Raw genomic sequence first — 230,686 nt, 5'->3', positions numbered from 1 at the left:
TTGCGGCAGCAACTCCGGGCCGCGGGAATCGTGTTCGACGTTGAGGGGCCGTCCAAGAATAGCTTCCAACTCTGTCACAAGACGTTGGATATCGGGACGATTCACCACGGAAGACTCGGAGGATATGCGGGGGGAAGAAGGGTCGGCTTGCTTCTGAGCTTCAACATCGCCCGATTTCGAGACGGTACTGCACCCGTGATCGATTGAATCGTTCGCCCTCCGAGGCCTCCTGTCCTCCGCGGTGAATTCCTTTGAAACAACAGTTGGACGTTGTTCGTGGACGACCCCAAAGTCACGGAAAGTGCAGCTTCCAAACCAATAGCAGCGAAGCTCCGGATCATCCTGCCATTTTCCTTCAAAGGCGAGCGTTTCGCGGTACTCGACCGCCTCGGACGCGTTCGTCCATCGGACTTCGTGCTCCAACACCCTCCACCCCCTGGGTGTCTTGGAGAATCGCCGCGGGGTTTCTTCGATCGAAGGTCGCATATCGTAAATTCAAGGTAGGCCCTGCGCGGTCGACGGGTCTTTGACATTGCGGTTGCAGGCGCGCGGTTCATGGAAACCATGAAAACGGCGATGAACGAACCCAAACCGGGCGGTCCGGCGAGACGAGTCCGATCCGCCATGAACGATCGCAAAAAGCGCGCGAACGGACCCAATTCACCCGGCTGGACCGGTCGAGAATCAGGACGCTCCAGCTCGGAAACCTCGTGTTTCGGAGCGAACGAAGCCAAACCACAGAGTCCGCCCAAAGCCTTACTCTAAAAGGCTTTCGGAATCACAGATCGGACAAACACCGGCGGCGAACGAAGCCAATCGCGGCAGCTTGCACCGAACCGATCACCCGACCGGCCCTGACGGGCTCGGACCGGAGAGTGGGCGGAATCGGGACGTCGCGTTTTTGAGCGATCGAAGCCAATCGCGGCCGGCGCGGCGGTGCAGGAGCGTAGGCCGATAAAGGGCGAGAACGTGGGGCATCGGCGCGATCGAAGCCAATCCAGATCGAACACCCAAAGTCTTTACAGAATAAAGTTTGCGTCACACATAGGGCCATATTCGCCCGACCGATCGAAGCCAATCCGGCGAGGAGTCCAACCCGAGCGGAAGGAGAGGGAAGTCGGATCAGGAGGCGGCGTCCGGAGGCGCGGTCGACTCGTCGGTCCGGCTCTCGATGTACTCGCGAAGGTATTGCAGGAACGTGGGGAGGCCGGCGGCTTCCCAGGCTTGTTCGATGACTTCCTTGAGGTGCTGGTTCTCGGATTGAAGCTGCTTGAACGCCGGGCCGTCGGAAGCGAGCAGGTCCATGCCCGCGACCTGGTCGTGGGTGTTGACCGACAGCATCAGGCCGGAGGCGTTGGGCCAGGGCTGGATCTGGAGCTTCATGTGGGGGTATCGGGCGTTACCCAGCCGGAGCGCGTAGATCGGGGTCTGGGTCCCCGGCACCCGGCCCGCCCGCTCGAAGGGGGGTTTGGAAAGCAGCTCGGCCGGCGAGGCGTCGGACGACCAGGTCATTCGCCGATCCACCGCTTCGGGAACCTGGCCCGAGGGGTAGGCGAACTTGACGTAGATTTCGGCCGCCTGGCGGACCACGGCGAGTCGCAGGGTGCTCAGGTCGATGGGATTCGAGCCGAGAGAAGCCTCCATGAAAAATCCTTTATCTGCCGTGCTTGCCGGAGGTCCGTCTCGATCCCCGGTCTCAACGATGAGATCAGGCCACGATCAGCGAACTCCTCGAGACGGCGAGCCCAGGCCGTCGACTCGTCCAGCTCCTAGTGATATAAGGATACCCACGCCTCATGTCGGAATCCAAGTCGTTCCGTTCCAGGAAGCCGCCGCGAGGCGCGGCGACGGGACCTCATCCCTTGGTTTGCATCGTCAGCGTGAGGACGTCGCTCTGGCCGTGGCCCAAGACGCGAAGTCCGGCGCTCACGCCTCGGGCCTGGAGGTTGATCGCGTCGGTCGTCTGGGTGTAAGGCTCGATCGAGATCACATCGGGCTTGCCGGGCGGCGTGTAGACCACCAGCTCGCGGAACGAGCGATCGAAGCCGAGCTGGAACTCCCCCCCCTTGTCCAGGTCGACGAGCCGGCAGACTCCTTCGGCCCCGTCGTACGCGAGGTCGGTCAGAACGTCGTCGAGCTTCAGCCCCTGGATCGGCTTCCCCTCCCGAAAATCGAGGCGCGGATCGACCGGCAAGACCTCGCCATTCGGAAGGAAGTCCTTGAGAGTCCAGGACTTCGACGCGGGAATGACGATCTTCGTCCGACCCAGGTCGCCCCCCGGCGCGAACGGCAGCCGGAAGTAGGGATGAATTCCAAAACCGTAGGGGAGATCGACGGCCGTCGGGTTGGAGATGGTCGTGGTCATTGTCACACGGCGGCCGGACAGGCCGTACCGAACCTGGAGCACGGCGTCGGCGGGCCAGTGGTCGCAGACCTCGGGTGCGTGCTTCGAGAGCTGGAACCGACCGACCAGGAACGCCTCGTCGGCCGTCGCCCGGTGCTCGACCACCTCCCAGGCTCGGTCGTAGACGAACCCGTGAATCGCGTTGGGACCGTTGTTCTTGGCCAGGTCGAACGTCCGACCCTGAAACCCGAAAGCCCCGTCCCGGATGCGGTTCGGAAACGGGAAGAGGATCGGCACGCCGTTGCCCCCGGGACCGCTCGGTGCCTCGGCGAACGTGTCGGCCGAGACGATCACCGGCCGCACCTCACCCGCGACGGGAAGCCGGAGGTCGAACAGGTTGAACCCGTACGACGGCAAAATCGACGCAGAAGACCCTACACCATCATCATACAAGGAATAAACCGGCCGATCCCCTCGTCGCTCAACGCTGATGCGAAAACTCATCGTGCGCGCTCCCTTTTTGCTTCCGGCCATTCCACTGATCCTGATCCCGCGGAATCTGTCGGGCCTTTGCCTGCTTGTACCGTATCCAGGTTCCAAGAAGTACCAGGAAATGGAAAAAAACCGCCCCCGGCACGTCAACGTGCGCCATACTGTCGAAACGACAAAAGAAAGAATCTTCAAAAGATTAAAAAAGCATAATAACCGTGCCCCCCACAGGCCGTCGCCGTGCCAGGACGCCGATCGAGTGCGGTTCAATAAAGCCGAACTTGAGACGGAGCTGCCGTCGAAACGGGTCCCAAAAGTGAGTTTCCGGCAGGAAAATCGCCGGCGGCCAATGATACGCCAGAAAAAGACTTGCAGTTCTCAGCCATCCTTGGTACAGGTAATAAGTGCATGATCGGGCGCTCTCAGTTCGAGTCGTCATAGGCCTTTCCTTGGCTTGATCCCCGTATTCCGCTGACTCGTTTTTTCACGATTTTTCCAAGAATTCTTCCGGAATTCTCACGCAATCACCTCGATGGCATCGTGATTGCTACAAGGCTTGACCGATCCCTTAGCTCGGCGACGTGGATAAGAGGTGCTTCAACGCGACACATCCATCATACGTTCCTGAGTTTCACCAAATTCATCCGCGGAGACGCGAGCGAGCGGCTCGCGAACCTTTCGGAATCGTCCGACGGTCGAAGCGGCGGGAACCGCGATTATGTCGAATTCATGTTGACGAACGACAGGCGGCTGCTATGATGGATGTGTTCAACCATAGTGAAGGCGATTTCGATCGCATCGATTTGGGCGCCTCTGAGCGAGCGGTTTTAGACGCCCGAGGTTCTATCGAGGAGGAACCGAGGATGGAATCTGATCTGGTAGTCAATGGTGCGATCGTGGATTCCTGGATTGAATCGTCCCGGGAAATCGACGACTCCCCCCGTCTCGTTCTTCAGGTCGCGCCCAAGGGACGCCCTCGCGATCTGATTTTCGTCGAAGCCGAGGCCTCGCTGATCCCCGACAAAGGATGGTTCGAGGATCTCAGCGAAAACACGTGTCACGGCAGCCCGGTGCTGGCGATCGGTCGACGGATGCTCAACGGCTTCGTCACAGCGACCCGCCTGCAACTGGTTCGTTGACGACGGTCCCCGGATCAAGCCGGGCGACGAGTCCTTGATTCCGCTCGCCCTCATGGGCTGCACGCTCTCTTCCTCGTCATCCGAACCTCGCCTGGGCGGTCCTTACTCTCTCAAACACGAGCCCACGGAATTCTCAAGGCCGCGACGGCGGTTCTGCCGCCTGCCGCGAGCCCTTCCGTTCCGCTACACTGGACTTGAGTTGAGAAATCGCCGCCCCGAGCGAATCCGCCGGCGCGGCGCCCACGAGACATCGACGCCGAAACGGGTGGGGAACGAGCGATGCAAGCGGAGAGCACGCCGGGCGGAACGCCCCAGCGAGGACGCCCGACGGACACGCGACGTTGCAGCGGCATCCGGGCGATCGCAGCGATTCTAGCGATTCTGCCGCCGCTTGCCGGAGCGACGGCCCAGGAGTCGCCCGCGAAAAAGGCGGGCTCGTCCCAGCTCCCGGACCGCGTTCAGGCGGTGCTCGAAACGGCGAGCTTCGCCAAGGGCCACTGGGGCCTGCTGGTGGTCGATCGGAAGACCGGCGAGACGGTCTACGAGCGGAACGCCGATCAGTTCTTCGCCCCCGCCTCGGTCACCAAGCTGTTCAGCACGGCCGCCGCCCTGGTCGAGCTTGGCGCCGACCATCGGTTTCAGACGCCCGTGGTCCGCCGGGGCGAGGTCGACGCTCAGGGATCGCTTCACGGCGACCTGATCCTGATCGCGCAAGGAGACCTGGCGATGGGCGGCCGGACGGGCCCCGACGGCCGGCTCCTGTTCAAGGACGTGGACCACACGTACTCGGGCGGCGCCTGGACCAGCGAGCTGGTGGCGACCGACCCCCTGGCCGGGATGGAGCACCTGGCGCGCGAGGTCCAGGCTGCGGGGATCAAGCGGATCACCGGCGAGGTGATCGTCGACGACCGCCTCTTCGACCGCGCCCCATCCTCGGGCAGCGGTCCGGAACGGGTCAGTCCGATCGTGGTCAACGACAACCTCGTCGACGTCGTGATCCAGGCCGGCAAGGCCCCCGGCGAGCCGGCGACGGTCTCGTTCTCGCCGCTCACCCAGTACGTGAGCATGGACGCGCAGGTCGAGACGATCGCGGCCGACGGCGAGGTCGACGTCAAGGTCGAGGAGGCGGGATCGCGTCGGTTCACGGTCCGGGGCCGGGTTCCGGCGGGCCGCGCGGCGATCGTGGCCACTTGCGAGGTCGACGACCCCGCCTCGTTCGCCCGGACCCTGCTGATCGAGGCCCTGCGCCGCCACGGCGTTCGGATCGACGCGTCACCGCTGGCCCAGAATTCGGGGGCGAGCCTTCCCGCCGCATCGACTTTGAAGGCCCTGCCCAAGGTGGCCGAGTACACGTCGCCTCCGTTCCGCGAGTTCCTCCGGGTGATCCTCAAAGTGAGCCACAACCTGCACGCGAGCACCTTGCCGATGCTGCTGGCCGCCCGCAAGGGGGAGCGCTCGCTCAAGGCGGGCCTGAAGCGCGAGGGCGAGCTGCTCAAGGGCCTGGGCGTCGATCCCAAGGCGATCTCGTTCGGCGGCGGCGCGGGAGGTACGCAGTCCGACATGGTCACGCCCCGAGCGGCCGTGACGCTCCTCCGCGCGATGGCCGCCCGCCCCGACTTCAACGCCTACGACGCCGCCCTGCCCGTCCTCGGCCGCGACGGGACGCTCGCCAAGGCGGTCGCCGACGACAGCCCGGCCCGGGGCCACGCGCACGCCAAAACCGGAACCTTCTATGTGAACAACGACCTCGACGGCACCACCCTGATGACCAGCAAGGCCCTCGCCGGCTACCTGGAAACCGCGACCGGCCGCCAGCTCGCGTTCGCCTTCTTCATCAACAACGTGCCGCTCGACGTCCCTAAGCCCAAACGGCCGGTCTCGACCGCCACCGGCGAGGCCGGCAAGCTCCTCGGCAAGCTCTGCGAGGTCTTCTACGCCGACTCCGAAGCGCCCGCCCCGGCCCCTGCCGCCGAAGCTGCGGCCGGCGGCAAGTAAGCCCCGCGCGTGCGTGACGGCTCGAAAGAATCCGGCTCGATCGGGTGCCATCATCATGCCGTCACGTCGATACCTGTCCTGGCTGTCTCCGACCCGCATCACGCTCGGAATCCTCGGCTTGGGGTATCTGGCCATCCTGTCGCTGTCGTTGGCCGACCGTTGGAAACAAACCGGCTACGTCCCTGCCGACCTCGTCTGGACGGCGGACGAGGTACAGAAGGCGGAGGCGGCTAAACTGGCGGCCGCCGATTCGTTCCATCGCCTGTCGAAGGCCAAAGAACGGGTTCAAGCCGAGCTGAATGCGATTCAGGCTTTGACGCCCCGAAAAGAGCCCGAACCGGGGTCGCCCGAAGCGTTCCACTCCGTCACTGAGGGACTTCTTCGCAAGGCCCAGTCCGCGGGTAACGAATCCGGCAACCTCGCCCGAAGGGTGAGGTCCTTTCTCATAAACGAACGAGAATCGTATAACTCGATTTATGAGCGAATCGTGGCCCTGTTTGACAGCCGCCCTGAACAGGGTGAGGACGCCGAGAAGTCCCTCAAGCACGCCCACGACGAATCGCTCGAAGCCTTGCCGACTCTCATGAAGGAGGCGTGGCCCAACCTGCCCCCGAAGGAGCAGGCGGAACGCTTGAGGATCGCCGCGCTCATCCTGGACGGGGAGTATCAAGACCGCCTTCGAGACTACTACCTTGCGGAGGCGCACGTCGCATCCGACAAGCAGCTCAAAGCCATCAACGCGAAGTACCTTGGACAGGAATCCCCCGAGAAACCGCAGTAGAGCCGCCGGTTGGCTTGCGACGAGATCCGGTGGATGCCGACAGCCTCCCGAGACCTGGGCGAACTGCCCCTTCGAAGCGGCTGCGACGTTTGCTGGTCGGCTATTTTTTTGTGAGGAACGGCATGCTCGACGACGAACCTTGTCATCCGGCCTCCGCCAACCCCTTGCGTCGCCGCTACACGCTGAAGGATATACTCCTGCACGTCGCCCTCGTGGGCCTGCTTCTCGGGGGCTGCGTGGCGTGGTCGCGATCGAGCGACTATCGCGCGAGGGCCCGGCTCCACGCCCTGAAAGAAGAGACAGCGGCCGAGGAGGCGCTGGCCTCCCGCCACCTCGCGGCACAGGCCTCGTCCGAAGACGAAGCGCTGAAGAAGAAGATCGAGGAAGTATTCGCGAGGGTCGAACCCCACACTGCGGAGCTGCGATCCAAAGACTCGCACAGCCTATCCCAAGCCTACCAAGGCCTGTTCAAAATGGATCGGGAGCTGTCGCTGACGATGCTCGATGCCCCCCCTGGACAAGACGTCGCGGACCCGGGAGGACCTGGACGAGGCGATCCGCTGGAGGGACGATTGGGAGCGGCTCTCGGCCCATCATGCCGCGATGAAGCGTAAATATCAGCGAGCCGCGATCTTTCCCTGGATGTCGGTCGATCCCGACCCGCCCAAGCCACGGATCGGCGACGACTAGTTCTGGGAGACTCTGCGGTCGGCGACGACCGGGGCGTCGACGACGTGCGGCGGGGGCGACCCGTCGGCGCCGGGGTCGACCCGGCCGCCGACCATCTGCGCCCACCGGGGGACGTCGAGGATGCGGGTCAGCTCGTCGGGGATGCCGGCCAGGGTGATCTCGCGGATCGGGCTGGAGATCACGATGCCGGCCTGGGCGAACCGCTCCTGGATCGCCTTGCTGATCCGGTGCTTCGTCCCCCCCACCAGGCCGGGGTCGGCGACGAACGCGTAGAGGCCGAACTTCAGGCCCATCTCGCCGATCTCCTCCAGCAAGGCCGAGGACGCGGGCTTGGACAGGACGTCGAAATCGCTCTGCGCGATCGTCAGCAGCAGCTTGACCACCTGGTCGACGTTCGAGTCGTGCGCCACGCTCAGCTTGATCGACACGCGCATGATCTTGTCTTTATGCGTCCAGTTGACGAGCTTGCCGGTGATGAACTCGCGGTTCGGGACGATCATGCACTGGTTGTCGCCGTTGATGATCATGGTGGCTCGGATGTTGATCCGATCGACTTTTCCGGTGGTTTCGCCGACGGTGACGATATCGCCGATCCGGATCGGCCGCTCCAAAAGCAGGATGATGCCGCAGACGAAGTTGGAGACGATCTCCTGCAAGCCGAATCCCAAGCCGACGCCGAGCGCGGCGAGGATCACGCCGATCTGGGCGAGGCCCAGGTGGACCGATTCGAGCGCGACGATCACCGCCACCCCGAGCGCGACGTAGCGGCAGAGGGTCACGACGGCGAACCGGATGCCCGGGTCGTCAGGCATCTTGCGGAACAGGGTGAAGGAGAACAGAGTGGTCATGTACCGCCAGAGCGCGGCACCGGCCAGGATGGCCGTCATCCCCTTGACGACGTCGCCCAGGACCACGGGCATGCGCTCGGGTGAGCCGTCCGACACGGTCCAGAGCTGCCTTTCGGAGAGGATTTTCAAGAGCGTCGGATCGATCCCCCAGATCCAGCCGAGCGTCGCCAGGCCGATCGCGAGGATCGTGAACGTCGAGAGCCGGGCCAGGCGGACAGCCCATTCCCCCTCGTCGGCGACCACGTCGACGGTGCCGGCGCGCGGAGCCGTCGCGCCGGAGGCGCCCCGTTGTTGGCGGTTCGAGAGCAACGACGCGGCGCCCGTCCACGACCAGATGCGGTACGTGAGCAGGCCCGAGCGGGCCCGCCAGGCGATCACCCGGCCGATCACACGGTGCACGCCCCAGGCGATCATGAAGACGACCAGACTCTCCACCCCGCCGAGGGTCAGCCGACGGGCGGCGAAGGTGTAACCGTTGTAGTCGAAGAGGATGATGATCGCGACGTAGGCGATGATCAGCCGGTTGATCGTCCGGGCCCGTCGGCAGAACCACGTCGCCCACGCGGAATCGACCGCGCCGAGCGGCGACCTCGTGATCGAGATCACCGGCGAAGCAGGATGCGCGGCTTTCACGTCGGCCGAGGCGGGCGGTTCGGTCGGTACGTCCGGGTTGATCCAGAGCATCAGCGCCGAGGACGGCCGGAGGTGGTAGATCATCGACGCCAGCACGAGAATCTCGAAGCCGAGGATCAAGAACCGGGCGAGCGCCGGCGCGGTCAGCGCGCGACCGTCGTGCGAGATCTCGCCGTGGAGGAACAGGTAGGCGGGCACGAGCATGGCCATCGCGGCGAGCGTCAAGACCCGGCCCGCGCCTCGGAACTGGCGCGACGCCGAAGGGGGCATCTCCAGGTAGCGCTCGGCCCACCCCTCGGGCTTGAAGAACCAGGTCAACACGCCGCGCGCCAACAGGCCCAGAGCCAGCGCGTTGAGAATCGTCGCAGCCAAGACGCCCGTGCTCCTCGGCCACGGCCCCAGGCTGGCGGCCAGGGCCAGCACGGCGAGATAGCTCGGCCAGATCGACGCCCAGACCAATCCCAACAAGAGCGATCTCAGTGCTCGCTTCACGGCTCACGTCCTCGCGGTAGGTTCAAGGTCTCGACGTCGACGGTCTTCGGCTCGGCCCCGGTCTCGGCTCAGCTCTGTTGGACCACCGGATTCATGTCCACTTTGACGGTGCTTCGGGCCGAATCGCCGTGCAGCCGCGCGGGCGGCAGCGCATGCAGGAGACGCTGCTTCAAGACGCCTCGCAGACGAAAGATCCCCAGCGGGAGCACCAGCGCGAGCAGGCCCGCGGCCAGAAACTCGGGAGTGAGCCGCCGCCACGATTTCGGCGTCGTCGTCTCCTTGGCCAGTCCGAACGACACCTTGGCCAGCCTCTGAAGCTCGCCCGCGCCGCGGCCGATCGTGGCCAGGTTGATGGGGTCCTGGTCGCGAATCCAGAACAGGTGGGTGCGGATGAAGGTGTATTCCTCGTCGAGGAGGTCGAGCCGGCGGTTGATCTGGTCGAGCGTCTCGGAAACGCCGCCGTACAGGTCGCGCAGCGCGTCGCGACGCCGCTCCAACAGCGCCCGATGCTTGACCTCCAGCTTCGCGACTTCCGCCTCGGCCTTGGCGTGCCGCGCCGGCGGCAGCGCGTCGAGGAGGTTCTCACGCTCAACCTGGTCGAGCAGCGAGTCTTCGATCAGCTCCAATTCGGCGCTGGTCAACGCGTTCGCGTAGTCGCGCACCAGCCTCTCGACGGCGGCCAGCTCATTGCGGCGGAGCTTCTCGCGTTCGGGGCCGATTCTCCGGTAGTCGGTGTTGAGCAGGATCAGGTCGGAGGGGCTGAAGCTGCCGTCGTCGAGCAGCGCCTTGATCTTCGCCAGGCTGATCCCCGCCCGCACCGCCAGGGTGCGCTGGCTTTCGAGCGATGGAGTGGAGCCCGCGGTCGCGAGCTGCTCGAACTTGACCGCGGAGGCTTCGAGTTCCAGCAGCTCGGCGTTGCGGCCGGCGAGGTAGCGATTGAGAGGATCTACGGTCCGCTCGGCCTTTTGCTGCTCGGCGCCGGCCTCGCGCGTCAGCTTGGCCTCGTCGGCCTCGGCGAGCTGGCGGTAACGCTCCTGCATCTTCTCCAGCAGGATGCGACCGAGCCTGACGTGCTCGACCCAGCACTTGCGGTCTGCCACGGCGACCTCGGCGGACTTGTTCGCCCGCGTGATCTTCAGCTCGATCGCCTGCGACCGCAGGGTCTCGACCGTCGACTCGATCCGGAAGTTGATCGCCTTCTCATCGGCGATCTTGCGGTCGGCGGCCGTCTTGGCGGTGGGCGCGGCCGCTGGCGCGTCTCCCCGCGCCTTGAGAGCCGCCAGCCGCTGAGCGATCTTGTCCCGCTCGGCGCGCAGGGCGGTCAGCGGCCCCTTGACTTCCTTCAGTGGGTCGGAGGGGGTGCTTTCGAGCTTGTCCTGAAGCTCCTTGACTTCTTTCTTCCGCTCCTCGATCGCCTCTTTCATCTGATCTTTGATCTGCTTGCGGGCCGTCTCCTCGATCTCGTCTTTCTGCGTGAACACCTCGGGGAGCAGTTCCTGAAGCGGCTGGGCCGCCTGGGCCTTGGCCCGCGTCAGCTCCTCGTTCGCCTTGGCGAGTTTGCGGTCGGGGTCGGCTTCGGGATTGGTCAGGTCTTTCAACTCCTTGACGACCTTGTCGTAGTCGTCGAACCGCTTCTGACGCTCCTGGAGCACGTCTTGCATCGCCTTGGCGGCCTGCTTGGCCGCGGGATCGACAGGGCGCTTCGGGTCGACGCCGTCGGCCGCGTCGGCGGGGGCCGCCAAAGCCTTGAGCCGCTCGGCGAGGTCGGTCTTCAACGCCACCGCCTCATCGGGCTGGACGAGTCCCGGGCCTTCAAGCTTGGGAGCGGGGGAGGCAGGAGCGGGGGAAGCAGGAGCCGCGCCGGAAGCGGCTGCGGCAGCGGGAGCAGCCGGGACGGTGGTGGCGGCGGCGGCAGCCGGGACGGCGGCGGGCGTGGGAGCGACGACGGGAGCTGGCGCGGAGGCCGGGGCCGTCGCGGGCGGCGGCGGGGTGGGCTGGGATCGTTCGCCGCTCTTGGCCTTCGGTTCGTCGCCGTGAGCGGGCGGCTTCCGGGCCGCGGCCGCGCGGCGCTGGACCTGGACCGGGTGGTCGTCCGGCAGACGGGGGAGTTCGCCCTCCTGGGAGCGCGCTCCGCCGGTGAGGCCCAGAAACAGCGCGAACGCCGCCGCCGCGATCAGGCGACGCGGGCCGGACGGAGGCGACGAGGCGAGACCGGCGCGGGGGGCGAGTCGAGGGCAAGGACGGTCCTGTCCAGATCGCGGCATCGCACGGGTTCCTTCCCGAACAAAGAAGCACGAGTTGGCGCATCGAAGTTCCGGTTTCGAGCGGGCGTAGGGTACTCGGAGGAGGGGCGACGGGCAAGGTGAAATCAACGGCGGTCGGTGCGCGGACCGGTCGAAAACCGCGCTAAACCGTTGTTCCAGCTTGACCTCGATGGCGAGGGCTTTATCATTGGGACGAACCGGCGCGACGCTCGATCAGCCGCGCAGACCGGCGGCTTTTTTGGAGGCGTCGTTTCGCCGACGCATCCCCCGAATTCGTTGCATGATCCTGCCCCGCAGGTAGTTCGCGTCGTTCCAGAAACCCTTCCTGGGGCGACGGTCAGACGTTCGATCGGGTTTGCTCTGGCAGGAATCCGCCGTCATGGCGGAAAAATCCGTCGAGCCCGCGTAGAATACCGAAGTGATCGAGCGACGGGTCGCTCGGCTCGGCCTGGTGGATCGCTACATTGATGATGACGGCTGTCCCCCGAATCGCCCTGGCAACCCCCGCGACCGGGCCGGAGCCCTCGACGGCCGGCCTGGCCGTGCTCGCCGGCCTGACGGCGCGGCGGTGGCGGATTCAGCACTTCCGCTCCCGAGCCTGCCCGACGACGACCGAAGTGGTGGCCGACGCGACCGGACTGCCGGAACGGCACCTCGACACGTGGCTGATGCCGCCGAACGTGTGCCGTTCGCTGTTCGTCGCCGGCGCCCGCGCGGCCAGCCTCGGATTGGTCGAGGGGACGCTCGACGCGTCCCTGGTTCCGTCGTTGTGCGGCGGCGATCTCCGCGGCCTGACCCGGATTCTCGACCTGCCGATCGTCTCGGTGCTCTCGCTCGTCGGTGCCGACCCCGGCGCGTGCCATCTTCCTCGCATCCCGGAAGGGACCGAGGCGGTGATCCTCGACGGCCTGTCCTCCGACGACCAGATCGAGCGGTACCGCCGCCTGATCCGGCTGACCTGCGGCCTGCCGGTCGTGGGGGCCGTCGACCTCTTGCCGGGGGCTCGATCGGCCGTGGAAGCCGCCGCGCGGGGCGAAACCCGCCTCGCCGAAGACGTGATCGACGCCCTGGGGTCGAGCTTCCTCCGCCACGCCGACCTGAAAGCCTTCGCCGCCCTGGCGACCAGCCGGGTCGACCTGAATCGTCCCCAACAACCGGGCGGCTGCGGCCGCGAGGCCGGTCCGCCGGGCTTCCGCGTGGCCTACGCCCACGACGACGCCTTCGGCTGCTATTTCCCCGACACCCTCGAAGCGCTCGAATCGCTCGGGGCCGAGCTGGTCGAGTTCTCGCCGATGCGCGACGGCGCCCTGCCCGACGGCGTCGACCTGGTCATGATCGGCTGCGGCTTCCCGGACCTGCACGCCATGGAGCTGGCGGCCAACTTCAGCATGATCGCGGCGCTCCGCCAGCACGTCTGCCGCGGCCAGCGGATCTACACCGAAGGGGGAGGCACGGCCTACCTGGGCCGGTCGATGATCATCGACGGTCAGACCGTTCCAGGAGCGGGAATCCTTCCCTTCGACGCCGAGCTGGTCGCCAATCCCACGGCCCCCACTCCGGTCGTGCGGACCCTGCTGCGCGACTGCTGGATCGGGCCGCGCGGCGCGCAGGTTCGCGGTTACAAGAGCGGCCGATGGAACTTGCGGCCGAGCGTCCAGCCGTTCGAGTGTCCGTCGTGTTTCGGCTCGCTGTCGCGCGACGACGATCTGTACTTCCGTCACCACGCGGTCGGCAGCCTGATCCACCTGCACCTGGGCGCGCTGCCCGAGGTCGTCGCGGCGTTCGCGGGGCCGCACCGCCCCTCGCTGAAACGGCCCTCGACGGTCGGCCTGTCTCAGGATCAGGAAGTCGGCGACGAGGACGACCAGGATTAGTCAGCGCGAGCCGTCGGACTCGAGCCCGGCTTCCAATGCGCGGATGTTGTCGCTGAGCGCCTGGCTGTGGGGTTGAAGCTTCAGCGAGCGGCGGAGCGTCTTGAGGGCCTCGCGCGGCTGTTCGAGCTGAAGCTGGCACTGCGCAAGGCCGCCCAGTGCCCCGATGTGGTAGGGATTGACGGCCAGGACGCGCTGGCAATCCTCGGCGCTCTCGGCGTAGCGGCCGAGCTTGAAGTAGGCGATGGCCCGCTGGTTATAGGCTTCGGCGAGCCGGGGGGCGCGGGCGATCAGCTTGGAGGCCAGGTCGATCGCCTCATCGGATCGACCGGTCGCGGCCAGCAGACGGACTTCTTCAAGCGTCTGGTTGTTCTCGGGGCTGTCGGCCCGGAACCAGATGACCCAGAGGGCGCGTTCGGCCATCGTGCGGACCACCGAATCGTCGTCGCGCATGGCCCGGCCGAGGGTGGAGTTGCAGCCGTCGAATGTGCCCATGACGCCCAGCGCGAGCACGGCTCCGCGACGGGCGTTGGCGTGGGGCGACGACGCCAGCACCCGGCAGAGCGTCTCCTCGGTGTAGCGGGCCAGGACGCGCTCGCGAAACTCTCCGAGGTCGCGGTCGCGGAGGAACGTCTCGTAGTAATCGATCAGCAATGAACCCGTGTGTGGCTCCAACATGCCCGCGGCTCCCACCGATTGACGCGACGAATCGTCCAAGGCCGCGCCGCCGCCTGGATCGAAGACGAGGAGCGGCGGCGACGCGCCGGTGACCGCTCCCGAGAGAATCAGGACCAAGGAACCGAAGATCGGAGTTCGCCGGCCCCGACGACAGGGCGTCCCGACGCTGGCGTCGGCCATGTCTCGACTCCTGCTCAATGCGGCGTTTCCAAAACTCAACGCATCCGGCGATTCGGCCGCCGTTTCCCGTTGGTGCCGATGCGCCGTTGAATCGTCAGGGGTTGGAATTCGTTCAGGCGTGTCGCGTGAACGGCCGAGGCCGTTCTGATCAGGCTTCAATCCGGCGTGCCAGGCCCTCCGCGAGGGGAGCCGGGCGACAAGGGCAGGCGTGAACTCAACCGCAAAGTCTACCACCGCCCGCCGGCCGCGTCCAAGAAAAACATAACCCGTTTCGCGGTCGGTTTTCAACGGGTGCGAGGCGGCCGCGCCGTCATCCTTCGAGAGCCACGACCGAGCTGATCGGTATATGCACCAGGCTGCCGCCTTGGCTCCTGGTCTCGTCGCTCGGATCAATCGTCAGACCGCACTGGAAGTCGAGGTCGACCAACCGGCCGGCGAGGGTCTGGAGCGGGGTTGTGACCCGGACCCGCCGGCCCAGGTGTTCGCTCAGGCCGCGCCAGGCGGCGTTCAGGCTCGACGGACCGTCGCGGACGCCCTCGTCGTACCAGCGGTCGAGCCGGCGGATCAGGTCGCGGACCAGCTCCGAGCGATCGAACGAGCCGCCGCCGCTCAAGATCCGCAGCGACGTGGCCTTGCCGCGCAGCTCGGGGGCGAGGTCGTCGACGCCGAGGTTGACGTTCAGGCCGACGCCGACGACGACCGCGGTCTCGGGCTCGGACGCGGACGCGGGGGAGTCGTCGCGGGGACGGATCACGCGCTCGACGAGAATGCCGGCGACCTTGCGGCCGTCGACGCGGACGTCGTTGGGCCACTTGATCCGCGCGTCGCATCCGGTCCATTCGGCGACAAGCCCGGCGGTCGCCACCGCGCCCAGCGCGGTCAGCCAGGCGGTGCCGCCGGCCGATTCGCGGCCGATTGGCGACAGCTCGGAGGGAGGGAACAGCAAGACCGACATCAGGATGCACGACCGCGGCGGCGCGCTCCAGCTCCGTCCGCGCTGGCCGCGACCGGTGGTCTGTTCTTCCGCCAGAATGACGAGGCCGTCGTTGGCCGCCGCGCCGGCGCCACGAGCCGCGGCGTCGCTGGTGCTGCCCAGCCGGTTCCAGACGGCGATCCGGCGGCCGATCCGCCTCGTGCCCAGCTCGTGCTCGATCTGGTCGGGGCAGAGCCGGGGCGAAGGCCCGCGATAGGCCGCGCCCAGGTACGGATGCCGCTCGATCCGGAAGCCGAACGCCTCGAGCGCGTCGAGGTCGGCGGCGAGCCGCTCGCGATCATTGGATTCGGCGAGATCGGCCGTCGCGACGAAGCCCGAGACACTCCGCAGCCGGTCGAGCAGCGGGATGTTGAGGATCGCGGGCGCGGATTCGTGGGAATGCGCGTTCATGTCGCGGGGTCGATATCCAGCGCGACGTCGAGCGCGACGGCTGAATGGGTCAGGGCGCCGACGCTGATCCGATCGATGCCCGTGCGCGCCAGCGCGGCGATCGTCGCCAGGGTCACGCCGCCCGACGCTTCCAGCTCGACGCCCGGGGCCGACTGATCGCGGCGGCGGACCGCTTCCCGCAGCGCGTCAGGCCCGAGGTTGTCGACGAGCACAATATCGGGCCGGCAGCGCAACGCAACGTCGAGCTGATCGAGCGTGTCGACCTCGACCTCGACGACCGTGCCCGGCGGCGAGCCGGCGCGGGCGTCGGCGATCGCCTTCGCAATCGGGTCGGCGACTCCGTCGGCCTGCAACCAGCCCAGGTGGTTGTCCTTGATGAGCACGGCGTCGTAAAGCCCGATCCGGTGGTTGCGGCCGCCGCCGCAGCGGACCGCGTACTTCTCGAGCGCCCGCCAGCCGGGGGTCGTCTTCCTCGTGTCGAAGACGCCGGCGGCGGTCCCCTCCACCTCGGCGACGAACCGAGCCGTCAGCGAGGCCACGCCGCAGAGCCGTTGCAGGAAGTTGAGGGCCGTGCGTTCAAGCACCAGGATCGACCGAAACGAGCCGGAAAGCTCGCCCAGGACTTCGCCGGCCTCGACGCGGTCGCCGTCGACGCGCCGTGGGCGCCAGCCTTCCCCCAGCTCGAAGTGGTCGATGAGCAGGCCGACAACGGGCAAGCCGGCGACCACCCCCGGCGCGCGGGCGATCAGCCGGGCCGAGCCCCGGGCGCGGGGGGGGATGACCGTGGTGGTGGTGATGTCGCCCGCGTCGTTCAAGTCCTCCGCGAGCGCCAACCCGATCAGCGTCTCGGCGTTCCTCCGTTCGGGATCGCCGAACGGGCGTCGTGTCTCGGTCATCGCGGTTCGCGTCCTTCCCGCCGGCGCACGGCGTCTAGTTTTCCGTGGAAGCGCCGCCTTTTTGCAGCATCATCGGCTTGTCGGGAGGAAGGACCTTCATCCGCGGAGGGCCCGCCGTCTCGCTCGACTCCAGGATCGGAATCTCGATCTCGACCCGTTCCGGAATCTTGCTTCCCTTGAGAATCCCGGCGGCGACGTTGACGGCTCGGCGGAGCAGCCTGTCGACGCCGAAGACGCCGAGCGCCGCGTATTCGCCCATCATGACCTGGCTGCGAGCGGACTCGTTGGAGGAATAGCCGGCGATGACGAACCGATGGTCCGTCTTCAGGACGCCGGTCGCATCGTCGGCGGCCAGCATTCCGCCGGCGTCGACGGCGAAGACCAGCGTCGTTTCGGGGTGGGCCTTGAGGTACTCGACCAGCTTCGTCTCGCCGTCCTTGATCGTCTTGGCGAACGGCAGCTCCTCGATCTTCTTGACCCCGGCCGCCTTGAGGGCGTCGCGAAGCGCATTGACGCGGTCCTGGAAGAGGGCGTCGACGGTGGGGTCGACGAGGATCACGGCCCCGGCGTCGGTCGCGATCTTACCATTCTTGGCGGCTCGCATCGCGTCGGCGACGAGGGCCGCGGCCGACGGCTTGAGTTCTTCGTGCGCGACCAAGATCATCGGCGGCCCGACGGCGGACGCCGATTCGGATGCCGGCGCCTGCGAAACGGTCAGCCGACGGCCGATGGTCACGACCGCGACGCCGGCCTTCTGGGCTTCGGCGGCGGCGGCGATCAGTGTCGCGTCGGGTGCGTTCGGGACTTCGATCACAATGACCGGCGGCTTGCGGGTGATCGCCTTGCGGACGAGTTCGGCCTGTTCCGAAGCGGGCGCCCCTTCCGGCGGGGCCGTCACCTGGACCCTGGTCGTGTCCATGCCCGCCTGAAGCTTCGCGGAGGTTCTGAGCGTCTCGACGTCCGACTCGATCCGAGGCGTGAGGACCACCTCGATGACCTTGGCCGACGACGAGGTCGCGGAGATCCCGGTCGATGTTCGGGGCGTCGCCGCCTTCTTCGTCAGCTCGGGAGGGCGCGGCGGATTGAACGTGAACGTATCGCAGCCCGCCGCGAGAAGACTCATCGCCAGGATCAGCAGCCGGCCCTGAAGCCGGGATGCGCCTCGCTCGGCGCGCGGCCGATGATGGGGATCACTCTGATCGAAGCTGGGGCAGGTCATGGATTCCTCCGACGAGAAGCCGAACGAACGATCGATGGAGAATAAGAGCGTGGCGCTTGACTCTTACGTTGTAGAGGCCAAGGTCAACGCCGCTAGTTTACTCGAAATCGACGCAGGGGCGACACGATCGCGGGCGCGAATCGGCGAACGGTTCGAGAACGGCGTCAGCCGCGCTTCTTGCCGGCCCGGGCCTTCGCTTTGGCCTTCGCCTTAGCGCTCTGGCCCTGGGGGCTGGGCGCCGGCCGCGCCGAGCCGCCCCCCTGGGCGGCGCGAAGCTGCTGGATCTTGTCGCGGAGCGCGGCGGCGCGTTCGAATTCGAGTTTCTCGGCGGCATCGAGCATCTCGCCTTCGAGGGCGTCCAGGTACTCTTCGGTCGCGTCGGTCGCCTCGTCGCGGCCCACGGCCTCGCGGGCGACGGTGCGCGCCTGGATCTCTTCCTCGATCCCGCGACGGATCGCCTTGACCACCGACTCGGGGGTGATCCCGTGCTCGGCGTTGTACGCCGTCTGGAGCACGCGGCGGCGCTCGGTCTCGTCCATCGCCCGCTGCATCGAGTTGGTGATCCTGTCGGCGTAGAGGACGACCTCGGCGTTGACGTGCCGGGCCGACCGGCCGATGGTCTGGATCAGCGAGGTCTCGCTGCGTAGGAAGCCCTCCTTGTCGGCGTCGAGGATGCAGACCATCGAGACTTCGGGAAGGTCGAGCCCCTCGCGCAGCAGGTTGACCCCCACCAGGACGTCGAACGCCCCTTCACGAAGCTCGCGGAGGATCGTCATCCGCTCGATCGCGTCGAGCTCGGAGTGCAGCCACTTGCAACGCAGCCCCTGCTCCTTGAGGTAACGCGTAAGGTCTTCGGCCAGCCGCTTGGTCAGCGTGGTGACGAGCACGCGTTCCCCCTTCGCGGCCCGCTTCTTGGCCTCTTCCAGCAAGGCCGGGACCTGGCCCCGGGCGGGCTCGACCCGAACGACAGGATCGATCAGGCCGGTGGGACGGATGACCTGCTCGACGACCTCGCCGCCGGACATCGTCACCTCGTAGTCGCCGGGCGTGGCCGAGACGAACAGTCGACGCGCCGGCTTACTCTCCCACTCGTCGATCCGCAACGGGCGGTTGTCCAGCGCGCTGGGGAGGCGGAAGCCGTGCTCGACCAGGGTGAGCTTGCGGCTGTGGTCGCCGGCGAACATGCCGCGAATCTGCGGCAGCGAGACGTGCGACTCGTCGAGGATCAGCAAGCTGTCGGGCGGGAAGAAGTCGAGCAGCGTGTTGGGCGTCTCGCCGGCCTTGCGTCCCGAGAGGTGCCGTGAGTAGTTCTCGATCCCCGAGCAATAGCCGACTTCCAGGAGCATCTCCATGTCGTACCGGGTCCGGGCCGCCAGCCGCTGGGCCTCAAGCAGCTTGCCCTGCTCCTTGAGGGTTTGCAGCCGTTCTTCCAGCTCGTTGCCGATCGCCGCGACGGCCCCCTGAATCCGCTCTTCGGGGAGCACGAAGTGCTTGGCAGGGTACACGTAGAGGTCTTGATGGGTTTCGAGCACCGAGCCGGTCAGACCGTCGATCGTCGCCAGCCGCTCGACCTCGTCGCCGAACAGCTCGATCCGGAAGCCGAATTCCTCGTACGCCGGCCAGAGCTCGATCACGTCGCCCCGGACGCGGAACTTGCCGCGCTCGAACGAGACGTCGTTGCGGTCGTACTGGATGTCGACGAACTTCAGCAGCAATTCATCGCGGTCCACGAGGTCGCCGACCTTCAGACGGACCATCATCTTGCGATAGTCGTCGGGCGAGCCCAAGCCGTAGATGCACGACACGCTGGCGACGACGATCACGTCTTGCCGACTCACCAGGGCGCTCGTCGAGGCGAGCCGAAGCCGCTCGATCTCCTCGTTAATCGACGCGTCCTTCTCGATGTAGATGTCGCGCTGAGGGATGTAGGCTTCAGGCTGGTAGTAGTCGTAATAGCTGACGAAGTAGCGGACCGCGTTGTGCGGGAAGAACTCCTTGAACTCCGCGTAGAGCTGCGCGGCCAGCGTCTTGTTGTGCGACATCACCAGGGCGGGCTTGCCGTACTGGGCGATGACGTTGGCCATCGTGAACGTCTTGCCCGAGCCCGTGACGCCCATCAGCGTCTGGCTGGCGCGCCCGTCGGCCAACCCCTTGACCAGCTCGTCGATCGCCTGGGGCTGATCGCCGGCCGGCTGGTAAGGGCTGACAAGCTGATATTCGCTCATCGTATTCTGGTCTCGTCTCGCCTGGTAACCCGTCGTGAAGGTGACTTCGAAGTATAACCACGCCGTCGAGAATTTTCCCCCCGACGCAGCCTCGTAACTCCGACGCCGATCGTCGCTCCGAGTACAAGCCCGAAGCGCCAGCGAGTGCATGGTACCTGAACGGCCGACCGGAGATGCACTCGCTGGCGCTTCGGGCTTGTACTCGGACCCGGCCCACCGCGATCCCCATTTTCATGAGGCCGGGTGTCCCCACGGCGTCAGGATGGTTTGTACCGGCATCGCTTAATCGACCCGCGCCCCCCTGCGGGCGACGCGCGAGGCGACCGGCTCTTGAGGCGGCTCGATTCGCAGATGAGGCGCCAGCCGGGCGACGGTCGCCGGCCCGATCCCCCGGGTCCGCCGGTCCAGGTCGTCGAGCGAGACGAACGGGCTTTCTCGGCGGGCCTCGACGATCTGCGCCGCCAGCTTCGGTCCGATTCCGGGAAGCGCCGAGAACACCTCGACCGGTGCCGAGTTGAGGTCGATGACCAGCTCGGGAGCGAGGTGGACCGCACCTTCGGACTCCGAGCGCGCGCCTCGGCCGACGGCCAGCATCGTCAGCCCGGACAGCAGCGTCGCGAAGGCCAGAAGCCTGCGGACGTCGATCGTCCAGGGCCACGCATCGCCCGGCGCGGGCCGCCGCGGCTTCGACCGACTCGACATCCGTTCCGAAACGTCTTGCATCGCGACCACTTACGCCTGAGGCCCCGGGTCAACATCGCTCCCTCCGACGATACGAGACCACCACGTCCGATGGCAAGCCCCGCCCCGCTCGCGTGCGAGAGGTATACAATGAAAAGAGGAAGCGAAGACCGGGAGACGGATTCGAAGGAGGATTCGTTGATGACGACGGCGTCCCGAAGCATCGCGAGCCTGCAACCGGAATCGGCGGGCTCGCGGCAGGCCGACCCCGAACGGCTCGAACGGCGGGCGCGGGAGATCGGTCGCGAGCTGTTCGCGCGAGTCGGCCGCGCCTCGCGACCGTGGCGGCGCGGGTGGTGGGAAGACCGGTTCATGAACTGGATGCTCGACGACCCCCAGGTGCGGGCGCAGTTGTTCCGGTTCATCGACGTCCTGCCGGCGCTCCGCACGCCCGATTCGGTGGGTCGACACCTGACCGAGTACCTCGATGAAGCCGACGGCCGCGTCCCCTGGCTGTTACAAACCGCCGTCGACCTCGCGCCGCCGGGCACCGAGCGCGAAGTCTTGCTGGCGCGGGCCGCGCGGGGGGCGGCCGAGGTCATGGCGCGCAAATTCATCGCCGGCTCGACGCCCGACGAGGCGTTCCAGACGGTCCTGAAGCTGCGAAAGCGGCGGCTGGCGTTCACGGCCGACCTGTTGGGCGAAGCCGTCATCAGCGAGGCCGAGGCCGACGTCTACCAGCAGACCTGCCTCGACCTGATCCGCGGCCTCGCCGGCCCGCTGGCCGCCGTGCCCGAAGATCCGCTGATCGACCGCGACCACGACGGCCCGATCCCGCGCGTCAACCTGTCGCTCAAGCTGTCGAGCTTGACCACGTATTTCGACCCGATCCACACCGAGCAGACCATCGAACGCGTCGCCGCGCGCCTCCGTCCGATCCTCCAGACGGCCCGCGACCACGGCGCGTACGTCCACGTCGATATGGAGCAGTACGCCTTCCGGGCGCTCAGCTACGACCTGTTTCGCCGGGTGCTCGCCGAGCCCGCGTTTCGCGACTGGTCCGACGTCGGGATCGTCGTCCAGGCCTACCAGCCCGAGGCCGAAACCGAGCTGCGCGGCCTGCGCGAATGGGTCGAGCACCGAGGCGCGCCGATCACGATCCGGCTCGTCAAGGGAGCGTACTGGGACTATGAAGTCCTCACCGCTCGGCGGCTCGGCTGGCCCGAGCCCGTCTACCTCAACAAGTGGCAGAGCGACGCGAACTTCGAGCGCTGCACGAACTACCTGATGGAGCACCGGGCCGAGCTTCGGCCCGCGATCGCCAGCCACAACCTGCGGAGCCTCGCCCATGCGATCGCCGCCGCCGAGGCGTTCGGCGTTCCGCACGACGGCTACGAGCTGCAAACGCTCTACGGCATGGGCGACGCGATCCAGGACGCGCTCGTCGCGCGCGGGGCCCGCGTCCGGGTTTACACCCCCTACGGCGCGATGCTGCCGGGGATGGCGTACCTGGTGCGCCGGCTGCTCGAAAACACTTCGAACGAATCGTTTCTCAAGGCCAGCGGCTCGTCGAGCGTCCCCATCGACGACCTCCTTCGCAACCCCGAGGAGACCGGCGCCATGCTGTTGCGTTCCCGAAAACCTCGCCCCCAGGCGCCCGCGCCGGCCGCTGCCCTCGACGCCCTGCCGCCGTTCCGCAACCAGCCTACCGCCGACTTCGCCCGGGCCGAGAACCGCGAGGCGATGGCCGAGGCGCTTCGCAAGGTCGACCGCGAGCTGGGCAAGTCCTATCCGCTGCTCATCAACGGCGAGGCCGTCGAGACGCCCGGCCGGGTGATCGAATCGCTCGATCCCAGCCGGACCTCGCGGATCGTGGGACGGACGGCGTCGGCCGGCGCCGAACACGCCGAGGCCGCCGTGGCGTCGGCCCTGGCCGCATCGGCCGACTGGGCGGGCAAGCCGGCCGCCGAGCGCGCCGGGGTGATCGTCCGCGCCGCGGCGATCCTCCGCGAGCGACGGTTCGAGCTGGCGGCCTGGGAGGTTTACGAGTGCGGCAAGCCGTGGCGCGAGGCCGTCGGCGACGTCGCCGAGGCGATCGACTTCTGCGAGTTCTACGCCCGCGAGATGATCCGCCTGGCCGAGCCGCGTCGCCGCGACGTACCCGGCGAGACCAACGCCTGCGAGCACATCGCGCGCGGCGTGGCGGTGGTGATTCCCCCCTGGAACTTCCCGCTGGCGATCCCCTGCGGCATGACCGTCGCCCCGCTGGTCGCGGGGAACACGGTGATCCTCAAGCCGGCCGAGCAGTCGTCGGTGATCGCCTGGAAACTCGTCGAGATCCTCCGCGAAGCGGGCGTCCCCGACGGCGTGCTCCATTATCTCCCCGGCAGAGGCGAGGAGGTCGGCCAGGCGCTGGTGCATCACCGCGACGTCGATTTGATCTCGTTCACCGGCTCGCGCGACGTCGGCCTGCTGATCAACCGCCAGGCGGCCGAGACCCCGGCTGGGCAGTCGCACGTCAAGCGAGTGATCGCCGAGATGGGGGGCAAAAACGCGATCCTCGTCGACGAGGACGCCGACCTCGACGAGGCGGTCGTCGGCGTGATCGAGAGCGCCTTCGGCTACGCCGGCCAGAAGTGCTCGGCCTGCTCGCGGGTGATCGTGCTGGAGGGGATCTACGACGCCTTCCTCGCCCGGCTGGTCGAGGCCGGCAAGGCCGTCGTCGTCGGCACGGCGGCCGAGCCCGAGACGTTCGTCGGCCCGGTGATCGACGCCGACGCCCGCAAACGCATCCTCGAATATCGCCGGCTCGCCGCCGCCGAGGGCCGCGTGGCGCTCGATTCCGACGTCTCCGAACTGGTCGATCGCGGCTGGTTCGTCGGCCCGATGATCGTCGCCGACGTCCGGCCCGACTCCCGCATCGCCCAGGAAGAAATCTTCGGCCCGCTGCTCGCCGTCATCAAGGCGAAAGATCTAACGGAGGCCCTGGCGATCGCCAACGGCGCTCCGTACGCCCTGACCGGCGGCGTTTACTCGCGGAGCCCGGTGAGCATCGACCGCGTCCGCCGCGACTTCCGGGTCGGCAACCTGTATATCAATCGGACGATCACCGGGGCGCTCGTCGACCGTCAGCCGTTCGGCGGCTTCAAGCTCTCGGGCATGGGATCGAAGGCCGGCGGCTCCGAGTACCTGCTCGAATTCCTCCTGACCCGCTGCGTCACCGAGAACACCATGCGCCGGGGCTTTGCCCCCGACGAAGACCTCGCCACGGCCGCCGAGGGGGGCTGACTGGTCCGCCTTACGACGATGGGACGAATCACTACGGAGGACGCGGAGAACCTGGAGGGAAAACAACTCAATTGACCATGCGGGTGAGGCCGTCTCGCAGCCGAACGACGTTGAAGTTGAGAAGCAAGCCAACCCTCAGCCCGCTCAGCCTCAGGTACGAGAGAAGTTGAGCCTTGTGAATCGGCGTAATCTCGCTCACCGCCTTGATTTCAACAATGAGCACACCGGCAACCATCATGTCGATCCGATATCCGGCATCGATTCGGACGGCTTCATAGACCAGCGGCAGCGCGACCTGCGTCTCGACGTTCAAACCCCGTGTCCACAGTTCGTAAGCGATGCACGCTTCATAACAGGCTCGGACAAAACCCCAGGGAGACACCTCGGAAACCCAGGGGTTTGCGGTGGTCGCCTCAGTGCTTGGATTTGGTTTTGTTCGAGCCCCTTGCTACGCACCACAGACAGCCCGCGGTCCAAAGCGCCGAGAACCTCGGGGCGGCACCGGTTCTTCCGACCGATCGGTGCCGCCCGACGCCGATGGCCGTTTGCAATGAGGAAGTCGATGTCATCTACAAAGCTAAGGTTGCTCTGTATCGACTAATCATCGACTTTGACCTCTTTGACCTCGAGCTTAGAGGCTATCCCGTAATTCTAGAAGATCGTAAACTCTTGTCCTCCCAGGAGGTTCGCAGGATTCATCGCCGCAGGAGCACCGTTCGATGCGTAAGCCCTACCCGTCCGACCTGACCGACGAACAGTGGGCGATCGTCGAGCCCTTGATCCCCATTCCCCAGGTCGGACGGCCCCGGACCAACGACATGCGGGAGGTGCTCAATGCCATCCTCTACCTCAACCGCTCGGGGTGCCAGTGGGATATGCTGCCGCACGACCTGCCGGCCAAGAGCACCGTCTACAACCACTTCGCCCAGTGGCGGGACGACGGCACATGGCAACTCATCCTGGACGCCCTGCGCCGCCAGGTCCGCACGACGGCCGGGCGGGAGCCGTCCCCAAGCGCCGGGAGCATCGACAGCCAGACGGTCAAGGGGACCGAGACAGGGGGCGAACGGGGCTACGACGGCGGCAAGAAGCTGACCGGCGTGAAACGACATATCATCGTGGATACGCTGGGGTTGCTGCTGGTCGTGGCGGTCTCGGCGGCGTCCGCCGACGACGGGACGCACGCCCCCCAGGTGCTGGGGCGGCTGACGGCCGAGCATCGAAGCCGGTTGGCGTTGGTCTGGGGCGACGGCAAGTATCGCAACCACCACCTCGACGGATGGCTGGCGGAGGCCTCGGCCGGGTACAGGATCGAGGTCGTGGAGCGGCCGCCGGGAAGCCAAGGGTTTGTGAAGCTGCCGAGGCGCTGGGTGGTGGAGCGGACGTTCGCCTGGCTGGGGCGGCATCGGCGACACAGTCGGAATTACGAGCACCACGCCGAGAGCAGCGAGTCGATGATCCGCATCAGCTCTATTCATCGCATGCTCAAGTTCTTGAAGCCCGATCGCTCAAGGCCGGCGATCCCGTTCAAGTACCATAAAAACCAGGACATCATTACGGGATAGCCTCTTAGAGCAACGGATCACGCAGCGTTCTCCCCACCTGTCGAACTCCATTTCGAAGATCAGCTTGCCGGGCTTCGACGTCTCAGTCCGGCTATATCGCAGGAAATGGAGGCTATCGAAAGTGAGCGCCGCGAAGATTTCCCTGACCTCGTCGAAGTTGACGATCCCACCGAGCCTCACCCACGAGTGGGGATTCCCAGCCATGTCCAGGAATGAAAGATTCAGCTCTCTTCGAGGGCCGAACCTGACCTCGTCGATAGTCGTTCCATAGAAGTCGAGCCGGAGGTCAGGCAGGTCCATTCGCCTCTCCAGTAAACCACCGCGTGGACGTTCACACTCTGGCGTTTGCGTAATAAAAGTAAATCGGGCAATCGCCGGAGGGGACTTAGCTCGACTTGTGCAGTCTTGGGCTAGATATTGACTATTCGGCATTTCTTGATTCCTTAAGCCATTGCGTGCAAACGAGTCATGGATTTAGTGCCTTCTTGACCAATTACCCCGTAAGTCATTTCTGTGGCTACACTTAGGAAAAACTGCAAAAGTCGAGCTTAGAGGCTCGGACAAAACCCCGTGCAACGGGCACTTCCCCTGAGTTTCCAGAGATTTTGTCCGAGTCTCTCAGCACTTTCCAGTAGGCCTGGTCCCAATACGGAGTGGACCTTCATCGCCGCATTGATTATTGCTCCGCATAATCTCTTCATGAAGCATCCTCTATCCCTCCCATCGTCCCCTCCGCGTCCCCCGAGACCTCCGTGGTGAGCTTCTTCGAATATCACATGCTGCTGGATCTGGGCCAGATCACGATTCGGGGTTGGATGTTGTTCGTGGGCAGCCCTTAACCCGCGCGGCGACGACGGTCGGAAGGGGCCGAGCGGACGGCGATCGGGTCGGCGAAGCTCGCTCGAAGCGGGGCCTCGACGGCCTCGTAGTCGGCGAACCGCATCCGCACGCCCTCGTGGCGGGTGTTCGCGCCGAAGACGATCTCGAACTGGTCGGCGAGGCCGGCGTCGAGGACCGTGGCGATTCCGTACAGCCGTCCGAACGGCGGGATCGCCCCCGGCTCGCAGTTCGGGAAGAACCGCGTGACTTCCTCGGCGGTCGCCAGCCGGACCGCGCCCGGTTCTTGCCGCAACGCGGCGGCCAGGCGGTTCATGTCGATCCGCGAGGTGGCGGGCAGGACGGTCAGCACGTAGTCGCCGCCGGCCTTGACCAGCACCGTCTTGGCCACGGCCCGACCCGGCACGTGCAGGCTCCTCGCCAGCTTCGCCGCCGAGGAGGCGGGGGGATGCAGCAGGGTCTTGAACCAAACGCGATGACTGCGCAGATAGTCCACGAGATACATCGGTGTCGCCTCCAGAGGATGAATCGCCACTGGAAATATAGACGCTGCAAGACCCCCGAGGACCAAAACGTAAGGTTTCCGAGATCGCCGCAATCGCTATAACCCGCAAACTCTCAGTCCAAGCGTCCGGACCCCTTGCGCGGGGCCTCGGCGGTGTGCCGGGGAATCATCGCGGCGAATATTCCGAACCTCTTCGCCTGGAATTCGTCTTGGGTATGGAGGGGTGACTCTCTATCATGGAAGGCAGATGGACTCGTGGCGGGCGCGATGATCGCCGGGGCGCTCGGGAGAGGCTTCTAGCCTGTTGCCTGTTCTGAAGGTCGTGCCTCGGAGGAAAGTCCGGACTCCAAAGGGTGCGGTGGTGGGTAACGCCCACCGTTCGGGGCGTTTACGTCCCGGATAGGGAAAGTGCCACAGAAAGTAAACCGCCTCGACGACGGTGCGGAGCGGCTTGTCCGTTCCGTTTCGGAGCCGAGGTAAGGGTGAAACGGTGAGGTAAGAGCTCACCAGCAGGCCGGGTGACCGGTCTGGCTCGGCAAACCCCACCGGGAGCAAGACCAAATAGGGGAGCAGCGGGGATTGCAGCGCGGAACCAGGAAATCGGGCGACCGGTTTCTCAGCCGCTCTCAACGCCCCGCACGGATCGGCCCGGTCCGTTATCGACTCCCGGGTAGGTCGCTTGAGGCGTCGGGAGACCGGCGTCCCAGAGAAATGATCATCCGAGACCGGATGAAACGGTTCGCCGTCTCAACCGTTCTTGACAGAATCCGGCTTACGCAGCCCGCCACGAATCCTCTGTTCCATGCTGATTCACTTCATCGGGGACGCCCCGCCGGGCGTTCCCCTTGGGTCAAAGACAAACCGTCATGACGCCGTGGAGACACCCGGCCTCATGAAAATGGACTCGCGGTCGGCCGGGTCCGAGTACAAGCCCGAAGCGCCAGCGAGTGCATGGACCCGAACGGCCGACCGGAAATGCACTCGCTGGCGCTTCGGGCTTGTACTCGGGCATGCGCTGGTTCGTCCCAAGGCTATTTTCAGAGCAGAGCAAAGCAGAGCAGAACGCAAACGAGGGGCTTGCGCCCCCCGTTTTTTGCATCTCGTTGTTCGACGCCCCGCCCCGATCAGAATGCGCTGCCGGCGAGGATGCGGATGTTCGCGTAGGGGCTGAACTCGGCCGTCCGGATGATTCCCTTGACGTCGAGCGATTGTTCCTTGAACTCGTGGAACGGGATCTCGTCGACGTCGATGTCGCCGAGGATCTTCATGATCTCGTGGTAGAGCCTCGGACTGTGCTCCTTGATCTCGGCGGGGACGGCGATCGCCTCGATGACGAGTTCTTCGGCGACGGCGCGCACGACGTCCAGGAGCCGGGGGATGCCGGGGGTCAGGGTCAGGTCGATGACGTGGCCGTCACTCGGCAGCGGGTACGCGGCGTCGACGATCAGCAGCTCGTCGGTGTGCCCCAGTTCGGCCAGCAGCGAGCAAATCGCCGGATTGAGAATACCGCCCTTTTTCATGGCGCGCCCCTTTCGCAAGTCGGGTCCGATCAGGTCATTCTGTTGCGGAGACGAAGCCGGTGGCCGGTTCCCGAAAAGGATCGACGCGCCCGGCCTGGCGTGCCGTCGGCACAACCGTCCGAAAAGGAGGGGTTTCAGCGCCCTCGACTCCCTAAGTATAACGGTTGAAGAAGGTGGGCTCCACCCGAAGAGGCGCATCGCCGGGGCGCCGACAGCCGGGCCGAACCTTAAATAAGCTTCCCTGGACGACGAGACGAACCGCGATGCGAACGAACTCGGCGGCCGACGGTCGATCCCTGCCAACCCTGGCCCTTGGCGTCTTCTGCGCGCTGGCGGCGGCCTCGTGCGACGGCCGTCAGACGGCCTCGGAGACCGCGGTCGTCGGCGCCAAGGCGCCCGACCCTCCCCTCGATCCCAACATCGTCCGATCGGGCGCGGCCGTCCAGGACCTCGACGACCCCCGGCTGGCGTATCTCCGCGAGGCCTCGATCCGGTGGCGGCGGTTCCAAGGGCCCGAGCGGATGGTCGTCGACCAGGTCTGCCTCGTCCCCGACGTCCCGACTTTCCTCGCGACCGTCGCCGGCTGGGACGAGCGGCACTTCTTTCCGATCCTGATCGACGACCCCCAGTGGACGCTGCCGTTCCTCCGGGCGTTCCGGCCCGCCCGAATCGTCCGCTGCCAGCCGACGTCGCCGACCGCGAACCGATCGCCGGGCAACGCCGCTTACGACCGCTGGCAAGACGCCCTGACAGCCGTCAGTCGAGGGTGGGTGCACGAAGCCCCGGGGGACGCCAAGCTTCCACCCGCCGGCGCCTTCCCGAGGCAGGCCGGGCTGACTCCCCCGGGGGCCGTTTTGAGCCATCCCGAGAGCCCCATGCTGGCCGCCGCCGTGGCCCTGGCCGCGGGCCGATTTCAGCCGCTCCTGCGCGTCGAGCCGATGACCGTCGAGGGGGGGCTGCGAAACGCCCAGAACGGCCCCAAGACCCTTGGCTTCACCGACGCGCCCACCGAAGACCAGGCGGTCGAGTTCGCGCGCAAAGTCCAGTCGCGAATCGTCCCCCTGGCGGCCTCCCACGAACGGCTCGGCGACGACCTCGATTTCCTCACCCTGGCCGGAGACTGGCCGTACCGCTACCGGGTCGACTCCGGGCCGGACTCCGTACGCGGCGAGCGCGCCGTCGACGACCTGATCGGCCGCGTGCTGGCTCCCGGCCCCTACGATTCGGACAAGGCGCTGCTGCGGTGGGCCTACACCGGCCGAATCCTGGGCGATCCACCGGCCAGCGTCTACCGCGCGATGTGCTCCCTGTTCTTACAGCCGGAAACCGCCCTCTTCTGGGACACCTACGGCGGCGGTCGCCCCTGGGAGGAGTACGAGATGACCTCCGCCGCGACGACCTTCGGCGTGATCCGACCCGAACGCGGCGCGGTCGTCGCGCGATCCGGCGACGGCTCCGACCTGGCGAGCTGGCATCACGTCTTTCAGCCGGTCGACCGCTTCGGCCTGCTCATGATCAATTCGTCCGGCGAGCCAAAACGGTTCGCGATCCGCCGAGGCCCAGGCCGACCGTCCGACGTCCCGTTCGGCGGGCCGGCGGTCGTGTCGATGATCCACAGCTTCTCGGCGGCCCTTCCCGACGACCCCTCGACGATCGCCGGCCGATTCCTCGACCACGGAGCCTATATCTACTTCGGCTCGATGTACGAGCCCTACTTGCCGGCGTTCCGGACCCCTCGCCTGCTCGCGCAGTTGATCGTGGCCCAGGTTCCGCTGGGCGCGGCGCTTCGGGAAGGGCCGTACGAACGGTTCGGCCTCCCCTGGCGGCTCGTCTACCTGGGCGATCCGCTGTTCCGCGTCCATCCCTCGCCGTCGCTGTACAGGCCGGTGCGGATGAGCCCCGAACACTGGAGCGAAATCGGCGCCGGCCAGTCGGCCCCGCCGGTCGCGATCATCGGGCGGGAGGAAGACCGCGAAGACCGCCCCGCGACTGACGCGGGCCCGGCGGAAACGCTCGACTGGTGCCTCGACGCCGCCCTGCTCTCCTTTCGCGGCCCGTCGCACGACGAGTCCCCGACCGCCTCGCCGCCGAGCTTTGCGCCGGCCGTCGTCGACCTCCGGGAATTCCTCGTCGCGATCGATCGCGACCGCCTCGATCCGGGCCGACGGTCGATCCTCGACGAGCTGATGATCGACCAGTCGACGACCGCCGGCGCGTCGTGGCCGCTGCTCCAGTGGCTGCTCCGGATCGCCCCCCAGGACCGCTCGTCGCGCGTCTGGCGCGCCATCGAGACGACGGTCATGAACCGGTTCGCCGACTTCACCCGGGTCGACGACTTCGCCAACGCCCTCGACTTCTGGACCGACCAGATCCTCCGGCCCTGGCCGCCGGGCTCGGAATTCCCTTCCCATTTCACGGAGCGATTCGGAGCGGTCGCCGATCCCCCGCGCCGGCTGGAACCCTACCGGCGTCGCCTCGCCGACGCCCTGAGCCGGCTGACGGCCCGCGATCCGTCATCCGCACAAATATCCTTGCTGGCCGCCGAACTGAAGCGCGTCGAGGAGGCTTCGAAACGATAGGGTATACTTGCGCCGGCGGATTGTTTGCGGAACGGAAACAGCCGCCGTTGTGTGACTTCCAATGGCCATGCCACTCCGGAGGCGCATGCGGCGACCTCGCATGTGCGGAACCGTGTTTCGACGCCACGTCCATTTGGGTATCGCCTGCACATGCTTCGTCGTGTCAAGCCTTGCCGGCTCAGCCAGCCAGGCTCAGAGCGTCTTGCCGACGAAGGCCACGCCGCAGACCGTCTTTGGCGCCCCTCAGTCGCCACGCGTTCTTTATCAGGGGAGCCCCTTCACCCCCCGGCCGATCGCCCCTCCCACGCCTCTCCTTCAACGACCGATCGTGAGTACGCCTCAAGCCTCTGCTCAGGGATCGTCAAACCCCTGCGCCTGTTATTTTCCCCAGGGATATTGCCCGTTCCCGTACGGCAATTGCTCGCTTCCCCAGGGAAATTGCGTCGCCCCCGCGCCCCAGTATTACGGCCCGGCGCCGTCGGGACAGTGGTTCGGCGCGTCTCCCCAGGGCTATTAGCGCGGTTTTCCCCTGAATGGCTCATGGCGCTCGCCGCCCGATATCAAACCAAGCCGCATCCGCTCTGACGTCGCGTTCGCCGGGGAGCCGCCATGTCTCAGCCAGCCGTGTTGGAACTCGATGAATTCCTCAGCCCGATCTCGCCGGACGATCCCGTCGGCGATTACCTGCGCTGGGAAGACGCTTACGCGGAGCTTGAAGAATCGCGGCGGGCGGACGAGGACGCTGGGGAGGTCGACGTCTGGAAGCGGCAGCGAAAGACCGCGGACTGGAACGCGATCCTTAAGCTTGGAACCGAGCTGCTCCGCGAGAAGACCAAGGACCTTCAAATCGCCGCCTGGGTGGCCGAGGCGCTGGCTCACCAGCATGGGCTCGTCGGGATTCGAGACGGGCTCAAGTTGGTGGGGGCGCTTCAGGAGGCTTTCTGGGAGGAAATCCATCCCGCCCGCGGCGACCTCGAATTTCGCGAGGGAGTCTACGATTTCCTCGACCACGAGCGACTGATTCCGCTGCTGGTGAAAAACGCGCCCGTCACGTACATCCCGGGCTCGCCGGAGCTCAGCTACTCCTGCCTGAAGTACGAAGAGTCGCGGAAAGCGGACAACCTTTCCAAACGCATGTCCAGTGACGAGGACCAGCAGGCCATCCACCTTGAAGGCCGGCTCCGAGGAGAGAAGTTCGACGAGGCGTTCCGGGCGACCGACCGTCCGTTCTACGTCGACCTCTTCGCGCTGATCGAGGAATGCCTGGCCGTCGTCGATCAAATCAACGCAGTCATCAAAGCGCGATGGCCGGCGAAACAGCAGGCGCCTCAACTCAATCGGATCTTTATCGCGCTCACCGAGGTGAAGAAGCTCGTCGGCCAACTGCTGGCGAAAAAGCCGGCCGCGGAGCCGCCGCCCCCCCGCCCACGGAGACCGATGACGGGTGGGGCGATTCGGAAACCTCCGAAGAACACGAGGTCGAGGCGTCCGACGAGTCCCAGGCCGACTGGAGTTCGGAGCCCGCCGAAACGTCGGCGCCCGCGCCTCGAAAGCCGGCTCGACGACGTCCAGCGGGGGGAGAGCTCGACTCCGTAGACGACGCGCGCGAGCAGATCGCCGATGCCGCCCATTTCCTCCGGCAAGCTGACATCGCCGATCCCACGTCATACCTCGTCCTCAGGGCGCTCGCGATGGGGGGTGCCTTCGCGAACGCCGGCGAGATCGATTCCTCGCAACTCACGCCCCCCTCGAGCGAGGTCCGCGAGAAGCTCGTCCAGGCCGCCCGGGCCGATGACGAGGATCACTGGGCGTCATGCCTCGATGAAGCCGAGCGCGCGATGGGCCGGGCCGAGGGGCGCGGATGGCTCGACCTCCATTGGTACGCCTGCAACGCGCTCACCGCCCTCGGATACGACAACCCCGCGCGAGCCTGCAAGGCGCTCCTAAAGGCCTTTCTTCAAGCGTATCCCGCGTGGCCCGACGCGGAATTGAGAGACGGAACTCCGACCGCCTCGGGCGGCACCCGCGCCTGGCTGCAAGCGGAGGATCTCCTCGACAAACCTGAGAAGACTTCCGCCGTCGGGCTCGCCAGGCTTCAGGAATCCTCCGCACCGGCTCCAGTCCCCGCCGGCGACGCGATCGGGCAGGCGTCCGCCGTCCCGGCCCACCGCGATCCTTGGGACGAGGCCCAGGCGCTTCTTCACGCCGGCAACCTCTCGGAGGCGCTCTCGATCATGGCCAAGGCCGCGCGCCAGGCAGGGAGCGGTCGGGAGCGGTTCATCCGCGCGCTGCAACAAGCCGAACTCTGCATCGCGCTGAATCGCAGTGCGCTGGCGCTTCCCATCCTTGAGGGCCTCGCCCAGCGCGTCGATGAGCTTCATCTGGATCAATGGGAAGACACTCCCCTCTGCGCTCGCGTTTTCTCGAACCTCTATCAATGCTTGCGCGGCCGCGATGACACGCGTGCAAGCGTGATTTACGACCGGCTCTGCCAACTCGACATCGGCCTTGCGCTCCAGATGGAAGGAAATTAATTTTCCCCGCCCAGGCGGCATAAAGCGAAAATTCGGATAAAGCGCAAAAAATCGAAGAACCTGCGAATCCCGCCCAACCGATAACACGGACATCAAAGAATCAAGTAGCTTGACGGCCTCAAGGAATTTCGCGGGATGCGGGATTCCTTTGCCGGAGGCATCGAGGCTTCAAGCTACGGTTCCGCATGAGTGACGAGATCGGGGCAACCCGCTCGCCCGAGCGTGTCGGCGCCCTCGTGGTGAATAACCGTAAGCATGGACGCGATGGAAGGAGCCGGTCAATCATGACTCCCAAGGCAGTAATGATCTGCTTATTCGCGGGGCTGCTCACAGGATGCTCGAGCGTCGCCGTGATCAAAAATCCCTCCGTTTCCGACACCGGTATTCGATACTGGCGGCCGAAGCCTTACCTGTTGGTGACGCCGGCCGATGCGACCGGTCGCATGGTCAAACTCAAGCTGGAATATCTCCCGGACTACTCCGAAGAGTATTCGATCCATCCTCAGGGTAAGAAGCCGCCCCAGGTTCAGCTCAAGGACGGCTGGAACCTGGTCGCGGTCGGCGGCCCCGCTCCGCCGCCGGAGAAGCCCGAGGAAGCGGCGCCGCCCCCGCCGCCGCCCGCCGGCGATCCGATGAAGCTGCCCGAATACGTCGTCGCCGCGACCAATATCCCGATCGGTTACTACGAGTCGGTCTTCGACAGCACGGGGACCAAGAAGTATCTCAAGGGCTGGCGCTACGTCGGCATGACGCCCATGGGCGGCGGCAACCCGATCGGCATGGATCCGAAGGGCCTCCCCAACGGCGGTCTGCCTCCAGGCTGTCCCCCGCCGACGCCGGGTTCCTCGATCTCCGGCCCGCTCTATGGAATGGTCTTCTTCAACGGTGTGATGTCCTTCCGCCAGCTCGACGAGATCGCCAACAACATGACGTGCCCGCAGTACGTCAAGCTGACCCCGGACGCACCGGTCGCCGCCACGTCCACTGGAGCGGAGACCACGACGGAACGCTCGACCAACCAGGGAACCGAGACTCAGCGAGAAGGTGCCGAGGCCAAGCCTGAAAAGCCCTCGACCTCTCCGCCCGCGACTCCGTCGGTCACCATTCCTCCGGGCGCGGCCTGGAACAGCGTTCCGACTCCCCCCGTCGCCCGGAACGACGATAAGCTCATCCAGGCGTCGGCCGTCGCCGCCCCCGTCAAAATCAAGATCCCGCCTCCTCGGATCTTTGCGACCCCCGGCGGCGCTCACTAGACGTCAGCTCGCGCCGAATCGAGACTTCGCGGCGTCCCGGAATCCGATCCGGGACGCCGTTTTCGTTTTCCGACGCGGTAGATCGAGATCAGCTTCGAGCGTGTGAAGAGGTGCGACGCCGCCGCCGTTCCTCCACATCGTAATTCGCGTGATCGGGCCGCGTATTCTGTTGGCGGCCGTCGAGTTTTCGATTGAGGTGATGATCGAATAGCCAGTATCGTAGCGATAGCCCCGCGCGATCGCGCGACGGGCCGGCCCTATCGAATTCCAGAAGAGTCTCGCCATCATGTCGACCGCAGCCTCGCTCCCGGTTCGGATCACGAAGCCGCGGCTTTCGCTTCTGATTCTGGAAAGCGCCCTCACGGCGGTCGCCGTCGTTCTCCTGGCGTGGCTGTTGTTCTGGTTCATCCGGCAGCGATCGAGAGAATTGCGCATCGAGGCGTTGTACGTCGCCCCGGCGCTCTCGACCGGAACAGACGCTCCCTTTCAGGCGGCCGACGTCCGGTCCCTCCGCGGCGTCGGACCGACCGACGACGTGGCGGCCGTCGGCCCCGACGGACTCACCGACGCGGTCAAGAACATCGTCTCCCGATCAGACGCCGCCGTGGTCGTCTACGTCTCCGCCCCGGTGATCGGCAACGGTCCTGACGCCATGATCGGCTCGGCCTCCATCCGATCCCTGATCGACATGGTCGTCAAAGACGCCCGGCGCGACGTCGTGCTGGCCCTCGACCTGGCGCAAGTCGACAGCGATCGCGACCTCGGCGTCTATGGAAACTGTCCCTACGAGGGGCTCGCCGAGATGGTATCGGGGCTGACGGCGGGCGACCGCTGCGTCTACATCCTGACCTCGAGCGCCCCGGCTCAGAAGAGTTGGGGGGCCGACGGCCTGGGCCGGTCGACGTTCGCCCATTACCTGCGCGAAGGACTCAGCGGCAAGGCCCAAGGCTGGGACGCGCCAGAGACTTATGGACAGGTGTCGGCCGAGGGGCTCCACCGTTACGTCCACCGCCACGTCTCGCACTGGGCCAAGGACCATCGCAACGCGGTCCAGACGCCCATGCTCGTGAGAATCGGCGGCGGCTCTCGAAAAATCACCCTCCCTTACCGCAAAGACCTTGGCGAGCAGCCTCCACGGCACGACGAAGCCGCGCTCGCCGCGAAGCCGGCCGCAGCCTCGGCATCCGCGCCCGAACCGACCGAAAACCCCGCGACGGCGAAGAAGGACGCCTCGGCCGCCGAGAAGAACGCCCCCACGGCCGAGCCGACCAAAGTGGAGCCGTCCGCGCCCCGCGATCGAGTCTTCGCGGACTTGATCAAGGAATGGAAGCAGCACGACGACCTGCGCAAGCAAAGACCCTATCACGAGCTTCCCGAGACCTGGCGGTCGTACCAGGCCGGCCTCTTGCGCGCCGAACGGTGGTTGCGGGCCTCCTGGCGCAACCCCGAATCAATCGATTCCGTTCAGAAGGCGCTCGAAGACGTTGGACGTCGGCGCGGCGAGCTGCAAGATCGACTCAAGACGATCCTGGATTCGGACGCCGCGTTCCCCTTGCGGCCGGCGCGAGGCGTGGAGGCGGGAAAACGGGCGATCACCGATTCCCTGATCTACCTGACCGGGGCCGGACCGGAAGAAGACGACCTCTACGCGGCCCCCCCCTTGGCGAAAGAGGCGCCCGACGCGCCGAAAGCGGCGAAGCCCAAGCCGATCGATCCCCCGAAAGCGCTGGCCGACGCCCTGTTCGGCGGCTTTCCGGAGCCGTACCTCGAACTCCAGTTGCCCGCATGGGCATTGCGGTTCAGCCAGGAATTCGCCGCGCCCGACCACTTCAAGGACGACCGGCGGGGCTCGATTCTCCGCCGGCTGGTCCAGGTCCGCGCCCGCGCCGAGGACGCTCTCGCGCTCGATCGCCGGGGCCTCGATTGGATCCGACCGATCTTGTCCCTGAGCGACGATCAGCGGCGAGCCGCGCAAGACCAGCTTTTCGCCCCCGATTTGACGACCGAAGACGTCGCGCGGCAACTCAACAGCGACATCGCCCGGTTCGATAGAAACTACGCCTCGGCCCTCGAAGTCGTCCAGGTTTACCAAGACGCCCGTAAGACCTGGGAGCGGGCCGCCGCCGAGCTTCCCGAACTCGCGGAATGGGCCGTCCGCGCCGGCCAGGGAGCCCCGACCGTCCAATCGCTGCCCACAAACCCGCTGCCCTCGGCCGTCGAGCGAGGGCTGAGCGCCGCGGCTGCTCTGGTCGATATTCTTGATCGAAGCCCGCCTCCGGAGAAAGGCGCGAGCTTTCTCGAACTGATTCAGAAGCCGGCGAGCGACCTCCAGGCCGCGACCCGAAACGCCCAGGTCGCCATCGACGAACTCGAGAAACAGCTTTTCAACACCTTGCGAACCGACGGGCCGCGTGAGTGGATCGCGCTCGACGCGGCGCTCCGGACTCCGCTCGTTCCCGTGGAGAACCGTCGGCGGTTGCTCGATACGATCCTCAACATGGGGGAACGGCTGGAACTCAAGGCTGACGCGAGCACGATCGACGCCGCCGAGAACACGCCCGACCCCGGTTTCTGGAGCCGCGCGATGGGCTTGGCCGGGCTGGACCGGGACCTGCGTCGGATCGGTCGCGCCGATCACCCCGAGACGGAAGACTCGGCCCGGTTCCTCAAAGACGCGTGGTCGATCGTCCAGACTGCGCCCGCCGCCCTCGACACGGTCGCCCGAGCGACGCCTTTGCTCAAGCAGTATGAGGCTGCGGCGATGAAAGAGCGCGTCCAGAACAGCGGCGCGAGGGGGGAACGCCATCGAGAGAACGACCGGAAGCCGGAAGACGTGGGGCTCAGTCTCCGCCTCGACGACCGGGCGGTCCGGCTCCTCTGCGATGGTGCGATCCGACGTGAAGATTTACCGGCCGACGCCGTCTCACAGAACTGGGAGGCGTTCGCGAAATACGACACGCTCTTGTTCCACATCGAACGGCTCCGGCAAGACTACGCCCCAACCACCGCCAGTCTCCGGAGACTCGTCGAAGAACTCGCCAGGCCGCTCGGGATCGCGGAGAATCGCGACCGTCCGCGAGTCAGCCCGACGTTGCGGATCGTCACGACGCCCCCCGCAAGCTCGTCGCTCAAGATCGGCGAGGACGGCAAGGCCGCACTGTCGATCAGCGTCGGGCCGCCCGAGGACGGCGTCGTTCGGTCGGAGCCGCTTCCACGAGGCAAGGCGTTTCTCGGCGTCGCCGCGCCGCCGCCAGGCCTGCGGATCAGCAGCGTGGATTCCGCTTCGAATTCTCCTCCGGGCAGATTGGAAGAGGTCGGCCCCTCGGCTCAAGAAGGGCGTCCAGTGAAGTTCACCGTCAGTCAGGTGGATCTCAAGAGCAACGAGACCCCGTTCAAGGCCCTGGCGAAAATCTTCTTCCGGGGACGCGTGGACGAAGGGGGCGCAGCCGTCGTCGACGTCATTCCCAAGGCGTTTCCGAACCTGGTTCTCGTCGATATCGCGCAAGATCCCCAGGATCTGGAAACCCGGTTCGGCAAGGGGGCGGCGGAGCGGATCGAGGATCAGTTCAAGCGGCATCCCCGCGAAGGCTACATGCACGAAGGGAAGCACGCCGCGTACATCTTGACCCTCAAGAACGTCACGTTTCAGAAACTCACCGTCGCCTATAAACGGACGCTCAGCGACCCCGGCAACACGGCGCAGCCGATCCCGATCGACGAGGCGGAGAAACAGCTCACGATCGCTCCCGGAGAGAGCGTCTCGATCTCAGGCAAGGTGACGTCCCTTGAGGCGCCGAAAGGCCAGGTCCGCGACTTGAAGGTGTCCCTGAGCGTCAAGGAGAGCAAGGAAGCCGTCCCGGAGTTCGTCGTCAGGTTCCGCCAGATCGACCATACAAGCTACATGGTTTTCGAGACGTTCATCCGCCCCGACGACTTCGAGAACGTCCGCCAGCAGTGCTACGTGGTGCGGTTCACGCGACGCGCGGACGACCCGGTCAGAGAGCCCATCAAGGGGGGCGAACTCAGTTGCACGATCGAGGGCGTGACCGGCCGAGGCCTGAGCGCCGAGGCCGAGATCTTGCCCGGCGAGTCGATCAAAACCACGCGCCCCGCCGTCTCGGGAAAGAATCAGTTCACCTGGACCGGCAGGGTTGAAAACGAGGTGCTGCCGCCGCGGCAAGCGCCCTGAATCATCAAGAAACGGGTATCATTGCGATCAGATCAACGAGCACGGGGGGTCTCCTGGCGCCGAGAAACGCCGAGGTCTTCGCGAGGGGGCGAACCATGGAACGCGGGCGGCCGAACAACGAGAGCGAAGACAACAAGACGGTGCCGATTTTCGCGTCCTCCGAGTCTCCGTCCTCCTCGCCCGGCGCCGAGGTTCGACCGTCGAACTCGACCCAGGTTCAGTCTCCCGTTCCCGAGCGGACGAGCGAGGCGGCGCACCGCGCCGATTTCCCCAGCGCCGTCGAGCCGGGCGCGATCCTGCTCGGCAAGTACCGGGTGATCCAGAAGATCGGCGAAGGGGGAATGGGAAGCGTCTGGCTGGTTCAGCACCTGGGGCTGGACGAGCACCGGGCGCTCAAGGTCATCAGCGAGGGCATCGCCGGCGACTCCCACGTCCGCGCCCGGTTCGACCAGGAGGCCAGGATTCTGGCCAAGCTCAAGCACGCCAACGCCGTCACCGTGCACGACACGGGGATCGTCGGCGACTCGGCTTACATCGAGATGGAGTACATCGACGGGGTCAGCCTTCGCCGGCATCTCAAGCGCGGGCAGCCGAGCAACCCGTCGTTCATCCTCTGGCTTATGCGAGGGATCTGCGACGTCCTCGGCGCCGCTCATAATCGTGGGATCGTCCATCGCGATCTGAAGCCCGAAAACATCATGGTCGTGGCCGACCCGGAGACCGGACGCCAGACGGTGAAGGTGCTCGATTTCGGAATCGCCAAGATCATTCACAACGTCGGCGACGCGTCTTCATCGACCATGCACACCGTGGGAGTTCTGGGCACGCCGGCGTACTCGAGCCCCGAGCAGAACGGGGTTGAAATGGACGCCTCGAGCCGCTCGCCCGTCGATCACCGCAGCGACATCTACTCGCTGGGCGTCATGCTCTACGAGTTGCTGACCGGCGAGCTTCCGTTCAAGGGCGACTGGACCCAATTGCTCTATCAGCACGCGCGCGCCGTGCCGAAACCGCCCAGCCTGGTCGCCCCCCAGGCCCAGATTCCGCCGGCGGTCGAAAACCTGGTGCTCCGTTGCCTTGAGAAGACGCCCGACCAGCGGCCCGGGTCCGCGGCCGAGCTTTACAACGCGCTCCGCGCGGCCTACGGCGACGTCGCCGGCGAGGATCTCGATGCGACGACCTCGGGGCCTCAATCGAGAAAATCGGCGCTGCCGCTCCTGACGCCTCATCCGAATGCGACCCTCCAGCCGACCTTGCCCGACGTCGGCCGCCGCGCGCGGCCGACGCGCCGGGTCGTGATCCCGCTGGCCCTCGCGGCCATCGGCCTGCCGGCCGCATTGCTGATCTGGCTCAACGGGGTGAAGGTGACGGTCTCGCCTCCTCCCCCCCTCCCTCCCGCTCCCCCCCCGGTCGCCGGCGTTTCGCCGGAAGTCGTCGAGTATCTCGCGCAGCATTACGGCCGCAGGGTCTATAAGCCCGATCCAGGGGCCGGGACGGTCGAGATCGAGGAGATGCGCTGGCCTGCTTCGATCGTTCGCGAGGACGACGAGCATCGGAAATTACGACTGCACGACCGCATCTACCTACCGGAAGGTTCGGAACCCGAGACTTCGGAAGACACCAAAGGGGCACTGCGCTTGCCCCGGCTCGTGGTCGACAAGATCCTGAGGAAGCCCGTCCGGTTTCGGCTGATCGAGGGAGGAACCTTTGAGATGGGCGACGACAGCCCGGAACTCAAGGGAGGGGCCGAGAGTCCCAGCCACAAAGTCAGCCTGTATACGTACTACATTCAGGAAAAGGAAACGACGATCGGAGAGATCGACGACTATATCGCCAGTTCCGGACGATCGCCCAAGAGCCCCGAATTCGTCGATTATCTCCAGGCGAAAAGCGATCTCGGGATTCCGGTCGAGGAGAACCTCGGCGACTACCCCGCGGTCTCGCTGTCTCGAAAATTCTGCGAGTCCTACGCCCACGACCTGGGCGGCGAGCTTCCCACCGAGGCGCAATGGGAGTTCGCGGCGCGTTCCCGAGGCGCTCGCAAGCGCTTCGTCTGGGAAGGGGATGAGATTCATCAAGAAGACGCCAATATCCTGAGCACCGAGGCTCGCACCATCAAAACGCGTCCCGTCGGACGCTACCTGAAAGACCAGACGATGCAGGGGGTCTACGACCTCGCCGGCAACGCCCGCGAATGGTGCCGCGACGTCTGGAAGCACTACATCAACAAGGGTCTCGTCCCAGATCCCGTGGCGACGAGCGCGGACACAGACCCGGACTACGTAATCCGGGGAGGATCTTACGAAACCTCCACCGAAATGGCGCGTACGACCTACCGTTCCAGTACGCCGGACTTCGAATACAAAGCCAAGAACAACGACGCCTTTCCCGACGTGGGTTTTCGGCTGGTGCTGGAAGTCGTGATCGCCGACCTGAAACCCGTCCCAAGTCCGGAGCCGCCCACGAAGAAAGGTCCGGTCAAATGAGCGCGACGCGGCGGACGATGCCTTTTCGAGCTGGTCGGACGTGGCTACTGGGATTGTTCGTCGCCCTCGCCGTCGCTCGGTCGGCCCCGGGGCAGCCCCCCGCGCCGCCGGAGCCCGCCAAGCCCCAGGTCTGGGCGATGCTGGCGGGCGTCGAGCGGTACGAGGATTCGCAGGCGTTTCCTCGCTGTCGAGGGGCCGCGCGCGACGCGGCGAATCTGGCCCACTGGCTGATCGACGCCGCGGGATGGCCGGCGGACCACGTCTTGCTCTTGAGCGATCGCGACCTCGCGACGCTCGGGTTCGACAACCCCGCGAGCCAGCCCGAGTATCGCCCCGCGACGAAGGCCAACCTCGACTGGGGGGCTCGGACCTGGCTGCCGAGCAAGGCCCGGCCGGGGGATACGCTGGTCCTCTTCTTCGCCGGCCAGGCCGTCGGCCTGCTCCCCAATCCGAATCAGCGGCCGGGGGCTCCCGATCGCGACTACCTGATCCCGATGGACGCACGCGGCACGGACGTCGACGCGACGGGCTGGATGCCGGGCCGGGCGATCGAGGACGTCGCGGCCCGGGGCGATTACACGATCGTCTGCCTGCTCGACGCCTCGCCCGCGGGACGGGTTCAATCTCCTCGCGTGCTGGGCTCCCCCGCGCAGTTCGCGCCTGGCGAGCGGATGCTCCGGGGCGTCGTCCGGTGGCCAGGGGTGACGGCGTGGCTGGCCGCGAGCGACAAGCCCTCGGGTCAGTCGGCCGAGGAAGGATCGGGATTGTTGACCCAGTCCTTGCTCGCGTCTCTCGGCACGCGACGTAAACCGAGCAACCTGCTGGAGTGCCTCGACCGCCTCCGACGCGAGCCCTCGCTGGCGTCGCAGCGCTTCCGGACCTCGGGCGGATTCCGCCCCGACCTCAGCCTCTGGCCCGCCGACGCGCGGCCCCCGCGGCCCAAGGCGGAGCCGCTCCTGCAACGAGGGCACGCCGACCGGGTCACCGCGGTCTCGTTCGCCGCCGACGGCGGCCGATTGTACTCCGCCAGCCAGGACTCGACCGTCCGGATCTGGAACGCCCAGGACGCGAGCCTGCTGAGCGTGATGCTGGCGACGATGAACGGCGTCTGGAGCCTGGCCCAGAGCGCGGACGGCCGGCTGCTGGCCGCCGGAGGAGGCAAGGGCGAAGTCTACATCTACGACCTGACTCGCGAGATCGCCAGAACGTTCAACGACGGCCATCGGCACCGAGGCCCCGTCGAAGAGGTCGCGTTCCTCCCCGAGAAGCCTACCGAACCGCCCGCCGACGCCCAAGCCGCCGGGCCGACGCCCCGTCACGTCGTCACGCTCGACAATCAAGGCCGGTGTCTCGTCTGGGACGCCACAAGGCAGCAAATCCAGTATCTGACCATGCCCGCCGAGAGCAAGGCGCGGTTGCTGGCCGTCGCCAAGCGGGCGGGCCCGGTCGCGTTTTGCCTCGTCACGCCCGTGGGCAAGGGGGCGGAAGTCGTGTTGGCGTTCGACGCGCTGGGCAAGAGCGTCGCCTCGCTGCCCGCGACGCCAAACCGCATCACGGCGCTGGCGCTCGCCGACGACGGCGGCCGCGTCCACGTCGGCCGTGAAGACGGCGTGGTGACCGAGTTCGAGTTGCCAGGTGGGGCGAAGCGAGCGGAATGGAAGCTCAACGCCACGGTCACGCTGATCAAGGAGGCTCCCTTGTGGTTGGTCGCGGCGACGGACCGGACGCTGCAGGTCCTGCCGCGTGGCGAACAGGCCGGTCGAACCTCGAAAGAGGTGACGATGGACGGCAAGATCGCCCAGGTCGCCCTCTCGGCCGACGGACGTCTGGTTGCGGCCTGCGACGCGTTTCGCGGAGAACTCCGGGTCTGGGAATTGTCCGACGACGGAACCGCGGCGACGCCCATCGAGATCGAGCGGAAAGACCGCGGCGCGGCTCTCTCGCTTTGCTTCTCTCCAGGGGGCGAAACCCTCGCGGCCGGCGACGGCGACGGCGGAATCCGGTTCTGGGAGATCCCCGCCGGCAGGGCCAGGCCGGGGATCGCCGCCAGCCGGGGACGGGTGCGGCATATCGCCGTCGCCCCGGATGAGAAAGCCTTGCTGCAAATCAATGACGACGGCCTGGCGCTGGTGTGGGAGTTCGGCGAGGGCCGGGGCGCCCGCCGCGTCCCCGGATCGAGCGGTTTTCGGCCGGCGGGCGACTTCCTGCCCGACGGCGACTTAGCGCTCATCGACTACGACGGCAACGTCGTCGTCCACGAACGGGCGACGCTCGCCCGCCGGCCCATCGTCTTCGAGCGTCCGCTCGCCGAGAACGGCAAGACGGCCTCGAGTTGGGGATTTCACAGTCTGGCCGTCGGGGCCGGCGGACGGATCGCCGCGGGGAGTCGGGATGGCCCGCTCGCCTGCGTTTGGAAGAGCGCCGACGGCCGGCTCGCGTGCAAGCCCGTTCGCGGCCACGGCGACGCGATCAACACGGTCGGCCTCTCGCACGACGGAACCTCGCTCTTGACCGGCGGCGACGACGGCCTGGTGAAGGTCTGGAGTCTCGCGACCGCCGAGCCGACGCTGGAGCGCGTGCTCAACGCCGAGGGCGTCGCGGCGCCCTCTCCGGTGACCGCGGCGGCCTTCTCTCCTCGCGAAAGGGGCCTGATCGCGATCGGCCGGAAGGACGGCAGGCTCAGCCTCTTGCAGCCCGGCGACGCGAAACCGATCAATGTGAGCACGGGCCTCCAGGGCATGGTCCGCACGGTCGCCTTCTCCGCCGACGGCCGTCTCGTCGCGGCCGCCGGCGACAACCGACAGATCACCCTTTTTGAAGCAAACCGCCCCGGTCTGCCGATCCTCCTCAACACGCGGCCCAGCCACTTCGAGATGATCAACACCCTGGTGTTCTGGCCCCAGGGGAAGCTCCTCGCGAGCGCCAGCGACGATACGACGGTTCGCCTCTGGAGGCTCGCCGACCGTGCGCTGATCGGCACGTTGGCGGCGTCGAAAGACGGCCTCGACTGGGTCGTCTTCACCCCCGCCGGCTTGTTCGACGCGTCGCCCGAGGGCGAACGTCGGGTGACCTGGCGACTCGACAAGGGGGCCGCCGACCAGGGCGACGAAGTCGTCGCGCGCCTTGATCAGCTCCGACGGCAGCGGCACGTCTTCGACCTCGCCGACAGCTTGAGCCAGGCCAAGGACGTCCTTTCGTCGGCCGAGATCCCCGCCGGCAAGCCCCCCCGCATCGAGCTCGAGCCGGTCGCCGCGATCAGCCCCAAGCAACGTCGGGTCGACCTGGCGATCCGGCTCAGCGATCCAGCCGTCACTGACCTGCGGCTCTACCACAACGGCGTCGCCGTCGCGGGCGATCTGAAACCCGAGGACGGAACGATCCGGGCGACCGTGACCCTGGTCGGCGGCGGCAACCAGATTTACGCCCTCGCCGGCAAGCCGGGGAGCATCGACGCTCGATCGAACCAGCTCGACCTCACGTACAACGGCCAGACGATCGGCAAGACCCACGTCCTGGCGCTCGGGGTGAGCCGCTACAGCTCGCAGGCGCTCCGCTACGCCGACAGCGACGCTCAGGCGATCGCCGACGCCCTCAAACCCGCCGATCCGATCGTCCTGCTCAACGAGGACGTATCGGCGGAATCCGTGAACAAAGCCTTCGAGCAACTGCGGAGAGAGGTTCGGGAGCGGCCGGAAGACAAGGTCGTCGTCTTTCTCGCGGGGCATACCGACGTACGCCAGGGATATTTCTGCCTCCTGCTGCCCACGGCCGAGATGCCCGCGGGAGGGCCCGAGATCGTGGCGCTGCGTGGCGTTGAGAACAATGCGGCCCCCCCGGCGCAACCACCCAAACGCCCGCCGACCCAGGACAAGACCCTCCTACCCTATGCGCTGATTCACCGCAACCTGTCGTTCGTCGATGCGCTTCAGCGACTCGTGATCGTGGACGCCTGCCAGGCCGAGGCGATCTTCGACGACCCGATCGTCCGCATGAAGCAAAGGCGCTCGGTGCGAATCCTGGCTGATGAGGACGCCTACCAGGCCCGGACGTCGTACATCATGGCCGCGAGGCGCGGCGAGCGCGCCGGCGAGGCCGAACGGCTCAAGCACGGCCTGCTGACCTACGCCTTGCTGCGCGGCATCGGACAGGCCGGAATGGGGCCGTCTCCCGACCTGCCGTTGTTCCAGCAGTACCCGAGCGCGGACATGAACCGCGACGGCTGGGTCGAGACCGGGGAATTGCGGCAGTACGCCGACATCACGGTGCCCCGGCTCGCTCAGACGTTCCCGGAACTCGTCCTCAGAGGCGCGCGGGGAGACGCGTCCAACAACCCCAGGGCCGCCGTCGCGCAGGAGTCGGAGCAAACCTCATCATTCTTGCTGATGGAAACGCCCGATTCCGCCAAGACGACCCAACACTGACGACAGCAAACGCAACACATGACAACTTCTTGGACTCACAGCCAATTCGGATGTCTCTGATTTTCAGATAGTTCGAACGGGGTCGAGCGTCAGCCAGTCGGTCAGCGACACAATGCCGGCCCCCGGTAAGCCTTATACGATGGAGGACGGCGGATGGCGACAGGCGAGGCGCACCACGGCCATCATAAGATCAAGCTCGTGATCTTCCCTGGCGAGAGGAAGAACGGAGTGGGGACGACTGTGGGCCACATCTACGTGATTGGCGGCAAGGGCGAGTCGTACGACATGGCGGGTGGTCCGCCTCCTGGCAAGGGCTCCACTGGGCCAGGAGGTCACTCCGCGGGCGTGACCCCGGCTGGCCAATACGTCCTCGGACGCCAGGAGCACCACACCACCCAAAACTGGCCGATGTCCGTGATCCCCTGGGGAGCGACGCTGCGCGAGCACGGCGGCGAGATCCAATACCAGATTGGCGGCCACTGGCTCGATGCCACCGGGACGCACGGAAAGGTGACTCAAGCCGCGGTGCTGTGGGTGAAGCGTTCGGGCGCGCAATTGCCATTCGCCCAGATCGTCAAGGAGGTCCGAGCGTTGCCGCAGTTCCGCCTACCGGGAGGGTCGCTCAAATCAAGCTGGGATTTGAATGACTTTGGCAAGTGGTCGTGGAATCTCTTGAAAAACGGCGGCCGGTCTGCTTATTACATCCACACCACTCCGGACGATGAGAGCGCGACCGCCACTCACAAAACCTTCCTCCTCAGCCAGTCGCACGGCTGCATCCACATCCGGCCATCCGACCGCGACGATATGGCGAGCAAGGGCTACCTCAAGGCGGGCGTGGAAGTCCAGGTCAAGCCCTACGGGATCAAAGGCCCGCCTTGATAGAGCGAAAGCGGCGAGTCCGGATGTCGACGAGTTCTAACGCCCGAGCCACCCGACGCGGTGGCACGGCTTATTTCTTGACCAGATTTTCGACCGGCGCAGCCTGGGGGTCGAAGATACGGATCTTGTTCCAGCCGGAGAGGGTTTCCGGCGGATAGAAGCCCGCGAACTGGCGTCGAGACGTCAGCTCGGAGACTCGTCGCAAGACCGATTGCTGAAAGTCGTAGAGCGTCGTCGCCCCTTTCGGGCCGGTCGAGGCGGCGGCTCCACCGGTGACGCTCAGCGACTCAAGCACCGCCTGCGCGAAGGCCCCAAGCTCGTCGAGCCTCTCGCTCGGGTCCTGCTTCGAGGCTGTCAGCACCAGGACGCCCCGGTTGCCGGAGAGGTCTCGAATCCATTCCTGGATCGTGCTTCGCCCCGCGCTCGGAATCGCGCTGTGGATGCCGTCGACGAGGAGCATCACGAGACAGCCGCTATTCGTCAGTTCTTCAAGACGCTCGGAAATCGCCGCGCCCGCGACGGCGTTCTCGGCCTTGCTCTTGAGCGTCGAATCCACCGAAAGAACGACCGCCCCGGCGGAATCGGGCTTGAGGACGTGCGACTCCAGGATGATGAATACCGTGTCGCCGGCTTTCAGCTTGTTCGATCTCACGTCCTCGGCGAGTTCGTCGAAGACGCCGAGAATCCGATTCGCGTCCGCTTCCGCGTCGGAGATGACCTTGAGGTCGATTTGATCCTCGGCGAAATGGAGCCGATCGTCGGGTCGTTCGAAGAATTTCGCCAGCTTCTCGGCGTCGCGCTGGGCGTTCCGGATGTCAGGGACGACCCGTTCCTGGAACTTCTCGATTCCGAACGAGCGGATCACCATTCGAGGCCGGACCGGGACCACGGGCGGGCGAATCCGGCTGGCGTCGAGCCGCACCTCAAGCTTCTCGATCGCGGTGACGCCCAGATCGTCGGTCGCTTCGATCGTGACGATGTTCCTGTCGGGTCGAAGCCGGATCTGTTCGGTCGCTCGAGCGACCGGCGCCGTCGGATCGATAGCATGGGCGGGGTAGCGGATCGTGTCGCTGTGAACGACCAGGGAACGGACCCGACGTTGCGGCGAGGCTTCCGCCTCGATCCGCAGATTCAGCTCGGGCTGAGTCGCCACGATCTCAACCCCCGGCGCGATCGGCCGGGGCTCGACCACGCGAATGGCCGGCGGCTTCTGGACCACTGGCGTCCCCTTCGCCAGCGCCAGGGCCGCGACGGCGTCGCCGGTCTTGAGCACGGCGTCAATGACATCCGGCCTGCGGAGCTGTTTCTCATACCGCGACATCGGAAAGAACTCGGACGACAGTGACAGCCAGCGGTTCGGATCGCGCGTATCAAGGTGGTTGAGATGCCACCCCAGCAGCCGGCGATCGCCCGCGATGGAGGTCTCGTAATAGCCTTCGGGCATCCAGACGACCCACTCGCGGTCGCCGCCGGGGAACAGGCTCAACGAGGGAACGTCGGAGCGCGAGGTCGCCATCGGGATCGCGGTCCCGACGCCCTGGCGATGGACCTGAAACGACGTCTGATCGGCCAGCGAAGGGGCGATCGAAGCCAGCTCCGCGTCCAGTCGCTCGATCGCCAGGGGCTCGCGGCGCGAGGTCTGCGTGATCCGCTCGATGCGGTCTTCGACCTTCAATCCCATCCGCTCGGCGAAGCTGCGCGAGAGGACTTTCTGAACCACGCCCCCCGACCCTGGGATGTCGGGTGCGATCGAGGCGCCGAGTGCGGGCCGGGCGTCGCAGCCGGCAAGGCTCCAGAGCGAGAGGGTCATGTCGGCCGAGCTGGTGATCAGCCAACGGCCGTCGGCCGACGGCGCCATGCCCTGCACCGCGCCGCTGTGACCGAGCAGGAAGCGCGTCCTGACGCCGTCCGGCAAGCTGTAGATCAGCACGCCGCCTTCCTCGCAGCCGATCGCGACGCACAGCTTGGGGTGGCCGGCCTGGGCGTTGGCCGGGATGAACGTGAAGCTGGACCAGCGACCGTCGAGCGGACTCAATTGCAACGGGATCTCGGCCCCTTGCGCCGGCTCGAGGGCGATCCGGTCGAAGGCCCTCGGCGTGAATTTCCACCCGGGCGTGGATCGCACCGCCCTGCTGAGCGCGTCGCCCGGCGCAACCGGGACGAACCGCCGCTCCGCCAGATCGAACCCTTCCCAGGCGATCGCCTCCGGACCGACGGTCCGCGATCGTGAGAAAGCCACCGTCGGCTTGGCGTCGACGAAGGCCGCCTCCCAGAGAACCGTGCCTGGGCCATTCGCAGGCGGAGCTTGATCGTCCGCCCGTCCTTGTACGTCGAGGAGGGCGATCTGCTGCGCTTCGCCTCCAGCCACCGCCAGGGATCGTCCGTCCGGAGAGAAAACGAGAGCTTTGACGAACCCGCTCATCGTGCGGACCGCGCCGACGATTCGACCCTCAGGCATGCTGCGCACGGCCACGTCGCATTCCTTGCGCGGGTAGTCCTGGCTCGTGGCGCGGTACTTCAAAACGCTCGACGCGAGCGATTGCCCGTCAGGGCTGATCGCCAGCGACTCGACGGCCCTGCGCTCTCCCGCGGACTCGGGATTGAGAAGCTGGCCGTTGCGGAGATCCGCGCCGTCGTACCGCTCGATCTTGCCGTTCTCTCGTCCAACGACGACGTATCGACCGTCGCGGGTGGCGGCGAGGGCGCTGACGACGACTCCCTTGCCCTCGTCGGCCGCCAGGTCGTGCTCGGGGCAAGGAACCCAGGTCGTGAGCCGTTGCGTTCTCCAGTCCCAGAGCCGTATCGAGCCGTCCTTCGCCCCCCCGCCACTGACGATCCGAGCGTCGTCGAGAAACGACAAAGCCGAGACCTCGCCGGTATGACCTTGCAAGACCGCAACGGTCTTGGGTGTCGCGTCCAGCAGGTCCCATACGCGGATCGTCTTGTCTTCGCTGCAAGAGGCCAGATAGCGACCGTCGGGCGAGAAGGCCAAACCGAAGACCGCGCCGGCGTGCCCTCGACGCTCCAAGACCGGTCTTTCCAGACGGTCCGGAGAGAGTTCGAATTGCAGGTCGCCCGCCCCTTGGTCCGTTCGCCCCGGAAGCCGATAGATCAAGATCCCGCCGCGAGATCCGATCGCCCCGATCCCCGCCACGGCCAGCATTCTCTGGCCCTGCGCGTCGGCGGTGGGCGACAAGGCCAAGGCGTGCACCCGTCCGCCGCGGCGCCGGATCGGGGGCCGGATGGAACGATCGAGGCGTAACCCTCGGCCGTTGACCTCCCAGACGTGGACGGCCTTGTCGCGACCGCCGGAGACCAGATACTTGCCGTCGTTGCTGAAGACCATGGCCTGAACCAGGTCCGTATGTCCCTGCGCATTCAAAACCAGGGTCGGACTCAAAAAGTCCGGCGGGACGCCTTGTGCGAAGCACGGCGTTTCCCCGGCCAAACACCCCCACGCGGCCATGATCGCCCAGATCCCCAGAGTCTTGCCGAACATGGCGATGAGGGTCGGTTGGGGACCACGATCGTTCACGATCCTCCGACCGAACCCGGACGAATCGAGGCCTCCAGGAGACTCGAGTCGCCAGCATGCCAGAGTCCGGGGATGAGGAATGCGCGTCATCGGAGTCTCTCTCCCGAACAGCCCGCCCGTGATGGGCGAACGAACAAATTCGAACGTCGGTTCCGCGAATAAGCCTAGCTTTCGCCCACCAAAAGAAACGAACGTCCCGTTGATCTGTGTCGATTCTCAATCCCAATTCTCATTGTAGATCCGGTCGGCAGGATTCGGGTGAATCGTTTTTCAGCGATTTCCCGGGATTTCGACTCAAGGCTCTAAGCGAATATCTAGACTTGGTTTACGCGAACTCCGCCGAGTCCTGCTTCGACACGTGAGTCTGTGCGTAGCGATGTCGAGGCGACGGTTCAAGCCGCGAGTCGAACTTTCTCTCGAATATCGACGAAAATCGAGCAACCGGACTTACCCGAACTGTCGATACAGACAGCAAATCCCCCGCAATCGTCCGATCGCCTCATCGCGAGGGTCGCAGGGCGGAATGAATAGCACGCCTCGCGACGATCCCAGGTCGTTGGATGAGTTCCGTTATGGTCGTTCGCCGCTCCCGCGACTTTGTCATGCTGACGGACAAAGCCAGGAGGGGGACCGATCCGAGGCGAGGACGAACGGCGCGAGTTTCGGTCAATAAGGAGAGTGATCCGATGAAGCGATCGTACCAGCCTTGGCTGGCTGCCGGGATGGTCCTGACGTCGTTGACCGGGACTCAGTTCGCCTATGGTCAGGCCAGTGAACAAAGTAATGTTCAACCCGTCTTCCCCGCGCCCCAGGCGAGCGGACGAACGCTCGGAAAGCCATTAGCCGCTTATCCCACAGGCGCGACCGCCTTCCCGCGAGGCCATCAGTCTCCCGCGAGCATGGCGCGGGTTGCTTCGCCCCAAAGCGGATATACGACGCCGTACGGTCAGATTGCCAACCAGACGCCGACCGGCCAGGCCGGACCCTTCGGGACGATCTCGAACGTCCCCTTCGTCGCCCCCGGCACGATGAGTATCGAAGGATTGGAAGGTGCCGGCGCCGGCGCCCCCGGAATGGGTGCGGCGGCGAACGCTTATCCAGGAGCGGGTGCGGCGGGGAGCGCTTACCCAGGAGCGGAGGCAGGGGTAGGAACGGGACCCGAAGGCTTTGCGCCGGCTGGGGCCGCCGCGACGACGGCCGGAGCCCAGGCATTCGAATCGGCGCTCGCCGGGTTGTCTGGGCCTGGCGGGGCCGGCACGGCGGAATCGAACTTTCCGCCGAACATGATCGGCGACCTGAGCCCTGTCGGCCTTCGGCCCCTCCAGACGGTAGGCCCGCCGGGCGTGCCGACCGTCGGGCCTCCACCGGTCCCCGGAGTCCGCTCGTCCTCGTTGTTCTATCCGAGCGTCCGGACCGTCAAGATGTCCGAAAATATGTCGCCAAGGCCCCAGGACCGAATCTTCTACGACTTCAACTACTACAACAACGTCAACGCGGCCAGCAATGTCTACAACCGCTCGCCGATCAAGAACATGGAAGCCTATCGGCACATGTTCGGTTTTGAGAAGACCTTCGACGAAGGCCGCGGCTCCTTCGGCATGCGGCTGCCGATCGACACCCTGACTGCGGACGGCACCGCGCGCGGCGTCCAAACTCCCACCACCACGGCGACCGGAAATCTGAGCTTGTTCGCGAAGTACATCCTCAAACAGAACACCAAGACCGGCAGCCTGGTCAGCGTCGGCCTCGCCGTCACGCCGCCGACGGCCCCTGGACGATTCGCCGGCGCCCCTTACGTTTTCGGGATCAACAACACCTCGTTCCAGCCCTTCCTCGGGTACATCTTCAACTTCGGCGACTTCTACATCCAGGGCTTCAGCGCCTTCGACTTCACGTCGAGCGCGCGCGACGTGACGCTCATGTTCAACGACGTCGGCATCGGCTATTACGCCTATCGGGCGAACGATCCCAATTCCTTCTTGACCGCGATCGTGCCGACGTTTGAAGCCCACGTCAACTCTCCGTTCACCCACCGCGACTGGAAGAACCGGTACGACGTCGTGGGCTCGGCGGACGTCGTCAACCTGACCTACGGGTTGAACTTCCAGCTCCAACGAACGGCCATTTTCAGCACGGCCTTGGTGACGCCGGTCACCGGCCCCAGGCCCTTCGACGCCGAACTCGCCGTCTTCCTCAACATCTTCTACGGGCGCAGCCGGTCCGGGCGGATTCCGATCCAGCCGCCGCCGAGCCTCTGAGCCGCGGATTCGAGAAACCCGCCTCTTAACCGGGCGAACCTCGAAACGGCTGAAAAAGCCGAGACGGGGGACCAGCATGGGCGGTCCCCCGTCTCGGTTTCGAATCGTGGTTTCAGAGACGATTCCAGGGTGAACTACTTCGACGTCGAGGCGTTGGGCGCGACCCTCCGAGCCTTCGATCCCGGCTCGATCAGTTGCGGCACCCGAGGAAGTCGCGAGGTTGTAAGCCCAGTAGTCGAAAGGGCCTTGGCCTGGAGCTGGCTCGTCGGTTTGGCGTTCGTTCGCGAGGCCACGGTTCTCGGATGGAGGGCGACGGGCGCGCGCCTCGGCCGCCCTGATCCTGCCGCGCCGGTGGTAGTGGTGGCTCCGGTGACGCTGTTGGGGCCGGCGATCAGGATCGATTGGGGCTGCTGACTCGGCGGTGTGTTCTGGTTGAAGCCGGTCACGTAGTCGCCGATGGGGATCGGCGTCCCCGTGAAGGTGTTGGCGTTGGCGGCCGGCGACTCGATCACCGGGTTCCCGGCCGGCGCGTCGTACCGGAACACGCCGTAGATGCCGTTGAGGGAGAGGTCGTTGGCCTGGACGACGTTGTTGGTCGGCAGTGCGTAGAGGGTCTTCGCGTTGTCTCGTCGGGAGATGTAGACCCCGGTCTGGATGTTGCCGGAGATCCGGTTTCCCCTCCCGGGGAGCCCGACGGCGTTGTCCGACGCCCCGATGATCACCACGCCGTGCTGCTGGAAGCCGTAATTGACCTGAATCCCATCGGGCAAGGTGATGACCGGGTGATTCGCCAGGGAATCGATCTGCCGAGTCCCGTTGAACACGGCGAAAGCGACCTGATCATTGATGTCGACGCCGATGTGATTTCCCGTGAGCACCGTCCCCAGGCCCGCGGCCGTCCCCTGCGCGCCGCTGGAGGCGAGCTGAGTGGCCCCGCCGAAGATCTCGACCCCGGCGAGGCCGTTGGCCGAGATCAAGTTCTTGTCGATCACATTATTCGCCGACGCCGTGATGAAAACGCCGAACTCGAAGTTCGGGTTGGCCTTCGTCCCGGTGCGATCCGTCCCGATCCGGTTGCCCTGGATCCAGTTGGTGCTCGTCTTCACGTTGCTGCCGCTCTGGTTGGCGATGTTGATCCCGATGCCATTGCCCGAGATCACGTTGCCATTTCCCCCGATCACGTTGCCTGACTCGCTCGCCCCGACGGTGTTTTGGGTCCCTTGCAGGATCAGGACACCGCTCGCTTGCGTCGGATTCCGCGGGGGGGCGGGCAACGCCGGGTCGGGGAGTCCGGGCCGGCCGTCGCCCGTCACGTCGGTGCCGATGTAATTGTTGTAAATCTGATTCCCCGTGGCGAGCTGGCCCGTGATCTCGATTCCGGCGAGGCTGTTGCCCGAAATTAAGTTGGCCACGCTCGGGAGCGAGGGATTCACGGTGGGCGAGGCGATGTAACCGCCGACGACCGTGCCCACGCTGTTGTTGAGGAGCACGCCGATCGAATTGAAACCAACCTGTCCCTTGGCGTCGAGGCCGATCATATTGCCTTGGATGACGTTGCCGGCCGCCGTGGGCGAGATGATCTCGACGCCGATATATGTTGTTTCAGAAGTGGGGGAGGTGTTCTGGTCGTTGGGATTCGCACTGCTCTGGGTGATGATGTTCCCCGAGCCGGGCGTCGAGCCCCCGACCATGTTGTAGCTGGCATTGGCGTTTATCACGACGCCGATCGGGTTAAACAGCCCCCACCCTTGTTGATTGGAATTGTAGGCGGTGCCGTCCTTGCTCACGCCGATGAAGTTGCCCAGTATCGTGTTCCCGCCCGCCGTGCCGGTCAACTCGACGCCCGCCTCGCGATTGCCCGAGATGACGTTGCTCGGGGTTCGCGGGGCGGTCGTGGAGACGAACGAGCCTTGGCCGGCGTTCCCGATGAAGTTCCCTGTCGCATTGTTGAGGAGCACGCCGAAGTGGCCGTTTCCGAGCGGGGCGAAGCCGCTGGAGTCCGTGCCGATGAGGTTGCCGTCAATGCGATTCTGACTGGCCGTCAGATTCGTTTGTTGATCGATCGTCACCCCGTTGTTGAGGTTGCCGGAGATCACGTTCCGGTTCCCGCCGACCCCGCCGCCGATCGTGTTGTTCGAGCCGTTGATGATGTGGACGCCGTCGCCTTGGTTGCCGAGGGCGCGTGCTCCGGACCAATCGGCCCCGATGGAGTTGCCGCCGACGAAGTTGGAGTCCGCCTTGGCACCCGTTCCCGGGCTGAAGATCTGCACGCCGTCCAAGGCGTTGCCGGAGATGAAGTTGTTTACCACGCCGTTGTAGCTTGAACCAAAAATCAACACGCCGCTAGCGTTGTTCGGGATCGCTTTGGCTCCCATCGCGTCGAGCCCGATCAGGTTTCCCGCGACCACACTGCCCGCGCCCGACTGGGTAGTGCTGCTGACCATGACCCCGGACTGTTGATTGCCCGAGATGATGTTGCCGTAACCGACTAAATTGTAGCCCGCATTGTCGAGGATGACGCCGTTGCCGCCGTTGGCGACGGCCGTGGAACCCGTCGAGTCGACGCCGATGAAATTGTTCGCGACGAGATTGTCGTGGGACGCTCCCCCGAAGATTCTCACTCCTTGGGCTTTGTTGCCGGAGATTACATTGCCTTGCGACCTCTGCAAGCCGCCGATCGTGTTACTCGGAGCGTTCAACAGGAACACGCCGTCCGAGCTGTTGCCCAGCTTGGCCTTCGCGGTTGTGGCGAACGAGTCGGCGCCTATCACGTTGCCTTGAATTGTATTATTCACCGTCAGGCCCGGATAATCCGGGTTCCCAGCGATCAAAACCCCGTAGAGTTGATTGCCGGAGATCTGGTTGCCGAGCCCCTGCCCTGGGGCGGCGGTGGACCAACCGATGACGTTATTGCTGGAAAGACTGACAATAATCCCTGAATTGTTATTAGGAACGGCCGTGGCCCCATCAGCGCCGACGCCGATTTTGTTGCCCGTCACGATGTTTCCATGATAGCCGCCGTCGTTCTTGCTGATGACGATCCCACTGGCTTGATTCCCGGAAATCACATTCGATTCGCCGGACGTCGCGCCGCCGATCGTCACGAGCCCGGAGCCGTTGACGAACACACCATTTGCAGAATTGCCGAGAACATTGGGATCGAGGCTGCCGATCGTGTTGCCGACCAATCGGATTCCGGTGGTGGAATCCGCGATCGTGACCCCATTGGCCCGGTTCTGAGAGATCGTGTTGCCGCGAATCGTCACGTTTTGCATCTTGTCAAGAAAAACACCGTCCGAGCCGTTGCCGTTGGCGAGTGTTTGATCGAATTCGTTCGAGCCGATGCGATTGCCATCGATCGTGACGTTGGCGGGGCTCAGCGAGTCGACTGTCGCGGCGTGAACGCCCGCCGCGCGATTGCCCGCGATGAGGTTCCCTCGAATCAGCGTGTTGCCCGGCGTGAAGAGGAAAATGCCGTCCGAGAGGTTTCCAAGTGAAACGCCCGCCACCGTCGATCCGGGCGTCCCGGCCGCGTCCGTGCCGATCTTGTTGCCCGAGATCACGTTGCCATTGACGAGGTAGCCGCTAATGGAGAATTTCGGATCGAGAGGATCGACGCCTGTAAGGCCGTTGACCGTCTGGCCGACGATTTCAACCCCCCGGCCCAGGTTTCCGGAGATCACGTTCGGACCGCCGACCTGCTGGCCATTCCCGTCCGTCCACGAGCCCACGCAGACGCCGACGACGTCGCTGATCCGAATTCCGTCCAAAATATTGCCCAGGGGCAAGCTCTTTTGAGGCTGCGACTTGCTCTTGGCGGTCGAATTCGCGCCAGCGGCGTCGAGTCCCAGGATGTTGCTGACGATGCTGGCAAAGAGATGCCGGAAATCCTGGCCGGGGATGATCTTGCCTTGGTCATCCGTCTTAGGAATACCTTGTTGAGCCGTAATCCCACTGAGCCCGTTTCCGGATATGACGTTGCCCGCGACATAGACCCCAGGCGTCGTCGGCGCGGCAGCCGACGTGTCCAGCTTGGTTGAGGACTCTTCGAGCAAGACGCCGCTCAAACCGTTGCCATAGGTGCGATCATTGTCGTCGTAAACAGTCGTTCCCGTGCTGTCGGTGCCGATGAAATTGTCGAAGATCCAAGCGATCGTGGAATCGCCAGTCATGTCGCCGACGACGTGAACACCGTTCTGGATGTTCCTGGCGATCTGGTTCCCCTGGACGAGGTTGGGAAGCGTCGCCGCTGTACTAATTTCGATCTTCGGGCTGCTGAGGTGCGTCGCCGCCTCCCCGATTTCGACTCCATTCGTGCCGTTTCCGACGATCGTGTTGGCGACGCCCGTCGCGAGCGCCCCGTCGACCATCGGGCCGCCGACGACATTGCCGGCGCCTCCCGTGATGGCGACGCCGATCTGCATGTTCCCCGAGAAGTTCACCCCTCCAATCCGGCCGGCGCCGATGAGGTTGCCCGCGACGAGGTTGTCGTTTGCATTGACGATCCAGACTCCATTCGTCACGTTCGACGAGATGACGTTGCGCGCCGTCTCGTCGTGGGATCCAGGGGCCCACAGGGGGCTCGGACCGATGATGTTGTGATCCGAGGCGGATACATAAACGCCCGTCTTCAAATTCCCGAGCGCAGCGCCCTTCGCGTTCGTTCCGATGAAATTGCCTTGAACCAGGTTCCAGGCGCCTCCGGCGAGATAGACGCCGTAGTTCTTGTTGAAGCCGATCGTGTTGGCGCCGAAGTTGGCGCTCCCGTCCACGCGGCCGCCGATCAGATTCGCGTACCCGCCTTCGACGTCGACTCCGTTCGCGTTGCCCAGGGGGTTGAAATCACGATCCGTGCCGAGGTAATTCCCCTGGACGAGATTTTGCAACGACTCACCGCTGATGAGAACGCCGCCGCCCTTGTTATTACCGATGACGTTGGCGTGCGGATCGTCGCCGCGACCCACGAAATTGGTTGAGGCGTCGGCGATCCACACTCCGACGCCGTTGGCCGGTAGGAACTTCGTGGGGTTGAAGGGATTCACGCCGATGGAGTTGCCGAGGATCGAGTTGCTCTTCGAGCCGGCTCCATCGACCTTGATTCCCGCGCCGCTGTTGAAGCCGATGACGTTGGCCTGGTTGATGCCCAGGTTCGTCCCCCCTGGTACGAACGCCACACCGCCCACGGTGTTGTTCGGCGACCCGTCGATAAGAACGCCGATGCCGTTCGCAAGATTGGCTTCGCCGTCGGTCCCGATGAAGTTGCCGGCCACAATGTTGAACTGGGTGGTTTCGCCCTTGATCTGCACGCCGTACTCGTCGTTGCCGCCGATGTAGTTGGCGGCCGCGGAGGGAATTCCAGCGATGCTCACAAAGCCGGGCAGGCCGACGTTGATGTTGGTCGATCCCCCCTCGATAAGCACGCCGATGCTTTGTTTCCGCGCGGGCTCCTCTGGTTGTTGCTTGGGTTTCGACCTTTGGGCGTCGAGCCCGATGTAGTTGTCGACGACCCAGGCGTTCTGGACGTTGTTGAAATCAAGAGCCGCGGTTTTGAAGCCGTAAAACGACAGGCCCCGGACGGTGACGCCTTGGGCGAAGCCCTTGGCGTCGGCGACGAAACTGGCGTTGAGGAACTCGAGCCCGAACTCCGCCGTGTTCTGGCCGTCAATTTGAATCACCGGCGTGCCTGCGTTTGGAGTCTGGGTCAAGCCGTCGACGACGATCCCACTCATGCTATTGGCGGCGTTCCCTTGCACGATGATCGTGGAGTTCAGTTTGATCGTCCATGTCGTCGCCGTCCCGGCGTCAGCGTCCGCCTGGGGGATTGCGAAATCGATCTGCTTGCCGTCCTGGGACGCTTGCGTGAGCGCGAACCGAAGCGAGCCGAGGATGGGATCATCCCCAGCGTTGTAATCCTGAGTATTGGTGACCGTGTAGAGGCTCACCGCCCGGACGCTGTTGGAGAAGGCGGACGTGTCGTACTCGGTGGGCGTGCCCGCCGACTGCGACGTGACGGTCGCCGTCACACCATAAATCTGCAAATTGAACGCGGTCAGAACATTCCGGATCTGAGGGGTGATAGCGATGATCTCGCTGAAGCCTTGCTGGTTCGTGCCGAGATCGAAGGTCCCCAGGTAGATGGCGGCCGGGGAGTAGATCAAAGACTTGTCTGCGGTCTGAAGCTGGGCGAAGATTTCGACGTGGTAAGGGCCGCCCTGCGGCAGATCGCCGTTCTGCGTGAAGGTCCCAGTAACGGTGATCAACGTTGGGTTCAGGGCGTCCGGCGCGAAGAAGGCGGACTCCAGCACGACCGAGTTCTGATTCCGGTTCGCTCCGTTGGTGAGGAGGATGTTCTGGAGGTTCTGAGTGACGAGGTTTTGTTGGAGTCGATTCCCAACCGCCGTTGAGCCGCTGATCTGAATCGCGGCGATCGAGCTGGATTGGATGATGTTCGCGACGCCGGTGGTTCCTCCGACCTGGTTGTTGGAACCCAGAATCAGGATGCCGACGGCGTTGCTGAATGCGGGCTGGCCCGACGTTGTCTGGGGCGCCGTACCGATATAATTGTTGACGAGCGTGTTCGAGGCACCGTCGAGTTCGATCCCTGTGCCATTGGAATCGATCTTGTTCTCCTGCTCGGGGGCCGAGCCGCCGATGGCGTTAGAACTGGAGAGAACGAGGATTCCGGTGCTCTTGAAATTTCGAATCGTCAACCCCTGGATCGTACTCCCGTCGGAGTTCGAGCCGAGCACAATCCCGTTGAGCGCCGTGTTGCCGCCGTCAATGACGAGCCCCAGCGCCGTGAAGGAGGGGGCGATCTTCACGGCATGGGCGAGCGTCGGCAGCGGGTTCTGGGAGACGTCGATCACCTGGCCAGGGTTGGCGGGAAGATTGAAGACGATTTCGATCGGGGGCCCGCCCAAACCCGCCACCAGATTGACGTTCGTGAGCGCCTGGAACAGCGAGCCCGGACCGCTTGATTGGGTGTTGCTCACCGTGTACAAGTCGGCGATCGTCGCGAGGTTCGAAAATACGGACGTCCCGTTCGCCGGCGTGCCCGTCGACGTCGCCAAGATCTGATCGCCGTTGGCCAGGCCGGCGTTGATCGCCAGGGTCTCGACTCCGCCGTTGGTCTGTGTCGTGGTTGCCTTGGAGGCCACGAAGACACGGTCTCCAGTCGTCTTGTCCAACTGATACAGTTCGAGGGTGAGCGGGGTGTTCGCCGGAACGTTGCTTCGATACTGGATGGTCACCTGCCCGCCCTTCACCGCCGCCGTGATGAGCGTCGGGGCCGGCTGGCCGTTGTTCGCCCCGGGAAGCAGGGTGATGTCGCTTGAGAAGACGGGGGTGGCCGGACCGTTGGTTCCGAGATAAAGGTTCTGACTGACGACGTTTCCCGTCCCCGAGAGGATGTTGACGCCGGCGGTGGTGTTGAAGCCGATGCTGTTGGCGGCTCCGTTCGCCGCGCCGCCGATCGTGTTTCCGCTCGAGTTGACGATCAACACGCCGAAGCCGTTGCCGGGATTTCCGGAAGTTCCATCGCCGCCGATGCGGTTGCCTTCGACCACGTTGGCCGTCGCCGAGGCGCCTTGGATCTGGATTCCGGCGGTCGTGTTGAAGCTGATCGTGTTGGCCGCGGCGGCCGTCAAGCCGCCGATGATGTTCGACGAGCCGCCATCGATCAGGATGCCGATCGCGTTGAGGGCGCCCGACGTCCCCAGGACGTCGCCGACGATCGTGTTATTCCCCGAGTAGACGTGAACGCCCGCTCCGGCGAAATTTTGAATCGTCAGGCCTCGGATCGTGCTGCCGCCCGACCCGGCGCCAAGGATGAACCCGTCGACGGCCTGTGCGATTCCGGCGATCGTGATGCCTGGGGCGTTGGTCGAGTTGATGTCGACGGGGTGGGTGATCGTGGGCAACGGCGAAGCCGCCGAGACGTTGATGACGGAACCGGGCGCGAGGAGGAAGTCGATCGGGACCACTCCTCCCGACGAGGCGTTCGCGCTCGTGAGGGCGTCAAAGAGCGACCCCGGACCGCTGGGGTCCGTATTGGTGACCGTATACGAGCTGGCACCGATCGTCAGCACGTTCGAGAACACGGAGGTGCCGTTGGCGGCGACGGTGGCGGTCGTCAAGACTTGAGAGCCGTTCGCCAGGCCGGGCGTTGGAATCGTCAAAGTGTTCACGCCCGCGACCGTGGTGGTCGTCTTCGCGGCGACGGAGCTTCGCTGCGCCACGCCCACGGCGGTCAGTTGGTAGACCTCGACGGTCACGGACGTCCCCGCCGGCAGGCCGATCGCGAACTGCAACGTGAGGTCGCCGGCGCTGAGGGTCGCCGTCGCGAGGCTGGGCGCGGGCTGGCCGTTGTTTCCCGTGGGCCCCAGGTTGATGTCGCTGGCGGGGACGGGGGTCGCCGCGCCGTTGGTTCCGACGTAGAGGTTCTGGCTGACAACGTTCTGCGCCCCCGAAAGGACGCTGACTCCCGCGGTCGTGTTGAAGCCGATGGTGTTGCCCGCCGCGCCGCCGATGGTGTTGCCGCTCGAGTTGACGATCTGGACGCCGAAGGCGTTGCCGCGATTCGCGTTCGTCCCGTCCGTGCCGATGAAATTGCCCGCGACCACGTTGCTCGTCGCCGAGGCGCCCAGGATCTGGACGCCGGCGGTCGTGCTGAATCCGATCGTGTTGGCTGAGCCGGCCGTGGTGCCGCCGATGGTGTTCGATGAACCGCCGTCGATGAACACGCCGATCTGGTCGGCGCCGGGAGAGCCGCCCAGCGTGTTGCCGGCGATGGTGTTGTTGCTCGACTGGACGTGGATGATCGAATTCTTGAAATTCCGGATCGTCAGCCCCTGGATCGAGCTGCCGTTCGCCCCCGCGCCGAGGGTCAATCCATCGAACGCCCCGCCGTTGCCATCGATCACGACGCCGGTTTGCAGCAGGGTGTTGATCGACGTCTGGCCGGTGATCGGCGGAAGCGCCGTGGCCGGGGTGATCACGCCAAGCGACGCATTGAATTCGATGCTATCCAGACCGGCGGCCGCATTTGCGTCCAGAATCGCTTGGCGCAATGAGCCAAGGCCGCTGTCGCCGTTATTCACGACGGTGAACGTCGCGAGCAGCATCCGCTCTTCGAACATCTCGAATGAAACGTCTCGCCTGTTACGTTTCGCACCTTGGGTCGAGTGGCGACGAGCGGTTCGCTTCAGCCATGTCATGGGAGTTCTCCCTCATTCCTGTGGGCGGAGGCATTCGAGATCCGAAGTACCGACTTCTCTGCACCTACGCCTACCGATTGCGACCCAATGTGAAACCTGCCCGAGGACCGCCGAAGTCCTAAAAAGCGTTCAGGCGCGCGTTATGAAGTACGAAGACGGATGCTTCTCAAATAAACCAGACGACTCACTAAGCCCACGCACCCAACCAGCCAATCATTCGACACCATTGCAAGCGTGCAGTCAATCCCTTGCCCCTGGTTGGTAGCAGGGGAAATACGACCACTTTTTGGATACGCCGGGCCCGAAGGCGGCTGAACAATGCATGACTCCGTCGATAAGATATCTGACCTATTTAACCAAGACAAGGCATTCCGCGCAATTGCCCCAGATTAACGTTTTCTTATCTCTGTCTTCGAGAGAATCTTGAGAAAAAGCCACCTTGCCGATGAAATGCATGCTATTTAGTATCGTTATAGGGGCTCGTATTGGTTCGAGCGACGACTCGCCGCGCGTCCCAGGGGCCTAACCATCGAGATTTTCTTATTCGTTGGCGAGATCAACGGCTGGTGCGAAAAAACTCCGTGTCGGCCGGGAAATCGCGTCACAAGCGGCCGTTGCGGCCGAATCATTTGGCGAAGGGGAGGAGCGGGGCGTACTCAATTCGGTCCCGGCTCCTCGAAATCAGACGGTCGGCGAGCCGAGCCAGACGGATTTCAACGATCCACCCGAAGCGACGGGACGGTTTTTTGTTGCATCTCCGGCGGCCGCGACTTCAATATAATGGCTGGATGGGTCGCCGAGCAGGGCTGCGACCTAATCAAGCGTAATCTGGGGGTCGTGTGGCTTCGTGGTCTCTCGTGAAGGTTCGGTCGAAGGTCGCGCCTAATAAAAGGCCGGCGTCTTGATCCCTTCGCGACGCACACGGCTGCTCATGACTGATATGTCCTGACGGATCGGCGTCGGCCGATTTCAAGCAGACGAGGACAGATGCCATGCCGCGCGATGAGAGCCTCCAGCACAAACTCGACCGGGTTCGGCCGCCGAGAGTGCAGATCACGTACGACGTCGAGGTCGGCGACGCCGAAGTGAAGAAGGAGCTTCCCTTCGTCATGGGGGTGCTGGCCGACCTCTCCGGTCATCCCGATCCCGACGCCGAGCCGCTCCCGGACCTGAAGGACGAGAAGCGCAAGTTCGTCGAGATCAACCGAGACAACTTCGACAAGGTGATGAAGGGAATCAAACCGCGGCTGGCGCTGCGGGTCGAGAACAAGATCGAGAACGACCAGTCGAAGATCGGGGTCGAACTCAAGTTCCGCTCGATGGAAGACTTCGAGCCGACGAACGTCGTCAACCAGATCGAGCCGCTGCGGAAGCTGCTCGAAGCGCGTCAGCGGCTCGCCGAGCTGAAGTCGAAGATCGTCACCAACGATCGGCTGGACTCGCTGCTTCAGCGAATCATCAGCGATACCGACCAGCTCAAGCGACTGGGCCGCGAAACCGGACATTTCGACGAATCGGCCACCGAACAGGCGCCCACCACGGAGGAGACCCAGTCATGAGCACCGGCGACAGTCCCAGCGCCTCGAAGGCGTCGGCCCAACCCGCGAGCGCCGAAGCGCAAAACGGTGAGAGCCTGCTCGACGAGATCCTCAAGGTCAACCGCGTCCGCGACGCCGAGCCCGAGCTGCGCAAGTACCACTCCGACCTGGTCGGCCAGCTCGTCGAGGACATCATGGCCGGTGAGATGAAAGTCTCGCCGGACATCGAACGCATGCTCAACGAGCGGATCGCCGAGATCGACGAGCTCTTGAGCGCCCAACTTAATGCGATCATGCACGACCCCGAGTTCCAGAAGCTCGAGGGTTCATGGCGGGGTCTGAATTACCTGGTCATGGAGTCCGAGACCAGCACGACGCTTCAGCTCCGCGTCCTCAACACCAGCAAGAAGGAGTTGCTCCGCGATCTCGAACGCGCCAAAGAATTCGACCAGAGCGCCTTGTTCAAGAAGGTCTACTCGTCGGAGTACGACGTTTTCGGGGGAACGCCCTACGGCGCCCTGATCGGCGATTTCGAGTTCGGTAAGCATCCCCAGGACCTGGCCTTGCTCAAGCGGATCTCGCAGGTCGCGGCGGCGGCGCACGCGCCGTTCATCTCGGCCGCCGAGCCCGAGATGTTCGGCTGGGAGAGCTACACCGAGCTGCCGCACACCCGCGATCTGGCCGAAATTTTTCGGACCCGCGAGTACGACAAGTGGAAGTCGTTCCGCGAGAGCGAGGATTCGCGGTACGTCGGGCTCTGCCTCCCGCGCACCCTGAGCCGCCTCCCCTACGGCCAGAAGACCGTCCCGGTCGATTCGTTCAATTTCGAGGAGGACGTGGACGGTCGAACGCATGAAAAATACCTCTGGAGCAATGCGGCCTATGCGATGGGCGCGCGATTGACCGACGCGTTCGCCAAATACGGCTGGTGCGCCTGGATCCGAGGGGTCGAGAACGGGGGACTGGTGCAGGATCTTCCGGTCCACACGTTCCACACCGACGACGGCGAGATCGCCGCCAAGTGCCCCACCGAGGTGATCGTGACCGGTCGGCGCGAGAAGGAGATGGCCGATCTCGGCTTCATCGCTCTGACTCACTGCAAGAATACCGACTACGCCGCGTTCTTCTCGGCTCAGTCGTGCCAGAAGCCGTTCGAGTACGACACCGATGAGGCCACGGCCAACGCCCGGCTCTCGACGCAGCTTCCTTACATTCTGATGACCTCGCGGTTCGCTCACTACCTCAAGTCGATCGCCCGCGACAAGATCGGGTCGTTCATGAGCCGTAAGGACTGCGAGATGTGGCTGAATCGGTGGATCAACAACTACGTCTCGAACGACGAAACGGCGTCGGAGAACACCAAGCGCGAGAAGCCGTTGTTCGACGCCCGCATCGACGTCGAAGACGACCCCAGCCGGCCTGGATGCTATCGCGCCATCGCCTTTCTCCGCCCGCACTACCAGCTCGAAGAGCTGACGGTGTCGCTGAGACTCGTCTCCGAACTGCCCACCGGGGCCTCGCGTTAACGCCACGCCGCCGACGCCCCGGCCTCGGGATGCATCGGCGCGAATCCACGGAACGTCTCGTTGCCTTGCGTCAGGTTGGACCAGCAGACGACAGCCCCAAGCGCGGGGCGCTTTTTATCGGGGAGCGACCCATGGCAGTTGACTATTTTCTGAAGATCGATGGCGTCGACGGTGAATCGACGGACAGCAAGCACAAGGGTGAAATCGACGTTCAGTCCTGGAGTTGGGGAGAGACCAACTCGGGCGATGCGGCCCATCGCGGCGGCATGGGCGCCGGCAAGGTCTCGATGCAGGACTTTCACTTTGTGATGAGCGTCAACAAGTCGACGCCGAAGCTCATGCAGCACTGTGCAAGCGGCGAGCACATCAAGAAGGCCGTCCTCACCTGCCGCAAGGCCGGAAAGGAACAGCAGGAGTATCTCAAGGTCACGCTCAGCGACCTGGTCATCTCCAGCTTCCAGACCGGCGGCTCCAGCGGCGATCACGCCGTCCCTGTCGATCAGGTCAGCCTGAATTTCTCGAAGATTGAGTTCGAGTACAAGGAACAGAAGGCCGACGGCACGCTCGGCGGCTCGGTCAAGGGCGGATACAACGTCAAAGAGAACAAGATCGTCTGATCGAACGCGTCGGTTGAACACAATTCGCGAAAGACCGCGGTTGTTCCGTCGCAGGGACAGCCGCGGTCTTCGTTTCGACCGATCAGACTGGGAGCCAGGTGGATATGGCGCGAACTTCCGCGAGAATGCGGTTTCCGCATTCGCTCTGGGATCGACTGACCAACCCCGACCTGATTCGGGCGGCCGAGGACGAGTCGTCCCAGAGCAGCCGGATGGAGAAGCTCAAGCAAGAGGTTCGCACGCACCTGGAATGGCTGCTGAACACGCGTTGCTGTCTGCCCATGTCGCTCGAGGGCCTCGAAACCCTGGAAAGCTCGCTGGTCGCGTACGGCCTGCCCGACATCTCGAGTCTGCGGTCCGGCTCGACCAAGGACCGGGAGCAGCTCGAGCACATGCTCGAAAACGCCATCCGCAGGTTCGAACCGCGGCTGGAAAACGTCAGGGTCGATTTCAACCCGTCCGAGCAGGACAGGTCGCGTTCGACGATCCATTACCGGGTGTCCGCGGTGCTCAAGATCAAGCCGTTCAACCAACCCGTCCTCTTCGACACCGTGCTCGAGGTGGGAAGCAAGTCGTTCATGGTTCGGGGCGACGGGTGACCGCGCGAGGCGGGTCGCCGTCGCGCGCCGATCGGAGCCGGACGTGAGAGTCACCGACGAATTCCTCGACTATTACAACCGGGAGCTGGTGTTCCTCCGCGACATGGGGGACCATTTCGCCAAGGCCAACCCTCACGTGGCGGGCCTGCTCGCGCTTTCCACGGGGCGTTGCGAAGATCCTCACGTCGAGCGTCTGATGCAGTCGTTCGCCTTCCTCACGGCGCGGATTCGCAAGAAGATCGACGACGAGTATCCGGAGATCACCAACGCCTTGCTGTCGGTGGTCTACCCTCATTATTTGCGGCCGTTGCCGTCGATGACGGTCGTCCAGTTCGAAGGCTCGAACGACCCGACCAAGACGGTCGCCGGCCAACCGATCCCGCGCGGGACGCCGCTCAAATCGGTCGTCGCCAGTCGAGGAGTGCGCTGCCAGTTCCAGACGGCTTACCCGGTGACGCTCTGGCCGCTGTCGGTCGAGTCGGCGGTCATGGTGCCCGACCGCGTGGTTCAGACCGGCAAGCCGGTGGCCGCAGTGGGCCTGCTCAAGCTTACGCTCAAGTGCACCGCGCCCGGCGGCTGGGAATCGCTCAAGGGGCTTCGGTCGATACGGTTCTTCCTGGACGGGAACGAGCCGATTCCGTCGATCCTCTACGAATGCCTGTTCAGCCGGCTCTGCGAAATCTGGGTGATGGGCAAGACGGGCGATCAAGACGCCTTCAAGCGCGTCTTGCCGCGCGAGGCGGTCAGGCCGGTCGGCTTCGCGCGCGACGAGCATCTGTATCCCTATCCCGATCATGCGTTTCCCGGCTATCGCCTGCTCCAGGAATTCTTCGCGTTTCCGCAGAAGTACCTCTTCTTCGACCTGTTGCTGAACGGGCCGGAGGAAGACGAGCGATCGTTCTTGCCGCCGGGGAAGCTTGACGGGACGATCGAGATCCGGTTCTGGCTCGACAGCCCTCCCCGATCCGACGTCACCGTTCGTCCCGACAACTTCCGGCTCGGCTGCACGCCCGCGGTGAACCTGTTCCGCTGGGTTCCCGAGCCGATCCCGATGACCCACCTCCAGACCGAGTACCGCGTGCTGGCGGACGTCGAGCATCCCATGGACTACGAGGTGTTCTCGGTGGACCGGGTGGTCAGCTCGGGTTCCTACCTGGAGGAGGCCTACGAGTTCGAGCCCTTCTACGCGATGCGGCACGCGTCCCGGCTATCGGAGCGCACGGCGTACTGGTTCGCGACTCGGCAGCCGTCGCTTCAGGACGGGGGGACGGAGGTGATGCTCTCGTTCTCCGACTCGAATTTCCATCCACTCAGCCCGGCCGTAGAGAAGATCACGACCTATCTGACGTGCAGCAACCGCGACTTGCCGACGTCGCTCCCGTTCGGCGGCGAGCAAGGCTGCCTGGAGCCGGAGGCCGAGGCCGCGGTGGGACTCGCTCGAATGCTCATGAAACCGACCTCGCCGTTGCGGTCGCCGACTGGCCGCTCGGCTCAATGGCGGCTGATCTCGCAATTGGGGCTCAACCACCTGTCGCTCATGGCCGAGGGGGGCGAGTCCGACGCCGGGAGCGGACCGGTCGGCGCCGAGCCCCTCCGTGAGCTCTTGACGCTCTACGACTTCGCGGGCACCACGGCGACTCGTAAAATGATCCAGGGGGTCCTCGACGTTTCGCACGCTCGGATCGCCGCGCGGGTCGCGCATCCCGATCGCGGCGCGGAGGGCGATCCAGCGACCGCCCGGGCGCGTAGGCTGCGGCTCCTGGGCAAGCCCCTGTCGCTGGGCCTCGAAATCAAAGTCCATTTCGACGAGGAGGCGTATCCCGGCGCGATGGCCTACCTGATGGCGACGGTCCTCGATCGTTTCCTCGGCGCGTACGTCAGCATCAACGCGTTCACGCAACTCGTCGCAACCAGCAAGCAAAGGCAGGGAGCCTGGCGATGGCCACCTCGCAGCGGCGATCGGATGTTGCTCTGATCGAACGGCTCTTCGAAGAGCCGTTTCGATTCGACTTTTTTCAAGCCGTCCGCCTCCTGGAACGGATCGGGAAGGCGCGCGCGCCGGTCGGCTTCGACGGCCCGTACGCGCGAGAGACCGTCCGGTTCGCTCAGCACGTCTCGATGAACTTCCCCGCGAGCGCCATCGACACCCTGGAACGCGACGCGCAAAACGACGACGCGCCGCCGCGGATGGTCACCTCGTTCATCGGGCTCCTCGGGGCCTCCGGCGCCTTGCCGACCGTCTACACCGAGGAACTCGTCGGCCCGCGCGGCAAGAATCGCGGCCCCGCGGTCGATTTCTTCAACCTGTTCCACCACCGCATCGTCTCGCTCTTCTACCGGGCCTGGGAGAAGTACCATCTCCCCACGCAGTGGGAGAAGAGCCTCGATCGCGACCGGCGGCCCGGCGGCGACGACGAAGATCGATTCACCGCCAGCCTGTTTCACCTGCTGGGCCTCGGCCTGGGATCGCTGCGCGAGCGTCAGGGCTTCGACGACGAATCGTTGCTGTTCTACACGGGGGTCTTCGCGCAGCAACACCGGTCGGCCGTCATGCTCGAACGGCTGATCGCCGACTGTTTCGGTCACCCGGCCGAAGTCCTCTCGTTCACGGGGCAGTGGCTCCGCCTCCGCCCCGAGGAGCAGTCGCGCATGGGCCGCACCGGCGGGTTCAACCGGCTGGGCCGAGACGCCGTCGCCGGCCGCAAGGTTTGGGACGTCCAGAGCAAGTTCCGGCTGAGGCTGGGGCCGCTCACATTCACCGCGTTCCGCGAGTTCCTTCCCGACGGCGCCGCGTCGAACCACTTGATGAGCTTGGTGCGGTTCTACACCCGGTCGGAGCTGGATTTCGACGTTCAACTGATCCTCAAGAAGGAGGACGTACCGATGTGCGAGCTCTCGCGGGGGCCGACGGCCGCGCGACTGGGCCGCACGTCGTGGTTGAAGCGGCGCGAGTTCGAGTACGACGCGGGAGACGCGATCTTCAAGCCCGGTCGATGACGAGCGACCGTGAACGCCGCGCCGATCGCGAGCCCAGGCGGAATCCTCGACTTGAAGTCGCCTCTCGTTTGACCCAAAATCTCATGCTAGAGTGAAATTCCTCTAACACGAAGCACGCGAAGCGATCCGCGATCAGTCGGCCGACGGATTCAGAGCCGGGACGATTCGCAGGGTGCGGCGGGAGAGCGAAGTATGCCCAAGCGGCCGGTACACTGGTTCGAGGGGATGTTCCTCAAACCCCACCATTTTCAGGCGGCCGACCGATATACGCGGGAGCGAATCCGCGAATCGGAAGACTGGCTGCACCCCCACGACTGGGGTCTTCGCTCCGTCCGGTTCGATGAAGACGCGATCGCCAACTACACCCTCCGGCTCACCTCGTGTCAGGCGCGCTTCAAGGACGGCACGACGCTCTCGATCCCCGAGGAAGCAGCCCTCGACCCGCTCGAGCTGAGGCCGGTGCTGAGCCAGCAGGCCGAGACCATGGTCTACCTGGCCATACCGTCCTGGCAGCCGAGTCGGGCCAACGCGCAGCGAGCGGCGACGGAACAGTCTCCACGGTACCTGGTCGGCGGCATGGAGTGTCCGGACGAGAACACCGGCGGCGACGAAGAGGAAATCGACTTCCGCAACATCCAGGCCCGGCTGATCGTCAAGAGCCAGCTTACTCCGGGTTACGAGATCCTGCCGCTCGCCCAGATTTCGCGGTCCGCGGGCGACAAGGCCCCTCCCCGCGTCGATCGCGCCTACGTCCCCCCGGTGCTCGGCGTCGACGCCTGGGCCTCGCTGTACGACGACGTTCAGGCGCTGTTCCGGCAGATCGAAGCCTGGCTCGACCAGGAGGCCGCGCAGGTCGTCGGTCGCAAGATCGCCTTCGACAGCCAGGTGCTGGGAGACGCCGAGCGGATCCTCAAGCTCTCGGTCCTGAACACTGCATCCGCCGTCTGGCAGTCGATTCTCTTCACGCGCGGCCTCCACCCGATGCTGATGTACCAGGAGCTTTGCCGGCTGCTCGGCCAGCTCTCGATCTTCGGCGAGACGCGACGTCCGATCAAGATTCCCAGCTACGACCACGACGACATCGGCCCGATCTACGCCAAGGTGATCGCCGAAATCCGCCGCCTCCTCGGCGAGCTGGGTCAGGTTCCGTTCGACAAGCGCTACTTCAAGCTCGAAGGGCCCCGGTTCCAGGTTCATCTCGACCCGGACTGGACGCTCGAAACGTCCAAGCTCTACCTCGGCGTCGAGACGACCGAGCTGAACGACTCGGAATGCGACATGCTGATGCGGTCCACCGATTGGAAGCTCGGCAGCGGCGAGCAGGTGGAAACCATCTTCAAGACGGGCAATGCCGGACTGAGCATGAAGCCGCTCAACCGGATCCCCCCGGCGCTTCCCGGCGGCGTCGTCTATTTCGAGATCGTCCGCCACCCGGAATTCTGGAAAGACGTCGTTCGCACGGGAACGCTCGGGCTCCGCTTCAAACTCGAACGGGGCAAATTCTTGAGCGCCCAGATGCTCGCCCTGACCAACCCGACCACTCAGCGCTCGGTGAACCTTCAGTTCGCCGTGTTCGTCGTCAAGAACCGTTGAACCGGACGTGAGCCCAATCCCACCCCTTCGCCTCGACTCGATTGCAAGGAACGTGGCGCCGATGACAGACGCCTTCGCAGACCTGGTGATGCCGATCTTCCACCGGGTCATCGACCTTCAAAACCGTCTAAGCAGGGGTGAGCCGAAGACCCTCGACGAGGTCATGCACCTGACGCGCGGCTGGATCGACGAGGCCGGCCGGCGCGCCGTCGCGAATCCGGAGCTGGGACGGTCGTTCGACCGGGCTCGGTTCGGCCTGGTCGCCTGGATCGACGAGGCGCTGACCAACTCCGAATGGGGACGTTCTTCCGGCTGGGGATCGGAAGAGCACGTCCTGGAGTGGTTCATGTTCAACAGTCGCGGCCGCGCCTACCTCTTTTACCAGCACGCCGACGAAGCCGAAGCGCACGGCGACATGGACGCGCTCGAAGTCTATTTATTCTGCGTCACCCTGGGTTTCGTGGGCGAGCGCGTGTACGACCCGGAACAATTGACCGCGTGGGTCGAACGCGTCTACGGCCGGGTCAGCGAATCCAGCTCGGTCGCTTCCAAGCCGTTTCCCGAAGAGGATGGTGCCGGGGCGGGGTTTGGGCCGCTGAAAGGCCCCTCGCTCCTGGTCGCCGCCAGCATCCTGTTCGCGGTCACGGCGCTGTTTACGCTGGCCGCCTACCTGTTCGCGGTGCATTACAGTTACAACCCGACCGGCTGATCCGGATCGGTGCTCTTGAAGCAAGCGGGGCGAGCCGTGGAGTTGCTCAGGTCGTATCTCAATACCCACGTCATGATGATCGTGTTCGGGGGCCTCGCCGCGATTACCGCCGGCGCGGTCTTCATGTGGTCCAAACATCCGGTGCGCTGGATCCTGGTCCTGCTCACCATCGGACTGCTTTACCTGCTTTTCATTCTCTTCAACCCTGACGACCTGAGCCTCGATCCGCAGCTTCCGGGCGAGTTCTACTGGTGGCTGCGCCCCTGGCTGCTCGTCCTCAGCCTGATCGTGCTCTACGCCGTTCCCCATCTGGTCGGCGCGCTCTACTGGAACCGCCGAGGCGGGGACGGCTCAGACGACGCCTCGACGTCGCGGTTTCCGGATCTTGAGTCGGCGTGGGACGAAGTCCTCAACCGGCTCAGTCAGGCGCACTACGACGCCGCGAACCAGAACCTGTTTCTCTTGATGTCCACCGATGAATCGCTGGCCGCCGGACTGGTCAAGGCGTCGGCCATGAACCTGTTCGTGGCGGCGCCGACCGCGGCCGATGCGCCGATCCACGCTTACGCCTCGGCGGACGGCCTCTTTCTGAGCTGCGCGGGGGCCTCGGCCTGGGGCCGTCAAGACGGAGAGGGAACGGCGCGTCTCGAATTCCTCTGCCGCAAGATCGCGGCCCTCAACCCCGAGCAGCCGACGCTGCGGGGGATCGCCGTTCTCTTCCCGAAGGAGAAGGCGACGGCGCCCGAAACGCTCAAGCAGATCGGCCCGTTGCGCAACGACCTCCAGACGATCCAGAGCGAGCTCCAGGTTCGCTGTCCCGTGATCGCCGTCCTCTGTTCGCAAGAATCGGGCTCGGGGTTCAACGAGTTCGCCGCGCGGATGCCCGCGAGTCTGCGCAACAACCGTTGCGGCTTCTCGACGCCGGTGCTCCAGGGTTTCAATCACGGCGTCGCCGAGCGCGGCCTCCGGTGGTACGCCCAGTGGCTCCAGAGCTGGTCGCTCAACTTGATGGTCCAGGACTACGTGGCCAGCGAGGGCAACAGCAAGCTCGTCGAGATGAACGCCGAGATGCGACGCGACCTCGCCGCCCTTTGCACCCTGGTCGAAACCGCGTTTTCGACGCACGCTCGATCCCAGCCCGTGATGGTTCGCGGGTGCTATTTCGCCACCATCGGCCCCGAGCCGGAAAATCACGCGTTCGTCGCTGGGCTGGTGCGCGGCGCTCGCAGCAAGATGATCGGCGACGCACCGCTCACTTCCTGGGCGAGTGAGGCGGACGTGCTCGACCGCCGCTACAAGCTCGCGGCCCTTGCACTCGGCCTCACCGCCGCCGCGATCGCGTTGCCGATCTGGCTGTTTCGCGTCTTGCCCAAACTGAACACCCCCACGCCGGGCTTGCCCAACGGCCTGGGCTGGCTCGGCTGGTCGGGCCTGGGGTTGCTCGCATTGGTCTGGGGGGGCGGCCTGCTGTATCCGAGGATTCGCGGGCGACGCACAGCGGCAGCGGCGAGTTGATCAAGATCAGAGCGTCCAGTCGAGGAGGGCGATCATGCTCAATGACGGTTCGAGCAGCTACGACGAACTCCCGTATTCGGACAACTGCTTCTACTACACACATCCCGACCACATGGCCACCGTGGCGGCCCTGCACGGGCTTTCGCCGTCGGCGGTGGAGCGTTGCCGCGTCCTGGAGTTGGGCTGCGCGATGGGGGGCAACCTGATCCCGATGGCGATCAAGTTTCCCGACGCGCAGTTCGTCGGGATCGACCTCTCGGCGCGTCAGATCGGCGTGGGACGGTCGGTCGTCGAGAAGCTCGGCTTGCGCAACGTCGACCTCCGCACCATGAGCATCGCCGATGTCGACGACCGCCTGGGCCGTTTCGACTACATCGTCTGCCACGGCGTCTTCTCCTGGGTTCCCGCGCCGGTTCGCGACAAGATCCTGGCGATCTTCTCCGCAAACCTGGCGCCCGAGGGGATCGCCTACGTCAGCTATAACACCTATCCCGGCTGGCACGCGCGGGGGCTGGCTCGCGACCTGATGGCGTTTCACGTCCGCAACGCGACCGAGCTGCGCGATTCGGTCCAGGAGGCTCGCGCCTTCCTCACCGATCTGGTGGAGGTGATTCCCGATCAGTCGACGGCCTATTCGGCCATCCTCCGCGCGGAGGGGGAGTTCCTGAGCGGCGTCGACGACACCTATCTCTATCATGAGCATCTGGAAGAAACGAACAACCCCCTCTATTTTCACCAGTTCATGAGCGCCGCGAGGGCGAAGGGGCTCGATTTTCTCGCGGAAGCCAAGACGCCCGGCCTGATCTCCCACCTGCCCCAGGAAGCGCGCGAGCGGATCGAGCAATGGGGCAAGGATGAAGTCGCGCGCGAGCAGTACGTCGATTTCGTCACCAACCGGACCTTTCGTCGGACATATCTCTGTCATGAAGGGGCCAAGCGCGAGGGGGCGCCCGCATCATCGGCCGTCGCGTCCCTGTGCGTCGGCACCCTGATCATGCCTGAGTCGACCGATCCCGACGTTCTCTCCGACAGTCCCGAGACGTTTCGGGTGAGCGACCAGGGCGCCACGATGACGTCCAACCATCCGCTGCTCAAAACGGCCCTGGTGGAATTGTCCCGGGCGCGGCCGCGGTTGTTGCCGTTCGACGTCCTCTTCGACCGGGTCTGGGCGCGCCTGAAACCGCGCCACGGCGATTTGCCGGAGCCCGAGCAGGCGCGTCGGTTTCTCTGCGACGCGCTGATTCGCGGGTTCGCCGTCGATCTGATTTCGCTGAACGTCCACCCGCCTAGCTTCACCGTTGAGCCGGGCGACCTGCCCGTGGTCAGCCCTCTCGCCCGACTTCAGGCCGAGCGGGGCGAACGGTTCACGAATCTGCAGGGCCGCACCGTCGAGCCCGAGCCCTTCGATCGGATCGTGCTGCGACTGCTCGACGGCACGAGGACCCGCTCGCAGGTGGTCGAGACGATCAAGGCGCGCGTGGCGTCCGGTGAGCTGTCGATCTCCGACGGCGACGAGCAGCCTGTCGGCGACGACGCCACGATCGACCGCGCGATCCAGTCCGAGTTCGAGGTCAGCCTGCGGCGACTCACGGCGATGGCGCTCCTGATCGCCTGAGATCTTCGGAGGCCGAGGTCAGATCGTCCGCGCGAGGACGTGATTGACGTAGTCGGGGTCGCCAAACCCCTGGGGGCGGTCGGCGACCGGAACCCGTTCCCAGATCGCCGTGCCTCGCGTGCCGGCGGGGTCCAGGTTCACGCGAAGAAGCCCGTGGGCGTCGACCGCGACGCGGAACTCGTGCAGATGAAGACCGAAACGGTCTCGTCCGCCGAACCCGTTGAAGCCCCTGATGGAATCGAGTTCGAGCTGCTGAAGGTTCGTGTCGAAGTCGCCGGTCGTGAAGTCGGGCAGATCGATGGGGATCGCCGCCTGCCCATGTTTGTGGTGCGCGGCGTTGAACTGGGCGACCAGAGTCTGAAACCCCTGACTCCGGCGCACCTGAGCGGGATATCCCCTTGCGGCGGCGACCTTCTGCTGGAAGATCCGGACGCCCTCGGCGACGTTCGCCCGCCAGTTCCAGACCTGATCGTCGGTCGGCCTGGGGACGGTGATCTGCATGATGCCGACGCCTCCCAGGTTGTCACCGCTCCAGAGCGGGCACTTCCCGACGCCGCCATCGGCGGCCGCGGCGAATTGCCGGCCGCCGCCCGATTCTTGCCGGGCGATCTTCCGGAGCGTGACGTGCGGCAGGGCCGCGTTGAGATCGGCGGAGGTCGGGTTGGTTCCACGGATATCGAGGTTCGCCGAATGCGCCTCGACGTGTCGCCCGGCGATCGTCGCGCGAACGCGGATCGAGAGCGTCCCCCCGCGCACTTCCGAGAACGGGATCCGAAACGTGCTGCCGACGGCCGTCTGGACGATGTCGGGATGGTTGATGTTCCGCGCGGGGCCGTGAGGGCAGACCGATGCGGTGAACCGCACCCGCACCGTCCAGGTCAGGGGAATGCTCGCGGCCGTGCTCGTGGGCAGGCCGACGATCCGGGCCTCGGCCGTGATGACCGGCATGTCGCCGTTGCCGTCGATGGCGAAATGCGTACCCGCCGCCGGCGCGATCAAGCTGATCGCAGGCATCGGCGTCGGCCTCGCGAACCGATTCGGCCGCGGCCCCGGCAGCGCGGGCGGCCTGTGCCGGCCCCGCCCCTGTTGACTCTGAGACGACGGGGGACGCGGAGGCGGCATCAGACACCTGCCCTCAAGAAGAGTGAACCTGACGATTCCATCGCTATATACGAATCTATACGGAGTGTTTCTTGGACGCCGTGGGACGCGGCGAATACGGACTATGAGAACAACTTGACTACGAGATAGTTCTCTCGGCCTTGCTCGAGACCATCGATCACTACGCATCCCGAGCCGTTCGACGATCTCGCCCACTTCCTGTGCTTTCCTCGTCGCCGCGGAGACGGATAGCAAGCGCGGCAGCCGATTCGTCGAGCGGGCCCTGGCAACGGCATCGATTCGCCGCCGCGACGAGGGCAGGCGGCAGACATTCGGCAGCCGATGGAAGCGATGCTCAAACTCAGTTTTTCAGGAGGCTTAGCACACGTCGACTCTCTTCGACCAATGCCGATCCGTCGTACATGTAGGCTCCGCCTTCGGGGTTGTACGAGGCGAGAATGTGCAGAAGCTCCTCGAACCTCTCGTCGTCGTCGGCGTCAGGGAAGCTCTCCAGGATCGCCGACTCCAGTCCTCTCGCCGTCTCCACGCCAACACGACTAGAATTTATTATGTTTTCAAGTAACTTTACGATCTCGCCGCCGCGGTCGTCATCCATCGTTCAGACCCCTATTTCGGCCGGTTCTTTATGACTGTAATCACCCGACTACGAGTTTCCGCATCAACGACGACCTGCGGCTTGCCCGGCATGGTCGTGCTTTGCAGGGTGATGGTGTCGCCTTCGGGGTGGGCGGAAATCTTCTTGACCTTGTCAAAGTTGTCCAGCACTTGATCGACTTCCGAGGGAGTCATAGGCGCTCGACCAGCAGGCGGATTGTTCATGCGATCAAGCGCATGATCCGTCAAGATTCGGCCGCCAGGCGTCGTCGCAATCGGCTCCTGAACGCCCATCTGTGAAATCCCGGGCATGGCCGGCATCACCGACGCCCCCCCCCGCCCCATGTACATGGAGTCGCCGATGAGCACGGTGGGCAAGCCCATCGCGATCGAGTTCGGCGGCCCCATGCATTCGAGGATCGTGTCGCCGGCGCGGCAGGCGGGGAGATTGTTGATCATGACCGTCATGCTGCCGGTGATGACCATCCCCTGCGAGTGAGGCAAGGGGACGGTGGGGGGAACGGCGTCGCGCACATGTGCGTGTCGGCCCCGGCTCCCGCGCCCGACATCGCGCTGGTCATGCTCGCGGTCGCGGCTTGCTTGGCGGCGGTTTCCGCCGCGATGGCGGCGGGCGCGCCGGGGGTTCCGGCCGCGGCGGTGCTCGCCGCCACGGCAGTTGCGACGGTGACGTCGCTCGCCGCCTTGGCCGACATCAGCCCGGCGGCGGCGGCCAGGGGCATGCCTCGCCATGCCGGCTGGTTGCCGATCAGCACGTTCACGCTTCCCGGCCCCGGACCGAGCACCGGCGGGAGCGGGTGGGCGACCGGGTCTCCGACGCGTGCGGCGGGTCCCTGCGGCATGGCGAAAACCTCCTCCGCGTCAGATGGATTTCTGCCCGGTCACGGCGTCGTCGGCCTGCTTGGGTTGAGGCGGCTGCGCTTGCTTAGGAGTGTTCGGGCTGGCCGGCTTGGCCGAGTCGGCCGCTCCTCCGCAGTTGATCTTCACCATCGTCCCTTCGATGGTCACCCCCGTGGCGTCGATCTTCACAAAGCCGCCGGCCCCCTTGATCGTGAGTTCCATGCCGGCCTCGATCACGACCTTCATCCCCGCCTTGAGGTGGATTTCCTGGCCAGCCTGGAGGATCTGGTTGGTTCCGATCTTCTCCTGCCGCTCGCCGGTGACGCTGAGGTGCTGGTTTCCGCCCACGCTCTCGGTGCGGTTGTTCGCGATGCAGACGTCGTGGTCGCCGCCCGACGCGGATCCGCCGCCGATCAGAAGCTGGACGTTCCCCTCGACGTGCTCGATCCGGTGACGATGAACATGGACGTTCTCATCGCGCCAGATCTCTTCGTTCGCGTCGCCGGCTTTGTCCTTCGAGTCATCCTTTCCCACGATGCTGTGACGGTTGTTCTGCACCCATTCCATGCCGTCGTTCTTCACCCGCGTGTCCATGTCGTGCTCGGCATGGATGAAGATCTGCTGCTTGTCCTTGGTGTCGTCGAAACGCAGCTCGTTGAAGCCCGTCCCCCCCTTGGTCGTGTTCGACTTGATGCCGCTGACTTTATTGTCGTCGCCGTGCTTGGAATCGGGGCCCTTGCCGAGGTACGCCGGCATCTGGTCGGCGTTGTAGACGGAGCCGATGATGATCGGCTGGTCGGGATCTCCTTCCAGGTAATCCACAACGACTTCCTGACCGATCCGGGGCCAGAACGACGATCCCCAGCGCTTGCCGGCGATGGGTTGGGAGACGCGGACCCAGCACGAGCTCTTCTCGTCGTTCTTGCCCTGGCGGTCCCAGTGAAACTGAACTTTCACCCGACCGTATTTGTCGGTGTACAGTTCCTCTCCCTTGGGGCCGACGACCACGGCCGTCTGGGTGCCGTGGACGACGGGCTTGGGGGTCAGCCGCTGGGGGCGGAACGGCACGGCCTGGGGGATGCAGGTGAACGAGTTTTCATAAGAGGCTTCGTCGGAATCGCCCGATCGGTAGTTGCCGGTCATCCTGGCCGAGTGGTTGATCGACGTCAGGACGTACGCGCCGTTGGCGTTGAAATGCTCCTTGAGAGTGAATCGGTGCCCGGCCGTGAGCTGACGAAGCCGGCTCGTCCCCGAGATCAAGAGCGCGGCGGCCGCTTCCTCCTGCATCCGGATCTGGGCCGTCCGCTTGTTGTCCTCGAAGATCTTCTGGACGTCGCTCGGCCGTTCTTCCCGCCCCGGCCCGACGCCGTCGAACCGCTGGGCGTACGCGCCTGGCCAGTCGTAAAGCTCCAGTTTCTCTGGGTTTCCGAGTTTCAGCTTGTGATTGACCGTGCCGACCTGGACACTGTCCGTTATCTGTTTTTCGGCTTCCAGATGCTTGTGCGGCAGCTCGAAGCTGTGGTCCCAGAGCGTCACCTTCATCGACCGCAAGTCCTGCGTCTTCTCGAGCGTGGTGATCCGATCTTCCATGACGTCGGAAACGTCGATCGGCTCGTAAGCGGCCTCGGGGTCGAACGGAACCTCGACATGCGCGTCGGGCGTATCGGCCAGAATCATGGTGTGATTCCCGGCCGAGTGCGTGAAGAAATAGAAGATGCCTTCCTCTTCCATCAACCGGCTGGCGAAGTCGAAATCGGACTCGCGGTACTGAACGCAGTAATCGCGCGGCTCGTACTTGCCTTTGAGCTGGTATTGCACGGATAAGCCGGCGAACACCTTCTTCAAGATGTCTGGGACGCTCAACTGCTGAAAGATGCGGCTCTGCGTCCGCCGGGTCAGGAACCAGGCTTCCGGCGCGATCTCGAGGTGAAACGTCGTGAAGATCGAGTCGCGCCCGCCCTGCACGATCCGATTGCAGATCCCGCTGAAATGCCGCACGTTGCCGCCCGGCGCCTTAACGTTCGCCGTGACTTTTTTGCCGAGAATCTGGTCGAACGGAACCTGCGTCACGTTCTCCGCGATCATGTCGAGCTGGAAGTGGAAGAGCTGCGAGATCGCCTCGGAGCCGTAAAGGCCGACCATCAAAAGCTTGTCGGCGCCCAGCGGCGTCGTGGCCGTCAAAAACCGATTGGCTTGCTGATAGGTGGCCATGGCGCGAGAGATCCCCGAAGAGCAGGTTCAGTCGGCGCGAAGCGTCGACGGACGAAATTCCAGGCCGCCGACGGGTCGGTCGCGGAAAATCGCGAAGCCGCAAGGCCGTGCCGAATCAAGCGGGTCGACTCGAACCGTCCGTCGCCGGCTGCCATGATATCCCGCACCCAGCGGGCGGCAAGCGAATTGTAAAGCCAAGGTTCTCACCGTTCCCTTAAGACACTACTATAATTGATTCATGTGTGACGGTGCAGGTGCCGAAAGGCGGAAGTCCGCCGCACCGACAGGGAAGCGATTCCGGCCCTTGGGGGACTGATCATGTCATCACCCGACGACGAAAACAAGACGCTCGGCCTGCCCCCAGGCGCCCGCAACAAGATGCTCCGGGAGATCGAGCGGGAGAAACAGGCCGCGGCGCAACGCGCGGCCGGGCAAACCGCCGGTCCGGGCGCACCAGCCGAGCCCCGACCTCCCGCTCCCCCGTCGCGCCCCCCGTCGGCCCCGGGCTCGCGCGTTCCGAGCCAGCCCCCTCCCAGCGACCCGTCGCGCGAATCGTACGAAACGATCCCGCCCGTCGTCGGCTTCCCTCGCCGTCGCGAGTTTCCGGGGCTCGAAGACCTGAAGCAAGACCGCGCCCCCGAAAACATCCACCCGCCGTCGCAGCCGTGGGACGCGGGGTTCACGCCTCAGCCCCCTTCGGCCTCTCGCGAACCCTCCTCCCAGATCGTCCCTCCAGGATGGACGGTCGCGGGCTCGATCCCCGTCGAGCACCCGACGCCCTGGGACGACGAGGGTCAATTCGGCACTTCCCCGCCGCCTCCGCGGAAGCCCGCTCAACGCGTCGAGCCCCCGCTGCGCCCCTTGCGTGGCGTCCCGCTTTCGGCCAGGGACCCGTGGGCCGACAGCGGCCTCGCCGAGCCGGTCGCCGGCTGGCCCGCTCCGGAGGCCATCGAACCGGCGACCCCGTTCTCCGGCACCGCCATGCCCCCGGAAAGTCATGGCCCGCCCCCCACGGTCGGCACCCGGCCGCCTCAGCCGTCGCCACTCGCCCCGCCTCGCCCGCCGGCGGGTCGGCCCTCCGCCGAGGACGGCTCAAACCGAACCGTCGCCTACGATCGCAACCTCCACGCCTCCAAAAAAGCGTTGCTGACATTGCAGTTCTACAACACCAGCCTCCGCCGCTGGTCCGATCTCGGCGAAGTTCGCGGCGAACAGCTCGAACTCGGTCGATCGACCTTTCAGGACTGGAATCCGAACCCCGAAGACCTCGCCGAGCGGCACGTCCGGTTGGTGATCGAGGGCGATCGACTTTACGTCCAGCCGCTCCGGAGCCTCAACGGCGTCTACATCAAGCTGAAGCCCAACCGCCCCGTCGAATTGTCCCCACACACGCGGTTTCGGATCGGTCATCACGTGCTCGAGTTCCGCCCCGGAACCGCCGTCGGCGAGATCGACGCCCTCCGCGCCGAGGATGGAGAGGTCTTCCAGTCTCGGGTTCTCGCCCCGCTCGGCTTCATCGACCTGATCGGGCCGGACAACGACACTTATATGAGCTTCCCGCTCACCAAGCCCGACGAGACGGGGACGCGCGTCGGCCGCGGCGGCCCGCGGTGCGACCTCGCGCTGACGGGCGACGACTGGGCCAGCTCGGAACACGCTCGGCTCTACTTCTCGGCCGGGAAATCCTGGCTCGAAGACCTGAAGAGCACCAACGGCACATTCCTCCAGATCCACGAGCCCGTGCAAATCCAATGCGGCAACGCGTTGAAGCCCGACTCCGGCGACATCGTGGTGATCGGCGGCTACATGATCCGGGTCGTTGAAGAGCGCCCCTGAGCGGGACCTTCCGGTTTCCCCCGGCCTCACTCGATCGCGTACTGGAACCCACCGTCGTCGCCGACCGAGACGTGCACCTTGGTGATGCTCTGCGCCTGGGCCATCCGGCCGAGGACCTCCTGCGAGATCTCGGGCAGCACCGATCGGGTGAGGATGTGATCGACGTTGCGGGCTCCGGTCTGGACCTCCTTGCAACGCCCGGAGATGCACTCGATCAGGTCGTCGCTGTAGGTGAAGGCCGCGTTGTGGTTCTCGCGCATCCGCCGGGCCACGCGACCGAGCTGGAGCTTGATGATCCGCCGCATGATCTCGTCGGAGATCGGGTAGTAGGTGACGACGATCAGTCGGCCCAGGAACGCCTGCTTGAAGATCTGAACTCCGCGCTCCGTCCTGGCCGCCAGCAGATCCGGCCAGACGGCCTCGCCCAGCGCTTCGGGGGTCGGCAGGTTCGCCGAATCGCGGCAGAGTTCGAGGATCGTGTCGGTGCCGACGTTCGAGGTCAGCAGGATGATCGTGTTCTTGAAATCGATCTCGCGCCCCTCGCCGTCTTCGAGCGTCCCCTTGTCGAACACCTGGAAGAACAGCTCCAGGACGTCGGGATGCGCCTTCTCGACCTCGTCGAGCAGGACGACGCTGTAAGGACGGCGGCGAACGGCCTCGGTGAGCACGCCCCCCTCGCCGTATCCGACGTACCCCGGAGGCGAGCCCTTGAGCCCCGAGACCGTGTGCGACTCCTGGTATTCCGACATATTAATCGTGATCAAGTTCCGCTCGCCGCCGTACAGCGAGTCGGCCAGGGCCAGTGCGGTCTCGGTCTTGCCGACGCCACTGGAGCCGACCAGGAGGAAGACGCCGATCGGCCGGCGCGGGTCGGTGAGGTTGGCGCGCGACGTCCGGACGCGCTGGGCGATCGCTTCGAGAGCGTGCGATTGGCCGATGACCCGCTGTTCGAGCTTCTCGCGGAGGTTGAGCACGGTCTGGATTTCGTTGGCCAGCATCTTGCCGACCGGGATGCCGGTCCAGCCGGCGACGACCTCGGCGATCGTCTGGGCGTCCACGAAGACCTGCATCAGCGGCTCCTCGCCTTGAAGCGTCCGCAGGTCGGCCGACTTGCCGACCAGTTCCGCCTGGATCGCGGCCAGCTCGGGAGACGGTTGGTAGGCCGAGCCCGCGCCGTCGCCGGCGGCCGTGACCTTCGCTCGCTCCGCGCCATACTGCGTCTCGATCTTCTGGGCGAGTTCGCGGATCTCGGCGACCCGCTGCTTCTCGTCTTCCCAGCGGGTCTCGAAAGCGGCGAGGCGGGTCTTGGTTTGCTCGAGATCGGCCTGGCGCTCGTTGATCTGCTCGTCGTTGCGGGCACCCGTGGCTCGTTCTCTGTCGAGGATGCTGATTTCGAGGTCGAGGTGGTCGATGTTGCGGCGGCAGTCCTCGATGACCGGCGGGATGGCGTTCTGGCCGATGGCGACCCGGGCGCAGGCCGTGTCGAGCAGGCTGACGGACTTGTCGGGCAACTGCCGGGCCGGAATATAGCGGTGGGACAGTTTGACGGAGCTTTCGACGGCCTCCTCAAGAATGCGGACGCCGTGATGCTTCTCAAGGATCGCGGTCAACCCGCGCATCATCCGGACGGCCACGTCTTCGCTGGGCTCGTCGACCTTGACGACCTGGAACCGCCGGGCGAGCGCGGCGTCTTTTTCAAAGTATTTCTTGTATTCGGCCCAGGTGGTGGCGGCGATGGTTCGCAACTCTCCGCGGGCCAGGGCCGGCTTGAGCAGGTTGGCGGCATCGCCCTGGCCGGCGGCCCCCCCCGCCCCGATCATCGTGTGCGCTTCGTCGATGAACAGGATGATCGGCGTCGGCGAAGCCTTGACCTCACTGATGACCTGCTTGAGACGGTTCTCGAACTCTCCCTTGACCCCCGCGCCCGCCTGGAGCAGCCCCAGATCGAGGGTCCGCAGGGAGACGTTCTTGAGCGCGGGGGGGACGTCGCCGGCGGCGATCCGGCGGGCGAGCCCCTCGACGACCGCCGTCTTGCCAACGCCGGCCTCGCCGGTGAGGATCGGGTTGTTCTGACGGCGACGGATCAGGATGTCGACCATCTGGCGGACCTCGGCCTCGCGGCCGATCACCGGGTCGATCTCCCCTTTCTTGGCGCGCTCGGTGAGGTTGATCGTGTACTGGTCGAGCGCCGGCGAGCGGCTGACGCCGGTCGACGGTCCGCCGGCCTCGGAGCCTTGCGCCGCGGCCTCGGGGGCGCCCTCGTCCTCGCACGAGCCGGCGGTGATCTTGATCAGGTTCGGCTGAAGCTGGTCGGGCTTGATCTTGGCAAGCTCGCGCGACGAGTTGCGCGCCAATCGCCCGAGTTCTTCGTGTTCGAGCAAGGCCAGCAGCAAGACGCCCGAGCGGACCTGGGGGGTCTGGTACTGGATCGACGCGACGACCCACGCGGCCTGGATCAGCCGATCGATCGACTGGGAGAGCGCCGGCGTCCGTTGATTGCCCGTCCGGAAGCCGTCGATGACCTTCGTCAGCTCGCGGAGGACGTTCGAGGGGTTGATCTCGAAGTGGCGGAAGATCTTGTTCAGGTCGGTGTCGGCCTGTTCCACCAGCTTGACCAGCCAGTGCTCGATCTCGACGCTGGGATTGGTCCGCGACAGGCACAGCCCCGCGGCGGATTGAAGGGCGTTCAAGCAGGTCTTGTTCAGCACTTTGATCAGTGCCGCGGAATCAACGGCCATCTTGGACGCTCCTCGAGCAGCCTGGAATTCTCGCCCTTCCCCGTCATTACTCAACCCCTGGATGGTATAGAGACGTCAGCCACGATGCAAACAGCAATTGGCCAGGTCGCGCCGAACTTGGCGATCGAGCGATTCAAGGCGCTCGTTTCGAGCCCGCGCGGGCGAGCCTCGAATTGCGCGCGCCGTCAGGCGGGGCGATTTTCAATTGATAGAAGTCTCGAGGAGACGTATCGTCAAATCCAGCGAAGTAAGGCCGTTCTCGGCAGCGCGCTAGAGACTCGGGGACGAAAGGAACCTCCCATGAGCGACGGTTGGGACCTGGACAAAGCGGTCACGCATCTCCAGTCGCACGCGGCGTCAACCAGCCAGGGGCAATGCGCCCAGTACACCCGTGAGGCGATCGAGGCGGGGGGCGTCACATTGAACCGCCACGGTTCAGCCAAGGACTATGGACCAAGCCTCAAGGCGATTGGATTCATCGAGCTGAATTTCAGCCCGGCCAACGGCTATGCCAAGGGCGACGTCGCCATTATCGATGGATTCGACGGCCATCCGCACGGCCACATGATGATGTACGACGGCTCGCAGTGGATCTCCGACTTCCAACAACGGACCTTCTACCCCGGCCCGGCCTACCGGAAGGCGCAACCGAGCTACTCGGTCTATCGATTCCGGACGCTCCAGGCTCAGGCCCCTACCACCACCTCATGCCTGAGCTGGACGAGCACATCGACTTTTTCCAGTGTTTTCGACAAATGAGGTTGGATCGCGAAACTGACGACCGGTCAAGCTCTTGAGGAGCGGAGGAACGCGAGTCGAAAAACGATCCCGCAAGGGCCGACTCGGGAAGTCCAGGATTCAGCCGCGACCGTCCTGGCATTGGAGAGGAAGACTTGAGAGGCGGTGCCGAGATTCGAACTCGGGGTCACGGTTTTGCAAACCGATGCCTTACCACTTGGCTACACCGCCCATACTTCAGAGGGAGCCATCTTAGCGGCTTTGCCCTCCCGGGGGCAAGGCCGTTTTCCGTTCTCGGCGGGACCTCTCGCTTTTCGATCGACTCGGCGTCTCAGTTCGACGCCTGCGAGCCGATCGGGGTTTCTTGTTTCCGAGCGTCGGGGCGAGGGAGATCGCCGCCGATCCGCTGGACGTCCTCGGCGCGAAGGCCGTGATCGGCTTCCCATCGCTCCAGCAGGACTTTCAAAGGAAGGCCGACCTCCGAATCCGCCAGCAGGAAGCCGTACCATGCGGACGGGTAATATCCCGTGTAGCCGTTGATGGTCGGGACGCCGACGGCCAGTGACGCCCACATGGCGTCGAGCCCGTAATGCACGAACGGCTCGTCCTCGCACGGCTTGTAATAGAAGGCCGCGGCGGTCGGCGCCACCTGGCCGGCGACGCCGGCGATCTTCGCCCGGTTGGCGGCGGCGTCGAAGGCCGGGGTCGTCACCGTCTGTTCGGCCAGGCAGATCAAGGCGACCGTCCAGGCGAGCGCCGCCGAGCGGTCGCGCGCCAGTCGCTCGACAAGCACGGCCAGTCCCAGCGCGGCGGGAATCATCAGGATCAGGACGATACGGCCGACCGCCCGGATCGCCAGCGCGCCCGGCAGCTTGAGCGAGTAGCCAAGCCACAGCGAGTCCGCATCGTAAAGCAACGCCAGGACCGCCAGCGACACCGCCAGAACGCGCAACAGAACCAGCGGCGGCGGTCGCAGTTTCTGAGGAGCGCCGACCGCCACGCCGGCGAGCCCCCCTGCGACACCGCCGATCAATACCTCGAGCCGTCCGCCGAACGTCAGGAGGCTGAGGGCCACGATCATCGTCGCCACGGCGCCGAAGCCGATCTCCCAACGCCGGGCCGGCAGGTAGTACGCGAGCAGGCCAGCCGCCGGCGCGATCGGAACCGCCATGATCGCGACGACCTCGAGCGCGAACAGCTTCAGGCAGACCAGCCCCACGGCGATCGCCGGGAGAACCCAGCCGTCGGCCTCGCCTCGCTCCACGCCGATCTTCCAGAGGCATGGAACGACGAAGGCCAGCGACATGGCTTTAAGCCAGGGGTTGGGGAACGGGACGCCGACCAGCACACCGAGCACGACGACGAACGTCAAGGCGGTGATCAGGGGCTCGTCCGTCTGACGGAGGAGGCAGCCGAACCCGTAGCAGCAGAGGCAGGCCGCCACGACGATCAGCTCGCGGCCAGGCAGAAAGCTCGTCGCCAGCAGGCAGAGGAACAGAAACCAGATCGCGACCTGGCACCAAGGCTGCCGACGCCCCAGGTAAAGCCCCGCCGCGCATACCGCCGTCGTGATGAAGCCAAGCCCGAGCCGGTGCTCGTTTTCGAGCAGACTGCCGACGAACGGCCGGCGGGCGATCAGCCACCCCCAGAACCAGTTGTCCTTGCCCACGTTCCACCACGACCCGAACGTCGGGTGCAGATAGTATCGAAACGGAAGGTAGACCGATCGCATTTCCCGCGCGGCGGGCAGGTAATGAGCGAGGAACGGCTGCATCACGAGCACCCCCGCGGCAGTCGCCGCCGCAACGGCCCACCAGTCGCGCCGGGCGACGGCCAGGACGGCCCCACGCGACGACCGAACCGCCAGCGCCGTGATCGTCGTCAAAACGAGGGCCATGACCAGGAACCACCCGAGGTAGACGCCGCCGTAAAGCTGGGCCGCCCCCCCGAAGGCGGCCAGCATCCAGAGTCTCAGCCGCCGGCCGGGCGACGGCGAATCCTCGCGGAACAGGCGGGCGAAGGCGTAGAGCGTCAACAGCACATAGAAGAACGGCAGCAATTGCTGATGTTCGAGCTGGTTGACCCGAGGCGCGCCGAAGGCCAGCAGCGACGCCGCCGCGACGGTCGCCGGCGCTCCGAAACCCAGCCCTCCGCCGAACAGCAGCAGGCCGGCCGCGTAGTTCAGGACCGTCATCGACGTCATCCAGAGCCCGAACGCCAGGTCGGGCGACGCTCCCGCGAACCGCCACGTCCAGTAGAACGGCCCGAAGCTCAAGAGCGAGTCGGAATAGGCAATAACGTTGGTGAGCGGATGGAAGAACGGCGCGCTCCAGAAATCGCGGTGGCCGGGCGCCCCGACCACCCACAAGTAGCCGTGCTCCAGCAGGTAGTGGAGCAGCCGCGTGTCGCCCCGGTCGGTCTGGATTCGACCGAACCCCGAGAGCAGCATCGGGTGGTGGACCGCCAACACCCCGAGAACCCCCACCACCGCCGTCGCGGCCCACGTCGGGAGCGTCGAAATCGAGAGATTTCGTGGGTCCGACGACTCGGATTCCATCGGCCGTGGTCTCGAATTCCAGGAGCGAGCCCCACGGGCGTCGCCTCGTTCGCATCATCACGCCTGGCTCATCGTAGCGCTGACCACGCCGATATTCAAGCACGAGGCGGACGAGATGATTTCAAATCGATTCCAACGGCTTTTTGATTGCGATGCTTTAATGCGAGGCGTAGGCTGCAAGATACGCCCCACCGCCATGTCTTGAAGCGTGCGACACCGCCCGGCTCACGAGGGAACCCGCTCATGAATCGATCCGCGAAGTTCGCGACGGCCTGCGTCGTCGGCGGTTTCTTGGCCCTCGGCGCGTTCGGCGCGGCGGCCCAGGATGCGAAATCGGAGGAGAAGGTCGAGGCGTCGGCTCCTTCTGCTCAACTGAGCAAGGAAGACGCGCTGACAGCCGAAATCGACAAGCGATTCGACGCCTTCGACCTTTCGCCCCAGCCCTTGCCCGAAATCCCCGACACCCCCCCTCCGCACGAAGGGGCGATGATCGACCAGCCGGCGTACCGGATCGAGCCGCCCGACCTCGTCCTGGTCGAAGTGCTCCAAGCCCTGCCAGGCCGGCCGATCTCGGGCGAGCGGCTGGTTCGGCCGGACGGTACGATCAATATCGGGTTCTACGGCGAAGTTCACGTCCGAGGACTGACGATCGAACAGACGCGGGTCAAGATCATCAAGCACCTCAGGAAAATACTGTCCGATGAGGTCCTCGGCCTCCGAATCGACTACCCCGCGCCTCCCAAGGATGATCCAAAGCTCCTGCCCAACCCTCCCGTGAAAGATGAGGGACTATTCAAGAAGCCGCAAGAAAACCTGGATCAACAGGAAGAGCCGCAAGAGAAGCCGAAAGCGGTTTCAAGCCCGGGAGCGACGGCCCCTGCCCGTCGGAGGGTTCGCGTCGTCTCCGAGATGAGGCAGAAGAGTCCGAGCGAGCCCAGGCGGGCGAGCAATGCCCCGAGCCTGTACTTCGGCCGTCACCTGCAACCGACCACTCCCAACGAGCCCGCGAACGAGGTGCCGCCAAAGGCCGCCGAAGAATCAGCGAAGCCCATCGAGGTCCCACTCCAGGACGACGCCGAGATCACGATCCGCATCAACGTCAAGAAAGGGTCCCAGACGTCACCGGTGAAAGAGGAACCGAAGGCCGGCACGCGTGTTGACGAATTCGGACACGAATGGGCGATCATTCCGCCCGACCAGGCCGACCGCGTCTTCGTCGACGTGACGGCGTACAACTCCAAAAACTACTTCGTCCTGGGCGACGTGGGCGCGCCGGGCAAGATACCGATCAGCGGGAATGAGACGGTTCTCGATGCCCTTCAATTCGCCGGTGGTTTTGTCGCAACGGCCGACCCCAAGGACATCCGCCTGGTTCGGCCGGGCCGCGACGGCAAGCCCGGCAAGGTCTTCAAGGTCGATTTGGAGGCGATCCAGGATCGAGGCGAGACGGCGACCAACTACCAGATCTTCCCGAACGACCGGATCATCGTCGGCCGTAGCGACATCGCCAAGAAGACGATCCAGCTCGACCGGATTTCCTCCGCGGTTCAGGACGTGATTAACTCGATTCTGCAGGAGGCGCTGATGCTCCGCACGGTGAAGACGGCGGCGCCTGACCAGCCGGACGTGATGATCAAGAATCTCGTCGAGTTCTGGATCAAGGAGCTGAACCGTCCCGAAGGCGCGGTCTTCAACGAGGAGACCCTCCGCGAGATCCTCCTCCGCAGCCTCCCGGTCAAGCCCGACGCCCCGAAGGCCGAGAAGTGACGGCCGACCTCGACCAGGCGCGTTGAAGCAAAAAGTTGAGCGACGACGGGCGGAGAGGATAAAGTATTATTCTGAGGGGCAAGTTGCCCACGAGCGAGCGGGGAGCGGAAAACAAGCCCGAAGCGCCAGCGAGTGCATTCCGAGCCAGCTCGCTGAAGCAAAAGCAAAACAATGCACTCGCTGGCGCTTCGGGCTTGTATTCCGAGCCATCCACTCGCTGGCGCTTCAGGCTTGTATTCCGAGGAATCCGGTTTGACTCGCTACGGACGATCGCTCGTCTCCCTGTTGAAGATGATTCAGGTGCGGCTGCGGATTCCGGCCGTCCTGATCGCGGCCGGCCTGGTGGTCGGCCAGTGGGACGCGGTGCGCAACCGTTGGGACAAGTGGACGCGGCCGTCCTCGCTCGACACCACGACGTCGCACGCGGTGTCGACCGATACGGAATACTTCTGCCCGATGGACCCCGGCGTGCTCTCCGACTGGCCGGGCAAGTGCGGCGTCTGCAACATGGGTCTGGTCCGCCGCAAGAAGGGGGACGCCACGCCCCTGCCCAGCGGAGTCGTCGCCCGGATGCAGATCTCCCCCTACCGCGTGCAGCTCGCCGGCGTGCAGACGCTCCCCGTCGAGTACCAGCCGCTGGCCCGCGACCTGACGACCGGCGGCGTGATCCAGCGTGACGGCGACCGCGCGACGCTCCGCGTCGAACTCTCGACGCGCGACGCCGGCTGGGTCGTCGCCGGCGCGAAGGCCGTCATCGCCGCCGGCGACCGTCCGGAGCGCGAGCCCTGGAATGGACGCGTCGAGCGGATCGAGCCCGCGCGCGAGGACGGCGCCCGACCGGCCGAGGCCGTGGTCGTCGTCGATGATCCGGGCCGCGAGCTGCAAGCCGGCGCGTACGCGACGACGACGATCGAGCGCCCGGTGGCCGAGCTGGCGCCGTTTAAGACCATGCCGCGCAAACCGCCGGCGATCACGCCGGGCGAGAAGCGGACGGTCTGGATCTGCCCGCAGCATCCCGAGATCGTCGAGACGGAAAAAGGCCGGTGCGCGGTCGACGCGCTCGCCCGCGCGCCGCATCCGCTGTCCGACCATCAGCGCGTCCGGTACTGGTGCCCGATGCACCCAAAGGTCGTCGCCGACAAGCCCGGCTCGGCCTGCGACGAGTGCGGCGGGATGATCCTCAAGCCCCGGATCGTATCGTTCAGCCCCGAGGGCCAGGTGCTCGCCGTGCCGCTCTCGGCCGTCGTCCAGACGGGGTCGAAATCGGTCGTCTACGTCGAGACGATGCCCGGCATGTTCCAGGGGGTCGAGGTCGTCCTCGGCCCGCGCTGCGGCGAGCTTCAGCCGGTCGTCTCGGGCCTCGAAGCCGGCCAGCGCGTGGTGGCGCGCGGGGCGTTCCTGCTCGACGCCGAAACCCGGCTCAACCCGAGCCTCGCCGCCGCCTACTTCGGCGCCGGACCGGGCGCCACGGCCCGGACGGCGACCACGATCACCGCCGCCGAGTCGCCGTTCGAACAGCTTGCGCCGGCGGATCGGGCGATCGCCGAGACACAGAAGATTTGCCCGGTGACGAAGAAGCCGCTGGGCTCGATGGGCGTCCCCGCGCGGGTGGACGTCGCGGGCAAGGTCGTCTTCGTCTGCTGCGAAGGTTGCGAGGCACCGCTCAAGAAGAATCCAGCAAAGTATCTGGCGAAAGCGGCCGTGTCTCCATGATCGACGCGATCATCCGGTTCTCGATCCGTCGCCGCTGGCTGGTGATCGCCTCGGCCCTCGTGATGGCGGCCCTGGGCGTCTGGGCGGTCCGCGAGACCCCCGTCGACGCGATCCCCGACCTGTCGGAAAACCAGATCCTCGTCTTCACCGAGTGGAAGGGCCACAGTCCCCGCGAGATCGAAGATCAGGTGACGTACCCGCTGGTCCTGGAGCTGAACGGCATTCGCGGGGTGCGGGTCGTGCGGTCGTCGAGCGAGGTCGGCTTCGCGCTCGTGAGCGTGATCTTCCACGATGCCACGCCGCTCGACGAGGCGCGCCGGCTGGTCGGCGAGCGGCTGGCCCGCGCGCAAGGGAGGCTCCCCCAGAACGTCCGGCCCGAGCTGACGCCCGACGCACTGGCGACCGGCCAGATCTTCTGGTACACGGTCGAAGGGGGCGGGCTCGACCTGGGACGCCTCCGCGCGGTGCAAGACTGGTACGTCCGACCGCAACTCGGCTCGGTGCCGGGCGTCGCCGAGGTGTCGAGCGTCGGCGGTTTCCCGACCGAGTACCAGATCGCCGTCGATCCCGGCTTGCTCAAGGCGCGCGGAGTTCTGTTGAAGGACGTGCTCGACTCGGTGGCGGCGTCGAACTCGAGCGCCGGGGGGCACGTCGTCGAGCAAGGGAACGCCGAGACGGTGGTGCAGGGGGTCGGCTGGCTCGGCGCATCGCCGCGACTGGGCGACGCTGGCTTCGACCGCGACCGCGCGGTGCGCGATCTCGAAGAAGTGGTCGTGCCGACGATCGCCGGCGGCGTGGTCCGCCTGGCCGAGCTGGCGAACGTCGCGATCGGCCCCGGCTCGCGTCGCGGCGTGCTCGAAAAGGACGGCGACGAGGTGGTCGGCGGCGTGGTGTTGATGGCCGCCGGCGAGAATCCTCTGGAGGTGACCCGGCGCATCCAGGCGAAGCTCGGTGAAGTCCGCGCCGGCTTGCCCCCGGGCGTTCGCGTCCGACCGTTCTACGATCGCACGCCGCTGATCGAAGGGGCGATCGCCACGGTGTCGACGACGGTCGTCGAGGCGATGGTCTCGGCCACGATCTGCGTGCTGATCGTCCTTCTGCACTTCCGGACGTCGCTGGTGATCGCCGTCACGCTGCCGCTTGCGGCCTTGGGCTCGTTCCTGATCATGGCCGTGTTGCGGCGGGTCGGCGTTCTGGACGTGCAGGCGAACGCGATGTCGCTCGCGGGGATCGCCATCTCGATCGGCGTGCTGGTCGATTCGTCGATCGTGATGGCCGAGAACGTGATGCACCGGCTGCACGATCACTTCGGCGACCGCCCCGTCCGCGGCGACGTCGCGCACATCGTGCTGCCGGCCTGCCTGGCGGTGGGACGGCCGATCATCTTCTCGGTCGTCATCATGCTCCTCTCGTTCTTGCCGGTGCTGGCGCTGGGGGGCGTCGAGGGGAAGATGTTCCGGCCGCTGGCGTACACCAAGTCGTTCGCGCTGGTGACGGTCGCCGTGCTGTCGATCACGCTGGTCCCCGCCCTCTGCACGATCCTCGTCCGCGGCCGGCTGCGGTCCGAGCAGGACAACCCGCTGGTGCGAAGCGTGATCGAGGTCTATCGCCCGGTGCTCTCGTACCTGCTCGATCGCCCGCAGGTCATGGCCTGGGTGATCTCCTGCACGTTCCTGATCGGCCTGGCGCCGCTGGGGAACCGGGTCGTGTTCCTGGGCGCGCTGGGGCTGGCGGTGACGGCGACGGCGCTCCTGGCACGATCCGCCTGGGGGCTGACGCTGGCCCCGGCGAGCCTCGTGATCATCGCGCTCTTGGCCGAACAGAACATGCAGCCGCTGGGTCGCGAGTTCATCACGCCGCTCGACGAGGGGATGGTGATGGACATGCCGATCACGGTCCCGCGCGCCACGGTCAGCGAGGTCGTCGACGACCTGAAGGCGCGCGACATGATCCTCTGCCGGTTTCCCGAGGTCGACATGGTGGTCGGCAAGGGGGGCCGGGCCGAGACGCCGACCGACCCCGCGCCGATCGACATGATCGAGACCATGGTAAACTTCCGGCCGCGCGCGTTCTGGCCGCGCCGCAAGCTCCGCGAGGCCGACGCCCGCAGCCAGCTCGCCGCCGCGCTCGACGCCCTCGTCGCGCGCGAGGTTCTCGCCGCGCCCGAGGCGCGGCAGGCGATGCTCGACGAGGCGCTCGAAGAGTCGATCGCGCGGTTCGACGTCGTGATCCGCGAGACGGCTTACCAGCGTTATCAAGAGCTGGTCCGCGAGTCGAGCGGCGTGTCGCCGACGTCGCTGAACCCGTCAGATCCCGAAGAGGCCCGACTCGTGCCGCGATGGCGCGCGCACGTCCGGCGCGTCGACGGCGAGCTCCTCGACCGGGCCGCGCCGGTCTTCACCCGGATCGCCGTCGACGAGCTGCTGAACCGGGGCGAAATCCGCGACCCGCGCGTCGCCGCGCACCATGCCAAGGCGAAGGCGTTCCAGAACGAGGCGATCGCCGCGCTGCTGCGTCCGCCGGGACCGGGCGGGAGCGGGGGCGAAGGCCATCATCACGGCGGGCGTCCGGCGTCGGCGATCGCGTTCGAGCCGCAGCCGCTGCTCGACGAGATCCGCGACGAGCTTTCGCGCCGGTTCGCCCGCGGCGTCATGCTCTGGCAAATCGAGCGCGACGAGCTGGTGGGCTTCGGCGGCGAACTCGACCGCGCCGTGCCGATGCCCGGCTGGACCAACGTCTGGACGATGCCGATCCAGAACCGCGTCGACATGCTCGCGACCGGCGTCAACACGCCGATCGGCGTCCGCGTGCTGGGCGACGACCTCGACGACGTCGTCCGGACGTCCGAGGCGATCGCGGCCGTCGTCAAGACGATCCCCGGCGCGGTCGACGTGGTCGCCGATCCGATCCGGGGCAAGTCGTACCTGGAGATCCGCTTCGACCGCCGCAAGGCCGCGCAACTGGGCGTGAGCATCGGCGAGGCCAACAAGGTGATCGAGACCGCCCTGGCCGGCACGACCGCGACGACGACCGTCGAGGGCCGCGAGCGCCATCCCGTGGTCGTCCGCTACGCCCGCGCCCGCCGCGAAGACGACGAGGCGATCCGCCGGCTGCTGGTCCCGGCGCGCGGCGGGCCGGCCGACGGCCCGCGCGTGCGGCAGGTTCCGCTCTCGGACTTCGCCGAGGTCGGGCTGGTCGAGGGGCCGGCGAGCATCAAGGGCGAGAACGGCCTGTTGCGGAACTACGTCCGGCTCAACGCGACCGATCAGGACCCGGTGGCATTCGTCGCCCGGGCGCGTGAAGTCGTCTCGGCCCACGTCCCCCTGCCCGCCGGCGTGTTCGTCGAGTGGACGGGCCAGTTCGAGCACGAGGTCCGGTCGCGGCGGACGCTGGCCGTGGTCGTGCCGCTGGTGATCGTGCTGATCTTCGTCGTCCTGTATTTGACCTATCTCGACCTTGCCGACGCCGCGCTGATGCTGACGGCGATCCCCGGCGCGGCGGCGGGCGGCCTGTTCTTCCAGTGGCTGCTAGGGCTGAAGCTGTCGGTGACGGTCTGGATCGGCTACATCGCTTGTTTCGGCATGGCGACCTCGACGGGGATCATCATGCTCGTCTATCTCCGTGAGGCCGTCGAGCGGGCGGGGGGATTGGAGCGGCTCGACCTCGACGGCCTGCGAAAAGCGGTGATCGACGGCGCCGTCCACCGGCTGCGGCCGAAGCTGCTCACCGAGGGGACCGTCGTCATCGGCCTGGCGCCGATGCTCTGGGCGTCGGGCCCAGCGTCGGAGATCATCCGGCCGATGGCCGCGCCGGTGCTGGGAGGCGTCCTCGTGGCCGACGAGGTCATCGACCTGCTCCTGCCCGTCCTCTTCTACTGGGTCCGCCGCCGCCGCTGGGAACGGCTCCAGCGCCGACGCTCAGTAAACGCCGACGCCCTTACGACCTGACCGCCGGCGCTTGGCGATGCACTCGCTGGCGCTTCGGGCTTGTATCCCGGCCCAGGCGAGCCCCTCCGTACAAGCCCGAAGCGCAAGCGAGTGAATGGTTCCAACGGCCGAATCACGATTCACTCGCTGGCGCTTCGGGCTCGTAATCGGACCAGACGCGCCCCTCCGTACAAGCCCGAAGCGCAAGCGAGTGCATGGCCCTGACCGCCGGCGCCTGACGCAATGGCGCCGGCCTCATTCGGGCAGCGGCTTGCCTCGCGTCTCGGGAGCGAACGGAAGCGCCAACAAACCGACGACGAAGACGCTGCACATCGCCACGCCGGCGTACCGCATGGGCTCGGCGTAGCCGTAGAAGACCTGGCTGGTGAGCAGCCCGAGGACCGACGGCCCGGCCGCCGCGACGTAACGCGCCACGTTGTAGCAGAACGAGGTCCCCGTGCTCCGCAGCCGGGTCGGGAACAGTTCGGGGAAGTAGATCGCGTAGCCGCCGAAGAGCGCGAGCTGGCAGAAGCCCATGATCGGAATGAACACGAAGATCTGCCAGAATTCGTTGAGGTACAAGAACGTGAACGAGGTCGAGGCCGCCGCCAGGATGAAGGAGATCGCGAACGCCGGCCTGCGGCCGAGCCGCTGGGAGACGTAGGCGAACGCCTGGATGCCGAAGAAGGCGCCGGCGTTGAACATGAGCAGCGTCATGCCGGCCCAGAACGTCAGCTTGCCGCCGATCTCCTGGGGGGTCAGGCCGATCCCTTCGAAGTGCTTGCGGAGGACCATCCGATTCAGGTCGACGCTGAAGACGCCGATGCCCCACAGGCCGACGACGCCCGAGAACGCCAGGATCATGCCGACGATCGTGTTCCGCCGCCATCGCGGGTCGCCGAACAGCTCGGAGAGCGACCCGAGCTTGTGCGCCGGCGGCGCGCCCTCCTGCGCGTTCGCGTCTTCCTCGCGGACGGCCGACTTCCAGCGCTCGGGCTCCTTGAGCTTCAGGAAGACGGGGATCGCCAGCAGCGACGGAATCAGGCCGACCAGGAACATGGCGCGCCATGAGCTGCGGATCGCCCCCGAGGTTTCGAGCATCCCCAGGCCGATGCTGATGACCGCCGCCAGCATGTTGCCCACCGCCGACAGCGCCTGGAGCCAGCCCAGGGCGTAGGGCCGGGCGCGGTCCGACATGACTTCGGCCACCAGCGAGACGCCGACGGCGAACTGGCCGCCGACCCCCAGGCCCGTCAAGAAGCGGTACGCGGCGAAGTCCCAGACCCCCACCGACAGCGCGCTGAGCCCGGTGAACGCCGAGTAGGACAGGATCGTGAGCATCATCGTCTTCGCCCGGCCGATCTTGTCGCCGAGGATGCCGAAGAAGATGCCCCCCGTCGCCCAGCCGAGGATGAAGATCGAGGTGGTGTAGCCGGCGTATTCGCCGATCCGGCCGGCCTGGGCGGGGTCGCCGGGCGTGATCTTCAGCAGCTCGGTCACGGCGGGATTGCGCGCCAGGTTGAAAAGCTGTTGATCCATCGTGTCGAACAGCCAGCCGAGCGAGGCGACGAGGAAGACGAACCACTGGTAGCCCGTCAGCTCACGCCACCAGGCGACTTGGGAGCCGTCCGGCGAGGACTTCACGGCGGAGTCGTTGTGCGGGTTCATAGGAAATCGATCTCCGGTGAGTCGTGAAGCCGATTGACGCCGGACGGCCTGGCGGAGCGGTTGGGGAGGCGGGCTGTTGGACGTTCCGGAATCGGCGCGGGGGGGCGCGTGCGGTCTCGTGTCGCATCGCGCCGCCACACGATCAGAACACGTCGGAGGGCGCGCGGCAACCGTTCGGCGTCTTTTGCGACCGAAAGCCTCTCGCCAGGCGAAATCGCGGCCGCTAAGATCGTGAAGATGAACGGGAAGATCGGTCTGATTTTGTCGACGTCGGCGGTTCTGGTCGGGCTCTCCATCGCGGTCGTGTTCTCGGGCAGAGTCCCGCTGGGCGTGCCCGGTGAATGGGAATGGCTGCGCGTGAAGGTCGCTCCCTCCGCGCCGGGGCTGCTCCTGGCCGCCGCGGCGGTCGCGGGCTACGCCCTGTACGCCGCGCTGGGGTTCCGGTCGCTGGGCGTCCCCTCGGCGGTCGGGTTTCGCGAGTCGGTCTGGCTCGCCGGGCTGGCGGCCTCGGCCGTCGCCGTGCAAATCGCCATACCGATCGGCGCGGCCGACGAATACGACCTGACCAAATGGGCCTATGTCCATTACTTCCCAAGTTCGACGGGCTATTACGACGTCGCCAAGCGGCAGGCGATGGGCGACCCCTGGAAATTTTTGGCCGACTACCCGGTCTGGATCGCGTCGCAGGACTCGCTTCACATCGGCACCCATCCGCCCGGCTTGATCGCCCTGCACTGCTGCCTGATCCGCGCGATGGAGCGAAGCCCCCGGACCGCCGACCTCCTGAACGGCCTGATGCCGCCGCAAGTCGCCGCCGGCTTCCGGCAGCTTGAGGCGCTCGACCGCAAGCCGATCCCCCGGGCCGACCGCGCGGCGATCTACCTGGCCAGCCTGATCACGTTGCTGGCGTGCGCGGGGACCGTGGTTCCGCTGTACCTGCTGGCGCGCGAGTCGGTCTCGCCGCAGGTCGCGTGGGCGGCCTCGGTCCTCTGGCCGCTGGCGCCGGCGGCGAACCTGTTCCAGCCCGACGCCGACGCCGCCTACCCGCTGCTCTCGGCCTCGGCCCTCGCCCTGGCGTCCTGGGCCGCGCGGCTGCGAGGAACCTCGGGCGGGCCGACGTTCGCAAGCATCATCATGGCCGTCGCCTCGGGGATGATCATGGCGTTCGGCATGGCGTTCACGCTGGCGTTCCTGCCGATCGGCCTGATCGCCGCCCTGGTGGCGCTCTCGACGCCGCGGCTCACCTGGTCGAGAAAGATCCAGGTCGTCGTCTGGATCGGGGTCGGCTTCCTTGGCCTGGCGGCGGTGGGCTGGCTGTCGACGTCCGCGAATCCGGTCGTCGTCTGGCGGTGGAACCTGCTGCACCACGCGCAGTTCTACCTGGAGTATCCCCGAACCTATCTGCTGTGGCTGCTCGTCAACCCAATCGAGCTGGCCGTCGCGGTCGGCTTGCCGTCGGCCGTGTGGTGCCTCGTCGGGTTCATCGGCGACCGTCGCTACGTCCCGCGCGCCGGCTGGTGCGCGCTCGTGGTCCTGGCCTTGGTCCACCTCTCGGGCCGCAACATGGGCGAGGTGGCGCGGCTCTGGATGCTCTTCCTGCCGCCGCTGCTCACCGCCGCCGGCGTCGGGCTCACCCGGCTGGGGGGCGGCCCCAAGACCGTCTTCGCCACCGCGCTGCTCGTCGCGATCGCCACCCTGGCGCTTCAGACCATGATACAGGTCGTCTACCCGGTCTAGATAGAGCGGTTTGCGTTGGGGTTGCATACCCCCGGTGGGCGCGGGAAGCCCGTATCGTTGTAGGGGCGCCCCTTGTAGGTGCCCGAGCCGCCAAGGACGCCGGGGTTGCCGACGCCGATCGGGCGCCCACAAGGGACGCCCCTACGCGTGCAACCCAAACGTAATCCGGTCTGATCAGAGAAAGACGCTGGTCACGCGGACGCCCAGCTCGGTGTCGATCAGGATCAGGTCGCCGCGCGCGACGAGCCGGCCGTTGGAGGTGATCTCGACGGGCTCGCGGCTGTGCCGGCCGGCTTCGAGGACGTCGCCCGGCTTGAGATCGGCCAGCCGGCCCATGGGGAGGTTGATCCGGCCCAGCTCGACCGTCAGGGTCACCGGCGCGTCGAGCGGCGAGGGGGCGTCTTGGTCGTGGGGGCTCATGGCGAGGTCGTTCCCGAGGTTGAGGGGCGTTCTAGTTCCCGGTTGTTGGACGAGCGGACCGGCGACCCGATAACTTCGTGCCGAACTGCCGGCCAACGGCTCGACGGCGATCCGCCAGCCGCCTGCCGACGCGCCCAGGTCGCAGACCATCTCGATCGGCCCGACGGGGTCGCTCGGCGTGCCGGTCAACGGCGGATCGGCCAGGGGCAAGACGCCGCCGACCCGGAGCCGTCGCAGGCCGCCCGGCATGCGGACCTTCCCCGCGACGACCCGCCAGTCGGCCGACAGCGCGCGGATCTTGGGCGACGGCGATGCGGCCTTCGGAGCCTGTCGGCCGCTCGTTCCCGCGTCGATCCAGGCGTCGGCCAGCGACTCGGGAAGCCAGACCCGCACGGCCCCGGCGACGTCTCCCACCCGAACCGCCCACCGCACGGTGACGACGTCACCCAGGCCGTCGACGTCGAACGGATCGGGACTCACGCGGTCGATCGACAGGTCGAGCGAGCCGTTGATCTCTTCGAGGCAGCGGACGATCAGGTAGGTCCAGACGCCCCACTCGACCGGCGTGAGCTGGAGCCGGGTTTCGGCGAACGGACGGTCGAAGCCGAGCAGCCGGTCGACGACGGCGTGGGCGATCGGGACTTCCACGCCCAGGCCAAGCCGCGTTCGCTTGCGCGGCCAGCGGAGCTGGGCCGACAACCCCGGCCGTCCCAGGCCGGCGGCTCGCCAATCGACCTCGGGACGATCGAAGACGACGGACGTCCGGACCGCCTCGCCGAGCCAGGCGAACACCGGGCTGAGCGGCCCACCGCCCTGCCAGGCCGCGAACCGGCGCTCGAGCTCGACCTGTCGCCGCGTCACGCGCGGAAGGCCGTTCCAGACGTCGGCTTCGGGCTCCGCGGCCTCAGTGCTCATCGTCGATCCTCTCCGGCGCCAAGGGGAACGGCGTCGCGATCCGGTTTTCCAGGATGAGGTGGTCCCACGCGGTCCGCAGGATCAGCGATTCCAGCCGCGAGACCGCCGCCGCGCGCTTGGGGGCCGAGGGCATGAGCGTGCGGACCCGCTTGACGATCGGATACGGCAGATGCTGAAGCGCCCAACGCACCCGGAACGGCTCGCAATCGGCGAGCAGCCGGGCCAGCGTGACGAGGCCCAGCAGCGCGGTGCGACGGCGGCCGGAGACGCGCGCTTTTGCGACCGTCTCCAGGTCGCGGCGCGCCCAATCGCGGGTCTCGGGCGGCGGAGGGCCCAGCCGATCGAAAACCCAACCGGCGCGCTCGGCCGCCGCGTCGTCCGGTCCCCGGGCGAGGAGCGACTTGACCAGGCCGACGGTCCACCAGAGGCGATAGCCTTCCAGGGGCGAAGGCCGCGCCAGAGCGACGATCGCCGGCGGGTCGTCGGCGCGCTCGGCCGCGCCGCCGACGAGCCGCTCGGTCCAGAGCGCCGAGATCCAGTCGAGCACCTCGGGATGCGGCGCGCGGTCGGGCGTGGGAACGCCCCCCGACGCGAGCAAGGCCCGGCGGACGACCGACGGCCCGTGAGCGGCGACGACCGCGCGGACGGCCGGCGACTCGTCCTGAAGCGCCCGGAGCAGCCATGTGGGATGAATCCAGTCGAAATCGACGGTCGCCTCATCCCGATGCATCCGGCGAAGCCACTCGTCGGCCGCCCCCGGTTCGCCGACGGCCCGGCCCGGCGCTTCGCCCGGAGGCCCCCAGGCCTGGACCGCCGCCGCGAAGGCGAGCCCGGCGGCGGCCGAAGCGTGATCAGGATTATCGCCCGGGTTCATGGTGTCGGTCGTCATGTCGGGCCCTGCCTACGCCCACTTCTTGATCAAGGTCAGACAGGGCCGGTCGCGGTCGACGGCGACCTCGTCAAAGCCGTGGAGAGCCGCGTCCATCGCGTCGCCCGCCGCGCCGGCGGGCCCGTCGAGCCAGTCGAGCCGTCCCTGGAAGGCCACGACCAGTTGCTCGGGCGTCAGCTCGTACCGCAGCAACGACGCGTCGCAGCCCGGATGGGCCGCCGTCCATCGGCTGATCGCACCGCGAACGCCCTCGATCGCCCGGTTCACGCGCTCGACCGACTCGTCGCCCAGCGGGGTGCGGCCGAGGATCAGGTTGTGAAGCTGCGCCAGCTTGCGGAGGGTCTCGTCGTCGTCGGGCTCGGTCAGCGGGGCCGAATCCTCGATCACCTCGCAGCCCGCCCGCCCCCGAAAGTCCTCGGCGTGCTGGAGGGCCTGGAAGATCTGGTCGGGCGTGTACGGCTTAGAGACGAAGTCGTCGGCGCCGGCGCGGAAGCTCTCGATCCGGTTCTCGGGGGCGAGCCGGGCCGTGACGATCACCAGCGGGATCAGGCAGGCGGTGCGCGACGACTTGAGCATGCGGCAGATCTCGTAGCCGTTGACGTCGGGCAGCATCAGATCGAGGAAGACGATGTCGGGCGCGTGATCCTTGAGATACCGCAGCGCATCGCCGCCGTTCAAGGCGGCGGTCGACCGATAGCCTCGGAGCTTGAGCAGCATTCCCAGGAGCTTGTTGGCTTCGGGTTCGTCTTCGACGATGAGCGCTGTGGGCATCTCGTTCTCACGGAAAACCATAATCAAGCCAGGATATGTTCGTGTTCGCGTGCCCGGGCGGGTCCGGCCTCAGGGGTGCGTCGAGGGCTCCTGGCGCGTCTCGGCCTCGGGCCGAGGCGTACCGGCCGGCGGCGGCGGCGGCTCAGGGCGGTCGGCGGCCGCGACCCGGGGGAGGTGGACGGTCAGCCGGGTCCCTCCCCCTTCCAGGCTCTCGGCCGACACGCGTCCGCCGTGCATCTCGACGAATTGCTTGGCGATGGGCAGGCCCAGACCGAGCCCTCGCTTTTGAAACCCGAAGTCGCCCGAAGAGTGGCGGCTGGGGTCGAACTGAGTGAAAAACGGCTGGAACAGGTGTTCGAGAGCGCCGGGCTCAAGGCCGACGCCGCGGTCCTCGATCTCGACGACGGCCTCGTCCTGATCGCCGAGTCGGGCCCGGAGCGTGATCAGGCCGCGGTCGGGCGTGAACTTGATGGCGTTGGTCATCAGGTTGACCAGCACCGCGTTGATCTTGTCGGGGTCGATCTCGAACGAGCCGAGGTTCGGGGCCAGATCGATGTCCATCTGAAGATGCCGCGCGTGAATGAACGGCCGCACCTGATCGAGAACTCCCTGAATCAGGGCGGCCAGCTCGACTGGCCGGCGCTGGAGGGTCCGCCGGAAGTCTTCGGCCCGAAGCAGGGTCAGCATGCTCGTCACCAGCCGCGAGAGCTGCCGCCCGCTGGCGGTGATCTGGCGGAGGATCTCGCATTCCTCGTCGGGGCGGTTGGCCTGCGACAGTCGCAGAAGTTCGGTCAGGCCCAGCACCAGCGTGATGGGCGTGTTGAATTCATGACTGGCGACCTCGATGAACGCCGTCTTCAACTGCCCGGCGCGGGCCAGCTCTTCGTTGGCATGGGTGAGTCGGGCGTTGGCCTCCTGAAGCTCGGCGATCAGCTCCTTGCGATCGGCGAGCAGGTTGTGCTTCTCGGCGGCCTCGCGGATGATCCCTTCGAGTTCGTTGGTGTCCCAGGGCTTGAGGATGTACCGGAAGATGTGGCCTTCGTTGACGGCGTTGATCACCGCCTGGATGTCGGCGTAGCCGGTGAAGAGCATGCGGATGGCGTCGGGCTGGATCTGCCGGGCCTGGCTGAGGAAGACGTCCCCCGACATCCCGGGCATCCGCTGGTCCGAGAGGATCAGGTGGACCTCGTTCTCGTGCAGCAGCTCGATCGCGGCTTTCCCGGTGGTGGCGGTAAGCACCCGGTACGCGCGGTGGAACTGGTGCCGCAGGCTCTCCAGCACATCCACTTCGTCGTCGACGATCAAGAGGGTATGCCGCCGCTTCATCCGGTTCGCTCCACCCTCGGTCGGGACGCGTGCGAGTCGTCCGTCGCGTGGGTCCTTTTGGCTCTCGCCTCGGGCCGTAAGATTCCGTCCATCATACAGTTCCAACACCGGTTCGTGGTCGCTGATCGAATCGAAGGGTCGGGACGTCGTTGCGGCCGCGTTCATAAGACGGGAGAACTCGGGGCGACGGGATCGGCGTGGTCGTCGGCCCGCAGCCGATGGACCTCCGACTCCAGGCTGGTCACCCGGTTCTTGAGGCCCTCGATCTCCCCCAGCAGCACTTCCCGCTCGCGGGCGACGAGTTCGAGCCGGTCGTACTCGAGAGCGGCTTGCCGCACCGCGGCCAGCAATTCCTCGGGCTGCCAGGGCTTGCGGATGAACTGGAACACATGCCCCTGGTTGATCGCCGCAATCACCGACTCCAGATCCGCGAACCCGGTGAAGAGCATCCGGACCGCCTGCGGATAACGCGACTTGAGCCGGCAGAGCAACTCGACGCCCGTGATCTGCGGCATCCGCTGGTCCGACATCACGATGTGGACCTCTTCCTGCTGCATCAGTTGGTAGCCCTCCTCGGCGCTGTGCGCCTTGAGGACGTGGAACTCCCGTCGCAGCAGGTCGTGCACCGAGTCGCAGACGTTGGGCTCATCGTCCACGATCAGCAGGCAATGCTTGTTCTTGGCCATGACCGACCGAGCCCTCCAGAATTCTCGCCAATCGACTCCCGGAACGCATGCACGCGGCCTGGCGCACCAGCGCGGCTCGGCACGCCCCGTCGAACCTCTCTTACTGTATCATTTCCGATCTCCGTGGACAGCCTTCCGCGTTCGATCTCGGACGACGTTCGCCGAACGACGCCGAGAATCAGGACCGCGACAGCAGGGCGAGCAGGGCGTCGTGGTCGACGGGCTTGACGAGATGATGGTCGAAGCCCGCCTCGCGCGACCGGCGTTTGTCTTCGTCCTGGCCGTATCCCGAGACCGCGATGATGACGGCGTCGCGCGAGCCCTCTTGCCGCCGCAGCCGCGACGCCACCTCGTACCCGTCCATGCCCGGCAGGCCGATGTCGAGGAGAATGAACTCCGGACGCTGATCGCAGGCGATCGCCAGGGCCTCCTCGCCGTGGCTCGCCGTCCGAACCTCGTGGCCGATGCATTTAAGGAGCATGGAGAGCGCCTGGGCGTGGTCGGCGGCGTCGTCGACCACGAGGATGCGGGACGACCGGAGCGCGCCGGGCGGCCTGGACAGGGACGCCTCGGGCGTCGGCGGGCGGCTCGCGGCGGGGAGCCGGACCAGGAACATGCTCCCCCGGCCTGGGCCGTCGCTCTCGGCCGTGATGGTCCCTCCATGAAGGTCGACCAGCTTCTTGACGACGGTCAGGCCGATCCCGAGACCCCCTTCCGAGCGCGATAGCGAGCGGTCGCCCTGGATGAACATCTCGAACACCCTGGGCAGCATGTCGGCCGAGATGCCGAAACCGACGTCCTTCACGGCGATCACTACGTCGTCGCCCTCGCGGACGCCGGAGAATTCGATCCGACCGCCGTCGTCGCTGTACTTCGCGGCGTTGTTCAGCAGGTTCACCACCACCTGTTCGAGCCGCGTCGGGTCGGCTTCGACCCACAGCGCGCCCCGGTCGATCGCGATCGCAAGCGTGTGCCGCCGCTGCTCGATGAGCGGTCGGACGCTCTCCACCGCGCTTTCGAGCAACGGAGTCGCCTCCACCAGCCCGACCCGCAGGTCGATCTTGCCGCGGTTGATCCGCGCGACGTCGAGAAGATCCTCGATCAGCCGCGTCAGGTGTCTGACCTGGCGGTTGACGACCTCCATCGCCCAGTCGATCCGCCCCGGCGCGACGCCGGCTTTCTTCGAGACCATCACGGCGCCGCCGATCGCCGCCAGCGGATTGCGCAGTTCGTGGGCGAGCATGGCCAGAAACTCATCCTTCCGCGTGTCGTTCTCGCGCAGCTCTTGATTCAGCCGTTCGCGCTCGCTCTCGTCGATCTTCCGCTGGGTGATGTCGCGGAAGACCATGACGACGCCGCGGATTTCGCCCTGGTCGTCGCGAATCGGCGCGGCGCTGTCGTCGATGGGCCGCTCGACCCCGTCCTTGGCGAGCAGGATCGTGTGGTTGGCGAGCCCCTGGATGCGCCCCGTCTCAAGCACCTTTTGCACCGGGTTGGGGCTGGGCTCGCGGGTCGCCTCGTTGCAGATGGGGAAGACGTCGTCCAAGGCCTTGCCGATCGCGTCGGCCGCGGTCCACCCCGTCAGCTCCTCGGCGATCACGTTCAGGAAGGTGACGCGGCCCTTGGGGTCGGTGGCGATCACGGCGTCGCCGATGCTCTGGAGGGTCGTCGACAACCACTCGGCCCGCAGCGCCAGCTCGCGACGGCTCAGCTGGCTCAGGTGATGGATGACGACGACCAGCGCGAGGGCCAGCCCCGACGCCACGGCGAACGTCAATATGGTCTGAGCGATCGCCGCGGACTGCTCCTCCCTGAGCCGACTCCGGGCCGCGACCTCTTCGCTCTCCTGGCCCACGATCTGGTCGACGATCGCCCCCATCAGCGCCTTGCCTCGACCTGACTTGACGACGGCCAGGGCGGCCTCGAACCCCTGCTCGCGCTGCAAGCGGAGCGTCCCGGCGAGTTCGGCCAGCTTGACCTTGGCGATCCGCTCGATTTTCTCGGCGTTCGACCTCCTGATCGGGTCGCCGCCCGCCAGCTCCTTGAGCCGCTCCATCGAGCCGTCGATGGTCGACACCGCCCGGTTGTAAGGCTCGAGGTACGCTTCCTCCCCGGTGAGTAGAAACCCACGCTGGCCGGTCTCGGCGTCACGCAGGTTGGAGAGCACGTCGCCAAGGCTCTTGATCACGTCGTAGGTCCGCGACGTCTGATCCCTGCGCTGACTGATCGTCCGCAAGTTCCAGTACGTGACGACGGCGTTCAAGGACAGCAGCCCCAGGGCGAGCGCGTACCAGACCGAGAGTCGTCGCTGCGACGGCCAGTTGGACGTGATGGGGCTCATTGTCTTTGGTCTCGTGCCATCTCGATCGCGGGCCGGACTTCGCCCGTCGATCAGCGCGAACGTCAGTCTACAGACTCTAACGCATCCGATCGCGGAGACCACCCCGAACCCCGATTCCGCCCTCGGACGCTGAAAACCCGAAACGATCCGGATGATCTGTTAAAATCGGGGAAGCTCCATCTGGAAATTACGAGCCCGAAGCGCCAGCGAGTGACTGGTTCCAACGGCCGAATCGGAATTCCACTCGCTGACGCTTCGGGCTCGTTCGTATCCGGACCCGGCCCACGCCGAGCGACCGATTCTCGGGGACGGACCGGGGCTGCGGACCGCCTACAGAATCGGGCGGAGGGCACGACACGACGATGAGTGAGCATTCGAAAATCGAATGGACCGACGCGACCTGGAACCCGATCCGGGGTTGTACCAAGATCAGCCCCGGCTGCGCGCATTGCTACGCCGAGACCTTCGCCGAGCGGTTTCGAGGCGTGCCGGGCCACCCGTACGAGCGCGGGTTCGACCTCCGGACCGTCCCGGAGAAGCTGGCCGATCCGCTCCGCTGGCCCCGGCCCCGGTCGGTCTTCGTCAACTCGATGAGCGACCTGTTCCACGAAGCCCTCGACGACGCGTCGATCGAGGCCGTAGTCCGCGTGATGCGGCTGGCCGACTGGCACACCTACCAGGTCTTGACCAAAAGGTCGGAACGGCTGCAAACCCTGTTGACGACGAAACTTCGAGACGCGGCGCGACTGCCGCACATCTGGTGGGGCGTCAGCGTCGAGAACCACCGCCACGGCGCGAGCCGGATTCGACACCTCCAGGACGCGCCGGCGGCGGTCCGCTTCCTGTCCGTCGAACCGCTGCTCGAAGACCTCGGCCGCCTGGACCTCGAAGGGATCTCCTGGGTGATCGTCGGCGGCGAGAGCGGCCACGGCGCCCGGCCGCTCGACCCCGATTGGGTCCGTTCGATCCGCGACCAGTGCCGGGCCGCCGACGTCGCCTTCTTCTTCAAGCAATGGGGAGGCGTCCGCAAGAACCGCACCGGCCGCGAACTCGACGGCGCGACCCACGACCAGATCCCCCCACGGCCTCCCCGTCCGTTGCCTTCGCTCAACGACCGCCGGAACCTGATCGCCCAGCTCGAATCCACCACGCCGACCTCGGCCTGACGAATCTCGAAAAACCCCGTCGCTATTGCACGGTTGGTAGTAAGTTAGAGGAAGCCGACCGGTGCGCCCGGCGGCCCGCCCCGATCCAGAACCGCGACGAGATCGCCAAAACCCGCGCGAACAAAGCCAATCCGCCGGGCGACGGAAATGGTCGGCGGGCAACCGATCAGGACCGAGGGAGGGAGTGGAAATCGACGTGATTCCGCGCGATCGAAGCCAATCGCTGAATGAGCGTAAAGTCTTTGACAATCAAAGATTTAACCCACCCATACGGCGATTCGGGCGCGCGAACGGACCCAATTTCGGGGAACGTCCTGGATCGGGCGAAGACGGGTCGGCGGAGGGTCGCGGAGCATCGAAAACCGCGCGAACGGACCCAATCGGCGGTGACGGCGGCGGACAGACCGAGCCCTTCCGCGAAATCCGCGCGTTCGGCAAATCCGGCCAAAACGAGGCGACGTGGGCTCTTGGACTTCCGAAAGAATGCGTTACAATGAACCGAGACTCATGTCGACAAACGGCCTATGGGCGTTCTCGAAAGGGGTCCTCCTCACATCCTTTGCGACTCGACGACTTCTAGAAATCGATGCGACGTGCGGGCCCGGGCGAAGGGCGGGGCCCATCGACAGCCGATATACCAGGCAATGACTTCCGGCTTGGTCGATCGCGATCGAGGCGGATTGGTGATTTCGGGCAGCGGGGAGGCGCCGAACGTGGCTTTCGAGAAGAAATCGCCGGCTGAATCCAGCTCGCGCATTCTTTTCAATTGCGGATTCGGTCATAATCTCTCGGTATTGGCTGTTTTCGACCGTGGTGCGTGAACGCTGGCTCCCATCGTTGTTGACCGAGAAGGTCGGGACGGTTTCCATGAAGGTTCAGCTCATCGTCGTCCGGGGCAAGCCCGAGGGGAAAGTGATCCCCCTCGTAGGCCCGAAATTCAAGATCGGCCGCGGCGAGACCTGCCATCTCCGGCCCAACAGCGAGCAGGTCAGTCGTGAACATGCCGAATTCACGATCAACGGCGACGTCGTCACGGTCGGCGACCTCGGCAGCCGCAACGGCACGCTCGTCAACGGCAAGGCGCTGACCACCGAGACGTGTCAGCTCAAGGACCGCGACCTTGTGCAGGTCGGACCGCTGACCTTCGCCGTCTCGATTCAGAGATCCCCCGCGGCCGTGGCGGCCGCCCCGGCCAAGCCCGCCCCGGCTGCGGCCAGCGCTCCGAGCCCGGCCGCCAAGCCCGCGGCGCCTTCGCCCCCCGTGGCGCCCGCCCTCGCGCCGCAGGCCAAGGGCAAGGCGGCGCCGGAAGACGTCTCGAACGACGAGATCGATTCGTGGCTGTTCGGCGAGGGGACGGGTACCTCGCCCGACCAGCCGACGAGCGTCTACGGCGGTGACACGATCACCATCACCGCCTTCAAAGACGCCGCCGAGCCCGCCGCCGCCCCCGTCGCCGCCACGCCCAGCACCCCGGCGAAGCCCCCTTCCGTCGCCAGCGACGACGAGTATGAGCGACAGGAGGAAGAAGAAGCGGAAGAGGAGGAGGAAGAAGAGGAAGAAGAAAACCTCGACGAAGAGAATGAGGACGAGGAAGATGAGGAAGAGGCTGCGGCCGAGGAGGAGTTCGTCGACGAGTCGAACCCGTTCTACGTCGCCAAGAAGGCCCAGAAGCAGCAAACTCAGCCGGGCGGAAAGCCGGTGGCAGGGGCCAACCAGCAATTCAAGGACACCAGCGACGCCGCCAGCGAGATCTTGCGGAAGCTGATGGAGAAGCGAAGGGCTTCAAAATAATCGAGATCCGCGTCCGCGTCCCGTTTCGTCCTCGATTGGTCCCCGGGTCGTATTCGTCTCCGTATGTCCAGCCAAGAAACCGTAGCTTGGGATGATCTGTTTGAAGAGGCCCACGAGGGGCTCAGCGCGCTGATTGATCGGCTTGAGAGCGTGGTCGTCGGCCAACGGCCGCTGCTCGAAAAGCTGATCGTCGCGCTCCTGGCCGGCGGGCACGTACTGGTCGAGGGCGTTCCGGGCCTGGCCAAGACCCGGGCCGTCCGGGCGCTGGCGCGGGCGCTCGACCTGCCGTTCCGGCGGATCCAGTTCACGCCCGACCTGTTGCCGGCCGACCTGACGGGCACCCAGATCTATCGGCCGGCGACCGGCGAGTTCGACGTCCGCCCCGGCCCGGTCGTCACCAGCGTCCTGCTGGCCGACGAGATCAACCGTGCGCCTGCGAAGGTCCAGAGCGCGCTCCTGGAAGCCATGCAGGAGGGGCAGATCACTGTCGGCGACGAGACGATCATCCTGCCCGAGACCTTCTGGGTCCTCGCCACCCAGAACCCGATCGAGCACGAGGGGACCTACCCCCTGCCCGAGGCTCAGCTCGATCGCTTTCTCATGAAAGTGCTTGTTGATTACCCGGCACGGGACGCCGAGCTGGCGATGCTCGACCTGCCGAGCGTGGCCGAGACGTCGCTCGCCGAGTCGTGGCCGAGCGACGAGCCCCCTCTGTTCACCCCCGACGACGTGCTCCGGTTCCGTCGGCTGGCGGCCTCGGTCCAGACGGCGCCGGCGATCAAGGAATACGTGGTCGACCTCGTGCGGGCGACCCGCGATCCCGAGGCGTACGGCCTCGGCCTCGCCCCGCTGATCGAGCTGGGCGCGAGCCCCCGGGCGACCATCGCCCTGATCCGCGCGGCCCGCGCGCACGCCCTTCTCGCCCGCCGCGACTACGTGACGCCGCACGACGTCAAGTCGCTCGCCCGCGACGTCCTCCGCCACCGGATCATGATCAGCTACGAGGCCGACGCCGAGGGCCTGTCGGTCGACGACGTCCTCATACGCATACTTGACCACATCCCCGTACCTTGATGCCGAGCATATTCCGCGCCCTCCAAACACGGCCCCGAGCCGTGCGGCGCGCGTTCACTTCCAGGGCCACCAGGCGAGGTAGCCTTCCCAGATCCGGTCGAGGGCGACGGCCGCCCGGGCGTGGATCTTGACGTCGACCAGGCCCGACGCGGCGGTGACGTCGGGGTTGATCTCGACCGTGGTCTTGCCGGCGGCCTGGGCCGTCCGCAGCGGGGCGACGATGTAGTCGAAGACGCTGCTGGTCCCGATGCTGAAGACCACGTCGAACCCCCGGGCCGTCTCGGCTTCCAGCCGCCGCAGCTTGGCCTCGGGCAGATGCTCGCCGAAGAGGACGACGTCGGGCCGAAGCACGCCCCCGCAGTCGGGGCAAAGGGGCGGCAGCCCCAGACCGGAGTAGTCGGCCACCCGCTCGTGGAACCGGCACCGCGTACACCGCAGCTCGTGAAGGTCGCCGTGGACATCGATCACATGGCGCGAGCCGGCGGCCTGGTGCAGGCCGTCGACGTTCTGGGTCAGCACCCAGACCGCGTCGAAGTACCCCTCCATCTCGGCGAGGACCCGGTGCCCGCGATTCGGCTCGGCACCCCGGCTCGCCCGCTCGATCTCCAGCAGGTGATGCCACGCGACCTCGGGCCTGGCGGCGAGCATCGAGCCGGAGAGGGCCGCCTCGATCGAGTGGCCGTGGCTGGTGGTCCGATCGGCGCTGTAGAGCCCGTCCGCCCCTCGGTACGTCGGCAGTCCCGAATCGGCCGACATCCCCGCGCCCGTCACCGCCAGCACCCTTCGCGCGCGGCCGAGCCGCTGCACGACCCGCTGGACGGCCCGCGCGTCGTCGTCGGAAAGCTCGAGATCGGCGGCAGGTCGGTCGGAGCGGGAGGGCTCCATGCGAGGCGGCCTTTTTCCGGGAGGCGATTCGCGTCGTAAACTACCAGATAGGAGTATCGCGCGCCGCCCGCCTCGACCGCCAGTCCGCGCGGCGGCGGCCTCGAAAGTTCAACTCGGCGGGCGATAGAAGAACGGAGCGCGCGACCAGCTCCAGTGGTTTCGCGGCTTGTCATGGTTCCAGCGATGGGCCTCGTTCGCGACGCAAGGGAGATGCACCAGGAAGCCGACCGCGACCAGGCCCGCGAGCAAGCCGACGCCGGCCCGACGCTTCAGCAGTACGGCGACGGCGGGCGTCGCCAGCAGACCGAGCAGCGGCACGACGTCGGTCGCCAATCTCGAACCGTAACTGTAACCGCCGGGCCAGTCCCACCAGGCCGAAATCAGGACCACATGCAGTGTGACCGCGATCAGGCAGAAGGCCGCCCACCCCTTAGGCCCGGCGACGAGTTCCGGCGCGCGGCGAAGCCTCGGCCAGACGAGCGCGGCGGCCACGGCCAGCACGGCCCAGGGCTGGTACACGAAAATCCCGCGACCGGGACTGAACAGGATTCCCAAGGTCGGCCAGAGCCTGAAGAACGACCAGAGTTCCGCCGAGACGTTCGTGTTGACCGTCGCCGGGCCGAGATGGCTCCGGTAGATCAGCTCATAGTAGACGACCCAGGGGACCAGCGCGGCCGCCCCGGCGATCCCGACGATCAGCCCCCGGCGCGGGGATCGGACGATCACCCAGAGGCCGAACAGCCCGACGAGGAGCCCGGCCGTCGGGCGGCAAGCGAGCATCTGCGCGAGGGCGAAGCCCTGGAGCAGCGACCCGCGCCAGCCGGGCTCGCCCCGACTGGCGAACTCGACCAACAGAGCGGCTAGAAGCCAGGTCACCACGCCCCCGTGCTGCCAGAGGCCCAGGCCGACCGTCGTGAACAGACCGCTGCCCGTCGCCAGGAACAGCGTCGCGACGGCGGCGGCCGACGCCGAGCCCAGCCGGGCCGCCGTCAGGAAGAAGAGGCTCAGCGCGAGCGCCGCGACCATCGCGGCGGAGACCTTCTCAAGATATTGCAGGTTCTTGCGCGAGTCGAGGTCGGCCCCCAGCAGCCACGCCGGAGCGACCGTCACGAGCGCGAACGGGACCATGCCCGCCTGGAAGGTCGAGACGATCCGACCGTCGACCTCCTGGAAACAGTAGCAGAACGAGCCGTCGCGCTTGCGGAGCAACGGGGGGTTCAGGCCCTCGAACTCGCGAAGGTCGAAGTCGCCGTCGCGGACCAGGCTGACGGCCGTCGGAACCACCGGGCGGGTGTCGAACGTCCCCAGAACGCCGTGATGCGCCACGTCGAGCAGGAAGAACGGGATCGCCACGAACGCCAGCGCCGACCGCCAGGGGATCGGCCCCTCGCCGCGAGCGTACGCTTCCGCCCGGCGCCAGCTCTCCGCGACCCACGCGCCCACGCGGCGACGGTAGGCGGCGTTCAAGATCAGCCGCCCGGCGGGAATCGCCAGCCCCAGCAACGGACCGAACCGGGCGTTCGAACGGGTGCGGAGGCAAAGGGCCAGACCCACCGCCGCGACCACGACGCTGAGCCAATCAAGGAAGGATGCAACCGGCCGCCGCCTCGGCTCAACGACCGGAATATACCGAACCGAGAGCCGATCACGGCTGGTGTCGGCCCGGCGCGCGACGTCCTTCGACGGCATCCTTGCCTCGCCTTCATTCTACGAAACCAGCGGTTCGTTCATGGGTCAGTGGCTCATGTTGGTTATCGCCCTTTCTTTCGATTCGATTTACTTGAATTGATCGCGACACAATCATTAAGATTTTCCAAGAATTTCCGTCACGGCGTGAGGATTCTCCGGGCTCGCTCGGCCGCGTGGCCGCGGGCGGGATCGAGGAGAATCCGGCGAGCCTCGCTGGTCAGCTCATCGGATCGGGCGCGGCCGGCTTCGATCGCGTCGAGGAGTTTCAACCGTCGGGCGTCGTCGCGGGTGAGGGCGACGATGGCGAGTTTGCGGTTGGAAGGGGTGAGCCGGTCCAGGGTCGAGGCGAGCGCGGAGGCGGCCTGGGACGAATCCACGTCGTTCAACGCGCTCACGGCCCCTTGTTGAAGCTCGGGATCGACCTTGTCGGACAAGTATCCGGCGATCTGTCCACCGCGCTTGCTCCAGGGCTCGACGCCGAGCATCCGTAGGGCGTCGTAGCGGGTACCGGTCGAGACGGTTTCGGCGTCGGCCATCGTCGCGGCGAGGTCGAGCGACCGCCGCCAGCGCGCGGCGAGGGGTGGGGCGTCGCGGACGATTTCCTCGAACCGAGGGCCGGGGTACGGGCCCGTCTGGCTGACGCCGTTGATGAGACCGCCCCCCAGGACGACGGCCCGCCAGTCGTCGAGCTTCGCGGCGTCGGCGGCCGGCAGCGCGACGTCGAGGATGCGCCGGATCTCGGCCGCGTCGTTGCGGCGGCCGGCGGCGATCGCGACCCGCCAGATCCAGGGGATGCGCCGGTACTCCTCCTTGAGGTCGCCCCCCAGCCCGTCGGCCAGAGCGGCGATCAGCTCGGCCGATTTCTCGGGGCGACGGGCGACGAGCGCCTCGCGGTCGGCGTCGGTCGTCTTCGGATCGAGGATCGCGCGGGCGATCGCCTCGACCGGCTCGGCTTCCGCCGTGACCGGAGGATCAGCCGGCGCCTGCCCCGAGGGGGCCTCCCCTGGGGTCAGGACGATCGCGCGGACGTCGGCCAGCGCGTTCCGGATCGGGCCGTCGGATCGGAGGGCGACGCGATGAAGGCCGTTGTGAAAGACCTGGTCCGCGACGGATTTGACCTCGTAGTTCGCCCAACCGCCGGTGCCGGCGACGACGCCACGAACCGGACGGCCGTCGAGTTCGAGCGTGTAGGCGTTGCCGGCCGCCTCATCATCGCACGCCCAATCGAGCGCGACGGTGAACGTCGACCCGCGATCGACCTGGAAGGTCCAGGCGGCGTGGTCGTCGGGCGAGTGCCAGTAGCCGAGGTTGCCGAACTCGGACTCGAAGGTCAGGCTCGGCCCGTAGATCGCGGCCGACGCCCCGTCGAGTCGCACCACGCCTTCCTTGCCCTGCTTCACGACGATGGGATGGTTGCCCTCGAACGCCTTGGGGCGCGACGACCCTTTCGACAGGAAGGCGACGACGTCGGCGACGTCGGCCGGCTTGAGGTCGTTCTCCAGGCCCTCGGGCATGAGCGAGCGGCCCGACGACGTCAGCTCGTCGAGATCGGCCCGGAGGATGACGTCGGTCGCCCCTTCCTGCCGCTTCAGCGACACGGCGCTCGCGGTCTCGGCGGCGATCAGGCCGGCGACGACGCGACCGTCCTTCAACGCCGCGTTGTAGCTGACGTAGCGTGCGTCGACCTCGCGGTTGGGGTCGAGGATCGCGATCAGGAGCGGCTCGGGCGAGAGGTCGGTGAGCGCGGCGAGATCGGGCCCGACCTCGTGGCCGACGCCGTCGAACTTGTGGCAGATCGCGCACGCACGCTCGAAAACCGCCTTGCCGCGCGCGGGGTCGCCGTGGGACGTCTTGACCGACGCATAAGCGTCAAGCACTGGCTTGCGAGGGCCGATCTTGAGCGCGCCGAAGGCGGCCTCGGCGCGGTTTCGGAGCGCCGGCGGCCCGGTCGTCATCAATCGCTGACGCTGCTCGGCGCCGATCTGCGAAGGAGCGACGCGGCCGGCTTCGATGGCCGAGAGCAAGACTTCGGCCGACTCGTCGCGGGCGATCAAGGAGTCGAGGGCCGTGGCGCGGAGGGTCGGCCCGAGCTGGTTCCAGCGGTCGACGACGGCCGAGGCCGACGCGCGATCGCCGAGTCTCGCCAGGGCGCGCAGGGCCGCGACCTGGATCTCGGTCGGCTCGGCGGGGTCGACCCGTTCGGCGATCACCGCGCGGTCGGCGTCGCGCGTCGGCGCGGATCGGCCGAGGAGACGCAGAGCGGCGATCCGGTCGGCGGGCGGGCTGTTCGGATCGGCGGCCAGCGCGCGGGCCGCGAGGATCGTCGGCCGGACGGCGGGATCGGCGGCCAGCGACTCGTCGCGCGAGGCGTCGAGCAACTCGGCGATCGCGCCAAGCCGCCAGGGGCGGGGCTCGCCGGCGACGACCTTCAAGGCCGAGGCGACCGACTCGCGGTCGTGCGCCCCGGCGATCGTCGCGATCAGGGGCTCGACGAGATCGGTCGACGGTCCGTCCGGACCGGCCGAGGCGACGACCCGCTCCAGCACCGTCTGAGCGTGCGGAACGGCCGAGCTGAGGACCGCCGCGCGGACCCACGGATCGCTCGCGTCTCGAACGGCGATCGACGCCAGCGCGCGGCCGGCTTCCGGCGCGGGCCATTCGCCCAGGCTGAGCGCGACCTGGAACCGGACCGTGATCTCGGGATCGGCGGCCAGGGCGAGGACCGCGCGGCCCAGGTCGGCGTTCTTCGCCAGCCGGGGTTCCGAGAGCCGCACGGCCTGACGGCGAACGCCGGAGTGCGCGTCGGCGAGGGCTTTGGCGATCGTGGCGTCGTCGAGGGCTTCCAGGCCGTCGAGCGCGGCGAGGGCCTGGACCCGGCACTCGGGAAGCTTGCTCTCGCGAACGAGACGGGCGAGCGTCGGCGCGGCGGCGCGGTCGCCGCGGTGGACGAGCACGCGCTGGACGTTGTCGCGGAGCGTCCCGTTGGGACTCTCGATCGCAAGGGCCAGATCGGGAGTCGCCAGCGCGTCGAGGTTGGGGACCGGGCGAAGCGGCCGGCCTTCGGGGACGACGCGGTAGATCCGCCCCTTGTCGGCCCCGGCGCGGACGTCGAGGGTCGCCAGCCGCTCGGGGCTGATCCAGCGGGGGTGCTCGATCACGAATCGATACATGTCGACGACCCAGAGGGCCCCGTCGGGGCCGGTGCGAACCTGAACGGGGCGATGCCACGAGTCGGTCGAGGCCAGGAACTCCGACTCCTGCTCGTCGTCGGCGCGGCGGCCGGTGAAGGTGACTCCGTCGGGCCGCATGACGTTCCGCCGCACGACGTTGTGGACCGACTCGCATGTAAATGCGTCGCCGGCGTATTCGGGGCCGAGCAGCGAGTCGCGGTAGATGCCCGGCCCGCACGCGCTGGTGACGCGGTTGGCCTGATTGGGGTCGTTGAACCGCGCCAGCGTGCGGCTGGCGGGAAAGAGCCGGCCGGGGTCGGCGTCGAGGCTGTGGAAGGCCCCTGGCGCTGGCGCGACGACCCGCAGGTTGCGGCTCACGTCGTGGTCGGAAAGCGGGTAATGGCGGATCAGCGAGCCGCTGTCGCCGCCGAACTGGTTCCCCCAGTCGTCGTGGATGCGGCCTTGCTGGGTCAGGCCCGAGGCCGGCTCGAACACGCCGGAGTCGGGCCGGAACCGGAAGTCGCGACCACCGATGTCGACCTCGCGTCCGTCGGCCTGACCGTGGATCGTGCCGCCGATCAGGCCGTTCGCTCCATACACCCAGTTGTCGATGCCGTAGCTCAGACCGTTCACCCGCGCCTGGTAGTTCTCGGTCGAGAACCCCTTGTAGAGGGTGCGCCGAACGTCGGCCTTGCCGTCGCCGTCGGTGTCCTCGGCGTAGATGATCTCGGGCGCGGCGCAGATCAACGCCCCCTTGCGCCAGCACATCACGCCGGTGGGGAACGGCAGGCCGTCGAGGAACGTGACGGCCGTGTCGTAGCGACCGTCATGGTCGCGGTCTTCCAGCACCTTGATCGCGCCGCCGGGCTTGTAGCGTCCGTCCATGCCGGCCGGATAGTCGCGCATCTCGCAGACCCAGAGCCGGCCGTCGGCCCCGAAGTCGATCGCGATGGGGCTCTCGATCAGCGGCTCCGACGCGACCAGCTCGACCTTCAAGCCCGGCTTGGTTCGGAACGCCTTGCGCGACTCCTCGGGTGTGAGCGCCGGCGGATGTTCCTCGTCGGCTTCGGCCTTCTTGGTCGGAGCCTGAAACTCAGGCCCGGCGACCCGGTGGACGGCGTCGATGATCAGCTTTTCGACGCCCGGCTTCAGGCGGGTCGGCCGCGCGTAGTAGACCATCGCGCCGCCCCCTTCGTAGCCTCCTTCGCGGAGGATGCGTTCGGAGGGGATGTAGCAGGGGACGTCGTTGGCGTAGGCGGTGACCCAGAGCCGCGAGGCGTCGAACTCCTTCTTCAGCCGGAGGACGAAATCGACGACGACCTCGCCCGGCAGGAAGACCATCAGCAGGCCGTCGCCGAACTCCCACGCCTGGGCCGAATACGGCAGCGACTCCGGCAGCGGCTCGCCCCGGTCGAGGCGGGCGAGCTGGACCGAGGCGTTGTAGCCGGGAGGGCCGCCCGCCTTGACGAGCGCCTGGAGTTGCTCGCGGGTCGGCAGGACGTCGTACGGCAGATTGAACCGCTCGAAGGCGACCCGGGGAGGCCCCGACAGCGGCTTCCACGAACCGCGCAACAGCCGGGCGACCTCGTCGGCCAACGCTCGGCCATGGGCGACGGCCTGCTCGGGCTTGCCCCGCGGGCTCGGGTTCGAGTCGGCCCCGCAGCCGACCACGGTCAGGGCGATGCAGCCGGGGTTGTCGGCCTCGATCGCCGCCTGGGCCGAGCCCGCCCAGTCGCCGTCGACGAGGTTCACGTCGGGCTCGATGCTCGTGCAATGGCAGGCGTAATTGGTGACGATCGCCCGGATCGAGCCGTCCGGTGCGGTGACTTTAAGGACGGGCAGGCTGTGGTCGACCGGGCCGCCAGGAGTCCGACGGTTGGCCGCGAAACCAACCTTGCCCTGCGCCCACGAGAGCGTCGCGGGCCGGCGGGCGGCCAGGGCGTCGAGGCAGACGCGCTCCAGCTTGTCGATGAACCCGCGCGTGTACTGGTCGATGCGCGCCTGCTCGTCGGCGACGATCGGCTTGCCGAAGATGTTGGGCGCGACGCCCGACAGCATCGGCGCGGTGTGGGCGTGCGACGAGCCGACGGCCAGCCGCTCGCGCGGCAGGCCGGTCTTTTTCGCCAGCCGGGCGGCGACCTCGGTGACGATCGCGTCGGAGACGCCCAGGTTGTCGACCGAGACGAGCACGACCGGCTTCTGCTCGTCCGAGCCGATCGCCAGGGCCTTGGCCCAGATCTTGTGCGCCGTCCCCTTCGACTCGGCTTTCCGAGCGAGATACCCGTGCAGCCGAACCGGTCCGTCGGGCGAGATGTCCACGCGGGCGACGCCGACCGCGACCTCCGCGCCGTCGGCGCGCGAGCTGGCGACGGCGATCAGACCCACGAGGACCGCGATGCGAAATCTCATCATCCACCCCTGTTTCATCGGCGGCGACCTTTCGAATGGGCGGCGTCGAGCCTTTGGAACTCGAAGTCGAAGGCGTCGGCCCCGCCGGCCTTGACCTCGGCGTCGATCGGGCCGCTGATCACCTTCGTCGAGGGCTTCGACGCGGGCGCGATGCTGAAGTGCGCGGCCGTTCCTTGCGACGGATCGACCGCCCCCTCCACCGCCTCGGTGACCGAGACCTTGTACTTTCCAGGAACCGGGCCGTCGGCCTTTGGAATCGCGAAAGCCCCGTCCTTGACAACGCCCCCGACTTCCATGCTTCCGTCGGCCGACCGAAACTGAATCGAGCCCTTCGGGACGGGAGCCCCCTCGATCTTCACCTTCCCCGATACGGCCTCCCGGGGCAAGTCGTCCCTGGCCTCGCTGCAACCAGTCAGCGCGAGCGCCAGCGCCGACGCCAGGGCGGCGCGCCGCCCCGTGACGATCCGGATCACATCCATATGCAATAGCCCCTGAACAGCGCCCGCCGAGCCGACGGGCGCCGCGATGTCAGATCGTGGTGAAGTACGACGCTCAATACGAATCGGCGCTGATGACCTCGCCTCCCCGGGTCGTGCTGAGAGCGCCCCAGGTGACGAGGTTGATCGAGTCCTTCATGAACCGGACGCTGCCGTCGACCATGCCGACATTGACCCCGCCGGGATGCTTGCTCCGCGCCGCGAGATACCACGTCATGTCGTCGGTGGTGCAGGGCGGGTTCGTGGAGATCGGGTTGCAGAGCCCCGGCCAAAGGACGTCCGGCGAGCGGCTGTTCGGGCCGGTGTACGCGGTGAAGGTCCCCAACGGCCCGCACCAGGTGAAGCCGCGCAGGTCGAACGAGGCCCCACTCTGGCCGACGAGCAGCTCGGACATCATCATCGTGTTGCTCAGCCCGTCGGTGATCGACGCGAACGAGTACGTCGTGTTCGGCACGCCGGACTGCTCGCGCGCCTCGTACCCTGCGATGTCGACGAGCGGCGAGCCGATGCACGTGAACGGCGCGCCGAGGAAGGGGGTGTTGTTGAACGTCCTCTGCTGCATGATGGTGTTGCCGAAATTCGCCACGTAGTTCTGCGAGGTCACGAGCATCGTGTTGCCGTTGACCGTGATGCCGATCCCGCTCAGCAGCGAGTTGTTGCCGTCGCTCGGACACATCCAGCCCGAGATCCGCGACGACGTGACGGTGATGTTGCACTCGCCGTTGTAGCGGAGCGGCCAGTCCACGGCCCCCGGCTGACCGGAGTTGTTGCCCTGGTAATTCCAGCCGTTGAACGAGTTCATCTGCTCGATGAACGGCAGGACGGCGACCATCCAGGTCCCCCACGCGTCACCCTTCTTGCCTGGAGGAAGGGTGTTGTTGGAGGACTGATAGTTGTGGATCGCCAGCCCGATCTGCTTGAGATTGTTGGTGCATTGGGCGCGGCGCGCGGCCTCGCGGGCCGACTGCACCGCCGGAAGCAGCAGGGCGATCAGGACGGCGATGATCGCGATGACGACCAAGAGCTCGATCAGCGTGAATGCGGGGCGTCGACGCAGCATGGCGACTCCTCAAAAACGATCCTGGGACGGAATGAAGGTCCTGGAACGGCTGACGCGGTCGAGAGAGGCGAGGCGAGGCGCAAGGGGATCGACGGCGCTCCGCGGGAAGAGGAGACGCCCGTCAGCTTCCACAAGAGTTCTTCGCGCGGAGTGTGACGGGACTTTTTTCGAAAGGCGCGCGAGCCCGTCTTCCGCGACGGTTCCACCAGGAAAAGCGAGGCGAAGGCGAATCGGGCCGGATCAGGATCGCGGCGATTCGCCGAGGACGTCCTTGAGACGCCGGAGCACGCGCGACTTGGCTTGCCGGACGGCGGCCGGCGTCACGCCCAGGTCGGCCGCGATCGCGGCGGGGGCCTCGCCCTCGACCGTGGCCCGCCAGAAGGCCTGCCAGGTCCGATCTTCGAATTCCAGGCGGACGAGCCTCAGGGCGTTCTGATAGAGGTCTCCGACGAGCGTTCCTTCCTCGTCGTCGGAGTCGTCCGTCGCCGGATCGGGCAAGAGCAAGGTCCGCTCGTAAAAGTTGGTCCCCCCCGGCGCTTGCGACCCGCCGCGGCGAATCAGCGAGAGGACCTTGTGACGAGCCACGCCGTGCAGCCAACCTCGAAACGAGGCGCTCTCGCGATCGCGTCGAAAGCCCCGCAAGCCGACGACCACCGCCCGAAAGACTTCCTGCAACACGTCGTCGACGTCTTCGCTCCGCACTCCCCAGCGACGGCACCAATGGCGGAGCAGCGGCGCGTAGAGATCGACCAACCGCTTCCAGGCCTCGCCGTCGCGCGCCTGGACCTGCTCGATCAGGGTCAGCGACGTGGCGCCTGAATCGACGCTTGCGGATCGCGATCGAGCTTTGGCCGGGGACAGGCGATCCATGTCGGACGTCCTCCGCTCGCCCAGGGCGGTTTTCCTCGACCACGTGCAAGGGAGGTCGAAGAAGAAGAGCGCTATTCGTCGAAATAACGTCGAGCTATCATGGCGGGAGAGGCTTGGGATCGACAGCGCGAGGCGGACGTCGAGTCCTCCTCTCGAGAGCCGGCCCATCGTACAGGAGCCAACAGGGGGTCGGCAAGTGCGTATCGATGCATGTCCCACCGACGAGATCCTGACGGCCTTTCTGCTGGGAGACCTTCCCGACTCCGAGATCGACGCCGTCCGCGAACATCAAGAAGCGTGCTCGCTCTGCGAGTCGCGGGCGCGGTTGCTGGACGACCAGACCGACTTCGTCGTCGACGAGCTTCGTCGCGCCGCCCTCGCCTCATTCCCCTCGACGCCGATGACGAGGTCCGACTCGCCCGGCCAGTCGCATGTTCCCCCGCCGAGATCGGGAGACGCGATTCCCGCGATCGGCGAGAGCCCTCCCGTCTTGCCCGACTATGACGTCGACGAAAAGCCGGTGGGGGTCGGAAGCACGGGGGTCGTTTACAAGGCGCGCCATCGCAAGCTGGGCCGAGTGGTCGCGCTCAAGATGATCGCCGGACGGGCGGGAGACGTCTCGAAACTGCTCCAGATCGAAGCCAAGGCCGTCGCCCATCTTCAGCATCCCAACATCGTCCAGATCTTCGAGATCGGCGAGCACGGCGGCCACCCGTTTCTGGCGCTCGAACTCGTCGAGGGGGGCTCGCTGGACCAAAGAATCGAGGGAGGGCCGCGCCCGCCCCGGCTGGCCGCCGACCTGGTCCGGACTCTGGCCTGGGCCGTCGACTACGCCCATCGCCAGGGAATCATCCATTGCGACCTGAAGCCGTCCAACATCCTCGTGACCCATGAGGGCGTTCCCAAGATCACCGACTTCGGCATCGCCAAGTGGATCGAGTCGGACGCCTACTGGGGCGAGGGAGTCGAGATGCGGGGAACCCCGCGCTACATGGCTCCGGAACAAGCCGACGGAGCGGTGGGCGAACTCGGACCGGCGACGGACGTCTACAGCCTGGGCGTCATCCTTTATGAGATGGTCGCGGGCCGCGTCCCCCATCTCGCGAAGACGGCCGCCGAGACGCTCAAGCTCGTTCGCGAGCAAGAGCCCGATCCTCCCAGTCGATGGCGGCCGGGAGTCCCGCGCGACCTGGACGTCATCGCCTTGAAGTGTCTGCGGAAAGCCCCGTCGCAGCGTTATTCCGACGCCAAGGCACTGGCCGACGACCTGGGCCGCTTCCTCGGCGGAGAGCCGATCCACGGCCGCCCCGTCGGGTCGGTCGAGAGGGCCTACCACTGGGCGAAACGCCGCCCCGCCCTGCTCGCCGCGCCCATCCTGGCGGGCCTGTCGCTGGTCGCCTTCAACCTCCAGGTCCCGCGACATCAACCCTTACCCCACCCGAGCGACCTCGTACCCAAGGAGGTCGGTCCCTCGGTTCTCCTGCCAATCATCCAGAGCGACGGGTCGATCCGCCTGGGCGCGGCCGCCGCGTCGCTCTCGGGCAGTTCGCTCGCCTTCGAGCACTCGTTCGGCAACCTCGGATTCTGGCACACCAGCGACAACCGCGCGGCCTGGACGTTCCGCGTCCACGAGGAAACGCGGTTCCGCCTGGTCCTCGAATACGCCAACGAGAACGGCGCCGCGGGCAACTCGTACGAGGTCCGCGTCGGCGACGCCGTCTTCAAGGGCCAGGCGCTCGCGACCCAGAACTGGGCGAGCTATCAGAAGTTCCCCGTCGGCGAGCTGACCCTGCCGGAGGGCGTCCACCGGCTGGAGATCCGCTGCATCCCCCCTTTGAAGGGAGCCCTGTTCGACCTCCGAGCGGTCATCCTCGACCATCCGTGAACCGACTTCAGGAGGCGGCCGGCGAAAGCGCGCGCGGCACGGCGTGCTCGCCGAGGGTCGCGGTGTCAGCGTAGCGGCCCTTGGGAAACTGCGACAGCCAGAACCAGTACGCGGCGCTCGCGAGCAGCAGCGCGAGGCTGATGTTCTGCGAGATGGTCAGGCCGAACCGGAAGATCGGCTCGTCGTTGCGGAGGAACTCGATCAAGAACCGGGTGATCGGGTAGGTCAGCATCAGCACACCCAGCACCTCGCCGTCGCGGCGGCGGAGCGGGTAATAGGCGGTCAGCAGAATCAAAAGGACGAAGGCGTCGAGCGCCGAGTAGATCTGCGTCGGATGCAACGGAAGCGACTGGAGCGCGTTGGTCGGGATCATGCCGAGCCGGACCTCGCTCTGCCACGGAGGAGATTCTTTGGGGAAGGCGACCGCCCAGGGGAGATGGCAGACGTCGCCGTAGCAGCAGCCGTTGAGGAAGCAGCCGAGCCGGCCGAACAACGTGCCGACGGCGATCGACGGCGCCAGCGCGTCAAGATAGGGGCGCAGCGGCAAGTTCCGACGTCTTTGGTAGATCAAGAACGCCAGGACGCCGCCGAAGATGCCGCCGTAATAGACGATCCCCCCCTTCCAGTACTGGAAGACGTCGAGCAGGTTGTCGATGCCTCGGCCCCAGTACTGGACGCAGTAAAACAGCCGCGCGCCGATCAGTCCGCCGGCGAACAGCCAGAACGCCATGTCGAGGACGGCCTCGGGGTCGAGCTTCTCGCGACGCGCCCGCCAGCAGGCCAGCCAGGTCGAGGTGACGAAGGCCAGGACCAGCATCGCGCCATAGCCGAAGACGCTGACGCCGCCGAAGACGGGGATCGTGAACAAGACCTGTCGCATGCCAGCATCGTCCTTAATTGGGGTCGGCCGGTCCTTCGCGGCGATCGGCGGTCGCTCTCACTCGGTGCCGGCCCAGCAATCGGGGCCGGCGTGAACCGCGGCCTCGCACGCGCGGGCGACCGGCGGGTAGTCGATCCGTTCGACGATCCGGTTCTTGGCGTCGAGCGCGACGACGCGCGGGCTGTGGCCGTCGACCTCGGCGGCCTCGATCTGGGCGAACGCCATGACGATGACGCGGTCGCCCACCGCGCCCAGTCTGGCCATTGCGCCGTTGAGCTCGACCGACCCCGATCCGCGCTGGCCGGGCAGCGTGTAGGTCTCGGCCCGCATGCCGGTTGCGACGTTGCTGACGAGGATCGACTCGTACGGCAAGAGGCCAACGGCGTCCATCAGATCGGGGTCGATCGTCAGGCTGCCGTGGTAATACAGATCGCTCCGGGTGATCGTCGCCAGATGGAGCTTACTCTTGAGCACCTTGAGCTGCATGCGTGGTCGCCTTACTCCGTCAGACGGGCGTTGTCGATCAGCCGGGTCGTCCCGAACCGGGCGGCCAGAAGTGCGACGGCGGCCCGCCCTGGCGCGATATCGCCAAGTTCCGCAAGGGTTTCCGCGTCGGCCACCACGGCGTACTCAAGCCTGGCCGTCGCTTCCGATTCTATCGTCGATCGCAAGATCTGTCGAACCCGGTCCGCGTCGCGTTCGCCGCCGTCGACCAGCCGCCGGGCCGCTTCCAGCGCCCGATGAAGCACCGCGGCGCCCTGTCGCTGGCGCGGGTCGAGGTAGCGGTTGCGGCTGCTCATCGCCAGGCCGTCGGGTTCGCGAACCGTGGGGGCGGTCGCGATCTCGACGCCGACGTGCAGGTCTTCCACCATTCTTCGGATCAGGAGTTGTTGTTGATAATCTTTTTGGCCGAAGACCGCCAGGTCGGGACGGACGATGTTGAATAAGGCCATCACGACCGTTGTCACGCCCCGGAAGTGGGTGGGCCGGATCTCCCCCTCCAGCACCTGCGAGAGCCCGGGGACCTCGACGAAGGTCGTCGCCGACGCGCCGCGCGGGTAGACCTCGGCCGGGGTCGGCGTGAACACGAGGTCGGCGCCCGCCTCGCGGCACTTGCGGAGGTCGTCGTCGAGGGTTCGCGGGTAGCGGCTGAAGTCTTCCGACGGGCCGAACTGGGTGGGGTTGACGAAGATCGACACCACCGTGAAGCCCGAGCGGTCGCGGCAGTGGTCGATCAGCCGAAGGTGTCCCTCGTGCAGCGCCCCCATGGTGGGAACGAAGCCGACCTTGCGGCCGTCGGCCTTGGCGGCGGCGACCGCCGCGCGGACGGCTGGTACGGACGTCGCGGTTTCAAGCACCGGGCGTACTCCTCGGCTCTCCGGCCCGATGTGGACACCTGGGATTATTCAGACAGCCGTCAGGAATCTGGAGATCGACGAGGATCTCGCCCCCCAGGATCGTTCGCGAGACGATCCGGGGCACGTCCTGGAGCGTGACGCCGCCGTACCAGACGCCCAGCGGATAGATCACCACGACCGGCCCGTGCTCGCACTGGTCGAGGCATCCCGCGTGGTTGGCCCGGGCCAGGGGACCGAGGCCGACCTTCTTGAGTTCGACCTTGAACGCGTCCTTGAGGGCTTGCCCCCCTTCCGGATCGCAGCATCCTCGCTTGTGGCCGGGCTCGCGGACGTTGCCGCAGACGAAGACGTGATGCGTGAAGACGGACATGGGTTGTTCGGTTCCGAGGACGCGGGAGGTCGAAAGTGAGCGGCTCGGGCTTTCGCCGGACCGAGCCGGCCGCCAGAATAGCAACAAGGGCCGCCGGCCGGCCGTCCCGCCGCGCGAGACTCGACCGCCGTCGTCGATCGAACAACCGTCGGCGCCTGGATATAATACCCTGTAAGCAAGGCGACGACGACCTCGAACCGTGCGAGGCTCTCAGAGTGGCTCCGACCTCCAGTCCTCACGATCCGGTCTCCCAGACGTCGGCCGACGGTCGTCCCGTCGCCATGTGGAACGACCCGGAATGGACCACCGCCAAGCGGGACCGTTTGCTCCATCGCCTGCTGGAGACCGGGCCGCAGCCGTTCGCGACGATCGACCTGGCCGATCGGATCGTCCACGTCAATCAGGCGTTCTCAACGCTGGTGGGTTACACCCCCGACGAGCTGTTGGGCATGTCGATCATGGACCTGACGGCGCCGCAGTCGCACGAGATCACCCGCCGGTCGCACGAGCAGACGCTGGCGACCGGCAAGACCGAGCGGGTCGTCAAGCGGTATCGCCACAAGGACGGCCGCCTCGTCCCCGTCGAGCTGCTGCTGGACGTCGCCCGCGACGACGAAGGCCGTCCCATCGGCCTGTTCGCCTTCATCACCGAGATCAGCCAGCGGATTCAGGCCGAGGAGGCGCTGCTCGACTCGGAGCGCCGCGCCCGGACGATCTTCGACGGCATCCATGACGCCGTCCTCGTCCACGACCAGAAGCGGAGCATCCTCGACGCGAACCCGGCGGCCTCGCGGCTGCTGGGATACACGCGTGCCGAGCTGGTCGGCATGAACACCGCGCGGATCGACGCCCCCGATTTCGCCGCCGGCTTCGAGGACCGCTTGAAGCGGCAGCTCGAGGACGGCCGGCTGAGCTGCGAGGGAACCTTCCTCACCAAGGACGGGCGGACCATCCCCGTCGAGATCACCACCTCGACCATCCAGTTCGACGAGCAGCTCGCCATCCTGGCCGTGATCCGCGACATCACCGAGCGCAAGGCGCTCGAGCGCACCCGCCGCGAGTTCGCCCGGGTCCAGATGCAGTCGGCCCAGGCCCTTGAGGCCAAGAACCGGGCGCTGTCGCAGTCGGAGGAACGCTACCGACGGCTCACCGAGGGAAGCCTCGACGCCATCGTCGTGACCGACGGCCAGGGCCGGATCTTGCTGTTCAACCCCGCCGCCGAGACGATCTTCGGCCACGAGTCGAAGGAGGTCATCGGCGAGCCCCTCGACCTGCTGATCCCCTCGATCTTCGAGCAGAAGGCCCCCCCTTCGCCAGCGCCGGCCGCCGCGGAGCCGCCGCGACAGGATCTGCCGCTCGACGTTTCGCCGATCCTGGGCAAGACCGTCGAGTTGACGGGCCGGAAGCGCGACGGCGGCGGATTCCCGATCGAGATCTCGTTCAGCGCGGTGGAGGCCAACGGCCGCGTCGAGTACGTCGCCTCGATCCGCGACCAGACCGAACGCCAGCGGATGCGCGCGATGCTCGCGCACACCGACAAGCTCGCCTCGATCGGCCTCCTCAGCGCCGGGGTCGCCCACGAGATCAACAACCCGCTCTCCTACGTCGGCAACAACCTCGCCGTGCTCCAGCGCGACGTCAAGGGGCTGATGGAGATGCTCGGCGAGGCCGAGACCGCGTTCCAGGCGATCGGCGCGGTCGAGCCCGAGAAGGCCGCGCGGTTCAACGAGATCGTCGAGGAGATCGACTGGCCGTACATCCGCGAAAACCTCTTGCCCATGATCGACCGCACGCTCGAAGGCGTCCGCCGCGTGGCCAACATCGTGCAAAAGATGCGCGGCCTGGCGCGGACGTCGCGGCCGCGATGGGAGGCGGTGCCGTTCGCCGAGCTGCTCGACAGCGCCCTGGAGATGATGAGCGGCCGGCTCAAGCGAGACGGCGTCGAGGTGGTCGTCGAGAACCACGGCGTCCAGCTCATCCACTGCGTGCCGACCGACCTCTCGCAGGTCTTGCTCAACCTGCTGATCAACGCTCTCCAGGCGGTCGAGTCCAACGGACGGACCGAGGGGGGGCGAATCGAGGTCGACGTCCGACCCCTGGGCCCTTGGGTCCAGATTTCGGTCGCCGACAACGGCGCCGGGATCGCCCCCGAAGACCTCGGCCGCCTCTTCGACCCGTTCTTCACCACCAAGCCGGTGGGCGAGGGGACGGGCCTGGGGCTCGCCATCAGCCACGGCATCATCACCGGCCACGGCGGCCGGATCGAAGTCGAGAGCCGACCCGGCGACGGCACCCGGTTCCGCGTCCTGCTCCCCAAAGACCCCGCCGGACGACCGTCGTCGGGCTGACGATGCAGGAAAATACAAGCCCGAAGCACAAGCGAGTGCATACCCCTGAATTAACGCACTCGCTTGCGCTTCGGGCTTGTATTCTCGGCGCCTTGCCTTGGACGTCGCCAGGGCGCCGACGCTCATGGCTTGCGGCGGGTCGACGGCCGCTGTGAAATGGGGTGTTGGTCCAAGACGGATCGCGTCCCTTCGTTCTCTCCCAATAGGAGCCTCGCCATGAACCGCCGGATTTCCTGCGTCGTCGCACTGGCCGTCGTCTCACTCGCGCCGGGCCTGGCTCGCGGCGACGACGAGGCGATGAAGATCGCCGTCAAGGTCACGACCGAGGGGGCCGCGACGTTCGACACCTTGAGCGCGTCGGCGATGGCCGCCTATTACGAGGAAGACGCCCGGCTCAGCCTCGTCATTCGCAGCAACGAAGGCCTCAAGACCGAGTTCCACAACGGCCGGGGTGAGATCGAGAAGGCCTACGCCAAGATTTTCGAGAAGCCTGAAACGATCAAGTCGCACAACGACGTGAAAGCCGCCCGGCTGCTCGCGCCCGACGTGCTGACGATCGACGGCACCTTCGACCTGAACACGCTCAAGCCCGACTCGCCCAAGATTCCGTTTCACCAGGTTCGCGTCAAGAAGGGCGACAAGTGGCAGATCCTGAGCATGGAAGTCTTCTACGTCCCAGCGAAGTAACGTAACGAGGTATTCCCCTGCCTGACCAGGAACCTCCCCGTCGCCCGCGCGCGGGTGAACGACGCATCTCGGCTCGCTGGTCGATCGCGCCCCTCGTCCCGGCGCTCTGCGCCCTGGCGACGGGGATCGCGATCGACCGCCACGCCGAGCCTTGCGGCACGGCGGGCTGGATCGGAGCGAGCCTCGCACTGACGGCTCTGGCCTTCCTGGCGCTCCGCCGGGGCCTGATTTCCAGCCTCGCGCTGCTGGCGGCGATCGCCGCGGTCGGCGGCGGCTGGCACCACGCCAACTGGACCGACCTGGCCCCCGACGATCTCGCGGCCGGCGTCACCGAGGCCCCGCGCCCGGCGTGGGTTCGCGGCTACATCGAGGAAGTCCTGAGCGCTCGCCCGTACGAAGGCCGACGGCCGGGCGACGAGGGCCGCGTGCGGACCCGGCTGACGCTCCAGATCACCGGCGTCAGCGACGGCCGAGCCTTTCAACCCGCCTCGGGCCGAGCCGGCGTCACCGTGCTGGGCGATCGGACCGACCTCTACGCCGGTCAGCCGATCCAGGCTGCGGGCCAGCTCGCGCTCATCGCCGGCCCGCTCAACCCCGGCGAGTTCGACTACCGCGCCTTGCTCCGCGCCCGGGGGATTCGGCTTCGGCTCAGCGTCGACGAGCCGTCGGGCGTCATGCCCGATCTCGAAAGCCGGCCCGCGTGGTGGATCGGCGCCCTCGGCTCACTCCGCGAGGGGAGCCGAGACCGGCTCATCGCCAGGCTCGACGACCGCGCCGCCCCGCTGGCCTCGGCCCTGATCCTGGGCCAACGCGAGGAGATCGACGACGAGCTGAACGACGCCTTCTTTCGGACCGGCACGATGCACCTACTGGCCATCTCGGGCTTGCAGCTTCAGGTGCTCGCGGTGGCGATCGGAATCGTCTTGCGGTCGCTGGGGACGCCGCGACGCCCGCTGTACGCGATCGTCGCCGTGGCGACGTTCGGCTACGCGGTGCTGGTGGGGTTTTCGCCCTCGGTGACGCGGTCGGCCGCGATGACGCTGACATTCTGCCTGGCGGCGATCTTCGACCGCTCGACGCGGCCCGCGAACACGCTGGCGACGGCCGGAATCGTCACGCTCGGGCTCAACCCGGCGTTCCTCTTCGACGTCGGCTGCCAGCTCTCGTTCCTGGCCATCGCCGCCCTGTTCTGGCTCTTGCCGCCGGCCCGCGCGGCCGTCGCCCGCCTCGCCGATTCCTTCCGCGCATGCACCATCGGCCCGATCACCCCGCTCGACGACGTCGAAGAGTTGTTCCGGCCGCGCTGGGCGAAACTGCCTCGTGAGGCCGTTCGGTGGGTCACGAACGCGATCCTGGTCTCGGCGGTCGTCTCGGCCGCCGGCCTGCCGCTGGTGGCGCTTCGGTTCCACATGGTCTCGCCGATCGGCGTCTTGCTGAACATCCCGCTGATCCCGATCACGTCGTGCGCGCTCTTGCTCGGGGCGTTGCAGCTTGGCGTTTCGCTGGTCTCCGCGCAACTGGCCGCTCTCATCGCCCTTCCGGTCGGCTGGCTGCTGCGGCTCACCGAATCGTGCGTCTTCTGGGGCGCCGACCGCCCGTGGGGACACGTCTTCGTCGCCGGGCCGTCGTGGGCGTCGGTCGCGATCTTCCACGTCCTGCTGGCGATCGCCGCGTACGTCTGGAGCGCCGCCCCCAGGCCGTCGAAAGCCAAGGTGGGCCGGACGTTCCGGGTCGTTTCGCTGGGGTCGTGGGTCCTGGTCTTCGCCTGGTGTCTGCCCGGCTGGGCGTTCGAGGGTTTGGGGCGACGGCCGAAGACGCTCGAAGGCGAGATCCTGACGGTCGGGCACGGCCTGGCGGTGGTCTTGCGGACGCCCGAGGGGAAGGCGTTCCTTTACGATTGCGGACGGATGGACGACCCGCGCGTGGGGCGTCGGATCATCGCGCAGGCGCTCTGGTCGCGGGGCGTCACGCGGCTCGACGCGGTCTTTCTGAGCCACGCCGATCAGGATCACTTCAACGCCCTGCCCGACCTGATCGAGCGGTTCGCGATCGGCGAGGTGATCGTGCCGCCGGGGTTCGCGGGCGAGGACAATCCGGCGGCCGATCTCTTGATCGAGACCTTGAGCGAGCGCCGGATTCCGGTCCGCGAGGTCGCCGCGCCGGCGGTCTGGAACGTCGGCGCAACCCGGTTCGAGGTGCTTCATCCGCCCGTCGACTGGCATCCCGAAACCTCAGACAACGCGCGCAGCCTGGTGCTCGACATCCGCTCGCTCGGGCACCGGCTGCTGTTGACCGGCGACCTCGATCAGCTCGGCCTGGTCGAGCTGACCGCGGGGCCGAAGCCCGAGCCGCCGATCGACGTGATGCTCTCGCCCCACCACGGCGGCCGGTCGGCCAATCCCGCCTGGCTGTACGAGTGGGCGGTCCCTCGCGTCGTCGCGGTCAGTCAGAAGCCGCCGTTCCCCGCCGCCTCGGACGCGTTGACGCCTCTGGGGCAGAAGGCTATCGTCCTCTTAAGGACCTGGAAGACCGGCGCGATCCTCTTGAGATGGACGGCCGAGGGGATCGTCGCGCGGGGATTCGTCGACGAGGGCGAGCCCGCCCGCTCCCGCGAGACGCGACAGGATGCGGGAGAGCGACCGGAATGAAGTGGCTGATCGTCCTTCTGGGACTGGGCGCGGGACTGATCGGCGGCCTCATCCTCGTGGTCGTGGAATTCGGCGCGTGGGCCCTGGTGACGCCGCGACGGGTCGCTTCCCCCACGCCCGACGCGAACGAGGACGAGACGGCAACCGATATCTGGGCGACCTCGACCGAATCGATCCGCGCGCGGGCGGCCGACGGCGTCGAGCTGGCGGGCCGCTGGATCGCCGCGCCGGGCTCGCCGACGGGTCGGACGATGATCCTGGTCCACGGGTTCGTCGACGGCCCCGAGGCGATGGTCGTCGATCGGGGCCGGGCGATCCTCGACCACGGCTGGAACATCGCGGCCGTCGACCTCCGCGGCTACGGCGAGAGCCAGGGCGCCTTTTCCAGCTTCGGCGGTCGCGAGGCCGGCGACCTCCGCGCCTGGCTCGACGTGCTGGCCGCCCGCTGCGCCCCCGGCGAGCCGTTCGCCCCGGTGATCTGGGGACGCTCGATGGGCGCGGCGATCGCGCTCCGCGCGGCCGTCGAGGACGACCGCGTCCGCGCCCTGGTCCTCGAAGCGCCGATGGTCGATCTTGAGGCGGCCGTGACGACCTTGACCCGCAACCGCAAGGTGCCGATGGCCCCCCTGCTCTCCCGCCTGATCGTCTCCCGCGCCGGCCGGCTCGCCAAAGTGTCGCTCCACCGGCCGCGCCCGCTCGACCTGGCCGCGCGATGCGCCCAGCCGGTCGTCGTCGTCCACGGCGCGAACGACCCATTGATCCCTTCCTCGAAGGCCCGCATCCTGGCCGACGCCTTCCCCACCCCCGCCGCCTTCATCGAAGTCCCCGCCGCCCGCCACGCCGACGTCGTCCGCGTCGGCGGCCCCGACCTGCTCGCCGAGATCCTCGCGTTCGTCGACCGGCACGTCGAGGCGTCCAGGACGGCGTAACTCGCGATCACGGCTTCCGCGCGAGCTGGTTCGGCCGGGGGAGGCGGGAGAGGGTGGCGCGGGCGAGGTCGGCGGCGATGGAGCGGTCGACGGAGTGGTCGGCGACCCATTCGAGGTGGACGCGGGCGTCGTCCGGCTTGTCCTTGCGGATCAGGTCGAGGGCCAGGATCGTGTGCACCTCGGCCTTCTGGACGTCGTTGCCGGCCTTGGCGAGGAAGTCGCGGTCGGAGAGGTCGCCGTTGAGGTAAAGCAACGCCGCCTTGGGCCAGGCGTCCTGGCGCGGGAGCTTCGCCAGCGCCTCTTCGAGAAACTTGTACGCTTCCGGCTCGCGACCGGCGCGGCGCGCGCCGAGGGCGCCGAGCAGGGCCATGTACGACGACGCGGGGTCGCCCCAGCCCTTCAGGTTCAGATACGCGTGCGCGTCGATCTCGGCGCCGTCGACGTCGGCGCAGAGCCGCGACCAGCCTCGGGCGATGTAGACCTCGGCGCGGCGCGGGTCGGCGGCGACGGCCCGGTCGTACTCGGCGATCGCGCCGGTCCAGTCGCTCTCGGCCTGCCTCTTGCGGCCCCGTTCCAGATAGGCGTCGACGTCGTGCGAGGCGTCGCGGATCGGCGTCTGGTCGCGGATCGCCATCGCGTTGCGGGCCATCTCTTCGTACAGCCGCTGGCTGCCGCCGTACGCGGCGACGAGCTTGGGATTGAGGTCGCCGGCGGCCTGGTAGTCGGCGAGCGCCTGGTCTTTCAGGCCGAGCTTCGCGAACACGTTGCCGCGATTGAAGTGGACGACGGCGTTCTTGGGGGCGAGCTTCACCGCCTCGCTGAGGTCTTCGATCGCGCGGTCGTACTGACCGATCATGAAGTAGGCCAGCCCGGCGTTCGAGTGCGCGCCGGCGTTCTTGGGGTCGAGCTTGATCGCCCGGTCCAGGTCGGCGACCGCCTCGTCGTAGCGGGCCAGGCTGTTGTACGCCGCGCCTCGATTCTGGTAAGCCTTGGACTGCTTGGGATCGATCGCGATCGACTTGTCCAGCTCGACGACGGCCTGGGGATACCGCCCCAGGCGGACCAATACGCCGCCGAGGTCCTTGTGCGCCACCGCGTCGCCGGGGAGGAGCCGACCGACGGTCTCGAAGTCAGCGAGCGCCTCCTCGTTGCGGCCCAGCCGCGATTTCAGGCCGCCGCGTAGGCTGTAGGCGAACGCGTACCGGGGGTCGACCGCGATCGCCTGATCGTAATCGGCGAGCGCCCGGCCGTCCTGTTGCATGTCTTCGAGCAATCGGCCCCGACTGGCGAAGGCCCGCGCATAGCCGGGGCCGAGCCGGACGGCTTCGTCGAGATCGGCGAGCGCTTCCGCAAAGTCGCCGAGTTTGCGGTGGACGTCGCCCCGGCCGATGTAGGTGTTGGGGTCGGTCCCGAAAATGGCGATCGCCTGATCGTACTCCGCGAGCGCCTCCTGGTCGCGGCCGGTGCGATGGTGGACCTGCGCCAGCCCCGCATAGGCGACGGACTTCGCCTCCTGGACCTGGGAGTGAATCCGGGGAGTCAGGCGGCTGGACCCGTTGAGCGGGTTCGCCCAGAGACGGATCGAACGCGCGAATTCGGCCTCGGCCTCGTCGTACCGGCTGAGCATCGTCAGGGCGATGCCGCGATCGCTGTGGCCCGATGGATTGAGCGGGTCGCGGTGGACCAGCCGGTCGAAATCGCCCATCGCCTTCGTCGGCCGGTCGAGCCGCAGGTAACTGTTGCCGCGCCGGACCAGCGCCTCGACGTCGTTCGGATGACGTTCGAGCACGACGTCGAGCCGCGACACGGCCTCGGCGTAACGACCGGCGTCATAAAGAGCGAAGCCCTCCTGCCGCTCGCGATTCGTCGAATCCGCCCAGGCCGGAGATCCGGCGGACGTGAGCAAGACCAGGAGAATGGCCAGCGTGGTTCCCGTCGCCCTCATTGCGCACGACCGTCCTTGTCGTTCGTCGCCTCGCTTCGGTTCGACCCTCCCATTGTTTCGGTCGGAACAAGGGCGAGGCGTCGCGCGAGTCGGCGCGTCGGGGACGGCGGCGGACGGGTTCTAGCGGACTTGCCTGAAATCGCGAGGAATCCGCGTGTCGGGCCGGTTCGTGTTATTCGGTCTCGACGATCGACCGGATGACGTCGCGGACGAGGTCGGCCAGTTCGTCGGGGCCGAGGTCCGACCACTGGCCGAACGCCAGGACGGTCCGCCGAGGCGTGCGGAAGCAGCGGATCATGGCCGCGTTGGTCATGTCCATCGCGTAGAATTCGAGGTCGTGGCCGGTCGCGGCGTGGTCGTTGATGGTTTCGAGGGTCGCCGTCGACTCCAGGTCGGCGTACTCTTCGCGCATCGCGTCGAGCGCCGAGTCGGCCACCTCGGCCGGGTCGGGGCATGATTCGTCGGTCGTGATCAGGGCGAACCCCAGGCCGTCGGGATCTTGCACGGCCACGGTGCGGACCTCGCCCTGGTCGGTCACCTCCAGCTCCCACTCATGGGGATACTCGAAGCGAAGCCCGTCTTCGTCGTAGGTTTGGCCGCTCACTTCGCGCCTGCCTTCCCAGCCTGGTCGTCCGTGTCGCATCACATCTCCCGAAAATCGGCCGTCCATTCTAACACGCGGCGCCCGGACCGCCAACGGCGCGGAGCGACCGTCCCAGGGCGACGGGACTCGATTCGACGCCATTCGAAATCGAAACGCTCCGCTCCGCGCCTCGATCGTCGAGGCGCGGAGCGGAGCGAAGGTTTCAATGCAGCGTCGGGCGGCGGCGATCAGTAGGCGTCGGAGCTGACGACCTCGCCGCCTCGCGTGCTAGAAATGGCCTGATACGTGGGAGGGCTGACCGAGTTCTTGATGAACTTCACGCTGCCATCGCAGAACCCGACGTTCACGCCGCCGCTGTGCCGGCTGCGCGCCGCGATGATCACCAGGTTGTTGGTGCCGCCGACGCACGGAGGGTTGTTCATGGCCGGATAGTTGCAGTACCCGGAGCTTTGCATCCAGTCGGGCTTCGAGCTGTTCGGGGTCAGATATCCTGAGAAGTTGGCGGCGTAGGCCCAGTGCGAGAAGCCGCGAAGGTCCCAACTGGCGCCGCTGACGCCGACGATGACCTCCGAGGTCATCATCGTGTTGCTCAACCCGTCGGGGATCGCCGCGAATCGGACGGTCCCGTTGGTCGCCCCCTGGCCACCCCCCGCGCTGATGTCGGCGTACGGCGCCCCCACGTCGCCGAACGGAGCGCCCAGGAAATTGTACTGGACGCCGTTGTCGACGAAGTACGGCACGAACGCGCCGCCGTTGACGCTCCCCTGCTGCATCGTGATGTTGCCGAAGTTGACGACGTAGTTCTGCGACGTCACGTTCTTGCCGAGCGCGCTGATGCCGACGGTCTGGGTGTTGTTGCCGTCGCTCGGGCAGTTGTACGCGTTGACCCGCGTCGAGGTGACCGTGATGTTGCAGACGCCGGCGTAACGGAACAGTCCCTCATCGCCGTAACCCGCGAGGCCCGAATTGTTCCCCGAGCTGTTCCAGGCGTTGAACAACGACTGCTGCTCGACGAACGGAAGCAGCGGGATCAGCCAAGAGCCCCAGCAACAGCCCCGCATCCCCTGCGGCAAGACGCCGCTGCTCGACTCGTAATTGTGCATCCCCAGGCCGATCTGCTTCAGGTTGTTGATGCACTGCGCCCGGCGGGCCGCCTCGCGCGCCGACTGCACCGCCGGCAGCAACAGCGCAATCAAGACCGCGATGATCGCGATCACCACCAGAAGCTCGATCAAGGTGAAGCCAGGCTTACGATTACAGGCCTTCATGCAAATAATCCTCCGACTGGAAGTGGATCGTTACGGAGCGAGAGGACGAGCCGCGACGGACCGCCGCGACGATTCACTGGCTGGTCAATTCGTAGTTGGCCTCGGTCGAACCGCTCGCGCCGACGTCGGCGGTCAGTATCGATTCCGCGTTGTATTTCTTGGGGATCGGATCCCCCTTCGCCGCCTTCAGCGACGGCGGCATGCCCGGAGCGGACTTGGCGTCGGCCGTCTCCCCGCCCCCCGATCGGATCGACACCCGGTACTTGCCGGCCGTCGGCCCGTCCTCGCCGGCGATCAAGTACGCGCCATCGACGACCACGCCCCCCGTCGTCACGGTCGCGCCGCCGCCTGGCGCGGGATCGAACGCGATCACCCCTTTCGCCAGGGGGACGCCGTCCAGCGTGACCTTGCCGTAGACGCGATGACGACCGTCGGCCCCCCCGCCGTCGCAGCCGTTCGCGACGGCGAACGTCAGTCCAAGAAGCCCACAGCGCAACGTAAACGATCGGATCATGCACCCACCTCTCGTTGGAAGTCGGTCGACCGACCCGCGCAGCATTGCATCGACGGATTCACTCCGCGCGAGTCTTCGGCAGTTGTAATTAGGCAGCAAGGTCGTACGAACACGCCGGCGTTGCGAGAGGGAACGCCGGCCGGGATCGAAGGGCGAAGGGAGACGCCCTTATTGGAGATGTCTCAGGTGTAGCAGGCCAAAAATAACACGTCAAGGGGATGGAGTCAAAGACTTCTCATCTCTTGCAGGCCCAGATGAATGTCTTAACTAATTAGGCGAAAGCCCAAGATGACGGAGCCCTCGGACGGATGGGAGCGGGATCGGGCGTCGTTCGATCAGAAAGGACTCCGACGTCGCGACCTCGTTTTTCGCCAGAGGCGGCGTGAAGGACGCTCTCGTAAGTCGGCGAGCTGAAGACGCTCTCGGTCACAGCGTCGTCGAGGCGGTTTCGTCCCCCATCTCGTCGCATTGCAGGAGGCGTCCCTTGGCGCTTCCAGGGGTGAAAAAGAGGCCGCCACAGGTGAATGCGACGGTCAGGAAGAAATGACGCAGCAGTTGAATCTCTTCGCCGTGCGAGGGAAGAAGCTCCCCGATCGCCAGGCCCAGGAAGAGGCCGGCGGCTCCTCGACTCGCCCCCTTATGGCCGACGTCCCGCCAGACCGCTCCCACAAGCACGCCGAGAATCGCCCCGATGATCGAGGCGCAGAACGGCAGCACGATCAAGGCGACCGGTGTGTACCACTCGTACTCCAGGGGATCCGCCGGATCGACGACGGGGGCGTCGATCACCCCGATCACGAGCGCCGCCGCCCCTCCCAGGACGCCGCCCAGCACGCACCCCGCGAGGGACCGCACGCACCCCGATCGACCCTCTTGCTTCATGATCTCACACCCACCCTCGAATCGGCTTGCGGGCGTCGCGAGCGATCGGCTTCTTCAGAACATACTCTCTAGAAATCTACGTCCGGGACCGGCTTTTCGCAGTACATTATCCTGGGCGGAACCACCTATTCCGCGGGCCTCTTTGGCAATTCGGCGAGTGGCAAGCCCCAGCCGGGACGGCCTCGATCGAGCGAAAACCGCGCGATCGAAGCCAATCCGCCCCGCCGCGAGACCGAGCCAGCCTCGGCGGGTTGCACCGGTTGCAACATGAGCCCCGAGTCCTAGAATGTCCTGGGCGATCAGGGCGATGGGAGCCCGAGCGTACGACGTCCGGCCGTGTTTCCGCGCGATCGAAGCCAAATCCAGAACCAACTCTAACTCGTTTTGCATCCGGGCCTTACCGACGCAAAACGCGATTCCTGGGCGGAGCAAACGAAGCCAATCCACATGGCAGCCGAGGAGCGTCGGGGAGCCGGTGCAGGAAGGTCGGGGCGGGCGAACTTCGGGGGCGGGCGGTGCGTCGAGATCGACGGGAACGCGCGGGTTTCTGGTCAAACGAAGCCAATCGCGCCCCGGGGTTCGGCGACCTTGGACGGCTCTGGTCGATCCTGGTAGATTGGCTGATCTCGGACGCCCGACGAATGGGGGCGTCGGTTTTGGGGAGGGATGGATGAGGATCTTGTCGGGGATTCAGCCTTCGGGCGCCTTGCACATCGGCAACTACCTGGGGGCGATCCAGCAGTACATCGCGCTTCAGGACGGGAACGAGGCGTTCTACTTCGTGGCCGATTACCACGCGTTGACGAGCGTGCGCGACGCCGGCAAATTGCGCCAGTACGTGTTCGACGTGATGGTCGACATGCTTTCGCTGGGGCTCGACCCGGAGAAGGCCGTGCTGTTCGTGCAGTCGGACGTGCCGGAGACGGTCGAGCTGGCCTGGCTGCTGTCGACGGTGACGCCGATGGGCTGGCTGGAGAAGTGCGTCAGCTATAAAGACAAGGTCCAGCAGGGTTTACCCGCCGAGCACGGGCTGTTCGCCTATCCCGTGCTTCAGGCGGCCGACATCCTGCTGTACGACGCCGACCTCGTGCCCGTCGGCCAGGACCAGAAGCAGCACCTGGAGATCACCCGCGACGTCGCCGAGCGGTTCAACAACGTCTACGGCGGCAAGAAGGGGGTGTTCCGGCTCCCCAAGCCGTACATCCTCGACAACGTGGCCGTCATCCCGGGGCTCGACGGGCGGAAGATGTCCAAGAGCTACAACAACACGATCGAGATCTTCGACGAGCCGGCCGTGATCCGGAAGAAAGTCAAGCGGTTCGTCACCGACAGCACGCCCGTCGAGGCGCCCAAAAACCCCGACACGTGCCCGCTGTTCGGCCTGTTCAAGTTGTTCGCCAAGCCCGACGACCTCGCCGAAGTCGAGCGCCGGTACCGCGAGGGAGGGATCGGCTACGGCGAGGTCAAGACCCGACTGGGCGAAGCGCTGGTCGAGCGGTTCGCCGAACCCCGCGAACGCCGGGCCGAGTGGGTCGCCCACCCCGACCGCGTCGCCAAGGTCCGGGCGGCGGGAGCCGAGAAGGCCCGCGCCACGGCCCGCACAATCCTCGAAAAAGCCCGAGCGGCCTGCGGCGTGGGATGAGCTGAACCGAGCCGTTTCGCCCTCGATTCCTCCCGAAGCACGACCTCTTCCTTCGACCCGAACGGAGCGCGACGATGGGTTTCCTGTTCAGTTTGATTTGGTTCCTGCTGATCGGCCTGGTCGCCGGCTGGCTCGCCGGCCAGATCACCAAGGGGAGGAGCCTGGGGACGACCAACAACATGATCGTCGGCGTCCTGGGCGCGATTTTCGGCGGTTTCCTGTTCTCGATTATCGGCCTCTCGGCCACCAACACCATCGGCAGCCTCATCACCGCGACCCTCGGCGCGGTCGTGGTCCTCTTCCTGCTCACCCGGTACGGCCGGAAGCTCTGATCCGAAACGTCAGGTGTCGCCAGCTTGGGACACCCGACCTCATTGAAAATGGGGTGCACGGTCGGCGGGGGTCCGAATACAAGCTCGAAGCGCCAGCGAGTGAGTTTCCGATCGGCCATTGGAAGCATTCACTCGCTGGCGCTTCGAGCTTGTATCGGGGCAGGCCTTCGCGAGGCCATTTTCAGATCAAACCTCAAGGACGCAATCATGACCAAGTCTTTATTCGATCTGACCGGGCGGGCGGCCCTCGTGACCGGCGGCAGCAAGGGGCTCGGCAAGGCGATGGCCCGGGGCTTGGCGGAGGCCGGCGCGAACGTCGTGATCTCCAGCCGCCGCGAAGACGCCCTGAAGGTCGCCGCCCGCGAGATCGGCGACGGCGTGACCGGCAAGGTTCAGTACGTCGTGGCCGACATGACCAGCCGCGAAGACGTCGCCCGGCTGGCCGAGGCGGCCGTCGCGGCCTTCGGCCGGATCGACATCTTGGTCAACAACGCCGGCGACAACAAGCCCCAGCCCATCGACCAGATCCAGGACGACGTCTGGGACGGCCTGATCGAGCTGAACCTCAGCTCGTGCATGGCGCTCTCGCGGGCGCTCGCGCCCGGCATGAAAGAGCGGAAGTGGGGGCGGATCATCCACATCTCGTCGATCATGGGCTTCTCGTCGGCGGGAGGCCGCAACGCCTACTCGGCCACCAAGAGCGCCCTCAAGGGCCTGGCCCGCGCCAGCGCCAACGACCTGGGCGAGTTCGGGATCACCGTCAACTGCATCGCGCCGGGGCCGTTCCTGACCGACCTGCCGCTCGGCCTGCTGAGCGAGGCCAAGCAAGCCGAGTTCGCCCGCCGCACCGCGATGAACCGCTGGGGACGCCCCGAGGAACTCGTCGGCCCGATCCTCCTGCTCGCCAGCGAAGCCGGCAGCTACATCACCGGCACGACCCTGGTGGTCGACGGCGGGACGCTCAGCAAGATCTTCTGATGGCGTTCGCCCCGTCTTCCCGGGGGCGGGCGAGTGCTCGTCGGCCCTACAAGCCCGAAGCGCCAGCGAGTGAATCGCGGCGCATCCGGCATCGGCCGTCGGTTGGATTCACTCGCTGGCGCTTCGGGCTTGTAAAGGATCGCCGCGCCACCGGGAACTCGGGACGATTCGATCAGAGTTCCCAGCCCTTGCGGAAGTGGGACTTGAGGTAGCCGGCGGCGGTCGAGCTGTTGGTGACTTCGCCGGTCTGGGGGTTGTATTCGACGGTCTCGCCGGAGCGGACGGCGACGTTGCCGAGGAGCATCGATTCGGTCAGGACCGAGGAATAGTCGAAGTTCGACTGGGCGATCGCGGGCTTGCCGGCGCGGATGGCCTGGAACCATTCGAGCTTGTGGTTGTCGTCCTCCCCCTTGCCGCCGGTGATCCTTGGGAGCGTCGGCTTGGGGTCCTTGTAGTCGTGGTAGCGGTCCTCGGGCCAGAGCTTCTGCTCCGCGCCGTAGTCGCTGGGAGAGTACATCTGGCCCTTCGAGCCGACCATCAGCGAGCCGCTGTCGGACGGGTTGAAGCCGGCCGGGAAGAGGCTCGAATCGGGGAGGTTCCGCTTGCCGTCCTTCGCCCCTTCGTACCAGGTGAGCTTCACCGGCGGCAGGCCTTCGCGGGCGGGGAACTCGTAGGTGATCGTCGCCCAGGCCGGGTAGGTCTCGGAGTTGATCTCGCCGCTGTGGGCCGAGATCCGGGTCGGCAGCCCGAGCTTCAGCGACTTGAAGACGAGGTTCGTCGTATGGCAGGCCATGTCCCCCAGCGAGCCGGTGCCGAAGTCCCACCACCCGCGCCAGTCGTGGGGATGGTAAACCTTGTTGTACGGGCGGTCGGCGGCGGGCCCGAGGAACAGCTTCCAATGGAGGTACGAGGGGACTTCCTGGACCTCCTTGGACCGGGCGACGATGTCCGGGGCCTGCTTCCAGTACTTGAACGGGCGGTTGGTCCAGGCGTGGACCTCGCGGACCTCGCCGATCGCGCCCGACTGGACGACTTCGACGCCGCGACGGAGGCCCGGATGGGCGGTCCCCTGGTTGCCCATCTGGGTGCAGACGCCGTGCTTGCGGGCGGTCTCGCGCATCAGGCGAGCCTCCCAGACCGAGTGGGTCAGGGGCTTCTGGCAGTAGACGTGCTTGCCCAGCCGCATGGCCGTGACGGCCGCCGGCGCGTGGGTGTGGTCGGGGGTCGAGACCACCACGGCGTCGACCGTCGCGCCCAGCTCGTCGTACAGTTCGCGGAAGTCGAAGAACCGCTTGGCGTCCTTGTACTTGGCCGCCTTCTCGTCGAGCCGCCGCTCGTCGACGTCGCAAAGCGCGATGATCCGGCCGTGGTTCGCCGCGTGGTCGGTGTCGCTGCGGCCCTTGCCGCCGACGCCGACGCAGGCGACCTGGATCACCTCGTTGGGCCCGACGCCCCCCGCCCAGCCGTTCCGGCCCTGGCACAAGACGCCGAACCCCGCAATCGAGGCTCCAAACAGGAACCCTCGACGATCAATCGCCTGGCTCATCGGACGAGTCTCCCCGGCAACAACGCGGCAACAACCAGCCCGCGAGCGGACGGCGACGGCGCCGCCCCCCGACCAGGCCGCACGAATGTTGAACATTCTAAGAGAGCGGCCGGGCGTTCGCTACGGGACGGCTCACCGGGTTCCGAAATCGAGCCGACGGCGGGGACGATCGGCTCAACACGGAAGCTCGTCGGCCTGAGGGGCGGGGCTGCAGCGCATGAGCCTGCGGGACTTCCGTCGCATTCCGAGAAGAAGCTTCAACTCCCCCTTGAACTTCCAGTACGCCTCCCGCAGCGCGATCCGCCAGGCGGGCCCCCGGCCGAACACCGCCCCGTTGGGTCTCCATTCGGCGTGTCCGATGAGATGGAAGGGGATGTCGGAGACCTTGGAGATCCGGTGGCCGAGCGCCTCGATCTCGCGCGAGAAGGCGACTTCAGCCGCGATGGCGTCCTCCTTGGACGGCCCGAAGTAGCGAAACCCCCCAACCTCTTCCAGGACGTTGCGACTGGTGAACAAGATGATCGAGGGAATGTGATTGGCAAGCTCCCCTCGGGGAATCCCATGACTCCTGAACTTCGCCAAAATATACTGATTGATGTCCAGCCATTCGTCGCCGACGTGCGCGCACGGCTTCGTCGTCATCCGGCCGACGTAGTCCCACGTCATCCCGGAGCTTCTCTCGATTTCGCCGAGGAGGCCTAACCCCGGGTCGAGATCCATCCGCCTTTCAAAGCCGTAAACCCAGTCGGGCTCCTTGATAAGGCAGTCGTCCTGGATGAACAGATAATAGTCGTATCCAGGCGCATTCCGCCAACCGTGATCCCAGGCTCCCAGGTTGTAGTTGGTGTTCTCGCGATTCAGGATGCGGGGCTTGAGAGCGTCAAACCGCCGGGGGAGAGTCAGCGGGCGCTGATCCCCGCCGTTGCAGACGATGAGCAAATCGAAGGGACAGCCGGATTCGACCTTCCGCATGCGATACAAGAGCTTGTACAGGGAATCGACGGGGAGCCCGGCCCAGTACGAGACGACCACGCAAGTCCGCGAACCGCTCTCCGTTTCGGGCTGGAAAGCACTCATCGGCGGCCTCCGATCAACGCCTCAGCCGTCGCGACCCCCATTCCCTTGGAGTCAGACGACTTTCCTCGGCTTCGAGCGTCATCTTCTTACGGCAACCCTGAGACGAACATTCCTGTTCGGCGGACACGCAGAATCGCTGCCATCGCGATCGTCGAATCCCCTCGAGCCGCCGCAACCATGTTAACAGCTCTTCATCTTAGGGACTCGGCGATCCAAACCAATAGCAATCGTCGCATGGACTCAAACAATCAACAAAATGTTCCAAAGAACAAACATCCGACGTTCAAAATACTGCCCTATAGAGTTGATGCGCGTCAATATAGGCTTGAACCGCGCGGGGGACCATATAGCGGACGCTCCGGCCTTCGGCGAGACGGCCGCGCAGGTCGTGGGAGGCGATGCCGATGGGGGAATGGTGACGTGCTGGAGGGGTTTGGAATCGGGGCCGAACTCGGGGAGGGGGCGGTCGCCGAGTTCCTCGACGCCGGGGCGGTTGACGACCACGATGGTCGCGAGCTGGGTGATCCGGTCGGGCTCGCGCCAGGTCGGCAGGTCGACGAGGCTGTCGGCGCCGATGAGGAAGAACAGGTCGTCGGCCGGCCGCAGCCGCTGGACTTCAGCCAGGGTTTCGACGCTGTAGTGGGGACCGGGGCGGACGGCCTCGATGTCGGAGACCTCGAACGCGGAGTGGCCCGCGACCGCGAGTCGGGCCATTTCGAGCCGATGCGCGACCGGCGTCCGCGCCGGTCCTCGCTTGTGCGGCGGCTCGCCGGCGACGACGAACCAGACTCGCTCCAGGCCGCACGCCTCCCGGCATTGCTCCGCGAGAATCAGGTGCCCGAGATGGATCGGGTCGAACGTGCCGCCGAAAAGCCCTAGTCGCATGGACGAGTCAACCCTTTCCCGATCGTCAGCCCCGAGGCCGCCGTGGACATACGTGCAGAAATCCGACCGATTGCGGTATACTCGATCGCTGGCCGGTCGTTGGTGGTCGGCGCGACGAAATTCGACGATAGGCCCGAGCGATGAGCGTTGTCAATCGTGATCAAGATCAAGAGAGCGACCAACCACGTCCTCAGCCCCGCCTGGGCCGCCAGGCTTCGTGGTTCGAGGGCGAGGACGAGGCCCAGGCCGAGCGGGGAGGCTTGTTCGTCGGGGTAGTCGTCGACCGCGCGCTCGACGCGGTGCTGACCTACCGCGCCCCTCAGCGTCTGGTCGCGAGCATCCAGCTCGGCCAGCGGGTGCGGGTCCCCCTGGGACGCAACGGCGTGGTTACGGGGTACTGCGTCTCGGTCGACCTGCTGCCCCCCGAGGATCTGCCGCCGTCGAAGATCAAGGACGTCGTCGAGATCCTCGACGCCGTTCCGCTGATCGACGCCCGGATGCTCGAACTGACGCGGTGGATGGCCGGCTATTATATGTGCTCCTGGGGCCAGGCGCTCGACGCCGTGGTGCCGGCCGGGGTGCGAAACCAGGCGGGGACGCGGGTGGGGACGTTTCTGGTGGTCCGCCCCGAGGCCCGCCAGGCGTTCGATGACGAGACGCTCCAGAAGACGCTCACCGCCAAGCAGACCGCCGCGATCGAGGCCCTGTGCCGGTCGGACGAGCTGCTGACCGTTTCCGACGTCTGCCGGCGCGCCAAGTGCGGCGCCGGAGTGATCAAGACGCTTCGCGACGACGGCCTGATCCACACGGTCAAGCGCCGGCTGTCGCTCGCCGCCTCCCGGAACGACGAGCCCGCGGCCGGCGAGCCGACCGCCGCGCCCAAGCCGCCGCCGGCCATGACGCCCGAGCAGGCGGCGGCGATGGCGGCGCTCACGCCCGCGCTCGACGGCGACGCCTTCGCGCCGTTCGTGATCTTCGGCGTGACCGGCAGCGGCAAGACCGAGGTCTACCTGACGGCCATCGAGCGGACCGTGGCGCGGGGCCGCGAGGCGATCGTCCTGGTCCCCGAGATCAGCCTGACGCCGCAGACGATCCGCCGGTTCCGCCGCCGGTTCCGCCGCGTGGCCGTGCTCCACAGCCATCTCAGCGACGTCGAGCGGCACCGCCACTGGCAGAGCATCGCCCAGGGTGAAATCGACGTCGTCGTCGGCGCCCGGTCGGCCATCTTCGCCCCCACGAGGCGGCTGGGGCTGATCGTCGTCGACGAGGAACATGAAAGCACGTTTAAACAAGAGACCGTCCCCCGCTACCACGCGCGCGACGTCGCCGTGAAGCGCGCTCAGCTCGAAAACACGCCGGTGCTCCTGGGCTCGGCGACGCCGTCGCTGGAGACCTGGCGGAACGCCGAGCTGGGGCGTTACGCGCGGATCTCGATGCCCAGCCGGGTCGAGGGCCGGCCGATGCCGGCCGTCGAGATCATCGACCTGCGGAACGAGAAGCACCTCACCGGCGGTCTGAGCGAGACGCTCCGCCTCGCCATGCACCAGGCGCTCGACGACGACGGCCAGGTGATCCTGCTGCTCAACCGCCGGGGCTACAACACGTTCGTCATCTGCCCCAAGTGCGGCCAGGTGGTCAAGTGCCGGCACTGCGACGTGGCCGCCACGTACCACAAAAACCGGCACATGCTGATCTGCCACACGTGCGACGCCGAGCGTGCGTGCCCGCCGGCCTGCCCGTCGTGCCAAGCGCCGGTGCTCCACTACGGCGGGATCGGCACCGAGCGGCTCGAGCGCGAGATCCGGATGGAGTTCCCGTTCCATGAGTCGAGGCGGATGGACTCCGACACGATGCGCCGGCACGGCAGCCACGAGGTGACGCTGGCGGCCTTCAAGTCGGGTGACGTGAAGATTCTGCTGGGCACTCAGATGATCGCCAAGGGGCTCGACTTCCCCAACGTGACGCTGGTCGGCGTGGTCGACGCCGACGTCGCCCTGCACCTGCCCGACTTCCGCGCCGCCGAGCGGACGTTCCAGCTCGTCGCCCAGGTCGCCGGCCGGACCGGTCGCGGCAACCGTCCCGGTCGGGTGCTGGTCCAGAGCTTCTGCCCCGAGCATCCGGCGATCGCCAACGCCGCTCGCCACGACTACGAAGGCTTCGTCCGCTACGAACTGCCGACTCGCGAGGCCCCGCTGGCCTCGCCGTACGGTCGGATCGTCCGCCTCGTCGCGCGCGGCAAGGACGAGGCCCGGGTCGAGAAATACCTGAACGAGCTGGCGAAGACGCTCCGGGCCAAGGCCCCCCCCGGCGTCCGCTTCTGGGGGCCGTCCCCCACGCCGATCCTCAAGATCCGCGAGGAGTTCCGGTTCCATCTCCAGATCCGATGCGCCTCGGCCGCCCCGTTGCGGACGATGCTCCGCGACCTCCCCCTCCACCCGCCGCCGAACAAGGTCGACCTGGCCGTCGACGTCGACCCGATCAGCATGCTGTAGCGGGGGCGTCGTTCCGCCTTGGAGTCTGGGCGGCATGTGTGAGCCGCCCCGAGGACGCATGGCGTCGGCTCGCTGGCGCGATCGGCAGAGCGGCCGGGGAAATCCATGAAAAAACTTCAGAGCGGGCAAAACTCAGGTTTACAGTTTCGGCGGTCAGGAGTATTCTCCCGCCGTTGGTTCACATCTCGGACTCCTAGACGACGAGACTCATGGTGGAGTTTCGAGGGGGCGGGCATGGATGCGAGAGTACTCCTTTCTCACCTGCTTTTCCCTTCGCCGCTGCGCCGGGCTTCTCGCTCATCTCGGGTCTCGCAGAGATCCGTCACGGAAAACTGCCCCGGGTTGTGATTCTCGTGTCTCGCGCCGTTCGTCCCGCTCGCCGACGAGAAGGATTCCGTCGGATCGAGTGAAGCCGCCGCGGCGTGATTCGGATGAAGACACCGTGAAATCAGGATTGCGTCGTGACAATCCTAATCTGTTCAGGAGGAAGAGATGAGCATGACTAAAGGGTTGAACGGACTGCGATCCGCGGTCATCGCCCTGGGATTGGCCGCCTGCACCGCGACGGGCGCCGATGCCGCAGCGATCCTCAAGTACCAGACCGCGACGGCCGTCGACCTGAGTCACGGCATCAGCGGCCCGAACGTGATCAGCTTCACGCCCGCCACCGCGGCCGGCGTGGACCTCAGCTCGGGCACGGTCAACACCGGCCTCGGCACGTTCGTCGTCGCCCCGCCGGCGGCCGGTTCGGCCACCACGTACACCAACACCCCGTTCTCGATCACCTTCCTGCCGCAGGACCTCAACGGCACCCCGCTGACGAACGTCTCGATGGTTTTCACCGGCGTTCTGAACGGCGTGGTCGACAGCCCGTACCACTCGACGGTGACGGCGACCTTCGACAAGCCGACCCAGACCCTCGACCTGGGCGACCAGAAGATCACCTTCACCTTCCCGGACAACGCCAAGCTGCTGGTCCCCTCGCAGTCGAACGGCGGCGTGACCACGGCCGAAGCCCTTCTCACCTCGACGCTGCCCCCGGCCGTGCCCGAACCGAGCACGATCGCCCTGGTCCTGACGACCCTCGGCGGCCTCGCCCTGCGGCGCCGCGTCTCGGGCCGCCGCTCCCGCGCCCAGGTCTGATGACCTGAACTGAGCCGAGCCGGCCTCGCTCCTCGCCACGCCGCGATCGACCCCACACGACTCTCTCGCCCGACCCCTCGCCGCCCTGCGTCGAGGGGTTTTTTCATGGACCTCGCGGCCCGCGCGAGGGCGAACCGGATTCTCGACGCCCCGCTTGCCGTTTGGGCAGTTCGGCTCCATGATGAATTCGTCGCCCGCGCGCGTTGCGGCGGGGGCGAACCTTGAGATTTTCGGCGGGCGAGACGGCCCCAACCACGAGGGGCCGACGCCTATATGTATTAGGTAGAGGCGATACGGATGGCCGATGGGCCGATCGAGCTGCTGTCGAAGGCGCGCGCCGGCGAGACCGAGGCGCTGGGCGAGTTGTGCGCGCTGTACCGGAACTATCTGAGGATGGTCGTCCGGACCGGTTTGGGGCCCCGGCTGCGCGAGCGGCTGGAGCTTTCCGACGTGGTTCAGGAGGCTCTCGTCGAGGTGGTCCGGCAGTTCCCCCAGTTCACCGGGCAGAACGAAGCGGCCCTGGTGGGATGGTTGCGGCGACTGGTCGGACAGAAGCTCGCCGACCTGGGACGCTACCACAGCCGGACCAAACGAGCCGGGGGCGCGACCGCGCTGCCGCTCGACGCCCCGTGGGAAGGGGGGGGCGGCGAAAACCAGGGGGACTACGGCGGCCGGCTCCTGGACATGCTGGCCCTCAGCCAGACCAGCCCTAGCGAGATCGTCAGCCGCCGCGAGCTGATCGTCCTCCTGGCCGACGCGCTGGCGGCCTTGCCCGACGGCGAGGCGGACGTCCTCTGGCTCTACCACGCCGACAACCTCTCGTTCGAGGTCATCGGCGAGCGAATGGGGCTGAGCCGGAAATCGGTGCGCGGAATTTGGGCCCGCGGTCTCAAGCGACTGAAACGATCGCTCGAAGGGCCGCCGGGAGGATCTTTGAGGTACGACGATGGGCCAGCGGGTTGACGAGACGGCCGATCTCACTCAAGGCGGCGACGATGAACGGCTGGGCGAAGCCATCGAGCACTACCTGGCGATGGTCGAACAAGGCGACGCGCCCGCGCCCGAGATCTACGCCGCCCGCTACCCCGACCTCCAGGAAGACATCCAGGCCGCCCTCGAAGGTCTCGAACTGGTCAACGGCCTGGTCGGCCACGGCTCGGGCTCCGGCTCGTCGTACGGTCAGGGACCGGGCCGGAACATCGAGTCGGGCCGGCGGATCGCCGGCTACCGCGTCGTCCGCGAGCTGGGCCGCGGCGGCATGGGGACCGTCTACGAGGCCGTCCACGTGGGCCTCGACCGCCCCGTCGCGCTCAAGGTTCTGGGGACCCACGCGGCGCCCGACTCATCGGCCCGTCGCCGGTTCCTCAACGAAGCCCGCACGGCCGCGGCGCTCCACCACACGCACATCGTGCCGGTCTTCGACGTCGGCCAGGTCGGCGGCCTCTGCTATTACGCTATGCAACGGATCGAGGGGAGCGGCCTCGACCGGGTGATCCGCCGCCGCCGCCAGCTTCGAGGCCTGGGCGGGGCCGGCGGACGGAACTCCGATTCCGGCGACGTCGGCTCGCAGGTCAGCTCGCGACTGAACCGGATGTGGATCCGGGTCTCCGGGAGCCTCGCCTGGGGACGCTCCCGCCCCATTCCAACCGATGGCGCCCGCGAGCTGGCGCTGCCGCAGAAATACCAAGAGCGGCTGAGCGACTCGACGACCTCGTGGACCAAGAGCGGCGGCCTGGCGACTTCGCGCAGCCTGGGCGGGTTGCTGTCAGCGTCGGCCCCCCGGTCGAGCCTCCCAGGGCCGCGACGACGCGACGACGACGACGCGCCCTCGTTCGATCCGCCGCGCGGCTCGGCCTACCACCGATGGGTGGCCGAGGTCGGCCTGCAAGCGGCCGAGGCCCTGGCGCACGCCCACCATCACGGCGTCATCCATCGCGACGTCAAGCCTTCGAACCTGCTGATCGACGCCGACGGGACGATCTGGGTCGCCGACTTCGGCCTGGCGCGCCGGCTCGCCGACCCCGGCCTAACCCATCACGACAGCCTGCTGGGCACCCCGCGCTACATGAGCCCCGAGCAAGGGCGCACCGGCGTCATCGACGGCCGGACCGACGTCTACAGCCTGGGCGCGACGCTGTACGAATTGCTCACGCTCCGCCCGCCGTTCGATGGTTCGAGCGCCGCGGAGTTGCTCGACCAGATCGCCGGCCGCGAGCCCGTGCCGCCTCGCGCGATCGACCGGCGGATTCCCCGCGACCTCGAAACGATCGTCCTGAAGACCCTGGCCAAGCGGCCGGTCGACCGCTATGCGTCGGCGGCGGCCCTCGGCGAAGACCTGGCCCGGTTCTTGAACCGCGAGCCGGTGCGGGCGCGGCGGATCAGCCCCGTGGGGCGGATGTGGCGGGTGGCGCGCCGGCACCCCGGGATCACCACCGTTTCGGCGGTCGCCAGCGTCTTGGTGCTGTCGATCGCCGCGTACGCCTACAACCGGGTCCGCAACGAGCGCGACCAGGCGCGGAACTCCAGGAACACGGCCGTCGCCGAGCGCGAGAAGACCGAAGCGGCCGAGCGAGAGACGCGGGCGGCGATGCGGACGATGCTCTGGCGGCACGCCGCCCTCGTCCGCCACACCAGCGAGCCCGATCGTCGGGCCAAGGGCCTGGATCTGCTCAAGCAGGCGTCGGCCCTCGAACCCGAGCCCGATCTGAAAGCGCAGCTCCGCGACGAAGCCGCCGAGTTCCTCGTCCTCCGCGACATCGAGCGCCGCGCCAAGCTGCCGACCGGTCCAATCCGCGACTTGGTGTTCGACGCCGAGAACGCGAGGCTGTCGGTGCTCTCGACGGATGGCGAGGAACTCTCGCTCTGGGACGTCAACCAGGAGCGGCCGCTCGAGAAGATCACGCTTCTCCACGGCGCGAAGCCGCGTGTGGGCACCCAGGCCGCCGCCCCCGCCCCTCCCCCCGCCGCGGCGTCGCCGAGTCCGGGTCCAACTCCGACGGCCGCCGAGCCCGGCTCGCAGGCGTCTTCGACCGCCTCGCGAGCCGGCCCGACGAATCGAGGCCCGGGGGGCTCGCGACGGTCATGGGGAGACCAACTCGCCCCGGCCGGAGCCTACCTGGCGGTCGTCCCTCCCGACGGCCAGTCGGCCTTGCTCATCAACGGCGCGACCGGCGCGACCGTCCGCGAATTGATCCGCCCCGACCGCCGCGTGCTGAGCGTCTTCGGCGAGCCGACCGGCAAGCGCCTGGTCACGATCGACGTCGAGGACGACGCCATGCCCGGTCCGGGCTTCCGAGCCGGCCCCTTCGCGGACGGCCCTCCGTTCGGACGAGCCGGGTTTCAGATCGTGCTCTGGAACCTGGAACACGCCGATTCGACGCCCACGGTCCTCGACCACGCCCGGCCCGAGCTTCGGCCGATGAGCTTTCCGATCCCCCTTGTCGCGCTCGGCGCCGACGGCAAGACCGTGGCCTTCGCCATCCACGGCTCGACGACCGTCAAGATGTTCTCGGCCGACGACGGCCGGGCCTTGAAGCCCGTCGAATCGCAGGCCGAGGTCAAGGCGCTGGCGGTGGGGGCCGGCGGCCGGCTGGCGACCGCATCGGGGGGGACCATCCAGCTCTGGAACGTCGCCACCGGCGAATTCCTGTCAAGCTTCTCGTCCACCCAAAGCCTCGTGACGCGGCTCCAGTTCAACCCTCGGGGCACCATGCTGGCGACCTCGGGCGGCTTCGGAACCCAGGTGGAGCTGTGGGACCTGGTCGCGCGCAAGCTGGCCGCCGTGCTGCCGAACCTTGAAATGGTCCTTGACTTCGGCTTCTCGGCCGACGGCAAGACCCTGGTGGTCGGCGGCCGCGGCGTGACGACGTCGTTCTGGAAGATCGACGAGCCCTCGGCGCGGGTCCAGATCAGCGGGTTCGACTCCGGGCCGACCTCACTGGCGTTTCGCGACGACGGCCTGCTCGCGATCAGCGACGGCCTCGGCGAGACCTGGCTCTGGTGCGACTCCCGCATTCCGGAACACGAGACGGCCTCGCTACGGAACGTGACCGCGCGGTCCGACCGCCGGGCCGATCACGATCCGGATTCCGACCCCGCCGCGCCGCGCGGCCGCAACCGCGCCGCCACGCTGGCCTTCGACGCCCGGGGCGACCTCGTCGCCCACGACGCGCGGGGTCTGAAAATCTGGCCCGCGCGACCGAAGGCCGCCTGCGAACCGTCGCGACTCGATCTATCCCGTCTCCAAGGCGAGAACCGGTTCTGGCCCCCTCCCCTGGCCCGCTCCGGCGACGGCCGCGCGCTGGCCCTGGCCCACGGCCGCTCGGTCTTCGTCTGGGATTCCGAGCATCCCGGCCGGGTCGTCCCCGTGGTCCGCACTGACGAACCCGCCGTCGAACCCGCCAACCCCTGGGATTTCCCACCGTCGAGCTTTCCAAGAGGGAGAGGGGCGCGCTCTAGCTCTGGCCCCGGCGCGCCCCGTGCTCTCACGACGATTCCGGGAGGCGGACCGCCGAGCCCCGGCGCGGGGTCGGGTCCGGGAGGGCCCCACTCGCCTCGGTTCCAGGCCTTGCAGATCGCATCGGCCGGCGACCGGCTCTACCTGATCGACGAGACGCGGCGCGTCCAGGCCTGGAAGCTCCAGCCGGCGACGTCCGAGCCGATCGAGGCCGAGCGTCTGCCTTGGAACGGCGCGCTCCCGGAGCAGGTGGTCAGCATCGCGCTTCGGCCCGACGGCCGGCTGCTGGCGCTGGGCGACCGCACCGGCGAGATCACGCTCATCGACACCGAACGGCTCGCGGTCGTCGGCTGGCTCCGCGCCAAGGTCGTCGATCCGGCCGAGCCCGAAGGATGGATCACCGTCCTGACCTTCTCGCCCGACGGCCGCCAGCTCGCCGCCGGCACCCAGCACGGGTCGATCCACCTCTGGTCGTCCGCGCCTTCCTCGTTCCATTACGCGTACCAGTACCGGCTCCCCAGCCAGTGCGGACACATCTCCAGCCTGGTCTTCGACGCGACCGGCCGGCGACTCGCCGGCAGCGGCGGAACCGAACCGCTCGCCGAGGTCTGGAACCTCGAAACCTTCGGCAGCGAGCTGCGACGGCTCGACCTCGCCGACTGACCACGTCCCCGCCGCTCCGCGATCACGTCCCTTCGCACCAACCGCGCCGATCAGGCGTCCCCGCGCTGCGCCGGTTGAAAATCCGCGCCGCGCGTCGATCCAGCACCTCGCAGTGGGCGGTTGCTGCCCTCAACGCACGCCAACCCGGGCCGTGTGGCGTCTCAACCACATGCATGTCCCAACCTGCTTGTCGGCCTCGTTACAAGGGGGAAGCAAACGACGCAAGCAACTTGGTTCACACACTCTTGTCTACACATGGGAATCGCATGATCAAATCACTGTTGCAGAAGACCCTCCTTGGTATGGTTCTTTTCGGCCTCTCCGGGGCGCTTGAGGCGCAGGCCGGATCAGTGACCCTCTCGAGCACGTTTCAGGGGGGCGAGAGCGTCCAGGTGAAGTACACCGGGCAGAATTCGTGGCAGAGCACCACCGCCGGCGCGTTCACCGAGACGCCGATCAGTCCTGGAGGCTCGGCTTTCAACGCGTACTGCGTCTCGCTCAACATCTCAGTGGGTAATGGCCCCGACACCATCCACGCGACCACCACTTCGCCGCTGAGCAGCGTCACCAATGCCAGTCCCTACTTCGCGAACTCAGGCTACAGCGACGTCGGCAATCGGTTGGCGTATCTCCTGACCCAATTCTCCGCCACCACCGCCGACCAGAAATCCGCGATGGCCCTCGCCATCTGGGACACGATTGACTCCAAGTTCATGTACCGGTACGCCACGACGAGCATCGACAACCTGTACAACCAGTACACCTCGTTCAGCAACTACAATTCTCACACGGCTTACGGCGGCACCAACGCAACGCTCTTCGTCGTCAACGCCAACGACCACTACCAGAACCTGATCGCCCTGACCTCGTATGGCTCGGTCCCCGAGCCGGCCAGCATCGTGTCGGCGGTCGTCGGACTCGCCGGGATGGGCTTGGTCGGTCTGCGACGCCGCCGCAAGGCCGTCGCCTGATCGGCGTCACCCCCGCAAAACCTCGGCACGATTCGCCACGGGCGGTCTCGACCTTGTCTCCAGGTCGAGGCCGCCCGTTTTCGTTGGCGTACTGGAAGGGCCGGGCTCAGGTCAGGCGGTCACTTCGTAGCCGGCGCGCTGGGGGCGGGTCTGCATGGCGTCGGCCTCGGCGTCGCCGACGATCTGTTCCTTCTCGGCGTCCCAGGTCAGCTTACGGCCGCCGAGGCGGATGGCGATGTTCGCCAGGTGGCAGGTGGTGAGGGCCCGGTGATGGGTCCAGACGTCGGAAACCGGCGTGCCCCGGTCGCCGCAGCATTTGATGAAGTTCTCCATGTGGCCGTCGAGCGGCTTGCCCTTGCGAAGCTCGCGGAGGAGCGAGTCGGAGACGGGGTCTTTATACAGCGCGCCGACGGCGCCGCCGTCGAGGTCGATCCGGTCGCGGGTGACGAAGATCCGGCCCCCCTCGCCCACGAAGGTCACGCCGTTCTCGGTGTCGTCGCGGATCTCCAGGGGGATTCCGTTGGCGAACGTCGCGCGGACGAGGAAGTGGGTGGTGGTGTTGAACCGGTCGGCGACGGTCGGGTAGCCGTTCTTGAATTCGACGGGCAACTCCCCCTTGACGACCTCGATCGTCCTGGGGCCGGTGTTCTCCATGCCCAGCGCCCACGTGCCGATGTCGACGTGGTGCGCGCCCCAGTCGGTGAGCTTGCCGCCGGAATACTCGTACCACCATCGGAACTCGGAATGGCAGCGCTGCTTGATGTAATCGACCTTGGGCGCCTGGCCGAGCCACATGTCCCAGTTCAGCTCGGGGGGGACGCTCTCCTTGGCGAACGGGCCGCCGGTGGGGCCGTCGCCGATCGCGGCGGTGACCTTCTTGATCTTGCCGATGCGTCCGGAGCGGACCAGGGCGACGGCCAGGAGGAACACCTTATTATGGTCGCTGCGCTGCTGGGTGCCGACCTGGAGGACGCGGCCGGTCTCCTTGGCGACCTTGCAGAGCTTCTTGCCCTCGTCGATGGTCAGGGTGAGCGGCTTCTCGCAGTAGACGTCCTTGCCGGCCTTCATGGCGTCGATGGTGATCTTCGAGTGCCAGTGGTCGGGCGTGCCGACGATCACGGCGTCGACGTCCTTGCGGTCGAGGACCTTGCGGTAGTCGCCGTAGGACTCGGCCTTCCCCTTGCCGATGCGATGATGCTCCTTGGCCGCCTCGGCGTGGTTCTTGTCGACGTCGCAGACGGCGACGAAGTCGCCGAAGTGCGAGGCGCCCATGGCGTCTCCCTTGCCCTGCCCCCCCGCGCCGATCAGGGCCAGCCCGGGCCGTTCGTTCTTCGATCGAAACTCCGCGCCCAGAGCCTTGCCCGCCGGCGCGCTCAAGGGGGCCAAGAGCGCGCTCGACGCCGCGACCCGGAGGAAATCACGCCGCTTGCCGCCAGTCCGAACGAACATGTCCGCGTCTCCCGAGAGGTTGAGGAAAACGGCCTCGCCGGGGCTGGACGCCGCCCGGCCGCGAAGGCGTTGAACATTCCGCACCATACTCCAGCCGCCGCCTCGGCTCAAGGAGGCGGTGGGGACGGACGGCGGCCCGACGCGGTCATTCGACCTCGTGGACGAGGATGGCGTTGTGGCTGGGGTTGGCGGGAAGGACGCCGCGGACGACGACGACGCGGTCGCCGGTGTCGATGAGGTCGCGCTCGCGACACCACTCGTCGGCGAAGGCGAGCACCTGGCCGGTGTCGAACAGATCGGGGTTGTGCAACGGGGTGACGCCCCAGTAGAGCGACATGGCGTGGGCGACCTCGACGTCGTCGGTGAGGGCCAGGATCGGGGTGGAGCCGCGCTGCTTGGAGAGGGCCAGGGCGGTCCTTCCCGAGTGGGTCGCGACGACGAGCAACGCCGCGCGGAGCCGCTGGCTGACCTGGCTGGCCGCCGCGACGACCGCCTCGGTGATCGGCAGCACCTGTCCGGCGCGGGAGACGGTCCGGCGCGGCTCGTCGTCGGCGTAGAGCCCGGGCCAGTTCGCCACCGACCAGGTCCAGGGGGCGCCCGACCGGAACTGGGTGAACATCAGGTTCTCGGCCTCGTGGGCGATCTGGCTCATGGTCGAGACCGCCTCGATCGGATAGGCGCCGATGGCCGTCTCGCCCGAGAGCATCACCGCGTCGGTGCCGTCGAGCACCGCGTTGAAGACGTCGGTCGCCTCGGCCCGCGTCGGCCGGCTCGACGACTCCATGCTGTTGAGCATCTGGGTCGCCGTGATCACCGGAATCCCCGACCGGTGGCAGGCGTCGATGATCTGCTTCTGGACGGCGGGGACCTTGGCGACGTCGATCTCGACTCCCAGGTCGCCCCGCGCCACCATCACGGCGTCGGCCTCGGCGACGATCGATTCGAGGTTGGCCACGGCCTGCGGCTTCTCGATCTTGGCGACGATCCGGGCGCGGCTGCCCCGGCTGTCCAGCTCGGCCCGCAGCCTCGTGACGTCGGCGGCCTGGCGGACGAACGAGAGCCCGACGTACGACACCTCGCGACCGACCGTCCATTCGAGGTCGGCCAGGTCCTTATCGGTCAACGCCGAGACGCTCAGCGAAGCGCCCGGGACGTTGATCCCTTGATGCGATCGAATCCGCCCCGGCAGCGTCACCTTCAGCCGCACCCAGCCGGTCCGGTGCTCGACCACGTCCATCGCCACGGCGCCGTCGGCGAACAGGATGCTCTGGCCGACCTCCAGGTCGTCGGCCAGCGACTCATAAGTGCAGGTCAGCTGGTGCGGGTCGTCGGTCGCGCCCGGCCGCTTCGAAAGCGTGAACTCGGCGTCAAGCTCGCACTCGACGACGTCGCCGGCGATCGGCCCCAGGCGGATCTTGGGGCCGCACAGATCTTGCAACACCGCGATCCGCCGCCCCAAAACCCGGTTCACCTCGCGGATCGCCTCGTACGTCGCGGTGTGCTCGTCGTGCGTGCCGTGCGAGAAGTTGAGCCTGAAGACGTCCACCCCCGCCTCGGCCAACCTCCGCAACATCGCCGGATCACGCGAGGCCGGCCCCACCGTCGCCACGATCTTCGTCCGCACCTTGCCCATCGGCTCGACCTGATTCCCGACCATGAAGACCCCCAGATCCAACTTCAACCCACCAATGCACGCTTTTAATTAAATTCCTCACATCGTACCTTGAATCCTGATTCTAGTGGCATCGGCCACATCGTGACAGGCTTTCCGCCCTTTCGATTCACCCACGCACCCGTTCCGAATCCTTGCCGCAACCGGCTCAATCGTCGCGTTCGGCCCCCTTGAGGGGTTCGTACAATAGGAACGGGGAGGGGCGGAGGTCGCTTTCAGCGGGGGATTCGCGAGCGGGTTGAGACGGTCGCAGGGCCGATGAATTGGGCGGTCGGAATTGACGAATCAAGGAACGTCACGGACAATTAAAGGGGTATGCACAGCGAGGGCTGACCCGCCGCGATTCTTCATCCATCCGATAAGCACCGCAGCCTTCGTCCGATCGACCGACCGTCACGAAGCGTCGTGCGTGACGATCCCTTTGAATCTTCCGCAACGTGAATCGACCCGGTCGCCCCCGCCGATCCTTGGCGGGTTTCACCACGGGGACGCCTCCTTCGATGAAACGAACGTTCGCGGTGGTCGCCCTGCTCGCGGCTCTCGGTGTGCTGGCCAAACTGGCGGTCCGGCCCGTCGCCGTCACCGACCGCTCCGGGACGGCCGGCGTCGACGTCTCGGCCCGCGCGCCGGTCGGCGGCGAAGCCGCGTCCAGCCCTTCGCCCGAGGACGACTTGCTAGCCCGGTATCGCGAAGCGCCGGCCGAGGATCGCGAGCTGGTGGCCCGAACGGTCGAGCGGTACCGGCGGAACGCCGTGGCGATCGAGCGATCGGACGGACTTCGCGGCCTGAAGCTGCTCGACCGGCTCGACCTTGAGGCCGTCTTCCTGTTCGAGAAGCACCCGACCGAGTTCCGCCGGCTCCGCGACATGCTGAGCGATGACGCGGCGGCCGACCTGCTCTTGCACTGGCGCGAGTATTTCGGAATGAAGCGGGCCGACGAGACCGACCGCAAGCTCCTGATCGCCGAGCTGCAAGGTCTGACCCCGCTGCAACGCCGGATGGCGGCGAAGTATCCCAGCGCCCTCCCCCTGATCCTGGCCGAGCCGGCCGGCGTCGCCGAGTTGATGGCCGCTCACCAGACCGACGAATCGGCCCTGGTCGATCACCTGGTGATCCTCAGCCTCATCAGTCTGGAGAACGGCGCCGCCGACGTCCGCTCGGCGTTGCGGACCATCGACGACCACCCGACGCTGGCGGTCGACGCCTTCCGACGGTACGGCCTCGAAGGCTTCGCGCTGGTGAGCCTGTACGGGCCGGTGCTTGAGGCCCTGGGCGCGGCGACGACGCTCGACGAGAGCCTGATCCTGCTGCGGGTGAACACGGACTACGTCGACGAGCTGCTCCAGACCCATCGGCCCGAGACCGTGGCCCGCCACCTGCGGCACGTCAAGGCGGTCGGGCTGGTGCGGGAGGTCGGCGGCAGCCCCAACGCGCTGCGGCTGGCGGTGGAGTTCGGGGCGAGCGGCGAGAAGGCGCTCGCCAAGGCCGGGCCCGACGCCGCGGACGTGGTGTTCGGCGACTTCGCCGACCCGACCCTCCGCAATCAGGCCGTCGCGGCCCTCGGCGACCACGGCGCGATGGCCCTGGCGATGCTCGACAAGTACGCGACCGACCCGGATTTCCGGGAGATCCTCCGGCTTCACGGCGGCGCGATCATCCCGCCGATCGCCCAGGCCGACGCCGGGCCCGAGACCCTCGCCCTGCTCCAATCGAAGCCCCAGCGGTCGTTCACCGAATCGCTGGCCAAGACCGCGCTTTCCCTCTCGGGCGACGACGGCCAGACGGTCATCCGGATGATCCAGGCCGACGGCCTGGAGCGGGTGGCGAGCCTGAGCGACCAGGAGCTTCGGTACTACCAGTTCCTGCCGCTGTACGACATGCTGCACCTGGGCAACGTGCTCCGCCACGGCCAGTCGCCGACGACCGGCGAAGCGGCCTGGGCCTTGCTCGACGGCTGCTTCGTCGTGGCCGACGTCCTCAGCCTGGCGGCGATCCAGCCCGAGGCGGCCGTGGCGGTCGAGGCGGCGCGCACCGAGGTCAAGGCGGCCGTCCGCGAGTCGGCCCGGTCGGCCGGTCGCGAGCTGATCGAGGCCGCCGCCCCGACGACCGCCAAGGGCCTGGCGCGCACGGAAGCCGGCGACCTCGCCGCGCGTCGGCTGTCGCGATGGTGGACCGTCCGCTCCGCCGGGGGCGTCTACCAGTTGATGCGCCGGACCCCCGAGGCCCTCCCCCGGATGACTCTGGCCCAGCTCGCCGCGACGGCCCGCCCGCTCTGCGCCAAGGCCGGCCTGCGGCTGAGCCTCTGGAACCCCGTCCATCTACTCCGCGAAGGGGTCGACCTGACCCTCAAGATCCCCGCCGACCGCGGCCTCAAATACGTCGCCGCCCAGTTCGCCCAGGCCGGCGTCGGCGTCTTCGGCTTCCAGAAGATGGAAGAGCACCTCGCCTCCCGCCGACCCAAGAGCCCGTCGGGATCGTGAGGCGACATCAGGTTGGCGCCGACGGCTCGGTATCTATCCGAATATCTTGATCTTCAAGGCCAGGGTTTCGTAAAGCTCGTCGAAAGTGATGCAATTGACCTGCCGGCCCGCGACTGAGACGCGCTCGCTGCGCCAGACCATGCGCTCGTGCTGAGCGTCGTCGAGGTCCTTTCGACGTCCGACGACGAGCAGGCCGATGTACTGGATGACGTCGACCTCGAACTTCGATTTGTGGAGGCCGGTTCGCCTCTGATCGTCGAGAATGAGGAACCAGTCGATGATCTGGCTGAAGCCGTGATCGAAGCGCGACGACCATTCCGGGGTGCTCTTACCCTTCTTTCGGGTGAACACGCTGGTCGGCGAGGCGTCCTCGAATTCGACGAAGCAGAAGTGGCGGCTCGCGGAGTCGCCGACGACGAGGTCGCAGGAATAATCGCCGAACAGGATGAACTCGTTGCCGATCCGGTCGAACTGGTTGATCTTCGCGTTATACGAGCCGATCAAGGCCGCAAGATGTTTGTGGCTCTTGAAGAACGGGAGGATGTCTTTCCGTTCGCTGAGCGCGGATTTCCCGTCGAGCAGGTTCTTGAACTCGACCAAGTCACTCTTGCATTGTGCGATGTCGAGATCGATCTTCTCAAGAGTCTTCATGGTTCGCGAGTTCGCCGACCTTCTTCTTGACCGCCTTCGATCGGCCGGCGGCCCCGCCCGCGGGCGCCTTCTCGGCCCACGTCGGCGAGAACCGCTTCAAGGTCGCGCGATCCACCAGGTCGACCACGCGGAATCCCTCGTCGCCCTCTTCATAGAACAAACGAAGGTTGGGAGTGACCCGAAGGCAGTAGAGTCGAGGTTCGCCATCCTTGACGAGCCGCACGTCGGCCGAAGAGGCGACGTGCGTGGCGAACCGTTGCGGCGAATGGAGCACGCGATCGACCGCCTCGCGCTGCGAGCTCGAAAGGGCGCTCAGGGCGATCCCCACGCGTCGATCGACCTCCAACCGCTTTTTACTGGACATAAGCACTCTCCCGCCGCATGCGATCGCGACTCCGCGCGTTACTGATCATTCATTCTATACCTGGATCGCCCCGGCTCGAAGGGCTGTTCACCAAGTTTCCGAATCGACGGGCGCACCCGTTGAGATTCCTACGCTCGCACGCAACCAATCCTCGAAAACCGGTCGGGGCATTGATTCGCGGCGCATACTGGATGGTGGAGACGGCTGTTCCACAGCCGCGTCTCTTGGATTCCCGCCTCCTCGCCCCTGCGCCGAAGCTCCCCAAGCAATCGATCTTCACGTCCGAATGGCGATCGAACGATACAATAGAGTAAGCGGTTCGGGCGAATACCTCGCGGCGGCTCGGTCTCGCGAAACCCTCAGAAGGATCGGAATCATGCGCCTGCTCTCCACCACCGACCGCAAGTCGACCTTGGGTTTGCTGATTCTCGGACTCGGCCTGACGGTCGTTTCGGGCTCGACCCCGGCGCGGGCGGGGACGTTCTCGTGGCTCGACGAGGTCGTCCAGCAGATCATCGTCGAGGCGCGCGGCGGGGGCAAAGCGGTCCTGCACGGCGGCGAGGCGGCGCGGCTCGAAGCCCGAGGGGCCGGTCGGCTGTTCGCCCACGGGTCCGAGGAGGGGCTGGAACGGCTGGTCAAGCGGTCCGACGAACTGGCCCTGGCCGCGCGGCGGGTCGAGCACCCCAGCGAGACGCTGCTCCAGAGCCGGTTCAGCCAGCTCATGGCGACCGACGCCGACGCCTTGCGGTCGTTCTCGGCCCTCAAGCCGGCCGAGAAGCGGGTGGTCGTCGAGATGGGCGAATCGGCCCGCCGGATCGCCCAGCGCTACCCGCAAGAGGCCGAGACCATGGTCCGCAAGCTCGGCCCCGAAGGGCTGACCGCCGTCCGGGCGTTCGGCGACGACGTGGCCGAGGTGCTCGTCAAGGAGGGCCCTGAAAGCCTCGGCGTGCTGCGCAAGACCGGCAAGGGGGGGTGGGAGTTCTTCACGACGCAGGTCTTGCCGCACAAGAAGAAGCTGGCCGCCGCGGGCGTGCTGGCGGCCTTCATGGCGGACCCCGACAAGTTCGTCGACTACGCCGGTCAGGCGACCGAGTACGCCGCCCGCGAGTTCGCCAAGGCGGGAATCACCCTGGCGACCGCCGTCGGCGGCGGCGCGGCGCGGGGACTCGAAGCGTCGATCGGCCAGGCCCTCGCCCGCCACGGCCTCGACCTCCCCGTCTTCCGCTACCTCGGCATGACCGCCGCCGTCGCGGTGATCGTCGCCGCCCTGCTGGTCATCTTCGGGATGCCCCTGCGTATCATGTTCTGGCCGTTCACCCGCGTCGCCCGGCTGTTCACGGCGAGGCGGCTGAAGCACTCGGTCTGATCGGATTTCGGATCGAATTCCCGCACCCAAAGGCCGCCTCCTTCGTACTCTCTCTTTAACGGGAGCCGTCGCGTCGATCGGCAAACTCGCCGGGGGTTGATCATTCCGCACGGCGAGCGAACCATTTACCAAGGCGTGGTGGTTCCGGCTGGTCAACCTGTCGATTCCTAAGGGGCGGCGAGTACACGTCGTCGGCCGCCGTCGCCGTGGGTCAGGACGCCCTTCTTCGGACGCAAAAGGACTGAGCACGAGCGTGTCAAACCGCCGCACCACGCGACTGGACGCCCTCGAAGCCCGGCTGACGGGGCCCAAGCGCATCGCCCTGTTCGGTCATCGCAACGTCGGCAAGACGACGTTGCTGGCCATGTTCTATCGCCAGGCGGCCGGCGGGCGGGTGCCCGGGGTCCGGCTGGCCGCGGCCGACGCCCCAAGCGCCGAGTACCTGGCCGAGAAGATCGCCCAGATCGAGTCGGGGCAGGCGACGACCGGCACCCTCGCCGAGACCGAGCTGAACCTCCGGCTCTACCACGGCCCCGCCCGGTTCGAGCTGATCGTCAAGGACTACCAGGGCGAGCACGTCACCCTGGGGACCGACGAGCCGATCCAGGAGTTCTTCGCCGGCTGCGACGCCGTCCTGCTCTGCCTCGACCCCGAGGGCTCGACTGATCCGGCCGAGCGCCGCCGTCGACAGCAGGAGATCGAAGGGCTCCTCGAACGCTACATCGAGCGTTCCGAAGACCTCAGCACCGACCGGCCCGTCGCCCTGCTGCTCACCAAGTTCGACCGCGTGCTCGCCCGCGAGGGGGCGACGGCCGAGCCGACCGTCGACGGCGGTTCGCCGTTCTCCGAGGCGTTCGTCGAGAAGCTGGTCGACCAGCAGTACGGGATGACCCGCCACGCCCTCCGCCAGCACGCGCCCGACGGCGTGATCTTCGCCGTCAGCTCGTTCGGCGCCGGCTCGACGGGCAACCGGCCCCCGTCCGAGATCCACCCGCTGGGCCTCGAAGGCCCTCTCGGCTGGGTCGCCGAGCAGCTCGAAGCCCGCGACCGCTCCCAGATGGAGTGGCTCTGGGACCTCGCGCCCAACGACCTCCCCCGGCTCCATCGCTGCCTCACCGCGTACGAGAAACGCTACCCCCGGTCGAACCGGACCTACGAGTTCCGCGACCGCCTGAAGCAGCTCGAACGTCGTCGCAAGCTCAGGCGGCTGGGCAAGCTGGCGGCGGCCGGGGCGGCGGTCGTGAGCCTGGCCGTCGGCTACGACTTCTGGGGATACCAGACCGCTTCGGCCTTCGAGCGCGACCCCGGCAACTCGGCCGCCGCCGTCGCCGATCGCTGGTCGGGCTGGCTGACGCATCATCATGCTCTGCCATTCCTTATGCCTTCCTACGCCCGCGAGGCCGCGAACAAGAAGGCCGAATGGACGGTGAAGGCCAGCGACGTTCAGGTGGCCGCCGGGACGATCGCGCCGGACCTCGACGCCCGGCTTGCGGGGATTCGCGACCAGGTCCCGCAGCTCGCGCCGGCGATCCGCAAGGTCGAGCAGGCTCGCGAGCTGGTCCGCCACGACGACCGCTGGAAGGACGTCTACGCCCAAGCCAACTCGCTTGAGGCCGTCGACCAGCCCGAGACGGCGCTGGCGGCCCTCGACGCCTTCCTCCGCGAGTTCCCGGACACCACCCGCCGGCCCGACGTGCTGAAGCTGGCGCAGAGCCTCAAGGAAACGTTGACCACGCGGCGGACGGCCGCCGAGCGCCGGGTGGTCGACGACCTGGCCCGCTCCGAGTCGCTCCCCAACGCCTCGCTGGCCGAGCTGATCGACCGCTCGCGGCGGTTCCTGGACGAGCACGCCGAGAGCCCGTATCGGTCCGAGGTCCAGAACCGGCTCGACGACTACGTCCGCAAGCAGGACGAGAGCGACATCGGCCGCGCCCGCGAGTACTCGGCCCGCCAGCCGACCAACTTCGCGACCCGGATCGAGCGGTATCAGGAGTACCTGAAGGCCCACCAGGCGGGCGGCCTGTTCATCAGCGAGGCCGTCGAGGCCCGCGACCGGGTCCTCCGCGAGTGGGACGCCTACTCGTACCGCCAGGCGTACGACCACGCCCTCGCCCACCCCGACGACGTGGCCGAGGTCGCCCGCCGGCTCCGCGACTACCTCCGCGACCACGCCGGTGGCCGGTTCGCCGACGACGCCAAAACGTACCTCGACTGGTGGGACAAGATCTCCGTCCCCGGCGAGTACCGCGTCACCCTCCGTCGCGGCGAGGTCGGCGAGGGAGTCGGCAAGTACCTCAGCGGCGGCGGCCCCGACCTCGGCGTGACGATCGAGGTCGGCGGCGTGGTCCACGGCCCCTCGCCGATCATCCACAACTCGTACCGGCCGATCTGGGACTCCACCTTCCCCCGCCCCATCGTCTGGAAGTTCGGCGACCCGATCACGGTCCGGGTCATCGACTACGACTGGTCGGCCAGCGAACTCGCCGTCTTCCACAGCCGCCAGGGCGACCCCCTCGCCATGCGCATCCTCGCTGGAACCATCAAACTCGCCAGCGGCGGCGCAACCTCCCTGACCTTCTCATCCGACTTCGCCGTCCCCACGCTCACCAGGCCCGACTGACCGCGATCGGACGCACCCAAATTGGGTTCCTTCGCGCCGGATTCCGCCCATCCCCCTCGGCCCGTTCCCGACCGAACCGCGCCCGGCCTCCTCATCCCGCGCGCGGCGGCGATTGGCTTCGATCGCGCGCCCCGATCCGGCCTTTCTTTCGCCGTAACCCCTTGCCACGCAAGTCCTTTACCTTCGCAAACCGATTTGGCTTCGATCGCGCCGAAACCGGCCGATCGCTCGCCTCGACGGCCCCCGAGCGGCGAGGTGGGGGCGGTGCCCGGCGGTTTGGCTTCGATCGCGCCAAAAGCTCCGATCCGCACTCGGCACGAACGCCGCAAACGACTTTCTTTGATTGAACTTGCGCCAAACGCACCGGCTCAGATTTTGGGTTCGTTCGCTCGCGTTTCCGCGGAACCGGCGTCGCGACGTGGCCGGGACGCCGATTGGGTCCGTTCGCGCGCTTTTCCCGGTCGTCCGCCGCGAACGCCCTCGCGCCGCCGTCCGGCCTGATTGGGTTCGACCGTCTTCTTTTTCAACCCGCGCGGGATCGTTCGCCTCTGCAAATCAGGTTGCCAAAGAACCCCGGCCGCTAATCCGCCATTATAAACATACGACAGGCAACGCCTCGCCGAGGAAAGCCCGCCGTGGAGTTCTTAGATTTCACCTTCCCACCCGTTAGGGATGGAGGATCGCGGTCGGCCAGGTCCGAGTACAAGCCCGAAGCGCCAGCGAGTGAATGGGTCCAACGGCCGAACGTCGATCCACTCGCTGGCGCTTCGGGCTTGTACTCGGACCTGGCCTCGCGGGAGTATTTTCATGGCAGATCGCACCAGCAACTCGCGGCCCGCGCCGCGGCTCGGGCGAGGCAGCGTGTCCGTCGCATCGGGAGTCGATTTCGCGTAGAATCGACGAAGCTCGGCCGTTTCGAACGTCCTGCGCCGGAGGTTGTCGGTTCCATGTCGATGAGCGGCGAATATCTTCGGGTCAGCCCGGACGAGCTGGCGAGGCTCCGGGCGAGCACGGCTTCGATCGTCGACTACCTCTACCCCGAGGATGAGCACGAGCATCCGCGCGAGCGGCGGCTCAGCGTCGACAAATCCTGGCACGCGATCCATTATCTGTTGAACGGCGTCCCCTGGGAGGGCGAGCCGCCCCGGCTCAACGCCGTCCTGGGCGGCGAGCCGATCGGCGACGACGATCTCGGCTACGGCCCAGTCCGGTTCCTGACCGCCGATGAAGTCCAGGAAGTCGCCGACGCCCTTGAAGACGTCCCGGTGTTCGTGCTCCTCGAAAGCTTCGACCACGAGGCGTTGAACGAGGCGGAGATCTATCCGCACGACTGGCGGGGCGACGATCAAGAGCGCGACCTCGTTTCGAGCCACTACACGGAGCTTGTCGCGTTTTTCCGATCCGCCGCCCAGGCCGGCGACGCGATGCTGCTGTACCTGAGCTGAACGACGCCGCCGAACGCCCGACGGGTTCCGCGGCCCCGGAATACCAACCATCGTGATGGTTGGTATTCGGCCATTCCTACCGCAGTTTGCATTTGAGCTGCACGCTGGCCGCGCTATCTCTAGCGCTTCCCCGTCGCGCCCTGGGTTTGGTATTCCCGATCCTGGCGTTCCCAGATCGCGACGAGGGCCTTGAGGCGGTCGGGCTGGTCGGCGGCGAGGTTGTGGGTCTCGGTGCGGTCGACGGCGAGGTTGTAGAGTTCCCAGGCGCCTGCTGGGCCGTTGGAGACGATCTTCCAGTCGCCGGCGCGGAGGGCGCGGTTGCCTTCGTGCTTGAAGAAGAGGAAGTCGTGCGGGACGGTCACGTCGTGCGCGAACGCGGGGACGAGGCTGCGGCCGGGGAGCGGGGGGCGGGGCTCGCCGTGGTACGAGTCGGGGGGCGTGATCCGGGCCAACTCGAAGATTGTCGGCGCGAGATCGACGAGGTGGCCCGGCGTGCGCCGGAGTTCACCACGCGCGGCGATCCCCTTGGGCCAGTGGGCGATCAACGGAGTGGAAATCCCGCCCTCGTGGTTCCAGACCTTGTACAGCCGAAACGGCGTGTTCGACACCGTGGCCCAACCCGGCCCGAGGCCGAGGAACGACCGCGCCGCCCCCGGCTCGGCCTTGGGGTCGTGGCCGTCGCCCCGAATCATCTGTTCGGCGCTCGCGCCGTTGTCGGACATGAAGAGGATCAGCGTGTTCTCGAATGCGCCCATCGCCTTGAGCCGATCGACGACGAGACCGATCCCCCGGTCCATCCGGTCGACCATCGCCGCGTGGACCGCCATCTTCGCGGTCTGGAACCGCTTCTGCTCGTCGGTCAGGGCGTCCCAGGGGCCGACGACCCCCGTCTCGCCCGGCCCGATCCGCGCGTGCAGCTCCTCCTCCGAGAGGTTCCAGCCGGGGAGCGTCTTGGGGTCGTAAGCGGGCAAGGCCCCGTCGACGATCCCCAACTGCTTGATCCGGTTCCACCGCCGGTCGCGGATCACGTCCCAGCCGACCTGGTAGCGGTCGCGGTAGCGCGCGACGTCCTCCGCCGGCGCCTGGAGCGGGAAATGCGGCGCCGTGAACGCGATGTAGAGGAAGAACGGCTCGTCCTTGTGGGCCTTCTCGTGCTCGGCCAGCCACGAGACGCCATGCTCGGCGATGGCCTTGGTCGAGTAATAGTGATCCTCGGCTTTCGGCAATGGCACCGGGCGGTCGTCGACGAAATGCTCGCGGGGATTGAAATTGCGGTCATGGTCGGTGACGAGATACGACCGCTCGAATCCACCCGCGAGCACCGGCCCATCGACGTGCCACTTGCCCGAATGGTACGTCCGATAGCCCGAGGTCCGGAGCAGTTCCGGCAGCAGCGTCGCCCACTCGGGCCGACGCTTCGCGGGATCGCGGTTGACCTGCTGAGCGTAATAGCCCGTCAAGAACGCCGCGCGCGACGGCCAGCACCGGCCCGTGTTGTAGAACTGCGTGAACCGCAGCCCGTTCGCCGCCAGGCCGTCAAGAATCGGCGTCTCGATCTCGCCGCCGTAAGAGCCCAGATCCGAGAACCCCATGTCGTCGGCCAGGATCACCACCACGTTCGGCCGGGCGTCTGCCGCCGACGACGCCGCCGACGACGTCGCGGGCGACGACCCCAGACCGACCATCGCGACCAACCACCCGAGAGCCACCGTCTTCTTCATCGCGTTTCTCTCATATCTTAATTCGGCACGAAAACCCGACAGCCCCATCTCCGACTCCAGTTTAAACAATTCGTGAAACCGACGCCTTGACTGCCACGCCGACGGCCCCTACATTCAACCAAAAGGTTGAGCAATGATCACTGAGAGCAATCCGACCGAGCTGGATCAGACGTTGTCGGCTCTGGCCGATCCGACGAGGCGGGCGATTTTGCGTCGGCTGTCGGAGGGCGAGGCGCGGGTCACCGAGCTGGCGCGGCCGTTCGCGATGTCGCTCAACGCGGTGTCGAAGCACATTCAGATTTTGGAACGGGCGGGGCTGGTGCATCGGCGGCGGGCGGGGCGTGAGCACGTGTTGTCGCTCGATCCCAGTTCGCTCGACGAGGCCGCCGCCTGGATCAACGCTCAGCGCGCGGCCTGGACCGCCCGGCTCGACGCCCTCGACGCGGTGTTGAGGGCCGAGGATCGGGCGACGGCCGGCGGATCGTCCGAGGAAGGATAACCCGATGAGCAGGGAACCGCAGATCGCCGTGACCGTCGTCCGCCGCTTCGACGCCTCGCCCGAGCGGGTCTTCGACGCCTGGCTCGACCCGGCGACGGTGGGCCTTTGGCTGTTTGCGACGAAGACGGGGGAAGTCGTGCGGGTAGAGGTCGATCCGCGCGTCGGCGGGTCGTTCGTCATCGTCGACCGGCGTGACGGCGAAGACGTCGCCCACACCGGCGCGTACCTGGAGATCGACCGCCCGCGCCGGCTCGTCTTCGACTTCTGGGTCGACAAGCTCCCGGATCACCCCAGTCGGGTGAGCGTCGACATCGTCCCGCTTCCCGCCGGCTGCGAGCTGACGCTGACCCAGGAATTCAGCGCGGAGATGGCCGAGTACAAGGAGCGGTCCAGAGTCGGCTGGGGTAAGCTCCTCGACGCCCTGGCCGCGACCCTCGCGTGAACCTCAACGTCACCGTCGGCGGGTACGTGGCGAGGTCGCCGTCTGGCTGGAGAGGTTGAAGGTGAACGGCTCGTTGGCATCGGGCTTGACCTCGGCCTTCAGCTCGGTTTTGACGTTGTAGCGAGGCGGGACGAGGTTGCGAACCTCCTCGATCGTCGTCTCGGGGAAGTCGGGGTGGGGGATCGTTTTGCCGGTCGACTGAACGGCGACGATCTCGACCTGGTAGCGGCCGGGCGCCGGCCCCGTCGATCGGCCGGTCTGGAAGGCGCCGTCGACGACCTCGGCGGTCGCGGCGGTCACGCCTTCCACCGGGACGAACGTGATCGAGCCCGCCGCCAGCGGCTTGCCGTCAAGCGCGACGGTCCCGGAGACCGCCTGCCGGACCGGGCTTTCGTCGCTGCAACCCGCGGCGGCGATCGAGGTCGCGAGAGCGAGGCCGGCACCGAGGACGAAGCCCCGGCGTCGGCGTGCAAGGAGGCGATCGGTTTGCATGGTCGTCATCCTTAGAGGGAGTCCGCGCTGATGACCTCGCCGCCGGCCCGGCTGCTGATCGCGCGCCAGGTCGGCAGGGAGATCGAATCCTTGATGAACCGGACCGAGCCGTCGCCGATCAGCGTGTTGACGCCGCCGGGGTGCTTGCCGCGCGCCGACAGGTAGTGGTTGGGGCCGTCGTTGGTGTTGCGCTGGCAGGGGGCCTTGGGATCGGTCCCGTTCCAGCACGCGCCATAGTCGGGCACCTGGGTGTTGGGCGCGTTTCGGGACGTGATCTGGTGCGATGACGGCTGATCGCTCCAGACCCGGCCGCGACGGTCGATGACCGAAACGTCCTGGCCCGGCGGGTGCGGCAACTGGATCAACTCGGACATCAAATAGGTGTTGCTCGTGCCGTCGACGATCTCGGCGAACGACGCGCCGTAGTTGAGAAAGAACGGCGCCGGCGACACCTGGTCGCTGTACGTGTTCTGCCCCCAATTGACGCCATAGCTCCCCTTGACGTCGGTCACGTTGCCGCCGTTGTTCACGAACACGACCTGCTGATCCGAAGGGCAGTCGAAGGCGTTCACCCGCGCCGCGCGGGTCGTCTGGTTGCCGTCGGCCTGGAACGAGAGGGTGAAGTTGAAGCTGTTGGTCAGATTGCCCTGCTCCAGGAACGGCATGAGCGACGTGATGAACGGCTGGCGATACGCGATGTTATTGACCGTCACCTGGATCGACCCCGGCGCGAACCGCCCGTGGACGTCGTGATAATTGTGCAGCGCCAGGCCAAGCTGCTTCAGATTGTTCGTGCACTGAATCCGCCGCGCCGCCTCACGCGCCGACTGCACCGCCGGCAACAACAGCGCGATCAACACGGCGATGATCGCGATCACCACCAACAACTCGATCAACGTGAATCCCGCCCGCCCGATCCGCAACGATCCGGCAAGGGTCTTTTTCCTGATTCCCATCACAACTCTCCCCAAATCAGACGGCGCCTTCGCCATTACTCCCAAATCCTTACCGCCCGCCGTATCCGACAGGCCACGCCCACAAACCTCGCATTGTCTATCGACTTTGTCAACATCAATCTAGACTATCTTGACCAAAGTAGAATGATATCGGTAAGGTTGGCTCCTTGCCGCTGACCGGCGACGATCGGCGGAGAGGCGATTCTTGTTCTGCTAGACCTTGAATGGAGGGACGTGCCGTGCGCCGTGATTTGTCCGCCGTGATGCTGGCCGCGATGGTGATCGTCGCAAGTTCGGGAGTGGGTTCGGCTTCCGAGGCCGGGAAGCCGAACATCGTACTTTTGGTGGCTGACGACCTGGGGCACGCCGACCTGGGTTTCCAGGGGGCCCGCGACATTCCGACGCCGCACCTTGACGCGTTGGCGGCGAGCGGGGTGAAGTTCACGAACGGCTATGTTTCCGGCCCGTATTGCAGTCCGACCCGCGCGGGGCTGTTGACGGGTCGTTATCAGCAGCGGTTCGGGCACGAGTTCAACGGCGGCGGGCCGGGCGCGGCCGGCGGGGTTCCGTTCGGTTTGCCGACGTCGCAGACGACGATCGCCGACCGGCTCAAAGCCGCCGGCTACGTGACGGGCCTGGTCGGCAAGTGGCATCTCGGCGGGGCTCCGCAGTTCCACCCGCAGAAGCGGGGTTTCGACGAGTTCTTCGGGTTCCTCGGCGGCGCCCACACGTATTTCGCCGGTAAGAGCACCGACATTTATCGCGGGACCAAGCTCATCGAGGAGCCGACGTACCTGACCGACGCCTTCGCCCGCGAGGCGGTGTCGTTCATCGACCGCCACAAGGAAGCGCCGTTCTTCCTCGAACTCGCCTTCAACGCCGTGCATACGCCGATGGACGCGACCAGCGAGCGAGTCGCCCGGTTCGCGAGCATCGCCGACCCGACCCGGCGGACCTACGCGGCCATGCTCTCAGCCCTCGACGACGCGGTCGGCGCGGTGCTCGACAAGCTTCGGGCGTCGGGCCTTGAAGAGAACACGCTGATCGTCTTCTTCAGCGACAACGGCGGCCCGACCATGCTGGGCACGACGATCAACGGCTCAAGCAACGCCCCGTTCCGGGGCTCGAAGCGGACGACGCTCGAAGGCGGAATCCACGTCCCGTTCGTCGCGAGCTGGAAGGGCAAGCTGCCGGCCGGCAAGGTCTACGATCAGCCGGTGATCCAGCTCGACGTGCTGCCGACCGCGCTGGCCGCCGCGGGCGTCCCCCCCCAGCCCGACTGGAACCTCGACGGCGTCAACCTCCTGCCGTACCTGACCGGAGCCGAGACGAAGGCGCCGCACGACACGCTCTTTTGGCGGCTTGGCGACCAGGCGGCGATCCGTCGCGGCGACTGGAAACTCGTGCGGTACGACGCGACGCTCGACACCCCCGGCGCGACGTCCAACCCCCGCACCGCCCACGCGACCCCCTTCCGCCTCTACAACCTCGCCGAAGACCAGGGCGAGACCCGCGACCGCAGCGCCGACTATCCCGACAAGGCCAAGGAGCTGCTCGCCTCCTGGGAAGACTGGAGCCGCCAGCTCGCCACCCCGCTGTGGGGGCAAGGCGGCCCGGCGGCCCAGGCCAAGAACTGACTCAAAGCCCGATTATCCAACGGAGCGAATCTTGATGAAGTCTTTCAACTGGGCGTTCGTCGCGGGCCTCGCGCTCGCGACGGCCGCCGAAGCGCGGGCCGACGACCGGCCGAACGTGCTGTTCATCGCCGTCGACGACCTCAACGACTGGGTCGGCTACCTCGGCGGCAACCGCCAGACGGCCACGCCCAACATCGACCGCCTCGCCGCCCGAGGCGTCCGGTTCACCCGGAGCTACTGCGCCGCGCCGGTCTGCAATCCGTCGCGAGCCGCGCTGATGTCCGGCCTGCGGCCGTCGACCTCGGGCGTCTACGAGAACGACGACGACTGGCGGACGGCGATCGCGCCCGAACTCACCCTGCCGACCGCCTTCCGCAAAGCGGGCTACACCATCCACGGCGCGGGCAAGATCTACCACGAGAGCTACGGCCGCCGGACCGAGTGGAACGAATACTTGCCGACCGCCGGCCAGGACCCCAAGCCGACCGGCGACACCGGAGTCGGCGGCATCAAGTTCGCGCCGCTCGACTGCAAGGACGAAGACCTTCGCGAGTGGAAGATCGTCGACTACGCGATCGACCAGCTCGGCCAGAAGCACGACAAGCCGTTCCTGCTGACGGTCGGCCTGCACAAGCCGCACATGCCGTGGAACGTCCCCCGCAAGTATTACGACCAGCACCCGCTCGAATCGATCGAGCTGCCGCCGCACCGCCCCGACGACCTTAACGACGTCCCCCCGGCCGGCGTGCAGATGGCGAAGCCCGAGGGCGACCACAAGGCGATGCTCGAATCCGGGCGCTGGAAGGAGGCCGTCCAGGGCTACCTCGCGGCGATCTCGTATTGCGACGCCATGATCGGCCGCCTGCTCGACGGCCTCGACCGCTCGGCCTACCGCGACGACACCGTGATCGTCTTCTGGGGCGACCACGGCTGGCACCTCGGCGAGAAGAGCCACTGGCGCAAGTTCGCCCTCTGGGAAGAGGCCACCCGCGCCCCCTTGATCTGGGTCGCCCCCGGCGTGACCAAGCCGGGGACGGTCTGCGAGCGGACCGTCGACTTCATGACCATCTTCCCGACGCTCACCGACCTCTGCGGCGTCCCCACGCCCAAGCACGTCGAGGGCAAGAGCATCCGGTCGCTGCTCGTCGACCCGAAAGCCCCGTGGGATCAGCCCGCCGTGACCACCCACCGGTTCAAGAACCACGCCGTCCGCTCCGAGGACTGGCGCTACATCCGTTATGAGAACGGCGACGAGGAACTCTACGACGAGAAAGCCGACCCGTACGAATGGGTCAACCTCGCCAACGACCCCAAGTACGCCTCGAAAAAGGTCGAGCTGGCCAAATGGCTGCCGACCTCGAACCATCCCGACATCAACCCCACCGGCCGCCCGGGCGCGGCGGCGAAAACCGCCGCGCGAGCCGGCGAGTAATCCATCCTCAAGATCCTCCCGGCCGAGGCGGCGCAGGCCAAATTCAGCGCGTCGCCTCGGCCAGCGTTTTCGTCCGGGCACCGATCACCCGCGATCCGGCGACGGCTCGATGGGCCGTTTCCTGAAGGAAGCGGGCGTAGTCAGCATTGATTCCTCGGGGGCGGAACGCATTGCCCACGACCGACTTTCCGTAAAGCACCTCGTAGAACACACAGCCGCCGAGGTACTCGCCGGCGACGTTCGCGTGGTGGCCGTCGATGTCCAGCGCGTACCGACCGCCGCCTCGTTTCGACCACTTCCAGCCTAAGTGCAGCGAGTGCGTCTGCTTGGGCAGCGCGGGGAACGTCGCCTTCGCGAAGTCGAATTTCGGATCGGGCCGATAGCCCCATTCGGGATCGGCGTCGGCCAGGTGGAAGGCGTCGCCGACCGGGATGATCGCCGCGCCCAGCTCGCCGGCGATCGTCCGGTAGGCGTGGGAGAGGCCCCGATACATCGCCTCCTGGTCGGCCGGCTCGCCGGGGCCGGGCGACTTGACGGCGAACCGGGGATCGTCGCGACGGTAGGCCCACGTCTCGTGGACCAGCACCTTCGCGCGGGGCGATTGGACCCGGATCAAGTCGACAAGCCGGCGGGCGAACGGCCGGTAGGTCGAGACGTCGTGGCTCTTGATGCTCGCCTGCTGGATCGTGACGTAGTCCCACGGCTCGGCGGCCAGCTCTTGCTTCAGGCTCATCTTGGTGGAATAGAGGCCGCGCGGATCGTTCGGATCGGCTTCATGACGCTGGAATTTCTCCCAGTGCTGTTCGAGAGTTCCGCCCGGGATCGCCGCCTGATGGTGCACAAGGACGTCGCCCGCCGCCGTGACGACGTCGGACAGATAGTGCGTGGCGTTCCCCGAGAAACTGTTGCCCACGGTCAGCAATCGCACCGTCCTGGGCTCCTCCTTCCCCGCGCCGACCAGGATCGGCAGAACGAGGATCAGACTCAACCGCCCGACATATCGAGAAATCGGATCCCGCATCGCGATTCGACCCCAAAGGCTTCGGCTTGTCCGTAGAGGCGGAACGACGAGGCTCCCTCGCGCGCGGTACGTATACGTACGGACCTCGCTCGCCGACCTCGTCTCTTAACCTAACAAACCGCCGAGGGAATCGTAAGAATCCCAGAATCCGGCTTTCACTTTCGTCCCCGATGACTCGACGCTTTTTCCGCCAGCGAGTGAATCGATTCGAGCGGCCGACCAGAAATTCACTCGCTGGCGCATCGGGCTCGTATCCGGACCCGGACCTCCCTCGCATTTTCATGAGGCCGGGTGTCCCGACGGCGTCATGATGGTTTGTAATTCACTCTCCCGATCGTCCCGCGGTCGGTCCCACGAGTTACTTCCAGAGCACGTCGACAACAATTGCATAACATTCATCACAAATCACACAAGACGTCACGCACTTTTCAAGGCTATTAAATAAGGGAACCGGTATCGGGATCGGTCCGAGCGGGCTTCGGCGGCACGGCGGTTGCTGGCAGTGGGGAGGAGAAGTCGGCGAGGTCCGACGTCTCGGGACGTCGGAGAGTCACCCGGTTTCGCAACACCAAGCGAGCGAGCATTCGCGAATGTCGCCGGTTGGGTGGAGGACGCACCATGGCCGTTGATTTACTCAGCAAGATGAAGGTTTTCTGGACCAGCGAGGCGATTCATCAGTTGAGCGTAATGCTCAACGCGCAGCCCGATCGCGTGGAACAGGTTCTGAGCCTAGGCGCTCCCACGATCCTCGCCGGGCTGCTCAAGGCCGCGACCGGGACGACGGACGCTCACCGTCTAGTCGATCTCGTGAGCCGCGAGCCCGAAGAGATGGCGCGGTTCGGCGGGCTCTCGGGCCTGTTGAATCATCTGGCGGGTCTCGGCGACGTCGTCGGACTCGACCCACTCGTGAAGTACGGACGGTCGGCGCTCCGGTCGATCTTCGGCGACAAGCTGGACGCCGTGCTGAACCTCATCGCGACCGACAGCGGCGCCAAGCCGGCGACGGCCGCCACCCTGATGAGCCTTCTCGCCCCCACGCTGATGGGTATGATCCGCGAGGAGACCGCCACGCGCGGGCTTACCGGCGACAGCCTCCGCAACTTCCTCCTGACCCAGCGCGACTCCATCGCCGCCCTCGCGCCCGGCAAGCTCGCGGAGACGCTGGGCGTGCGCAGCCTCGCCGATCTCGGCACGTGGACCGATCCCACGCGCACTCCCTCCCCTTCCCCCGGTGCCGCTTCTCCCGGCTTTGCGAAAGGAACACCCGCATCCGTCCACTCGACGACGATCCACCGCACCATGCCCGTCTCCAGAGGCCCCTCAGCCACGCGGTGGGCGATCCCGCTGGCTCTGGGGATCTTGGCGGTGGCGGCTGGCTACTATTTCCTCCCGAAGGCCAACCCTCCCAGGCCGGAGAACAAACCAATCAATACGGCCGACCTTGCTCGAAGCGCGCCCCCCGCGCCCGACAAGACGGTGCACGCCGACGCGCCGGCGGCGTTGCGAGACGACGTGACGTCGCCCGCGACGACGGCCGACGGCCGACGCGTCGTCGAGACCGGCGCCCAACGGATCTCCCTGGCCCTCCCCGGCGACGCCACCGTCGAAGTCCCCGAGGGCTCGTACCTTGAAGCCGCCGTCAAGATGCTCCGGGACGAGACGGCGAAAACGGCCCAGACCTTTGAGGCCGAAGGTCTCGCATTCGACCAGAATTCCAAGCTCACGCCCGACTCGGTTCACTCGGCCGAACACCTCGCCACGATCGCCAAGGCGTATCCGAAGGCGAAACTCAAAATCGAGGCCCGCGAGTCGCCCGGCGGGGCCGACGACCAGAAGGAACGCCTGGCCACCGCCCAGAAACAAGCCGATGCGGTCCGCGACGCCCTGATCGGGGCCGGCGTCCCTGGCGAGCGCGTCGTCGCCGAGGTCCGGGCCGCCGACTCGCTCGACGCCCCCATCCAGACCAAGAAAACCGCCGTCTACGTCGTCATCATCCCCCAGTAACCAAGACTCAAAGGCCGAAATCGGGCGAGCGAGCGGTCGCGCGTCGACCGCTCGCTCGCTTCGTTCTTGGCGCGTCTGGCTTCTTTCACCGTCGTCGGCCCGCTATTCTCAGAGGCATGGCAAGAACGCGACGCGGCGGGGGAGTCTCAAGGCGCGCGAGCGCCGGCGATCATGTTCGGGACGATTCGATACGAGCAGGCGGTGTACGGGAGCTTTCCGTTCTGGAACCGCGGCTACGCCGTGCTGGCCCGCTCGGAAGGTTGCCTCCCCGAATGGCTGGAAGCGATGCGGAACGCCTGCCAGGGGTTCGGCGAGCGGCCGTCGGGCGTCGAGTCGTTCCGAAGCCACTTCGCGACGCCGGTGGGACGCGCGCAGTGGATGATCGTCCAGGCCGATTCGCTGGGGTGCGACGACCAGGGAAGGCCCGGCGCGACGGCGTTCCATGCCGTATTCGTCACCTCGTGGACCTATCGCCGGGCGAACGCCGACCCCCTGGTCTTCGTCCCGGCCTTCCGCGCCGACTGGACCCTCGACGACCAGGAACGCCCCCTGCCGCAAGGCGCGTTGAAGGTGGTTGCGAGCCGCGAAGATCCGGCGGCGGCCCTCGATCCGCGCGTCGAGCCCATCGTCTCGGCCCTCGTTCGAGGACGCCGGGCGATCATCCAGTCGCCGACGCCGGCCGACGCCCTGATCCGATCGGTCTGGCGACGGCTTTCCGGCAGGACGCGCCGCAAGACCTCGGTCGCCACCTGGGCGTTCGGCGACGCCAACCGGTTCGACCTCCTGGCGACGCCTCGGATCGGCGGCCTGACGCTCGACGGCTCCGAGCTGGTCCTCCCCCTCGATTCCCCGCAGCCCCGGCCGTAGAGAGAGGAGATCGAATCCGTTGAAACCGCGCATGGCAGAGCATCGACCGGGTCTCGTCGTTCGTTGGATCGGGTGCATCGTCTTGCCGGCGGTCGTCGCGGCGGCCGTTGCGGGCTGCTCGCGAGGCGAGACGGTCACGGCCGACTCGCTGGCCGCCGCCAAGGCGGTCTGGGCGCGCGCCGGAGTTCGCAATTACCAGCTCGAATGGAAAGCGTCGGGAACGAATTCCGCCCACTACGTCGTCACCGTGCGCGACGGCGCGGTGACCCTGATCGTGTCGCTGACCCCAAAGGGCGACGAGGTCCCGGTGCATCCCGCCGAGACGAAGTTCTACAGCGTCGACGGTCTGTTCACGACGATCGCCGACGAGCTGGCGCAGCTCAAGACCGAGCGCCCGTTCGGCCAGCCCCCCGAGGCCAAGGTGGTGATGCGCGCCCGCTTCGACCCCAAGCTCGGCTATCCGGTCTCGTACCACCGCGACGTGCTGGGCACCACCCAGGGGCTCGCCATCGACGTGATCCACCTGATCCCCACCATTATCCCAGTCAACCCGGACGGTTCGCCGAAAACCTGAAACTCCTTTCATCTCGTCCGAAAGTTCCGTAACCACGGGACGAGGTGGACTATACTTCCAGGAGAGGAGCCGGCCGTCGTCGTTTCGGACGCCCCGAAGGGCGTTCGCGCGGTTGATCGCGCGCCGAGATCGAAGCTCCGGTCGTCCCGAGGTTGATCCGGATCGTGATGAATTTCAACGGCCACACCCCAAATCAGGAGCGTAGCTGGAGCCGCCACGCGGCCCGGTACAACGACGTCTTTCTCGATCCGTACGCAACGGACGTCGTGAACCCGCTCTGGCAGGCGCTCGACGCAGTTGGCGACGCCGGCGCCAAGACGGCGGCCGACCTCGGCTGCGGCACCGGGCCGCTCCTGGGCCCGCTGCTGGGGCGGTTCCGGCGGGTCGTCGCCCTCGACTTCGCGCCGGGGATGATCGAGCGGGCGCGGGAGCAGGTTGCGGAGGCCGATCGGGCGCGGGTCGAATTCCTCCAGCGGCCGATGGACGACCTTGCCGACCGCGTGGGGACGATCGACGCGGCGGTGGCGATCAACTCGCTGGTCATGCCCGACGTCCGGTGCATCCAGCGCACGCTCGAAGCCGTGCGGGCGTGCCTGCGACCGGGCGGCGTGTTCCTGGGGATCGCGCCGTCGATCGACGCCATCCAGTACCACACCCTGCTGCTCCACGACCAGGCCCTCGACCATGGGATGGAGCCGGCCGACGCCGAGCGGTTCGCGGCCTTCCACGCCGAGCATCGGTACTATGATTTCGCGTTCGGCCGGTTCAAATTTCGAGGGCTCCGACAGAAGTTCTGGCACGGGTTCGAGCTCGAGCACCGGCTCGCCAGGGCCGGCTTCCGTTCGATCACGGTGAGCAAGGTGCTGTACCCGTGGGACGACAATTTCGCCGGCGGCGCCGAGCTGGCCGACTGCCCGCCGAGCTGGGATTGGTTCTTCCGGGCCGAGCCCTGAATCGAGGCGGCCGGACCGCCCGCGCGCCCTTCCCATTGTGCGAGGGCCCAGCTCTCACTAGTCTGGAGCTGAGCATCAACGGCGAACTCAAGGGTCCCCGTGGAGAACGGTCGGATGTCCGCGGCGCGACGTGACGAGCCGGAGCAGGAAATCTCGATCAGGCAGCGCGAGCACGAGCTGTTTCGCAGCCACGCCGACGATTCCTCGGCGGGGCCGGCGAGGCCGTTCGCCGACTACCTGCGCGACACGCCTTCGGCCCCGCTGCCGGCCTGGGTCAAGGCCCTCCTCTGGGGCCTGGCCGCGATGGTCGCCCTGCTGTTCGCGGCCGCGCTCTGGCGGTCGATCCACAAGACGCACGCGCGAGCCCCGAAAACCCCACGGCCGAGCGTTTCGTCGACCCCAGGCCCTCGACCCGGTCCGATCGCCGCGACGTCGCCGCGATCGAGACGCCCCGCATGCTTTTCGTCTTCGCCGAACCAGGAGAGTTGACCATCATGACGACGCCTTCCACCCCGATCTTGCGAGCCGCCGGCGCGACCGTGCTCGGGCTGCTTGCTCTCGGCGCCTCAGCCTCGGTCCCGGTCTCGGCTCTGGCCCAGGCCCCGCAGGCTCGCGAGGCCGACGGCGCGCTGCGCGCGATCGACGAAGACTACAGCCGCAAGCTTCACGAGCTGGAGCGCGACCGGCTGAACCGCCTGCAAAAATTGGCCGCCGAGCGCCAGCCCAAGGAGGCCGCCGCCGTCTACCAGCAGCTTTTCCGCCTGGCGATCGCGGGCAACCTGTTCGTGGAAGCCGAGCCGGCGGCCGACTCCGTGATCAAGGGGGGCAGCCCGTCGCCGACGACCAGCGCGCTGGCCCACCTGGTCAAGCTGGTCGCGGAGTGCGACCGGGGCGACTACGACCAGTCGCTGATCGACCTCCGCTCGATCATGGCGAAAGTCGACAAAGCCGCCGCCGAGGGCGAGCCGGCGGTCGCCCTGACGTCGGAGGAAGTGGTCTCGATCTGCGACGCCTACTATCAACGGCTGGTCCAGGGCGGACGGTTCGACATCGCCCGCAAGGCGTTCGAGCTCGCCGTCGAGCACGCCGATCAGCCCACGGTCAAAGCCTTTCTGAGCAGCCGGCTGACCCGCCTGAAGCTGGTCGGCGAGCCCGCCGCGCCGATCCAGGGGGTCGACCTCGACGGCAAGCCGTTCAGCCTGGCCGACGTCAAGGGCAAAGCCGTCCTCGTGGTCTTCTGGGCGACCTGGTGCCTGCCCAACGCGGCCGAAACCGAGTGGCTCCAGCAGGCCTATGAAACGTTCCACCCGCAGGGGCTCGAGATCGTGGGCGTGAACCTCGATCTCATGCAAGAGGGCGCGCCGAAGCTCGAAAGCCTGCTGCCGAACATCCGCCGGTTCGTGTTCGACTACAACGTCCGCTGGCCGACCCTGGTCAACCGTCCCGCCGACGGCGACGTCGCCAAGACGTACGGCGTCACCGAGATCCCCGCCAACGTCCTGATCGGCCGCGACGGCAAGGTCGCCGCGATCGACCTGACCAGGAAAAACTTCGAATCGACCGTCTCCAAGGTCGTCGGCCGCTGATCGCGGCCGAGCCCCCGGGCGATCCGACGGCACCGATCAGGGCGCCGTCGCCGCCTGCCGCAGCGAATCGTAGAGCGAGAGCAGGAACGAGTGGAACGAGTCGGCGACGACCGGCGTGGCCGTCTCGCGGATTTCCTGGAGCGCGGGACGTCCGTACTCAAGCAGTTTCTGGCGGGCGTCGGTCGCCGAGCCGATCGTCGCCCGGCCCTGGTTCGCGACCTGGGTGAGCACGGCCAGAGCGGACTGGTCGGAGGCGTCGCGCTTGGGCTTCAGATCACCGGAGATCGGCGAGTCGGCCGGCCAGACGAGCGTCTGGCTCTGGTCGAAGAAGCTCGCCAGCGACGGCGCGGTCTTGGTCGCCGGCGCCGCGGCCGTGGTTCGCTCGACGGGCGGGGCCGCGGGCGTCCGATTGCCGAGCGACGGCCCCAGGTTGACGGGCGAGCTCGCCGGGCTTCGCCGCCGCTGGACGTCGTAGCTCGGCGTGAACCCGTTGTCGCGGATGCGATTCACGTAAGAGTTGGGATTGCCGGCGTACACGTTGTTCGAGGCCGGCCGGCCGGCCCGCGCGGCGTTGAGCAGCGCGTGATCGTTCAGGAAGTTCGTCGGCGACGGTACATAGTTGAACCCTCCGATCCCCCATCCCATCCCACCGAACTGGGCCCTCGCGGGTGTCGATCCCCCGAGCGATGCGGCCGCGCAGGCGGTGAGCGTCAGCAGGATTCGGCGCGCTCTTGTGATGCTCGTCATCGAACGTTCCTCGGAGCTGTAAGTTCGTGAGTGGCGCCGAGCCGACGCTCGGAGACGGCGCGATCGGCCCGTTCAGGGCGACGAGGCCCCCGGTCCATGCTCTCATTCTAAGCGGTCGACACGCGAAATGAAGAGCACAGACGGGCGGATTCGGTCGATCTCGGCGTCTGGGTTGTTCCATGACTCGCCAAAAACACGAAATCCGTCCTCTCCGCCGTCGAGTGGGTCTCGAAGGCGGAGAGGACGGATTCCTTGGGCGGGCGGGTCGCCGCCGGCGGGCGGGGCCGGCGGGCCGGTCGTGGTGGAAAGCGACTCGATCAGGTGCCGAATTCGGGTCGGCGCTGGGAGAGCTGGGACTGAAGCCGCTGGATGATCGACGAGTGCATTTGAGACACGCGCGACTCGCTCAGGTCGAGCGTGGCGCCGATCTCTTTCATCGTCAGCTCTTCATAATAATACAGAATAATAATAAGACGTTCGTTGCGGTTGAGCCCCTTGGTCACCATCCGCATCAGGTCTTTGCGCTGCAGCCTGTGGGTGGGGTCTTCGCCCTTCTTGTCCTCGAGAATGTCGATCTCGCGGACGTCCTTGTAACTGTCGGTCTCGTACCACTTCTTGTTGAGGCTGATGAGCCCCACGGCGTTGGCGTCCGACGCCATCTTCTCGAACTCTTCCATCGGCAGGCCGAGCCGCTCGGCGAGTTCGTGTCCGGTCGGCGGTCGGCCGTGCCGGGCTTCGAGCTCCTTGCGGGCCTCTTCCATCTTGGTGGCCTTGGAGCGGACCAGGCGGGGTACCCAGTCCATGGTCCGAAGTTCGTCGAGCATCGCCCCTCGGATTCGCGGAACGCAGTAGGTCTCGAACTTGACGCCGCGCGTCAAGTCGAAGGCGTCGATCGCGTCCATCAGGCCGAAGACTCCCGCGGAGATGAGATCGTCGAGATCCACCCCCTCGGGCAATCGCTGCCAGATGCGCTCGGCGTTGTACTTGACCAGGGCCAAGTAACGCTCGACCAACTGATTCCGCATTTCCGTGGTGGGGTGTTCCTTGAACTCCCGCCAGAGTTCGGTTACATCCACATCCACCTTGGTTGACATCCTGACCTCCGTGTCGGCTGCGCGAGAGGACGCACATCCATGTGCTTCCGGGACGGACGATGACTCTACCGGCGGCTGCGAGCGATGTGTCCGACTTCACCGTCGCCCGGTCTGAAATCGATATTTCCAGGACCGCCGCGAGCGGTGCGCCCCGCCCCTTGCCTCTCACCTATCAAGGAACTCGAACCGTAATCTTTATCGGACGACCCGACCAACCAGCTTGAACCTCGTCGTCAGAAGAATCCGAATAATCCGCCGAGCATAACCGCGCCTCCTTGCTTTGTTTCCACACCATTCAAGTCCGTGCCTCGCCGGCCGCCTAGCTCGCGATCCGGCCGGTCTTCCGTCGTGTTCCAAGGCCCAGCAGCGAGCCCGCGTTCCGCAACGGTTTCCACGAGTCGGCGACTTCGCCGGCAGCTCGACGGCCGCCGCCCCCCTCGACCGGGCGTGGGGCCGGCGGTTCGTCCGCCAGCTCCTTCCAGTCGCGTTGGGCCTGCACCAGCCGTCTCAGGTTCTCCGCCTGGTCCGCCATCGCCCCTCCTCCTCTGGAAACCCGCCGCGCGTCGCGATCGCTCGCGGTTCACGCGATCGACTCTTCCCCCAGAATCAGCCTGGCCAACCGGCTTCGGTCGGCCTCCTCGATGTCGTCGGGGACGGATTGACCGGTCGTCAGATAGCTGACGGGACGATCCGCCCGCCCGAGGATCGCGGCGAGCGCGCCCAGACTCTCGGCTTCGTCGAGCTTGGTCAAGAGCAAGCGGTCGGGACGCGCCGGCGCGAACTGGTCGGCGGCGGCTCGAAGGCTCCGCTGCGACGTCGCCGCGCTCAGCACCAGATGGACCTCGTCGGGCCGAATCCGGGCCAGCAGCTCGCCCAGCTCTTGGATCTTGGGCTCGTCCCTGGGACTCCGGCCCGCGGTGTCGACCAGCACGAGGTCGACGTCGCCCAGCTCGTCGATCGCCTGCCGGGCCGACTCGGGGTCTCTCCCCACGGCGAGCGGCAGGTCGATGATGTCGGCGTAGGTCTTCAATTGTTCGATGGCCGCGATCCGGTAGGTGTCGACCGTCAGCAGGCCGACGCGCAGCCCTTGCCGCAACTTGAACCGCGCCGCCAGCTTGGCGGCCGTCGTCGTCTTGCCGACCCCCGTCGGTCCAACGAGCGCGACGACCCGCCGCGCCCCCGACACCGCCCGGATCGGCGGGGCGATCGCCAGCGCGTCTTCGAGCGCCTCGCGGACGGCTCGAAGCGCGTCGCCGGGAGTCGCCAGGTCTTCGGGCGTGGCCGCATCGGCGACCATGCGGACGAGTTGGCGGGCCAGCAGCTCCGGCACGTCGGCTTCCAGCAGGCGGCCGTAGATCGGCGTCAGCTCGCTCGGCAGGTCGAGCATCCAGTGGTCGAGCCTCCCCTGGCGGCTGAGCGTCTCGACCATCGTATGAATCCGCCCCAGCTCCGAACCCAGGCCGGTCGGCGGCGACGAAGCGGAAGCCGAAGCGCGGCTCACGGCCGACGCCGGCGCTCGGACGGCCGCGGCGAGCGGGTCGGCGGGCATCGTCAACGACGCCTCGACCTCGATGCCGCCGCGCGGACCGAGGCCGAAGAGACGGCGGCGGCGAACCTCGCGGGCCGCGAGGATCACGGCGTCGCCGCCGAGGTCCCGCCGCACCCGCGCCAGCGCCTCCTTCATCGTCTTGCCTCGGTACGTCCTCGCGTTCATCGACATCTCCATCCGCCTCTTTCGCCCTCGTCGTCTTTGTCTTCAGCCCGTGATGTTCACGCGAACGCTTCGGTCGTGGTGAACGCGCCGATTTCCTCGGGAGCCTCTTCGACCACCGTGCCGAGCACCTCGACCGGTGTATCGCGGGGGATTTCCCGCTGGCTCAGGATGACCAGCCCGGGCAGGTCGACCCGGGTCAGATCCTTGAGCACCGCGCGGGCCGTGGCCGACGTCAAGACGATCGGCGGCAGGCCCGCGTCGACGAGCGCGCCGACGGCCGAGGCCGCCGCGCGGAGGATGTTTCGAACCGTCTCGTCGCCCAGCGCCTCGGCCGGATGCGTATCGTCCTGCCCCGCCACGACCGAGAGCCGCGTGTTGAGCGCCTGCGAGAGCGTCACGACCCGCAGCCGGCCGTCGGCCGAGCGATGGCTTTCGGTGATCTGTCGCGCCAGGCTCTGGCGCACCTGCTCTGTCAGCGCGGCGATGTCCTTGGTCTTGCCGGCGTGGACGGCCAGGGTTTCGAGGATCGTCTCCAGGTCGCGGATGCTCACCTGTTCGCGGAGTAAATTCTGCAACAGCCGCTGAAGCTCGCCCGGCCGCAACAACCCCGGCACGACCTCGCCGGCCAGCGTGGGCGCCGAGGTTCGGACGCGGTCGAGGAGGCGTTCGATCTGGTCGCGGGTCAGCAGCTCGTCGGCGTGGTTGCGGACGATCTCGCCGAAGTGCGCGGCGACCACCGCCGCCGCGTCGAGAATCTTGCAGCCCGCCAGCTCGGCCACTTCGCGCCCCTCGGCGTGAATCCAGACCGCCGCCTGGCCGGTCGTCGGGTCGACGGCCTCGCGGCCCTCCGGAGGCTCGGTCATCCCCGCCGGCGGGATCGCCAGCAGCCGACCGGCGTAGGCGACCCCCTGCCCCACGATCGTGCCCCGGATCTTAACGCGATAGTCATGCGGGGCCAGCCCGATCTCGTCGTGAATCCGCACCTGCGGGACGATCAGGCCCAGCTCGCGGGCCACGTTCTGGCGCACGGTCCGCAGCCGTTCGAGGAGATTCCCGCCCCGGGTCGGATCGGCGAGGCTGATCAGCCGGTAGCCGATCTCAAGCTCAAGCAGATCGACGTGCAGCAGGTCTTGCATATCTTCGGAAGGAGCGTCGGCCGTGACCCGCAGCGTCTCGGTCGGCGTCGATTCGGTCGGCCGCGAGGCCGCGTGCTCGGTCGATCGCCGATGCGACGGCTCGTCGCCCCGACTCGACGACCCGCGATCGGTCCGTCGATTGCTCGACGAGGCGACCGGTTCGGAGTCGGCCTCATGTTCGGTCTGTTCGCCGCGGCCGCCGGTGCTCAGGTAGATCGCCCGGCCGCCGAGCGCGGCGGCGAGCGTCAAGAGCGGCAGCTTGGGGAGCGGCGTGAACGCCAGCAGGCCCAGAAAAACGGCCGACGTGCCGAGCACGCCGGGTTTGCTCGTGAGCTGGCCGACCACGTCGCGGCCGATGTCGGTCTCGGACGACGACCGCGTGACGATCAGGCCGGCGGCCAGCGAGATCAAGAACGCCGGCACCTGGCTGACCAGGCCGTCGCCGATGGTCAGCTTCGTGAAGACGTCGACCGCTTCCCCCAGGCTCATGCCGTAGTTCACGACGCCCAGGAACAGGCCGCCGCAGATGTTGACCATCAGGATGACGACGCCCGCGACGGCGTCGCCGCGGACGAACTTGCCGGCGCCGTCCATCGCACCGAAGAAGTCGGCCTGACGGTAGACCTGCTCGCGCCGAGCGTGGGCCTGGCGCTGGTCGATCAGGCCGGCGTGAAGGTCGGCGTCGATGGCCATCTGCCGTCCCGGCAGACCGTCGAGCATGAACCGGGCGGCGACCTCGCTGATGCGGGTGGCGCCCCGGGTGATGACGACGAACTGGATCACGACCAGGATCGAGAACAGGATCACGCCGACGAGCACCTGGTCGCCGGCCACGAACTCGCCGAACGATCGAATGACCTGCCCGGCCGCCTCCAGCCGATGCTCGCCGCCCCGCGTCAGCACGAGACGCGTGGTGGCGACGTTCAGCACCAACCGCGTCAGCGTGGTGGTCAAAAGGATCGTCGGAAAGGCGCTGAATTCCTGCGGCGTGCGGATCGCCAGGGTCGTCAGCAGGACGAGCACGGCGAGCGTCAGGTTGCCCGCGAGCAAGACGTCGAGGATCGCCGGCGGGATCGGCACGACGAAGACGAGCACCGCCCCGACGATCGTGATCGGCAGGATCAGGCCCGTGGCTCGCCCCGAGAGCGAGGCGAAGGAATTCGACGTCGAAGGAGGCATCCGTGGCTCTCCAGCAATCCCAAAAATGACGATGGACCCGATGACGACGCGAAAACCCGATCCCCCGCGCCGTCGGTCCGGCCGGCGTCCTGATTCGGACAGGCGCGGGCGTCCGGACCTCCCGAGGGAGTTCCTCTACTTCGCTGACTTACCGGGCCCCCCGAACTCGCGAGACCCCACGACCGGCTTGCTCGAAACGAGCCGGAGCCGGCCCGTGTGATGTGTGCGGGAACCTTACTTCCGACGCCGAAAACTGTCCAGTCCGAAAGCCGTCCGGCCGGGGGGTTCCGAGGTTCGCTCACGACGCCGGCCAGACGCTCCGAAGCTGGGACAGGAGCAACGGGTCGACGATCGCCGACCGGGCCGACGCCGTATTCGGCTGCGAGGCCAGCCGGAGGGCGAGCTGCGGCGCCTCGCACGACGGAATCCGCGCCTGGCTCGCGGCCCGGCGCAGCGAGTTCCCCGCCTTCCCCTGGGCCGCCGCGCGAACGCCGATCCGCCGCGGCGGCGGACCGCCGCTCAGCACGACCGTCAGGCCCGCGTCGCCGTGCAAAATCAGGGTCGCGCCGGTGAGCAGCTCCGGGGTCGCGTCGCGCCACGACTGCACCAGCCGACGCCGCGACGCGCGGACCCTCGGGTCCCCCTCGACCGCCTTCTGATCCTCGCGTTGTTCGTCGGGCGTCGTCCGGAGCATCGACTCGAACCGCGCGAAGCGGAGCCCGTAATCGACCAGCCCGACGACGACCATCAAGACCGCCAGCACCCGTATGGGGCCCAGCAGCACGCTCATCGCCGATTGCGCGGCCGTCGGGAAATCGAGCAGGCTGAGCCCCTGCAAGGCGCTCCACTGCGACCGAATCCCCCACCAGGCGACGGACGCCAGGATCACCACCTTGACGATCGACCAGACGCTCCGCTCGAACCGGCCCGAAAGCCCCCCTCCCCGGCCGATCCGCCAGAGCCGCGAGACGTCGGGCGCGATCAAGGCCGGCGCCCACAGCCCCCGAACCTGCGCCTGATGAGCACCCGCCGCGCCCACGAGAAAGCCGCCGAGGATCATCCCCAACGGCGCCGCCACGCGCAGAACGTCGCCGCGAATCCGTCCCGCCAGCTCGACGGGATCACTCGACGACGCCAGGGGCTGCACCAGCGGGGCCCGCGCCAGCTCGATCAAGACGCCCGCGAGGTCCTGCCCCCAGACGCCCAGCACCACGACGGCCGTCAGCCAGCCGACCGCCGCCGTCAGCTCGGGGCTGTGAACGACCTGCCCCTCCTCGCGGGCGAGCAGGCGACGGCGTTTGGAGGCGGGCTGAGTGCGATCTTCCGACATGCTCACGATCCTGCGAAGAGAACGGCTTCGACCGTCAGACGCCCCAGCCGCTCCAGGCGTTCGTCAGGCAGACGATCAACGTGGCGAGACTGGCCGATACGAGCAAGACGCCGAGCGCCGCGCGGATCGGCAGCGAGAGCGTCATCAACGGCACGCTCGGCGCCAGCCGGCCCAGCCAGCCCAGCGCCACGCCCGCCGCCGCCAACGCCACGGCCGGCGGCGCCGCGGCGCGAACCGCCAGGGCCAGGGCGTCGGCCGCCTGGCCGAAGACCAAGTCCGCCGTGGCCCGCTCGAAGACGAGCCGACCCGCCGGGATCGTCTTGAAGCTCTCGATCATCGCCTCGGCCATCACCAGCGGACCGTCGACGGCCAGGAACGTCGCCAGCGCGATCAGGCCGTACAAGTGACCGAGCGCGGTCAATTCCTCGCCCGTATCGGGATCGAACAAAGCCGAGGTCGACATCCCCGACTGCGCGGCCACAAGGTCCCCGGCCTGCCGCGCTGCCGCCACGATCAGCGACGCCGACCAGCCGATCAAAGCGCCGATCAACAGTTCGTTGAGAACCAGCCAGACGATCGCGCGCCCCGATTCGGGCGACACGACCAGGGGCGTCACCACGGGGGCCAGCCACGCGCCGAGCAGAACCGCCAGGACGACCCGAAACCGCATGTCGAGCCCCGGCGCGGCCAGCACCGGCGCGGTGAAGCAGACGCCGGCCGCCCGGGCCGTCACCAGCAGCCAGACCGCCGTATTTGCGGTGAACCAGGCGTCGAACGGCGAACCTTGCATCGAAGACAGAAGACTCTCGCCTCCCGCTCACCTGTGAGTCAAAGCAGGTCGGGAATCGAGCCGATCAGGTCGACCGTGAAGCTCATCCAACGGCTCAGGAGCCAGGGGACGAGCAGGAGCAAGACGGCGATCACCGTCACCAGCCGGGGCACCAGACCGACGACCGGCTCGTTCAACTGCGTGAGGGTCTGAAGGATGTTCACGATCAGCCCGACCAGCAGGGCCGAGGCCAGCAGCGGCCCTCCCAGCAAGAGCGTCATCCGGAGCGCCTCGCGGGTCCAATCCGTCACATGACTGATATCCACGCTCGAACCCCTTTCTCGAATTCAAGCGCCCGAGACCGAGAAGCCGGAAAGCAGCATCTCGGCCACCAGCAGCCAGCCGTCGATCAGCACGAAGACGATCAGCTTCACGGGCATCGCCACCAGGGTCGGCGGCAGCATGAAAAGCCCCATCGCCGCCAGCACCGACGACACCACCAGGTCGATGATCAGGAACGGCAAATACAAGTAAAAGCCGATCATCAAGGCCGTCGTCAGCTCACTCAGGATGAACGCTGGCGCGACCACGCCGAGCGGGAACTGATCGGGTTCTTCCGGGTCGGCCAGCCCGGCTTTCGACTCGGCCGAGTGCTGGTAGATCGACCAGAGATAGTCCTGGTGGTTCGTCCTCAGGATCTGCTCGACCATGAACGTCTTGATCGGTTTCGCGCCCACGTTCCACGAGTCCATCGCGTTGGCCTTGCCCGCCATGTAGGGCTCGACCGCGTCGTGGTAGACCCGCTCGCCGACGGGCCGCATCACCAGCGCGCTCAGCAACAACGACAGCGCCATCAACACCTGGTTGCCCGGTACCTGCGGGCTCCCCAGCGCCTGGCGAAGCAACACCAGAACGATGTTGATCCGCACGAACGGAGTGATCATCAAGAGCGCGACCGGCGCCAGCGAGACCAACCCGAAGAGCACGACCGACTGCACGGTCCGCATCGCGTCGCCTGGCTCGATGAGCGTCGCGTTCGCCCCCCCGGGCGCGGTCGCAGTCGCCTTTTCCTGTGCCTGGCATGGTGCGGCGAGGACGATCAGAAGCAGCGCCGGCAGGAGCGCGAGGACGGCGATTCTCGGCGAGCGAAGCGACGCAAGGTTTCTCACGATTCGTCTCCCAGCCGCACGTCGATACGCGGCGCGGCGTGAACCGGCCGCGCCGATCGCATCCCGGAATCGCTCCTAGCGACGACGGGGGACGAAGCGAGCGCGGAAGCTTCGTCGTCATCGTCGTCGAGTTCGCCCAGCAGCGACGGCGCGCCTTGCGGTCCGGTGCCGATCAGCAGGGTTCGCCCGCCGGCTTTGACGAGGAAGACCGCGTGTTTTGGGGGCAGGTTAACGCGTCCCAGGACCTTCAGCCGTCCGCCGGTCGCCCCTTCGGCCTGCCGTCTCACGGCGATGCAGAGGACGCCCGCAGCGCCCAGGATCACGACCATCGCGGCGGTTCCCGTCCACCAACCCTGAGACCCCTTGGCGACGGTCGACGCCTCGCGTCGCGGACGCGCGAGAGTGGGCCGAGCCGTCCGGGGCGCCTCGTCGGCCGCGGCCGAGGGCTCCTGACCCGCGACCGGCGCGGGGGACGCGACGAGGGCGAACGCCGCCAGCAGTCCCGCGGCGAGCATGGGCAAAAGCTTGGCGTGGGACATGCGGGGTTCCTTCCTGGATCGCGAAGCCGGTTTCATCGGGGCGTCGTCAGACGAGCACTTCTTCACGACCGCTGGGGTCGGGGAGGTCCAGCGTCCCCTGATCGTAGAGGCCGCGAAACCGTTCGGTGATCTCGGCCTGCGCGACCTCGGTGTCGGAGAGGCGGAACGGCCCGAGGTTTTCGAGGTGGCGCTGAAGCGCCTGGGAGGCCGACGCGTTCAGCGCGCCGAGGACCTTGGCCCGCACGGGAGCGGCGGCGCCGGCCAGGGCGAGCGCCCAGGCTTCGGAGTCGTCGGCGTGAAAGCCCGCGCGAACCTCGCGGTCGTCCATCCGCAGCAGGTCGTCGAAGACGAAGCAAAGCCGCCGCAGACCCATTCCGAGGAACTCTTCGAGCACGACCGCCTGCTCGTCGGGATCGACGCGGTCCATTCGGGCGATCTCCCAGGTCACGGCCTCGACGGCCTCGCGGTCGAGGTGCGTCAAGAGCTGCGAGGAGAGCGACTGTTCGAGGCTGACGAGCACGATCGCCGCCTTGCGGAGCGGCGAGATCGACGCGGGCGAAGCGCCGGCGTCGCGGTCGTCGTCGGTCGATCGTTCCTCGGCGTGCGACGTTTCGGCGGTATGTCGGGTTCGCGGCGGGGTCGTCTGGTTCATGATCGTCCTCCTCCCTGGCTCGTCCATCGGTTGAGCACGCTGAAGGCGGCCTCGGGGTTGCGGCGGACGAATTCGAGAACCCGTTCGGTGGGCGGCGGCGTCGCGGGCGAGCCCCGGTGATAGCGCAGCGAGCCCCGAGACGTCTCGGAACGGCGGACCGGTTGTCGGCTGCCGAAGACCCAGGTTCCAACCGCCACCAGCGCGGCGGCGGCGGCGCCCGCGGCTCCGGCCGTCGCCCAGTCGTTGACCAGCCGGCGCGACTTGCCGCCGGCGGCCGTCGCCGGCATCCGGTCGGGCATCTCGTCCTGGATCATCTCGATCGAGGGTGGCTCCCAGGCGACCGCCGGGCTCTCAAGGACGACCAGCTCCACCGCGTTGCGAATGTGCGTCTCGGTGCGCCCCATCAGGGCACGGAGGTCGTCCTGCGACGGTTCGCGACCGCCCGGCATGTAGCTGGCGTTGTAATAGTAGCTCCGCGGCACGTTGACCAGGACACGACCGCGAAGTTTCGGCGCGGCCGGGACAGGCGAGGTCGGACTCGCGGCCGGAGACGCGGCGTCGGCCGGGTCGGGATCGATCGAGAGCGCCCGGTTGAGCGAGACCGCGATGTTCGGCGCGGGTTGAGGCGAACCGGAGTTCGGGCTCGTCTTGGTCTCGACCGGCTTCGGCTCCGATTGGTCGACGGGCTCGACGGCCGCGAGCTTCACGTCGACCCGGATTCCGGTGATCCAGTCGAGCTTTTCGAGGATCTGCCGGCGCAGGTCTTCCTGACGGGCGCGGGTGGACGACTGCGCGTTGAGGGCCGGATTGCCGGCGTCGAGGTAGGGGCGGCCCGATCGGTCCATGACCGTGATCGCGTGCGGCGTCAGGCCCTGCTCGGCGACGGTGAGGATCGAGGTGATCGACTCGATGACGCCGGCCGGCAGTTCGCGGCCTCCCTCGGTCTCCAACTGGACGAACGCCATGGGGCGAACGACCGACCGAAGCCCGATACGCTGCTTGGGACGCGTGATCTTGACGAACGAGCCTTCGATGCCGGGCAGGCCGTTGATCAGCGATTCGAGAACCTGAGCCTGCTCGCGCTCCTCGCGAACTTCCCTGTCGCGGGGCGAATCCAACCAAGATCGATCCTTGGCGGCCTCGTCCCGAATCTCGGTAAGCGTGCGCGGGCCGAGTTCGAGCTTGGCGACAGCGGCTCCGGCGGCGTCGAGATTGTTCGCGGCCACCGCGACGCGGCGGTCGTCGATGATCTGATACTCGATCCGCAGCTTGTCGAGCGTCTTCTTGATCTTGTGGACGTCGTCGGACGAGTAGCGGCGGCCCGCTCCGAGGTAGGACCGCTCGCCCGGCGCGACGGCCGAGGCGGCGAGGTAGGCGGCCAGCGAGAGTCCGCCGACGGCGAGAGCGACCAGGCTCCACCGAAGCGTCGCCGATCGGCCGGCCAGCGCCTTGCGGCGGGCGCGCAGCCAGGAGAGCAGGCGTCCCGGCGTCAGACCGGGAAAATCGAGTCCGAAGGTCGACATCCACCCTCCCTGGAACAACCCTGATGCGGCCCGAAACGCGGCGCCGGCGGCCCATCCTTGGGCGCACGGAGCCGGACGCATCCCGCGGCGAACGTGTTATCCACATTCCGCCCGGTTTGTCAATCGCGGCCGATGCAAGGGTCGTCTCGTCGAGAGGGGCGCAAAACGACGACGGACCTCGCAGCGCGGGTGCGTTGCGAGGTCCGTCGTATCGAGTCGGCTAGTCGATCCGGTTCAGAAACCGGAAGAGTCGATCAGCTTAGCTCAGTTGCCGGCGGGGGTGGGCAGAAGCAGTCCGCCGGAGGTCTTGACTTCCGGGGCCGGAGGAGCTTCTTCACCCGGGAAGGCCGGGCTCATCTCGGCCGGAACCGAGGCGATCGTCGGGGCGGGCTTGCTCGCCTGGTAGGCGTGCTGGCCAGCACCGTAGGCCGGAGCGGCGTAGCCCTGGCCGGTCGGAGCAACGTAGCCCTGGCCGGAAGGAGCCGCATAGCCCTGGCCCGAAGGAACAACCTGGCTGGTCGGGTAGACCGACTCAACCGGGCCGCAGGTGTCGCAGCCGCTGTTCTTGTGGCCCCACAGGTGCTTCTTCTTCAGGACCCACTCGTAGGTCACCGGGGGATGAAGAATCCCCTTGAGCTTGCAGTGGAGGCCGTCCAGCTTGCCGCCGAGGCCGCTGAACAGATTGCACTTCTTGCGGCCGCCGCCACAGGCGTCGCCGCCGTCGCAGCTCGTGCCGATGATCGGGCCCTGAGCGCTGGCGATCGGTCCGCCCTGGCTGGAAGCCAGGCCGCACGTCGCACAGCCACTATCAAAACCGCCCGCCATGCTCACGCTGCAGAACCCAAGAGCGACGGCAAGGCTGAGGCTCAACGTCAAGGGCTTCAACATGGGAGAATACTCTCCTAGAGTGACTAATGATCGAGGGCGGCGATTCCGGCCGGCCGTTTCGCTCGTCCCTGTTACGTTCGGTCGTCCATGGCATCGAACCCTCGGTCGAGGTCTTCCCGGGACCCGAGACCTTTCGGTCTCCCCTCGGATCGATACCACCAAAGTTTGGTGCTCCCGACTTCTCGGTTGAGGCTTCCCTCAGCGAGTCACCTATTGTATCGACGCCCCGGCCACCGGCCTTGAATCCGCTTCACCTTTTGTACCAACAGGTTACGTCGACAATCATGACGGTCGTCGGGGTCGGGCAAAACAGATAAGATGCACAAAAAGAAGCGACGGCGCACTCCGCATAATCCGACTTTTCCGCGCGATCCATCTTCGCCGACCCCCAAACTCCACTGAATACGCACGGCATCCCGTGGCGGATTCTCTTCGCGAAACCGCAAAGACACCCGCGGCGAGCGTGTAGGAGTTGCACAAACCGGGGGTCAGGCTAGCGAATCACGGGGTCGACGGCCGGGTCGGGGGCGTGATTGATCCGCAGGAGGATCAGTCCATTGCGCTTCGAGCCCGATTCCCGGAACACGAGGTCGGCGACCCGGTCGAGATCGGGTGCGAGCGGCTTGTAGACCTTGTCGCGGAGGAGAAGGTACTCGGCGGCGCCGGAACGGCGGTCGAGCCAGTCGGCGAGGATCTTCCGCGACTCGGGTATCCGCCGGCCCGGTCCGTCGAGCGGAATCCGCGAGTCGGCGGTCGCCAGTCGGTCGTAGCTGTCGCTGTAGCGGGGTTGGCTGCCCGGCACGGGCGCGAGCCGTCGGCCGCGAAGGTAGAACCAGAGCCCTTCGTCCAGCTCGTGAAAGAACGACAGCGTGTCGATCTCGGCGGGGATCAGCCGATCGATCCGCCCGGCGACGTCGCGATGCCCGCGCGTCGCGTTCTCTTCGGGCGCGATGACGCCGTAGCCGATCACGACGCCGAGGGCCGTCGCGGCCGTGACCGGCAAGAGCGCGAGCGCGCCGCCGCCGCCGCCTCGGCGGCCGATCCAGGCGCCCGCGACCGCGGCGGCGGTCAGGGCGACCGCCGCCGTCGCGAACCATCCCGGAGCGACGTCGGCGAACCAGCGACCGGGGATCGCCGGGATCAACGCGCCGATCGCCAGCCAGACGCCCCATTGAAGGAGCATCGCCACACGCGCTCGACGCCGTCCTTTCGCCTCGGGATCAAGGGCCAGCCGATCGAGGCGGAGCCAGGCCATGCCCGCCAGCAGCGACCAGCCCGGCAAGCAGGGCGTATAGTAGTTGGGCTTCGCCACCGCCCAGGTGCTCAGCAGCAGCAGCGTCCCGATCGACCAGAACCAGGGAAACCACACGGCGGCGACCGCCGTTTCGTCGGTCGCGTCGTCGCGGTCGCGGCGAAACGGCAGGATGACGCCCGACAGTCCGGCGACCAGCCAGGGCAGAACCAGGACCGGCCACTCCAGCAGGAAGTGCGACCGCTCGCGATGCGCGATCGGCAACGCGCCGGTCTTCTGTCCCATCTCGGTGATCCAGACGCCCACCGCGTTGGGATCGGCGAGCCACACCGGAACGGGCCAGCAAAGCGCCAGGGCCAGGAACGCCGACGCGCCCCAGGGGTTGGCCAGCAGGCGAACGACCCGCCCGAGCCGACGGCCCAGCATCGCGTACGGGATAATCGTCGCGCCCACGATCATCAGGATCATCGGCCCCTTGCAAAGGAACCCGAGCCCGAGCGCGACGTGGAACACGATCGCCCAGCGCCGGCCGCCTTCCGACGCGGGTTCGAGGATGCGGTACGCCGCATAGAGGGCCAGCGTCGTGTAAAGGGCGAGGGGACCATCCTGTCCGGCCTGTCGCGACTCGCTGATGAACAGGGGGGTGGTGCACAGAACCATCGCCGCGCAGAGACCGAGCGATCGACCGCCGATCCGGCACCCCAGAAGGTAGGTCAGGCCGACGGTCCCCAGAGCCGCGAGCGCGCCCGGCAGGCGGACGGTCCACTCGTCGCAACGCCCCGAGACGACGGCCAGCGCGGCGGCGGTCCACCTCGGGAGAGGAGGCTTCTCCAGGCGCGGCCGCCCCTGGATCCGCGCGACCAGCCAGCGGCCGTCGACGACCGTGTCGAGCACCTCGGCGGCCAGCCGCTGCTCGCGCTTGCCCCAAAGCTCGACCGAGCCCAGGCATCCCAGGAACAGGACGCCGGCCAGCAGCGTCACGGCCGCCTCGGGCAGCCACCGTCGCGCACCATCCGACGCGACTATTGTATCGCCCGCGATCGGCATCCGTTCCGCTCCTCCTTGAGCGTTCCCGGCAAGGGAACCGCCGGGGGAGGCTAACCCAAAACACCCGCGCGGGCAATCCGAGCCGGCCCTGGGCTCAGTCCCCGCGATCGCCCGCGTGCGGCGGGCCGGGGTCGAGGTTGAGGACCATGCGATGGGGAGACACCAGAGATTCCTCGTGCTGGCACCGCCAGCGGCTGCCTACGGTCGCCCCCTCGATCGTGTGGTCGTCCTGGATCACGTCGCCGGCCTCATAGATGTAGCAGCCGGAGTTCATCAGCACCGTGCCGACGTCGTTGGGGTCGAGATCGCGGAAATGGCACTGAAGGTCGGGCAGTCCCAGGGCCGCCAGGCCGAGCGTGTCCATGATCATCTCGCCCGGCGCGTCGTCGACCATGAAGAACCGGACGTTGAGCCCGCCGGCGAAGAACCGCGACGCGCCCCCCTCGCGGAACGCCTGGCGGTACTGATCCGCCTTGATGAAGTGGGCCGACGGCCGCCAGTGGATCGCCAGAGCCGGCACGACGTCGAGCACGCCGGCCAGGACGGCCTGAAACAGCCCGAGCCGCTCCTTGGGAGCGAGCGAGCTGGACATCATGTCGGTCACGAGCACGCTTCGCCGGCAACGCCCCAGCACCTCGGCCACGTCGGGGAACCCCCACGACTGCCGCAAATCGTCCGCAAGCTCGGGCGTGACCGAGTACGGCTCCTCCGTGACGAAGACGTGCGTCTGAGCGGGCATCGCCGCGCCTGCCAGGCCGACGGGATGATCGGGATGGAAGAACGAGATGCTCAAGCCCGGCTCGGCGTCGCCCATCGTCTCGGCGTTCGGGCAGTATTTCCGGACGCTTTGCAGCAGCTCGCTCCGCACGATGGTCGGCGGCTGTTCGTAAAGCAATTCAACGCCGTAAGTCTGCGCGAATCCGTCGGGCGGCTTAGTCATGGCCTGTCCTGGCTCCTGGCTTCGAGGCGGCGTCGCGTTCCCAACGAACGGGACGCGCCTGAGTATACACGAAACGGCCATCCTCTTTGAGCCTTAGAACCTTCGTTCTCGATCACGCGCTTGATCGTCATACGCGCTGGTGATACTGTATTCCACATGCCTTTCGCAAGGTCGTGCCGGCAAGCGGCTGCTCCATCCCGCGTCCGGTTCGAGATACGGCAAAATCCTGTCGTCCCCGTGACGGAGTTCGATGAGACGATCCACGTCCAAACGACTGGCCGGTCGTTGGCTCGCGGCGCTGTTGGCGCTGGCGACGGTGGGCGTCGTTTCCTCGTCGAATGTCCGGGCGGCGGGATGCGCCACGGGCCACGCTCCCCGGCGATCGCCCGCGACATACCGCGCCCTCCTGGAGATGCTCGACGCCGGCGGCGCCCTGCCCGAACCGCAAGGCCCCGCTCCCGGCGATCGGCCGCGGCCCTGCACCGGGGCCTTCTGCTCGGGCCTTCCCGCCACGCCGTTCTCGGCCGTCCCCGAAGTCTCGCCAGGCTTCGATCAGTGGGCGATCGCGACTTCACTGGTCTTGCTGCTCGATTCGGGAACCATGATCCGACCCCACGGTGAAGCCGAATTCCAGGCCGTCCACCAGGCCGATCCCATCTTCCATCCTCCTCGACGCCCGGCGGCGACGGTCACGGTCTGACGCTTTGGATCGAACCCATGATCCCAGGGCCGCCAGTGTGCGCGCTCGGGATTGAGGTTTGCCGCCGGGTTGCGGACGGGCCAGCGCCGGATCCCCTTCTCCCTCAAGGGAGAAGGGGTGTTCGCGACAGCCAGTTTTGATGGCTGACCATTCACGTTTCAAGAAGCGGCGGCAAGTCGTCGGCTCCGATTCGCATTTCTATTTCGTCATACTAGGATCAAGCCCATGCAACAGCTCGTTTCATTCGTCGCGGTCCGGCTCGCCGTGCTCGCCGCGACTTCGAATGACTCCGGATTCGACGGCTCGTCGCCGGCCGGCGAGATCCTTCGATCGGTCCTCGACGCCTGGAAGCAGGGCCGAAAGGTCGACGACCCTTCCGGCGCGGACTACGTCGCCGAGCCCAGGTGGAAGGAGGGCTATCGACTGGAGCGATTCGAGATCGGCTCGAATCTCAAGGCGGCCGACCTCGACGTGTCGTGCCCGGTCGAACTCTGGATGAGCTCGCCCACTGGCGAAGCAGTCCGCGAAGAAGTCTACTACGTCGTGAGCACGTCTCCCAGGCGGGTCGTGGTCCGCTCGCCGTCCTGACGACCCTCAAGGGCGACGCGCCGGCGGGGAGTTTCGCCTCGCGCCGGCGCATCCTCCTCTCCCAAGCCTCCCCGTGATCTCGCCTGCCCAAAGCCGCGGGTCGGCGATATCATCGACGCGCGTCCGGGCGTGAACGGCGCAAGGCTGCGTCGACCACGGCGGAGTGCGGGCCAGGAGGTGATATGCCAGCGTCCGTAAAGCATCGATTGCCGCGCCTCGACGACGCGGTGGAACGCCACCTCCGAACCGACGTCACGCCGCTCAAGGTTGATCAGACGATCGGCCAGGCCCTCGAACAGATCCGAAGCCGTCAGCAGGGGGGGCGGATCATCTACTTTTACGTCGTCGACGACGACGGCCGCCTCCAGGGCGTGGTCCCCACGCGCCTGCTGCTCTTGAGCCCGCTCGATCAGAAGCTCGCGGACGTGATGATCCGCAAGGTGATGACGCTCCCCCGGACCGCGACCGTGATGGACGCGTGCGAGATCTTCGTCTTCCACAAGTTCCTGGCACTCCCGGTCGTCGACGAGCAAAAGCGGCTGCTGGGCGTGGTCGACATCGAGCTTTACACCGACGAGATCACCGACCTCGCCCAGCGCACCAGCTATGAAGACCTGTTCCAGCTCATCGGCGTCCGGGCGTTGCGGTCGCACGGGGCGACGCCGCTGAAGGCCTTCGGACAGCGGTTCCCCTGGCTCATCTGCAACATCGTCGGCGGCATCCTCGCCGCGTTCCTCACCGGGGCGTTCCAGGAGACGCTCGACCATCTCGTGGTCCTGGCGCTGTTCATCCCCGTGGTGCTGACGCTCGCCGAGGCCGTCGGCATCCAGTCGGTCTCGCTGGCCCTCCAGACGCTCCACGAACCGAACGTCGGCTGGCGGCAGATCCTCGGGACGCTCAGGCGCGAACTCTGGACGGGTCTGCTGCTGGGCTTCGCCACCGGCCCGATCGTGGGGCTCGTCGCCTGGATCTGGAAGCAACAGCCGAACATCGCCTGGACGATCCTGCTGTCGATCAGCCTGACGATGACGGCCTCGGCCATGATCGGCATGGCGCTTCCGCTCATCCTCCACCTGTTCAAGCGCGACCCCCGGGTCGCCGCCGGCCCCGTCGCCCTCGTGTTCGCCGACCTGACGACCCTATTCCTCTACTTCGGCCTCTCAACCCTGTTCCTGATGTGACAGTCGAAACCTGCACTCGCGGGCGCTTCGGGCTTGTATTTGCGAACTCACATATACGAGCCCGAAGCGCCAGCGAGTGCATTCCCTTACGAACGTCTTCGGCTCAGGGCTCGACCTGAAGTACGAAGTACATCTTGAGGTTCGGCCGCGGCGTCGCGCGGCCGTACATCAGGCCGAGGAACAGGCCTGGGCCGATCTGGCGGATCTCGTCGCGATTGCGGGCGTAGACGCGCGAGGTCTTGCTGTAGTCGAGAATGAGCGCCGGCGCGCCGTCGAGCCAGCTCGGGGCTTCGTAGAGTTGGCCCCGGACGACGGGCAGGCCGAAGAAGCGGTTGGTCGCGACGGCGTTGGCCGGGTCGATGTTCTTCCCCTGCCAGACCAGCCGCGTGCCGGCCGCCATCGCACCGTTGCGACGCGCCCCCGGGGCCAGCAAAGCCGTCCCCCGGACCCGACCAGGAGGCAGGCCGACGGACGTCCCCTGGCGATACAGCGCGTCCAGCTCGGGACCGCTCATCTGGATGAGGCTCGGGACGCTGATCGACGGCTCCGAGGCCGTCGCCGGCGCGCTTGCGGTCGCGATCAGGAACAAGGCCGACGCCGCAAGCCAGAGCAAGCCCCCGGCCGGAAGCGCTGCGCGAGACGATCGACGAGGCGTGTGCATGGAAGACGCTCGCAAAGGCGATGAGGGTGCGACACGAGAAAAGCGTTCCTCGTATCGACCATCATCGGCCCGAGACGGACCGAGCCTTGAGCGGATCTCCCGAGACGCTCGCGGCGGTCACTTCTTCTTTTTCTTGAGTTCGAACGCGAACGAGTTGACGGGGTCGGTCTTGTACTCGGTCGGCCGTTCGGCGTCGGGACCGGCGAAGGCGATCTTGACCTCTTCGCCGTCGAGCTTGTAGATGCCCGCCGCCTTGGTCCCCTTGGCGTTCGGCGAATCGTCGAGGACCTCGAAATCGATGTGCTTCTCGGGGGTCTGCTTCGGGTCGAGCGTGATGGTGATCTCATACGCCCGGTCCGGAGTTTTGATGGAGAGGTGGTTGCCCTTGAAGGTCCAGAAGCTCTCGCCCTGGCTGTCCTTCGAGACCCACTCGCCCTGGAGCGACTTGAGGTCCCCCTCGACCTTGGGCTCGTCGGCGAAGCTCGACGCCCCCAGAGCCGCGCCCGCGATCAACAGGACGACGACGATCGGCGATTTCCGCATGATCCAGTCCCCCCAGTCTGCCAAGACGCCCCCTGATCGGCCTCGACGGCCGACGCAAGGCTCAAGCCTAGCACGGCCGCGAACGGCCGTCGAGGCGTTGCAAGCCGCGAACCGCGAACGCGCCGGGACTTCCTGAGATGAGAAGATTCTAATAAGCCGATCCCCGAAGCCAGTCGGCGTTGACAGGCCTCGCCTCTCGCGGTTAAATCCCTCAACCGAACGGCGAACGACTGACGACGTGGCCCGCGATCCATCGCGAAAAGCCCAGATCGTCGGCGACGAACCGACGCGGCGACCCGGCTGCTCGCCGGAATTATGAATCAAGTTTAAGGTTTCTCCAAGAGAGATTCCCAAGGAAATTGCAAGCGTTCCAGGGACGGCGTCCGTCGCGGGGAACCTGCCGGTTCAAGGATGAACCGGCCCCCCGTCCTCTTCGACGGCCTCGCATCGGACGATCGATCCCGCAAAGTCCGTCCGTGAGCGTCGCGTGGTTTCGACCGCGTGGTCGTTGGCTCGACAATCAAGGATGAACGGTTTCGGGTTCCTCCTCGTCCACGAAGGGCGAGAGCGTCCCGAAGCCGAGCCGCGAGGAAGGGACCGTCCATGGGGCCGAACGTCGGAGACCCGGTCAAATCGAGGCTCTCGCTGCACCGCCGCTATCTCGCGCCCGAGGGGGTCCAACCCTCGCCGGCGACTGAGTCCGGTCGGCCGCGAGGCCTGTACGCGGGGGAGCCTGAAAACTGCCGGCGACGGCTCGTGCCGTTCTTGCGGAACCTCGCCTACCTGGGCCTCATCTTCGCGGTCTGCCGGCGCTACCAGACGGAAGGCCGCGCCTTCCAGTGCCTGCTGATCCTGGCGACGGCCGCGCTGCCGATCCATTACCTGGCGCCGTTCCGGTGGAAGAAGCCGATCTTCCTGGCGGCCTCGATCGCCGGCCTGGGGTGGGTCTTCGGTCCCGACGTCCTGGCGGTCGTGATGGTCCTGTCGGCGGTCCTGATCGGGGTCTGCCGGCTGCCGGTCTCGTGGAACCTTCGAGCCGGGCTGCTCGCCGCGCTGACGGTCTTCCTGTCGTGCGGCCGACCCGAGCCCCTCTTCCGCATGGTCCCCTCGACCGTCTGGCCGGTGCTCGGCTCGATGTTCATGTTCCGCATGATCATCTACATGTACGAATTGAAACACGCGAAGAAGCCGGAGAAGCTGATCGACGAGATCGGCTACTTCTTCCTGCTGCCGAACTTCTGCTTCATGCTGTTCCCGGTGGTCGACTACCGGACGATGCAGCGGGGGTACTTCGCCGACGACGTGCACGCGATCCAGCGTCGGGGCCTGGAGATGATGTTCCGAGGCGTGGTCCAGCTCATCCTCTACCGGCTGATCGACCAAGAGCTTTTGATCTCGGCGTCGCAGGTCCACGGGCCGCTCAGCCTGTTGAGCTTCCTGACGTTCAACTACCTGGTTTATCTCCAGGTGTCGGGCCAGTTCCACGTCGCCTGCGGGATGCTTCATCTGTTCGGCTATCAGCTTCCCGACACGCATCACCGGTACTTGCTGGCGACGGGCTTCACCGACTACTGGCGACGGATCAACATCTACTGGAAAGACTTCATGGTCCGCATGGTCTTCAATCCGGTGGTGTTCCGTCTCAAGCGGTGGCCTCAGCCGGCGGCGCTGGCGGCGGCGACGACGGTGGTGTTCGTCGCCACCTGGTTTCTGCACGCCTACCAGTCGTTCTGGCTTCGAGGGACGTGGGGCTTCTCGATCCCCGACGCCGTCTTCTGGACGGTGCTGGGAGTGTTGGTGCTGGTCAACGTCCAGCTCGACGCCCGGCGAAGCGCGTCCAAGGCCCGCGTCGCCCGGCGGCGCGACGCCGAGCCCGAGTCGCGGTCGGTCGTCCTCCGCGCCCTGGCGGTGCGGACGCTCAAGACCGCGGCGACGTTCGCCACGATCGTTTTGCTCTGGTCGCTCTGGAACAGTCCCAGCCTCGCGGCCTGGTTCGACCTGTTGAACCGCGGCCTCCACGCATCGTGACAAGGAGCCGATTCGCGATGGCGCTCTTCCAATCCACTTCCGTCGCCGCGGCCCGCGTCGGCATGGCGCAGGCCGCGATCCTCGTGGCGATCACTTTCATCCCCGTGCCCGCGGGCTGGACTCGCACCCAGCGGCTGCTGGCCTCGGCGAGTTCGAGCCAGCCCAATCGGGCCGACGGCGACCACCACGCCACCGGTTATTACGAGGGGCTGATCGGCGGCGAGGCCCAGGGCGGTCGCGGCGAGCTGACGCTCAAGCTGATGGGCAAGCCCAACGGCTGGATGCGGTTCAACGACGCCGGCGTCGCCCGCCACCTGACCAGCGACTTCCTCCAGTTCGAGCTGGTCCCCGAGATGGACAGCATCCTCTTCGGCCAGCGGTTCTTGACCAACACGCACGGCATGCACAGCCCGGAGGTCACGGTCGAGAAGCCGGCGAAGACCTTTCGGATCGCCGTCCTGGGTGCCTCGATGGACATGGGTTGGGGCGTCCAGTTTCAAGACACCTACAGCCATCTGCTTGAATCGTGGCTGAATGCGCACGCCGCCCACCAGGCGTTCACCTCGGACCGCAAGTTCGAGGTGCTCAACTTCGCGGTCGCGGCGTACAGCCCGCTGCAACGGCTGGAATCGTTCCGTCGCAAGGTGCGCGAGTTCAAGCCCGACCTGGTGATCTTCTCGTCGACGTTGCTCGACGTCCGGCTCATGGAAATCCACCTCTGCGACATGTTCCGCACCAAGTCCGACCCGACGTACGGCTTCCTTCACGACCTGATCGCCCGCGCGGGGATCAACGATCAGGACCGTTACGTCGACCCGAAGGGCGATCTCGTCAACAAGGAGCGGATCAAGGCCAAGCTTTCGCCCTACTACTGGGAGTTGTACGACTCCACGGTAGGCGCGCTGGCCGGCGACTGCCGCACCGCCGGGATTCCGCTCTTGATGATCGTGATCCCGAGAGTCGGCAAGGACGACGACGCGACTGTCCGCGCCGAGCCCGTGGCCCGGCTGAAGGCCATCGCCGGTCGTTACGGCCTGCCGATCTTCGACCTTTCGGACACGTTCGACGAGCTCGACCCGGCCACCCTGGAGATCGCCGCCTGGGACGATCACCCCAACGCGCTGGGCCATCATCGGCTGTTCCTGGCGCTCACCCACCACCTGGTCACCGACCAGGGGCGGTATGAGCTGCTGTTCCCCGGCCGCAAGGCCGCCGCCGAAGCCTCGCTCCCCCCCGACCTGCCCTGATCTGATCTCGTCGCCCCCACCTTTTCCTTCCCGAGCGGAATGGACGCCATGCCCATGGATGGACGCCATCTCAGCCAGTTGCTGGACGCGGCCGCCGATCGGCGGCCCGACCACCCGGCCGTCGAGGACGAGCACGGCCGCGTCCTCACGTTCGCCGAACTCCATCGCGGAGCCGACCGGCTCGCGGCCCGGCTGTCGCGGTGGGGCGCCGAGCGGGGCGACCGCATCGGCCTCTGGCTCCCCAAGAGCCTGGAGGCCGTGACCGCGATCCACGGAATCCTCAAGGCCGGCGCGGCGTACGTGCCCGCCGACCCCACCGGCCCCGCGACCCGCGCCGCCGGCATCTTCGCCGCCGCCGGCGTCAAGGCCGTGGCGACCACCGCCAAGCTCGCCCCCGCGCTCCATCAGGCGTGGGACGCCCAGGAATTCCACGGCCCTGCCCCTCGCCTGATCCTCGTCGACGACGGCGCCGGAATCGACTCGCTCGCGCCGGGCGACGCGCTCTGGTCCGAGATCATGGCCGACGACGCCCTTTCGCCGCTGCCGCCTCCCCGCGACGCCGACGACCTGGCGTACATCCTCTTCACGTCGGGCTCGACCGGCAAACCCAAGGGCGTGATGCTCACGCACGCCAACGCGTTCACATTTATCGATTGGTGCCAGGACGCGCTGGGGCCCTGGCGCGACGACGACCGGTTCTCGTCGCACGCCCCGCTCCACTTCGACCTCTCGATCTTCGACCTCTACGTCGCGTGCCGGAACGCCGCGACCCTGGTTTTGATCGGCGAATCGCTGGCCAAGGAGCCGGCCGCCCTGGCCGATTACATCGAGGCCCGCCGGATTCGCGTCTGGTACTCGGCCCCGTCGATCCTGGCGATGATGACCGAGCACGGCCGGCTCGACCGCGATGGCTTTCCGGCGCCTCGGATCGTCCTCTTCGCCGGCGAGGTCTTCCCGATCGCGCCGTTGCGGCGGTTGAGACGGCTCTGGCCCGAGGCGCGGTTCTGGAACCTCTACGGGCCGACCGAGACCAACGTCTGCACCGCGCACCCGATCCCCGACACGATCGCCGACGACCGGACGGAACCGTTCCCGATCGGGACGGTCTGCCCGCCTCTGGAAGGCCGGGTGGTCGACGAGGAGGGGCGGACGCTCCCCCCGGGGACGCTCGGCGAGCTGGTGATCGCCGGTGCCGGCGTGATGCGCGGCTATTTCGGACAGCCCGAGCTGACCGACGCCGCGTTCTTCGTCGCCGACGACGGCCGCCGCTGGTATCGCACCGGCGACCTCGTGATCGACGACGGCGCCGGCTGCCATCAGTTCCACGGCCGCCGCGACCGCATGGTCAAGAAGCGCGGGTATCGCATCGAGCTGGGCGAGATCGAATCGGCGCTCTACCGCAACGAGGGCGTCGACCGGGCGGCAGTCGTCGCCCAGAGCGATGACTCGGGCGTCTCGATCTCGGCGTTCGTGGCGCTCAAGGCCGACGCCAAGAAGTCGCTGATCGCCATGAAGCGGCATTGCTCGGTCTACCTGCCCAACTACATGATCCCCGACACGATCACGTTCCTGAACAGCCTGCCGGCGACCTCGACCGACAAGATCGATTACCAGAAGCTCAAGGCGATGGCCGCCGAGGAGGGCTCGACCCCGTGACCAGTCTGTGGCGCCGCTTCTTCACCTGGAAGTTTCACTTCTACGAGCTGCTCCTGCCCGCGCTGCGCGGCCTGGGGCCGGCCCGTTTCGACGCCATCGTCTGCGCCTTGGGGACAGCCTCGACGTACGTCCGCCCGGGGCGTCGCGCCCGGCTGAGAGCGGCGGTCGCCGCCGCCGACGCCGCGCTCGATCTCGACGCCGACCTCAACGGCCGGCGCCGCCTCGACTGGACCGGGCTCGCCGCCAACGCGGCGCGGTTCACGGCCCGCGACTACGCGCTGGACCTCCCCGACGACCGCGAGGTCCTGGGGCGGTTCGACGTCGAAGGCTACGACGCCTTCCGCGAGGAGCAGACGCGAGGCAAGGGGGTCCTCCTGGTCGGCAGCCACCTGGGCGCGCACATCGCGGGGATTCACTGGCTGTTCCGCAACGATCTGCCGATCCGCGCCCTGGTGCAGCGGCCGAAGCACGTCTCGACGATCCTCGAACGCAAGTTCGACGCGACCGACGAGCCGTATCCCCAGCGCGACTTCTTCCTCCGCAAGGACCTGACCCCGGCGGTCGCCGTCGAGCGGACGTTGCAGGCGCGATCGGCCCTCCGCGACGGCATGATCGTCTACCTCAACGGCGACATCGTCTGGGAAGGCTCAAACACCCGCAACTGCCGACTCCTCGGCCGCGACCACCAGTTCCTCGCGATCTGGACCGAGCTGGCCGCCCTCACGCGAAGCCCGGTTTACTTCGTCTTCTGCACCCATCGACCGGGAGGCCGATTCGCCCTGGAGTTCCAGCGCTTCGGCCAGACCCGCTCCGGCGAACAAGCCCGGGCGCTCGGGGCGTATCTGAGCCAGCTTGAAGCCCAGGTCGCGGCGGCCCCCGCCGAAGCCGTCGCCTACCTGACCTGGCCCTGCTACACGACCGGAACTCCGACGCCTACGCCGCCGAAGAAGATCCCGGCCGCCCATCACCGCCTCGCCTCGGCGGTCGCCCGCCGCGTCGGCAAGGGGTCCGGCATCGCGGGATCGATCATCGCCGGATCGATCATGGCTTGATCGGCGTCGGTTTCGGCATCGGCTTGCGAACCGATCGAAGGCCGAGTCCGGAGACGCCCAGATCCTCGGCCTTCTTTCCCTCGATCAAATCGCCGAGCGCCTTGTTATAGCGGTCGCGCTTGGCCATGCGCTCGGTCGGGTCGAACCGCAGCGAGGCCGTCGCACCATAGAAGCCCGCAGCGCTCCCGCATGCGGCCTTCCAGGCTTCGGCGGCCACGCCGAAATGGGAGGCGCACTCGGTCAGATCGATCGTCGGCGCAGGGACCGATTCGGGCCATCCCAGCGCCTTGCGCTCTTTCAGGCCGGCGAGGACCGCCTCGGCCAGCGCGACGTGTCCCTCGAAGGCCGGATGCTGAGCGTCGTTGAACAGGTGGTCGTCGAGCAGGCCGCGCGGGTTGCGAGCGTGAAACAGCGCCTGGCCGTCGACCAGGATCGTCTTCCGCCGCGCGGCGATCTCGCGGTAAGCGTCCTGGAACGAGGTCAGGCAGCGCATCGGGTGGCCGTCGAGGTCGCGAGCGGCGACATAGTGCTCGTAGGCTTCGGCGTCGCGGCCCTCGGCTTCGAGCCGCTTCGCCAGGCGGAAGTGCGATTCGGCGAAGCCCGGATGGCGGGCGACCAGGGCCCGGTAAGCATCGGTGCTCGACGCCGGGTCGGACGCTTCGAGCCGACGGGCCGCCTCGAAATCCTGGGCGAAGGCCTCGCGATGGGCCCGCGGGGTTTCCGGGGGCAGGACGGAACGATCGGGCTCATAGCCGGCGTCGTTGCCGGGAGGGGCGACCAGCACGGGCGTCGCGCCGATCTGCTCGCAGTACGCGACGATCGCCTCCAGTCGACTGTGGAAATCGGCCAGCAGATCGGCGGACTCCTCGACCGAGTGCGATAGCGCGTCGATCAGCAGGCGCCCCTTGAGCGGGGGAGGCGCGGCGACCTTTCGCTCCTCCAGCGTCTCCTCGATCAGCCGGACGAGCGGCGAGACGCGGGCGAAGATCGCGCCGACGGTCTGGATCTGCGCGACTGTCGGCTCGTCCAGATAATAGGGCGTAACCTCGTGCCCCCAGGAGTGCCGCGCGTAGAACTCGTTATGCCCGGCGTAGATGATCAGGATGTCGGGCCGGCGGCTGAGCGTCTCAAGCCTCAGGTGCATCGCCACGAGCCGCGACCCGGGTTGCGCCAGCACGTCGACCCGAACCGCGCGCCCCGGGAAGACCTCGCGAAGCCGCCAACCGACGATGGCTCCGATCGACAGCCACTTCTCAAAAGGGAACCCGATAGCGCTCGATTCGCCGATCACGACGACTTTGATCTCGCCCCCGCCGCCCGGCTCGGAGTCGAACCGCGTGGGCAGGATCGGCGACGGCTCGGGCGCGGCGAACGTCGTCGGCAACGTCGGCGAGCGGTGGACCCAGGCCAGCCAGAGGCCCGCGGACGCCTCGGCCGCGAGGAGGCTGAGGAGCGTCGCCCCGACCGCCAGCAGCGCGAGGGCCGTCGCCGGCGCGACGCGCTGCCGCCGCTTCCTCCGGACGACCACCCGCCACGCCAACGCCGACGTCGCGACGACCGTCCCCGGCGCCGCGATCAGGTACGTTTTTTCGAGGACCGACAGGAAGAAGATCGGCGCGCCCAGGACGGTCAACCAGCCCGCCGCCACCCGCAACGAGGTCGGCCCAAGCTGCCAGGCCAGGAACGCCGAAACGCCCGCCAGCACCATCAACGCCAGCCGCGCGACCCGCGCCCGAAGGCCGCCGACCTCGGCCGCTCTCGTCTGTTCTTGGGAATGCAACCGCAGCCTCCCGCGCATTTCGGCTCCCCTCATCGGCCCGCCCGCACCCGTCGACCCTAACACCCAGCGACCCCGGCGGCAATCACGCACTCGCGGTCGCGGCGGCGGCGCGTACTCGCGCTGTACGGCGAGGGCTTCAGAACGTAGAGTGGCGAACTCGGCCGGATTCGCGACGCGATCGACGACGGCCGAGCTTCGACGACGTCCGATGATGGGAAAGTCATGGCGAGCAGCTCCGGGTTCGAGTTCTTCCAGAGTCCGTACAACTCGGTGTTCGAATCGGTCGGCGAGCTGACCGAGCGGATCAAGGCGACGCTCGAATCCGACTTCGGGCAAACGGCGGTCCGCGGCGAGATCTCGAACCTCGCGCGGCCCCGGTCGGGGCACATCTATTTCAGCCTCAAGGACAACGCCGCCTGCATCCGCGCGGTGATGTGGAAGGGCGCCGCCCAGCGCCTGGTTTTCGACCTCTCCGACGGCCTGGCCGTGCGGCTGCTCGGCCGATTGACCGTGTATTCCCCGCGCGGGGAGTACCAGATCATCGTCGACGCGATCGAGCCGGAAGGGGTCGGCGCCCAGGAGCTGGCGTTCCGGCAACTGGTCGCCCGGCTCTCGGCCGAGGGGCTGTTCGACCCCGACCGCAAGCGGCCGTTGCCCCGCTATCCGCGACGAATCGCGATCGTCACCAGCCCCACCGGGGCGGCCGTCCGCGACCTCCTCCAGGTCACCGGCCGGCGCTGGAACGGGACCGACGTATTGATCGTGCCCACGCTCGTCCAAGGGGTCGGGGCGGGCAAACAGATCGCCGCCGCGATCGAGCTGGCGGGCCTCGCGCCGGGGGTCGAGGTCGTGATCGTCGCGCGAGGGGGCGGCAGCTCCGAAGACCTGGGCGCGTTCAACGACGAGGCCGTGGTGCGGGCGATCGCCGGGTCGCGCGTGCCGGTCGTCTCGGCCGTCGGCCACGAGATCGACGTGACCCTGGCCGACCTCGCCGCCGACCGCCGCGCGCTCACTCCCAGCGAGGCCGGCGAACTCGTCGTCCCCGACGCCGCCGAGGTCGCCATGCACCTCGACCGCCTCGCCCAGGCGCTTCATCGCGCCAGCGAAGTCCGGCTCCGCGACGCCCGCGCCCGCCTCGACCGCCTCAGCCAGGGCATCAAGACCGCGATCGGCCACGACCTCGACGGCCGCCGCCACCGCCTCGACCGCCTCAAAGCCTCGCTCGAAGCCCTCAACCCCCTCGCCGTTCTGGCCCGAGGCTACAGCCTCACCCTCGCCGAAGACGGCCGCACCCTGGTCCGCGACCCCTCCCAGGCCCCCGCCGGCACCCTCATCCACACCCAGCTCGCCTCCGGCCGCCTCACCAGCCGCGTCGAAGCCTCCTGATCGCAGTCCGCCAGCCTTCCTATCTCGCCGCCACTATTAAAAATCGCCAACCTGCCACTTCATGGGGTCTGCCAAGGCCTTCTCGGGATTGTCGGTGTGATAACCTGCGTAAAAGGCGGATTGAATCCAGCCTTGCAGGCAAGGTGTCAATCTGGCCATCCTGGGCCGTTGTTTTCCAAATCTCCGTTCATCGCATCCATCGGCGGATGCGCTCGAAAGCGCCCGGCGACGCGTGCCCGGCGAGCCGACTCTCCACCCTTGGTCTTTCCGACAACCCAGAGGCAGCAGCCCATGAGCAAGGCGACGACGCAGCCGACCGGCCCTTGGTTCAAGCGGGGATTTCTGAACGCGACGAAGCCGATCGAGCGCCGCAAGCGCCGTCTCCGCGACGAATGTCGCCTGCGACTGGAGCGCCTGGAAGATCGCACAATGCTGAACGCGTCGATCGACATCGACGCCGCAGGGTTGCTGACCTACAACACAGATCCTGTGAACATCGAGACTCTCAAGGTCTCGGTCTCGGGCAACGTCTACACGTTTACATCCGACTTAAACATCGACATCCTTGGCAATTCCGCGGGGCTCCCCGCAACCGGCGATGGAGAGCATACAGTCAAGGTGACGGGAATCAACACCTTGACAGTGAACATTCGTCAGCACGGTGCGTGCTTCATCGAAAGCACGAATGTCGCCACACATTTAACATCGTTTGCGAACAACGGCGCATTCTACCTCGGCAGCTACGTCGCGGGAGACGGCCTCTCCAAGCTAACTGCGCCCCTCTCCGTCGTCGCTGGCACCGGAGCTGTCGACACACGTCTCGATCTCTATGACAGCAGTTCGAGCCTCGGTGCGCACTACACCGTCACATCGCAATCCATCGAGTCGACTCGAGGTTTTGGGGGAGTGACCTTCTCCGGCATTGACCGCCTCAACCTGTACGGCGCAGCCATCACATACGAGGAGAATTCGAGTTACGACGTCCTCAGCACGCCGGAAGACGCCGTCACGACGATCGTCTCCTATGCTCAAGGCGGATCCAGTCACTTCAACGTCGAGACGACGGCGACGACAGGCGGCGATACTTCGCTTTATCTGACCGGCGAATTGGGCTGGTGCACATACGACATCCGGAGCGCCTCCAGTCCCATTTTCCTCGGTGGAGGCCAAGAAAGCGCGATCGTCAATCTCACTGCCGATTCGACGACGTCCGGCATTCGTAGCCTCGTGAATATCAGCTCATTAGGCGCCTACAACGTATTCGTCGACAACTCGGCCGGAGCCGACGGAACGAATTCGCTGTTGACCGGCTCAAGCCAGACATCCGAGGTCGCCACCCTAAGCCATTTCGGCGGCGAGGGAGGCTTCTTGACCTTCAGTACGACCTCGGTCCGCACGCTCACCTACTGGAGCGCGAGGGGGAGGGACAATTCGCTGACCCTGGATTTCGACCATGGCATCCCGTTGCCGGTCGGCGGCACGTCGGTCTTCAACTACGATGGAGGCGGAACTCCGAATTCCAGGAGTGACCTGATCCTCGTGGGATCGCCCCCCACCGGTGTCTTTCCGAGCGAATCGCATGCTGTGTCAGGTGGCGGCTCGGGCTCGATCGCATTCCCGAATTTCAATAACAATCTCAACACCACGGTGAATTACTCTGGACTCGCGCCGGACGGCCTCACCGACTTGCCCCCAACGCACAATTATACGTTCAACTATCTGGGCGCGCCCGACATCCCCATCGTCGTCGGGGCGGGCGACGGCGCAGCCGCACCGGGGAACATCCAGACCCTCCAGATCTCCTCCCTGGGTGCGTCGCCTGCGTTCTTCGCCACGGACATCGCGAACAAGTCAACCGTCAGGGTCAAGTCCGACGACGACTCGAAGGGTTACATCACGACGGTCAACTACAAAGTCTCGGCGGCGGCCGCTGGAATCACCACGCTGATCCTCGCCGGCGGGAACGGCGGCGATCAGGCCCGGCTGATTCAGTCGCTGCCAGGAGTGGCTGTCCGTGTCGATCAGGGAGACGGCGACGATCTGGCGTACGTCAACTTGCCCGGTTCCGCCGCAGCGGCCTCGACGGCGCTCGACGGCGGCGGAGGGAACGACTCTCTGACGATCGACGCCCGGGGGGTGGGATTGACGGCGGGCAACTTCTCCGTCGGCGCGGACGGATGGACAATCATCTCGGGTGCGACCGTACCGGGGGCCGGCATATCGTACGCTGGCTACGAAAGCGTGACCGTGATCATCGACGGACTTCCTTCCCTCTCGCCGAGCGTGACGAGTGCGAAGATTAACGCGGTGCAGGGCCAGCGCCTGGTCGACACAATCGTCGGCACTTTCAATACCGCCGCGCCAGGGGCCAGGGCGAGCGACTTCGTCTCCACGATCAACTGGGGCGACGGTTCTAGTTCCGCCGGAGCCATCGTCCAGGACGCCTCGAATCCTCCTGTCTTCTACGTGATGGGCACGCATACCTATTACGAGGCCCCCGCGTGGCTGACCACCTCGATAACCGTCTTCGCGCCTGCTTCCGCCACGACTCAATTCATCAACGGCGTGCCCGTTGCATTCACGCCCTTGCCAGCCACGGCGTCCGGAACGGCTGTCGTGGCCAGCGCGGCGATCAGCCTGGTCGTCAACTCGTTCAGCGGCTTCGAGAACGTTGCGCCGGACCAGCTGAAATACGTGGCGGCCACGTTCACCGACCCGGGAATGAACCCCGCCTTCGTCAATCCCACGGGCCTTTACGCCGCGAGCATCAACTGGGGAGACGGCTCGGGCGTCTTCCCGATCCCGTTCTCGGAGATCGCGCGCAACGGGACCTCGAACAGCTTCACCATCACTTTGCCGCAGCACGTCTATGCCACACCGGGCAGCTACGTGGTGACGGTCTCCGTCAGTGACGGCCCGGTCGTCGTCGGCTCCACGGCGGTCACCGCGACCGCGACGGGCGTCGCGCACATCGCCGACGCCCCCCTGACGGCCTCGCCGGTCCAGCCCGTGATTCCGGCCGCCAGCGAGGGCGTCCTGTTCTCGGACCAGGTGATCGGCTCGTTCACCGACCTCAATCCCATTCCCGACCTCGCGAGCTACACGGTCACGATCGACTGGGGCGACGGCTCGCCGCAATCGGCCGGAAGGGTCATCCAGCCGGGCGGACCGGGAACCGTCCTACAGATCTTGGGCACGCATACCTATGCCGACTCTCTTGCACCGGGAGCCACCGTCCTCGTACCGGCAATATTCCCACCCTTCGAGAACACCTTCACGGGGACTTATCCACTCCGCATCTCCGTTCGGGACGCCTACGGGTCGGCGGCGAACCTGGCCAACACGATCACCGTCAATGACCGGCCGATCACCGTTTCGGGCCGTCTCGACCCCGCCAGCGACTCGGGCGTCTCCAACAGCGATGCGATCACCAACGTGTCTCAGCCGACCTTTCAGGGTTTCGTCAGTGAAGGAGGAGCGAAAGTCTCCCTGTACATCTGGTCGAGGAACGAGGCTGGCTTGCTGCTCCCCTTCGGAGGCGGCCAGACCACCACTGACAGTGCGGGCGCCTGGAGCTTCACCTCCGACACGGCCTTGCCCGACGGCTCCTATACGGTTTACGCCCAGGCCTTCGACCACCTCGGTCACACGACCAGCGCGGTCATCACCGTGGTCGCGAACCTCGTCATCGACACCGTCGGCCCCAAGGTGACGAACCTCGTGTTCGACAACCGCGGCGGCCGGGTGCTCGTCACCTTCCAGGACTCCAGGGGCGTGAACGGCACCGGCGTCGGGCTCAACTTCGCCACGATCGTCGACGCCAACAACTACCGGTTCGCGTTCATCAAGTCGCCAGTAAAGGGCTTCAAGCCCGGGGCTCCGTGGCTCGCGACCGGGATCTCGGCCGCGCCGGGGACCGCCGTCGGCCCCCAAACCGCCACGATCCTGATCAACGGCGGCCGAGGCATGCGAGGCGGCCGCTACCTGTTCACGGTCAAGTCGGTCGATCCGGCCAACCTGACCGGCGTGCAGGACCTCGCCGGCAACGCGCTCGACGGCGAGTTCTACAGCTTCTTCCCGTCGGGCAACAACCACGTCGGCGGCAATTTCGTCGCCGAACTCGACGCGGTGCATCACCGGGTCTACGCCCCGAAAACCACCGTGGGAACGGCCAGCCCGGTCACTCCTCCCGGCGCTCGCGGCATCGACCGATTCATCGGTCGCAACGGCAGGCAGTCACCCAAGGCCGCGGCCAGCAGAAGAGCGTTCGCCGTCGCACATCCGCTACAAACCCAAATCTTAAAAACAGCGAAGCTAAGCAGTCTGCGTTGACTCCCGGCTTGCACACCTCTGGCTAGTCTAGGTATTTTGGGTAGTCGCAATCAAGATTCCTGGTTTGCCCAGGCGCAAGCAGGCGGTGATCAAGCTCTCTCAAATGCCGCCTTGATTAGCGACTTGTTCGGTCGACTCGGCCGCAGCGCGTGCGATCGCCACGGTTGAACGAGCGGACTCTCCACACCATCGAAGATTCAACACCCTGGGAGAAGCGGTCATGAATTCGGCGACGACGCGGCCTAGCCGCCCCTGGATCGAATGGGGTCTCGTGACCACGAAGCAACGCGTCGAACGACGGAAGACTCGTCTTCGTCGCGATTGCCTCCGGCGGCTGGAGAGTCTGGAAGACCGGACGATGCTGAACGCGTCGATCAACATCGACGCGGCGTCGCTGCTGACTTACAACACGGACGCCGCGGTCGCCGAGCACCTCAACGTTTCGGTCTCGGGGAACGTCTACACGTTCGCGTCGGATCAGAACATCGACATCGCGTCGAACGTACCCGGTCTGATCATCACCAACCCCGGCACCCCCACGGTGACGGTGACCGGGATCACCGGCCTGACGGTCGACGCCGGCTTCACGGCGGACTCGGTGAGCGTCCTCAGCTCGAACGTGCCGACGGCGATCAACCTGACTGCGAGCGACGCGACGGTGATCGTGGGCGACCTCGGCAACAGCGCCGGCCTGGGAGCGATCTCGGCGCCCATCACGGTGACCGGTCCCGCTGTCACGACGCTCAACTCGTTGTCGCTGGTCGACTCCGGATCGACCGCGAACACCTCGTATACGATCAAACCCACGACGGTGGTCGCCGACAACGGGTTCGGCGGCCTGACGTACGCGGGGGTCTCCAATCTGTACGTGGTCGAGGCGCAAGGCACGCCGGGAGGCTCGAACATCTTCTCGGTGCGGGGCACCGCGGACGGGGTCGCGACGGCTCTCGACGGGACCCTGAACAAGGCCGGGAACCAGTTCAACGTCTACCAGACAGGCGCCACGGGCTCTCTGGCCCTTTGGGGCGGCTCGGGCGACAGCAGCTTCGTCGTGATTCAGGCCTCGGTGCCGGTGAACGTCCACGGCGGCGCCGGACAGAACCGCGTCGACGTGGGGACCACGTTCGTCGGCACGACAGGCGTCGCCTCTGCGGTCACACTCTCGACCAACACCGCCAATCCCTTCGACATCGACGTCGACGACAACGACGGCACGACCGACGACTCGTGGGTCCTGGCCGCCCAGGCCACGCCGTCGACGCTCGCCCAATTGACGGGCCTCAGCGCCGGCGGCTCGCTCCTCTACGATCCCACCCAGGTCAAAGCGCTCACAATCTCTACCGCCTCGGGCAAGACCAACCGCCTCACGATCAACGTCGGCAACGGCTATCCCTTGCCGTCGGCCGGAGGCGCGCCGACCTTCACCTATCACGGCGGCGCCGAGGCGGGCGTTTCGACGAGCGACCTGGTCCTCATCGGCGCCCTGCCGACCGGCCCGGTCACTTCCGAGCTTCACCTGGTGACCGGCGCAGGCACGGGTGCCGTCACGTTCTCCAACGCCGCCTCTCCCATCTTCTACGACGGCCTGTCATCGCACAGCATCTACGACACTGTGCCGGTGACCAATTACATCTTCAACGACACGGCCGACGCCGACGGTCGCGTGCTGATCAAGGAAGGCGTGAATTCGGCTCTGACTGGCAACGTCCAGTCGCTCTTGATCACGTCGCTGGGCACGCCCTCGTCGTTCGCCGACACCTACCTGGCGAACAAGACGAACATCACCGCGAACGTCAGCAACGGCGCGAGCGAGACCGAGACGACGGTCAACTACGGCATCGCCGCGCCCGTCGCGGGACTCTCGACCCTGACCGTCGCCACCAACCAGGGTGCGGACGCGGCCAAGCTCGTCGCGCTGCCGCCGGGCGTCACGACCAACCTCAAGCAGCTCAACGGCAACGACCGCGCGTATCTCACCCTCCAGGGGACCGCCAACACCCCCGCGACGAACCTCGACGGCGGCCTCGGCTACGACAATCTGATCATCGACGCCGGCGGCCTGCCGATCACCCCCGGCAACTTCGCGCCCGGCCTGGGCGGTTCCACGGTGATCTCCGGCGCCCCGTTGCCGGGCGGACCGATCACCTACGTCAATTATGAGCGTCTCTACGTCTCCAACCTGGCCGCCGTTCAGCCGGTGGTCACGGCCTCGACCATCCACGCCGTCCAGGGCCAGCGGCTCGTCGACGTCGTCGCGGGCACCTTCACGAGCGCCGCGCCGGGGGCCAAGGCCGGCGATTTCGCGTCGACGATCCACTGGGGCGACGGCTCCGCGAGCGCCGGCGTGATCGTTCAGGACGCCTCCAATCCCTCGATCTTCTACGTGATGGGAACGCACACCTATTACGGGGACTCCTTCGCGCTGACGACGCAAACCTCCGTCACCGTGGTCTCCGCCGGCAGCCAGACCACAACGATGATCAACGGCGTGCCCGTCACGTTCTACACCCCGGGGAGCGATCCGGTCACGGCGAACGGCATCGCCGTGATCGACAACGCGTCGATCAGCCTGACGGTGGGCTCGTTCAGCGGGTTTGAGAACATCACGCCCAACCCGCTCGACGTCTTCACGGCCTCGTTCACCGACCACGGCGGCGTCAACCCCGCCGACGCCAACCCCGCCGGACACTACTCGGTCGTCATCAACTGGGGCGACGGCTCGGCCCCGCTGCCCGCCCCAGCTTCGTCGATCGTCCAGAACGGGACGTCGAACAGCTACACCGTCACGGTCCCGCAGCACGTCTACTCCACCCCGGGCAGCTACGTGGTGACGGTCACCGTCTCCGACGACAACCCGATCCCGGTGATCACCACGGCCACCGGCGTCGCCACCATCGCCGACGCCCCCCTGAGCCCCTCGGATCTCATCCTGCCGATCCCCCCGGCCACCGAAGGGGTCCAGATCACCGGCCAGCGGCTCGTCGAGTTCTTCGACGCCAACCCGAAGTCGCACGTCGGCGACTTCACGGTCACGATCGACTGGGGCGACGGCTCGCCGATGTCATACGGCTCGCTCATCCAGCCTGGCGGCATCGGCGGGACGTACTTCGTCGTCGGCACGCACACGTACACGGACGCCCTTCGGGCGGGCGCTCCGCCGGTCGCATGGGGCCCCGGCCCGATCGCCGGCCCCCTCACCGCGGTCGGGACGTACCCGATCCGCATCTTCGTGCAGGACACCTACGGCTCGGCCGTGAACCTGGCCACCACGATCACCGTCAACGACAACCCGCTGACGCTCGGCGGCAAGCTCAACCCGCTGTCCGACTCGGGCGCGTCGAACTCCGACGGAATCACCAACGTCGCCCAGCCCAACTTCCAGGGCTCGACGAGTGAGGGCGGGGCGCTCGTCTACGTCTACGCCACGCCGACCGGCGGCGCGCCGATGTTGATCGGCCGGACCACGGCCGACGCCAACGGCGCGTGGAGCGTCACGTCGACCTCGGCCCTCGCCGACGGCGGCTACGTGATCCAGGCCCAGGCCTACGACGCCACCGGCCACACCGTCAGCGCGCTGACGACCGTGACGCCCAGCCTCGTCATCGACACGGTCGGGCCCAAGATCACCGACCTCGTGTTCGACAACCTCGGCGGCCAGGTGATCGCCACCTTCCAGGACTTCGGCGGCGTGAACGGCGCCGGCGTCGGGCTCAACTTCGCCACGATCGTCGACGCCAACAACTACCGGTTCGCGTTGATCAAGTCGGCGGTGCGAGGCTACAAGCCGCCGGTCCAATGGATCGTCGGCGGGATCGCGGTCCAGCCGGGCACGACCGTCGGCCCCCAGACCGCCGCGATCAAGATCAACGACGGCCGGGGCATCCGGGGCGGCCGCTACCTGTTCACGGTCCGGTCGGTCGATCCGGCCAACCTGACCGGCGTGCAGGACCTCGCCGGCAACGCCCTCGACGGCGAGTTCTACAGCTTCTTCCCGTCGGGCAACAACCACGTGGGCGGCGATTTCGTCGCCGAACTCGACGCGGTGCATCACCGGATCTACGCCCCGAAAACCACCGTGGGAACGGCCAGCCCGGTCACTCCTCCGGGCGTTCGCGGCGTTGATCGATTCATCGCCCGCAATCCCAAACCGTTGCCGACGGCCGCCGCCGCAGTCAGACTGTCAACCGCGAGGCTGACGGCCGCGCGGACGTCGACGCTCGCTCCGCGAGCGCTTCTCCGCGTTCGCTGACAGCGTCCTTCGCGCTGATTTCGCTTCCGGTCGCGTCCTCGTCCCGTGGAATACGGCACCGAGTTCGGAGAGTTTCATGCATCGGGATATTCGTACGATCTTTCGGAATCGGTTCGGCCTCGATCGCCAGCAATCCTTGCGGGCGAGGCGGCGACGGGCGACGCGACTGGAAATCCTTGAGGACCGCACACTGCTGACGGCCTCCGCAACACTCGACATCGCGGCAGGGACGCTCTCGTACGCCTTGATCGGGGGTCCGATGGACCTCTCGGTCTCGGTGGACGCGAGCGACGTCTACACGTTCCAAGATCCCTCGCAGACGATCACTCTGGGCGCCGGCGCCAGCGGCTGGACGCTCTCGGGCGACGGCCACACGGCGACCGGGCCGGCGGCCTCGTTCAGCCAGATCGCCGTCATCGGCGACGGCTCGGCCTTCAACGACGCCGTGACGATCCATTCGACCAACGCGCCGACGACCATCAGCACGGGCGCCGGCGACGACGTCTTCACCTTCGACGCGCCGGCGATCAAGGCTGCGGTGACCCTCACCAACCCCTTGAGCGGCGGCGCAGACGGCGACGTCGTCCACTTCCTCACCGAGGGCGTCGCGGGGACGCTCGCCACCGGGCAGAAGGGGCGCGAATCGTACCAGGCGGCCGGCGGCGGCCTGATCAACATCACGTCGGTGAAGCCGAACTTCGCCGACTCGTTCGCGGGGCTCTCGATCTCGACGAGCACCCTGAGCATCAACCTCAACAGCCTTTACACCGCGCCCACGGCCCTCGCGACCACGTTGTCGGTCGTCGGCTCGAACGTCCAGGTCGGCGTGACCGACGTTCCCACGCGGCTGTTCCCCAACGGCTCGATCGCGGGTCTCGCTATTCAGGGCACGAGTGGCGGTAATTCGCTGACCCTGGACTACACCGGCGGCATCCCATACGGCGCCGGGGTCACGTTCTCGCCCCCCGCTGCTTCGGGGGGGGCCGAGAATGCGCTCGTGCTTCAGAACGGCACCTTCACCCAGGAAGCGTACCTCGCCTCGGGTGCCGGGAAAGGGAGCCTCGTCTTCCCCAACCGACAGGTCAACGGCGTGACCATCGGCAACCAGATCGACTTCGAGAACCTCACGCCGATCACCGACACCCTGACCGTCGCCGGGTTCACCTTCACCGCGCCGCTCGGCGCCCAGACGGTGCACGTCACCGACGGCCCGGTCGTCTCGGGGGTCCAGACCACCCAGATCAACGACGGCGGAACGAGCCACTTCGAGCTGATCAACTTCGCCAACAAGACGTCCGTGGCGATCAACACCGGATCGGGCGGCGACCTCGTGGCCGTGAACCTGACCGTGCCGGCCGCGGGCCTCTCCTCCATGTCGATCTCCACCGCCGGCGGCGACGACGCCGTGGCGGTCGTCTCCTTGCCGGCGAGCGTCGCGCTCAGCGTCGACACCGGGGCCGGAACGTCGAACGACATCGCCCTCAGCAGCAGCGGCAGTCTCGCCGGCATCCAGGGCCCGGTGACCGTCCGGTCGACCGGCGGAACCGCCACGCTCCAGCTCGACGACACGGCCGACGCCACGGGTCAAAACTTCGTCATCACCCCCGGCCAGGTGACCGGCGGCCCGCTCGGCTCGCCCGTCGACTATTCGGGAGGCGGGATCTCGAGCGTTCAGGTTCGGGGCGGCTCCGGGAACGATCTCTTCACCTTCAGCAACTTCGGCTCGCCCACCACGGCCACGGCCTACGTCATCGACGGCGGGCCGGGCGTCGACACGCTCACCGTCAATTCCACGCTGCCGACCGTGAACTACTCCACACCGGGAATTCTCACCTTCGGCGCGGGCCAGCCGACCATCAACTACGCCCGCATTGAAGAGATCAACCTCGGCCAGGCATCCGCGCCGCCGGTCGGCATCCCGGTCGTCGTCTACGCGACTGAGGCTCAAGCGTTCATCCAGCGGACCGTTGCCCGGTTCACCGACGCCGCGCCTGGCGGGCCGGTCAACTACTACGCTTCGATCGATTGGGGCGACGGCACGCCGGCCACGGGCGGGGTGATCGTGCCCACGGGCGTCACAGGGACTTATGAAATCCTCGGCGGCCACTCCTACGCCGCGGCGGCCACCTCGTACCCCGTCAACGTCACGCTCACCCGCCAGGGGGGAACGAGCACGACGACCACCGTCGGCGGCGTGACGATCAACATCAGTACGGGCGGCGCGGCCAATTCGGTCCCCAACCCGATCCCCTCGACGGCCGTGGTCGCGGCGGCCCCCTTGAGCGCGCTGGGCATCCCGCTCGTCGGCCGGGCGACGGCCCCGCTCGCCTCGACTCCCGGCGGCGTCCAGATCGCCGCGTTCACCGACTCGGGCACCAATCTGCCCCCCTCGGGCTACACCGCCTTGATCTACTGGGGAGACGGCTCGGCCCCCACGGTCGCGACCCAGATCACCGCCACCGGGACCGCCGGCGGCGTCGTCTACAACGTCTTCGGCGACCACACGTACGCCAACCTCGGCTCGTACCCCGTGACCGTGCTCGTCACCAAGCCGCCGACCGCCGTCACAGCCCCGGTCGTGGCCCAGAGCCCTCCCGGCGCCCAGGCGATCGCCGTGTCGACCGCGACGATCCTCGACGTCCCGCTCCGCACCGTCACCGGCCAGCTCAACCCGGCCAGCGACTCCGGCGCGTCGAGCACCGACGGGATCACCAACGTCACCCAGCCCAACTACTTCGGCCTCACCGACTCGCCGGGCGCCTCCATCGCGGTCGTCGCCACGCCCACGTCCGGAACGCCGATCCTGCTGGGCGCCACGCAGTCTGACAACTCCGGCGCCTGGAGCGTCACCTCCACCGCCGCGCTCGCCAACGGCGCCTACACCATCACAATCTACGCCTCCGACCACTTCGACGCCTCGAACGTCGTCACGAACGTCCTGCCGCAGACGCTGTTGATCGACACCGTCGGCCCCAAGGTGGTCAACACGGTCTTCACGCCCAAGAGCGGTTACGTGACGGTGACCTACCAGGATTACGGCGGCGCGGCCAACGCGGGATCGGGCCTGAACCTGACGACCGTGCAAGACCCGAGCAACTACAACTTCGCGTTCGTCTCGTCGATCGTCCGAGGCTACAAGCCCCCGGCGCGTTGGCTTCTGGGACCGATCGCCACGACCCCCGGCACGACCACGGGCCCCCAGGAGGCGACCGTCCTGATCAACGGCGGCACGCCGATCCGCGGCGGCATCTACCAGCTCAAGATCACCTCGGCGAGCCCCACCGCTCTCGGAGGCGTGCAAGACCTGGCCGGCAACGCGCTCGACGGCGAGTTCTACGGCACGTTCCCGTCCGGCAACAACGCGGGCGGCGGCGACTTCATCGCGCGGCTCGACTCGATCCACAACACCGTCTTCGCCCCCCAGACCGTCGTCGGTCCCGGCAAGCCCGCCAAGACCCCCGTCAAGAAGCCGGTCAAGGTCGTCAAGACGCCGCCCGTTCGCACGCCTCCCGTCCGGAAGGTGCCGGTCAAGGTCGTCCACGCGCCGCCGGCGAGGGCGGCCCGCTGACGAAGACCGTCAAACCGGCCGGACGGCTACTCTTGGCCCGACGGCCGGAAGCGGATAAGGTGGGGGACGGGCGGCCCCGAAGGCCGCTTCGGCCCGTCCCTCCCTCTACTTCTGCGACGCCCCGCCCATGCCCGACGACGAACCGGAAATCCGCTTCGAAGCCGCCCTCGAACAGCTCGAACAGATCGTCGACGCCCTCCAGCGCGGCGAGCCCGAGCTGTCGTCGGCCCTGGCCAAGTACGAACAAGGCGTCGCGCTGCTGGGCCGCTGCTACGGCCTGCTCGAACGCGCCGAGCGATCGGTGACGATCCTGACCGGCGTCAACGACGACGGCGAGGCCGTCACGATCCCGTTCGACGCCGCCGCGACCCTCGTCGACACCGCCGTCGCGTCCAAACCCAAGCCAAAAGCCGACAGCGAGGAGGTCCCCAAGCCGGCCCGTCGCCGTCGCGTCGCCAAACCCGAGCCGGCGCCCGAACCGGAAATCCAGGCCAAGCCCGATGTCCAGGCCGAGCCGGAATACGATCGCTTCGATCCGCCCTTCTGAGCCGGAAAACGCCAGGACCGACGCGAGGGAGATGTGGCTTCTCCCGGGCGTCGGTCCATGATCGGCGAGATCGTTCGTCGGCAACGCGAGCTTTACCCGCAGGGCTGCTCTTTCATCATGGCGGCCATCCGCTCCTGCATCTGCTCGGGCGTCGGGTCTTCCTTGTGGGTGGAGATCGACCAGTGGTGCCCGAACGGGTCGACCAGCTTGCCGTAGCGGTCGCCCCAGAACGCGTCGACCGGCGGCATGGTCGCGGTTGCGCCCGCCTCGACGGCCTTGTTATACGTGGCGTCGGCGTCGGTCACGTACAGGTGGATCGTCACGGGCGAATGCCCGTTCGGGCCCGTCGCGCCGTAGTCGGGAAACTCGTCCGCAAGGAACAACTTCGAGTCGCCGATCTGGAGTTCGGCGTGCCCGATCTTCACCTGCCCGTCCGGGCTCGGGAACGGCATCCGGCTGATTTCCTCCGCGCCGAACGCCTTCTTGTAGAACTCGATCGCCTCGGAAGCCCCCTTGATCACCAGGTGCGGAGTGATCGCGTGATACCCGTCCGGAATCGCCTTCACCATGGTATTCCTCCCGTCGAAACGACGCCGGCTCACCCTGTCCACATGAACAGGATTCACGCCGACTCCGTGAGTAAACCAGGAATCGACTTTTTGTCAACGCCTGTACAGTAATTCCGGAGGAAGGAACCGCATTTTTCGCATGGACTCATGCGGATTCGGAAAGGATGACGAATCGCGTCCACCGGCCGTCAAGGCGACGGAACCGATTCCGTCGGCACTGCGTGGAATGGATTCAGGGGGAGATCCGGGATCGAATTCCGGACTCGTGCGGAAGAGTCATGGCCGGTTCACCTGGACTGGATCTTCCGAAGATTCGCTCGATGCATGTGGACGAGCGGATCAAGATCCCCAAGGTCGGCGGCTTTCCAGGCGTCGAGGTAATCCTTGCGCGCGGGGCTGGTTGAACCAATCGATTGCTCCGGCCAAGCGACGTCCGGGCTGCCATGCACCATGAGCCAGATGTTGGTCAACATGCGAGCCCAACGGCCGTTCCCATTGATGAAAGGAGAATCTGCACGGACCGGTGGTGAAGGTCTGAAGCCTGTTCAATCAAATCCCGCCCCTGTTCTTCCCACAATCGCAGGTCGTCGAACAGGTTATATGTTCTTTCCTGAATTTGAGACCACGCACATCCCAGATTGAGATCGCACCGGCGAAAGCGGCCGGCCCAACTCCACACATCGCCAAACATTTCTTGATGCAATGTCTTCGCCCATTCCAGGTCGAATCCGGCGATGGCGCGAGTCGCCTCGAAGTATTGGAACAGGGCCTTCCGTATGTTCTCGCTCTCCAAGACACTCAACTGGGCTCGGGTGGAAATACCTTCCACCTTGAGCCCGGAGATGTCGTCGATTGGAGTTTCGCCGGGAAGCAGATCTTCAAAAATCACCTTTGCCATGATCGGCCGCTCACTCTGTCAACGACGAAGCGCGAGGAAGTCGCGAGCGGACCGCTTGGTCATCTCGCGAAGAGTCTGCTTATCGAGCCGTTGGCCTTCCAGGCTCATCGTGCCCTGGAGCATGCTAGTGATTCTTCGAGCCTTGAGCATCGCCTCGCGAAGAATCCGGAACGGGATCTTTTGCTGTGGCACTTGAGCTGGAGCATGCTAGTGATTCTTCGAGCCTTGAGCATCGCCTCGCGAAGAATCCGGAACGGGATCTTTTGCTGTGGCACTTGAGGAGGCATATCGACCCCTCCATTCGGATCGAAATCACACGTCGAGAGGCAGGTGCGCATCCGGACACGCCCCCCTGCCTTATCCATAGGCCACGATCAAGACGGCTCTCCAGCCGTGATTATTCATTATTCTCCTCCCGCCCAGCTAGAGCGGTTTGCGTCTGGGTTGCGCACGTAGGGGCGTCCCTTGTGGGCGCCCGATCGGCGTCGGCGACTGCGGCGACCCCCGCAATTCGGGCGCCCACAAGGGACGCCCCTAAAGTAATGCGGTCTTCCGGATAACCCGGCTGTGCGCAACTCAAAGGTGAACCGCTCTAAAACCCGCTGTGCATCCTCGGCCCTGGCGACTGGGCGGCGAGGATCGTTGATTCGGCTGCGAGCAGGTCGCGCCAGCGGGCTTCGACTTCGGCTTGAGGGAGGACGTGGCCGGCCAGGACCAGGAAGACGTGGTAATGGCCCAGCTCCGACGAGCCCAGACGCTGATAGAACCGCGCCAGTTCGCGGTCGCGGCTGCAACGGGCGAGAAGCACGAACCGCTCGCACGAGCGGGCTTCGATCAGGGCCGAGATCAATAAACGGTCGACCAGCTCGTAAGAGCCCTCGCCCTTGCGGACGAGGTTCCGCAGCGCGTTGGCGTACGGGTTGCGATGCGTCCGTTCAAGCCGCCCTCCGCGCCTCGCCAGCAGGCGGACCACCGAATTCAGGTGCGCGGTCTCATCGTTGGCGATGGCCGCCAGCGTGCTCGTCCAGGCGTCCGGATACGCGGGCTCGGGCCATCGGTTCAACAGCTCGAGCGCGTTGGCCGCGGCCTTCTTTTCGAGGTACGCGTGGTCGTTCAGAAGGGCCAACGGCTCCCGGAGCGCCGCCTCCGCCCAGGCGTCGGGCGTTCGCAAAATCAGCGGCAAGTCGTCAAGGCATAAGACCTGAGTCATGGATTATCCACGGAAAAGACGGCCGAAATCAGCCCCAACCCAAGTCCGTCACATCGCGGGATGCATGAGGCGTCGGACCGAAAACGCCCCTGGTCACGTCCCCTAGAAAGCTCGGAATCGCCGCAACCTTTGCGCATCCTCTCCATTCTATCGTGCTTCACGGCAAACGGTTAAGGCCGGGCGGCCGCCGCAGCTTTGCGTGACAAAGTTTTGGGGGCAGTCATGTGGACATTCTGGGGGGGAATGTCAACAATAGCAACGAGCACCGGGTGTTGGGGGATGGAAGCCTCCGGGGTGGTCGTCATGCTTGGCGGATCGTCCAAGCCCGAGTGTTCTTGCCTAGCGGTGTAACAACTTCTCCTATGACGAGCTGTTCAGAACCCCTGACCGCGTCGACTCTCGGCGAGCACCTCGACTTGCAACGTCGCCGGGTGGAGGACGCGCTGGCGGCGTACTTGCCGCGTCCCGAGGCCGACCCGTCGGCGGGGCGTCCCGAGCGCCTGGCCTCGGCGATGCGCTACAGTGTGCTAGGCGGAGGCAAGCGGCTGCGGCCGGTCCTTTGCCTGATGGCGGCCGAGGCATGCGGGGGGAGCTGGGAAGCGGCGATTCCCGCGGCCTGCGCGCTGGAGCTGGTGCATACGTACTCGTTGATCCACGACGACCTGCCGGCGATGGACGACGACGACCTGAGACGTGGTCGGCCGACCTGCCACAAGGCGTACGACGAGGCCACGGCGATCCTGGCGGGCGACGGTCTTTTGACGTTGGCCTTCGAGTTGATCGCCAAGGGGGTCTCGCCGGACTCGTCGGCCCTGGCCTGCGTCCGGATCTTGGCCGAGGCGTCGGGCCCCGACGGCATGGTCGGCGGCCAGATGGCCGACCTCCAGGCCGAGCATCGGGCGCTCGATCAGCACGAGGAGGGCTCGCTGGCCGAACTCGAGGCGATCCACCGCCGCAAGACCGGCGCGCTTTTGAAGGCCCCGTTGCAGATGGGCGCCGCGATCGCGCGGGCCTCGGATTCGCATCGCGAGGCGTTGGAGCGATACGGCAAGGCGGTCGGCCTGGCGTTCCAGATCATCGACGACCTGCTCGATGTGGAAGGCGACGAAACCAAGCTCGGCAAGCGGGTTGGGAAAGACTCCGGACACGGGAAATGGACGTACCCCCGGTTCCTGGGGGTCGAGGGAAGTCGGACGAGGGCCCGGCAGCTCGCCCACGAGGCGGTCGCCGCGCTGGCTCCACTCGAAGCGCGGGGCGAACGCCTCCGCGACCTGGCGCTGGCACTTTTGGAAAGGGATTCTTAATGCTCAGCCCCGATTCGCTTCTGGCCCGGATCGGCGCTCCGGAAGACCTCAAGAAGCTGTCCGACAAGGAGCTCGACCAGCTCGCCGACGAGATGCGCGGCGAACTGATCGGCGTGGTGGGACGACGGGCCGCGCACTTCGCCAGCAACCTCGGCGTGGTCGAGCTGTGCCTGGCGCTCCACCTGACCTTCGACTTCACCGAGGACCGCCTGATCTGGGACACGGGCCACCAGATCTACCCTCACAAACTGATCACCGGGCGGGCCGAGGAGCTGCACACGATCCGGACCAAGGGGGGCCTGATGGGCTACCCCAACCCGGCCGAGAGCCCCTTCGACCTGTTCATGACCGGCCACGCCGGCTGCGCGCCTTCGACGGCGTTGGGCCTGAAGCTCGGCGACGAGATCATGGGTCGGCCCGACCGCCACTCGGTCGCGGTGATCGGCGACGGCGCGCTGCCGTCGGGCATCGTCTTCGAGGCGTTCAACCACGCCGGCGGCTCGCAATCCAAGCTGCTGGTGATCCTCAACGACAACAAGATGTCGATCTGCCCCCCCGTCGGCGGCATCGCCAACGCGCTCGACCGGGCGCGGATGTCGACGACCTACAACGACTGGAACAAGCGGGTCCGATCGGTCCTGCCGACGATCCCCCTGGTCGGCGAGACGGCCGATCGCTGGCTCCAGCAGTTCAAGGACGCCGTCAAGGCCTCGCTCCACCACGGGATGCTCTTCGAGGAGCTGGGGTTCACCTACCTCGGCCCGATCGACGGCCACGACCTCAAGTCGGTCCGCACGTACCTTGAGAAGGTCAAGGCGATGGAAGGGCCGATCCTGCTCCACGTCCTGACCAACAAGGGCCACGGCTTCGAGCCGGCCGTCAAAGACCCGGTCAAGTTCCACGCCCCCGCGCCGTTCATGAAGGCCGAGGACGGGATCGTCCCGCTCAAGATCTCGACCAGCCAGACCTACACCGACGCCGTCAGCGCGGCCTTGTTCGACGTCTGCCGAGACGACTCGCGGGTGGTGGTTTTGACCGCCGCCATGTGCGAGGGCAACAAGCTCCAGAAGCTCCGCACGTCGTTCCCGAAGCAGTTCTTCGACGTCGGCATCTGCGAGAGCCACGCCGTCGCCCTGGCGGCGGGGATGGCCAAGGCCGGCGCCCGGCCGGTCGTCGACATCTACAGCACGTTCCTCCAGCGGGCGTACGACCAGATCTTCCAGGAGGTCGCGCTCCAGAACCTGCCGGTCGTCTTCTGCCTCGACCGCGCGGGGCTCGTCGGCGCCGACGGTCCGACCCATCACGGCAGCTACGACATCGCCTCGCTGCGGATCTTCCCGAACATGGTCGTGATGGCCCCCGGCGATCAGCGCGACGTCGGCCCGATGCTCGACTTCGCGCTCGCGCACACTTCGCCGACGGCGATCCGCTACCCCCGGGCCAACCTCCACGCCGTCGAGCGCGAGGTCCAGCCGATCGAGCTGGGCCAGGCCGAGATCATCGACTGGGAGACCGACGGCATGATCGTGGCCTGCGGCGCCCAGCTCGGCGCCTGCCTGCAAGCCGCCGAACGGCTCCATAAGCGGTACGGCCTGCAAGTCGGCGTGATCAACGCCCGGTTCATCAAGCCGCTGGACAGCCGGACGATCTGCAAGGCGATCGAGGAGGCCGCGTTCGTGCTGACGGTCGAGGAGGGCTGCCTGCCCGGCGGCTTCGGCTCGGCCGTGCTCGAAGCCGCCAACGACGCCGGGCTCCCCACCGCCCACGTCCGCCGGCTCGGCCTGCCCGACCGGTTCATCCTCCACGCCGAACGCGACGAGCAGCTCGCCGAGGTCGGCCTCGACGTCGACGGCGTCACCCGCGCCGCGCTCGAACTGGCTCGCGCCGTCGGCCTCGACTTCACCGACCTGGGGCCCGAACCCGATCCCACGACCGCGCGCCAGAACGGCGTCGCGCCCGCCCCGGCGGGTCGCGGATGAAGCCATGAGCGACGTCGCCGACGAAGTCGGCCCCGGGCTGGAGATTCCGATGGAGAAGGCCCTCGCCGAGTTCGTCTCGCATTCGTTGGCCTTGCCGCTGCGGCTCATGATCCTGGGCAACGGCACGCGCGACGAGGTGCGGACGCAGGTCGAGGTGCTGACCCGTGAGATCGAGGCCTGCGGCGGCGTCGCGCTGGCCGGCGTCGACCTCTCGGCCGACTCCGACCTCTCCAGCCTGCCGGCCGACCTCGCGGTGGTGGTCGGCGGCGACGGCACCGTGCTGCACACGGTCCGGCGGATGGGGGTCTCTCCGATCCCCGTGGTCGGCGTCAACGCCGGCCGCCTCGGCTTCCTCGCCGACCTCACGCCCGCCACCTTCTGCCTGCATCTGGCCGACCTGTCCGAGCGCCGGTTCACCATCGAAAACCTGATGACGATGGCCTGCACCGTGACCTCGACGCGCGGCCCGACCCGCGAGTTCCGCGCCTTGAACGACGCCGTGATCCGCGCCGCGCCGTACTTCCGGATCGTCGAGATCGGCCTGTCGATCGACGGCGAGAGCGTGATGAGCTACCGGGGCGACGGCCTGATCGTGGCCACGCCCGTCGGCTCGACCGCGCACAGCCTCTCGGCCGGCGGGCCGATCCTGCCCCCCAACGCGCACATGTTCGTCATCACCCCCCTCTGCTCGCACACGCTGACCCAGCGCCCGCTGGTCGACGGCGGCCATAAGACCTACGAGCTGGTCCCCCAGGGCGAGGGGGTCGCGATGCTCCTCGTGATCGACGGCCAGGTCCAGATCCCGCTCCAGGCCGACGACCGGGTCACCATCCGCCGCGGCAATCCCCCCTTCCCCATGGTCCGCCTCCCCGGCCACAGCTTCTATCGCACCCTCCGCGACAAGCTCGGCTGGGGCGCCTACCCCGCCGGCGACCGCGGGCCGAGGTCGTAAGGACACGCGGATCGAGGAGACCGATCATGAGCCCCGCACGATCCCGCGTCGCCGGCCGGCTGATCGTCGCCGCGATCGTCTTCTTCCTGGGCTCCTGCGCGGCCTCGTTCTGGTCGCACACGGGCAACGTCTGGGATCGTGTCACGATGGGATTGTTCCTCGGATGCTTCGCCGCGATGAGCCTTCTCTTCATGCTCGTCGCGGCGACTGCGGCCCGATACCGAGTCGATCTCTGGAGGTTGCAGCGGCGCCCCGCCCTGTCGGACGACGCGTTCATCGAGCTGCTGCCTTGCGCCGGCGAGGTCGACGAGAAGGCGTTGAAAAACACCGTACACACTACGCGCTCCCTGGCCTCCGAGAGCCTGGGGAGGTTCGGCGGAAACTGGGTGCGGCCGACCGATCGGCTGGAAGAGGATCTCCACTTCTCCGACCTGGAGCCGTGGATCGCCGAGGACTTTTCCTATAGGCTGGCGAAAAACCTGGGCGTCGACGAAAATGAAATTGAGCGAATGTTAAACACTCGCCCGATCGCCACATTCGGCGACCTGATCCAGGCGATCGCCGAGCTAGCCGAGGTTGCCGCGCGGGCCCACCCGCTCTGGGATCGCGATCTGGACGCCGGTGGCCCCAAGCCTCTCCCGCTGCCCCACACCGAGGACGCCACGCCATGAGCTTCCCTCACAACGCGCCGCTGGGCCGTCACTTGCTCGATCGTCGCGGGTTCTTGTCGCACATGGCGACGGGAGTCGGCGGCATCGCGTTGAGCGCGCTTTTAGCCGAGCAAGGCTTGCTGGCCGGCGAGCCGACGGACGCATCGAAAAACCCGCTCGCGCCCAAGAAGCCGCACTTTCCGGGCAAGGCCAAGCGGGTGATCCACATCTACTGCACCGGGGCCGTCAGCCATCTCGACACCTGGGACTACAAGCCCGAGCTGATCAAGCGGCACGGCCAGCCGATGCCGGGCTCGGACAAGCTGATCACCTTCCAGGGCGAGAACGGCGCGCTCGCCAAGAGTCCCTGGGAGTTCAAGCCGCGCGGGCAGTCGGGCAAGTACGTCTCCGACCTGCTGCCGAACCTGGCCGAGCTGGCCGACGAGATGTGCTTCTTCCACTCGCTGACCTCGAAGACCAACACCCACGGTCCCGGCGAGATGTTCATGTCGACCGGGTTCACGCTCGAAGGCTTTCCGAGCATCGGCGCGTGGGTCAGCTACGCGCTCGGGACCGACAACCAGGACCTGCCGGCCTACGTGGCGATCCCCGACCCGCGCGGCGACCCGCAGCAGGGGCCGGCGAACTGGACCAACGGCTTCTTGCCCGCCGTCTACCAGGGGACGTCGTTCAACGCCGACCGGCCGATCCGCCACCTCGCCCGGCCCGAGAAGATCAACCCCGACGACGACCGCGCGACCCGCGATTTGATCCGGCTGATCAACGACGAGCACCTCGCGCGCAACCCCGGCGACACCGAGCTGTCGGCCCGAATCGCCGCCTACGAGCTGGCCGCGCGGATGCAGCTCAGCGCCCCCGAGGTCGGCGACCTCTCGCGCGAGAGCGCGGCGGTCAAGTCGCTGTACGGGCTCGACGACGCCAACCCGATCCTCGCCGGCTTCGGCCGCAACTGCCTGCTCGCCCGCCGCCTCGTCGAGCGCGGGGTTCGGTTCGTCACGGTGTTCAACGGCGCGTTCGCGATGGGCGAGGGCATCCTGAACTGGGACGGCCACAGGCGGATCAAATCGGACTACGACCGCCACGGCCCGATCCTCGACAAGCCCGCCGCCGCGCTGTTGATCGACCTCAAGAACCGGGGCCTGCTCGACGACACCCTAGTCGTCTGGTCGACCGAGTTCGGTCGCATGCCGACCTTCCAGAAGGGCGCGCAGGGCCGCGACCACAACCCCAAGGGCTTCACCGCCTGGCTCGCCGGCGCGGGGGTCAAACGCGGGTTCAGCTTCGGCGCGACCGACGATTTCGGCTACCAGGCCGTCGAGAACGTCGTCGACGTCCACGACTTCCACGCCACGATCCTCCACCTGCTGGGCCTCGACCACGAAGCCCTCACCTTCTACAACAACGGCGCCCAGCGCCGGCTGACCGACGTCCACGGCCACGTCGTCAAGGACGTCCTTTCCTGATCCATCCATCGGAGTTCCCCGACATGACCGTCTCGTCGTTCCTGCTCGCGATCCTCGCCGCGTTCCCCGCCGATGACGCCGCCACCCCGGTCGTCGAGCCGTCGGCCAGGTTGGAAAAGCTCTGGGGCGAGGGAGAGTTCACCGAGGGGGGCGCGCTGGCGGCGGACGGGGCGATTTTGTTCTCCGACATCGGCGACCGGATCATGCGGTTCGACCCGTCGTCCGGCAAGACGACGGTCTTCCGCGAGCCGAGCGGGCGGGCCAACGGCCTGATCTTCGACCCCAAGGGCCGGCTGATCGTCGCCGAGGGGGCCAACACCGGCGGCAATCGGCGGATCTCGATCACCGAATCCGACGGCACGGTCCGCACGCTCGCCGACCGCTGGCAAGGCAAGCGGTTCAACAGCCCAAATGACGTCGCCGTCGATTCGAAGGGCCGGGTCTACTTCTCCGATCCCCGGTACGTCGGCGACGAGCCCCGCGAGCTGGACTTCGAGGCCGTCTTCCGGGTCGACCCGGACGGCGCCGTCACCCGGCTCGAAACCTCGGCCAAGAAGCCCAACGGCCTGGTTGTCAGCCCCGACGACAAGACGCTGTACATCGCCGACAACGGTTCCGCGCGCCGGGTGCTGCTGGCCGTCGACCTCGACGCCGCCGGCGCGACCTCGAACCCGCGCGTGCTTTACGACTTCGGCGACGGCCGGGGCATCGACGGCATGACCGTCACGACCGACGGCCGAATCGTCGCCACCGCCGGGACCCGCGACAAGGCGGCCGTCTGGGTCTTCACCCCCGACGGCAAGGTCCAGGGCGTCATCCCCACCCCCGAACCGCCCGCCAACGTCGAATTCGGCGGCCCCGATTCCAAGACCCTCTACATCATGGCCGGCAAAAGCCTTTACCGAATCCCGACGACGATGACGGGCCAGCACCCTTCCAAGCCACGCGGGTAAGCCGTCGAAACCGGACGACCTCCCAAGAAGAGGGCGCGGCGAACGTTAAGCTCTCGAGGTCCACGTAAGACTGCGAACGAAGGGCTAACCGTGATGCATCGTCCCCTCGTATGCCTGGCGATCGCCGTTGCATTCTACGCCTTCCCGGCCTTCGGATCGGACGATGCACCGAAGGCGGCTGACTCGTCGGGCACCGACGCGAAGCCGAAGAAGGCCGAATGCCTGCTGCTCGTCGGTCTCCCGAAGACGACCTGCAAGCGCGGCGAGAAGATCATCCCGGAGATCGTGTACAAGAATCAGGGCGGACGGGATCTGACGATCTGGGACAGCAGTTTCTGTTTGAATCACAAAATCATCGTCAAGGACGAGGCGGGGAATTCGCCCCCCTTGACGGCGAAAGGGATGGGGTGTCGGAACGCCTTCGCGCCGGCTGGAGGCCGAGACAGG

158 protein-coding genes, 1 tRNA gene and 1 other RNA gene (1 of these 160 running past the window's edge) are annotated in these 230,686 nt (G+C 66.8%); 82 read left to right on the top strand and 78 right to left on the bottom strand.

The genetic code is table 11. The annotated features are described in order from the left end of the window. Positions 1–1,122 precede the first annotated feature (1,122 nt). Positions 1,123–1,644: a hypothetical protein gene (locus BSF38_RS18845; protein ID WP_076348202.1), complete on the bottom strand. Its 522-nt coding sequence runs from the start codon at positions 1,642–1,644 to the stop codon at positions 1,123–1,125. A 211-nt stretch (positions 1,645–1,855) separates the two neighbouring features. Then, on the bottom strand, positions 1,856–2,848 hold the full coding sequence (locus BSF38_RS18840; RefSeq protein ID WP_076351119.1) for an aldose 1-epimerase: 993 nt from the start codon (positions 2,846–2,848) through the stop codon (positions 1,856–1,858). A gap of 740 nt (positions 2,849–3,588) precedes the next feature. On the opposite strand from BSF38_RS18840, the gene BSF38_RS18835 reads away from it, so the two are divergent. The 4 genes from BSF38_RS18835 (at position 3,589) to BSF38_RS30795 (ending at position 7,438) form a co-directional block, all read left to right on the top strand. Beyond that, on the top strand, positions 3,589–3,972 hold the full coding sequence (locus tag BSF38_RS18835) for a hypothetical protein (protein ID WP_237170519.1): 384 nt from the start codon (positions 3,589–3,591) through the stop codon (positions 3,970–3,972). A 279-nt stretch (positions 3,973–4,251) separates the two neighbouring features. Then, positions 4,252–5,967: a D-alanyl-D-alanine carboxypeptidase/D-alanyl-D-alanine endopeptidase gene (gene dacB / locus BSF38_RS18830; protein WP_076348198.1), complete on the top strand. Its 1,716-nt coding sequence runs from the start codon at positions 4,252–4,254 to the stop codon at positions 5,965–5,967. 55 nt (positions 5,968–6,022) lie between these two features. Then, positions 6,023–6,748: a hypothetical protein gene (locus tag BSF38_RS18825; RefSeq protein ID WP_076348196.1), complete on the top strand. Its 726-nt coding sequence runs from the start codon at positions 6,023–6,025 to the stop codon at positions 6,746–6,748. Between the two features lie 504 nt (positions 6,749–7,252). Further along, a complete protein-coding gene (locus BSF38_RS30795) occupies positions 7,253–7,438 on the top strand; it encodes a hypothetical protein (RefSeq protein WP_145952225.1) in 186 nt (61 codons plus the stop codon). Here the strand turns inward: BSF38_RS30795 and BSF38_RS18815 are convergent. After that, a complete protein-coding gene (locus tag BSF38_RS18815; RefSeq protein WP_145952224.1) occupies positions 7,435–9,411 on the bottom strand; it encodes a mechanosensitive ion channel domain-containing protein in 1,977 nt (658 codons plus the stop codon). The two genes, BSF38_RS30795 and BSF38_RS18815, sit on opposite strands and share 4 nt — an antisense overlap. Before the next feature lie 68 nt (positions 9,412–9,479). Then, positions 9,480–11,675: a coiled-coil domain-containing protein gene (locus BSF38_RS18810; protein WP_076348190.1), complete on the bottom strand. Its 2,196-nt coding sequence runs from the start codon at positions 11,673–11,675 to the stop codon at positions 9,480–9,482. Positions 11,676–12,142: 467 nt separating this feature from the next. Here BSF38_RS18810 and BSF38_RS18805 point away from each other — a divergent pair, with 467 nt between their 5' ends. Further along, positions 12,143–13,549: a cobyrinic acid a,c-diamide synthase gene (locus BSF38_RS18805; protein WP_076348188.1), complete on the top strand. Its 1,407-nt coding sequence runs from the start codon at positions 12,143–12,145 to the stop codon at positions 13,547–13,549. Here the strand turns inward: BSF38_RS18805 and BSF38_RS18800 are convergent, their stop codons facing one another. From BSF38_RS18800 to BSF38_RS18775, 6 genes are all read right to left on the bottom strand, one after another. After that, positions 13,550–14,224 carry a tetratricopeptide repeat protein gene (locus BSF38_RS18800; protein ID WP_076351117.1) on the bottom strand — a complete coding sequence of 225 codons (675 nt, stop codon included), beginning with the start codon at positions 14,222–14,224 and terminating at the stop codon, positions 13,550–13,552. A gap of 490 nt (positions 14,225–14,714) precedes the next feature. Next, positions 14,715–15,788 carry a biotin--[acetyl-CoA-carboxylase] ligase gene (locus tag BSF38_RS18795; RefSeq protein ID WP_076348186.1) on the bottom strand — a complete coding sequence of 358 codons (1,074 nt, stop codon included), beginning with the start codon at positions 15,786–15,788 and terminating at the stop codon, positions 14,715–14,717. Then, a complete protein-coding gene (gene nadC, locus BSF38_RS18790; RefSeq protein WP_076348184.1) occupies positions 15,785–16,684 on the bottom strand; it encodes a carboxylating nicotinate-nucleotide diphosphorylase in 900 nt (299 codons plus the stop codon). The genes BSF38_RS18795 and nadC overlap by 4 nt, the downstream gene beginning before the upstream one ends. A 34-nt stretch (positions 16,685–16,718) precedes the next feature. Next, the gene (locus BSF38_RS18785) at positions 16,719–17,903 is read right to left on the bottom strand and encodes a sugar ABC transporter substrate-binding protein (protein ID WP_076348182.1); all 1,185 of its coding nucleotides are present in this window, start codon (positions 17,901–17,903) and stop codon (positions 16,719–16,721) included. A gap of 164 nt (positions 17,904–18,067) precedes the next feature. Continuing rightward, on the bottom strand, positions 18,068–20,128 hold the full coding sequence (gene uvrB, locus BSF38_RS18780) for an excinuclease ABC subunit UvrB (protein WP_076348180.1): 2,061 nt from the start codon (positions 20,126–20,128) through the stop codon (positions 18,068–18,070). A 282-nt stretch (positions 20,129–20,410) separates the two neighbouring features. Continuing rightward, the gene (locus tag BSF38_RS18775; RefSeq protein WP_076348178.1) at positions 20,411–20,851 is read right to left on the bottom strand and encodes a ComEA family DNA-binding protein; all 441 of its coding nucleotides are present in this window, start codon (positions 20,849–20,851) and stop codon (positions 20,411–20,413) included. A gap of 159 nt (positions 20,852–21,010) precedes the next feature. On the opposite strand from BSF38_RS18775, the gene pruA reads away from it, so the two are divergent. Next, on the top strand, positions 21,011–24,097 hold the full coding sequence (pruA, locus tag BSF38_RS18770) for an L-glutamate gamma-semialdehyde dehydrogenase (RefSeq protein ID WP_083713946.1): 3,087 nt from the start codon (positions 21,011–21,013) through the stop codon (positions 24,095–24,097). A 67-nt stretch (positions 24,098–24,164) separates the two neighbouring features. Here the strand turns inward: pruA and BSF38_RS18765 are convergent, their stop codons facing one another. Further along, entirely contained in the window at positions 24,165–24,479 is a 315-nt protein-coding gene (locus BSF38_RS18765) for a GxxExxY protein (protein WP_076348176.1), read from the bottom strand. Between the two features lie 337 nt (positions 24,480–24,816). Here BSF38_RS18765 and BSF38_RS18760 point away from each other — a divergent pair, with 337 nt between their 5' ends. Beyond that, positions 24,817–25,662, top strand: a complete 846-nt coding sequence (locus BSF38_RS18760) for an IS5 family transposase (RefSeq protein ID WP_076344890.1) — start codon at positions 24,817–24,819, stop codon at positions 25,660–25,662. Here BSF38_RS18760 and BSF38_RS18755 read toward each other — a convergent pair. Together BSF38_RS18755 and BSF38_RS18750 are read right to left on the bottom strand one after the other, a co-directional pair. After that, a complete protein-coding gene (locus tag BSF38_RS18755) occupies positions 25,606–25,962 on the bottom strand; it encodes a hypothetical protein (RefSeq protein ID WP_076348174.1) in 357 nt (118 codons plus the stop codon). The genes BSF38_RS18760 and BSF38_RS18755 overlap by 57 nt on opposite strands. A 535-nt stretch (positions 25,963–26,497) precedes the next feature. Then, positions 26,498–27,004, bottom strand: coding sequence for an aminoacyl-tRNA deacylase (locus BSF38_RS18750; RefSeq protein ID WP_076348149.1), 507 nt, complete (start codon positions 27,002–27,004; stop codon positions 26,498–26,500). A 303-nt stretch (positions 27,005–27,307) separates the two neighbouring features. On the opposite strand from BSF38_RS18750, the gene rnpB reads away from it, so the two are divergent. Then, positions 27,308–27,796: RNase P RNA component class A (gene rnpB, locus BSF38_RS18745), an RNA gene on the top strand. Positions 27,797–28,128: 332 nt separating this feature from the next. On the opposite strand, the gene rbsD is transcribed toward rnpB, so the two are convergent. Continuing rightward, positions 28,129–28,524: a D-ribose pyranase gene (gene rbsD, locus BSF38_RS18740; protein WP_076348147.1), complete on the bottom strand. Its 396-nt coding sequence runs from the start codon at positions 28,522–28,524 to the stop codon at positions 28,129–28,131. Positions 28,525–28,787: 263 nt separating this feature from the next. On the opposite strand from rbsD, the gene BSF38_RS18735 reads away from it, so the two are divergent. From BSF38_RS18735 to BSF38_RS18695, 8 genes are all read left to right on the top strand, one after another. Next, complete coding sequence (locus tag BSF38_RS18735) at positions 28,788–31,103, top strand: hypothetical protein (protein WP_076348145.1); 2,316 nt, start codon at positions 28,788–28,790, stop codon at positions 31,101–31,103. A 609-nt stretch (positions 31,104–31,712) separates the two neighbouring features. Next, a complete protein-coding gene (gene tssA / locus BSF38_RS18730; protein WP_083713077.1) occupies positions 31,713–32,699 on the top strand; it encodes a type VI secretion system protein TssA in 987 nt (328 codons plus the stop codon). A gap of 17 nt (positions 32,700–32,716) precedes the next feature. Continuing rightward, on the top strand, positions 32,717–33,637 hold the full coding sequence (locus BSF38_RS18725; RefSeq protein WP_237170927.1) for a type VI secretion system domain-containing protein: 921 nt from the start codon (positions 32,717–32,719) through the stop codon (positions 33,635–33,637). 284 nt (positions 33,638–33,921) lie between these two features. After that, entirely contained in the window at positions 33,922–34,890 is a 969-nt protein-coding gene (locus BSF38_RS18720) for a hypothetical protein (protein WP_145952223.1), read from the top strand. A 286-nt stretch (positions 34,891–35,176) separates the two neighbouring features. Further along, positions 35,177–39,079: a hypothetical protein gene (locus tag BSF38_RS18710; protein ID WP_076348135.1), complete on the top strand. Its 3,903-nt coding sequence runs from the start codon at positions 35,177–35,179 to the stop codon at positions 39,077–39,079. 95 nt (positions 39,080–39,174) lie between these two features. Beyond that, positions 39,175–41,565, top strand: a complete 2,391-nt coding sequence (locus BSF38_RS18705) for a bifunctional serine/threonine-protein kinase/formylglycine-generating enzyme family protein (protein WP_076348133.1) — start codon at positions 39,175–39,177, stop codon at positions 41,563–41,565. Positions 41,566–41,582: 17 nt separating this feature from the next. Continuing rightward, the gene (locus BSF38_RS18700) at positions 41,583–45,986 is read left to right on the top strand and encodes a caspase family protein (protein WP_168189413.1); all 4,404 of its coding nucleotides are present in this window, start codon (positions 41,583–41,585) and stop codon (positions 45,984–45,986) included. A gap of 153 nt (positions 45,987–46,139) precedes the next feature. Next, on the top strand, positions 46,140–46,868 hold the full coding sequence (locus BSF38_RS18695) for a L,D-transpeptidase family protein (RefSeq protein ID WP_076348129.1): 729 nt from the start codon (positions 46,140–46,142) through the stop codon (positions 46,866–46,868). 70 nt (positions 46,869–46,938) lie between these two features. Here the strand turns inward: BSF38_RS18695 and BSF38_RS18690 are convergent, their stop codons facing one another. Next, a complete protein-coding gene (locus BSF38_RS18690) occupies positions 46,939–50,403 on the bottom strand; it encodes a WD40 repeat domain-containing protein (RefSeq protein WP_168189412.1) in 3,465 nt (1,154 codons plus the stop codon). 1,433 nt (positions 50,404–51,836) lie between these two features. Between BSF38_RS18690 and BSF38_RS18685 the strand changes: the two genes are divergently transcribed. Further along, the gene (locus BSF38_RS18685) at positions 51,837–52,661 is read left to right on the top strand and encodes a hypothetical protein (protein WP_145952222.1); all 825 of its coding nucleotides are present in this window, start codon (positions 51,837–51,839) and stop codon (positions 52,659–52,661) included. A 134-nt stretch (positions 52,662–52,795) separates the two neighbouring features. On the opposite strand, the gene BSF38_RS18680 is transcribed toward BSF38_RS18685, so the two are convergent. Further along, positions 52,796–61,798 (bottom strand): beta strand repeat-containing protein, encoded by a 9,003-nt coding sequence (locus BSF38_RS18680; protein ID WP_076348123.1) that lies wholly within the window; start codon positions 61,796–61,798, stop codon positions 52,796–52,798. A 1,070-nt stretch (positions 61,799–62,868) separates the two neighbouring features. Here BSF38_RS18680 and tssB point away from each other — a divergent pair. The 10 genes from tssB (at position 62,869) to BSF38_RS18630 (ending at position 74,585) form a co-directional block, all read left to right on the top strand. Further along, positions 62,869–63,435, top strand: a complete 567-nt coding sequence (gene tssB, locus BSF38_RS18675) for a type VI secretion system contractile sheath small subunit (RefSeq protein ID WP_076348121.1) — start codon at positions 62,869–62,871, stop codon at positions 63,433–63,435. Beyond that, complete coding sequence (tssC, locus tag BSF38_RS18670) at positions 63,432–64,940, top strand: type VI secretion system contractile sheath large subunit (RefSeq protein ID WP_076348119.1); 1,509 nt, start codon at positions 63,432–63,434, stop codon at positions 64,938–64,940. Before tssB ends, tssC begins: the two co-directional genes overlap by 4 nt. A 131-nt stretch (positions 64,941–65,071) precedes the next feature. Next, entirely contained in the window at positions 65,072–65,557 is a 486-nt protein-coding gene (locus tag BSF38_RS18665; protein WP_076348117.1) for an Hcp family type VI secretion system effector, read from the top strand. Positions 65,558–65,661: 104 nt separating this feature from the next. After that, the gene (tssE, locus tag BSF38_RS18660; RefSeq protein ID WP_083713073.1) at positions 65,662–66,156 is read left to right on the top strand and encodes a type VI secretion system baseplate subunit TssE; all 495 of its coding nucleotides are present in this window, start codon (positions 65,662–65,664) and stop codon (positions 66,154–66,156) included. Positions 66,157–66,199: 43 nt separating this feature from the next. After that, positions 66,200–68,131: a type VI secretion system baseplate subunit TssF gene (tssF, locus tag BSF38_RS18655; RefSeq protein WP_168189411.1), complete on the top strand. Its 1,932-nt coding sequence runs from the start codon at positions 66,200–66,202 to the stop codon at positions 68,129–68,131. Further along, positions 68,095–69,153, top strand: coding sequence for a type VI secretion system baseplate subunit TssG (tssG, locus tag BSF38_RS18650; protein ID WP_076348113.1), 1,059 nt, complete (start codon positions 68,095–68,097; stop codon positions 69,151–69,153). The genes tssF and tssG overlap by 37 nt, the downstream gene beginning before the upstream one ends. A 192-nt stretch (positions 69,154–69,345) precedes the next feature. Next, entirely contained in the window at positions 69,346–70,746 is a 1,401-nt protein-coding gene (gene tssK / locus BSF38_RS18645) for a type VI secretion system baseplate subunit TssK (RefSeq protein WP_076348111.1), read from the top strand. Between the two features lie 61 nt (positions 70,747–70,807). Further along, a complete protein-coding gene (locus BSF38_RS18640; protein ID WP_076348109.1) occupies positions 70,808–71,455 on the top strand; it encodes a DotU family type IV/VI secretion system protein in 648 nt (215 codons plus the stop codon). 42 nt (positions 71,456–71,497) lie between these two features. After that, positions 71,498–72,970 (top strand): type VI secretion protein IcmF/TssM N-terminal domain-containing protein, encoded by a 1,473-nt coding sequence (locus BSF38_RS18635; protein WP_145952221.1) that lies wholly within the window; start codon positions 71,498–71,500, stop codon positions 72,968–72,970. 34 nt (positions 72,971–73,004) lie between these two features. Beyond that, positions 73,005–74,585 (top strand): methyltransferase regulatory domain-containing protein, encoded by a 1,581-nt coding sequence (locus BSF38_RS18630; RefSeq protein ID WP_076348105.1) that lies wholly within the window; start codon positions 73,005–73,007, stop codon positions 74,583–74,585. 18 nt (positions 74,586–74,603) lie between these two features. Here BSF38_RS18630 and BSF38_RS18625 read toward each other — a convergent pair whose 3' ends face one another. The 5 genes from BSF38_RS18625 to BSF38_RS18605 form a co-directional block, all read right to left on the bottom strand. Continuing rightward, positions 74,604–75,599 (bottom strand): hypothetical protein, encoded by a 996-nt coding sequence (locus BSF38_RS18625; RefSeq protein ID WP_076348103.1) that lies wholly within the window; start codon positions 75,597–75,599, stop codon positions 74,604–74,606. A 448-nt stretch (positions 75,600–76,047) separates the two neighbouring features. After that, entirely contained in the window at positions 76,048–76,302 is a 255-nt protein-coding gene (locus tag BSF38_RS18620) for a hypothetical protein (RefSeq protein WP_076348101.1), read from the bottom strand. Between the two features lie 11 nt (positions 76,303–76,313). Continuing rightward, positions 76,314–76,769 (bottom strand): PAAR domain-containing protein, encoded by a 456-nt coding sequence (locus tag BSF38_RS31730; RefSeq protein WP_210405620.1) that lies wholly within the window; start codon positions 76,767–76,769, stop codon positions 76,314–76,316. Then, a complete protein-coding gene (locus BSF38_RS30395) occupies positions 76,766–77,161 on the bottom strand; it encodes a PAAR domain-containing protein (protein WP_076348097.1) in 396 nt (131 codons plus the stop codon). Before BSF38_RS30395 ends, BSF38_RS31730 begins: the two co-directional genes overlap by 4 nt. A gap of 19 nt (positions 77,162–77,180) precedes the next feature. Then, positions 77,181–79,370 carry a type VI secretion system Vgr family protein gene (locus BSF38_RS18605; protein ID WP_076348095.1) on the bottom strand — a complete coding sequence of 730 codons (2,190 nt, stop codon included), beginning with the start codon at positions 79,368–79,370 and terminating at the stop codon, positions 77,181–77,183. 318 nt (positions 79,371–79,688) lie between these two features. Here BSF38_RS18605 and BSF38_RS18600 point away from each other — a divergent pair, with 318 nt between their 5' ends. Beyond that, entirely contained in the window at positions 79,689–81,206 is a 1,518-nt protein-coding gene (locus BSF38_RS18600) for an FHA domain-containing protein (RefSeq protein ID WP_076348093.1), read from the top strand. A 26-nt stretch (positions 81,207–81,232) separates the two neighbouring features. Here BSF38_RS18600 and tssH read toward each other — a convergent pair whose 3' ends face one another. Continuing rightward, entirely contained in the window at positions 81,233–83,944 is a 2,712-nt protein-coding gene (gene tssH / locus BSF38_RS18595; RefSeq protein WP_076348091.1) for a type VI secretion system ATPase TssH, read from the bottom strand. A 300-nt stretch (positions 83,945–84,244) separates the two neighbouring features. On the opposite strand from tssH, the gene BSF38_RS18590 reads away from it, so the two are divergent. Further along, positions 84,245–84,703, top strand: a complete 459-nt coding sequence (locus BSF38_RS18590; RefSeq protein WP_076348089.1) for a hypothetical protein — start codon at positions 84,245–84,247, stop codon at positions 84,701–84,703. 139 nt (positions 84,704–84,842) lie between these two features. Here BSF38_RS18590 and BSF38_RS18585 read toward each other — a convergent pair. Together BSF38_RS18585 and BSF38_RS18580 are read right to left on the bottom strand one after the other, a co-directional pair. Next, positions 84,843–84,913 (bottom strand) — tRNA-Cys (locus tag BSF38_RS18585). A 100-nt stretch (positions 84,914–85,013) separates the two neighbouring features. Beyond that, complete coding sequence (locus tag BSF38_RS18580; protein WP_076348087.1) at positions 85,014–87,239, bottom strand: hypothetical protein; 2,226 nt, start codon at positions 87,237–87,239, stop codon at positions 85,014–85,016. Between the two features lie 243 nt (positions 87,240–87,482). Between BSF38_RS18580 and BSF38_RS18575 the strand changes: the two genes are divergently transcribed. From BSF38_RS18575 to BSF38_RS18565, 3 genes are all read left to right on the top strand, one after another. Then, positions 87,483–89,006, top strand: a complete 1,524-nt coding sequence (locus BSF38_RS18575) for a polysaccharide biosynthesis/export family protein (RefSeq protein ID WP_076348085.1) — start codon at positions 87,483–87,485, stop codon at positions 89,004–89,006. Between the two features lie 252 nt (positions 89,007–89,258). After that, positions 89,259–90,719, top strand: a complete 1,461-nt coding sequence (locus BSF38_RS18570) for a heavy metal-binding domain-containing protein (RefSeq protein ID WP_076348083.1) — start codon at positions 89,259–89,261, stop codon at positions 90,717–90,719. Then, positions 90,716–94,666: an efflux RND transporter permease subunit gene (locus BSF38_RS18565; protein WP_076348081.1), complete on the top strand. Its 3,951-nt coding sequence runs from the start codon at positions 90,716–90,718 to the stop codon at positions 94,664–94,666. The genes BSF38_RS18570 and BSF38_RS18565 overlap by 4 nt, the downstream gene beginning before the upstream one ends. A 234-nt stretch (positions 94,667–94,900) precedes the next feature. Here the strand turns inward: BSF38_RS18565 and BSF38_RS18560 are convergent, their stop codons facing one another. Further along, entirely contained in the window at positions 94,901–96,313 is a 1,413-nt protein-coding gene (locus BSF38_RS18560; RefSeq protein WP_076348079.1) for an MFS transporter, read from the bottom strand. A gap of 237 nt (positions 96,314–96,550) precedes the next feature. On the opposite strand from BSF38_RS18560, the gene BSF38_RS18555 reads away from it, so the two are divergent. Then, the gene (locus BSF38_RS18555; protein ID WP_076348077.1) at positions 96,551–98,050 is read left to right on the top strand and encodes a hypothetical protein; all 1,500 of its coding nucleotides are present in this window, start codon (positions 96,551–96,553) and stop codon (positions 98,048–98,050) included. Between the two features lie 174 nt (positions 98,051–98,224). Here the strand turns inward: BSF38_RS18555 and BSF38_RS18550 are convergent, their stop codons facing one another. The 6 genes from BSF38_RS18550 to BSF38_RS18525 all read right to left on the bottom strand — a co-directional run bounded on the left by BSF38_RS18550 (position 98,225) and on the right by BSF38_RS18525 (position 105,398). Continuing rightward, positions 98,225–99,385 carry a FliM/FliN family flagellar motor switch protein gene (locus BSF38_RS18550; protein ID WP_076348075.1) on the bottom strand — a complete coding sequence of 387 codons (1,161 nt, stop codon included), beginning with the start codon at positions 99,383–99,385 and terminating at the stop codon, positions 98,225–98,227. Beyond that, positions 99,375–100,274 carry a hypothetical protein gene (locus BSF38_RS18545; RefSeq protein ID WP_076348073.1) on the bottom strand — a complete coding sequence of 300 codons (900 nt, stop codon included), beginning with the start codon at positions 100,272–100,274 and terminating at the stop codon, positions 99,375–99,377. Before BSF38_RS18545 ends, BSF38_RS18550 begins: the two co-directional genes overlap by 11 nt. A 12-nt stretch (positions 100,275–100,286) precedes the next feature. After that, on the bottom strand, positions 100,287–101,045 hold the full coding sequence (locus tag BSF38_RS18540) for a response regulator (protein ID WP_076351111.1): 759 nt from the start codon (positions 101,043–101,045) through the stop codon (positions 100,287–100,289). Between the two features lie 69 nt (positions 101,046–101,114). Then, positions 101,115–102,371 carry a hybrid sensor histidine kinase/response regulator gene (locus BSF38_RS18535; RefSeq protein WP_083713943.1) on the bottom strand — a complete coding sequence of 419 codons (1,257 nt, stop codon included), beginning with the start codon at positions 102,369–102,371 and terminating at the stop codon, positions 101,115–101,117. 161 nt (positions 102,372–102,532) lie between these two features. Continuing rightward, complete coding sequence (locus BSF38_RS18530) at positions 102,533–103,057, bottom strand: response regulator (protein WP_076348071.1); 525 nt, start codon at positions 103,055–103,057, stop codon at positions 102,533–102,535. Positions 103,058–103,235: 178 nt separating this feature from the next. Further along, entirely contained in the window at positions 103,236–105,398 is a 2,163-nt protein-coding gene (locus BSF38_RS18525) for a hybrid sensor histidine kinase/response regulator (protein WP_076348069.1), read from the bottom strand. A gap of 362 nt (positions 105,399–105,760) precedes the next feature. Between BSF38_RS18525 and BSF38_RS18520 the strand changes: the two genes are divergently transcribed. From BSF38_RS18520 to BSF38_RS18505, 3 genes are all read left to right on the top strand, one after another. After that, complete coding sequence (locus BSF38_RS18520; RefSeq protein WP_076348067.1) at positions 105,761–106,564, top strand: DUF5131 family protein; 804 nt, start codon at positions 105,761–105,763, stop codon at positions 106,562–106,564. Between the two features lie 867 nt (positions 106,565–107,431). Further along, a complete protein-coding gene (locus BSF38_RS31725; RefSeq protein ID WP_145952219.1) occupies positions 107,432–108,355 on the top strand; it encodes an FHA domain-containing protein in 924 nt (307 codons plus the stop codon). A 63-nt stretch (positions 108,356–108,418) separates the two neighbouring features. Next, a complete protein-coding gene (locus BSF38_RS18505; RefSeq protein ID WP_076348061.1) occupies positions 108,419–109,429 on the top strand; it encodes an AAA family ATPase in 1,011 nt (336 codons plus the stop codon). A 54-nt stretch (positions 109,430–109,483) separates the two neighbouring features. Here BSF38_RS18505 and BSF38_RS18500 read toward each other — a convergent pair whose 3' ends face one another. The 6 genes from BSF38_RS18500 to BSF38_RS18475 all read right to left on the bottom strand — a co-directional run bounded on the left by BSF38_RS18500 (position 109,484) and on the right by BSF38_RS18475 (position 120,009). Then, complete coding sequence (locus tag BSF38_RS18500; RefSeq protein ID WP_076348059.1) at positions 109,484–110,314, bottom strand: SIR2 family NAD-dependent protein deacylase; 831 nt, start codon at positions 110,312–110,314, stop codon at positions 109,484–109,486. A gap of 108 nt (positions 110,315–110,422) precedes the next feature. Beyond that, a complete protein-coding gene (locus BSF38_RS18495; RefSeq protein ID WP_076348057.1) occupies positions 110,423–112,003 on the bottom strand; it encodes a hypothetical protein in 1,581 nt (526 codons plus the stop codon). A gap of 137 nt (positions 112,004–112,140) precedes the next feature. Beyond that, positions 112,141–117,585: a neutral/alkaline non-lysosomal ceramidase N-terminal domain-containing protein gene (locus BSF38_RS18490; protein ID WP_237170517.1), complete on the bottom strand. Its 5,445-nt coding sequence runs from the start codon at positions 117,583–117,585 to the stop codon at positions 112,141–112,143. 11 nt (positions 117,586–117,596) lie between these two features. Next, complete coding sequence (locus BSF38_RS18485) at positions 117,597–118,061, bottom strand: hypothetical protein (protein WP_145952218.1); 465 nt, start codon at positions 118,059–118,061, stop codon at positions 117,597–117,599. A gap of 73 nt (positions 118,062–118,134) precedes the next feature. Next, complete coding sequence (locus BSF38_RS18480) at positions 118,135–119,139, bottom strand: DUF1559 family PulG-like putative transporter (protein WP_076348051.1); 1,005 nt, start codon at positions 119,137–119,139, stop codon at positions 118,135–118,137. 240 nt (positions 119,140–119,379) lie between these two features. After that, positions 119,380–120,009 (bottom strand): RNA polymerase sigma factor, encoded by a 630-nt coding sequence (locus BSF38_RS18475; protein ID WP_076348049.1) that lies wholly within the window; start codon positions 120,007–120,009, stop codon positions 119,380–119,382. Positions 120,010–120,205: 196 nt separating this feature from the next. Between BSF38_RS18475 and BSF38_RS18470 the strand changes: the two genes are divergently transcribed. Then, positions 120,206–121,894 (top strand): serine/threonine-protein kinase, encoded by a 1,689-nt coding sequence (locus BSF38_RS18470; RefSeq protein ID WP_076348047.1) that lies wholly within the window; start codon positions 120,206–120,208, stop codon positions 121,892–121,894. Between the two features lie 7 nt (positions 121,895–121,901). Here BSF38_RS18470 and lgt read toward each other — a convergent pair whose 3' ends face one another. From lgt to BSF38_RS18450, 4 genes are read right to left on the bottom strand one after another with little or no spacing between them, the layout of a single operon-like run. Then, positions 121,902–122,774 (bottom strand): prolipoprotein diacylglyceryl transferase, encoded by an 873-nt coding sequence (gene lgt, locus BSF38_RS18465; protein WP_076348045.1) that lies wholly within the window; start codon positions 122,772–122,774, stop codon positions 121,902–121,904. A 57-nt stretch (positions 122,775–122,831) separates the two neighbouring features. Next, complete coding sequence (panD, locus tag BSF38_RS18460; RefSeq protein ID WP_076348043.1) at positions 122,832–123,260, bottom strand: aspartate 1-decarboxylase; 429 nt, start codon at positions 123,258–123,260, stop codon at positions 122,832–122,834. Positions 123,261–123,271: 11 nt separating this feature from the next. Next, positions 123,272–124,132, bottom strand: a complete 861-nt coding sequence (gene panC / locus BSF38_RS18455; RefSeq protein ID WP_076348041.1) for a pantoate--beta-alanine ligase — start codon at positions 124,130–124,132, stop codon at positions 123,272–123,274. Next, the gene (locus BSF38_RS18450) at positions 124,125–124,502 is read right to left on the bottom strand and encodes a (2Fe-2S) ferredoxin domain-containing protein (RefSeq protein ID WP_076348039.1); all 378 of its coding nucleotides are present in this window, start codon (positions 124,500–124,502) and stop codon (positions 124,125–124,127) included. Before BSF38_RS18450 ends, panC begins: the two co-directional genes overlap by 8 nt. Before the next feature lie 215 nt (positions 124,503–124,717). Here BSF38_RS18450 and BSF38_RS18445 point away from each other — a divergent pair, with 215 nt between their 5' ends. From BSF38_RS18445 to BSF38_RS18430, 4 genes are all read left to right on the top strand, one after another. Then, positions 124,718–126,850 (top strand): PAS domain-containing sensor histidine kinase, encoded by a 2,133-nt coding sequence (locus tag BSF38_RS18445; protein ID WP_076348037.1) that lies wholly within the window; start codon positions 124,718–124,720, stop codon positions 126,848–126,850. 216 nt (positions 126,851–127,066) lie between these two features. Next, a complete protein-coding gene (locus BSF38_RS18440) occupies positions 127,067–127,537 on the top strand; it encodes a nuclear transport factor 2 family protein (RefSeq protein WP_076348035.1) in 471 nt (156 codons plus the stop codon). A 65-nt stretch (positions 127,538–127,602) separates the two neighbouring features. Further along, on the top strand, positions 127,603–130,185 hold the full coding sequence (locus BSF38_RS18435) for a ComEC/Rec2 family competence protein (RefSeq protein WP_076348033.1): 2,583 nt from the start codon (positions 127,603–127,605) through the stop codon (positions 130,183–130,185). After that, positions 130,182–131,114 carry an alpha/beta hydrolase gene (locus BSF38_RS18430; RefSeq protein ID WP_076348031.1) on the top strand — a complete coding sequence of 311 codons (933 nt, stop codon included), beginning with the start codon at positions 130,182–130,184 and terminating at the stop codon, positions 131,112–131,114. The genes BSF38_RS18435 and BSF38_RS18430 overlap by 4 nt, the downstream gene beginning before the upstream one ends. Positions 131,115–131,121: 7 nt before the next feature. Here the strand turns inward: BSF38_RS18430 and BSF38_RS18425 are convergent, their stop codons facing one another. The 5 genes from BSF38_RS18425 to BSF38_RS18405 form a co-directional block, all read right to left on the bottom strand. Next, on the bottom strand, positions 131,122–133,059 hold the full coding sequence (locus BSF38_RS18425; protein WP_076348029.1) for a tetratricopeptide repeat protein: 1,938 nt from the start codon (positions 133,057–133,059) through the stop codon (positions 131,122–131,124). Positions 133,060–133,231: 172 nt separating this feature from the next. Next, positions 133,232–133,702: a hypothetical protein gene (locus BSF38_RS18420; RefSeq protein ID WP_076348027.1), complete on the bottom strand. Its 471-nt coding sequence runs from the start codon at positions 133,700–133,702 to the stop codon at positions 133,232–133,234. Positions 133,703–133,890: 188 nt separating this feature from the next. After that, positions 133,891–134,931 carry a DUF1559 domain-containing protein gene (locus tag BSF38_RS18415; RefSeq protein ID WP_076348025.1) on the bottom strand — a complete coding sequence of 347 codons (1,041 nt, stop codon included), beginning with the start codon at positions 134,929–134,931 and terminating at the stop codon, positions 133,891–133,893. 73 nt (positions 134,932–135,004) lie between these two features. After that, on the bottom strand, positions 135,005–135,445 hold the full coding sequence (locus tag BSF38_RS18410; RefSeq protein ID WP_076348023.1) for a hypothetical protein: 441 nt from the start codon (positions 135,443–135,445) through the stop codon (positions 135,005–135,007). A 426-nt stretch (positions 135,446–135,871) separates the two neighbouring features. After that, the gene (locus tag BSF38_RS18405; protein WP_145952217.1) at positions 135,872–136,300 is read right to left on the bottom strand and encodes a hypothetical protein; all 429 of its coding nucleotides are present in this window, start codon (positions 136,298–136,300) and stop codon (positions 135,872–135,874) included. Positions 136,301–136,997: 697 nt separating this feature from the next. On the opposite strand from BSF38_RS18405, the gene trpS reads away from it, so the two are divergent. From trpS to BSF38_RS18390, 3 genes are all read left to right on the top strand, one after another. After that, the gene (trpS, locus tag BSF38_RS18400; protein ID WP_076348019.1) at positions 136,998–137,969 is read left to right on the top strand and encodes a tryptophan--tRNA ligase; all 972 of its coding nucleotides are present in this window, start codon (positions 136,998–137,000) and stop codon (positions 137,967–137,969) included. A 74-nt stretch (positions 137,970–138,043) separates the two neighbouring features. Beyond that, positions 138,044–138,301 carry a GlsB/YeaQ/YmgE family stress response membrane protein gene (locus tag BSF38_RS18395; protein ID WP_076348017.1) on the top strand — a complete coding sequence of 86 codons (258 nt, stop codon included), beginning with the start codon at positions 138,044–138,046 and terminating at the stop codon, positions 138,299–138,301. 207 nt (positions 138,302–138,508) lie between these two features. Continuing rightward, positions 138,509–139,279, top strand: a complete 771-nt coding sequence (locus BSF38_RS18390) for an SDR family NAD(P)-dependent oxidoreductase (protein WP_076348015.1) — start codon at positions 138,509–138,511, stop codon at positions 139,277–139,279. A 172-nt stretch (positions 139,280–139,451) separates the two neighbouring features. Here BSF38_RS18390 and BSF38_RS18385 read toward each other — a convergent pair whose 3' ends face one another. From BSF38_RS18385 to nadD, 3 genes are all read right to left on the bottom strand, one after another. Further along, a complete protein-coding gene (locus BSF38_RS18385) occupies positions 139,452–140,825 on the bottom strand; it encodes a Gfo/Idh/MocA family oxidoreductase (protein WP_076348013.1) in 1,374 nt (457 codons plus the stop codon). A 174-nt stretch (positions 140,826–140,999) separates the two neighbouring features. Further along, positions 141,000–141,902 carry a glycosyltransferase family protein gene (locus BSF38_RS18380; protein WP_076348011.1) on the bottom strand — a complete coding sequence of 301 codons (903 nt, stop codon included), beginning with the start codon at positions 141,900–141,902 and terminating at the stop codon, positions 141,000–141,002. A gap of 240 nt (positions 141,903–142,142) precedes the next feature. Further along, the gene (gene nadD / locus BSF38_RS18375; RefSeq protein ID WP_237170516.1) at positions 142,143–142,787 is read right to left on the bottom strand and encodes a nicotinate (nicotinamide) nucleotide adenylyltransferase; all 645 of its coding nucleotides are present in this window, start codon (positions 142,785–142,787) and stop codon (positions 142,143–142,145) included. 140 nt (positions 142,788–142,927) lie between these two features. Here nadD and priA point away from each other — a divergent pair, with 140 nt between their 5' ends. From priA to BSF38_RS31410, 5 genes are all read left to right on the top strand, one after another. Further along, a complete protein-coding gene (gene priA / locus BSF38_RS18370) occupies positions 142,928–145,279 on the top strand; it encodes a replication restart helicase PriA (RefSeq protein ID WP_083713068.1) in 2,352 nt (783 codons plus the stop codon). Positions 145,280–145,771: 492 nt separating this feature from the next. Beyond that, positions 145,772–146,422, top strand: a complete 651-nt coding sequence (locus BSF38_RS18365; protein WP_076348009.1) for a PEP-CTERM sorting domain-containing protein — start codon at positions 145,772–145,774, stop codon at positions 146,420–146,422. Positions 146,423–146,719: 297 nt separating this feature from the next. After that, the gene (locus tag BSF38_RS18360; protein ID WP_076348007.1) at positions 146,720–147,385 is read left to right on the top strand and encodes a sigma-70 family RNA polymerase sigma factor; all 666 of its coding nucleotides are present in this window, start codon (positions 146,720–146,722) and stop codon (positions 147,383–147,385) included. Further along, positions 147,369–151,541 carry a WD40 repeat domain-containing serine/threonine protein kinase gene (locus tag BSF38_RS18355; protein ID WP_076348005.1) on the top strand — a complete coding sequence of 1,391 codons (4,173 nt, stop codon included), beginning with the start codon at positions 147,369–147,371 and terminating at the stop codon, positions 151,539–151,541. Before BSF38_RS18360 ends, BSF38_RS18355 begins: the two co-directional genes overlap by 17 nt. A gap of 266 nt (positions 151,542–151,807) precedes the next feature. Further along, positions 151,808–152,512 (top strand): PEP-CTERM sorting domain-containing protein, encoded by a 705-nt coding sequence (locus BSF38_RS31410; RefSeq protein WP_168189410.1) that lies wholly within the window; start codon positions 151,808–151,810, stop codon positions 152,510–152,512. A 111-nt stretch (positions 152,513–152,623) separates the two neighbouring features. Here the strand turns inward: BSF38_RS31410 and BSF38_RS18345 are convergent, their stop codons facing one another. Both BSF38_RS18345 and pyk read right to left on the bottom strand, forming a co-directional pair. Beyond that, positions 152,624–153,961 carry a Gfo/Idh/MocA family protein gene (locus BSF38_RS18345; RefSeq protein ID WP_076351107.1) on the bottom strand — a complete coding sequence of 446 codons (1,338 nt, stop codon included), beginning with the start codon at positions 153,959–153,961 and terminating at the stop codon, positions 152,624–152,626. Positions 153,962–154,106: 145 nt separating this feature from the next. Next, positions 154,107–155,618: a pyruvate kinase gene (gene pyk / locus BSF38_RS18340; RefSeq protein WP_076351105.1), complete on the bottom strand. Its 1,512-nt coding sequence runs from the start codon at positions 155,616–155,618 to the stop codon at positions 154,107–154,109. Positions 155,619–156,133: 515 nt separating this feature from the next. Between pyk and BSF38_RS18335 the strand changes: the two genes are divergently transcribed. Then, positions 156,134–158,113, top strand: coding sequence for a hypothetical protein (locus tag BSF38_RS18335; RefSeq protein WP_076351103.1), 1,980 nt, complete (start codon positions 156,134–156,136; stop codon positions 158,111–158,113). Positions 158,114–158,146: 33 nt separating this feature from the next. On the opposite strand, the gene BSF38_RS18330 is transcribed toward BSF38_RS18335, so the two are convergent. Further along, entirely contained in the window at positions 158,147–158,764 is a 618-nt protein-coding gene (locus tag BSF38_RS18330) for a Shedu immune nuclease family protein (RefSeq protein ID WP_076348001.1), read from the bottom strand. Further along, positions 158,751–159,128, bottom strand: a complete 378-nt coding sequence (locus BSF38_RS18325; protein ID WP_145952215.1) for a hypothetical protein — start codon at positions 159,126–159,128, stop codon at positions 158,751–158,753. Before BSF38_RS18325 ends, BSF38_RS18330 begins: the two co-directional genes overlap by 14 nt. A gap of 376 nt (positions 159,129–159,504) precedes the next feature. Between BSF38_RS18325 and BSF38_RS18320 the strand changes: the two genes are divergently transcribed. The 3 genes from BSF38_RS18320 to BSF38_RS18310 all read left to right on the top strand — a co-directional run bounded on the left by BSF38_RS18320 (position 159,505) and on the right by BSF38_RS18310 (position 164,559). Then, positions 159,505–160,494 (top strand): hypothetical protein, encoded by a 990-nt coding sequence (locus BSF38_RS18320; RefSeq protein WP_076347997.1) that lies wholly within the window; start codon positions 159,505–159,507, stop codon positions 160,492–160,494. A 253-nt stretch (positions 160,495–160,747) separates the two neighbouring features. Beyond that, positions 160,748–163,114: a TRAFAC clade GTPase domain-containing protein gene (locus tag BSF38_RS18315; RefSeq protein WP_076347995.1), complete on the top strand. Its 2,367-nt coding sequence runs from the start codon at positions 160,748–160,750 to the stop codon at positions 163,112–163,114. A 947-nt stretch (positions 163,115–164,061) separates the two neighbouring features. Continuing rightward, positions 164,062–164,559, top strand: a complete 498-nt coding sequence (locus BSF38_RS18310; protein WP_083713066.1) for a YfbM family protein — start codon at positions 164,062–164,064, stop codon at positions 164,557–164,559. Between the two features lie 119 nt (positions 164,560–164,678). On the opposite strand, the gene BSF38_RS18305 is transcribed toward BSF38_RS18310, so the two are convergent. Then, entirely contained in the window at positions 164,679–166,280 is a 1,602-nt protein-coding gene (locus tag BSF38_RS18305; protein WP_076347993.1) for an arylsulfatase, read from the bottom strand. Between the two features lie 133 nt (positions 166,281–166,413). Here BSF38_RS18305 and BSF38_RS18300 point away from each other — a divergent pair, with 133 nt between their 5' ends. Both BSF38_RS18300 and BSF38_RS18295 read left to right on the top strand, forming a co-directional pair. Next, entirely contained in the window at positions 166,414–166,779 is a 366-nt protein-coding gene (locus BSF38_RS18300; protein WP_076347991.1) for an ArsR/SmtB family transcription factor, read from the top strand. 4 nt (positions 166,780–166,783) lie between these two features. Beyond that, the gene (locus tag BSF38_RS18295; RefSeq protein ID WP_076347989.1) at positions 166,784–167,221 is read left to right on the top strand and encodes an SRPBCC family protein; all 438 of its coding nucleotides are present in this window, start codon (positions 166,784–166,786) and stop codon (positions 167,219–167,221) included. 9 nt (positions 167,222–167,230) lie between these two features. Here BSF38_RS18295 and BSF38_RS18290 read toward each other — a convergent pair whose 3' ends face one another. Both BSF38_RS18290 and BSF38_RS18285 read right to left on the bottom strand, forming a co-directional pair. Then, entirely contained in the window at positions 167,231–167,713 is a 483-nt protein-coding gene (locus BSF38_RS18290; protein WP_076347987.1) for a hypothetical protein, read from the bottom strand. 11 nt (positions 167,714–167,724) lie between these two features. Further along, positions 167,725–168,669 carry a DUF1559 domain-containing protein gene (locus BSF38_RS18285; RefSeq protein ID WP_076347985.1) on the bottom strand — a complete coding sequence of 315 codons (945 nt, stop codon included), beginning with the start codon at positions 168,667–168,669 and terminating at the stop codon, positions 167,725–167,727. Between the two features lie 239 nt (positions 168,670–168,908). Here BSF38_RS18285 and BSF38_RS18280 point away from each other — a divergent pair, with 239 nt between their 5' ends. Beyond that, positions 168,909–170,306 (top strand): sulfatase, encoded by a 1,398-nt coding sequence (locus BSF38_RS18280; protein WP_237170515.1) that lies wholly within the window; start codon positions 168,909–168,911, stop codon positions 170,304–170,306. A gap of 34 nt (positions 170,307–170,340) precedes the next feature. Continuing rightward, a complete protein-coding gene (locus BSF38_RS18275) occupies positions 170,341–171,738 on the top strand; it encodes a sulfatase (protein ID WP_076347981.1) in 1,398 nt (465 codons plus the stop codon). A gap of 43 nt (positions 171,739–171,781) precedes the next feature. Here the strand turns inward: BSF38_RS18275 and BSF38_RS18270 are convergent, their stop codons facing one another. Further along, entirely contained in the window at positions 171,782–172,726 is a 945-nt protein-coding gene (locus BSF38_RS18270) for a DUF4886 domain-containing protein (protein WP_210405619.1), read from the bottom strand. A gap of 651 nt (positions 172,727–173,377) precedes the next feature. Here BSF38_RS18270 and BSF38_RS18265 point away from each other — a divergent pair. The 6 genes from BSF38_RS18265 (at position 173,378) to BSF38_RS18240 (ending at position 178,743) form a co-directional block, all read left to right on the top strand. After that, the gene (locus BSF38_RS18265) at positions 173,378–174,763 is read left to right on the top strand and encodes a DUF937 domain-containing protein (protein WP_076347979.1); all 1,386 of its coding nucleotides are present in this window, start codon (positions 173,378–173,380) and stop codon (positions 174,761–174,763) included. 171 nt (positions 174,764–174,934) lie between these two features. Then, positions 174,935–175,630 carry a hypothetical protein gene (locus BSF38_RS18260; RefSeq protein ID WP_076347977.1) on the top strand — a complete coding sequence of 232 codons (696 nt, stop codon included), beginning with the start codon at positions 174,935–174,937 and terminating at the stop codon, positions 175,628–175,630. 31 nt (positions 175,631–175,661) lie between these two features. Then, complete coding sequence (locus BSF38_RS18255; protein WP_237170514.1) at positions 175,662–176,204, top strand: DUF6174 domain-containing protein; 543 nt, start codon at positions 175,662–175,664, stop codon at positions 176,202–176,204. Positions 176,205–176,371: 167 nt separating this feature from the next. Beyond that, the gene (locus BSF38_RS18250; protein ID WP_076351095.1) at positions 176,372–177,157 is read left to right on the top strand and encodes a class I SAM-dependent methyltransferase; all 786 of its coding nucleotides are present in this window, start codon (positions 176,372–176,374) and stop codon (positions 177,155–177,157) included. A 114-nt stretch (positions 177,158–177,271) separates the two neighbouring features. Beyond that, positions 177,272–177,646: a hypothetical protein gene (locus BSF38_RS18245; RefSeq protein ID WP_076347975.1), complete on the top strand. Its 375-nt coding sequence runs from the start codon at positions 177,272–177,274 to the stop codon at positions 177,644–177,646. A 5-nt stretch (positions 177,647–177,651) separates the two neighbouring features. After that, positions 177,652–178,743 carry a TlpA disulfide reductase family protein gene (locus tag BSF38_RS18240; protein WP_168189409.1) on the top strand — a complete coding sequence of 364 codons (1,092 nt, stop codon included), beginning with the start codon at positions 177,652–177,654 and terminating at the stop codon, positions 178,741–178,743. A gap of 36 nt (positions 178,744–178,779) precedes the next feature. Here BSF38_RS18240 and BSF38_RS18235 read toward each other — a convergent pair whose 3' ends face one another. The 15 genes from BSF38_RS18235 to BSF38_RS18165 form a co-directional block, all read right to left on the bottom strand. Next, positions 178,780–179,490, bottom strand: coding sequence for a hypothetical protein (locus BSF38_RS18235; protein WP_145952214.1), 711 nt, complete (start codon positions 179,488–179,490; stop codon positions 178,780–178,782). A gap of 317 nt (positions 179,491–179,807) precedes the next feature. Then, entirely contained in the window at positions 179,808–180,584 is a 777-nt protein-coding gene (locus BSF38_RS18230; protein WP_076347969.1) for a FliA/WhiG family RNA polymerase sigma factor, read from the bottom strand. A gap of 319 nt (positions 180,585–180,903) precedes the next feature. Then, the gene (locus tag BSF38_RS18225) at positions 180,904–181,116 is read right to left on the bottom strand and encodes a hypothetical protein (protein WP_076347967.1); all 213 of its coding nucleotides are present in this window, start codon (positions 181,114–181,116) and stop codon (positions 180,904–180,906) included. A gap of 48 nt (positions 181,117–181,164) precedes the next feature. After that, a complete protein-coding gene (gene flhF / locus BSF38_RS18220; protein ID WP_076351093.1) occupies positions 181,165–182,298 on the bottom strand; it encodes a flagellar biosynthesis GTPase FlhF in 1,134 nt (377 codons plus the stop codon). 56 nt (positions 182,299–182,354) lie between these two features. Further along, the gene (locus BSF38_RS18215; protein ID WP_076347965.1) at positions 182,355–184,613 is read right to left on the bottom strand and encodes a flagellar biosynthesis protein FlhA; all 2,259 of its coding nucleotides are present in this window, start codon (positions 184,611–184,613) and stop codon (positions 182,355–182,357) included. 298 nt (positions 184,614–184,911) lie between these two features. After that, the gene (locus BSF38_RS18210; protein ID WP_076347963.1) at positions 184,912–185,943 is read right to left on the bottom strand and encodes an EscU/YscU/HrcU family type III secretion system export apparatus switch protein; all 1,032 of its coding nucleotides are present in this window, start codon (positions 185,941–185,943) and stop codon (positions 184,912–184,914) included. A 34-nt stretch (positions 185,944–185,977) separates the two neighbouring features. After that, positions 185,978–186,733: a flagellar biosynthetic protein FliR gene (locus BSF38_RS18205; protein WP_076347961.1), complete on the bottom strand. Its 756-nt coding sequence runs from the start codon at positions 186,731–186,733 to the stop codon at positions 185,978–185,980. Between the two features lie 38 nt (positions 186,734–186,771). Continuing rightward, the gene (locus BSF38_RS18200; RefSeq protein ID WP_076347959.1) at positions 186,772–187,038 is read right to left on the bottom strand and encodes a flagellar biosynthetic protein FliQ; all 267 of its coding nucleotides are present in this window, start codon (positions 187,036–187,038) and stop codon (positions 186,772–186,774) included. Positions 187,039–187,059: 21 nt separating this feature from the next. Further along, positions 187,060–187,881, bottom strand: a complete 822-nt coding sequence (locus BSF38_RS18195) for a flagellar type III secretion system pore protein FliP (RefSeq protein WP_076347957.1) — start codon at positions 187,879–187,881, stop codon at positions 187,060–187,062. Next, entirely contained in the window at positions 187,878–188,420 is a 543-nt protein-coding gene (locus BSF38_RS18190) for a flagellar biosynthetic protein FliO (RefSeq protein WP_076347955.1), read from the bottom strand. The genes BSF38_RS18195 and BSF38_RS18190 overlap by 4 nt, the downstream gene beginning before the upstream one ends. A 46-nt stretch (positions 188,421–188,466) precedes the next feature. Then, positions 188,467–189,072, bottom strand: a complete 606-nt coding sequence (locus tag BSF38_RS18185) for a FliG C-terminal domain-containing protein (RefSeq protein WP_083713063.1) — start codon at positions 189,070–189,072, stop codon at positions 188,467–188,469. Beyond that, the gene (locus BSF38_RS18180; RefSeq protein WP_076347953.1) at positions 189,069–190,595 is read right to left on the bottom strand and encodes a hypothetical protein; all 1,527 of its coding nucleotides are present in this window, start codon (positions 190,593–190,595) and stop codon (positions 189,069–189,071) included. The genes BSF38_RS18185 and BSF38_RS18180 overlap by 4 nt, the downstream gene beginning before the upstream one ends. A gap of 264 nt (positions 190,596–190,859) precedes the next feature. After that, positions 190,860–191,483: a hypothetical protein gene (locus BSF38_RS18175; RefSeq protein ID WP_076347951.1), complete on the bottom strand. Its 624-nt coding sequence runs from the start codon at positions 191,481–191,483 to the stop codon at positions 190,860–190,862. A 493-nt stretch (positions 191,484–191,976) separates the two neighbouring features. Further along, positions 191,977–193,782 (bottom strand): ArnT family glycosyltransferase, encoded by a 1,806-nt coding sequence (locus BSF38_RS18170; protein ID WP_076347949.1) that lies wholly within the window; start codon positions 193,780–193,782, stop codon positions 191,977–191,979. Between the two features lie 94 nt (positions 193,783–193,876). Beyond that, entirely contained in the window at positions 193,877–194,722 is an 846-nt protein-coding gene (locus tag BSF38_RS18165) for a DUF4261 domain-containing protein (RefSeq protein ID WP_076347947.1), read from the bottom strand. Between the two features lie 250 nt (positions 194,723–194,972). On the opposite strand from BSF38_RS18165, the gene BSF38_RS18160 reads away from it, so the two are divergent. The 3 genes from BSF38_RS18160 to BSF38_RS18150 all read left to right on the top strand — a co-directional run bounded on the left by BSF38_RS18160 (position 194,973) and on the right by BSF38_RS18150 (position 197,191). Then, positions 194,973–195,422 carry a hypothetical protein gene (locus tag BSF38_RS18160; RefSeq protein ID WP_145952213.1) on the top strand — a complete coding sequence of 150 codons (450 nt, stop codon included), beginning with the start codon at positions 194,973–194,975 and terminating at the stop codon, positions 195,420–195,422. A gap of 225 nt (positions 195,423–195,647) precedes the next feature. Next, positions 195,648–196,010 carry a hypothetical protein gene (locus BSF38_RS18155; RefSeq protein ID WP_076347943.1) on the top strand — a complete coding sequence of 121 codons (363 nt, stop codon included), beginning with the start codon at positions 195,648–195,650 and terminating at the stop codon, positions 196,008–196,010. Positions 196,011–196,192: 182 nt separating this feature from the next. Further along, positions 196,193–197,191, top strand: coding sequence for a magnesium transporter (locus BSF38_RS18150; protein ID WP_076347941.1), 999 nt, complete (start codon positions 196,193–196,195; stop codon positions 197,189–197,191). Between the two features lie 103 nt (positions 197,192–197,294). On the opposite strand, the gene BSF38_RS18145 is transcribed toward BSF38_RS18150, so the two are convergent. Continuing rightward, complete coding sequence (locus BSF38_RS18145) at positions 197,295–197,852, bottom strand: hypothetical protein (RefSeq protein WP_145952212.1); 558 nt, start codon at positions 197,850–197,852, stop codon at positions 197,295–197,297. Positions 197,853–197,969: 117 nt separating this feature from the next. Beyond that, positions 197,970–198,395 carry a TIGR03067 domain-containing protein gene (locus tag BSF38_RS18140; protein ID WP_076347939.1) on the bottom strand — a complete coding sequence of 142 codons (426 nt, stop codon included), beginning with the start codon at positions 198,393–198,395 and terminating at the stop codon, positions 197,970–197,972. A gap of 603 nt (positions 198,396–198,998) precedes the next feature. Between BSF38_RS18140 and BSF38_RS18135 the strand changes: the two genes are divergently transcribed. The 4 genes from BSF38_RS18135 to BSF38_RS18120 are packed head-to-tail and all read left to right on the top strand — an operon-like array spanning position 198,999 to position 204,378. Continuing rightward, positions 198,999–200,423: a hypothetical protein gene (locus tag BSF38_RS18135; RefSeq protein WP_076347937.1), complete on the top strand. Its 1,425-nt coding sequence runs from the start codon at positions 198,999–199,001 to the stop codon at positions 200,421–200,423. Between the two features lie 17 nt (positions 200,424–200,440). Next, positions 200,441–201,670: an SGNH/GDSL hydrolase family protein gene (locus tag BSF38_RS18130; protein ID WP_076347935.1), complete on the top strand. Its 1,230-nt coding sequence runs from the start codon at positions 200,441–200,443 to the stop codon at positions 201,668–201,670. A 54-nt stretch (positions 201,671–201,724) separates the two neighbouring features. Further along, the gene (locus BSF38_RS18125) at positions 201,725–203,326 is read left to right on the top strand and encodes an amino acid adenylation domain-containing protein (RefSeq protein WP_076347933.1); all 1,602 of its coding nucleotides are present in this window, start codon (positions 201,725–201,727) and stop codon (positions 203,324–203,326) included. Continuing rightward, positions 203,323–204,378: an LpxL/LpxP family acyltransferase gene (locus BSF38_RS18120; protein ID WP_076347931.1), complete on the top strand. Its 1,056-nt coding sequence runs from the start codon at positions 203,323–203,325 to the stop codon at positions 204,376–204,378. The genes BSF38_RS18125 and BSF38_RS18120 overlap by 4 nt, the downstream gene beginning before the upstream one ends. Here BSF38_RS18120 and BSF38_RS18115 read toward each other — a convergent pair. Continuing rightward, positions 204,368–206,158: a hypothetical protein gene (locus tag BSF38_RS18115; protein ID WP_145952210.1), complete on the bottom strand. Its 1,791-nt coding sequence runs from the start codon at positions 206,156–206,158 to the stop codon at positions 204,368–204,370. The genes BSF38_RS18120 and BSF38_RS18115 overlap by 11 nt on opposite strands. 222 nt (positions 206,159–206,380) lie before the next feature. Between BSF38_RS18115 and xseA the strand changes: the two genes are divergently transcribed. From xseA to xseB, 5 genes are all read left to right on the top strand, one after another. Next, positions 206,381–207,544, top strand: a complete 1,164-nt coding sequence (xseA, locus tag BSF38_RS18110) for an exodeoxyribonuclease VII large subunit (protein WP_076347927.1) — start codon at positions 206,381–206,383, stop codon at positions 207,542–207,544. Positions 207,545–207,835: 291 nt separating this feature from the next. Next, positions 207,836–211,876 (top strand): Ig-like domain-containing protein, encoded by a 4,041-nt coding sequence (locus tag BSF38_RS18105; RefSeq protein WP_076347926.1) that lies wholly within the window; start codon positions 207,836–207,838, stop codon positions 211,874–211,876. Positions 211,877–212,234: 358 nt separating this feature from the next. Next, positions 212,235–216,125 (top strand): beta strand repeat-containing protein, encoded by a 3,891-nt coding sequence (locus BSF38_RS18100; RefSeq protein WP_145952209.1) that lies wholly within the window; start codon positions 212,235–212,237, stop codon positions 216,123–216,125. A gap of 76 nt (positions 216,126–216,201) precedes the next feature. After that, entirely contained in the window at positions 216,202–219,693 is a 3,492-nt protein-coding gene (locus tag BSF38_RS18095) for a beta strand repeat-containing protein (protein WP_076347922.1), read from the top strand. A gap of 127 nt (positions 219,694–219,820) precedes the next feature. Then, on the top strand, positions 219,821–220,240 hold the full coding sequence (xseB, locus tag BSF38_RS18090) for an exodeoxyribonuclease VII small subunit (RefSeq protein WP_076347920.1): 420 nt from the start codon (positions 219,821–219,823) through the stop codon (positions 220,238–220,240). A 92-nt stretch (positions 220,241–220,332) separates the two neighbouring features. Here the strand turns inward: xseB and BSF38_RS18085 are convergent, their stop codons facing one another. The 3 genes from BSF38_RS18085 to BSF38_RS18075 all read right to left on the bottom strand — a co-directional run bounded on the left by BSF38_RS18085 (position 220,333) and on the right by BSF38_RS18075 (position 222,917). Beyond that, positions 220,333–220,809 (bottom strand): VOC family protein, encoded by a 477-nt coding sequence (locus tag BSF38_RS18085; protein WP_076347918.1) that lies wholly within the window; start codon positions 220,807–220,809, stop codon positions 220,333–220,335. Between the two features lie 466 nt (positions 220,810–221,275). Then, a complete protein-coding gene (locus BSF38_RS18080; protein WP_083713058.1) occupies positions 221,276–221,707 on the bottom strand; it encodes a Fic family protein in 432 nt (143 codons plus the stop codon). Between the two features lie 592 nt (positions 221,708–222,299). Next, positions 222,300–222,917, bottom strand: a complete 618-nt coding sequence (locus BSF38_RS18075) for a MiaE family protein (protein ID WP_076347916.1) — start codon at positions 222,915–222,917, stop codon at positions 222,300–222,302. 362 nt (positions 222,918–223,279) lie between these two features. On the opposite strand from BSF38_RS18075, the gene BSF38_RS18070 reads away from it, so the two are divergent. The 7 genes from BSF38_RS18070 to BSF38_RS18040 all read left to right on the top strand — a co-directional run. Continuing rightward, positions 223,280–224,221 (top strand): polyprenyl synthetase family protein, encoded by a 942-nt coding sequence (locus BSF38_RS18070; protein ID WP_076347914.1) that lies wholly within the window; start codon positions 223,280–223,282, stop codon positions 224,219–224,221. Beyond that, on the top strand, positions 224,221–226,200 hold the full coding sequence (dxs, locus tag BSF38_RS18065) for a 1-deoxy-D-xylulose-5-phosphate synthase (protein WP_083713057.1): 1,980 nt from the start codon (positions 224,221–224,223) through the stop codon (positions 226,198–226,200). The genes BSF38_RS18070 and dxs overlap by 1 nt, the downstream gene beginning before the upstream one ends. 4 nt (positions 226,201–226,204) lie before the next feature. Beyond that, positions 226,205–227,152 carry an NAD(+)/NADH kinase gene (locus tag BSF38_RS18060; RefSeq protein WP_237170513.1) on the top strand — a complete coding sequence of 316 codons (948 nt, stop codon included), beginning with the start codon at positions 226,205–226,207 and terminating at the stop codon, positions 227,150–227,152. A gap of 26 nt (positions 227,153–227,178) precedes the next feature. Continuing rightward, positions 227,179–227,823, top strand: coding sequence for a hypothetical protein (locus BSF38_RS18055; protein WP_076347912.1), 645 nt, complete (start codon positions 227,179–227,181; stop codon positions 227,821–227,823). Beyond that, positions 227,820–229,286, top strand: a complete 1,467-nt coding sequence (locus BSF38_RS18050; protein ID WP_076347909.1) for a DUF1501 domain-containing protein — start codon at positions 227,820–227,822, stop codon at positions 229,284–229,286. The genes BSF38_RS18055 and BSF38_RS18050 overlap by 4 nt, the downstream gene beginning before the upstream one ends. 23 nt (positions 229,287–229,309) lie before the next feature. Continuing rightward, on the top strand, positions 229,310–230,239 hold the full coding sequence (locus BSF38_RS18045; RefSeq protein WP_076347907.1) for an SMP-30/gluconolactonase/LRE family protein: 930 nt from the start codon (positions 229,310–229,312) through the stop codon (positions 230,237–230,239). Between the two features lie 90 nt (positions 230,240–230,329). Next, positions 230,330–230,686, top strand: partial view of a hypothetical protein gene (locus BSF38_RS18040; RefSeq protein ID WP_145952208.1) — the 5' end (the start) only. The gene runs 402 nt beyond the window's last position; only the first 357 of its 759 coding nucleotides appear in the window; the start codon lies at positions 230,330–230,332; its stop codon lies beyond the right edge, outside the window.

The organism is Paludisphaera borealis, from assembly GCF_001956985.1.
Taxonomy (GTDB): domain Bacteria; phylum Planctomycetota; class Planctomycetia; order Isosphaerales; family Isosphaeraceae; genus Paludisphaera; species Paludisphaera borealis.
This window is presented reverse-complemented; position numbering and strand designations above follow the sequence as displayed.

Coding starts and splice junctions, on each gene's coding strand:
- BSF38_RS18845 (WP_076348202.1), bottom strand. CDS start 1,644: ATGGAGGCTTCTCTCGGCTCGAATCCCATCGACCTGAGCACCCTGCGA.
- BSF38_RS18840 (WP_076351119.1), bottom strand. CDS start 2,848: ATGAGTTTTCGCATCAGCGTTGAGCGACGAGGGGATCGGCCGGTTTAT.
- BSF38_RS18835 (WP_237170519.1), top strand. CDS start 3,589: ATGATGGATGTGTTCAACCATAGTGAAGGCGATTTCGATCGCATCGAT.
- dacB (WP_076348198.1), top strand. CDS start 4,252: ATGCAAGCGGAGAGCACGCCGGGCGGAACGCCCCAGCGAGGACGCCCG.
- BSF38_RS18825 (WP_076348196.1), top strand. CDS start 6,023: ATGCCGTCACGTCGATACCTGTCCTGGCTGTCTCCGACCCGCATCACG.
- BSF38_RS30795 (WP_145952225.1), top strand. CDS start 7,253: ATGCCCCCCCTGGACAAGACGTCGCGGACCCGGGAGGACCTGGACGAG.
- BSF38_RS18810 (WP_076348190.1), bottom strand. CDS start 11,675: ATGCCGCGATCTGGACAGGACCGTCCTTGCCCTCGACTCGCCCCCCGC.
- BSF38_RS18805 (WP_076348188.1), top strand. CDS start 12,143: ATGATGACGGCTGTCCCCCGAATCGCCCTGGCAACCCCCGCGACCGGG.
- BSF38_RS18800 (WP_076351117.1), bottom strand. CDS start 14,224: ATGTTGGAGCCACACACGGGTTCATTGCTGATCGATTACTACGAGACG.
- BSF38_RS18795 (WP_076348186.1), bottom strand. CDS start 15,788: ATGAACGCGCATTCCCACGAATCCGCGCCCGCGATCCTCAACATCCCG.
- nadC (WP_076348184.1), bottom strand. CDS start 16,684: ATGACCGAGACACGACGCCCGTTCGGCGATCCCGAACGGAGGAACGCC.
- BSF38_RS18785 (WP_076348182.1), bottom strand. CDS start 17,903: ATGACCTGCCCCAGCTTCGATCAGAGTGATCCCCATCATCGGCCGCGC.
- uvrB (WP_076348180.1), bottom strand. CDS start 20,128: ATGAGCGAATATCAGCTTGTCAGCCCTTACCAGCCGGCCGGCGATCAG.
- BSF38_RS18775 (WP_076348178.1), bottom strand. CDS start 20,851: ATGCAAGACGTTTCGGAACGGATGTCGAGTCGGTCGAAGCCGCGGCGG.
- pruA (WP_083713946.1), top strand. CDS start 21,011: ATGACGACGGCGTCCCGAAGCATCGCGAGCCTGCAACCGGAATCGGCG.
- BSF38_RS18760 (WP_076344890.1), top strand. CDS start 24,817: ATGCGTAAGCCCTACCCGTCCGACCTGACCGACGAACAGTGGGCGATC.
- BSF38_RS18755 (WP_076348174.1), bottom strand. CDS start 25,962: ATGGACCTGCCTGACCTCCGGCTCGACTTCTATGGAACGACTATCGAC.
- BSF38_RS18750 (WP_076348149.1), bottom strand. CDS start 27,004: ATGTATCTCGTGGACTATCTGCGCAGTCATCGCGTTTGGTTCAAGACC.
- rbsD (WP_076348147.1), bottom strand. CDS start 28,524: ATGAAAAAGGGCGGTATTCTCAATCCGGCGATTTGCTCGCTGCTGGCC.
- BSF38_RS18735 (WP_076348145.1), top strand. CDS start 28,788: ATGCGAACGAACTCGGCGGCCGACGGTCGATCCCTGCCAACCCTGGCC.
- tssA (WP_083713077.1), top strand. CDS start 31,713: ATGTCTCAGCCAGCCGTGTTGGAACTCGATGAATTCCTCAGCCCGATC.
- BSF38_RS18720 (WP_145952223.1), top strand. CDS start 33,922: ATGACTCCCAAGGCAGTAATGATCTGCTTATTCGCGGGGCTGCTCACA.
- BSF38_RS18710 (WP_076348135.1), top strand. CDS start 35,177: ATGTCGACCGCAGCCTCGCTCCCGGTTCGGATCACGAAGCCGCGGCTT.
- BSF38_RS18705 (WP_076348133.1), top strand. CDS start 39,175: ATGGAACGCGGGCGGCCGAACAACGAGAGCGAAGACAACAAGACGGTG.
- BSF38_RS18700 (WP_168189413.1), top strand. CDS start 41,583: ATGCCTTTTCGAGCTGGTCGGACGTGGCTACTGGGATTGTTCGTCGCC.
- BSF38_RS18695 (WP_076348129.1), top strand. CDS start 46,140: ATGGCGACAGGCGAGGCGCACCACGGCCATCATAAGATCAAGCTCGTG.
- BSF38_RS18685 (WP_145952222.1), top strand. CDS start 51,837: ATGTCGCCAAGGCCCCAGGACCGAATCTTCTACGACTTCAACTACTAC.
- BSF38_RS18680 (WP_076348123.1), bottom strand. CDS start 61,798: ATGTTCGAAGAGCGGATGCTGCTCGCGACGTTCACCGTCGTGAATAAC.
- tssB (WP_076348121.1), top strand. CDS start 62,869: ATGCCGCGCGATGAGAGCCTCCAGCACAAACTCGACCGGGTTCGGCCG.
- tssC (WP_076348119.1), top strand. CDS start 63,432: ATGAGCACCGGCGACAGTCCCAGCGCCTCGAAGGCGTCGGCCCAACCC.
- BSF38_RS18665 (WP_076348117.1), top strand. CDS start 65,072: ATGGCAGTTGACTATTTTCTGAAGATCGATGGCGTCGACGGTGAATCG.
- tssE (WP_083713073.1), top strand. CDS start 65,662: ATGGCGCGAACTTCCGCGAGAATGCGGTTTCCGCATTCGCTCTGGGAT.
- tssG (WP_076348113.1), top strand. CDS start 68,095: ATGGCCACCTCGCAGCGGCGATCGGATGTTGCTCTGATCGAACGGCTC.
- tssK (WP_076348111.1), top strand. CDS start 69,346: ATGCCCAAGCGGCCGGTACACTGGTTCGAGGGGATGTTCCTCAAACCC.
- BSF38_RS18640 (WP_076348109.1), top strand. CDS start 70,808: ATGACAGACGCCTTCGCAGACCTGGTGATGCCGATCTTCCACCGGGTC.
- BSF38_RS18630 (WP_076348105.1), top strand. CDS start 73,005: ATGCTCAATGACGGTTCGAGCAGCTACGACGAACTCCCGTATTCGGAC.
- BSF38_RS18625 (WP_076348103.1), bottom strand. CDS start 75,599: ATGCCTGCGATCAGCTTGATCGCGCCGGCGGCGGGTACGCATTTCGCC.
- BSF38_RS18620 (WP_076348101.1), bottom strand. CDS start 76,302: ATGGATGACGACCGCGGCGGCGAGATCGTAAAGTTACTTGAAAACATA.
- BSF38_RS31730 (WP_210405620.1), bottom strand. CDS start 76,769: ATGACGGTCATGATCAACAATCTCCCCGCCTGCCGCGCCGGCGACACG.
- BSF38_RS30395 (WP_076348097.1), bottom strand. CDS start 77,161: ATGCCGCAGGGACCCGCCGCACGCGTCGGAGACCCGGTCGCCCACCCG.
- BSF38_RS18605 (WP_076348095.1), bottom strand. CDS start 79,370: ATGGCCACCTATCAGCAAGCCAATCGGTTTTTGACGGCCACGACGCCG.
- BSF38_RS18600 (WP_076348093.1), top strand. CDS start 79,689: ATGTCATCACCCGACGACGAAAACAAGACGCTCGGCCTGCCCCCAGGC.
- tssH (WP_076348091.1), bottom strand. CDS start 83,944: ATGGCCGTTGATTCCGCGGCACTGATCAAAGTGCTGAACAAGACCTGC.
- BSF38_RS18590 (WP_076348089.1), top strand. CDS start 84,245: ATGAGCGACGGTTGGGACCTGGACAAAGCGGTCACGCATCTCCAGTCG.
- BSF38_RS18580 (WP_076348087.1), bottom strand. CDS start 87,239: ATGGAATCCGAGTCGTCGGACCCACGAAATCTCTCGATTTCGACGCTC.
- BSF38_RS18575 (WP_076348085.1), top strand. CDS start 87,483: ATGAATCGATCCGCGAAGTTCGCGACGGCCTGCGTCGTCGGCGGTTTC.
- BSF38_RS18565 (WP_076348081.1), top strand. CDS start 90,716: ATGATCGACGCGATCATCCGGTTCTCGATCCGTCGCCGCTGGCTGGTG.
- BSF38_RS18560 (WP_076348079.1), bottom strand. CDS start 96,313: ATGAACCCGCACAACGACTCCGCCGTGAAGTCCTCGCCGGACGGCTCC.
- BSF38_RS18555 (WP_076348077.1), top strand. CDS start 96,551: ATGAACGGGAAGATCGGTCTGATTTTGTCGACGTCGGCGGTTCTGGTC.
- BSF38_RS18550 (WP_076348075.1), bottom strand. CDS start 99,385: ATGAGCACTGAGGCCGCGGAGCCCGAAGCCGACGTCTGGAACGGCCTT.
- BSF38_RS18545 (WP_076348073.1), bottom strand. CDS start 100,274: ATGACGACCGACACCATGAACCCGGGCGATAATCCTGATCACGCTTCG.
- BSF38_RS18540 (WP_076351111.1), bottom strand. CDS start 101,045: ATGCCCACAGCGCTCATCGTCGAAGACGAACCCGAAGCCAACAAGCTC.
- BSF38_RS18535 (WP_083713943.1), bottom strand. CDS start 102,371: ATGAAGCGGCGGCATACCCTCTTGATCGTCGACGACGAAGTGGATGTG.
- BSF38_RS18530 (WP_076348071.1), bottom strand. CDS start 103,057: ATGGCCAAGAACAAGCATTGCCTGCTGATCGTGGACGATGAGCCCAAC.
- BSF38_RS18525 (WP_076348069.1), bottom strand. CDS start 105,398: ATGAGCCCCATCACGTCCAACTGGCCGTCGCAGCGACGACTCTCGGTC.
- BSF38_RS18520 (WP_076348067.1), top strand. CDS start 105,761: ATGAGTGAGCATTCGAAAATCGAATGGACCGACGCGACCTGGAACCCG.
- BSF38_RS31725 (WP_145952219.1), top strand. CDS start 107,432: ATGAAGGTTCAGCTCATCGTCGTCCGGGGCAAGCCCGAGGGGAAAGTG.
- BSF38_RS18505 (WP_076348061.1), top strand. CDS start 108,419: ATGTCCAGCCAAGAAACCGTAGCTTGGGATGATCTGTTTGAAGAGGCC.
- BSF38_RS18500 (WP_076348059.1), bottom strand. CDS start 110,314: ATGGAGCCCTCCCGCTCCGACCGACCTGCCGCCGATCTCGAGCTTTCC.
- BSF38_RS18495 (WP_076348057.1), bottom strand. CDS start 112,003: ATGCCGTCGAAGGACGTCGCGCGCCGGGCCGACACCAGCCGTGATCGG.
- BSF38_RS18490 (WP_237170517.1), bottom strand. CDS start 117,585: ATGATGAGATTTCGCATCGCGGTCCTCGTGGGTCTGATCGCCGTCGCC.
- BSF38_RS18485 (WP_145952218.1), bottom strand. CDS start 118,061: ATGGATGTGATCCGGATCGTCACGGGGCGGCGCGCCGCCCTGGCGTCG.
- BSF38_RS18480 (WP_076348051.1), bottom strand. CDS start 119,139: ATGCTGCGTCGACGCCCCGCATTCACGCTGATCGAGCTCTTGGTCGTC.
- BSF38_RS18475 (WP_076348049.1), bottom strand. CDS start 120,009: ATGGATCGCCTGTCCCCGGCCAAAGCTCGATCGCGATCCGCAAGCGTC.
- lgt (WP_076348045.1), bottom strand. CDS start 122,774: ATGCGACAGGTCTTGTTCACGATCCCCGTCTTCGGCGGCGTCAGCGTC.
- panD (WP_076348043.1), bottom strand. CDS start 123,260: ATGCAGCTCAAGGTGCTCAAGAGTAAGCTCCATCTGGCGACGATCACC.
- BSF38_RS18450 (WP_076348039.1), bottom strand. CDS start 124,502: ATGTCCGTCTTCACGCATCACGTCTTCGTCTGCGGCAACGTCCGCGAG.
- BSF38_RS18440 (WP_076348035.1), top strand. CDS start 127,067: ATGAACCGCCGGATTTCCTGCGTCGTCGCACTGGCCGTCGTCTCACTC.
- BSF38_RS18430 (WP_076348031.1), top strand. CDS start 130,182: ATGAAGTGGCTGATCGTCCTTCTGGGACTGGGCGCGGGACTGATCGGC.
- BSF38_RS18425 (WP_076348029.1), bottom strand. CDS start 133,059: ATGAGGGCGACGGGAACCACGCTGGCCATTCTCCTGGTCTTGCTCACG.
- BSF38_RS18420 (WP_076348027.1), bottom strand. CDS start 133,702: ATGCGACACGGACGACCAGGCTGGGAAGGCAGGCGCGAAGTGAGCGGC.
- BSF38_RS18415 (WP_076348025.1), bottom strand. CDS start 134,931: ATGAAGGCCTGTAATCGTAAGCCTGGCTTCACCTTGATCGAGCTTCTG.
- BSF38_RS18410 (WP_076348023.1), bottom strand. CDS start 135,445: ATGATCCGATCGTTTACGTTGCGCTGTGGGCTTCTTGGACTGACGTTC.
- trpS (WP_076348019.1), top strand. CDS start 136,998: ATGAGGATCTTGTCGGGGATTCAGCCTTCGGGCGCCTTGCACATCGGC.
- BSF38_RS18395 (WP_076348017.1), top strand. CDS start 138,044: ATGGGTTTCCTGTTCAGTTTGATTTGGTTCCTGCTGATCGGCCTGGTC.
- BSF38_RS18390 (WP_076348015.1), top strand. CDS start 138,509: ATGACCAAGTCTTTATTCGATCTGACCGGGCGGGCGGCCCTCGTGACC.
- BSF38_RS18385 (WP_076348013.1), bottom strand. CDS start 140,825: ATGAGCCAGGCGATTGATCGTCGAGGGTTCCTGTTTGGAGCCTCGATT.
- BSF38_RS18380 (WP_076348011.1), bottom strand. CDS start 141,902: ATGAGTGCTTTCCAGCCCGAAACGGAGAGCGGTTCGCGGACTTGCGTG.
- nadD (WP_237170516.1), bottom strand. CDS start 142,787: ATGCGACTAGGGCTTTTCGGCGGCACGTTCGACCCGATCCATCTCGGG.
- priA (WP_083713068.1), top strand. CDS start 142,928: ATGAGCGTTGTCAATCGTGATCAAGATCAAGAGAGCGACCAACCACGT.
- BSF38_RS18365 (WP_076348009.1), top strand. CDS start 145,772: ATGAGCATGACTAAAGGGTTGAACGGACTGCGATCCGCGGTCATCGCC.
- BSF38_RS18360 (WP_076348007.1), top strand. CDS start 146,720: ATGGCCGATGGGCCGATCGAGCTGCTGTCGAAGGCGCGCGCCGGCGAG.
- BSF38_RS18355 (WP_076348005.1), top strand. CDS start 147,369: ATGGGCCAGCGGGTTGACGAGACGGCCGATCTCACTCAAGGCGGCGAC.
- BSF38_RS31410 (WP_168189410.1), top strand. CDS start 151,808: ATGATCAAATCACTGTTGCAGAAGACCCTCCTTGGTATGGTTCTTTTC.
- BSF38_RS18345 (WP_076351107.1), bottom strand. CDS start 153,961: ATGTTCGTTCGGACTGGCGGCAAGCGGCGTGATTTCCTCCGGGTCGCG.
- pyk (WP_076351105.1), bottom strand. CDS start 155,618: ATGGTCGGGAATCAGGTCGAGCCGATGGGCAAGGTGCGGACGAAGATC.
- BSF38_RS18335 (WP_076351103.1), top strand. CDS start 156,134: ATGAAACGAACGTTCGCGGTGGTCGCCCTGCTCGCGGCTCTCGGTGTG.
- BSF38_RS18330 (WP_076348001.1), bottom strand. CDS start 158,764: ATGAAGACTCTTGAGAAGATCGATCTCGACATCGCACAATGCAAGAGT.
- BSF38_RS18325 (WP_145952215.1), bottom strand. CDS start 159,128: ATGTCCAGTAAAAAGCGGTTGGAGGTCGATCGACGCGTGGGGATCGCC.
- BSF38_RS18320 (WP_076347997.1), top strand. CDS start 159,505: ATGCGCCTGCTCTCCACCACCGACCGCAAGTCGACCTTGGGTTTGCTG.
- BSF38_RS18310 (WP_083713066.1), top strand. CDS start 164,062: ATGTCGATGAGCGGCGAATATCTTCGGGTCAGCCCGGACGAGCTGGCG.
- BSF38_RS18305 (WP_076347993.1), bottom strand. CDS start 166,280: ATGAAGAAGACGGTGGCTCTCGGGTGGTTGGTCGCGATGGTCGGTCTG.
- BSF38_RS18300 (WP_076347991.1), top strand. CDS start 166,414: ATGATCACTGAGAGCAATCCGACCGAGCTGGATCAGACGTTGTCGGCT.
- BSF38_RS18295 (WP_076347989.1), top strand. CDS start 166,784: ATGAGCAGGGAACCGCAGATCGCCGTGACCGTCGTCCGCCGCTTCGAC.
- BSF38_RS18290 (WP_076347987.1), bottom strand. CDS start 167,713: ATGCAAACCGATCGCCTCCTTGCACGCCGACGCCGGGGCTTCGTCCTC.
- BSF38_RS18285 (WP_076347985.1), bottom strand. CDS start 168,669: ATGGGAATCAGGAAAAAGACCCTTGCCGGATCGTTGCGGATCGGGCGG.
- BSF38_RS18275 (WP_076347981.1), top strand. CDS start 170,341: ATGAAGTCTTTCAACTGGGCGTTCGTCGCGGGCCTCGCGCTCGCGACG.
- BSF38_RS18265 (WP_076347979.1), top strand. CDS start 173,378: ATGGCCGTTGATTTACTCAGCAAGATGAAGGTTTTCTGGACCAGCGAG.
- BSF38_RS18260 (WP_076347977.1), top strand. CDS start 174,935: ATGTTCGGGACGATTCGATACGAGCAGGCGGTGTACGGGAGCTTTCCG.
- BSF38_RS18255 (WP_237170514.1), top strand. CDS start 175,662: ATGGCAGAGCATCGACCGGGTCTCGTCGTTCGTTGGATCGGGTGCATC.
- BSF38_RS18250 (WP_076351095.1), top strand. CDS start 176,372: ATGAATTTCAACGGCCACACCCCAAATCAGGAGCGTAGCTGGAGCCGC.
- BSF38_RS18245 (WP_076347975.1), top strand. CDS start 177,272: ATGTCCGCGGCGCGACGTGACGAGCCGGAGCAGGAAATCTCGATCAGG.
- BSF38_RS18240 (WP_168189409.1), top strand. CDS start 177,652: ATGACGACGCCTTCCACCCCGATCTTGCGAGCCGCCGGCGCGACCGTG.
- BSF38_RS18235 (WP_145952214.1), bottom strand. CDS start 179,490: ATGACGAGCATCACAAGAGCGCGCCGAATCCTGCTGACGCTCACCGCC.
- BSF38_RS18230 (WP_076347969.1), bottom strand. CDS start 180,584: ATGTCAACCAAGGTGGATGTGGATGTAACCGAACTCTGGCGGGAGTTC.
- BSF38_RS18225 (WP_076347967.1), bottom strand. CDS start 181,116: ATGGCGGACCAGGCGGAGAACCTGAGACGGCTGGTGCAGGCCCAACGC.
- flhF (WP_076351093.1), bottom strand. CDS start 182,298: ATGAACGCGAGGACGTACCGAGGCAAGACGATGAAGGAGGCGCTGGCG.
- BSF38_RS18215 (WP_076347965.1), bottom strand. CDS start 184,613: ATGCCTCCTTCGACGTCGAATTCCTTCGCCTCGCTCTCGGGGCGAGCC.
- BSF38_RS18210 (WP_076347963.1), bottom strand. CDS start 185,943: ATGTCGGAAGATCGCACTCAGCCCGCCTCCAAACGCCGTCGCCTGCTC.
- BSF38_RS18205 (WP_076347961.1), bottom strand. CDS start 186,733: ATGCAAGGTTCGCCGTTCGACGCCTGGTTCACCGCAAATACGGCGGTC.
- BSF38_RS18190 (WP_076347955.1), bottom strand. CDS start 188,420: ATGTCCCACGCCAAGCTTTTGCCCATGCTCGCCGCGGGACTGCTGGCG.
- BSF38_RS18185 (WP_083713063.1), bottom strand. CDS start 189,072: ATGAACCAGACGACCCCGCCGCGAACCCGACATACCGCCGAAACGTCG.
- BSF38_RS18180 (WP_076347953.1), bottom strand. CDS start 190,595: ATGTCGACCTTCGGACTCGATTTTCCCGGTCTGACGCCGGGACGCCTG.
- BSF38_RS18175 (WP_076347951.1), bottom strand. CDS start 191,483: ATGTTGAAGCCCTTGACGTTGAGCCTCAGCCTTGCCGTCGCTCTTGGG.
- BSF38_RS18170 (WP_076347949.1), bottom strand. CDS start 193,782: ATGCCGATCGCGGGCGATACAATAGTCGCGTCGGATGGTGCGCGACGG.
- BSF38_RS18165 (WP_076347947.1), bottom strand. CDS start 194,722: ATGACTAAGCCGCCCGACGGATTCGCGCAGACTTACGGCGTTGAATTG.
- BSF38_RS18160 (WP_145952213.1), top strand. CDS start 194,973: ATGAGACGATCCACGTCCAAACGACTGGCCGGTCGTTGGCTCGCGGCG.
- BSF38_RS18155 (WP_076347943.1), top strand. CDS start 195,648: ATGCAACAGCTCGTTTCATTCGTCGCGGTCCGGCTCGCCGTGCTCGCC.
- BSF38_RS18150 (WP_076347941.1), top strand. CDS start 196,193: ATGCCAGCGTCCGTAAAGCATCGATTGCCGCGCCTCGACGACGCGGTG.
- BSF38_RS18145 (WP_145952212.1), bottom strand. CDS start 197,852: ATGCACACGCCTCGTCGATCGTCTCGCGCAGCGCTTCCGGCCGGGGGC.
- BSF38_RS18140 (WP_076347939.1), bottom strand. CDS start 198,395: ATGCGGAAATCGCCGATCGTCGTCGTCCTGTTGATCGCGGGCGCGGCT.
- BSF38_RS18135 (WP_076347937.1), top strand. CDS start 198,999: ATGGGGCCGAACGTCGGAGACCCGGTCAAATCGAGGCTCTCGCTGCAC.
- BSF38_RS18130 (WP_076347935.1), top strand. CDS start 200,441: ATGGCGCTCTTCCAATCCACTTCCGTCGCCGCGGCCCGCGTCGGCATG.
- BSF38_RS18125 (WP_076347933.1), top strand. CDS start 201,725: ATGGATGGACGCCATCTCAGCCAGTTGCTGGACGCGGCCGCCGATCGG.
- xseA (WP_076347927.1), top strand. CDS start 206,381: ATGGCGAGCAGCTCCGGGTTCGAGTTCTTCCAGAGTCCGTACAACTCG.
- BSF38_RS18105 (WP_076347926.1), top strand. CDS start 207,836: ATGAGCAAGGCGACGACGCAGCCGACCGGCCCTTGGTTCAAGCGGGGA.
- BSF38_RS18100 (WP_145952209.1), top strand. CDS start 212,235: ATGCTGAACGCGTCGATCAACATCGACGCGGCGTCGCTGCTGACTTAC.
- BSF38_RS18095 (WP_076347922.1), top strand. CDS start 216,202: ATGCATCGGGATATTCGTACGATCTTTCGGAATCGGTTCGGCCTCGAT.
- xseB (WP_076347920.1), top strand. CDS start 219,821: ATGCCCGACGACGAACCGGAAATCCGCTTCGAAGCCGCCCTCGAACAG.
- BSF38_RS18085 (WP_076347918.1), bottom strand. CDS start 220,809: ATGGTGAAGGCGATTCCGGACGGGTATCACGCGATCACTCCGCACCTG.
- BSF38_RS18080 (WP_083713058.1), bottom strand. CDS start 221,707: ATGGCAAAGGTGATTTTTGAAGATCTGCTTCCCGGCGAAACTCCAATC.
- BSF38_RS18075 (WP_076347916.1), bottom strand. CDS start 222,917: ATGACTCAGGTCTTATGCCTTGACGACTTGCCGCTGATTTTGCGAACG.
- BSF38_RS18070 (WP_076347914.1), top strand. CDS start 223,280: ATGACGAGCTGTTCAGAACCCCTGACCGCGTCGACTCTCGGCGAGCAC.
- dxs (WP_083713057.1), top strand. CDS start 224,221: ATGCTCAGCCCCGATTCGCTTCTGGCCCGGATCGGCGCTCCGGAAGAC.
- BSF38_RS18060 (WP_237170513.1), top strand. CDS start 226,205: ATGAGCGACGTCGCCGACGAAGTCGGCCCCGGGCTGGAGATTCCGATG.
- BSF38_RS18055 (WP_076347912.1), top strand. CDS start 227,179: ATGAGCCCCGCACGATCCCGCGTCGCCGGCCGGCTGATCGTCGCCGCG.
- BSF38_RS18050 (WP_076347909.1), top strand. CDS start 227,820: ATGAGCTTCCCTCACAACGCGCCGCTGGGCCGTCACTTGCTCGATCGT.
- BSF38_RS18045 (WP_076347907.1), top strand. CDS start 229,310: ATGACCGTCTCGTCGTTCCTGCTCGCGATCCTCGCCGCGTTCCCCGCC.